The following is a 173,487-nucleotide window of genomic DNA, read 5'->3' on the forward strand; positions in this document are numbered from 1 at the left end:
GGATCAACGAAGAGCCACCCAAGTGATCACCAACGCCGAACCCTAACGGCAATCAGCCGAACCGATCACCACAGACATAGAAGCGTCTTGCACTTTCCGCCCCCGCAAAAGCCGCATCCAGGGCAGGTCGAGGGCCACAAGTGCAAGATCGGCGAGCTGAGGGCTCGGCAGGAGCCCTGGGCGGGTCAGGAGCAGGGCGCCTGGGTGGGAGGGGCGGCGGCTGCCTGCACCAGGGGTTCCGTTGCGGCTGAGGTGGGGGCGTCGGGGGTGGGCGACGGCGTGAGGAAGGTCGGAGGGCTGGGGGTGGGGGTCCTGGGTGTGGGGGTCGGCTTCTTCGGGGTGGGTCTGGGGGTGGCGGGATCGGCGCCGTACATGCGCGTCTTGCTGCGCTGCACCTGGCCGGGGAGCATCCGGATACCAGTTGCTGTCGCGCGGTGGCCGTACACGTCGGTGACCCGGATCTCGTACGGGCCGGGACCGGCCCCGGACGCGATCAGCCAGTAGTTGTAGTCCTGCCGCTGCGCCGCCCGCCACGAGCCGTTCTGCCGCACCTCGACCGAGCGCAACGGGTTGCCGTGGTCACCGACCAGGACGGCGAACCACCACTGCGACGAGCCCTCCTTCATGCGGAAGGTGAGCGGGCCGGACAGCCTCGGGTTCACCACCGCGCGGTAGCTGACCTTCACCACCCCCTGTACCGGGTCGGCGATCCGGGCGAACGCCTCGGCGGAGAGGTCGAGGTGACCGGGCGCGCACTCCGGGCACTGGTCCATCACCAGCACCCGGACGGTGCCGCGTGGGCCGGTGACGTCGAGGAAGCCGCCGCAGGAGGCGCCGGAGGCGTACTCGCTCGGGCCGAGCGCGACGTACATCCGGTCGGCGGGCGCAGCGGGCCGGGAGCAGTTGCCGCCGGCGCCCTCGGAGTCGTAGAAGGTGGCCTTGCCGCTGTGCGTCGCGCCGCCGACGGGCGGTGCGGCGCAGGCGGGGGCGGCGCCTCCGCGTACCGCGAGGGTCACCGCGACCGCGGCGGCGACTGTGACCAGACCGGCGGCGGCCAGGCGGCGACGGCGCGTGGCGGCGCGGCGACGACCGTCCGGGGCGGCGGGTCCGGGCGGGTCGCCGGCTGTCGGCGGGTGGGGTGCGGTGCCGTCGGTCACGCCGGTCGATGCTGCCGGACCGGCGTGCCGCCGGACAAGCGAACTAAGCGAAAGCTAAACCGGGCGCAGTGTACGGGCGGTGGAGACGACACCGGCCAGCCCGCCGGCGAGGTCGGGGTCCTGCCGCAGCGAGTCCTCCAGGCGGACCCGCCAGACGCCGGTCTCGACCGGCAGCCGGGCGTCGCCGGCCCAGCGGACCCGGTCACGGGTCTCGTCCAGGGCCACCGCCGCCGCGGGGCCCATCAGGGCGCCGAGTTCGCCGCGCAGCCAGCCGAACAGGTGCTCGTCGTGGATCGCCCCGCCGATGACCCGGGCGGCGTCCCACGCCACCCGCGGTTGGTGGATAACCTGCATCTCGACTCCTCGGTCGATGTGGCATTCCTCACCATCATCGATCCGGCGGCCACCCGGCGGCAAGGCCCGGAACCGGCCACCTCGTCGCGGCGGTCCCGCGCCGCCGGGGCGTCACCGTCCGGGCGCGGGTCCACACGGTACGACGTGACTCAGTAGCATCGCGGCATGTCAGATCGCCACCAGCTCACCGATTCCGACCCGCGCGCGCAGGGCTCCGATGTGGAGCCGGGCGGGCCCGCGGAGGAGGAGCGGCCCCGGCGCCGCCGGGGCCGGCGGATCGCCCTGATCGTGCTGCTGGTGGTGGTGCTGCTGAGCGGCGGCACCGCCCTGGCTGGCGGCCTCTACTACCGCTCGGTCGACAAGTCGATCGAGCGGGTCGACGCCTTCGAGGGCGTGCCGGAGGAGTCGCGCCCGCAGGTCGAGGCCAAGGGCGCCATGAACATCATGATCCTGGGCAGTGACTCCCGCGACCCGGAGAGCACCGGCGGCTCGCGCAGCGACACGATCATCCTGGCCCACCTGCCGAAGGACCGGTCGAGCGCCCAGCTCATCTCGATCCCCCGCGACACCTGGACGGCCGTCCCGAAGTCGAAGGAGGGCCGCGGCGGTCGCGACGCGAAGATCAATGCCGCGTACGCCTGGGGCGGTGTGCCGCTGATGGTGCAGACGGTGGAGAAGTTCAGCGGCGTACGGGTGGACAACGTGGCGATGGTCGACTTCGCCGGCTTCAAGGAGATCATCGACGCGCTCGGCGGTGTCGAGATCGACGTGGAGAAGGGCTTCACCACGAAGTACTCGCTGATCGGCACGCGGACCTTCGAGAAGGGCCGGCAGACGATGGACGGGGCCGCCGCGCTGGACTACGCGCGGGAGCGGCACGCCTTCCCGGACGGCGACTTCGCGCGGATCCGGCACCAGCAGCAGGTGATCAAGGCGATTCTGGACAAGGCCGCCTCGGGCGGTGTGATGACCAACCCGGCCAAGCTCAACTCGTTCGTCCGTGCCACGTCCGACTCGGTTGCCGTCGACAAGTCACTGTCGCTGGTGGATCTGGCGATGGAGATGCGGGGCCTGCGCGGCGGCAACCTGACGTTCTTCACCTGCCCGGTCAAGGGCACCGGCCGGGTCGGCAGCGAGAGCGTCGTGTTCCCCGATCCGGCGCGCTCGAAGACGCTGTTCGACGCGGTGCGCCGCGACTCGGTCCCCGAGATCCTCGCCATCAGCGGAAAGTAGGACGTCGATCTGCCATGCCGGTGCTGGCGGCGGGGCGGGGTCGCTCGTATCCTGCGATCGCCGTCGGTCTCTGTATCCGGGCCGGCGGCGTCACGGGGGAGGATCGACCATGCCACGCCTGCCGGCGTTCGAGCATCCGTCTGCGCCGCCGTCCGGTGTGGCCATGAACAGGCCGATGGACAGCGGCATGGACACGACCACGGTGCTGCCGTACGCGGGGTCGCGGGCATCGACGCGTACCCGATGGTTGCGGGCCTGGATGGTGACCGCGCCCATCGACGTCGCGGCGCTGCTCACGCCGCTGCTGCTGACCCAGAACTACTGGCGTGGCACGTTGTTCAACGCCGCGCTCACCGTGGGCCTGTTCGCCGCGGGCGGGCTCTACCGGCCGCGCCGGCACATCAGCATCCTGGACGAACTGCCGAGCCTCGGCGGCCGGTTGCTGGCCTCCGGCGCGGTGGGGGCGATCATCGCAGCGCTGCGGCACGACTCGGTGCCGTACGTCAGCGGGTTCATGCGCGGCGTCGCGCTCTCCGCCGGCCTGGTGATCGTCGGGCGGGCGCTGAACAGCCGGCTCATCCTGCTGGCCCGCAAGCGCCGGTGGGTGGAGCACAACGCCATAGTCATCGGCGGCGGGCCGATCGGCGGCGAGCTGGCCCGGCTGCTGCGGCGCTACCCGCAGTACGGGCTGCGGTTCGTCGGCGCTGTCGACGCCCCGTCGCGGCCGCGGATCGGCGCGTTGCCGCTCATCGGCACGATCGACGACCTGGAGAAGCTCGCCGAGATGCTGGAGTGCGAGGTCCTGGTCATCGCGGACCCGGACTGCTCCGAGGCCGACCTGATGGAGTCGCTGCTGCGTCCGGCCAGTTCGCGCTGTGACCTGTGGGCGGTGCCGCGCCTGTGGGGGTCGCGGTCGCAGGGCGGCTACCCGGACCACATCGGCGCCATCCCGATCGTCAAGATCGGCGACACCACGCTCACCGGTCCCCGGTGGCGACTCAAGCGCGCCTCCGACGTGGTGTTCGCGGTGACCGCCCTGCTGGTGCTGAGCCCGCTGCTGCTGCTCTGCGTCGTCGCCACGTTCCTCGACGGCGGCCGGGGCGTGTTCTTCCGTCAGGAGCGCATCGGCCGGTACGGCAAGCCGTTCCACGTGATCAAGTTCCGGTCGATGCGCCCGGCCGACGAGCTCGAGTCGCAGACCACCTGGTCGATCGCGCACGACGAGCGGGTCGGCCCGATCGGGCGGTTCATGCGGCGGACCTCGCTGGACGAGCTGCCGCAGCTGTGGAACATCCTGCGCGGCGAGATGAGCGTGGTGGGGCCCCGGCCGGAGCGGCCGTACTTCGTGGAGAAGTTCTCCATGGAATACCCGAGGTACGCGATGCGGCACCGCGTACCGGTCGGACTCACCGGGCTCGCTCAGGTCAGCGGGCTGCGCGGGGACACGCCGATCTCGGACCGGGCGCGGTTCGACAACTACTACGTCGAGAACTGGTCGCTCTGGCTCGACATCAAGATCGTGCTGCGTACCGTCACCGAGGTCTTCCGGGGCGGCGGCCGCTAGCCGCGGTCGCCGGTCAGCGCCTGCGCCAGGTCCGCCCGCCAGTGGCCCGGCGGCGGCAGCTTCGCCGCCGCCCAGCGGCCGTGCGCCAGCACGCCGTACCGGGGGCGCGGCGCCGGGCGCGGGAAGCGGTCGCTCGTCGTCGGCCGGACCCGGTCCGGGTCGAGACCGCGCAGGGCGAAGACGGCGCGGGCCAGGCCGTACCAGGTGGTCTCGCCGGCGGCGGTGCCGTGGTACGTCCCGGGTGCCGCGTCGCCGGCGAGCGCCGCGTCGGCGAGCGCCACGAGACGCTCCGCGAACCGGTACGACCAGGTGGGCTGGCCGCGCTGGTCGTCCACCACGTCGAGCCGGTCGCGTTCGGCTGCCAGCCGCAGCATGGTGGTGACGAAGTTGTGCCCGTGGGTGGCGTAGAGCCAGGCGGTACGCACCACGTACCCGGTCTCCGGCAGCAGCCGGGCCACCGCCCGCTCCCCGGCGAGCTTGCTGCGCCCGTACGCGTTCACCGGGCCGGTCGGGGCGTCCTCCGGGTACGGCTCGGTGGCGTCGCCTGCGAACACGTAGTCGGTGGAGACGTGCACGAGGCGCGCGCCGGACCCGGCACAGGCGTGGGCCAGCGCGGCGACCGCGTCGCCGTTCACGGCTGTGGCGTCCCGCTCGCGGGTCTCGGCTCCGTCCACGTCGGTCCACGCGGCGGCGTTGAGCACCACGTCGTGGCCGCCCACCGCGTCCCGGACCGCGTGCGCGTCGGTGACGTCGAGGTCGGCGCGGCCGGCGGCGGTGACGGACAGGTCCGGCCGGGTCCGCAGCACGGCGAGCAGGTCCCGCCCGAGCATCCCGCCCGCGCCGGTGACCAGGATCCGGGTCATTCGGGGCCGGCCGTCTTCAACGGCTCCCACCAGGCCCGGTTGTCCCGGTACCAGCGGACCGTCTCGGCCAGGCCCCGGTCGAGGTCGATGCTCGGGGCGTACCCCAGCTCGCTACTGATCTTGCCGATGTCCAGCGAGTAGCGGCGGTCGTGGCCCTTGCGGTCGGTGACCGGCACGACCCGGTCCCAGCCCGCGCCGCACGCCGCCAGGAGCCGCTCGGTGAGCTGCCGGTTGGTCAGCTCGGTGCCGCCGCCGATGTGGTAGACCTCGCCGGCCCGACCCTTCTCCTGCACCATCGCCACGCCCCGGCAGTGGTCGTGCACGTGCAGCCAGTCCCGGACGTTGCCGCCGTCGCCGTAGAGCGGCACTGTGCCGCCGTCGAGCAGGTTGGTTACGAACAGCGGGACGACCTTCTCCGGGAACTGGTACGGCCCGTAGTTGTTGGAGCAGCGGGTCACCACGACGTCCAGGCCGTGGGTGCGGTGGTAGGACAGCGCCAGCAGGTCAGACCCGGCCTTCGACGCCGAGTACGGCGAGTTCGGCGCCAGCGGCCAGTCCTCCGTCCACGAGCCGGAGTCGATCGAGCCGTACACCTCGTCGGTCGAGACGTGCACGAACCGGCTGATGCCGTGCCGCAGCGCGGCGTCCAGCAGCGTCTGGGTGCCGAGCACGTTCGTGGTGACGAACGGTGCCGCGCCGGTGATCGAACGGTCCACGTGCGACTCGGCGGCGAAGTGGACGACCACGTCGTGGCCCGGCACCACCTCGTCGACCAGCGCCGGATCGCAGATGTCGCCGCGGACGAAGCGCAGCCGGGGGTCGTCGCGTACCGGTGCCAGGTTCGCCAGGTTGCCGGAGTAGGTGAGCTTGTCCAGCACGGTCAGCGCGGCCGGGTCCTCGACCGGCACCCCGGACGCGTCGCCGCCGGGCACGCCCAGCAGCATCCGCACGTACTCCGACCCGATGAAGCCGGCGCCGCCGGTGACGAGGATCCTCACGGATGGTGGAGTCTACGCCGTACCGGCAGCCCGGGCGGGACGTCGACGGGCCACGGGGGCGGCGGCGCCGCGGGTAGTCTCCGCGGGTGCGCGGAATCCTTCTCGCCGGTGGCACCGGATCCCGGCTCTGGCCGATGACCCGGGCCGTCTCGAAGCAACTGATGCCGGTGTTCGACAAGCCGATGGTCTACTACCCGCTCTCCACTCTGGTGATGGCCGGGGTGCGGGAAATCCTGGTGGTGACCACACCGGAGGACCGCACCCAGTTCGAGCGGCTGCTCGGCGACGGCAGCCAGTGGGGCCTGCGCCTGACGTACGCCGAGCAGCCCCGCCCGGAGGGCATCGCGCAGGCGTTCCTGCTCGGCGCCGACTTCGTCGGCGACGAGGCGGTGGCGCTGATCCTCGGCGACAACATCTTCCACGGTGTCGGGCTCGGACGGCAGCTCGCGCAGCACGGCGAACCGGCCGGTGGGCGGGTCTTCGCGTACCCGGTCGCGAACCCGCAGGACTACGGCGTGGTCGAGTTCGACGACGCCGGCCGGGTGCTGTCGATCGAGGAGAAGCCGGCCCGTCCCCGGTCCCGGTACGCGGTGCCGGGCCTCTACTTCTACGACAACCGGGTGGTCGACATCGCCCGCAAGCTGACGCCGAGCGCCCGGGGCGAGCTGGAGATCACCGCGATCAACGAGACGTACCGGGCGTGGGGCGAACTGACGGTGACGGTCCTCGACCGGGGCACCGCCTGGCTGGACACCGGCACGTTCACGTCGATGATGCAGGCCGCCGAGTTCGTCCGGGTGATCGAGGAGCGCCAGGGCATGAAGATCGGCTGTGTCGAGGAGGTCGCCTGGCGGTCCGGGCTGATCGACGACGAGCGGCTGCGGATGCTGGCCCATCCGCTGACGCGCAGCGGTTACGGTGAATACCTGCTGGGCCTGCTGGCCGAGCGGTCCGGTTCGGGGAGCGCGTCGTGAAGATCCGTCCGCTGAGCATCGAGGGCGCCTGGGAGGTGACCCCGCGCCGGCACGGCGACGCGCGGGGCCTGTTCCTGGAGTGGTACCGCTTCGACCGGCTCGCCGAGGCGGTCGGCCGTCCGCTGCGGCTGGCGCAGGCCAACCTGTCCGTCTCGGCGCGGGGCGTGGTGCGCGGCATCCACTTCGCCGACGTACCGCCCGGCCAGGCCAAGTACGTCACCTGCGTACGCGGGGCGGTGCTGGACGTGGTGGTGGACGTGCGGGCCGGCTCGCCGACGTACGGCCGGTGGGAGGCGGTACGCCTCGACGACACCGACCGGCGGGCCGTCTACCTGGCCGAAGGGCTGGGGCACGGGTTCTGCGCGCTCACCGACGACGCGACGCTCAGCTACCTCTGCTCCGCCACGTACAACCCGGCGGCCGAGCACACGGTACACCCGCTGGATCCGGACCTCGGGATCGACTGGCCGGCGGCGATGCCGCTGCTGTCCGAGCGGGATGCGGCAGCGCCACGCCTGGCCGAGGCGCGCGCCGCGGGTCTGCTGCCCGGCTACGACGCCTGCCGCTCCTTCACCGAAGCGTCGGCGACCCGGCCGTCGGTCTGACCCGGCACCCCGGCCGCACGGCGCACCGTCGTCGCCCAGAGCGCCCGCACGTCCGCGCTCACCGGAGTGCCGGCCCGGCGGTAGCCGAGCACCAACGCGATGCCGACCCCGAGCGCCAGGCCGCCGAGCGCACCGCCGAGGGCGTACCACTGCCACCGCACCGGCTCGGAACGCGGCGGCGGCGCGGCGGCCCGGACCACTGCGACGTGGGCCTTGAGGCCGAGCCCGGCGGGCGGCAGGTCGCGCTCGGCGATCCGTTGCAGTTCGGCGGCGAGCGCCGCGGCGATCGCCGCGGCGGTGCCGGCGGACCGGTCGGTGACCGCCACGTCGATCGCCAGGGAGTCGACGGTGGACGAGGCGACGACGCGGCCGGCCAGGTCGTCGGTGGTGTACGGCAGTCCGAGCGAGTCGATCACCGGGCGGGTCAGCCGGGGCGTGTTCATCATGGTGGCGTACGTCTTGACCCGCCGCTGCATCAGCCGGCCCGCCTCGTCGGCAGGCGGGCGGGGCTGCGGGGCGGCCGACTTCTCGGCGGCGAACGTGACGACCATCTGGGTCTCGGCCCGGTAGACCGGCGGTCGCCGTTCGGCGAGGACCCCGGTGAGCGCGCCGCACAGCAGCGTCAGCGCCAGCACGATCGGCCACCGCCTGCCGATCGTGTCGCGGAAGTGGGCGAGGTCCACGACGCGTCACCCTACCGGCGGCGGGAGGCCGCGGGCGTACCCGCCCGCCGGGTCCATTGCGCAGCGGCGCTCATGTCGGGTAGAACAGGCCCGCACACATCCGCGCATCTTGGGGGAAGACGAGTGGATTCCGCGTGGCCGGCTCGCGGCCGGTGCCGGCGCCTGGGCGCCGGGTGTTAGGCCGGGTCCGGCGGATCGTCTCCCCCGAGCGTCTCTATCTGGTCGCCCTGGGCCTGACCGGGCTCGCCGCGCTGGTGTCGGTGACGCTGCCGGCCGCCGAACGCGGTGAACTCGCGGCGAACATGGTGAGCGCCACCGTGGGCGCCGCGCTCGGCGGCCTGTCCGTGGACACGTTCCTGCTGTCCCGTCCGGCCGGCTGGATCATGTCGCGCGGTCGCCTGTGGATCGCCGGCATCCTCACCGTCTCACTCGGCCTCACCGCGCTGGCAGCGGCGCTGCTGACCACGCTCGCCGGGCTGGGCAGCCACCCGGTGGGCATCGGCGCGGGCTGCGCGCTCACCGTGTTCAACACGGCGGCCTCGCTCGGCCTGCGCCTCAAGCGGTTCTGGTTCGTCTACACCATGCGGGCGCTCGGCGGCGCGGTGCTGGTCGCCGGGTACGGGCTGCTCTGGCTGGGCCACCGGCTGGACGGTGGCCTGTGGAGTGTGCTGTGGCTGGGCGTCCAGGTCGCCACCGCCACCGTGCTCGGGGTCGCGGTGCTGGGCTGGGCGCGGCGGTTCGGGCCGGTGCCGGCGGCGACGGCGGGGCGCACGGAGTACCGCGCCGACCTGCTCGCCGTGGGCCGGCTGCACGTCGGGGTGTGCGCGCAGATGCTGACGTACCGGCTGAGCCAGGTCCTGGTGGCCCGCTTCGCCGGCGCGGGCGCGCTCGGCGTGTTCGCGCTGGCGGTGGCGGCGCTGGAGTTCGCGCAGTCCGGCGCGGTCGTACGGGCGCAGCGGATCCTGGCCGAGCGTGACCCGGACGCGATCGGCGACCACGGCCGCGAGGTCGTGAAGTCGGCGCTGCCGATCGCCGCGCTCGCCGTGATCGGCCTGGCGGTGCTCGGCGTGCTGGCGCCCGACTACCGCGACGCCTGGCTCTTCGGGCTGCTCCTGCTGCCCGGGACGCTGGCGTTGTCGGCCGGCAAGACGTGGAGCGCGGCGCTGCTCAAGCGCGCGGGCGAGCAGGCCACCACCGCCGTGGCCCTCGTCACCATGTCGGTGTCGGTGGTGCTGTACGTTCTGCTCATCCCGTGGGCCGGCGCGCTCGGCGCCGCGGTCGCGTCGTCGGTCGCCTACGGCGTCTACGCGTTGCGCACCCGGCAGCGACTCCAGCGGTCCACGCACCTCCTCGTCAATCGGATGGCCTAGCGGTGGACGTCTCAATCGTCGTGTTGACCTGGGAAGACTTCGAGCGCACCGACGGCTGCGTCCGCTCGCTGCCAGACGGTGTGGAAGCCGTCGTGGTGGACAACGGCAGCGCCGCCGAGATCAGCGACAGGCTGCGGGCCATGTGCGCCGAGACCGGCGCCCGGTACGTGCGCTCGGAGACGAACCTCGGCTACGCCAAGGGCATGAACCTCGGTGTCCGGCACAGCACCCGGTCCCGGGTGGTGCTGTCCAACAACGACATCCTGGTGCGGCCGGGCGCGATCGAGCGGCTGGTGGCCGAGCTGGACGACCCGGCGGTCGGCGCGGCGTTCCCGAAGGTGCTCGACGCGACCGGCCGGGACCAGACCGCCGCCGGCCGGTTCCTGACCGTGGGCACCGGACTCGCGCACGCCACCGGGCTCAGCCTGGTGTTCCCGAGGCTGCGGATCGTGGCCCCGCCGGAGCGCGGTGACTGGCTCTCCGGGCCGTTCGTGGCGATCCGGCGGGAGACGCTGGACCGGATCGGCGGGGTGGACGAGTCGTCGTTCTTCTACTCGGAGGACCTGCGGCTGTGCTGGGCGGTGCGCCGGCTGGGACTGCGCCTGGCGTACCTGCCGGACGCGGTGGTCACGCACGAGGACGACGCGAGCGCGAAGCGCCGGTGGGCGGCCGAGGAGATCTCCCGCCGGCAGACCCGGGAGTTCATCCGGGCCAGCCGTGAGCTGGCCGGGTGGCGGGGCACCGTGGCCTGCTCCGCGTACACGCTGGGGGTGCTCGCCCGGGCGGCGGTGGGCGGCGGGGCGGCGCGGCGGGCGATCGCCCGCGGCGCCCTGGAAGGCATGGGCGTCCGATGAGGGTGCTGTTCGTCTGCACCACCGGCGGGTCGGGGCGGCGGCAGCTCGGCGGCGCCGAGCGCTTCCTGATCGAGATGTTGCCGGCGCTCGCGGCCCGCGACGTCGACGTGGTCGCCGCCACGCCCGACGACGAGGTCGCGGCGGCGTTGCGGGAGGCGGGTGTGCCGTGGCGTCCGCTGGGCGCGGCCAAGCGGGTGGACCTCGGGTACGCGCGCGGCATCCGCGCCCTCGTCGAGGAGCTGCGACCGGACGTGGTGAGCGCGCACCTGCTCTCCGCCGCGATGCACGCCCGCGCCGGGCTGGGCGTGCGGGGCCGCCGCACGCCGCTCGTGGTGACGCTGCACAACAGCCTCTGGCAGTACCGCGACACGGCGGAGACGCTGCGCGCCAAGGCCGCGGTGCAGGCCAACATCAGCACCGACCTGATGTTCCGGCGGTTGCGGCCGCACGCGACGGTCGCGGTCTCCGGCTTCGAGGCTGACGAGCTCCGGGTAGGCGGGCGGATCCGCGACGTGCGGGTGATCCCGAACCCGCTGCCCGCCATCTGGCCGCAGGTGACCGACACCGGCGGCCTCGCGCCGGACGGCCCGGTGCGGGTCGGCTTCCTCGGCCGCCTGGAACGGGAGAAGGGCGCCGACCTGCTGGCGGACGTCGCCGCGGCGCTGCCGGACGTGGAGTTCCTGGTCGCCGGCGCGGGCACCGTCGAGGTCGAGGAGCGGCCGAACCTGCACCTGGTCGGCCGCGTCGACGCCGCGCCGTTCCTGCAACGGCTGCACTGCCTGCTGGTGCCGTCCCGGGTGGAGGCGTTCGGGCGCAGCGCCCTGGAGGCGATGTCGCTCGGCGTGCCGGTGGTGCACTCCGGCGCGGGCGGGCTGACCGAGGTGACAGCCGCCGGTGACGGTGTGCTCGCGTACCGGGCGGACCTGACGCCGCAGGCGCTGGCCGCCGCCGTGCGGACGGCCACCGACCCGGCCGCGTGGGACGAGCGGCGGCGCGAGCTGGCCCGGCAGTACGCCGACCGGCACTCGTTCGACGGATGCGTGGACACCTGGCACGACCTGTACCGGACGGTCGCCCGTGGCACCCGCTGAGCGACGCCTCTGGTCGGTCGGGATCCCGTTCGCGCTCGGCGCTGCCCTGCTGCTGGCCACGCTCGACGCCGGGTTCGCCGTCGCGCTCGCGCTGGCGGTCGGCACGCTGTTCGCCGCGCGCCTGCGGATGTGGGCGCTCGCCGCCTGCGCCGCCGTCTGGACCGCCGCGCTGCTGGCCGTACGGGTGTTACCAGGCCCGTACGACTCCTGGGCCGGTCGCGGGGTGCTGCCGGTGCTCGCCGGTTACGTCACGGTCTTCCTGCTGACCTGGGCGGTGGGCCGGCGGCTGATCGACAGGCGGGACGAGGACGGCGACCGGTCCCGCCCGGCGCTGTCCTGGCCGTCCGAGCGGCGCCTGCTGACGTACCTGCTCGTGCTGCTCGGCGTCGCGGTGGTGACCGCGGCGATCCGGTTCCGGGGCACGGTGCCGCCGCTGCTCGCCGACAACCCGGACGCCGCCCGGCAGGTGCTGCGCGAGCAGTCGAACCTGATCATCGGACTGCTGTCCGAGGCGTGGACGCTCGGCATGGCCGTCTCGCTGCTGCGCGCGTTGTCCGCGCGCGGGCGGGCGCTGCCTGTCTACTACGCGCTCACCGCTGTCTTCACCGTCGGCGCCGCGCTCGGCGCGAGCAAGAACTCGGTGCTGGTGGGCATCGCGCCCGCGCTGATCGCGGCGCTGTCGGTCCGGCGTACCCGGGGACGGGCCGCGTCGTTCCTGGCCGCGCGGACGCCTGTGGTGCTGTTGATCGGCGCGGTGGCGCTCGGCGCGGCGGTGTTCCTCGGCGGGCAGCGCACCATGGCCGGCACCGGCGCGTTCGAGACCGAGTTCCGGGCCCGCTACGGCAGCAACGCGCTGACCAGCAGCGCCGGATCGCTCGACCTGTCGCTGAGTTCGTCCACCGAGACGTTCGGACGGGTGTGGTCGCAGCGGGAGCACCTGGAACCCCGGTACGGCACGTACTCGCTGACGTTCCTCGGCTCCCGGGTCGAGCCGATCGTCGGCAAGGCGGACCTGTACGGCCTGACGTCCCAGCTCAGCCAGCCGTACCTGATGAACACCGCGACGTTCGTGGCCATCCCGCTGCTCGACTACGGCCCACTGGGCGCAGTGTTCTTCCTGGCCGCGCTGGGGCTGGCGGTGGGCGCGACCGAACGGTGGTTCGAGTTCTCCCGGGCGCCGGCGAAGCAACTGGCGCGGGCGTTCGTCGTCTACTTCGCGCTGTTCGGCGTCTACGAGCTGTATCCGCTGATCTATCCGACCTGGCTGAGCCTGGTGCCCGGCCTCTGGGTGCTGCACCGGCTGGGCAGGAGCACGGCATGACGTTCGACGGGCTCACAGTGGTCACCGTCCTCTACCGGTCCGCCGGCATGCTCGCCGAGACGTTGCCGACCTGGGTCCGCAGCGCCGGTGACCTGCCGGTCCGGTTCGTCTTCGCGGACAACTGGCCCTCCGACGGGTGCGCCGAGGTGATCGCCGGGCACCTGCCGGCCGACCGGTACGCGTACCTGCCCGACTCCACCAACCCGGGTTTCGCGGCCGGCTGCAACCGGGGTGCGGCGACGGTCACCACGAGCCACCTGCTCCTGCTGAACCCGGACGTGTGGCTGCCCGACGACGCGCTGGCCCGGATCTGCGCCGCCGTCGCCGCCGACCCGGACGCCCCGCTCGCTGTCGGCCTCGCCATGCACGGCGGCGAGTACGTGGGCATCGACCTGAACCCGGTGTCGCTGTTCATCGACAGGCGGTCCGCCGCCGGCCGTGCCCCGCTCGGCCCGTCCGGCGGCGCGGCGGTCTTCCCGGCCGCGCTGTACCGGCGCTTCGGCGGCTTCGACGAGCACCTGTTCGCCTGGGGTGAGGACGCCGACCTGGCGTTCCGGCTCTACGCCTCCGGGCTGCGCACGCGCGGGCTGGACGTGGTGCTGCCGCACGCGGGCGGCCACAGCGTGGACGGCGACGACCGGTTGCAGGGGTTCCGGGCGTTCCTGCTGGCCCGCAACCGGCTGCTGGTCGCGTCCCGCACGTTCACCTGGCCGCTGCTGCTCGTGGCGGTGCCGGTGCTGGCGCTCGCACACCTCGCGCTCGCCGCCCGGCGGATCCGGCAGGGCCTGCTGCGCCCGTTCCTGCGCGGCATCGGACGCGGGCTGGCCGAAGGGCCGGCGGCCCGCCGCCGCTGGTCCGGGCCACGGTTCGGGTTCGCGTCCCTGCTCGGCTACCTGACCGCTCGGAGGGCGTGATGACGGCACAGCCGTGGACAGTGGTGACTGTCAGCTATCACTCGGCGGACACGCTGCGCCGCTGCTGGCACGGTCCGAAGCCGTACGAGTGGCTGGTGGTCGACAACGCCTCGGCCGACGACTCGGCGGCGGTCGCCGAGGAGCTGGGCGCGCGGGTGATCCGGCTGCCGGAGAACGTCGGTTTCTCCCGCGCCAACAACGTCGCGTTGCGCGAGGCGACCGGCCGGTACGTGCTGTTCGCCAACCCGGACCTGGAGGTGCGCCCGGACGACCTGGACGTGCTGGCCCGGCACCTGGACACGCACGGCGGACTGGTCGCGCCGCAACTGCTCGGCACCGACGGCACACCGCAGGCCAACGGGCGCGGCTTCCCGTACGCGACGGCGAAACTCGGCAACCGGAAGGTGTGGCCGCTGTCCCGGCTGCACGCCGCGTACCGGCTGGTGGCCGCGCCCGGCGAGACGCGCCACGTGGCCTGGGTGATGGGCGCGGCGGTGGCCGGCCGGACCGCCGACGTCACCGAGCTGGGCGGATGGAACGAGCGATTCTTCCTCTACTACGAGGATCACGAGCTGGGGCTGCGCGCCTGGCGTAACGGGATGCCGGTGGCGGTGCTCGGTGACGTGCGGTGGACCCACCACTGGGCGCGCGCGACCAACTCGGTGCGCTGGTCCCGGGCGCACACGCTGGAGCTGCGCAGCGCCCGGACGTTCTTCGGCATGTTCCCGGAGTTCCTGGTCGGCCTGCCGCGACCGGCACGCCGGCACCGCCGGGCCGCCGGGCTGGTCGGCACGGCGGTCTCCGCCACTCCGTCCACGCCGGACCGCGCCGGCCAGTGATCGAAGCCGGTCGCGGGGCCGCTGACGTGAATGACGCTTTGATACCGTCTCGCCGTGTCCGTGACACGCCCGGCCTTCTCCCCCTCGATGGCGCCCGCGTCGGCGACGCCGGTGCCGTCGCGGCCGGGCACGCCGGTGGCGCTCGTCGCGCTCGCGTGGGACCGGCTGAGCCGGTCCCCGTACTGGTCCGTCGCGGGCCTGCTCGTCGCGCTGGGCGCCGTGCTGCGGATCCGGCAGTGGGCGTACGCGCGCAGCTTCTGGAGCGACGAGCTGTACGTGGCGCACAACATCCGGGAGCGCGGCTACCTGGACCTGTTGCAGCCGCTGGCGTTCAGCCAGTCGGCGCCGCCCGGCTGGCTGTGGCTGGAACGGTTCGCGTTCGAGCAGTTCGGCGACGGTGAGCGGGCACTGCGGCTGGTGCCGCTGCTGTTCGGGCTGGCGCTGCTGCCGCTCGTGGCGTGGCTCGGCCGGGCACTCCTGCCGCCGCTCGCCGCGCTGGCGGCGCTGCTGCTGGTCGCCGTCGCGCCGTTCCTCATCGGCTACTCCAACGAGCTGAAGCAGTACAGCGCCGAGGCGTTCGGCGTCACGCTCGTGGTCGGGCTGGCGTTGCTGCTCGTCCGGACCGGCCCGACCTGGGCCGGGTCGGCGGTGTTCTGGTCGGCCGCGGCGGTCATGGCGTTCGTCAGCACCCTGTCCATTCCGGTCACCGGCGCGCTCAGCGTGCTGCTGGGCGGGTATGCGCTGTCCCGCCCGGATCGGCAGTGGGCGAGCAGGTGGCGTGAACTGGGCCGGTTCCTCGCCCCGGCGCCGGCCTGGGGCGTGGTCGCGCTCGTGGTCTACGTGCTGTTCCTGGCGCCGGGACTCGCCGATCCGCAGCTCGCCGCGTACTGGCGGGCGAAGTCGATCTATCCGGCGCACTCGCTCACCGACCTGGCCGCCACAGTGGAATGGCTCGCGGCGACGTACCGGAGTCTCGCCACAGTGCCGTTCGTGGCCTGGTCGGCGTGGGTCGTCGTACCGCTGCTGGTGCTGGGCACGGCCGCCGGGCTGCGCCGGCTCTCCACTGTGGCGGTGCTGGTCCTGCTCACGCCCCTGACGGCCGGGCTGGCCGGCGCGGCCGTGTCGGTCTACCCGTTCAACGGCCGGCTGGCGCTCTACGCGGTGCCGGCCTGCCTGCTGCTCGCCGCGCTCGCCGTCGCACCGCCACCGATGCGGGCCGGCCTGCCCGCCCGGATCAGATGGCTGGTCGGGGTGGTGCTCCTGCTCGCGCTCGCCGTTCCGCAGCTGGCCACCGCAGTGGTGGCGACTGTGCATCCGGCGCGGGCCTTCGCCCAGGGCGGCGGCGCGAACGCGGTCGACTACCGGGGCGCGCTGGGCTACCTGGACGACAAACGCCGCCCGGGTGACCTGGTGCTGGCCACCACGGTCTCGTGGAACGCCCAGGCGTGGTACGGCCCGGCGGCGGACGCCTATGTGGTCGCGGCCGGCCCCGGCGGGTGCCCGGGGCGGACCGTGTCGGCGTTGCTGCCCGGACGATCCCGGGTCTGGCTGTTCCAGGCCACCGACTGGGCCGACGGGGCGAACCGGGACGTCATCGTCCGGCTCGGCGGCAGCGGCGTGGCGGTCACCGAGCGGCAGTTCAGCGGGGCGCGCGTGGTCCGCTTCGACCTGGCCGCGGGCGTCACCAAGGGCAGCGACGTCTGCCTGGTGCCGCCGCCGAACGGCGCCCGCGTCCGCTAGCGGGCGCGCGGCGTCCTAGCTGTGCCGCTGCCAGAGGTCGCGCAGGGCGTCCCAGTTGCCGCCGAGCCCGGCGCCGCACGGCGTCTCCATGTAGATCGCGCTCGTGTTGTCGTCGCGGCCCCACCAGATGCCGCAGACCGGGCGGCCGTCCTGGCCGTTGCCGGCGTACTCGACGTAGCTGCCCTGCGCCCCGCTGACGCCGCCGGTGGCCGGTCCGGCCTCCCGCATGCCCGGCGCGAGCGCACGGCCGATGATGCCCATCTGCTGGCGGAAGGCGCGCGCCGCCTCCTTCTTCTCGGCCGACTCGTACTCGGCGAAGTGCACCGACACGCCCAGGTAGCGGCAGAAGACGTGCTGCTTCTCGCCGGCGGCGAGCCCGGGGCCGCTCTTCTCGGTGTTGATCGCGCAACCGCCCACCCCGTCGAGCCACGGCTCGGCGATCGGCATGAGCGTGGCGTCGAACTTCGCCTTGTTCAGCGACTGCTGGGTGGCCTCGTAGAGCGCCGGGGAGGCGCTGGCCGCCGGAGTGGACGGTTCGCCACCGTCGGCGAGCGACCGTCCGGCGAGCAGACCGGCGCCGCCGGCCAGCACCGCCGCCATGACCAGACCTCCGATCCACAGGCCGGTACGGCTCTTGGGCGGGCGGGCGACCGGTGCGATCCGGGGACCGCCGGTCGGCACGAGCGGATCCGGGGCGGTGGCCTGGGCCGGGATCGCCGGCACCGGCATGCCCGGCGACACCGGCATGCCGGGTGACACGGGCGCGCCGGACGAGACGGGCGCGCCGGAGACCGGCTGCTGCGGCGTCATCGCCCACGGCTGCGGGCTCCACGGCAACTGCGGCGGGGACGAGACCTGCTGCGGCGGCGCGGACACCGGCGGGGGCGGCGGGAGGATCTCGGCGGTGGCGGTGCGCTGGTAGTCCATGCCCAGGCTGCGGAACAGCCGCTCGGCCGCGCCGTCCTCTTCGGACGGGTACGCCACCCAGGGCTGGCCGGCGGCGAAGTCGGAGTTGACGTACCGGTGGCCGCCGGGCGTCTGGGCCAGCACGTTCGCCGCGTTGGTGAACGCCTCGCGCCAGCGCTGGTCGCCGGCTGCGGCGCCGTCCAGGACCGCCACGGTCAGCGCGCGGTCCTGCCCGTCGAGCGCGGCCCAGGCCCTGCCGACCTGACACTCGCCCAGCACCTCGGTGAACCTGTACGGACCTTCCGGCTGCATGCCCCACTCCTCTGCTCACCCGCCGTGCGGATAGTACAGAGAGCACGCCCATCGGATCTCCCTGCGGTCGGGCCACTCTTGCGCTCTGAAAGTTTTCATGCATAGAGTCAGCTCGTGAATGAAAGCAGTGCGGCCTCCCCTGACCGCCTGCTCGACCTGTTCCACGGCGTACGGCTCACCCCGACCCAGCGCCGCATCGCCCACTGCCTGGTGCGGCACGCGGGCGCGGCGGCGTACCTGTCCGCCGCCGAGGTGGCCGAGCTGGCAGGCGTCAGCCAGCCGTCGGTGACCCGGTTCGCCATGGCGCTCGGGCACGACGGCTACCCCGCGCTGCGCCGACGCCTACGGGAACTGACTGTCACCGGGGCGGCCGGACCGGCCGCCGGCAACGCCCTGCAACGGGCGGTGCACGCCGAGCGGGACAATCTCGACCGGCTCGCCGCACAGCTCGCCGACGCCGGCCGGGTCGCCGAGGTGGGGAAGCTGCTCGCGGCCAGCCGTCCGCTGCCGGTGCTCGGGCTGCGCGCCGCCGCGCCGCTCGCCGCGTACTTCGCGTACTTCGCCGCCAAGGTGCACCCGGACGTGCGGGTGCTCGACGACGGCGGCAGCATGCTGGTCGACCGCCTGGACCAGGCGGTCGCGGCCGGCGCGACGGCGATGCTGGCGTTCGTGCTGCCCCGCTACCCCCGCGAGACCCTGGACGCGCTGCGCGAGGCCCGGGACGCCGGGCTGACGGTCGTGGCGATCACCGACTCGCCGGTGAGCCCGGCCACCGAGCACGCCGAGGTGGTGCTGCCCGCCGCCGTCGGCGCCGACCTGGTCTTCGATCTGCACACCGCACCGATGACGCTGGCCATGGTGGTGCTCCAGGCGATCTGCGACGCCGCACCGGCCGAGACCCAGAACCGGCTCGAGGCGTTCGAGTCGTCCGCCGCCCGCCGCCAGTTGTTCCTCGGCTGAGAGGAGTACGAGATGCACCAGCCCGTCCGCGCCGCCCGCGGCACCGCACGCACCGCGAAGGGGTGGCCGCAGGAGGCCGCCCTGCGGATGCTGATGAACAATCTCGACCCGGAGGTGGCCGAGCGCCCCGAGGACCTGGTGGTCTACGGGGGCACCGGCAAGGCGGCCCGGGACTGGCCGTCGTACCACGCGCTGGTGCGGACGTTGACCGAGCTGCGCGACGACGAGACGATGCTCGTGCAGTCCGGCCGCCCGGTCGGGGTGATGCGCACCCACGAGTGGGCGCCGCGCGTGCTGCTGGCCAACTCCAACCTGGTCGGCGACTGGGCCACCTGGCCGGAGTTCCGCCGCCTGGAATCGCTGGGCCTGACCATGTACGGGCAGATGACGGCCGGTTCCTGGATCTACATCGGCACCCAGGGCATCCTCCAGGGCACATACGAGACGTTCGCCGCTGTCGCCGAGAAGCGGTTCGGCGGCACGCTCGCCGGCACGCTGACGCTCACCGCCGGGTGCGGCGGCATGGGCGGCGCGCAGCCGCTCGCGGTCACCATGAACGGCGGCGCCTGCCTGATCGTGGACGTCGACCGGTCCCGGCTGGAGCGGCGGGCGCACGACCGCTACCTCGACGAGATCGCCGACTCGCTTGACGACGCGGTCGAGCGGGCGCTCGCCGCGAAGCGGGACCGGCGGGCCCTGAGCGTCGGTGTGGTCGGCAACGCCGCCACCGTCTTCCCCGAGCTGCTGCGCCGGGGCGTGGCCATCGACATCGTGACCGACCAGACCAGCGCGCACGACCCGCTGTCGTACGTGCCGGAGGGCGTGGACCTCGCCGACGCGCGGGACTACGCGGCGGCCGAGCCGGCCGAGTTCACCGACCGGGCGCGGGCGTCGATGGCGAAGCACGTGGAGGCGATGGTCGGCTTCCTCGACGCGGGCGCGGAGGTCTTCGACTACGGCAACTCGATCCGGGGCGAGGCCGAGCTCGGCGGATACGAGCGGGCGTTCGACTTCCCCGGGTTCGTGCCCGCATACATCCGGCCGCTGTTCTGCGAGGGCAAGGGCCCGTTCCGCTGGGCCGCGCTCTCCGGCGACCCGAAGGACATCGCCGCCACCGACCGGGCCATCCTCGACCTGTTCCCGGAGAACGAGTCCCTCGCCCGGTGGATCCGGATGGCCGGCGAGCGGGTCGCGTTCCAGGGCCTGCCGGCGCGGATCTGCTGGCTCGGCTACGGCGAACGTGACCGCGCCGGGGTGCGGTTCAACGAGATGGTGGCCTCCGGCGAGCTGAGCGCGCCGGTGGTGATCGGCCGGGACCACCTCGACTGCGGCAGCGTGGCCAGCCCCTATCGGGAGACCGAGGCGATGGCCGACGGCTCCGACGCGATCGCCGACTGGCCGCTGCTGAACGCGCTCGTCAACACCGCCAGCGGCGCGTCCTGGGTGTCCATCCACCACGGCGGCGGCGTCGGTATCGGCCGGTCCATCCACGCCGGGCAGGTCTGCGTGGCCGACGGCAGCGCCCTGGCCGGGCAGAAGATCGAGCGGGTGCTCACCAACGACCCGGCGATGGGCGTGATCCGGCACGTCGACGCCGGCTACGACGACGCCCGCGAGGTCGCCGGGCGCACCGGCGTCCGCGTCCCGATGGCCGAAGCGTAAGGAAGGGCCCCTTGTTAACGCATTCTGCATTGAAAGGGCCCCTTCCTAACCGGTTCCGGGAGCTGTGGGACGAGATCGCCCCGGTCGGGCGGGACGCCGGCAGCGGCGGCTACCTGCGCTACGCGCTCACCGAGCCGGAGCGCACGCTCCGCGGCTGGTTCCGGGAGCAGGCCGACCGGCGGGGCATGCCGGTGTCACAGGACGGCAACGGCAACCTGTTCGCCTGGTGGGGCGACCCGGCCGCCGGCGATGCGGTGCTCACCGGCAGCCACTTCGACTCGGTGCCGCACGGCGGCGCGTACGACGGTCCGCTCGGCATCGTCAGCGCGTTCCTCGCCGTGGACGAGCTGCGGGCCGCGGGCGTCACCCCGGACCGGCCGGTGGTGGTGGCCGCGTTCGTGGAGGAGGAGGGCGCGCGGTTCGGCGTACCCTGCCTGGGGTCTCGGCTGCTCACCGGCGAGATCGACGTCGACCGCGCGGCCGGGCTGCGCGACCAGGCCGGGACGACCTTCGCCGAGGCGCTGGGCGAGCGGCCGGCGGGCGCCGACCGGGCGCTGCTCGGCCGCTTCGCGGCCTTCGTGGAGCTGCACGTCGAGCAGGGCCGCGCGCTGGTCGACCTGGACGCGCCGGTCGCGGTGGCCTCCGCGATCTGGCCGCACGGCCGGTGGCGGTTCGACTTCACCGGCGAGGGCAACCACGCGGGTACGACACGGATGGCCGACCGCCGCGACCCGATGCTCACCTACGCGTTCACAGTGCTGGCGGCGAACAAGGAGGCCCGGCTGCGCGACGCGCACGCCACGGTCGGCCGGGTGTCGGTCGAGCCGAACGCCACGAACGCGATCCCGTCCCGGGTCACCGGCTGGCTGGACGCGCGGGCGGCCGAGGCGGAGACGCTGTACGGTCTGGTCGAGGCGGTACGCACCAAGGCCGCCGACCGGGCCGGCCGCGACGGGACCGCGCTGACCTGCACGCAGGAGTCGGCGACCCCGCTCGTCGCGTTCGACCGCGGGCTGGCCGACCGGCTGGCCGCGCTGCTCGGCGCGCCGGTGCTGCCCACCGGCGCCGGGCACGACGCGGGCGTGCTGGCGGCGCACCTGCCCACCGCGATGCTGTTCGTGCGCAACCCGACCGGGGTGTCGCACTCCCCCGCCGAGGCGGCCACCGACGCCGACTGCGCCGCCGGGGTGGCCGCCCTGGCTCGGGTGCTGGAGGAGCTGGCATGCCGCTGACCCGCTGGCTGGCCGAGTACGCCTGGCTGCCCGATCGCGCCGAGCCCACCCGGGACGTGCTGATCGAGGCGACCGACGGGCGGCTCACCGCGGTCACCCCGCTGACCGTGAAAGGTCCGCCGACCGCCGGGGTCGAGGTGCTCGGCGACGCGGTCCGGCTGCCCGGCCTGACGGTGCCCGGCCTGGCAAACGCTCACTCGCACGCGTTCCACCGGGCGCTGCGCGGGCGCACCCACGACGGGCGCGGCGACTTCTGGTCCTGGCGCAGCCTGATGTACGCCGTCGCGATCCGGCTCGACCCCGATTCCTACCTGGCGCTGGCCCGCGCCGTGTACGCGGAGATGGCGCTGGCCGGGATCACCTGCGTGGGCGAGTTCCACTACCTGCACCACGGTCCCGGCGGCACCCCGTACGACGACCCGAATGCCATGTCCGCCGCGCTCGTGGAGGCCGCCGCGCACGCCGGGATCCGGCTCACGCTGCTGGACACCGCGTACCTGGCCGGGGGCGTGGACGGTGCGCCGCTGGCCGGGCCGCAGCGCCGGTTCGGCGACGGTGACGCGCTGCGCTGGGCGGAGCGGGTGGACGCGTTCCGCCCGTCCGACGAGCACGTCCGGCTCGGCGCGGCCATCCACTCGGTGCGCGCGGTCCCGGCCGGGCAGCTCGCCACGGTGGCCGGCTGGGCCGACCGCAACGGACTGCCGCTGCACGTGCACCTGTCCGAGCAGCCGGCCGAGAACGACGCCTGCCGGGCCGTGCACGGGTGCACCCCGACGCGCCTGCTGGCCGACCACGGCGTGCTCGGCCCGCACACCACAGCCGTGCACGCCACCCACCCGACCGCCGCCGACGTGGCGCTGCTCGGCGACAGCCGTACCCGGGTCTGCGTCTGCCCCACCACCGAACGCGACCTGGCCGACGGGGTCGGCCCGGTACGCCGGATGGCCGACGCGGGCAGCCCGCTGAGCCTGGGCAGCGACAGTCACGCCGTGGTGGACCTGTTCGAGGAGGCCCGAGCGCTGGAGATGGACGAGCGACTGCGTACCCGCAGGCGGGGGCACTTCACGCCGGCCGAGCTGCTCACCGCCGCCACCGTCGGCGGGCACGCCGCGCTGGGCTGGGGCGACGCCGGCCGGCTCGCCGTCGGGCAGCGGGCCGACCTGGTCACGGTACGGCTCGACAGCGCCCGCACCGCCGGGGTGCCGCCGGTCGGCGCGTTCTTCGCCGCCACCGCCGCGGACGTGACGAGCGTCGTGGTGGACGGCCGGCCCGTGGTGGACGGCGGCCGGCACCTGACCGTGGACGTACCCACCGAGCTGCGGGACGCGATCGCGGCGGTGACCGCGAAGGAGGACTCGTGACGCGCGGCAGCTTGCTCGTCGACCACATCGGCGAGCTGGTCACCAACGACGGCCGCGACGGCGACCCGCTCGGCATCCGCCGCGACGCCGCGCTGCTCATCTCCGACGGCGAGGTGGCCTGGACCGGTCCGGCCCGGCACGCGCCGGCCGCCGACCGGCGGATCGACGCCGGTGGCGCCGCGGTGCTGCCCGGCTTCGTGGACAGCCACGCCCACCTGGTCTTCGCCGGGGACCGGGCCGCCGAGTTCGCCGCCCGGATGGCAGGCGAGCCCTACACCGGCGGCGGCATCAGGACCACAGTCGGCGCCACCCGCGCGGCCTCCGACGACGACCTGCGCGCCACAGTGGGCCGGCTGCACGCGGAGATGCTGCGGCAGGGCACCACCACCGTCGAGATCAAGAGCGGGTACGGCCTGAACGTCGCCGACGAGGCCCGCTCACTGCGGATCGCCGCCGAGTTCACAGGCGACACCACGTTCCTCGGCGCGCACGTGGTCCCGGCCGAGTACGCCGACCGCCCGGACGACTACGTGGGCCTGGTGTGCGGGCCGATGCTCGCCGCCGCCGCGCCGTACGCCCGCTGGATCGACGTGTTCTGCGAGCGGGGCGCGTTCGACGCCGACCACGCCCGCGCGATCCTCGCCTGCGGGCAGGCCGCCGGTCTGGGCGTACGGCTGCACGCCAACCAGCTCGGTCCCGGGCCGGGCGTCCGGCTCGGCGTGGAGATGGGCGCGGCCAGCGTCGACCACTGCACCCACCTGACCGACGCCGACATCGACGCGCTGGCCGGCTCGGAGACTGTCGCCACACTGCTGCCCGGCGCCGAGTTCTCCACCCGGTCGCCGTACCCGGACGCCCGGCGGCTGCTCGACGCGGGCGTCACAGTCGCGCTCGCCACCGACTGCAACCCCGGCTCGTCGTACACGTCGTCGATGCCGTTCTGCCTCGCGCTCGCCGTACGCGAGATGCGGATGACCCCGGCGGAGGCGGTGTGGGCCGCGACCGCCGGCGGGGCGGCGGCGCTGCGCCGCACCGACGTGGGGCGGCTGACCCCCGGGGCGCGGGCCGACCTGATCGTCCTCGACGCCCCGTCCCACCTGCACCTGGCCTACCGGCCGGGCGTGCCACTGATCCGCCAGGTCCTGCACAACGGAGTACCGCGATGACCACAGTGACCATCCTGTCCACCGGCGTCACAGCCGCCGACGTGCTCGCGGTGGCCCGCGGCACCGCCAAGGTCGTGCTCGACCCGGCCGCCACCGAGGCGATGGCGACCTCCCGGTCCATCGTGGACCGCATCGAGGCGGCCGGTCGCCCGGTGTACGGCGTCTCCACCGGCTTCGGTGCCCTCGCCAACACGTTCGTCGCCCCGGAGCGCCGGGCCGAGCTTCAGCACGCGCTGATCCGCTCGCACGCCGCCGGGGTGGGCGCGCCGATGCCGCGCGAGGTGGTACGCGCCATGATGCTGCTGCGGGTCCGCTCGCTGGCGCTCGGCCGCTCCGGGGTCCGTCCGCTGGTCGCCGAGGCGCTCGTGGACCTGCTCAACCACGAGGTCACCCCGTGGGTGCCCGAGCACGGCTCGCTCGGCGCGTCCGGCGACCTGGCGCCGCTGGCGCACTGCGCGCTGGTGCTGCTCGGTGAGGGCTGGGTGCTCGGCCCGGCCGGTGACCGCCTCCCGGCCGCCGACGCGCTGCGCCGGGTCGGGCTGAAGCCGGTGTCACTCGCCGCAAAGGAAGGGCTGGCGCTGATCAACGGCACCGACGGCATGCTCGGCATGCTGCTGCTCGCCGTCTCCGACGCCCGGCACCTGTTCGCCATGGCGGACGTGACGGCGGCGCTGGCCATCGAGGCGATGCTCGGCTCGGAGCGGCCGTTCCTGCCCGAGCTGCACGCGATCCGCCCGCATCCCGGTCAGGCCGCGTCGGCGGCGAACATCCACCGGCTGTTGCAGGGCTCGGCGGTGATGGACTCGCACCGCGACGACCTGGCGCACGCGGTGCAGGACGCGTACTCGATGCGCTGCGCCCCGCAGGTCGCCGGCGCGGCCCGGGACACGCTCGACTTCGTCGAGGTGGTGGCCGGCCGGGAGCTGCTGTCGGTGGTGGACAACCCGGTGGTGCTGCCGGACGGGCGGGTCGAGTCGACCGGGAACTTCCACGGCGCGCCGCTCGGCTTCGCCGCCGACTATCTGGCCATCGCCGCCGCCGAGGTGGGCGCCATCGCCGAGCGCCGGGTGGACCGGCTGCTGGACGTCACCCGTTCCCGGGAACTGCCCGCGTTCCTGTCGCCGGACGCCGGGGTGAACTCGGGCCTGATGATCGCCCAGTACACCGCCGCCGGGATCGTGGCGGAGAACCGCCGGCTGGCCGCGCCCGCCTCGGTCGACTCGCTGCCCACCAGTGGCATGCAGGAGGACCACGTCTCGATGGGCTGGGCGGCCACCAAGAAGCTGCGCACCGTGCTGGACAACCTGACCAGCCTGCTCGCGGTGGAGCTGCTGGCGGCCGTACGCGGACTCCAGCTGCGCGCGCCGCTGACGCCGTCACCGGCCGGACGGGCGGCGCTCGACACGCTCGGCCGCACGATCGGCGAGCCGGGACCGGACGTGTTCCTCGCGCCGCTGATGGAGGCCGCGCGCGAGGTGGTACGCGGCCCGGAGCTGCGCGCGGCGATCGAACGGGAGATCGGCCCGCTCGCCTGAGCGGGCCGGTCCGGCGTTCTTCGGGTGCCCGGTCGGCGCTGCGGCCGGGTGCCCGGTGGGGGCGGGTCAGGCGGCGGGTGGAAGCACCTTCGCGACCAGCTTGGCCAGTTCCCGCAGCGCCTTGCCACGGTGGCTGACCGCGTCCTTCTCCTCGGGCGTCAGCTCCGCGTTGGTGCGCTCCTGCCCGTCGCCCAGGAAGATCGGGTCGTAGCCGAAGCCGCCGTCGCCGCGCGGCGCGCGCAGCAGCCGGCCGGACTGGCGGCCGTCGACCAGGTGCTCCTTGCCGCCGGGCAGCACCAGCGCGACGGTGCAGACGAACGCGGCGCCCCGGTGCTCGTCCGGCACGTCGGCGACCTGGTCCAGCACGAGCTGGAGGTTGGCCCGGTCGTCGCCGTGCCCCCCGGACCAGCGGGCGCTGAACACACCCGGCATGCCGTTGAGGGCGTCCACCGCCAGCCCGGAGTCGTCGGCGATGGTCGGCAGGCCGGTACGCCGGCAGCCCTCCCGCGCCTTGATCAGCGCGTTCTCGCCGAACGTGAGGCCGGTCTCGGGCAGCTCCGGGTACTCCTCGACGTCGTCGAGGCCGAGCAGGGCGATCCGGTGCGCGCCGAGCGCGCCGTCCAGGATCCGCTGGAGTTCGACCAGCTTCTTCCGGTTCCGGGTGGCGAGCAGGACCTTGTTCATGACGAGAGCGCCTTCCGCTGCGCGTCGGCCAGTTCCAGGCAGCCCGCCACGCCCAGGTCGAGCAGCGCGTCGAGCTGGTCGCGGGCGAAGACGCCCGCCTCACCGGTGCCCTGCACCTCGACGAAGTCGCCGGTGCCGGTGCAGACCACGTTCATGTCGACCTCGGCGGTGACGTCCTCGGCGTAGCAGAGGTCGAGCATCGGCTCGCCGCCGATCACGCCGACGCTCACCGCGGCCACCGAGCGGTGCATCACCTTCTCCACCTTGCCGGCCAGCGCCTTGCGCTCGGCCAGCCAGGTCACCGCGTCGTGCAGCGCGACGTAGGCACCGGTGATCGCGGCGGTACGGGTACCGCCGTCGGCCTGGAGCACGTCGCAGTCCAGCACGATCGAGTTCTCGCCGAGCGCCTTGAGATCGACGCAGGCGCGCAGGCTGCGGCCGATCAGCCGGGAGATCTCGTGGGTCCGGCCGCCGACCTTGCCGCGGACGCTCTCCCGGTCCGAGCGGGTGTTCGTGGCACGGGGCAGCATCGCGTACTCGGCGGTCACCCAGCCCAGCCCGGAGCCCTTGCGCCAGCGGGGCACGCCTTCGGTGACGCTCGCCGTGCAGAGGACCCGGGTCGCGCCGAACTCGACGAGCACCGAGCCCTCCGGGTGGGTGCTCCAGCCCCGGGTCAGGGTCACCGGTCGGAGTTGGTCGGGTTGCCGCCCGTCAGGTCGCGCCATGCCTGCACCCTATGCGGTGCGGTGATCGCACCGCCCGCGGGTGCCCGCCGACACGACAGGGCCGCCGCCGGGCTCAGACCTCGTAGCAGGCGCCGGGCCGGACCACGTCCAGCGGCCCGGCGTACGCCCCGGCCGCCGCCTCCACCGTCTGCGACTCGCTGCCCCAGGCGGGTACGAGATGGGTGAGCAGGAGCCGTCCCACCCCCGCCTTGGTGGCCGCCTCGCCGGCTTCCCGGCCGGTCAGGTGCAGATCCGGCGGGTTCTCCACGCCGTCCATGTAGCTCGCCTCGCAGAGGAACACGTCGGCGTCCTGGGCCAGGCGCAGCAGCGCCTCGCAGGGCGCCGTGTCGGCGGAGTAGCAGAACACCCGGCCGCCGTGCTCCAGCCGCACCCCGTACGTCTCCACCGGGTGGTTCATCCGGTCGACCGTGACGGTGAACGGGCCGATCGGAAACGTGCCCGGCTGGAGACCGTAGAACTGGTAGACGTCCTCCACCGAGCCCTCCTCCTGCCCGTACGCGGTGGCCAGCCGGTCGGGCGCGCCGGAGGGTGCGTACATCGGCAGGGGCGGGTACGGGCCGTCCGGCGCGTACCGGCGTACCACCACGTAGGACACGGCGTCGAACATGTGGTCGCAGTGCAGGTGGGTGAGGAGGATGGCGTCGGGGGCGTGCAGCCCGACGTAGCGCTGGAGCGTGGAGAGCGATCCCACGCCGAAGTCGATCAGAAGCCGGAAGCCCTCGGCTTCCATGAGATAGGCCGAACAGGGCGATTCGGGCCCCGGGAAGCTGCCCGCGCAGCCGAGGACGGTCAGTCTCATCCGGTGGCCTCGATCTCACCATGAGTAGTCGATGCGCCGGCGGCGGCTCCGCCGATGATCTCTACCGACGCGCTCGCCACGCTGCGCAGCCTACGCGTCGCCCCGGTCGAGCAAGAATCATCTGCCGGAAGTTGTCATCAACGTGACACCCATACACGTCCGCTCCGGACGAGACCGGCGGTCCGGCCGGCGGGCACGCCACCGACCGGACCGGCCATCGGTCCGTCAGGCCCAGAGCTGACCCTCCAGGGCCTCCTCCGCGTCGGCGAGGGTGCCGCCGTACGCGCCGGTCGACAGGTATTTCCAGCCGCCGTCGCAGACCACGAACGCCACGTCCGCGCGGCGGCCGTCGCGGACCGCCTCGTGCGCCACCGCGAGCGCGGCGTGCAGGATGGCGCCGGTGGAGAACCCGGCGAAGATGCCCTCCACCTCGACGAGCTGCCGGGTACGCAGCACCGCGTCCCGGGTGCCCACGGAGAAGCGGCGGGACAGCACCCCGGCGTCGTACAGCTCGGGCACGTAGCCCTCGTCGATGTTGCGCAGACCGTAGACCAGCTCGCCGTAGCGCGGCTCGGCCGCCACGATCTGGATGCCCTCGACCTTCTCCCGCAGGTAGCGCCCGGTACCCATGAGCGTTCCCGTGGTGCCCAGCCCGGCCACGAAGTGGGTGATGCCCGGCAGATCCTGGAGCAGCTCCGGCCCCGTCGTCTCGTAGTGCGCCCGGGCGTTCGCCTCGTTGCCGTACTGGTAGAGCATCACCCAGTCCGGGTGCTCGGCGGAGATCTGCTTCGCGGTCGCGACCGCCTGGTTCGAGCCGCCGGCGGCCGGCGAGAAGATGATCTCCGCGCCGTACATGCGGAGCAGTTGCACCCGCTCGGTGGAGACGTTCTCCGGCATCACGCAGACCAGCCGGTAGCCGCGCAGCTTCGCCACCATGGCCAGCGAGATGCCGGTGTTGCCGCTCGTCGGCTCCAGGATCGTGTCACCGGGACGCAGCCGGCCGGACTCCTCGGCCGCGCGCACCATGAACAGGGCCGCGCGGTCCTTGATGCTGCCGGTCGGGTTCCGGTCCTCCAGCTTGGCCCAGAGCCGCACCGGCGGCGCCCCGGCCGGAACCGTCGGCGAGAGCCGGGGCAACCCGACCAGCGGGGTGCCGCCGCAGGCGTCGAGCAGGCTGTCGTACCGCGCCATCGCGGACCCCTCAGCGGGCGGCGCGCGTGGAGACCGCGTGCGAGGCGATCGCCGCGGCGGCCGCGAAGCCGAACGCGCCGCCGGCGACGGCCGGCAGGATGGTCACGCTGTCGCCGTCGTTGAGCTTGGCGTCGAGCGCGCCGAGGAAGCGGACGTCCTCGTCGTTGACGTAGACGTTGACGAACCGGTGCAGCACGCCCGCCTCGGTGACCAGGCGGGCCTTCAGGCCGCCGTGCCGGGAGTCCAGGTCGGCGATCAGGTCGGCGAGCGTGTCGCCGCTGCCCTCGACGACCTTCGCGCCGCCGGTGTAGCTGCGCAGGATGGTGGGGATGCGAACCTCGATGGCCATGGTGTCTCGTGCTCCTCGTTCGGGATCGTGCCAGGTGACGGGAAAAGGAAGGTGCCGGCGCTGAAGGTCAGCGGTCGGAACACTCGTAGTCGACCGTCGCCGGGCTCTGCCCGAACATGTAGGACTGGACGGCGTTCGGGTCCACGGCGGCATCCACGATCTCCACCGGTTCCTCGGTGACCACGCCGTCGACGATCCGGAAGGAGCGGATCTCCTCGGTGTCGGGCTCGCGGGTCGAGACGAGCAGGTAGTGCGCGCCCGGCTCGCCGGCGAAGGAGACGTCCGTACGCGACGGGTAGGCCTCCGTCGCGGTGTGCGAGTGGTAGATGACGACCGGTTCCTCGTCGCGGTCGTCCATCTCGCGCCACACCCGCAACTGCTCCATCGAGTCGAACTCGTAGAACGTCATGGAGCGGGCGGCGTTGTCCATCGGGATGTGCCGGGCCGGGGTGTCGCTGCCGACGGGACCGGCGACCACGCCGCACGCCTCGTCCGGGTGGTCCCGACGCGCGTGGGCGACGATCGCGTCGATGATCGACCGGTCGATGCTCAGCACGCCGCCAAGCCTAGCGCCTGGCCGGCCCGGGCGGCGAGGTGGCGACCGTCACCACTCAGTCGATCAGCGCGTTGAGCAGGGACTCCTGGAGATATCCGAGATAGGCGTAGACCGACAGTTGGAACACCCGGGACGAACCCGGGTCCGCGGCCACCGCGTCGTCGAGTTCCTCGCCCAGGTCGGTGCCGTCCTTGATCTCCAGGCGTACGCCCATCGCCAGCCGGGCGTCGTTCAGCGCCCGCAGCCACGCCTCGGCCGCCTCCGCGTCCAGCCGTACCTCGCCACCGGCGTCACCGTCGGGCAGCGCGGCGAGGACGGCGCCCGCCTGGTCGATCTTGCCGGTCTTCAGGTCGCCCTCGGTGTAGCGGCGGAACTCGGCGGTGCCGGCGTCGTCGTCCGGGTAGACGTCGGGGAAGAGCCGCCCGACCACCGGGTCACCGTGGTCGAAGCCGTCGGTCAGCAGGCCGACCACCTCGTTGGCGACCTTGCGCAGCACCCGGACCTCGTCGACCGCGAACGTGGCCACGTAGTGGTCGCCCCGGCGGCGGAACATGCTCATGACCGGTCCACCGTCGCCCAGAGCCCGTACGCGTGCAGTTGCGCCGCGTCGTGCTCCATCCGCTCCCGCGCGCCGCTGGAGACCACGGCCTTGCCCTTGTGGTGCACGTCCAGCATGAGCCGCTCCGCCTTCTCCCGGCTGTACCCGAAGAGCTTCTGGAACACCCAGGTCACATACGTCATCAGGTTGACCGGATCGTCCCAGACGATGGTCACCCATGGCCGGTCGGAGACCGGCACCTCTTCGGTGTCCGGCGTCTCGACCGGCGCAACCTGTGGAGCCGCCATGCCCCCCATCGTGCCACCGGATCCGGGGAACCGATGAACCGGAACGGCGCGCGGGTCGTCGTCACCCGCCCGGGCCGCGTACGCGAGCCCGGGTCGCCGTGTGCCGGCGGCGTGGTCAGGCAAGCAGGATGCCGTGGTCGACCGCATCGGCGAGCACCGCGCCCAGCGAGAGACGGATCACCTCGAAGCGGCGGGACACCTCGCGGGACAGTTCGAGTTCGACCTCGCGCAGCGCGCGCTGGGCCCAGGAACGGGCGGCGTTCGGGTCGTTGTTGCCGGGCGCCCGCCAGTGCTGCCAGCAGCCGCCGTTGAGGGCGACACCGACTGGCGGGAGCACCTCGTCACGCTGCGCGCCGGGCAGCCCGGCCAGCGCGTCCAAGGCGCCCGCACCGGTCAGCCCGGCGACCCCGGCCGTGCTGGTCACCAGGAGCACCCGGTCCAGCTCGGGGCCGTCCGGGTGGTCGGCCAGGCCCCAGCGCACCGCGTGGCTGATCCGCCGGCGTACGCCCTCGGCCAGCGGCGCGCCGAACACCCGGGCGGCGGCCTCGTCGACCAGGCCGCGCACGGCCTCGTCGCACTGGGCGGTGGCGAGCAGCGACAGCGCCTCCAGCTCCCGGTCGAGCATCTGCGGCAGGCCGGCGCAGCCGACCCCGAAGACGATCTCCTGCACCACCCGCAGGTGGATGTTGGCCAGTTCCAGGGCGAGGTGCTGGCGGATCCGGCGGGCGCAGGCGCGGGCCTGGCGGTCGATCCGGTCGGCCAGCTCACCCGGCTCGACACCGGCGAGCACCGGCACCCGGCCGTGCGCGCCGGCCGGCACCGGCGGGCGGGCGCTGCCGCGACGCAGCACCTCGTCGGCCGCCCAGCCGACCAGCGCCCGGCGCAGCTGCGGCAGCTCGGCGCGGCGGGCCGGGAACCACCGGGCCGGGGTGAGCGCCGGCACCGCGGCCAGCAGCGCCGCGCGGTGCGCCTCGATCGAGACCGACACCGGGTCGAGCCGCCGGGTGGGCCCGGTCCGGCCGGGTGCCGCCCGGTCCTGGGCCTGTGCGCCGTCGCCCGGCGTCGCCGGGCCGGTCACGCCGGGCGTGACGGCGAAGAACACCTCGACCGGGGTACGCGCCACCTCGGCGAGCAGGTGCAGCTCGGCCGCGCTGAACGCCTGGTCAGCGGAGATCACGAAGAGCAGCGCGCCGGCCCGGCCGACGGCGTCGCGCAGCACCCGGCCGCCTGCGACGCCGAGCGTGCCGGTATCAGGCGTGTCGACCACCGCGAAGTGCCGCAGCAGCGGATCGGGCAGGCTCAGTTCGACCCGGCGCGGCGGCCGGGCCAGTGCCGGGCCGGCGGCGAGCGGGTCGGCGCCGTAGGCGTGCGGCTGGCGGTAGCCCGGGACGTACGCGGCGCGGGTGGCGGTGGCGGCGTGCTGGACCAGCAGGTTGCTTCCCGGCGGTACGGCGAGCGTCGCGGCCTCGACCCCGAGCAGGCCGGCGATCAGCTCGCGCCGGTTCGCGCCGGCCGGACCGGCGACGACCACCGCCATCGGCTCGTCCGGGCCGGGCGCGGTCACCCCGAGCCGGGTCGGCAGCGGGGCACATCCGGGGGGCTCGGCCTGCCGGCGTGGGTCGGGCACGTCGACCGAAGGGAGCGGACCTGGCGTCATCAGGCGGGCCTCCCGGTCGGGCGACCGGGGTACCGGTCGCGGATTCTCCCTGGTTGCAGGGACTGCCGGAAGAGTACGGGTGTCGGCCATCCGACAACCAACACATCCGGTACTCACGGGTAATGAACAGATTACTCAACTTCACTGCGTGACGGTGCGTACGCGGACGGAACACGGTCGATATGCTGCATCGATGAGTAGGTGGGAGTTCGTCGGCCGTACTGATGAACTCAACCGTCTGTTGTCGGCGGTCGGTGGCCCGGAGGGGCGCGGGTTGCTCTTCAGCGGCGACGCCGGGGTCGGCAAGAGCCGGCTGCTGCGCGAGGGGGTGGCCGCGCTCTCCCCCGAGCGGTACGCGATCTGGTCCATCGCGGCCAGCGCCACCACAGCCGCGTTGCCGTTCGGCGGGCTGGTCCAGGTGCTGCCCGCCTCACAGCCGCAGGGCCTGTCCCCCGCCGGGATCCTGCGCTGGGCCGTGGACGTGCTCCAGGAACAGGCCGCCGGGCGGCCCATCGTGCTCGCCATCGACGACGCGCATCTGCTCGACCCGCCCTCGGCGGCGCTCGTGCACCTGGTCGCCCGCTCGGAGAACGCGTACGTCATCGGGACGCTGCGCAACGGCGAGCAGGTCCCGCTGCCGATCCGCGCACTCTGGACCGACGACCTGGCCGACCTGGTCGAACTGCGCCCGCTGTGCCGCAGCGAGACCACCGGGCTGCTCGCCGCCATCCTGGGCGGCCCGGTCGACGCCGGCTCCTCCGACCGGCTGTTCCAGCTCTCCGCCGGCAACCCGCTGCTGCTGCGGGAGCTGGTGCTGGCCGCCGACGACGAGCTGAACCGCAGGTACGGCATCTGGACCTGGACCGGGCGGCTGGAGCTGGCACCCAGCCTCACCGAACTGATCGACACCCGGATCGGCCAGCTCACCCCCGGCGTCCGGGCGGTCGTCGAACTGGTCGCCTTCGGCGAGCCGCTGGGCCTGCAACTGCTGGAACGCGCGGCCGACCCGGCGGACGTGGAGACGGCCGAGGAACGCGGGCTCATCGCGCTGGTCCACGACGACCGGCGGCTCAACGTCCGCCTGGCGCACCCGCTCTACGGTGAGGTGATGCGCCGGCACTGCCCGGTCAGCCGCACCCGCCGGCTCCAGGCCACCCTCGCCGGACTGCTGGAACAGGTCGGCAAGCGCCGCCGGGAGGACCTGCTGCGCGTCGCGGTGTGGCGACTCGACTCGGGTACGGCGCAGGACGTGGCCCTGCTGCTCGAAGCGGCGGTGCAGGCGTTCGGCCGGTACGACGTGCCGCTGGCCACCCGGCTGGCCCGGGCCGCGCTGGAAGCCGGCGGCGGCACTGACGCGGCGGAGCTGCTCGCCACCATCCTCATGTTCGGCGACCGGCCGGACGAGGCGATCGGCGTGCTCGACCAGGTCGCCGGTGAGATCCACGACGACCGGCGGCGCAGCCGGTGGCTGACCGTCCGGGGCATGGTCAGCTACTGGGGGCTCAACCGTGAGTCCACCGTGGAGGAGATCGCCGCGCGCGGCGAGGAGCTGAGCGACCCCGCCGACCGGGCCCGCGTACGCGCGTTCGAGGCCACCATGCGGCTGCACCGGCTCGACGTCGACGTCGCGGTACGGCTGGCCCAGGAGGTGCTGGACCGGCCCGCCGCCCCGATGGCCGCCCGGGAGCTGGCCCGCTGCACGCTCGCCCACCTCCAGGCGGCGCAGGGGCAATACCAGCTCAGCGCCACAGCGATCGCCCGCGTGCAGGCCGAGGCGGCGTGCTGGCGGGGCGACATGCCCTACCTCCAGCTCGCCATGGAACTGGCCCGGGGCACCCGGCTGACGCTCTCCGGCGACCTGCCCGGCATCGACGCGATCGTCGCCGACGAGTTCGCCGACCTGGCCGGAGCCGGCGACTTCCGGCTCGGCACCGGCTACCTGGCCATCCTCCAGGCGTACGCGGCGCGGCTGCGCGGGCGCGGCGACGAGGCGCTGCGGACCAGCCTGGAGGCGTGCGCGGTGCTCGCCACCAGCCGGGTGTACGCGGGCCTCGCGCACGCCGAGCGCGCCCAGGCCGCCGCGCTGCGCGGGGACGTGACGCACGCGGCCGACGCGATGGCCGAGGCGGACCGGACGCACGCGCCCGGCATGGCCGTGCTCTACCCGTGGCTGGAGCAGGCCCGGGGCGCGGTCCAGGCCGCCACCGGTGACCTGCCGGCGGCCACCAAGCACCTGTGTGCGCTCGCCGACCGGCTGCGCGAGGACGGCCTGGCCGGGCACGAGCTGCTCGTCCTGCTCGACCTGGTCCGGCTGGACCAGGCCGCCGCGCCGGTCGGCCCGACCTGCACCGACGGTGGCCGGCGCACCGTGGCGCAACGCCTGGCCGAACTCTCCGAGCAGGTCGACGGCGTGCTGCCGCCGCTGGTCGCCCGGTTCGGCCGGGCCGCCGTCGACGGCTCACCGGACGCGCTGCTGGCCGTCGCCGACGGCTTCGCCGACCGGGAGCTGATCGTGTACGCGGCCGAGGCGACCGCCCTGGCCCTGCACCGGACGCGACACGTCCGGGCCGGCGCCACCGGGCCGATCCGGGAACGCCTCGCCGACCTGCTGCGCCGCTGCGACGAGATCTCCACCCCGGCGCTGCGGCTGCTGCGCCCGACGCTCAGCGAGCGGGAGTGGGAGATCGCCCGGCTCGCGGCCGACGGCGTGACCAGCCGCGCCATCGCCGAGCGGCTGTTCCTGTCCACCCGCACCGTGGAGAACCACCTCCAGCGCGTCTACAGCAAGCTCGGCGTCGCCGGGCGCGGCGAGTTGCGGGCCGCACTGCGGTCGATGCCGGGGCACGACGGCGCGGACCCGGGCTGAACTCTAGGCTGGGGCGGTGAGCACCCTTCGCCCCGCGCTGCTGACCGACCACTACGAGCTGACCATGGTCAGCGCGGCCCTGCGTGACGGCACGGCCGACCGACGCTGCGTCTTCGAGGTGTTCAGCCGGCGGCTGCCGGCCGGGCGCCGGTACGGCGTGGTCGCCGGGACCGGCCGGCTGATCGAGATGATCCGCGACTTCCGGTTCGACCCGGCGGAGATCGACTTCCTGCGCCGTACCGGAGTGGTGGACGACCGGGCCGCGCAGTGGCTGGCCGACTACCGGTTCACCGGCGACATCGACGGCTACGCCGAGGGCGAGCTGTTCTTCCCCGGCTCTCCGATCCTCACCGTGTCCGGCACGTTCGCCGAGTGCGTGGTGCTGGAGACGCTGGTGCTGTCAGTGCTCAACCACGACTGCGCCATCGCCGCCGCCGCGGCCCGGATGGTCACCGCGGCCCGGGGCCGGGCGCTGATCGAGATGGGCTCCCGGCGGGCGCACGAGGAGGCCGCCGTCGCCGCGGCGCGGGCCGCGTACCTGGCCGGGTTCCGGTTCACCTCCAACCTGGCCGCCGGGCAGCGCTACGGCATCCCCACCGCGGGCACCGCCGCGCACGCCTTCACGCTGCTGCACGACGACGAGCGGGCCGCGTTCGCCTCCCAGGTCGCCACGCTGGGCAAGGACACCACGCTGCTCGTCGACACGTACGACATCGCCCAGGGCATCCGCAACGCCATCGCGGTGGCCGGGCCCGAGCTGCGCGCGGTCCGGATCGACTCCGGCGACCTCGCGGTGATCGCCCAGCAGTCCCGCGAGCTGCTCGACTCGCTCGGTGCCACCGAGACGAAGATCATCGTCTCCGGCGACCTCGACGAGTACGCCATCGCCGCGCTCGCCGCCGAACCGGTGGACATGTACGGTGCCGGCACCGCAGTGGTGACCGGCTCCGGTGCGCCCACCGCCGGCCTGGTCTACAAGCTGGTCGAGGTGGAGGGGCGGCCGGTGGTCAAGCGCTCCGAGCACAAGGCCACCATCGGCGGCCGGAAGGTCGCGGTCCGCCGGCACAAGCCGACCGGCACCGCCACCGAGGAGGTCATCGTGCCGCAGGGCGTACCGGACCGGCAGCCCAACGACCGGCTGCTCCAGCACTCGTACGTGGTGTCGGGCGAACCGGAGACCCTGCCCACGCTGGAGGAGTCCCGGGACCACCTGCGCCAGTGCCTGATCTCGATCCCGTGGGAGGGGCTCAAGCTCTCCGCCGGGGATCCCGCCGTACCGGTGACCGTCGTACCCGCGAGCTGAGGAGGAACCCGTCAGATGGCGAACGCCCTGATCATCGTGGACGTGCAGAACGACTTCTGCGAGGGCGGCTCCCTCGCGGTCGGTGGCGGAGCCGGCGTGGCCGCCGGCATCTCCCGGCTGCTGGCCGCCGAGCCGGACCGGTGGGACCACGTGGTCGCGACCAAGGACTACCACGTCGACCCGGGCGCGCACTTCGGCGACCCGCCGGACTACGTCGACTCCTGGCCCCGGCACTGCGTGGTCGGCACCTCCGGTTCCGAGTTCCACCCCGAGCTGGTGACCGACCGGGTGGAGGTGATCTTCCACAAGGGCGAGCACGCGGCCGCGTACTCCGGTTTCGAGGGGCACGGCCCCGACGGCGAGTGCCTGGCCGACTGGCTGCGCCGCCACGGCGTGGACCGGGTCGACGTGGTCGGCATCGCCACCGACCACTGCGTGCGCGCGACCGCCCTGGACGCCGCCCGGGAGGGCTTCCGGACCACTGTGCTGCTGGACCTGACCGCCGCTGTCGCGCCGGACACGCTCGACGTGGCGCTGCGGGCGCTCGACGGCGCCGGGGTGACGATGGTGGGCGAGCCTGTGATCACTGCCGCTTGACCGGGTAATCGCTTGCGGGTGTCGTACCCCGGCCCCAGGATGGCGCCGGAGGTACGGACCGTCGTGAACCTGAAGCCTTACCGGGAGGCGCTCGCCCTACCCGGTCTCCGATCGTTGCTGCTGGTGTCGGTGCTGGCCCGGGTGCCGCTGACCGCCACCGGGGTGACGCTCACCTTCTACGTGGTGCTCGACCTGGGCCGCGGCTACGGCGCCGCCGGCCTGGTCGGCGCCGCGTCGACGGTCGGCGCGGCGCTCGGCTCCCCGCTGCTCGGGCGGCTCATCGACCGCCGAGGGCTCCGCCCGGTGCTTGTGCTCACCACCGTCGCCGAGGCGCTGTTCTGGTCCGCCGCGCCCACGCTGCCGTACCCGGTGCTCCTACCGGCCGCGTTCTTCGCCGGGCTGCTCGCCCTGCCGATCTTCTCGATGGTCCGCCAGTCGATCGCCGCGCTCGTGCCGGTGGAGAAGCGCCGCCCCGCGTACGCGCTGGACTCGATGGCCGTGGAGTTGTCGTTCATGGTCGGCCCGGCCCTCGCCGTGGCACTGGCCACCGCCGTCACGCCGCGCCTGACGCTCTGGGCGGTCGGCGCCGGGATCGTCGCCTCCGGCATCTGCTTCTGGCTGCTCGACCCGCCGATCCGGGCCGCCGACGAGCCGGCCGGGCCCCCGCGCCCGGTGCACCGCCGCGAGTGGCTCACCCCGCGCCTGCTCGCCGTCCTGGCGGTCAGCCTCGCCGCCACGCTGGTGCTCGGCGGCACCGACGTCGCGGTGGTAGCCGTGCTCCGGTCCGGTGGCGAGGTCGGCTGGACCGGCGCCGTGCTGGCCGCCTGGGCGGTCGCCTCGCTGGCAGGTGGCTTCGCCTACGGCGCAGTACGCCGCTCCTTCTCCCCGCTGGCGCTGATGGCCGCGCTGAGCCTCACCACCATCCCGGTCGGGCTGGGCGGGTCGCACTGGTGGCTGCTCTGCCTCGCGCTGATCCCGGCCGGTGCGCTCTGCGCCCCCACCATCGCGTCCACCTCCGACGCGGTCAGCCGGCTGGCCCCACCCTCCGTCCGAGGGCTGGCCATGGGCCTGCACGGCTCCGCCGTGACGGTCGGCATCGCGCTCGGCGCGCCGCTGGCCGGCGCGGTGATCGACGCCTCCGCGCCCGCGTGGGGCTTCGTGGTCACCGGTGCGATCGGCGCGCTGGTGGCGCTGGCGGTGCTCCCGATCGAGCTGCGCCACCGCCGCACCCAACTCCCCACCCCGCCCGTGGACCCCGACCTGGCCCTCGCCTCCCGCTGACCCCCGCCCGGCGTGATCAAGGAGTCCGTGTCTCCCCGAGGCGGGGCCGAAGCCCGCACGGGGAAGTGGCTGCATCCACGCACCCCGGACACCCCCACTCCCCCGACCTGGCTTCGCGCGACGGCCCCAACCGAAACCCCACCCTTCCCCGAAGTTGACCAAGGAGTTGGCGTCCCCTCAGGCAGGCCAAGACGACCCAAACCCCTTGATCACCGGAGCGCCCGAGGCGGGCGAAACCAGAACGGGGAAGTGGCTGCATCCACGCACCCCGGACACCCCCACTCCCCCGAACCGGTGCCGCGACCCCGCCCTCACCTCGGCGATCATGAGGTTGGCGGCGACAAATCGGGCACGAACTGCCGCCAACTTCATGATCAACGGGGACAGGCGGGAGGGGCAGGAGGGCGGGGACGGGGCGGGCGGGGGACGGGGCGGGCGGGGGCGGGGCGGGCGGGGGCGGGGCGGGAGGGAAAAGGGCGGGCGGCGCCCCCCCCGGGGGGGGGGGGGCCCCCCCGGGGGGGGGGGGGGCCCCCCCGGGGGGGGGGGGGGGGGGGGGCGGCCGGCCTGTTGGGGCCCCCCAGGACCCCCAGGGCACCCGCCGNNNGCCACCGGGGGGGGGGGGGGGGGGGGGGGGGGGGGGGGGGGGGGGGGGGGGGGGGGGGGGGGGGGGGGGGGGGGGGGGGGGGGGGGGCCGCCCCCCGGGGGGGGCCCCCCCCCCCTTGGGGGGGCGGCGCCCGGCCTTGAGCTACTGCGTCAGCGCTGGTCGAGGTTGCCTGCGGTGTCCTCCTGGTAGCTGGCGCCACCGTTGACCTCGCTGGTCAGCGGCTTCGCGCCACCCTCGGGCGGACCGGCCAGGCTCTGCCCGGCGGCCAGCTCGGGGAACTTCGCGTCGAACGCCGGCCGCTCGGAGCGGATGCGCGGCATCCGGTCGAAGTTGCGCAGCGGCGGCGGGGAGCTGGTGGCCCACTCGAGCGAGTTGCCGTGGCCCCACGGGTCGTCGACCTCGACGACCGGGCCGGTCTTGTACGACTTCCAGCAGTTCCAGATGAACGGCAGCGTCGAGATACCGGTGATGAACGCGCCGATCGTGGAGATCGTGTTCAGCGTGGTGAAGCCGTCGGCGGCCTGGTAGTCGGCGTACCGGCGCGGCATGCCCTCGTTGCCCAGCCAGTGCTGCACCAGGAACGTGGTGTGGAAGCCGATCATGGTCAGCCAGAAGTGAATCTTGCCGAGCCGCTCGTCGAGCATCCGGCCGAACATCTTCGGGAACCAGAAGTAGATGCCGGCGAACACCGCGAACACGATGGTGCCGAAGAGCACGTAGTGGAAGTGCGCCACCACGAAGTACGAGTCGTGCAGGTGGAAGTCGAGCGGCGGGCTGGCCAGCAGCACACCGGTGAGACCACCGAAGAGGAAGGTCACCAGGAAGCCGATCGAGAACAGCATCGGCGTCTCGAAGGTGATCTGGCCCCGCCACATGGTGCCGATCCAGTTGAAGAACTTCATACCGGTGGGCACGGCGATCAGGTAGCTCAGGAAGCTGAAGAACGGCAGCAGCACCTGGCCGGTGGCGAACATGTGGTGCGCCCAGACGCTCATCGACAGGGCGGCGATGGCGATGGTGGCGGCCACCAGGCCCTTGTAGCCGAAGATCGGCTTCCGGGAGAACACCGGGATGATCTCGCTGATGATGCCGAAGAACGGCAGCGCGATGATGTACACCTCGGGGTGACCGAAGAACCAGAACAGGTGCTGCCACAGCATCGGCCCGCCGGTCGCCGGGTCGTACACGTGGGCGCCCATCAGGCGGTCCGCGGCGAGCGCGAACAGCGCGGCGGCCAGCAGCGGGAAGACCAGGATCGCCAGCAGGCTGGTGACCAGCATGTTCCAGGTGAAGATCGGCATCCGGAACATGGTCATGCCGGGCGCGCGCAGGGTCAGGATCGTGGTGATCAGGTTGACCGCGCCGAGGATCGTGCCCAGACCGGAGATGGCCAGGCCGACGACCCACATGTTCGCGCCCACGCCCGGGGCGTGGTCGGCGGTGCTCAGCGGCGTGTACGCGGTCCAGCCGAAGTCGGCCGCGCCGCCCGGGGCGATGAAGCCCGCGGTGGCGAGCGTGCCACCGAACAGGTACAGCCAGTAGGCGAAGGCGTTGAGCCGGGGGAACGACACGTCCGGCGCGCCGATCTGCAGCGGCACCACGTAGTTCGCGAAGGCGAACACGATCGGCGTCGCGAAGAACAGCAGCATGATCGTGCCGTGCATCGTGAAGAGCTGGTTGTACTGCTCGGGCGACAGGAACTGCAGGCCCGGTCGCGCGAGTTCGGCGCGCATGATCAGGGCCATCAGGCCACCGATCATGAAGAACACGAACGCGGTGACCATGTACATGATCCCGATCTGCTTCGCGTCCGTGGTGCGCAGCAGCCGCGCGATGGCCGACCCCTTGACCGGCTCCCGGACCGGCCAGGGCCGGGTCACGACCGGCTTGGGTGCGACGGTGGTCACGAGTGGCCTCCGGTTCTGGTTGTCCCGCTCGGCGCGCTGGTCATCGGCGCAGCCGTCATCCGTAGGGAGGATAGTCCCCGGTAGGTGGCCTCGCCGCGTGGGGTGGGCGGCTACGATCTCCCGCCTTTCAGAGCGGGCCGGTCAGGAGCCGGTAGTGCTCCCGGAAGATCCGGCCGCCGCGTCCGCGCAGCAACGGGTCGCGCAGCGCCGGCGGCACGTCGCGGGTGCGGTTGCGGTCCCGGGTCCGGTCCCGCACCCAGCGGGTACGCGGCCGGCGACGACTCTCGTACGCGAGCAGCGCGGCATCGACGCTCCCGGCGGCCCGCAGCGACTCGGCGAGCACGACGGCGTCCTCCAGCGCCATCGCGGCGCCCTGGGACAGCGTCGGCGCGGTGGCGTGAGCGGCATCACCGACGAGCAGCACCCGGCCGTGGAACCAGCGTCCCAGCTCGACCTCCTCGGTGCGTTCCACTGACACGGTCTCCAGCGCGGCCAGCACCTCGGGCACCGGGCCGCCGTACGAGCCGAACAGCTCGTGCAGGCGGGCGAGCGGGTCGGCGGGCAGTTCGGTGCCGGCCTCGTCGGCGTAGCAGTAGAGCCGTCCGGCGCCGAGCGGCACGACCAGGAACCCGGCCCGCTGGCCGAGCAGGGCGGTCCAGTCCGCGATCCGGGGGCCGCCGCGCACCAGGGCGCGGTAGACCACCTGCCCGGCGGGGCGTGGTGGTCCGCCGAGCGCGGCGAGCGTTCGTACCGCCGAGCGGGGCCCGTCCGCGCCGACGACCAGGTCGTACTCGCCGCTGGTGCCGTCGGTGAAGCCGACGGCGACCCGGCCGGGCAGCAGGTCGACGGTGCTCACCTCGGCGCCGTGGCGCACCGCGCCGCCGGCGCCGGTGAGCAGCACCCGGTGCAGTTCGGCCCGGGGCAGCGCCCGGCACTCCCCCACGCCGGCCCAGAGCGCGTCGAGGTCGACCTCGCACAGCGGCGCTCCGGCGGCGTCCAGGAAGCGCTGCCGGTGGATCACCTGACCGAGCGGGCGCAGCGGCCCGTCGAGGTCGAGCCGGCGCATCGCCCGGGCGGCGTTGCCGGGCAGGTAGAGGCCGGAGTCGATCGACTCGGTGGGTGGCAGCCGCTCGGTGACGTCGGGCCGGAACCCCGCCAGGCGCAGCGCCCGGGCCACGGCGAGGCCGGCGATGCCCGCGCCGACGACGAGGATGCGCAGGGGGGAACCACCCATCACGGGGTACGCCTCCGGAGGGGGATCGGAACGCGTTGGAGGCAAGACATTACTCGCCGCAACCAGGCGGCGGAAGTGCCCATGCGCCCTGGCGCGGGCCGCCGGTCGGCGGCACACCCCGTCCCACCGGCAGGAATCCCGCCTCCATCTGGGGGAAGGGGGCGGTCGCGGCTCTCCGCCGTGCCACCGGCCGGACGCGGAGCGTTAACGAGCCCGGCGCAATTGCGCAATGATTTCAGACATGTAAATGTATTCCTTGCATCGTGGGAGCGCTCCCGCCCGTATCACCGACCGAACCGGCGCCGTCCCGCGCCGAGCCAAGGAGCATCATGAAGCGTCCACTCAGGGCCCTCGCGGCAGCCGGACTGCTGGCCGCCGGCACCCTCGTCGCCGTCGCGCTCGGCGGCACCGCCTCCGCCGACACCCAGATCTGCGAGCAGTACGGCTCGACCACCATCGGCGGCAAGTACGTGGTGCAGAACAACCGCTGGGGCACCAGTGCCCAGCAGTGCATCAACGTCACCTCGACCGGCTTCTCGATCACCCGCGCGGACGGCTCCGCGCCGACCAACGGGGCACCGGTCGCGTACCCGTCGATCTTCGTGGGCTGCCACTACACCAACTGCTCGCCCGGCACGAACCTGCCGGTGCAGGTGAAGAACATCAGCAGCGCACCGTCCAGCATCAGCTACAACTACGTCAGCGGCGCGATCTTCAACGCGTCGTACGACATCTGGCTCGACCCGTCGCCCAAGCGCGACGGCGTGAACCAGATGGAGATCATGATCTGGCTCAACCGGCAGGGCTCGATCCAGCCCATCGGCTCGCCGGTCGGCACCGCCAGCATCGCCGGCCGCACCTGGGAGGTCTGGCGCGGCAGCAACGGCTCCAACAACGTCATCTCGTACCTGTCGCCGTCGGCCATCCCCAGCTTCAGCTTCGACGCGATGGCGTTCATCAACGACACCCGTAACCGGGGTGCGATCACCAACGACTGGTACCTGACCAGCATCCAGGCCGGCTTCGAGCCGTGGCAGGGCGGCGTCGGGCTCGCGGTGAACTCGTTCTCGCAGAGCGTCAACACCGGCTCGAACCCGCCGCCCACGTCGGCCCCGCCGACCACGTCGGCGCCGACCACGCCCCCGCCGTCGGGCGGCGCGTCGTGCACCGTCACCTACAAGGCGGCGAACGTGTGGAACAACGGCTTCACCGCCGACGTGACGGTCAAGAACACCGGCTCCGGCACGATCAACGGCTGGACGCTGAACTACAACCTGCCCTCCGGGCAGACAGTCACCAACGCGTGGAACGCCACCGTGAGCCAGAGCGGCTCCGCGGTGACCGCCCGCAACGCCGGCTACAACGGCACGCTGGCGCCCGGCGCGTCCACCAGCTTCGGCTACCAGGCGACGCTGAACGGCAGCTACTCCGCGCCGAGCAGCTTCACGCTCAACGGCTCCACCTGCGCCCGCGGCTGACCACCGCACGCGGAGAGGGGCGCGGTCCGCAGCGGACCGCGCCCCTTTCTGCGGGTACGTCTCAGCCGGCGAGCGCGTCGATGTCGCGCATCTCCTCGGCGGTGAGCGAGAACCCGAACACGTCGACGTTGGCACGGATGCGCTCCGGCGTGACCGACTTCGGGATGACCACGATCTCGTGGTCGATGTGCCAGCGCAGCACCACCTGGGCCGGCGACACGTCGTGCGCCTGGGCGATGCGGACCAGCACCGGGTCGGACAGGTCGCTGGCCTTGAACGGGCTGTACCCCTCCAGCGCCACGCCCCGGTCCCGGTGGGCGGCGTGCGTGTGCCTGTCGTACAGCGACGGGCTCCAGCGGATCTGGTTGACCGCCGGCGTCTCCTCGGTGGCCTGGATCAGCTCGTCGATCTGGCCGATCGAGTAGTTGCTCACCCCGACCGTGCGTGCCATGTTCTCGTCCCGCGCGGCGAGCATCTCCCGCCACACCGGGATGCTGTCGCCGGGCGCGGACGGCGGCCAGTGCACCAGCCACAGGTCGACGTAGTCGGTGTCCAGGGCGGCCAGGCTGGCCTCGATGGTCTCCCGCTCCCGGCCCACCCGGTCCGGCGGCAGCTTCGTGGTGATGAAGACGTCCTCCCGGCGCAGCCCGCTCTCCTTGACCGCCCGCCCGACCTCCTTCTCGTTGCCGTACATCGTGGCCGTGTCGATGTGGCGGTAGCCGGCGTCGAGCGCGGCGAGCACCGCCTGGCACCCGGCCTCGCCGGTGGCCTGCCACGTGCCGAAGCCGAGCAGCGGGATCCGGACGTCGCCGGCGAGCGGAAGGGTGGGCTGGTCGCTGTCCATGTCCCCCGTTCTACCCCGGTTCGCCGCACACACACCGGCATCCCGGCGCGCGCGGCGCGTCTGGGGGAGGATGCGGGGATGGCGGACCGGCTGGAGGAGTACCGGCGGAAACGGGACGCCGCGCGTACCCCGGAACCGGTGCCCGAGCGGGATTCCGGGCGGAAGCGGTCCGCGCGGCGCGCACCCCGCTTCGTCATCCAGCAGCACCACGCCCGGAGCCTGCACTGGGACCTGCGGCTGGAGCACGACGGCGTGCTGGCCTCCTGGGCCGTGCCGCGCGGCCTGCCCCGCGACCCGGGCCGCAACCATTTGGCCGTGCACACCGAGGACCACCCGATGGAGTACCTGACGTTCCACGGGGAGATCCCCGCCGGGGAGTACGGCGGCGGGCGGATGATCGTGCACGACACCGGCACCTACCGCGCGGAGAAGTGGCGCGACGACGAGGTGATCGTGGTGCTGGACGGCGAGCGCACGAAGGGCCGGTACGTGCTGTTCGCCACCGGCGGCCGGGGCCGGGACTGGATGATCAGGCGTACCGACCCGGCGCCGGAGGGCTGGACGCCGATGCCCGAGCTGGTCCGCCCGATGCTGCCCGCCGAGGGCGGGCGGCTGCCGCGCGACGCCGCCGCCTGGGGGTACGAGCTGCGCTGGGCGGGCGTGCGCGCGATGGCGTACGTCTCGGGCGGCCGGCTGCGGCTGCTCGACGGCGACGACACGGAGGTCACCGGGGAGTACCCGTGGACGCGGGCGATGGCCGAGGCGCTGGCCCCGGCCGAGGCGGTGATCGACGGCGTGCTGGTAAGGATCGACCCGGCCGGCCGGGTCCGTCCGCCGACCCGGCGCGACGGGCAGTTCCTCGCCGTCGACCTGCTCTGGCTGGAGGGCGTGTCCAGCCTCGACGTGCCGTACGCGCAACGCCGTGACCTGCTCGACGGTCTGGCGCTCACCGGTCCGCACTGGCAGACTCCGCCGTGGTTCCCGGGAGTCGGCGCGGACGCCCTACGGGCCGCCCGTGAGCAGGGGCTCCCGGGAGTGGTGGCGAAACGCCTCGACTCCCCGTACGAGCCGGGCCGGCGCAGCCGGCACTGGCTGAGCATCGACGCGAGCTGAGGACCACCGTGCACCTGACGCACCTGGAGTGCCCGCGCTGCGGCAGTGAACACCCGGCCGACGTGTTGCAGAACCTGTGCGGCTGCGGCTCGCCGCTGCTGGCCCGCTACGACCTCGCCGCGGTGGCCGCCACGGTCGCCCCGGAGCAGTTCGGGCTGCGCCCGGCCGACCTGTGGCGCTACCGGGAGCTGCTGCCGGTCGCCGATCCCCGCTTCGTCACCACGCTGGGTGAGGGCTGGACGCCGATGTGGCGCGCGCCGGCGTACGGCCACGAGATCGGCATCGCGGACCTGATCGTCAAGGACGAGGGGCTGACCCCGACCGGGTCGTTCAAGGCGCGCGGCGCGTCGGTGGGCGTGAGCCGGGCCCGGGAGCTGGGCGTGCAGCGGATCGCCATGCCCACGAACGGCAACGCCGGCGCGGCCTGGGCCACCTACGCGGCGCGGGCCGGGATGGGCGCGACGATCGCCATGCCGCTGGCCGCGCCGACGATCTGCCGCGAGGAGTGCCTCGCCGCCGGCGCCGACCTGCGGCTGATCGACGGCCTGATCAACGACGCGGGCCGGGACATCGCCGAGCTGATCGCCGGGTCGGACGGGGGGATCTTCGACGCCGGCACGCTGCGCGAGCCGTACCGCCTCGAAGGCAAGAAGACAATGGGGTACGAGATCGTCGAGCAGCTCGGCTGGCAGGTGCCTGACGTGATCGTCTATCCGACCGGCGGTGGCGTCGGGCTGATCGGCATCCACAAGGCGCTGCACGAGCTGCGCGAACTGGGCTGGGTGGAGGACCGGCTGCCCCGGCTGGTCGCGGTGCAGTCCACCGGGTGCGCGCCGATCGTGCGGGCGTTCGCGGCCGGGGAGGAGCGCGTCACCCCGTGGGAGGACGCGCACACCGTCGCGTTCGGCATCACCGTGCCCGCGCCGCTCGGCGACGAGCTGATCCTGTCCGCGCTGCGGGACAGCGCCGGCACCGCGATCGCGGTGGACGACGCGGAGATCCTCACCGACCTGCGTGACTTCGCCGCCCGGGAAGGGCTGCTGCTCTGCCCGGAGGGCGCGGCCTGCCTGACCGCCGCCCGGCACCTGCGCGCGGGCGGGTGGATCCGGCCCGGGGAGCGCGTGGTGGTGCTGAACACCGGCGCGGGCCTGAAATACCCCGGCCTGGTGCAAGGAGGGGCCCCTTCTTAACGTCTCCGGTAGAGCAGGGGCCCCCGCTTAACACGTGCGCACCGGGCGTCAGGACGTCGGCGGCTCGTCCTCGCCCGCCTCCTCGGCGGCGTCCGCCTCCTCCTTCGTCTTGTGCACCGCGCCGTCGGCGTGCTCCGGCGGACCGTAGACGGTGTAGAGGACCAGCGGGTTCGGCCCGGTGTTGACGAAGTTGTGCTTCGTGCCGGCCGGCACGACCACCAGGTCGCCGGAGACGACCTCCTTCTTCTCCCCGGCCACCCGCGCCTCGCCGGTGCCGCTGACGAACGTGAGGATCTGGTCGATGCCCTCGTGGACCTCCTCGCCGATCTCGCCGCCCGGCGGAATGGTCATGATGACCAGCTGGGTGTGCTCCCCGGTCCAGAGCACGCGGCGGAAGTCGGGACTCTTCTCGGCGACTGTCGCGATCGTGAAATGCTCCATGGTCCGCTCATACCCCGATCCCGCGCCCGCCACGCCGGGAGTCGCAGATGGTGGAATTCCCCACGCCGATCCGGTTTGGATCCCCTGAGAGGGGGCATGTGCTGCCGACAAGACCGGTGCGGGCTGGGCCGGTCGAGCCAGGTCCCCGCCGGCGTACCGCCGTACGGCTGCGGTGGTGGGAGACGGCCGGAGCGCGGCGACGTTACGACCGGAGGTCGTGCGGCGCCGTGCGCTCGTCTGTGCGTCCGGTCAGGCCAGCACGGCCAGGTGGAACGGGCGGTCCGCGTGCCCGCTCGTGCCGTGCGTCTCGACGAACACCGCGTTGGCGATGCCCGAGCGCGGCGCCACGGTGATGACACCCTGCGGGACCAGCCCGTTGGCGGTCGCGGGGCCGACCGTCCCGACGTACGCCGCTCCGGCCACGTCCTGGTCGAACGAGACCTGGTACATCCCGGCGGCGAGCCGGGTGGCCGAGGTGGCGCCGAGGCCGCGGACGAGCCTTCCGTTGGCGTCGACCACGGCGAACAGCATGCGTGCGGTGGCCGGCAACCCGACCGGCGAACACGAGTTGATCTCGGTGTCGGCGCGCGCGGCCTCCCGCATGCTCGGGATCGGCTGGCCGGTGGTTTCCCTCCTAGCTCTACGGCTGGGCATGGTGATCCTCTCTCCCGCCGGTACGCCGGCAGGAGGCGTTCGTACGCGTCCGGGCGATCGTCGGCGGTCCCCCTCGGTGATTCCGACGCTATGTCGGCGAACCGCCCGGCAACCAGCCGGAGGACTGTCCGATCACTGACAGTGGACAGCTCTGAGCTGCGGAAACGTCGGCCTTGCGGTCGATTCGCGACCGGCTCCGCCCCCCTGCGACGCCCGCTCCGGCACCGGAGCCGATCGGAAACCATGACGCAGCGCAATCGTCTGGCTACATTGAAGTATGGTGCCGCCGCTCCGAGGTCGATCTCCGGTCTACCGCCCGGTGCTGGCCGCACGGCGCGGGGAACTGGAGGCGCTGGCCCGGCTCGACGACGCCTCCGCCGCGCTCCTCGCACCGATCCTCGACGTCCCGGCGGACGCGACGTCCATCGTGGACTCCCTGACCCGGCTGCCCGCCGGGCTGCTGCCCGCCGTCGACGTGTCGGCGCTGCCGGACGCCACGGAACACGACCCGGTCCGCTGGGGCGTACCGCTGGTGCCGGTCATCGGTCTCGCGGACAGTGACCGGCGGCTGGCCGCGCACGGCGCGGCGGCCCGGGTCTGGGCACACCACGCGGTCGTCCGGTTGCGCGTCGGTCCGGACCGGGCCGGGCCGGACGCCGCAACCGCGGCCGCGGAACGGGTGTGGCGGGTGACCGGCCTGCTGCCCGAGCAGTGCGACCTGCTGCTCGACGCCGGGGACGTGTGCTGCCAGGCCGACGTCCGGCTGGCCGAGCCGAGGGTCCGGCGGGCGGCGCAGTGGGCCCGGCGGCACGCCTGGCGCTCGGTGACGGCGGCAGCCGGCGGGATGCCGCCGGCCCTGTCCCGGCTGCCGATGGACGAACCGGTCCGCCTGGAACGGTACGACTGGTCGCTCTGGCGGCGTCTGGCCGATCTGCGCCTCGGGTACGGCGACTACGGCGTCGGCTGCGCGGTACGCGACGCGGACGAGCCGGGCGACCGGACACCGACGCTGCGCTGGGCAGCCGACGACGCGTGGTGGGTCTACCGCTGGTCGCGGCGGGGTGGGCGGGGCGACGAGCGCTTCGCCGACCTGTGCCGCACGCTCACTGCCGCGCCGCACTGGTCCTCGGCCGGGGCCGGCTTCTCGTGGGGCGACCACGAGATCGTCCGGCGGGCCCGGCGGGGCGCCGGCGCGGGCTCACCCGCCAACTGGATCGCGTGGAGCACCTCGCACCACCTGGCGCACGTGCTGGCCGCGCTGGTCCGGCCGGAACCGGACCAGCGCGCCGGCTGAGTTCACTCCTTCTCGGTGAACCCGAACTGGACCACGCCCTCCTCGTCGACCATCGCGTCCACCGACGTGTCGTTGAGCAGCTCGGCCGCGTCCGAGTCGAGGAAGATGCGCGCACCCTCGGTGTCCACCACCTGGTCGCCCTGCACCGGCTGCGGCACCAGCTCGATCGAGAGCGAACCGGCGTCGGTGTCGGCGGCGATGCGCAGCCCGCCGGCGTCGGCGACGTCCTGCTGGGCGGCGAGGTCACGGATCACCAGGACGGCGTTGTCGGTCATGGTCAGCATGGCTGAACTCCTCATGGCTGGATGTCGGGTTTCGCGGGCGACACGGCCCACGCGGTCGGCTCGCGACCCGGAAGCGGGCGAGACACGATCTCGCCGCGCTGGAAGCAGGGCGGTTCCACCGCCCTCACCCCCACCGTGCCCGCTGCCAGGTCATCCGTCAAACGGAACCCGGCGATCGGCCGCTCCCCGGTGAACAGGGGTTTTCCCCGAGCCGTACCGGGAACACCGGGGGTTTGCGGTGACCGCATCGGCGGCCGCAAATAACCTTTCGCGCCGAAGCCTTTCCCGCAGGAAATCTCCGTGGCAGCATCTTCCCATGCATCGTCGCCTATTCCCCCGGGCGCTCGCGGTGCTGGCGCTGGTCGCCACCGCGGCTGCCGCCGGCACCACCACCGCCACCGCCGAAGCGCCCACCCCCGCGCAGACCCGGCTGAACGCCACCATCGACGCCGTCCTCGCCGACAGCCGGCTCAACGGGGCACAGGCGGGCGTGGTCGTCGTGGACACCGCCACCGGCCGCACGCTCTACGACCGCAACGGCACCCGGCGGCTCATCCCCGCCTCCAACACGAAGCTGCTCACCTCGGCGGCGGCGATGGAACTCCTCGGTCCGGGCCACCGCTTCACCACCGAGGTGAGCGCCGACGGGCCGCGGCGCGCCGGGATGCTCTCCGGCGACCTCTACCTGCGTGGCGGCGGCGACCCCACCATCCTCGCCGCCGACTACGACCGGCTCGCCGAGCAGGTCGCCGCGGCCGGCGTACGCGTGGTGGCGGGCGATCTGATCGCCGACGACACCCGGTACGACAAGGGCCGCCTCGGTCCGGACTGGACCTGGGACGACGAGCCCTACTACTACGCCGCCCAGGTGTCGGCGCTGACAGTGGCCCCGGACACCGACTACGACGCCGGCACCGTGATCGTCCACGCCGCCCCGGGCACCCGGGCCGGCGCCCTGCCGAAGATCACCATGACGCCTGACAACGGCTGGCTGCGGATCGACAACCGGGCCGAGACGGTCGCCGACGGCGAGACCACCATCTCCTTCGAGCGCGAGCACGGCGGCAACACGGTGGTGGTGACCGGCCAGATCGCCGTCGGCCAGGCCGCCGAGAGCGACTGGGTCACCGTGTGGGAACCGACCGGGTACGCCGCCGACGTGTTCCGCTCCGCGCTGCGGCGGCACGGCGTACGGGTGCTCGGCCGGACCGTGCTCGGCACCGCCACCCCCGACACCGCCAAGCCGCTCGCCCGGCACGACTCGATGCCGCTGGCCGACCTGATGGTGCCGTTCCTCAAGCTCTCCAACAACGGTCACGCCGAGGTGCTGACCAAGGAACTGGGCCGGCAACTCTCCGGATCCGGCACCTGGGCCGCCGGGCTGTCAGCGATCAGCGGGTACGTGGGCGACGCCGGAGTGGACACCGGCACGCTGCGCCAACGCGACGGTTCCGGGCTGTCCCGGCGCAACCTCGTCCCGCCGGCCCAGTTCGTCACGCTGCTCTCGGCGGTCCGCGCCGAACCGTGGTTCGACACCTGGTACGCCGCGCTGCCGGTGGCCGGCAACCCGGACCGGTTCGTGGGCGGAACGCTGCGCAGCCGGATGGGCGGCACGGCAGCAGCGAACAACGTGCACGCCAAGACCGGCAGCCTGACCGGCGCGTCAGCGCTCTCCGGCTACGTCACCGACGCCGACGGGCGGCTGCTCGCCTTCTCGATCGTGCTGAACAACTACCTCACCTCGTCGGTGAAGGGGCTGGAGGACCAGATCGCCATCGCGCTGGCCTCGTACACCGAGAAGGAGACGGCGACCGCCCGGCGGACGGTGCCGGCCGCGCCCGAGTCGCCGCGCGTGCCGGAGGGCCGGGAGTGCTCCTGGGTGAAGCCCGCGCTCTGCTGACCGGCCCGTGCCGCCCCGGTGCTCAGGCGCCGGGGCGGTACGGACGCGGGTCGGCCGCGGGATCGCCGCGCTCGACCAGCGCGTCGATCTCGGCCGACGGCAGCCCGCGCAGCGTGAGCACCCGGCGGCCCCACACGTGCAGGCGGCACGGGTGCGGGCTGGCGTCGTTGCGGCAGATGGTCCCGCCCGACCAGGCCCGCGGCGCGTGCACCACCACCGCCCGCACCGCGAACTGGACGTCCTCGACCGTCACGTACGGCGGCATCGGGATCTCGCGCAGCACGTCACAGTCGGTGCGCGGGCGGGCGGGGGCGACGGGGGCAGGGCCGGTCATCGGTCGGGCCTCCACAGAGGATGGTCGGACGGGACAACCGAAACGTACGACGCCCGGCCCGGTACGCGACGGACAAACTGTCCCCGCTCAGCGCAGCGCCACCGCCTGGAGACTGACGTTGCCGCAGTCGCCCAGCGACTCCTCCACCGTCCAGTTCATCAGCAGCTTCGCGCCGCGCGGGGCGCGGAACCTGATCGTGAACTCGGCGGTGAGCGCGGTGTGCGGATCCTCCATCCGCAGCGTGGTCACCGGGCCGCCGCTGGAGACGCGCACGTCGAGGCGGCCGCGGGCCATCCAGAGCCCGGCGTACAGACGCACCGTGCGCTGCTGCCCGTCGGCCGCAACCGCGAGGTTGAACCCGCTGCCCCGGTTGCAGGTGTAGACGCCGGACATGGTGCCACTCGCCGACGCGACCGGGTTGCCGTCACGCCAGGCGTACGCCTCGGGGTTGTTGCTGAAGCTCTCCCGCCGCCCCCGGCCGCCCTCGTCGCGGATCTCGCCGGAGCCGCCCCGCTTGCGGACCGTCCGGTCGGCACCGGTGAGCCCCCAGTGGACCCAGTCGGTGGGGCCGGCGGCGGTGAGGTCGACAGTGGCGGGCACCTCGGCGCGGGTGACGGTGACGGTCGGCGGCAACGCCGGCGTCGGTGACGGGGACGGCGTGGACGGCGACGGGCTCGGCGACGGCGGCCGCTGCCGGGGACGCAGCCCCGGGTTGACCACCGAGTCGCCGGCCTCGTTCGGCAGCCCGACCCGGCCGGGCGGCGCCACCGGCACCCCGGCGTGCTCCTCGCGTGGCGTGTCGTGCCGTTCGACGCCGAGGTAGACGGCCAGCGCCGCCAGGCAGAGGACCGCAGCCAGCCCTTCCAGCATCAGCCGCCGCCGGCGGCGCAGCCGGCGCAGCGCGGACCGGGTACGCGGAAGGCCGTGCCGGTGCGAGCCGGGGCCGGTACGCGGACGGTCCTCCTGGCCCACCACACCCTCCACTTCGGTCACGACACCGCCGGAAACGACAGGTGCGCGACGGGCTTCACGGTGTCACCGCACGGCTCTTTGCGCCATATGTCGAGTGACGGGCGTTTCCAGTTCGTTACCTGACGACCGCCCGCCGGACCGGCCGCTCAGCTTACCGTGATCGCCTGCAACGCCACCCCGTCGTTCTGCCCCCCGGTCACGGTCAGGGCGTGCCACCTGATCAGCAACCGCTCCCCGGGGGCCGCCCGGAAGCGGATGACGTACTGGTAGAAGCGGTCGCCCGCGGCGAGGGCGACCTCGCGGACGGCGGGATCGCCACCGCTGGACAGCGACAGGTCGAGCCGCGCACCGGCCGAGAACGTGCCGACGAACAACCGGACCGTACGCACATCCCCGCTCCCGGCCACGCCGAGCGTGAAGCTCTTCCCGGCGCCGCGCTGGAAGACACCCGCCCGGGTGCCCTCCTGACGCGCCGTCGGCGTGCCGTCGGTCCACTGGAGATCACAAGCGCCCGCGTTGTGCTCCAGCCGCTCGCCACCCGGATCCTGGATCTCGCCCGTACCGCCCACCTTGCGATGGAAGCTGTCCGCGCCGGTCCCGCCCCAGTGCCGCCAGTCCCGCGTACCGAGGTCGGTGAGCGACAACGACCCCGGCAGCGGCGCCAGGTCCACGTCGAGCAGCGGCCCGCCGGGTGCGACCGGGTCGCCGGTGGCCGGCGCCTGGTCGCTGGGCGCTTGTCGGCTCGGCGCCTGGCCGCTGGGTGCTTGGCCGCTTGGTGCTTGGTCGTTCGGTGCCTGGTTGCCGGGTGCCGCCACGGGCGCGGTCTCCCGGGCCAGCGGGGGTGGCGTGGACGACCGGGCCGCGTACGCCAGCGCCGCCACCAGGCCGGTCACGGCCACGGCCGCCAGTACGGCGCGCCGGCGTCGACGCCGCGCCCGGGCCGCGGCGACGCGGGTGGCCGGGGCGTCGGGCGGGGGGCGCATCGGACCGGCGATCGGGGCGAGGGTCCGGCTCAGCCGGGTCCTCGCCGCTCGGGCGGCGGCGCGCAGCCGGGCGCCCATCCCGCCGGTCACGTCGGACAGGCCGCCGGTCAGGCCGGCGAGGCGCGCCGGGATGCTCTCCCGGGCGGAGTGCCGGCCGGGTCTCGCCTCCGCCTCCTGAGGCAGACCGGAGCCGGCCGGCTCGTCGGCGGCGCCCGGCCGGACCGGTGACGGGCCGGACAGGTGCAACCCGATCGGGGCCGGCCCGACCAGCGGAACCCGGCCGCCGGGCGGACTCGGACGCGGCTCGGGCACCGACGCCGACGTCCCGGAGACGAGCGGGCCTGGCCCGAGCGTCCGGGAGGCTGGCGGGCCGGAGCTGGGCGGAGTCGACGTAGGAGGGCCGGGCGCGGGAGGGCCTGCGGGGAGCGTGCCGGGCACGGGCATGTCGGCTGGAAGCGGGCCTACGGCGGGAAGATCGGGAGTCGGCGGGCCGCCGGTACGCGGAGGCGGCCAGACAGCGGTACCCGGCGGTTCCAGGTCCCCCACGGAGACCCGATCGTCCGCGTCGGCCGCTGGGTGCTCGCCGTCCGGCGGGTTCACCGTCCGGGGCGTGGCGGGATCCGTGTCCCCAGGGAGGCGGCGTGGACCGGCGGGGCGCTCCGGCGCGTCGACCCCGTCGTCCGGTGTGGGCAGCCAGCCCCCGACCCGGATACCGGTACGCGCGATGTCGTCCTCAGCCACCGACCCTCCCTCGGCCACCGGCGGCGAGCGGCCCGGCCCCGTGGCTCGCCGTAGGGAGGATGACACAGAACGCGATCTTGCAGAAGGCATCAGCCCTCGCAATTCCCACGCCTGCCCGGCGCCGGCCATCCCAGCAGGACAGATCTTGGAGGATTTCCGCCCCCGCAGGGGCCATTCCGTACCAAGATCTCCCGTACCCAGCCACGGCGGACCTCGCCCACCCGAGACCGTCGGGTCGATCATGAAGTTGGCGGCGGCAAAACGGGCATCTAAGGCCGCTAACTTCATGATCGACGCGTGTCAGCGGGTGGGGGCGGCGGGTCAGTGGCGGGTGCGGCGTTCGAGGCCTCGGGTGGGGTGCCAGCTCTCGATCACGAGGTGGTCGGGTGGGTCGCCCACCCGGGTGAGCACCACCTCGGTCAGCTCGATCCGGAAACTGTGCGAGCCGTCCTCGGCGGGCGGCTCCTCGTGCGCCCGGCCGGCGATCTTCGCGTCTCCGTCCCAGGTGGACGGGTCGTCCGGCGGGGCGTCCTCGGTCGGGCTGTGCAGCGCCACCCGGGGATCGCGTCGCAGGTCGAGCGCCTTGACCGCGCCGGCCATGCTGCCCAGCCGCAACTGCCCGTCGTCACCGAAGTCGAACTCGGTGCCGCTGATCCGCGGCGAGCCGTCCCGCCGCAGTGTCGCCATCGTGCCGTGCTTGCGGACCGCGAAGCGGGCGCGTACCCGCGCCGCGAACTCGGGCTCGGCCGCCACCAGGTCGGACCACCATGTCATGCGCCCGAGTGTGTCCGGAAAACCTGACAACCCGCGGCACATTTCCCAGCGGACTCAGCCCACCTGGAAACCGAGCGCCTGGGCCAGCATCACCGCCTGCTCGGCGTCGATCCGCGCGCCGGAACGCTGCACCGCCGTCGGGTCGAGCGCGGACAGGTCGCTGCCGCGCAGGTCGGCCCGGATCAGCTTGGCGGCGTGCAACTGGGCGCCGGAGAGGTCCACGCCGGTCAGCGTCGCGCCGGTCAGGTCGGCGCCGGTCAGGTCGACCTCCCGCATCCGTACGTCGGTGATCCGCGCCCCGCGCAGGTCGGCGCCGGCGAGCGTGACGAAGGACCAGTCGCCCCGGTCGACCCGCAGCGGGCGCAGATCGCAGCGGTCGAACGTGCTGCCGACCAGCTTGCAGCCGGTGAACTCGGCCTCGAAGAGGTTGCACTTGCTGAACGAGCACCTGGTGAACGCCGAGTCGGTGTGCCGGGAGGCGTTGAACGCCACGTTGCCGAACACGCAGTCGGTGAAGACCGCGCCCCGGCTGACCGCCTCGGTCAGGTCGACGTGGAAGAACTCGCATCGCACGAAGTGCCGGTCGGCCAGCTCCTCGGCGTACCAGTCCTGCTGGCGGTAGGTGACGTCCTCGACCGGCTCGGGCATGCCACCGACCCTAATGACACTTCCGGGGCCGAGGTACCTGCGGGTAGGTTCGCGTCGTGAGTGTCACGGTGAGCACCGATCCCGGCCACGTCGGCTTCGATTCCGCCCGGCTGGGGCGGATCGACGAGCACTTCGCCCGGTACGTCGACGACGGCCGGCTCGCCGGCTGGCAGATCGTCGTCAGCCGCCGGGGCGAGGTCGCCCACTCCTCGACGTACGGGCTGCGGGACCGGGAGGCCGGTACGCCGGTCGAGGCGGACACGCTGTGGCGCATCTACTCGATGACCAAGCCGATCACCTCGGTCGCGGCGATGATGCTCTGGGAGGAGGGCCGGTTCGAGCTGAACGACCCGGTCAGCCGCTGGCTGCCGGAGTTCGCCGACGTACGCGTCTACGACCGGGGTTCGGTGCTCAAGCCGTACACCGTGCCGGCGGTCGAGCCGATCCGGATCTGGCACCTGCTCACCCACACCGCCGGCCTGACGTACGGCTTCGCCCAGGTCTCGGTGGTCGACGGCCTGTACCGGGCGGCCGGCTTCGACCTGGGCGTGCCGGCGGGCGCGGACCTGGCGGCGGCCTCGGCCGGGCTGGCCCGGCTGCCGCTGCTGTTCCAGCCGGGCACGAGCTGGAACTACGGCGTCTCCACCGACGTGCTGGGCCGCCTGGTCGAGGTGATCTCCGGGCAGTCGCTGGACGCGTTCTTCGCCGAGCGCATCCTGGGCCCGCTGGGCATGACGGACACCCGCTGGTGGGTGGACGCGGCGGACTCCAAGCGCCTGGCCGCCCTCTACGCCCCGCACCCGGCCACCGGCCAGGCCGTACGCGCCGACGGGGTGGGCCGGGCCGCGCTGGCGGAGCCGACCTGGCACTCCGGCGGCGGCGGGCTGGTCTCCACGGCGGCCGACTACCACCGGTTCACCCAGTTCCTGCTGCGCGGCGGCGAGCTGGACGGGGTCCGCCTGCTCGGCCCGCGCACGGTGCGCTTCATGACCCGCAACCATCTGCCGGGCAACCGGGACCTGGCCTCGTTCTCGCCGGAGGGCTTCGCCGAGACGATCCTCGACGGGATCGGCTTCGGGCTGGGCTTCGCGGTGGTGCTGGACCCGGTGCCGTCGCGGGTGCCGAGCAGCGTCGGCGAGTTCTACTGGGGCGGCCTGGCCAGCACCGCGTTCTGGGTGGACCCGGTGGAGGAGGTCACCGCGCTGCTGTTCACCCAGCTGATGCCGTCGAGCACGTACCCGCTGCGCAGCCAGTTGCGCCAGCTCGTCTACTCGGCGATCGTCGACTGAGCCGGTTCGGCGGAACTCCCGCCGCCCGCCCGTGGGCTGCCTAGCCTGTGAGGCATGAGCGACATCGTCGTGTTCGGCGCCGGCGGGACGGCGGGCTCGCGGATCGCGGCTGAGGCGGTCGAGCGGGGGCATCGGGTGACAGCGGCGGTGCGGCGTCCGGAGGCGGTCGGCTATCTACCCCCCGGCGTACGCACGGTGACCGGCGACGCCACCTCGGCGCGGAGCGTACGCGAATTGGCCGAGGATGCGGACGTGCTGGTGGTGGCCATCGGCGGCGGCGAGCGCGAGTTGTGGCGCGACGCCGCGCGGACGCTGGTCGACACGCTGCGTGAGTTGCCCGACCCACCTCGGGTGATCCACGTCGGCGGCGGCTCGACGCTGCTCACGCCGAAGGGCACCCGTTACCTGGACGAGCCGGACTTCCCGGAGGAGTACCGGGACTCGGCGCACGGCCAGGCCGACGCGCTGGAGTTCTACCGCACCAGCGCGGACGGGGTGACCTGGACGTACGTCTCCCCACCGCCGCTGGAGTTCCACCCGGGTGAGCGGACCGGGCACTACCGCACCGGCACCGACCAGCCGGTGACCGACGCGCAGGGCCGGTCGGTGCTCACCTACGAGGACCTGGCGGTGGCGATCGTCGACGAGATCGAGAATCCCCGGTTCGGCAACGCCCGCTTCACCGTCGCGTACTGATCCGGCGCGTACTGATCCGGCGCGTACTGCTTCAGTCGGCCAGCCGGGCGGGGAAGCCGCCGGTGGCGATCGGACCCCAGGACTCGATCGTGACGCGGATCAGTGACTTGCCCTGCGCGACCATCGCCGACCGGTACTCGTCCCAGTCCGGGTGCTCGCCGGAGATGCTGCGGAAGTAGTCGACGAGCGGCTCCAGCGCCTCGGGCAGGTCGAGCACCTCGGCCACGCCGTCGACCTGCACCCACGGGCCGTTCCAGTCGTCGGAGAGCACGCACGCGGAGACGCGCGGGTCGCGGCGGATGTTGGCGACCTTGGCGCGTTCGGGATAGGTGGAGATGACCAGGCGGCCCTCGGCGTCCACGCCGCACGCCACCGGGGAGGACTGCGGGCGCCCGTCGGAGCGGGTGGTCATGAGCACGACGTGGTGGCGGGGGCGGAGGAACTCGATCAGGGCGTCCCGGTCGACCCGGGTGTTCTTCGCGATGCTGCGTGCCATGCCCTCGGTTCTACCAGGCCGGCCGGTCGATCTCAGCGCGGACGCCCGGCGGCCCGCTGCGCCGGGACCTGCTCCGGCACCCGCGGGCGGGCCGAGGGCCGCCAGGCACGGCCGTTGGCGTAGATCACCCGGAAACCGAGGTACGCGGCGAGCGGCGCCCAGTGTGCCGAGCGCATCCGCACCTCGGCGGCGTTGTGGCGCTGACCGTTGGCGAGCACGTCGAGCAGCACCGTCTCGAAGGCGGCCGACTCGACCCAGTCGACCTCGCGGGTGAAGCCGCAGATCAGCGCCGCGCCGGTGACGTCGAGGAACCCGCGCAGCGTGGCGTCGGAGGCGCGCAGCACCGAGCAGCTGCCGAAGTAGAGGCGGCGGCCCTCGCAGCGGCCGGCCATCCGCTCGGCCACGTCCGACAGCTCGACCGAGTCCCAGTCGGTGAGGCAGAGCCGGCTCGGCTCGCCGTGCATGGCGAAGAAGCCCACCCGGTGATCCGCGTACTGCTTGAGCAGCCACCTGTCGACGAAGTAGAACAGCTCGTCGCGGGTGGCCGCGTCCTTGTGGATGTAGCGGATGCGGCCGAGCCGTTCGAGCAGGTCGAGCGTGGGCAGGACGGATCCTCGTTCGTTGAGGTCGCGGTGCCACTGCCCCTCGACGCAGAACACGCCGCCACGCGCCAACGCCCACCTCCCCGCCCGTCGAGGTCGCCGCCCGGGTCCGGGAGCAGACGTTACCGCCCACCTCCGACGGGCGACACCCGGCAGCGCGTTCGCAAACAGGCACTATTCACAGCCGATATCCAGCAACCGCCCGATGTGAGAACAATTTCGGCTAATCACCACGAAGAATCCTCTCACCTGTCACGGTGAGAGAGACGGGACGTACCGGTCGATGTGCCCGTCCAACCCCAGTTCCGCTCTGACATCGGGAGGACTCTGTGCGCGTCAACACCCTGAAGCGGGCGGCGGTCGCGTTCGCGCTGGCCCTGCCCGGGGCCGCCGTGGCGACCGTCGTGGCCGCGCCACCGGCCCACGCCGACGGCTGCTACACCTGGAACCGCATGCTGTCCCAGGGACAGTCCGGCTCCGACGTACGGCAGCTCCAGATCCGGGTGGCCGGCTGGGCCGCGTACGGCGGCATCGTCCGGGTCGACGGCGTGTACGGCCCGGAGACGGCCGCCGCTGTCAAGCGCTTCCAGGCCGCGTACGGGCTGCGGGCCGACGGCGTGGCCGGACCGAAGACGTTCGCCAAGATCTACGACCTGCAGAAGGACAGCGACTGCACGCCGAAGCACTTCAGCTACGCCGAGCTGGACAACGGCTGCGGCAAGGGCGGGTGGGCCGGTGGCCCGCTCTCGTCGTCGGCCACCCGGGAGAACGCGCTGCGCACCATGTGGAAGCTGGAGGCGCTGCGGCGCAGCCTCGGCGACAAGCCGCTCTACGTGACCAGCGGGTTCCGCAGCATCGCCTGCAACCGGCAGGTCGGCGGCGCCGCGGACAGCCAGCACCTCTACGGCAACGCGGCCGACCTGATCGCCAAGCACCGCAGCCTCTGCGACATCGCCCGTTCCGCCCGTGACCAGGGCTTCAGCGGCATCTACGGCCCCGGCTACCCGGACCACGACGACCACACGCACGTGGACTCGCGGCGGGAGAACAACCGGGACAAGGTGCCCAACACCAGGGACTGGTCCGCCCCGGACTGCGGGGTCGAGTAAGCGGTGACGGCGGCCCGGCACGGGGGTGGGGGCTCCCCGGCCGGGCCGCCGTCGGCATGCTCCGGCACGACCGACGCCGCTCCGCGACGGGGCGTGGACGCGACCGGAACCGGGCGCCGGGCGTCGGCTCACCCCGGGCCGGAGGGGCCGGGTGAGCGGGCCCGGGGATCGGGCGAGGCGTGGCGTCACCTCACCCGGACCGGGCGACGGGTCGGATCGCCCGGGGCCTGGCGACGGAGTCAGCTCGCCCGGGGCCAGCGGGGCCGGGCGGTGGGAGCCGACCGGGCGGCGACGGGCCGCAGACCGGGCCGGACCGGCGGAGCGGCGACCCGCGGGACCGGACCGCGCGCCGCCTGAGCCGCGGCGGCCGGGCGGACGGCCTGACCCGGCACCGCCCGCGCCGGCTGTCCCGGCACCGGACGTCCGGCCTGCCCGGCGGCCGGACGGGCGCCGGACGGGCCGGTCAGCACGAACGGGAAGGGCACGTGCACGAACGGGTTGCCGTGCCGGATCAGCGCGTCGATCTGGCGGTCGTTGAGACCGTGTGTCTCCAACACGCGCCGGCCCCAGCGATGCAACCGGCAAGGGAACGACGAGCCGTCGTTGCGGCACTTCGGCCCCGCGGGCCACTCCTCGGCGGCGTGCACCACCACCGCCCGGACCGCGAGGCGGACGTCCTCGGGGGTCAACGGTGCCGGTACCGGCACCTCGCCCAGGATCTGGTCGATGGGATCCGTCGACTGCTCACCAACTCGCACGGCAGGCCTCCCGCAGCTCGGCAGCGGTGCGGCGGAACGGCCGCACCACATCCTCGCCCACTGGTACGGCCGGGAAACGGCAGCAGTTCAATCCCGCCACGCGGCGAGCAGTTCGGCCGGCCCGATCGCCGTGACACCGTCAACCGCACGGCCACTGCGCACCACCGCGACGACCGGCGTCTGGTCGTCGGCGCCCGGTAGCTGGGCGCGGTGGTGAAGCAGCCGGGCCAGGTCGTGACCGTCGAACGCGCCGTTCTCCAGCCACTTGACCGAGCCCACGAACGTGATCCGCTTGGCCACCGGGCTACGGTCACCGCCGACCAGGTCGATCTCGGGATCGTTGATACGCGTCCAGTACCCGCCCACCACCGCCGTCTCGAACGGCAGGTGCCCCGGCGGCAGCCGGCGCAGCGACTCCCGGATCACCGGCTCGACCGCACGTCCCCGCCATGAGGTCCAGGACGAGTGGATGCGGGCGAGGGTCAGATCCCCTCTGCCGCGCTCGATCTCGGCGAGGTAGTGATCGAGGAAGGCGAGCCAGAAGCGGAGATACGGATCGGCGACCACGTACCGGGTCTCGCGCGAAGGACGGGTGGACAGCGGGAGGGTGGCCTCCACGATCCGTTTGTCAGCCAGCAGTCGGAGCGCGCGGTGCAGCGAAGCCTGCGGGATTCCGCCGGCGGCCCGCGCGATGGAGGAGGCGGTGCGCTCCCCGGAGCCGATGGCGCGCAGCACCACGCCCGGCTGGGACTGCGGCGGAAACTCGGCAGCGAGGGCCCGTTCCCCGCTGACGATCAGTGCGGACGTGGGATCCGGGACAGCCTTGGCGAGGTAGTCGCGCACGGTCTCGCCGGGGGCCCAGTCGTCGAGGACGAGCGGCAGGCCGCCGGTGACGAGGTACGCATCGATGGCATCCACCGACGGCAGCTGGAGCATCTCGCCCACGTCGCCGGGGCTCAGCGGCGGCACGACCATTTCGGTCGCGCGTTGGTGGAACGGCCGACCGTAGTCGTTGAGCGCCTCCATCATCGCCAGGTCCGAGCCGACGCAGATCAGCAGGACCGGCCTACGGGACAACTCCCGGTCGAAGACCTTCTGGAGGGTGCCCTCGAAACCTGGATCGGTGGCGATGAGGTAGGGCATCTCGTCGAGCACGACGACGCTGGTCTGGTCCGCGGGCAGCGCGGCGGCGAGGAGGGTGAGTGCCGCGTCCCAGGTGGCCGGTGCCTGCCCGGCGAACAGACCCGCTCCGGGAAGTGTCGAGCCGGCCGCCGCCGCAACGAAGAGCCGCAGGTCGGCGGCGGGTGTGGGTTGCGCCGAGGCGGTGAAGAAGAGGTGGGGTACGCCCGTACGCTCGACGAACTCCTCCACGAGGCGGGACTTGCCCACCCGGCGACGTCCTCGCATGAGCACTGCTCGTCCGGGCCGTCCTGCGCGTCAGACCAGGCCGGCGTCCTGGACCAGGAGGGCCACCTGCACGCGGTTGTTCAGGTCGAGCTTCGTCAGCAGGCGCGACACGTACGCCTTCACCGTCGCCACGCTCATGAACAACTCGGCGGAGATCTCCGCGTTGGTCCGGCCCCGGCCGAGCAGCACCGCGACCTCCCGCTCCCGCTCGGAGAGGCCGTCGAGCAGCCGCACCGCCCGCTCCCGCTTCGGGTCCGGGCTCGCCCCCGGCGCGGTGCCGGTGACGTGCGCGATGAGCTTGCGGGTCACCGCCGGGGACAGCGTCGCCTCCCCCGCCGCGACCCGGCGTACCGCCGCCACGATCTCGGCCGGCGGGGTGTCCTTGAGCAGGAAGCCGCTCGCCCCGGCGCGCAGCGCCCGCAGCACCTGCTCGTCGGCGTCGAACGTGGTGAGCACCAGCACCTCGGGCGGTTCCGGGGTGGCCCGCAGCGCCTCGGTGGCGGCCAGCCCGTCGACCCGGGGCATGCGGATGTCCATCAACACCACGTCCGGGGCGTACGCGGCGACCGCCGCCGGCACCTCGGCGCCGTCGGTGGCCTCGCCGACCACCGCCAGGTCGGGTACGCCGCCGAGGATCATCGACAGCGCGCCGCGGACCAGCGGATCGTCGTCGACGATCAGCACCCGCACCGGCGCGCTCATCGGGCCGCCCAGGGCAGCCAGGCGGTCAGCCGGAAACCGCCGTCGGCGTCCCGCCCGTGTTCGAGGCGGCCACCGGCGAGCGTGACCCGTTCCGCGATCCCGACCAGCCCGGTACCGGTGCCGGGAATGGCGGTGGGCGACGCGCCGACCGGCCACGGGTTGTGGATCTCCACCGCCAGCCCGTCCCCCGGGCCGCCCGCCAGCCGGACCGTGACCACCGCGCCGGGCGCGTGCTTGCGGGCGTTGGTCAGCCCTTCCTGCACGATCCGGTACGCGCTGCGCCCGATCGCCGCGGGCACCGCCTCCGGCTCGATCACCTCGTCGACCACGGTGACCCGTACCCCGGCGTCGCGGCTCTCGGCGACCAGCGCGGGCACGTCGGCCAGCGTGGGCTGCGGCCGTTCCGGCGTGGCCTCGGAGCCGACCTCGGCCCGCAGCACGCCGATCACCTCGCGCAGGTCCTGGAGCGCGGCGTGCGCGCTGGCCCGGATCACCCCGGCCGCCCGCGCCACCTCCTCCGGCGGCGCGTCCGGCCGGAACTCCAGCGCGCCGGCGTGCAGGCTGAGCAGGGAGATCCGGTGGGCGAGCACGTCGTGCATCTCCCGGGCGATCCGGCCGCGTTCGAGCTGCCGGGCCTGGTCGAGCCGGAGTTGCTGCTCGGCCTCGGCCCGCTCGGCCCGGTCCCGCAGGGACAGCACGAGCTGGCGGCGGGCGCGGACGAACAACGCCCACGCCACCACCACGCAGATGAACAGCCCGGTCCACACGGCGGAGGCCCAGACCGGCAGCGTCGGGTCGGGCCGGACCGCGAGGTAGACCGGCAGGCTCAACAGTTGCCAGGCCACCAGCGCCAGGCCCACCGGCAGCGGCCGGTGGACCAGCACGGTGAACACGATGACCAGCAGCGCGACACCGCCGGTGACCGAGAAGAGCGCCAGCGGCGCGGTCGCGACCGCGAGCCCGACCGGCCAGCGCCGGCGCAGCCAGAGCGCGCCGCTGACGAGCAGGCCGACGAGCAGGTCGACCTCCTCCAGCCAGGCCGGACCGGCGTTGAGGCCGAACTCCGGGGTGGCGCTGGTCACGTCGCCGTGCGCGATCAGCACCCAGAGCAGCGAGGCCACGAACAGCACGCCGTCCACGAACCAGTCCCGCGGCGTCCGCCGGGCGGCTCGGGCGGGCACCAGGGAGCCCGGCAGGAGCCAGGGATGATCGGGTACGGCGGCACTGGTCACCCGTCCATGCTAGGAAGCCCTCCGGACCGGCTACCAGCTACCAAAGTCGACGCCTGCGGTGAACCGAGGTCGACGGCGGCGCAGACCGCCGGCCGCAGCGCGTGACCGGTTGGCCCCGGCAGGCTCGACGGCATGATCGAAGTCGACCAGCTCACCAAGCGGTACGGTCCGCACACCGCCGTCGAGGACGTCACGTTCCGGTGCGAACCGGGTTCCGTGACCGGTTTCCTCGGGCCGAACGGCGCCGGGAAGTCCACCACGATGCGGATGATCTGCGGGATGACGCCGCCCACCTCGGGCGGCGCCACAGTCGGCGGACGCCCGTACCGGCACCTGCCCAACCCGGGACGGGAGATCGGCGTGCTGCTCGACGCCTCGGCGCAGCACGCCGGGCGCACCGGGCGGGAGACGCTCACGCTCGCCGCCCGCACCATGGGCGTGGACCGGGGGCGGGTGGCGGCGGTACTCGACCAGGTCGGGCTGAACGACACCGCGGCCCGGCGCCGCGTCGGCGCGTACTCCCTGGGCATGCGGCAGCGGCTCGGCCTGGCTCTGGCGCTGCTGGGCGACCCCCGGGTCCTGATCCTGGACGAGCCGGCCAACGGCCTCGACCCGGAGGGGATCTTCTGGATGCGCGGCCTGCTGCGCGACTTCGCCGACCGGGGCGGCACGGTGCTGCTCTCCTCGCACCTGCTGCGCGAGGTGGAGGCGGTGGCCGACCGGTTGGTGGTGATCGGCGGCGGCCGGGTGGTCGCCCAGGGCGGCAAGGACGAGCTGCTCGCCGGCGCCGGCACGCTCGTGCGCGCCCGCGACGCGCACGCCCTGCGCCTGACGCTGGACCGGGCCGCGCTGCCCGCCACCGCCGGCACCGACGGCGGCTTCGTGGTCCGGGCCGAGCCGGGCCAGGTCGGTCAGGCCGCGGCGGACGCCGGACTGGTCCTCACCGAACTGCGCCCGGCCGGCAGCGGCGGCCTGGAGCAGCTCTTCCTCACCCTCACCGCCGGCGCGTCGACCAAGGAGGCCGTCCGATGACCACCACTGCCGTTCCGACCGCCCCGCCGCGGCACGAGCCGGCCGTCGCCGGTCCCTCGCTGGCCCGGCTCACCGCCGTGGAGCTGCGCAAGCTCGCCGACACCCGGGCCGGACGCTGGCTGCTGATCACGATCGGGCTGATCGCCGCCGCGATCGTGGTGGTGCAGCTGTTCGTCGTCGACGCGCCGGACCAGACGTTCACCGCCTTCTTCACGCCGTCGCTGCTGCCGGTCGGGCTGCTGCTGCCGGTGCTCGGCATCCTCTCCATCACCGGCGAGTGGTCGCAGCGCAGCGCGCTCACCACGTTCGCGCTGGTGCCCCGCCGCGAGCGGGTGATCGTCGCCAAACTCGCAGCGGTGGTGCTCGCCGCGCTCGCCTCGGTGCTCGTCAGCCTGGCCGTCGCCGCCGCCGGCACGCTCGCCGCCCGCGTCACCGGCGGGGCGGGCGCCTGGACGTTCGACTGGCAACTGCTGCCGCACGCGGCCGTGTTCCAGGTGGCGAGCGTGCTGATGGGCGCCGCCTTCGGCCTGCTGCTGCTGAACACGCCGCTGGCGATCGTCACCTACCTGCTGCTACCCACGGTGTGGAGCCTGCTCGCCGCGATGATCTCCGCGCTGCGTGAGCCGGCCCGCTGGCTGGACACGTCGTACACGATGGAGCCGCTGCTCGGCGCCGAGATGAACGGCGGGCAGTGGGGCCGGCTCGGCGTCTCGCTCGCCGTCTGGGTGCTCCTGCCGCTGGTCGCCGGTCTGGTGCGCACCATGCGCCGGGAGGTGTCCTGACAGTGACCGCATGGCAACCCGGCGAGGACGTCGTGGTCGACGGCGGACGCGGCGAGCTGGTGCTGATGTGGGCGGGGTTCCCGCTGCTCGGGGCGGGGCTGGGCGCCGGGCTGACCGCGGTGTCCGGCTGGATCGCCGGGCTGGCCTGGTTCCCGTTCCAGGGCCTGTTCGAGTTGCTCGACCGGTGGCCGGACGATCGGGCGTACCCGATCGGGGCCGGGGTGGGCCTGCTCGGCGGCCTGTTCCTGGCGGTGGTGGCGGTCCGCGAGCGGCTGACCGTCACGGTCGGGCACCGGACGGTGCGGCTGCACCGCGACGGGCACGGCCGGGACCTGGCGCGCGCCGACGTTGCGGGGGTGTTCGTCGACGGCAAGGCGCTGGTGCTGCTGGACACCGCCGGTGGCGAGCTGGTCCGGGAGAAGTCCGACCTGGACGCCGAGCGGCTGCGGGAGGCGTTCACCCGGCAGGGCTGGCCGTGGACCGGGCAGGACCCGCACCGGGACGCGTACCGGCGGTGGGTGGAAGGGCTGCCCGGCCTGCCGTCCGGCGCGGACGCCCTGCTGCGCGCCCGGCAGCGGGCGCTCGACGGCGGCCACGACGCCGAGACCCGGGAGTTGCACGGGGAGCTGGCCCGGCTCGGCGTCGTGGTCCGCGACGAGGGCAAGCGGCAGTACTGGCGGCTGGTCGCCGGCCCGCCGCAGGGGTGACCGCCGCCGCCGGGCTGCGATCTTCGCGCCGAGGATTCACGTTCGTCCATACGGGTGCGGCTCGCCGGACGGCGGCGGCCCGGCCGGAGTACGTCGGTGCGACGGGAGGGACCGGCATGGCGGTTCGGCGCCTGGTTCCTGCTCGGCGCGCTCGTCTACGCGCTGTACGGCTACCGCCGTTCGGCGCTGGCCCGGCGCGACGAGGACACCGCCGACCGGGCGCGCTGACCGCGCGCCGCCCCGCCGGCCGACGTGACATGCCACATCCGCTGGCGCGTTTCCGGCATCAGAACGAACTGTTCGGGCATGTTCTCCGTACACACGTGTGGTTCGTGACGTCTACCTCGGAGGCATGGTGTCCGCACTTCGAACTGATCCATTCGCGGGGGCGATTCTCCAGGTCGGCGTACTCGCGGCCCTGGCCGGCACGGTCGGCCTGAGCGCGTACGGCTGGCTTGCCGGTCTGCTCTTCGGGGTGGTGACGGTCGCGGCGCTCGGATACGGGCTGCGCCGCTCGGGCGCGGACCGGCTCGGGCCGGCCGACTGGGTGACGCTCACCCGGGCGACGCTCGCCGGCGGGGTTGCCGCGCTGACAGTCGACTCGTTCCGCGAGCCGATCGTGGTGCCGGTGCTCGTCGTCCTGAGCGCGGTGGCGCTGTCGCTGGACTGGGTCGACGGGCAGGTGGCCCGGCGTACCGGCACGGTGAGCGCGCTGGGCGCACGGTTCGACATGGAGGTCGACTCCTTCCTGGTCCTGGTCCTCTGCGGGTACGTCGCCGACCAGGTCGGTGCCTGGGTGCTGGTGATCGGCGCGATGCGGTACGTCTTCGTCGCCGCCGGCTGGGTGCTGCCGTGGATGCGCGGCTCGCTGCCGCCGCGCTACTGGCGCAAGGTGGTCGCCGCCACGCAGGGCATCGCGCTGGCGGTGGTGGCGGCAGGCGTCCTGCCCCGGCTGCTCGCGGTCGCGGTGCTTCTCGGCGCGCTCGCGATGCTCGTCGAGTCGTTCGGACGGGACGTCGCCTGGTTGTGGCGGCACCGCGTACCGTCGCGGCGGCGCCCGGTGGCGCTCCCGGCCGCGCCGGTGTCCCCCGCGCCCGCCGGTCACCGCTCCGAGTGGACGCCGGGCGCGCGGATCGCGCGCGAGCCCGCCGAGGTCGGCGGGCGGCGCCCGTGACCGACCTGTCCCGCCGGGCGGACGGCGACGACGACGCCCCGAACGGCACCGCGAACAACGGCCTCACGACCGACGGCACGACGGCCGAGAGCGACCGCGCCACGAGCGACCAGGGCGACAGTGCCACGTCCGACGCCGGCCCGGTCGACCGCACCCCCGGCCACACAGGGGCCGGGGACGACGGCGTCGCGTCGTCCGGCCGACCGCGCGCCCGGCGGCTGGTCGCCGCGACGGTCACCGCGCTGGCCGCCGCGCTCGTGCTGGTGGCGCTCGTCGCGCCGAGTGACGTCAACGGGTTCAGCCCGGGCGCGTTCCTGCGCATCCCGGTGGAAGGGCTGGTCGCCGTCGCCCTGCTGCTGGTCCTGCCGGCACGTCCGCGCCGGGTGGTGGCCACGATCCTCGGCGCGCTGCTCGGCCTGGTCCTCGTCCTCAAGGTCGCCGACCTCGGGTTCTCGCTGGTCCTGGACCGCCCCTTCGACCTGATCGCCGACTGGACGTTCCTCGGCGCGGGCGCGGAGTTCCTGTCCGAGTCGTACGGCCCGGCCGCCGAGGTGGGTGCGGTGGCACTGGCAGTGGTCGCCGTTCTCGCCGTACTGCTGCTGGTGACGCTGTCGGCACGGCGGCTGGCCCGGGTGGTGGCCGGCCACCGGATGGTCTCCGCGCGCGCGACCACCGCGCTCGCCGCCGCCTGGGTGGTCTGCGCCGTGCTCGGCGCGCAGATCGTGCCGGGCGTCCCGGTCGCCGCAGACACGGTGGCGGCCGGTCTCTACGACCGGGCCCGGCAGGTACGGGCGGGCCTCAACGACCAGGAGACGCTGAACACGCAGCTCGCCGGCGACCCGTTCCAGAACGTGCCGGGCGACGAGCTGCTGACCGCGCTGCGCGGCAAGGACGTGCTGTTCACGTTCGTGGAGAGCTACGGCCGGGTCGCGCTGGAGGACCCGGACCTCGCACCGGAGGTGGACGCCGTCCTGGACGAGGGAACCCGCCAGTTGCGGGCGGCCGGATACGGCAGCCGCAGCGCGTTCCTCACCTCGTCCACCACCGGCGGCGGGAGCTGGCTCGCGCACGCCACGCTGATGAGCGGCATCCGCGCGGACAACCAGTTGCGCTACACCAACCTGGTGCGCAGCGACCACCTGACCCTCAACGGCGCGTTCAAGCGCGCCGGCTGGCGCACCACGCTGGTCATGCCGGCGCTCACCCGGGCCTGGCCGGAGGCCGACTTCTTCTCCCCCGACCAGGTGTACGGCGTGAAGGAACTCGGCTACCGGGGGCCGCTGTTCAGCTTCTCCTCGCCGCCGGACCAGTACACGCTGTCGACGTTCCAGCGCCGCGAGCGCGGACCCGGTCACGCACCCGTGATGGCCGAGATCCCGTTGCTGTCCAGCCACATCCCGTGGACGCCGGTGCCGCCGCTGGTGGACTGGGACGACGTCGGCGACGGCTCGGTCTACAAGGGGACCGCGCGCGCCGACCGCGCCAAGGAGGGCACCCGGGAGGCGTACCGGCAGTCGGTGGTCTACACGCTGCGCACGCTCATCTCCTACGTGCAGCGGTACGGTGACGAGAACCTGGTGCTCGTGTTCCTCGGCGACCACCAGCCGGCCCGGGCGGTCACCGGTGAGGGCGCCGGCAAGGACGTGCCGATCACAGTCGTCGCCAAGGACCCGGCAGTGCTCGACCGCATCGCCGGGTGGGGCTGGCAGGACGGCCTCAACCCCGACCCGCAGGCCCCGGTCTGGCCGATGGAGTCGTTCCGTGACCGGTTCCTGCACGCGTTCGGACCGAAGTCCACCACTCACAGTTAGGGATGTCGTGACGATGCTCGCGCGGGCCTGGGGGATCACCCGTTCCCTGGCCGTCTACCACGGTCAGCCGGCCAAGCACCGGCGTGCCCGGCAGCTCTACGGGCAGTTCCTCTCCCCCGGCGACCTCGGCTTCGACATCGGCGCCCACGTCGGCGGCCGGGTGCGTACCTGGCGGCGGCTGGGCGCGCGGGTGGTCGCCGTGGAGCCGCAGCCGGACTGCCTGCGGGTGCTGCGCCTGGGCTTCGGGCGGGACGCCGACGTGACGATCGAGCCGACGGCGGTCGGTGCGCGGTCCGGCAGCGCGCGGCTGGAACTGTCCAGCGCGACGCCGACGGTGTCCACCATGTCGTCGTCGTGGATCGAGTCGGTCACAGCCGATCCGAGCTTCGCCGGGGTCCGCTGGGACCGGTCGGTCGAGGTGCCTGTGGTGACGCTGGACGACCTGATCGCGCGGCACGGCGTACCGGCGTTCTGCAAGGTCGACGTCGAGGGCTTCGAGGTCGACGTGCTCGCCGGGCTCAGCCGTCCGGTGCGCGGGCTGTCCTTCGAGTACCTGCCGCCCGCGCACGACGCCGCGCTGGCCGCGCTGGAGCTGGTGGAACGGCTGGGCGCGACGGCGGGCGGCTACCGCTACAACTACTCGCCGGTGGAGACCATGCGGTTCGCCGGCGACCGGTGGCTGGACGCGGCCGGGCTGGTACGCCTGCTGGAGACGTACCGCCCGGCCGGTCGCTCCGGCGACGTCTACGCCCGGCTGGCGGCCTCCTGAGCGGCGCCGTCAGAATCGGTAGGCGGTGTGGTACTCCGGCACCAGCACGCGGCTGCGCGGCGAGACCCGGCGCACCTCGGCGACGAGGGCGTCGAGGCGTTCCCGGTCGCTGTCGGCGACAGTCGGCGGGTTGGTGAGCGGCGTCTCGAAGTTGTCCCAGTGCACCGGAACCACGAACTTCGGACGGTCCAGCGCGGCCATCAGCCGGGGCACGTAGTCGGCGGTCGAGGTGGTGGCGGCGGAGGCGACCATCGCGACGTCCGGGGCGAGCCCGCTGAGCTTGCGCTCGTCGAAGTCGCTGGCACCCATGAAGAACACGGCCGGGCCGCCGTCGATCCGGATCTGGTACGCCAGCGTGTCGCCCTCGGGCAGGTCGGCGATCGTCTCCGGACGGGGCGGCCGGCTGATCCGTACCCCGGGGAAGGCCATCGACCAGGTGGGGTTCCGGCTGTGCAGCGAGCCGACCACCTCCACCGTGTACCCGTCGAAGTCGAGCACCTCCCCGCCCTTGACCGGGGCCAGTTGCCCGGTCGGCAGCCCGTACGCCAGGCCGAGGTGATACGCGGTGAGCGTGCCGAAGACCCGGGCACCGGTCCGGGCGGCGATGTGCGGCACGTCGTTGAAGTGGTCCCAGTGGGTGTGGGTGACGAAGATGTTCTCCGCCCGGTCGGCGAGCCGGTCGACCACGTCGGCGGCCACTGTCAGCCGGGTGTCGGGGTTGAACGGCTTCCGGAACAGCCCGGTGTCGTACCGGCTCAGGTACGGGTCGACGAGCACCGTCCGGTCCCCGATGTCGATCCGCCAGCCGGAGGTCCCCCACCAGCGGAAGCTCACCGCGCCGCCGCGTCGCGTACCGCCGGCGGCGCGGCTCGGCGCGGCGACGGGGCTCGGCCCGGCGGCGCGGGCCGGGGCGCCGGCGACGAGTCCGGCGGTGGTGACGGCGGCGGCGCCGACCGCTGTGTCGCGTAGCAGTCGACGGCGGGCGTAGCCGGACGGCCGGTTCTCGGGCATGTGTCGTCCTCCCCGTTCGGGATCGGTGATCGGTAGGCCCAGACCACCACCCCGCCGGCGTCGATGTCCAAGATCGACGAGCGCAACGACCGATATCCGGACCGATATCACCGCAGGCCAGGCCGGTGGCCCGGCCTGGATCAACGCAATGAATCGACGGCGGTCCGGGCCGCCTCCCCCATCGCCAGGTCCACGTCGATCCGGCGGGCGGCCAGCCGTTCGGTACGTACCGCCACCGCGATCGCGTACCTGCGGCCGTCGGGGTACTCCGCGACGCCGGCTTCGAGGTGCAGTCCCGGCAGGGTGCCGGTCTTCCCGGCGACCCGGACCCCGGGTGGGAAACCGGCGGCCAGCCGGGTCCAGAAGAGCTGCCGTGCCATCAGCTCCCGGACCATGGCGCACGCGGGCGCCGGGCCGGCCTCGTCCCGCCACACCAGACGCAGCAGCCGGGTCAGCTCCCGGGCGGTGCTGGAGCTGGTGTGCTCGGGGTCGAAGACCCGCATCGCGCGGACCCGTTCGGGCGACAGGGTGGGGAAGATCCGCGCGAAGTCCGCCTCGGTGCGTGCGCCCACGTCGGAGAGCATCGTCTCGACGAGTTGCCGGGGGCCGCCGACGATCCGGGTACGCGGCAGGTCCAGCTCCGCGGCCAGCATCGGCAGCACGTCCGCCCCGATCCGGCGCAGGAGCAGGTCGGCCGCCGTGTTGTCACTCACCGACATGGCCAGGTACGCGAGGTCGCGCAGGGAGACCTCCACGTCGTCGGCGCAGCCGGCCACGCCCCAGCCGCCGAGCCGGTCGGCGGCACCGACGAGCACCCGTTCGGTCGGGTCGAGCTGGCCGGCGGCCGCCTGCCGGGCGAACTCCAGCACCACCATGATCTTGAAGACGGAGGCGATGACGATCTGCTCGTCGGCGCGCAGCGCCACCTCACCGCCGGCCGGGTCGTCCACGTCCACGACGTGCAGGCAACCCCGCACCCCGGCCCGCCCGAAGATCTCCCCGATCCGTTCCGCCACATCCACGCCGACACGGTAACCAGCGGCGACGCTAGGGTGCCCGGATGGACCTGCTGCGGCACCTGCGGCATTTCGTGGTGGTCGCCCGGGAACTGCACTTCGGCCGGGCCGCCGAGACTCTGGGCATGGCACAGCCGCCGCTGAGCCAGTCGATCCAGCGGTTGGAGCGGGAGCTGGGCGTCACCCTGTTCGACAGGTCACAGCGCCAGGTCGGCCTCACCACCGCCGGCCAGTTGCTGCTCGGCGAGGCCGACGAGCTGCTGGCCGGTGAACGCCGGCTGCGTCACCTCGCCGAGCGGGTCCGCCGGGGCGCGCTCGGGGTGCTGCGCGCCGGCGTACCCCCGGAGACCCCGGCCGTGACCTTGCGCGCGCTGCTCGACGCGCTCGCGGCCCGCGCGCCCGGGCTCGCCCTCGACCTGCACGAACTGACGAGCGCCGAGCAGCACCGGATGCTCACGGACGGGCGGCTGGACGTCGGCCTGCTGCACCATCCGGTCGACGGGGCCGGGCTGCGCTTCGGTGAGCCGGTGGACGTACCGGTGGGTGTGCTGCTGCCCCGGGCCTCGCCGCTGGCCCGGCCGCGGGAGATCGCGCTCGCCGATCTGGCCGGCATGGATCTGGTCACCGCGCCACCGGTCACCGCGCCCGGCTGGCACGAGCATCTGCTGACCGTGTGCCGGCAGCACGGTTTCGCCCCGGCCCGGGTCCGCCCCGCGCGCAACCCGGAGTTCCTGTTCGGTCTGCTCCTGGCCGGCGGTGCGGTCGCCGTCGAGCCCGCCGCGCTGGTCCGCCGGGAACCACGTGTCGCGTGGCGACCGATCACCGGTACGCCGCTGGTCCGGCGGATCTCCGCGGCCTGGCCGATCCGGGCGGCGCACCCGGCCGCGCCGATGTTCGGCCACCTCGCCACCGAGACGCTCGCCGCGCCCGACGAACCGGGCGGGCCGGCGCTCCTCGCCCCGGCGGCCCGGCCGTGGCCGGTGCTGTTCGAGGCCGGCCGGGACGAAAAGTTGGCCCGCTGACCTCCCGCAGTTCACCTCGATCCGACTAACATCGCTGATCATGAATATGAAGCGTGTCACCCGCTCGCGACCCGGGCGGTTGATCGCGGCGGTCGTGCTCGCCGTCGCGGTCGGTATCCCGCTCGGCGTGACCGGCGCCGCGTCGGCCGCGACACCCCTGACCGTGGCTCAGGCGCTCGCCGCCCAGGACGGCCGGACGGCCACCGTCACCGGCTACGTCATCGGCCAGCCCACCGCCACCAACACGGTGCTCACGTCCGGCTTCACCGCCGACACCGCGATCGCCCTCGCCGACCAGGCCGGCGAGACCGGCACCGGCCGGATGCTGTACGTGCAGGTGACGGCCGCCTGGCGGAGCACCTTCGGGCTGCTCACCAACCCGTCGCTGCGAGGGCGGCAGGTGACCGCGACCGGCGCGCTCACCGCGTACTTCAGCCACGGCGGGCTGAAGAACCCGACCGCGATGAGCCTCGGCGGCGGCGGCGCCACGCCGAGTCCCACGCCGACCCCGAGCCCGACCGGCACCGCCGGGCCGGACGCGTACTACGCGACCGCGGCCGGCAAGAGCGGGCCGGCGCTGCGCACCGCGCTGCACGGCATCATCAAGGTGCAGACGAAGCTCAGCTACGACCAGGTGTGGGACGCGCTCAAGGACACCGACCAGGATCCGGCCAACCCGGCGAACGTGGTCCTGCTCTACAGCGGACGGTCGCAGAGCAAGACGAGCAACGGCGGCGGCGCGAACGACTGGAACCGGGAGCACGTCTGGGCCAAGTCGCACGGCGACTTCGGCACCGCCACCGGGCCCGGCACCGACGTGCACCACCTGCGCCCGGAGGACGTGTCGGTCAACTCGTCGCGCGGCAACAAGGACTTCGACTCGGGCGGCGGCACGGTGGCCGAGGCGCCCGGCTGCTACACCAACGCCGACTCGTTCGAGCCGCGCGACGCGGTCAAGGGCGACGTGGCCCGCATGATCCTCTACATGGCGATCCGGTACGAGGGTGGCGACGGCTGGCCGGACCTGGAACCGAACGACTCGGTCTCCAACGGCTCCGCGCCCCGCCTCGGGCGGCTGTCGAAGCTGCTGGCCTGGAACGACCAGGATCCGCCGGACGCCTTCGAGAAGCGCCGCAACCAGCGCATCTACGAGCGCTGGCAGGGCAACCGCAACCCGTTCGTCGACCACCCCGAGTGGGCACGGTCGATCTGGGGTTGACGCTCGTCCCCGATGTGAGGAAGCGTCGCGAGCGGGTAGAGACATCCGGTTGGCACGGCCGGGGGCGGTCGGCACGGACGCGCCCCCGGGCACCGCACGATCGGAGATGAGGCTCTCATGGCCCAGAACGGCATTCCGGACATCGCACTCAACGACGGCAACACCATCCCGCAGCTCGGCTTCGGCGTCTTCCAGATCGAGCCGAAGGACACCGTCCGCGCCGTCGGCACCGCGCTGGAGGTCGGCTACCGGCACATCGACACCGCCCAGATGTACGGCAACGAGGCCGAGGTGGGTCAGGCGCTGCGTGCCTCCGGGCTGGACCGCGGCGAGGTCTTCGTCACCAGCAAGCTGAACAACGGCTTCCACCGCCCGGACGACGCCCGCAAGGCGTTCGAGCAGTCGCTGCGGGAGCTGAAGTTCGACTACCTCGACCTGTTCCTGATCCACTGGCCGCTGCCCACCCGCTACGACGGCGACTTCGTCTCCACCTGGAAGGTGCTGGAGGAGCTGCGTGACGCGGGCACGGTCCGGTCGATCGGCGTGTCCAACTTCCAGGTCGCCCACCTGGAGCGGCTGGCCGCCGAGGCGGACGTGGTGCCGGCGGTCAACCAGATCGAGGCGCACCCCTACCTCGGCAACGAGGAGGTGCGGGCGTACGACAAGGCGCACGGCATCCTCACCGAGGCGTGGTCGCCGATCGCGCAGGGCAAGGTGCTCGACGACCCGACAGTCGTCGACGTGGCCGAGCAGGTCGGCCGGACCCCGGCCCAGGTGGTGCTGCGCTGGCACGTGCAGCGCGGCGACATCGTCTTTCCGAAGTCGACCACGCCGAAGCGGATCGAGGAGAACTTCGCGATCTTCGACTTCACGCTCGACGACACCGCGATGGAGCGGCTCACCTCGCTGGACCGGGGCGAGGCCGGCCGGACGGGCCCGAACCCGGACGAGTTCGACTACATCCCGAGCTGAGCGTCACGCGTCGGAGGGGCCCCGGAATCCCGGGGCCCCTCCGTTGTTGACTTCGCGCGCACTCGAAGGGGCAGGGTGACCGGCAGAGCTCCGACGGGGAGGAAGACATGCGCTACCGCACCATCGGCACGGACCCGGCCACGCGTCGCGAGGTCAGTGTGCTGAGCCTCGGCGCGATGCTGTTCGGCACCGCCACCGACGAGGCCACCTCGTTCGCCATCCTCGACCGGTACGTCGAGGCGGGCGGCACCTTCATCGACACCTCGGACAACTACGCCTTCTGGCACAACGGGGGCCAGGGTGGCGAGAGCGAGGAGCTGCTCGGCCGCTGGCGGCGCAGCCGCGGAATCGGCGGCGAGGTGGTCATCGCCACGAAGCTCGGCGCCCGTCCGCTCGCGCCCGGCACCAGCTATGTGGACAACCCGGAAGGGCTGTCGGCCAAGGTGATCCGCGAGTCCGCCGAGCGCAGCCGGGAGCGCCTCGGCGTCGAGCGGATCGACCTGCTCTACGCCCACATCGAGGACCGGACGATCCCGATGCGGGAGACCGTGGAGGGCTTCGCCGAGTTGGTCGCCGAGGGCACGGTGGGGCTGCTGGGCGCCAGCAACCACCGCGCCTGGCGGGTCGAGCGGGCCCGTGCGCTCGCCGCCGCGGCCGGCCTGCCCGGGTACGAGGTGCTCCAGTACCACCGCAGCTACCTGCCCCGGCGGCTGGACGTGCCGAGCGAGCTGGACCCGGACGGCGACGTCGGCTGGGTCGGCCCCGACCTGCTCAGCTACCTGCGCACGGAGCCGCAGCTCACGCTGGTCGCGTACTCGCCGCTGCTGAAGGGCGCGTACGTCCGGCCGGAGCGGCTCGGCGAGGAGTACGTGGTGCCCGCCACCCCGGCCCGGCTGGCGGCGTTGCGGGCGGTGGCCGCCGAGACCGGTGCCACAGTCAACCAGGTGGTGCTGGCCTGGCTGACGGGCGGGGACATCCCGTCGATCCCGCTCGTCGGTCTCTCCTCGGTGGCGCAGCTGGAGGAGAGCCTTGCCGCCGTCGACCTGGAGCTGACCGCCGAGCAGCGGACCCGGCTGGACTCGGTGCGCTGACCGGCGCCGGGCCGGGTGGCTCGCACGCCACCCGGCCCGTGCCGCTCAACCGGCGGGGAACCGGTCGACAGCGACGTCGAGTCGCAGGGTGCCGGTGCCCGGCAGGGTCACCTCGGTGGCGTCGGCCGGGCGGGCCGCGCCGTCGTACCAGCCGGCGTACAGGACGTAGGGCGGCGTCCACAGCCACGCCACGGTGACCGGCTGGGGGCCGAGCACGCGCAGCGCGTACTCGCCGTCGCGATCCAGATCCAACGAATAGCCGATGACCTCACGGGTACGCGCGTTGCGCACCGTCAGCTCGGCGACCACCGGGCGGCCCTCCGGGTCGACGAGCCGGCCGGTGACCAGGACGCCACGCCGCACGGCGAGGTTGTAGACGGTGGTGGCGCCGGCCCGGACCGTGACCGGCACGGCCTTGCCCCGCAGGGCGAACCCGCCGGACCACTGGGCGGCGTTGTCGGCGGTGCTGAACAGCAGCGGCCAGGCGTACGGGCCGAGCCAGTCGATCCGGTAGCGGCCCTGCGCGTCCAGCTTCACACCCCAGTCCAGGAAGGAGCCCGACTCGGGCGCGAGCGTCACGGCGCCGGAGGTCGCCGGCCTGCCGGTGGCCGCGCTGGTCACGGTGCCGGTGACGACACCGGCGCGGTCGAGCCGGATCGGGGGCACGGTGACCGTCTGCCCGGCCCGGAGAGTGACCACCCGGGCCTGCTTCGCGTCGCCGGTGCCGCCGGTCGCGCCGACCCACTGCGCGCCGTACGCCGATCCGCCGGCGGGGCGGGCGAACAGGTTCCAGGAGCCGGCCGCGACCAGGCCGACGCGGACGTTCCCGGAGGCGTCGGAGCAGTACCGTCCCGGGTTGTCGGGGAGCTCGCCGGTACCGGCGGGCGTCGGCGTCACACAGGCCCCGGCGACGGGCGCGCCGGTCGCCGCGTCGACCACCCGGGAGACCACGTTCGCGGCCGGGGTCAGGACGACCACGGCGGTGCCGCTGCCGTCGGCCAGGACGTTCACCGTGGCGTAGCGGGGCAGGTGGGTGTCGTCGCGGGTGTAGACCCACACCTCCTGCGGGCCGGGGATCAGCGGCGGGACGGTCACCCGGGTGTCGCCGCACGGATTGCGCCGGGGTCGAGGAACACGCACAGCCCGTCGACCGCGGCGCCGGTGACCGCGTCGAGCGCCCGCAGGGTCGACCCGCTGGGCGCGAGCAGGCGCTCGGAGACCTCCGTCGTGTCCCCCGCGGACACCCGGACCGTTCCGGCCTGCGCCCAGCTGGTCCGGCCCGGCACCCACTGCCTGAGTACCTCGTCGTCCTGGCCGTCGCTGTACACCGGGGTGACAGCGATCTTGTAGTCGCCGGCCGGCACCTCCACGCTGAGCTGCCCGGACTCGTCCAGCGGCAGGAGGTCCTTGTCGTAGCTGCTGTCGGCGGCCGTCACGGCGACGTTACCGGCGGCCGGGCTGCCGTCGAGCCTGCTGACGGTCAGGTGGAGCACGCCTGCCGGATCCGCCGCCGCACCGGCGGCGGTGGGTGCGGCGGTGACGGCCAGGGCCGCCACGGCGAGTGCGCCGAGCACTCTTCGGACGATGGACACGGTGGACCGTTACCTTTCAGTGCGCTCTAGCGAACGCGCGGATGGTAGTCCTGCCTTGTGGTAGGACGGTCCCGGTCTGACCCGCGGATGCGGTGCCGGGTTGACGTTTCACGGACACCTGCCCGCGTATGCGGGTCTTCCGGTCGTCTCCACGTCCTGCCACCGGGCCACTCCCGGCGGTGTCGAACTCAGCCGCCAGCGCGGCCAGGTTACGGGCGGCGTTGCGGTCACGGTCGATGACCAGACCGCACGCCTCGCATTCGTACTCGCGCTCGTGCAGGGCGAGTTTGGTTTTCACCGCGCCGCAGCCCGAGCAGGTCTTCGAGGACGGATACCAGCGGTCGGCCAGCAGCAGCCGACCACCGTTCCATTCGGTCTTGTACGTCAGTTGGCGGCGAATCTCCGCGAACCCGGCGTCAGCGATGTGCCGGGCCAGCCTGCGGTTGGCGAGCATCCCGGTCACGTTGAGGTCTTCGACCACCACCGTGCCGTGCTCGCGGGCGAGGCGGGTGGTGAGCTTGTGCAGCCCGTCGCGGCGCAGGTTCGCCACCCGGGCGTGCGCACGGCCGAGCCGAGTCGCAGCCTGTTCCCACCGCTTAGACGCCCGTCTGCCGGTGCGTCGGTCCGGGCCGGTCTTACGCGACAGCGCACGGCCGAGCACGCGCATCCGCTGCTGCGCGGCCAGGAGGTGACGTGGGTTATCGACCATCTCGCCGGTAGACAGGACCGCGAGGTGCTTGATGCCGACATCCACGCCGACGACCGAGGAGGGGTGCGCCGGTTGGCGCTCGGTGCGCTCGACCTCCACGGTGAAGGAGACGTGCCACCGGCCGCCGTCGCGGCGCACGGTTGCGGACATGATCCGGGCGGTGCCGTTGTCCAGGCGGCGGGCGAGTTTGCGGGCGGACTCGTGCAACTTCAGGCGGCCCAGCCGGGGCAGCACCACATGCTTTCGGTCGGGTTCGACCCGGATCGCCCCGGTGGTGAACCGCACGCTCGGTGTGGCGCGGCGGCGGGACTTGAACCGGGGGAAGCCGACCGGTTTCCCGGCTCGTTTGCCGTTACGGGAGTCGGCCCAGTTCTTCAACCCGCGAGCGAGCGCGTCGAGGCCGGTGTTGAACGCCTCCTTCGACACCTCGCCCCACCACGGCGCGACGTCGCCCTTCGCGTGGTTCCATGCCTTACGCAGCCCGGCCAGGGACCAGGACAGCGACGGCGTCAACAGGTCGTCCTGAACGCCGTACGAGCGTTCGGCGGCCCGCTGGTCCATGACGGCCTTGACCTTCGCGAGCGCCCAGTTGTGAGCGACGCGGGCCGCCCCCGCGTGGGCAAGAACATTGCGTTCCTGGCCGGAGGTGAGGTCGAGGGCGAACCGGTACGCCTGGATCGTTCTCACGCCGGACTTTCCTCGGTGGCAGCCTCGACCGCGCGGCGAGCGCGGTTAGCGGCGGCGCGGCGGCCGTAGAGACGGGCGCATAGTGAGGTCAGGATCTCGGTGACGTCGCGGACCAGGTCGTCGTCGACCTCCGCCGGGTCCACGACGAGCAACCGGCGGCCCTGCGCTGAGAGAGCAGCCTCAACGTATTCGGCGCCGAAGCGGGCGAACCGATCACGGTGTTCGACCACGATCGTTGATACAGCCGGGTCGCGCAGCAGGGCGAGGAACTTCTTGCGGTGCCCGTTGAGTGCGGAGCCGACCTCGGTCACCACCCGGTCCACACCGAGTTTCTGGCCGGTGGCCCAGACGGTCACCCGAGCGACCTGTCGATCCAGGTCGGGCTTTTGATCGGCGGACGACACGCGGGCGTACACGACCGTCTGCCCGGTTCCGGCCGGCGTGCCGGTGACCGGCTCTCCGACCATGATCAGGCGGCCGATCCGGTATGTGGGAACGGGCAGCGTCCCGGCTGCGTACTGCCGCCGAGCGGTGATGTACGCGATGCCGGTCGACGCCGCCCATTCCTTCAGGTTCACCCGATCACTATAGCTTCCCCAAGAGCGCCAAAGATGCACGAAACAGCAACAGTTTGTTACCCCTCTCGGTTTCAATGCGCAGAGAGGCGTCCGCGTAACCACAACCGGGACGCGCCCCCGTGCGTCGGATGCCGGCGCAGCATATGGCAGGCGATCGATCAAGCACTGTCCACGATCGGTCATCCGGCGGGCTGCTGCGGGAACGGTCATAACCCCGCCTTCCTCCCGTACCGGCCGTCGTCGGCCGGGAATCGCCACCGCCAGATCGGATCTGGCGGGCCGTCTGGCGCCTTCGGGGTGAGGCCGGCACAACACCACAGCTTCCCGGCCTCGTTGAAACAGGCGATCGGTCGGGCGGCACACCCGTACGGCTGTCGAGAACACCGACGAGGAGAGGTAGCGATTCATGAGCAACCGGAACACCGGCCTGGCCGTCGAGGCCGAGGGCCTGGTCCGGTCCTTCGGTTCGACCCGGGCACTCGACGGGCTGGACCTGCGGGTTCCCGCCGGCACCGTCTACGGAGTGCTGGGCCCGAACGGCGCCGGGAAGACCACCGCCGTACGGGTGCTGGCGACGCTGTTGCGCCCGGACGGCGGCACGGCCCGGGTCTTCGGACACGACGTGGTGCGTGACGCCGACGCGGTGCGCTCCCGGGTGAGCCTGACCGGCCAGTACGCCTCGCTGGACGAGGACCTGACCGGGGCGGAGAACCTGGTCCTGCTGGGCCGACTGCTCGGGCTGGGCCGGTCCGGCGCCCGGGACCGGGCCGAGCAGCTGCTCGCCGCGTTCGGGCTGACCGAGGCGGCGGGACGGCAGGTGAAGAAGTACTCCGGCGGGATGCGGCGGCGCATCGACATCGCCGCGAGCATCCTCAACACCCCGGACCTGCTGTTCCTCGACGAGCCGACCACCGGGCTGGACCCGCGCAGCCGCAACCAGGTGTGGGCGATCGTGCGGGCTGTGGTGGCGTACGGCACGACGGTGCTGCTGACCACGCAGTACCTGGACGAGGCGGACCAGCTCGCCGGCCGGATCGCTGTGGTCGACCACGGCCGGGTGATCGCGGAGGGCACCCCGGGCGAGTTGAAGGCGTCGATCGGCGCGGGCAGCGTCCACATCCGGCTGCGCGATCCGGGGCAGCGGCCGCAGGCCGAGCAGGTGCTGCGGGCGTCGCTCGGCGTACCGGTGCAGCTCGCCGCGGACCCGGCGGCGCTGACCGCCCGCGTCGGCGAGCACGGCACCGACCTGGAGGCGGGTACGCAGGCGGCGCGGGCGCTCGGCGAGCTGGCCGCCGCCGGCATCGTGGTGGACGACTTCTCCCTCGGCCAGCCCAGCCTGGACGAGGTCTTCCTGGCCCTGACCGACCACCCGGCCGTCCCGGCGGACGAGCGGGACGACGAACTGGAGACGGCGCGATGAGCGACACCGCGATCACCACCGGGCGGGCGCCGTCCGTCTACATGCCGTCCGCCGAGGCGCTGGCCACTGTGCTCGCCCCGGCCGAGCGGCCGGCCCGGCCCGGCGCGCTGTCGGCGTCGCTGACGTTCGGCTGGCGCGCGCTGCTGAAGATCAAGCACGTGCCCGAGCAGCTGTTCGACGTGACCGCGTTCCCGATCATCATGGTGCTGATGTTCACGTACCTGTTCGGTGGCGCGCTCGCCGACAGCCCGCGTGCGTACCTCCAGTTCTTCCTGCCCGGCATCATGGTCACGAGCGTCGTGATGATCACCATGTACACCGGGGTCGGGCTCAACAGCGACATCGAGAAGGGCGTCTTCGACCGGATCCGTACGCTGCCGGTCTGGCGGCCGTCGGCGCTCGTCGGGATGATCTTCGGCGACGTGCTGCGCTACGTCCTGGCCGCCGTGGTCATCCTCACCGTGGGCGTGGTGCTCGGCTTCCGTCCCGACGGCGGGCTGCTCGGGGTGCTGGCCGGAATCGGGCTGCTGGTGGTCTTCTCGTTCGCGTTCTCCTGGGTGTGGACGTTCTTCGGCCTGGTGCTGCGCAGCGAGAAGTCGGTGATGGGGACCAGCATGATGGTGCTGTTCCCGCTGACGTTCCTGAGCAACGTGTTCGTCGACCCGTCCACCATGCCCGGTTGGCTGCAGGCGTTCGTCAAGGTCAACCCGATCACCCAGCTCGTCACCTCGGTCCGAGCGGCGATGGCCGGCTCGATGGACGGCCCGAGCACCATGTGGATGCTGCTCTGGAGCGCCCTCTTCGTGGTCGTGTTCGGCACGCTGACGATGTACCGCTACAACCGTCGCTGACGTGACACCGGTGGCGGGGTCCACACGGCCCCGCCACCTCGCCGGTCAGAGCCGCCAGGGCACCGGCTCGGCCGGCTGGTACCGGCAGGCGCCGCCGGTGGTGACCGACTCGCGCAGGTGGGCGGCGAGCGCCGGATGCCGCTCGCCGATGCGGCGCAGGGTGTCCCGGATCCGCCCGGTCACCGCCTTGCGCGCCCGTTCCGCCTGGTCACCGAGACGCCGGCTGCGCCCGGCCAGCCCGGCGGCGGCACGCAACTGGTCGAGCAGCGCCGCGCGCTCGGCGTCCAGCTCGGCCAGCCGCCGCCCGTCGTCGCGCGTCGCAGCCCGGTCGATCTCGTCGTCGAGCCGCCGCAGGTGCCGTCGGTAGCGGGCCTTCGCCTCGTCGTCGAGCACCGGATCGGCGCCGAGGCGGCGCGCGGCGGCGAGTTCCGGGCCGGCCGCCGGGTCGAGCAGTTCGACGGCGGGCACGTCCGTGCCGGGCCGGCTCAGCAGCAGCCGCAGGTCGTGCAGCCCTTTGGCGTCGGGCAGGTGCACCACGACGCCGTCGTACGCGAGGCGCCACACCGGCCCGTCCGGCCGGAACTCGGGCCGGATCACGTCCGCGCCGCCCGCGCCGGGGTCGGGCGGCCGTGCGTTGCCGTGGACGGCACCCGCCCGGGACAGACCCGACGCGGCGCGGCGGCCGGGCGACGACGACGACGCGACCAGAGCCGGGGCGCCCGCGCCGAGCCGGACCGCCACCGGCGCGACCACGGCGGAGGCCGCCGCCGGGGCGGGAGCCGTCGCGCCCAGCCGGTCCACCACCTGGACCATGCCCAGCGTCCGCGCCTCGGCCACCGTCTCGGCCCGCAGCCGCCACGCCTCGGCCGCGTCGCCCGGCCCGTCGCGCCCGGCGAGCGCGCCCACCAGCCCGGCCCGGGCCAGCACCGACCAGGGCCGGGCGCCCAGCCGGTCCGCGGCGTCCCGGGCCGCCCGGTAACAGTCGATCGCGTCGTCCCACCGGCCCTCGGCCGCGTCCGCCATGGCCAGCCACAGGTCGACCGGGCCACCGATGTCGCACCCGAACAGCGCCGCCGTCCACTGCCCGCGGTGCGGGGCCAGGGCGGCCCGCACCTCCGCGCACCGGGCCGGGTCGCCGTCCACGGCCGCCGCCTGCGCCCGCAGGCGCAGCCACAGCGGCGACACCGACCGGGGGTACGCGGTGCCCGCGGCCTCGATCGCGGCGGTGAGCCGAAGCACGGTGGCCGCGTCGCCGCGCTCGGCGGCGGTGATCGCCCGGAGCAGCTCGGCCTGCGGGTGCGCGGCGCCCACCCGGTCGAGCACCGCCTCGGCCTCGGTGAGGCGGCCGTACAGCAGCAGCACCGACCAGCGCATGTGGTGCGTCATGAACGCGTGGTCGGAGTGCGCCGACTCGCGGTAGCTCTCCGCCTCGGCGAAGCACGCCTCGGCGGTGGCGAGGTCACCCCGGAACGCGGCGATGATCGCGCTGTCCGCGGTCGCCGCCACCCGCTGCCGGGCCACGTCGCCGCGTCGCGCGCCGGTCACGAACGCGGTCAGCTCGTGCCGGTAGCCCGGATCGCCCAGCTCCAGCAACGCGACCCAGCGCAGCGCCGTGGCCCACAGCTCGGTCTCCCGGTCGCCGCTACGACGGGCCACCTCGCGGATCTCAGCGGTCACCACGGCTCGTTCGTGCGCGGTGCCGAGCCCCCAGGTGGTGTCGTGGCGGGCCCACAGGCTGAAGGTGAGCGCCTCGTCGTCGCGGCCGTGCCGGGCGAGCGTCTCGGTGGCCGTGATCAGGTCGGTGACCAGCGCGCGTACCGGCCGCTCCGGCTCCGGTTCCGCGATCAACCGCCGGTACGCCTCCCGGACCAGCTCGGCGGCGTCGAGCCTGCGGCGGGTGGCGGAGTGCTGCCGGTGCGCGATGAGCGCCACCCGGGTCAGCACGCCGGGATCGGGCAGTTCCCGGGCCAGCGCGGCGGCCTCGGCCAGCAGCCGCTCGACCTCGGCCGGTGGGCCGGCGTGGTGCAACAGCCCGGCCAGTTCCAGCAGCACCCGGACCCGCCGGCCGGGCTCGCCGGCCAGTTCCAGCGCGCGCCGGTAGTGCCGTACCGACTCGTCCACAGCGATCCGGCCCCCGGCGTCGCGGGCGGCGGCCAGCAGCAGGTCACCGGCGCGTTCCGGCTCCAGCTCGGCGCCGGCCAGCCAGGCGTGCCGGGCCAGGTGGGCCGGGCTGAGCGCGCCGGCGAGCGCGTCCGACCGGTCGACGGCCCGGACCACAGCCGCGTGCCGGGCCCGCCGATCGTCGTCGGCCAGTCCGTCGTAGAGCGTCTCGCGGACCAGGTCGTGCACGAAGACGAAGCGTCCGTCGCTCCGGGGCAGCACCAGCCGGGCCGCGGCGGCGCGGCCGAGCAACCGGTCGACCTGCGCGACCGGGGCGGGTACGCAGGCGGCGAGCGTCAGCCTGTCGAACTCGCGGCCGAGCACCGCGGCCACCGTGAGCGCCTCGACCACCGGGGCGGGCAGCTGGTCGAGCCGACGGCGCACCACCTCCCGTACGCCGGGGGCGACGGTGTCGGTGAGGCCGTGGGTGTGCCAGAGCCGGGCGGTCTGCTCCACGAAGAACGGGTTCCCGCCGGTGCGCCGGTGCACCTCGGCGACCAGGCTCGCGTCGGGCTCCCGGCCGGCGGTGCGGGCCATCAGCGCGGCCACCTCGGCGCGATCGAGCCCGGCGAGCGTGACTGTGGTCGCCTTGGCGGTGAGCGGCAGCAGCCACGGCCGCAGCGGGTGCTCGACGGATTCGACTTCGGCGTCCCGGTAGGTGCCGATCAGCAGCAACCGCTCGAACCAGGCGTGCTGGGTGACGAACTGGAGCAGCCGCAGCGACGCCGGGTCGGCCCAGTGCAGGTCGTCGAAGACCACGGCGACCGGGCGGTGCTGGGCGACGGCGACCAGGGCGGCGGTCACCGCGTCGTGCCTGTCGAACTCGGCCCGGCCCGCGTCGCCCGGCTCGGCCACGTGCGTGTCGCCGGGCTCGGTCGGGTCGCCCGGCTCGGTCGCCTCCGCGGTGTCACCCGCCGCGCGCTCGCCGAGCAGTGCCGCCAGGCCCGCGTCGGCCGCCTCCCGCACCCCGCGCCGGTCGTCGGCGGACCGGGCCAGCCGCCGCAGGACCTGCACCCACGGCCAGTAGTCGGGTGCGGTGTCGGAGTCCCAGCAGGCGGCGCCGAGCACCAGCGCCCCGCTGCGACGGGCCTCGTCGGCGGCGGCCGAGACCAGTGTGGTCTTGCCGATGCCCGGCTCGCCGGTGACCAGGACGAGACCGCCGTGGCTGTCGACCAGCCGGGCCACCTCGGCGCGCAGCAGCGCAGCGGGATGCTCCCGCCCGATGATGTGTTGGCCGAACCTCGGCTCCATGACCTCACGACGCTAGTCGAAGGGTCCGACAAACCGGGGAGCGTTCAGATCCGCGCGTCGGTGACGACGTGCGCGCACGCCGGACAGGCGGCCGGTCCCTGTTCGGCGAACCACCGGCAGGTACGCCGGATCGCGCACTTCGGCAGCGTCTCCTCCGCGGGCGGGGCGGTCTCGGCGTACGAGGCGGCCATCCGGGCGCCCAGCCCGCAGTGCGAGCCGGTCCAGAAGCCGCAGGACGAGGTGACGCACGGGCCGGCGAGCCGGGCCCGCGACTCGATCGGCTCGTCGGAGTCACCGAGCCCGGCGAGCGCCACCTCGGCCGGTACGGCCGGGGTCACGTAGGCCACCCGGCCCGCCGGAGTGATCATGCCGAGGAACACGGTGGCGTTCGACGCCGGGGTGCTCGGGCACATCCGCTCCGGCGTGCCGGCCGGCCGGGCGGCGTCGGTCACCGCTGGATCCAGAACCCGATGTCGTTGATCTTCTGCCCGAGGTCCTGGGCGAACGGGCCGTCGATGACCCAGAGGCCGTACCACTCGGGACGCAGCTTGATGTTGCCGTGACCGACGGTCAGCGGGTTGGTCAGCTTGGCGTCGGCGGTACGCAGGGCGGCCAGGCCGGCCTTCTGGATCTCCGCGGCGATCAGGGTCTGCTGCTCGGGGCTCAGGTCGACGCCGTCGACCACGAAGCGGAACTCGTTGCGGGCCATGTGCTACCTCCGGTCACTCGTACGATTCGGTGCCCAGCCCGCGACGCAGGCTGGTGCGGGTGAAGGCCGCCCAGCCGGCGTGCGAGGCGGCGTCGGTGCGGTGCCCGGCGCGGGCGAGCACCCGGGCGGCGTGCTCCGCCCAGCGGTGGACGGTCGCCGCCGCGTCGCCCCACAGTTCGCGGCAGGCCGCGACCGCGAAGGCGACCTGTTCCGGCGCGCCGGTGAACCCGGCGGGTCCGTCGGCGACCCGGATCGTGCCGTCCGGGCGGACCCGCACGCTCGGGAAGTGGTGGTGCAGGCTGGCCAGCGTGGCCAGGTGGGTGGCGTCCCGCCGGCCGGCGGCGAAGCCGGCGCGCAGCTCGTCGTCGCGGCGGTGCCGGATCCCGTGCAGCACCAGCGCGTCGCCGGCCGCCTCGATCCGGGCGACCACCTGCACCGGCACGCTCCAGGCCGACGGCGAGTTCGCCGACCAGAACGCCAGCCAGGCGGCGAGCCGGGCGTGGAAGTCGGCCTGGACGGCGACCGCGAGCGCGGACCCGTCGGGCGCGCGCAGCGCGGCGGTGGCGATGCGATCCCTGGTGATGAGCGGCGTCGCGGGGCGGCTCGGAGCGGCCGCCGCGGCGCCGGTGGTGGAGGCGACGGCCAGGCCGGTCACTGTGACCGCCGAGGCCGCCGCCGCGCCGGCGAGCAGTCGCCGACGGTCGAATGGGTGTCCGTTGTCGTTCATCGTCGGCCCTTCGTCGACGGCAGTGGCCCGACGTTATCGACCGGAAGCGATCAGGAAAACACCCTGTGTGACGGGAGGTCGACAGGAAAGCCGGGGATACCCGGCGGCGTGAACGACTGTTCCTGTGCCGCATTCACGCGACCCGCCGTCGCTCAGGCGCGGAGCAACCCGGCGACGGCCCGCTGCGCGTCGACGACCGTCGCCGCCGGCAGATCGAGCGCCCAGAGCGCGGCGGCCAGGTAGTCCAGGACGCGCCAGCGCTGCTCCCCGGTCAGCGGCGGGCGCCGCGATCCACCGAGGGCCGGTCCGCCGGCGTCCGCGGGGTCGCCGTCCGGACCCCGCCGCACCCCGCCGAGCGCCGCGCCCAGCCGGGCGGTGAACAGCGCGGCGAGCCGCTGGCGGTCCACCCCGATCAGGTACGGCGCCAACTCCGCGTCGGCCGCGATCAGCCGCAGCCAGCGGTGCACCGCCGCGCGCACGGCGACCGGGCCGAGCCGGTCGCGGGGCTCGCGGGAACAGGTCGCCACCTCCGTGGTCCGCACGACCAGGGGTACGGATGATCGAGTCCGGTCAGTTCATCGCAACCCTTGATATCGATGAATACCTATCTATAGGCTGGCGGCGTTCCGCTCACCCCCCATCCCAAGGAGTGTGAACCATGCGTAAGCCCAAGCTGTCCCGGATCCTCGCCACCCTCGCGGCCGCGACGCTGGCAGCGCTCGGCGCGGTAGCCGTCAACCCGGCTCCGGCCTCCGCCGCCGTCCGCAACGTCTGCTACAACATCAGCCAGGCCGGCCCGTTCGCCAACACGGCGGTGCAGGCGGCGGCGATCTGGAACAACTACACGAACAACATCAACATGGCCCAGTGCGGGTCCAACCTGCGGATCACCTACACCTACGGCGGCGGCTCGTACGCCCAGCGCACCAGCCTCGGCAACGGCCGCGTGGTGATCGACTACTACCAGGCCCAGCAGTACTCGGCGCTGCGCATCATGACGCACGAGATCGGCCACATCCTCGGCCTGCCGGACAACTACAACGGCAACTGCGCCATCCTGATGTCCGGTGGCAGCGCCGGCACGAGCTGCACCAACCCGTACCCCAGCTCCACCGAGGCCGCCCGGGTCGACTCGCTGTTCGGCTTCGCCGCCCGCAGCGCGACGCCCGCCCAGGTCTTCACCGGCAGCTGGCCGGCCGCCTCGACGGTGGGCGCCCAGCGCTGACGACGCAGTGACGACGGGGTCGGCGGGTCACCGCCGGCCCCGTCCGCGCGTCCCGCGCCGACCCGACGCGGCGTCGTCGGCGAGATCCGCCGCACGGCGGCTCAGCCCTTCGACCCGCTCCCGGAGCCGGCGCAGCGCCTCGGCGTTCCCGTCCACGTCGGAAACCTCGTCGAGCAGGCCGACGTAGTCGGCGGCCAGCCGCCGGTGCGCCGGGGCGACCGGCCCGGCGTACCGGTCCAGGTCGATGATCTGCTGGGCGAGAACCGCGGTGGCGGCGCCGAGCGCGGCCCGCTCGTCGGCGCGTGCGTCCCGCCCGGCCCGGCGCGCGTCGGCCAGGCGTCCGGCCCGCCGGCCGCCCAGCCAGAGCACCGCCGCACCGGCCACGACCCCGGCCACCGCGCCGCCGGCCAGCAGATACCGGGGCAGCGACGGGCTGATGGTACGGGCGCCGTCAGGCACCAGACCGGCCCGGACCAGCCGGTCGTAGTTGAGCACGATCACCTTCAGCGCCTCGACCGGCCGGTCCACGAACGCATCGGCGCCCCGGCTGATCGTGGTCTCGGCGACCATGGCCCGCCCGAGGTCACGCGGGCCGTCGCCGCCGAGGCGGGAGCAGCCGTACGTGTCCCAGTCCTCGCCGTCGCGGCTCATCGCCAGCACCAGCGTGCCCTGGGTGGCGCGTTCGGTGTCGTCGCACGCCTCCCGCAGGTCGGCGCCCGGCTCCATGATCAGCACCACCAGCCGCCGGTTGCCGATGACCCGTTCGGCGGCGGCCCGGTCCAGGTCCACTCCGGGCGCCGCGTAGACCGAGGAGCCGCGTACCTGCCGGGCGGCCGGACCGTCCAGGATGCCTCCGGTCCACAGCGCCCAGCCGGCCAGCGCCAGGCAGGCGAGCACCGCACGGCCGAACGCGGTGCCGACCAGGCGGCCGAGCAGCCGGCGCGGGCCGGTCGCCGCCACGCCACGACGGGTCGCCGTCCGCCCGGGACGGGTCGCGACGCGGCTCACGACAGCCTCGTCCGCAGGTAGACGTCCGGCCGGTAGCCGGGCATCCGCACGTCTTGGGCCACGTCGTCCAGCTCGGCCGCCGCGTCGGCGAGCAGTTCGCGTACGTGCCGGTCGGGCAACCCCTCGTCGAACGCGTCCCGGGCCGCCCGCAACCGGCCGACGCCCCGGACCAGCGCCGGGTCGCTGCGCGCATCGGTGAGCAGCGACAACTCCACAGCCAGCGCGGAGAGCCCGGCCAGCCGGGCCGGCGTGCCACCCGGACCGACGTCGGCCGGACGGCGGCCGGCCCCCCGCACGGTACGGATCGACAGCACCACGAAACCCGCCACGCACCCGGCGAAGATCCAGGGCAGCGCCGGCAACGCCACCCGCAGCGGGTCGAACGGCCGGTACGGCAGCGGGCGGTCGAACAGCCCCGCGTACCGCACGTCGGTGACCTGGGCCAGATACGCGCCGAGCACGTTCTGCTGGGGATAGGCGTAACGGCCGAGCCGTCCGCCGAACTGGGCGTAGAAGCTCGCGCCGGCCACCTCGGCGAACGACGCCGCACCCGGACCGTGGTACTCGATCCAGTCGCCGTACATCACCACCAGCGGCTGGTCCGGGGCGAGCCGGTGCAGCGCCGGCCCGTACGCGGGCAACGGCTCGCCGTACGGCTGGGCGGGCAGCACCACGAACCAGGCGCCGTCCGGGAACGCGGCGCTCGCCGCCTTCTCCGGCAGCTCGGGCAGCGTGGCGCCGGTGCCCACGTACCGGCCGGTGGCGCGCAGCGCGGCGACCACCGGGGCCAGTTCCGGGCCGGTCGGCTCCCGCCAGCGCAGGTCGTCGCCGTCCTGCGGGGTCGGCTGGTCGTGCAGCGCGGCCAGCAGCGCGAGCACCGAGCCGGTCACGTCGCCGGTGGCGAACCGGGCCCGCCAGCCCGGCAGGTCGTCCGGCGAGGCCACGTAGAGCCCGCCGCTGACCTCGGTGCCGACGATCCGGATCTCGGCGTTCTCCACGTCCTTCACCCGCCGGCGTTCGGCCTCGTCCAGACCGGGCGGGGCGACCAGGATGCGGGTGCCCCGGTCACCGACGGCGGCCCGGACCCGCTGCTCGTCCCAGCGCGCGACAGCGCCCGGCAGCCGGACCACCGGATCGGCGGCCACGAGCGCCGTCATCTCCTCGACCGAGGGCACGCTCGCGTCGCTCAACTCCCCGGCCGAGCCCTCGGGCAGCGCGGCCGTCGACGGGGAACGCCCGTAGCTGACCTCCACGCTCTGCCGCTGCGCCACCAGGAACACCACGAGCACCGCCGCCGCGGCGGCCAGCAGCGACCAGCGCAGCAGCTCCCGGCGTACCCTCGTCACCGCCCGGCCCGCCACAGCTCGTCGGCGCGGCGGGCGTGCTCGGCCGCCGCGCGGGCCGCGTCGGCGCCGCCGCGGGCGGCGGCGAGCATCTCGGCGTGGGCCAGCAGCCGCTCGGCCTCCGGCACCGTCGTCGAAGACGCGTCCCGGCTGACTGTGGCGTCGTGGATCGCCGCCCGCGCCGACGACCAGGCGACCCGCCGGCCCTCGGCCCGGACGCGGCGCCGGGGCAGCGACACGGCGAGGAAACCGGCGGCCACCGCCACCACTCCCCCGCCCAGCCAGGGCAGCACGCTCGCGGTCATGATCCCTGTCTAACGCACCGCCGCCAGCGCCGCGCGCCGAGGGCGGCGGCTCAGCCGGCGCCCGCGTTCTCGTGGACCACGTGCGGGCACCCCTCCACCCGGCAGGTGTCCTCCAGCAACGCGCGGATGGCCGGCGTCACCCGCAGGTTCTGCGCAAAGCCCACCATGTCCGCGTAGAGCTGGTTGTGGGTGCGCTCGTAGCGGCGACGCTTCGGGATGGCGGTGAGGAAGCCGGCCCGCACCGCGCCGCTGAGCACCGAGGCCGGGTCGACGATGCGACGGCCCGACAGCAGGCCCTTCTCGTCGAGCGAATCGCGCCGGTAGTGCCCGTCCGGCCGGACGAACTTCAGGAACAGGAACCGCAGTTGCAGCGCGGTGGGGCAGGGACCGACGAAGTGGCGCTCCCGGCGGCCGTCACCGCCGAGCAGGCGGACGAAGTCGTTGACGTCCTCGATCGCCGGACGGCTGTCGATCTCGACCGAGACGAAGCCGGTGAGCTGCCCGAAGTCGGCCTCGGCCAGACTCGGCAGGCAGGCGTCGAAGCGAGTGCCGTGCAGCGTCGCGTCGGACAGGTCACAACCGGCCATCTCGCAGTTCTGGAAGCGGGTCGACTCCAGGTTCGCGCCGCGGAAGCTGACCTCGGCCAGCGACAGGTTCGCGAAGGTCAGCCCGGACAGGTTCTGCCGTTCCAGCGGAGCGTGCGGCAGCAGCCGGTCGCAGTCGGGAAGCCCGAGCAGCACCTGGAGCATGTTGCGGAACGCGGTCGGCGCCGTGGTCGCGCTCGCCAGCCGGGTGAGCAGTTCCTCGCCGGCGGCGAGTTCCCTGATCCGCGCGCACAACACGCGGATGGCGAAGGAGTCCGGCGGGAAGGGCCGGCAGTCCAGCAGTTGCGCGAATCGCACCGGGTTCACCGCGAAGTACCGGGCGGCCCGGTCGCCGATCTGATGCTCGAAGATGACGTCCTGGGCGAAGCGCACCCGCTGCCGCTCCGACGCGGCACGGAAGACCGGCAGGCGGCAGATGGCGTCGGTGCAGCGTTCCCGCTCCACGTCGGAGAGGTCGGCCGGGAGCACGAAGGCGGCGAGTTCGCCGATCTCGTGGACCGGCACACCCCGGTTGTCGTTCTCCAGCTCGGCGACCGCGACGTCGCTGATGATGTCGAGGAGATCCGCCCGGTTGACGACGTTCTCCTGCAACTGCTCCTTCTTGTACTCCCGGTCCATGATCGCGTCCACCGCGTCATGGACCAGGTCCATCTCCGAGTAGTCGTCCGGAATGCCGTCGGTCTGGCCGAGCGCGACCCGCTCGGCCAGCAGTTCGGCGTAGTACGGGGTACCGCAGAGCCGCATCAGCTGCGGCTTCGCGTCGACGATGTCGAGCAGGCGTTGGTCGTCGTCCTGAAGGCGGATCCGCGCGAACGTGCGGATCGACTCGGGTCGCCAGGGCAGCAGGCGGAACTCCTCGACGTACTCGTGCGCCACCGCGAGGAAGTCACGCAGTGCCTGATTGGAGCTGAGCAGCGAGTCCCGGACGCAGAGCAGGATGCGCGGCGTGGTCGGGTTGTCCGGCCGGGCCACGATCTCACGGATGTACTCGAAGAAGTCGGGGTCCTGGGCGATGACCTCGTCCAACCCGTCCAGCAGCCAGCTCGCGAAGCCCCGGGTGAGCATCCACTGGAAGGTGGGCTGCTTGACCGGGCGGGCGACCTCGGTCTGCAACAGGGCGTCGACCATCGGGCCCAACGCCGGCGCGCTCGCCAGCGCGGCGTAGTCGGGCAGCAGCGGCAACGGCCGGTAGGCACGGCGGAGCTGCTTCTTCGCCTTCTGGAAGTTGGTGTAGAGCGTCGCGAACAGCGACTGGAACAGCACGCTCTTGCCGAAACCGGCGGGCGCGGTCACCAGGACGATCGGGCGGTCCCATCCGCTCTGGCTGTCGAACCGGCGGGCCAGCTCGGTCAGCAGGTCGTCGCCGACCGCGCCGGTACCCACCGCCCGGAAGGGCTGCGGTGTCCGCCGGCGAGCCGCCGACTCCCCGTCCCGGGACAGTTGCTGCGCGGCGGTGCCGGCCATCGCCGACGTCGGTGAGTCGTCCCACTTGAACCGGGCGTCGAAGAACTGGATCGGCACCCGGATGTCCACGTTGAACTCGTGCTTGGCAAGCCTGCGGAACTCCGTCGACAGGCCCTGGGTGGACTCCACGAGCAGGAACTTCGCCCCCGGCGTACGGGCCTCCTCGGCGAAGCGTTGCAGAAGGCTCGCCTCCCGCCGGTGCAGGTCGTCGGCGTCCGGGACCGCGGGGCACCAGACGGTCATGTGCTCGCTGTTGTCCGCGTACGCCGCACGGCGGGCCCGGACCACCTCGGCCCGCGTCTGCACGGGAACCGACCACCCCTCCGACTCGAGGAACGTCACCGCCTCGTCGTAGAGCGTCATCGATCATCCTCCATCAGGAATCGGAAGGGTTCCCATCTGTCGTGACCGCCGACGACGTGCAGGAACGCGCAGGCCCGGCTGACCGCGATGTAGCTGGTCGTCCAGTCCTCGTCCCCGTCGTCGGCGTAGACCACGGCCGGTGCCTCGCACCCGTGGAACTGACGCACCGTGCACACCGCCAGGCCGTCACCGCGCAGTCCGGGGCTGACCCGCACGCCCTGGCCGGCCAGTGCCCGGCGGATCGCGGCATGGCTGCCCTGCGTCGCGGTCACCAGGACCGCCTGGCTGGTCGCCAGGTCCTTCACGATCTCCACGACCGCGTCCACGCAGGCCCCGACGAGATCCGCCGTGCCGTCGGTGAACCGGGGCCGCCGGCCGTCCGGGCCGGTGAACGGCGTGTGCGCCCCGGAGACGCGTGCCACCAACTTGGCGATGGGCAGCGTGTTGCGGCAGTTCTCGGTCAGCCAGAACTCGTTGAACGCCCCGTCCGGACGCCACGTGCCGGACCGGTCCCGCTGGTACGGGTCGGCGAACAGCACGACCGAGCCGTCCGGCCGGACGAGTTCGCGCAACGCCACCAGCAGGTCCTCGTCGTGGCTCTGCGCCTCGTCCACGATGAGGCAGTCCAGCGGTCGCCCGTACGCCTCGACCAGGCTCAGCACGGTGGCCCACAACGGCTCGCCCTCGTACCCGCCGATCCGGTCGGCCCCGAACAGGTCGCACAGGACGTCCTGCGGATCGCCGGAGCTCACCCCCGGTACCCGCAACTGGCGGCGGATCTCCAGGCGCAGGTCACGCTGCTGCCCGATCACCGCCACGCGCAGCCCGCGGGCCGCCAGCTCCCGCGCCCGTTCCTGGGCCAGCAGGGTCTTGCCGGTGCCCGCCGCGCCGAGTACGAGCGACGCCGGGCGGCGGGACGTGCCCGCCAGCACCTCCAACTGCCGCCCGGTGAGCTGGATCTGGCGCCGGGTCAGGCGGTCCAGGTCGTCAGCGGCCAGGTCGACGTCGTAGCGCAGGGTGCGCGCGACCACCGCGCTCGGCGCCAGCGCCGCCAACGCCTGCTCGAAGTCCGACCGGCTGGTCCATCCGCGCTGGTCCCAGTGGGCCATGACGCGTTCCACCAGGACCGGCGCATGCTCCAGCGAGGCTGCGGTCAGCACGATCGTGTCCGGGGCGTGCGGACCGAGGTTGCCCGACGGCCGCCCGTCGGTGAACACGACGCAGTGCCCGGCCGGCACCTGCCGGATACCCGTGCTGCGGCGCAGCCAGTTGGCCAGCGCGTACCGGTTGCGCACCGCCTGGTCGAACGGATCGCCGAGCGGCACGTCGGCGCCGCGCCGGGAGGCGAACCACTGCCGGTCGGTGACCCGGTAGCCGCCGTCCTTGACCTCCATGATCAGCAGCCCGTGCCGGGGATGGAGCAGGACGAAGTCGGTCTCACCGATCCGGAGCCGGGCCTGGCCGGAGTCGACGTACGCCAGGTTGTGCAGCACGCACCACGAGTCGTTCAGGGAGCGGAGACGCTCGAAGACGACCCGCTCGCCGCGCGTGGCGTTCGTTCGCTGATGCCGCGGGAAGAAGCGCGCCAAGACCGCCTCCGGGCGGAAGACGAACAGGAAACCTCATTGTCGGTGGGCGGCAGCCAGGCATTCCACCACCTGAATTACCGTCTTCTGTAGACGATCGGTCACCTTGAGGTCACGCACCGCACACCGAACTGACAGGCATCGTGCCCGAACGGATGAAGCGGCAACGGCAGGACGGGGGGCCAGAATTCGGATACAAGCACCTCGATCAGCTCGGGGAGGAATGCGCATGCCGGTCGGGAACACGGGCGTCCTACTCGTCGACTGGGACAACCTGGCCGGCGCCGTCATCGGTCGTGGCCACCTGGTCGAGCGGGGCATCGTCGACGCGCTCTGGAGCGACGCGACCACCAGGTGCGGTGGCCACCTCCAGTACAAGCACATGGCGGCGGTGCGGTTCGACGGCAGCATCACCACCGCCATGACGGAGCACCTCATCGACGCCGAGGTGGTGGTCAGCCTGAAGGAACAGGCCGACATCCACCTCACCGTGCTCGCCATGGACTACCTCCACCAGGGCTGCGGTCAGTTCGTGCTGGTCACCGGTGACCAGGACTTCATTCCGTTGATCCGCCGCCTGCTGCGGGACGGCTGCCGGGTGACGGTCGTCTACGGCGACCCGGACCGGCTCTCCCCGCAGTTCCGGAGCATCCTCACGCTGCCGGGGCTCGACTCGATCTGCATCGACGACATCTACTCGCTCCGGCAGCCGCCCGCCGCCGACTGCAAGGCCCTGCTCGGCCTGGTCGAACTGCAACGACGCGGTGTCATCCTGGGCGGACGGGAACAGGCCGAGCGCACCGCGACGCTGGCGCAGTGGGGCATCCTGCCCGACGAGGACGAACTGCGGTACTGGGCGCTCATCGAGTCCATCGGGCAGAAGGTCACCCGCACCGACGCGGCGGTACGCGCCAAGGACGGTTTCCTGCCCCGCCCGATGACCCGCGTCTACGTCGACCTGAACGCCGGCCGGTTCACCGATCTCGTCGCCGTCGACTACGCCGTGCGGCGCCTGGCGGCCCGGCCGAAAGGGCTGACCGCCACCCAGCTCCGCAGCGGGCCGTTCCAGTCCGACGACGGATCGCGGCTGTTGCGCGTGCTCGACGCGCTCACCGCCGTGCGGCTGGTGCGCAGGGGCGCCGACGACACGTACTCGGTGACCACCGACGATCTCGCACTGGGCTATCTGGAGCCGCTGTGGCGGGTGCACGCGGCCCTGACCATGGAGTCCTTCCGGCAGCAGCGGCGTTCCATCCCGTACCGGAAGCTGTCCGGGCTGATCGGCGCCGGCGGTGTCGGACAGGGGCCGAACCGACGCGCCGCCGGCGCGGTCAGCCAGGCCATCCGGTACGCCGCCACGGCCGGCGTGATCGACGCGGTCGCGGTCGACGGCGACCGTCACGCGATCGCCACCGACTCGGCGTTCGTCCGGCCGATCGAGAACGCCTACCACGAGCTGTACCGCGCGTTCGCCGATCGCGGCCCGAGCCCGGTGCCGGAGAACGAGATCCTGGAGTTCATGACGGTGCGGGACCGGACCCGGGCGGAGCCGGTGTTCGGCTACGACTCCCGCGACCGGCACCGGATCCTGCGGGTTCTCGCCCAGTCCCGGGCGCTCACCTGGCGGGACGAGAAGGTCACCGTTCCGCGTACCCGATGGGGCGACGCCGGATCGTCGTTCGTCTAGGGGCCGTCGTGCTCCGCCGGGTCCGGGCCCGCCTCAACGCCGTCGGACGCCACGGGCTGGTGTTCGCCGGGGCGGTGGCGACCTGCGCCGCAGTGGCCGCCGTGGTGGTGGCGGTCGCCGGCCCCGGTCAGCGGGCCGCCCCGATCGTCGGCTCCTTCGCCGTCATCGCCTCCACGGTCGGCGCGCTCGCGGCGATCCACCTCTCCCGGCAGGCGCTGGCCCGCACCGACCGGCAGCTGGAGGAGACCCGCCGCTCACTGGTGCTGAGCCGGTACCCGCTGCTGCTCCCGGTACACCAGGCGGTGGCCTTTCCGGACTCCGGCGGCATGGTGACGCACCACCCGCCCGCCGAGGACCGGTTCGCGCTCGCCTCGGCGCCGGAGCCGGCGTACGCATTCCTCGCGATCACGAAGAACCGCCTGGTCGTCCCGGTGGAGAACGTCGGCGAGGGGCCGGCGCTGCGGGTCAGCGGGACGTTGTGGTGCTCGGACGGCCGCAGCGGCCCGGTCACCGGGGTGTCCGCGCTCGGCGCGGGCCGGAGCGGCGTGCTGGCGGCCGTGCTGAGCCACGACGGGCGACCGACACCGGAGCGGTTGCGGGCGATGGTGGCGCGGGACACCGGGCCGGCCATCGCCTACCAGCTCGACCTGCACTACGTCGACGTCTTCGCCAACGCCCGCCGGACGACCGCACTGTTCGACCCGCGGGGACGCGGCGCGTGGCAGCACTCCTACGACGACGAATAGCCCTCGTTGAAGCCCTCCACGAACCCGCCCGCGAACCCGGAGAGGACACATCCGGCACAACACAGGATCACCAGCAGCGCCGGCACCGCGACCCAGAGGACTATCGCCCACCTGCCGTTCTCCTGGGCCGGCGGCGGCTGCACGAACGCCTGCGGCGGGTACTGCGGCGGCGGGTAGTGCGCCTGCTGCTGGTACGGATCCGGCTGGTACGGATCCTGGTAGTACGGGTCGTGAGGGTGCATCCGGCCATCGTGCCCACCGACCGCAACCGCCGGAACACCCGAACGGCCGGAAAGGGGAAAGCCCCAGCACGAGGCTGGGGCCGGGTATTGAGACGGCTCGGACAACGACTACATGTCAGCTCATCGTCGCCAGCCACCATCTCCCCTACGAGCAAGGTTAGGGTCACCCTCCGCAAGCGTCAACTCGGTCACCCGTACGAGTTGGGACGCCGATCATGCCATCCGAACAACCCCTCGTCCGGCCCGGTGGGCATCGAGGTGGGTCAGCACCGTCTGGTTGGCCTCCCAGCCGTCCGGGAACTTCACCGGCACGTCCAGGTGCACCCGCTCGGTCGACGGATACGCGTCGAGCAGCTCACCGATCCCGGCCCGCGCCACCACCACGCACGCGTGCCGGTGCCGTGACGCCAGCACGCACAGCCGCCCCGACTCCAGGTGGAACGCGGTGGCGTCGCGCCGGCCGGAGAGCGGGTGCAGCACGATCGTCACGTCGTACTCCCGGCCCTGGAGCCGGTTGGCGGTGTCGACGGTGATGCCCGCCCCGGCCGCGCCCAGCCGGGACCGGATGGCCGCGACCTGGTCGCGGTGCGCGGCCCCGACGGCGATCCGGTCCGCGGTGACCGGCGCGCCGCCCGGCGCGGCCTCGCTCACCGCGACCGCGCCGCGCCGCAGCACCCGCAACGCCAGCTCCGCGCAGGCCGCGGCAGCCTCCCCGTCGGTACGCACGGTGTGCCGGGCGGGCAGCTCGTGCAACGCCCAGCCGGTGGCGGCGGCCACCTCGACCGAGGCGTCGTAGGCGTCACCCGCACCCGCCTCGGTGAACGTCAGCGCCCGGTCGGACGGCCCGGTCCCGGCGCGGAACCCGGTGAACGGGTAGAACGCGGCGGACACCACCGGGGCGGCCGAGTCGGGCAGCCGCCACGACACCGGCAGCCGGTGCACCGGCAGCTCCGGGTTGTGCCGCAGCAGCGTGGCCACCGCCGACTGCATCGGATCCCAGGTCAGGCCGGTCCAGCGGAACGTCTCCACGGTGCTGAACGGATCGAGCTGACCGGGGTCGCCGACGAACAGCGCCCGCTCGAACCGCCCCGCCACGCGCAGCAGCGCGTCCGCGCGCATCTGGTACGCCTCGTCCACGATCGCCCACGGCCAGCTCCCCTCGGTGACAGTGGCCCACTTGGCCGCCGTACCGATGGTGACCGCCGGGCCGCCCAGGTCGGCGACCTTCGCCGCGACCCGGACCGCCGGATGGGCGGTGACCCGCTCGGTGGGCCGGTAGTCGGTGGCGGAGAGCCGCCCGACGCGCAGCTCCGGCGCCCTGCGGCCGAGCCGGTCGATGAGGTCGTCCACCTGCTCGTTGGTCTGCGCCACGATCATCAGCGGATCGCCGGTGGCGGCGGTCTCGACGGCGGCGCGGACGACGAGGGTGGACTTCCCGGCGCCGGGTGGCGAGTCCACGACGACGCCGCGGTGCGTGCCGTCGCGCAGATCCCGCAGCACACGCTGGATCACCTGCTCGGCTTCGTGCAAGGAAGGGCCCCCTTTTAACGTCTCCGGTAGAGGCGGGGCCCCTTCTTAACACGTGCCACCTGGGCGCGGCTCCGGCACCTGCGCTTCGGGTCGTACCGTCGAGGGCTCGCAGCGTCCGCGAGCGGACGCCTACGGCTTGCGGGCGAGCAGCCCGACGAAGGTGTGGTAGGTGTCGGTTTGCTGCGGGGCCGGCGCGTCCGGGTCCGGACGCCACTCGGCCAGCGGCACCAGGCCCGGCTCCAGCGGCGTCAGCCCGTCGGCGAAGGCGAGGATCTCCTCGTCGGTACGCCAACGACCGGTGCCGAGCGACTCGTTGAACACCCGCTCGACCTCGCGGGCCTTGCGGGAACCCTCCGGATCCCGCTCACCCGGGTCACGGAAGTGCGAGATCGCGACGTAACTGCCGGACGGCAGCGCGTCGATCAACGCCGCTGCGACCGATCGCGGGTCCTCGTCGTCGCCGATGTGGTGCAGGATCGCGAAGAGCAGCAGCCCGATCGGGCGGTCGAAGTCGAGGAACCGGCGGACGTCCGGGTCGTTGAGGATCTCCTCCGGCTCGCGGATGTCGGCCTGGATCACCGTCGCGGTGCCCTCCGCGGCGAGCAGCGCCCGCCCGTGCGCCAGGACGATCGGGTCGTTGTCCACGTACACGACACGGGCAGCCGGGTTGTGCTCGACGGCGACCTCGTGCACGTTGCCCTGGGTGGGCAGCCCCGACCCGATGTCGAGGAACTGGTCGATGCCCGCCTCGGTCACGAGGTGGCGGATCACCCGGCGCAGGAACGCCCGGTTCGCCTGACCGGCGGCCGGCCCGTCCGGCGTGATCCGCAGGGCGTGCTCGGCGACCTTCCGGTCGACCTCGAAGTTGTCCTTGCCGCCCAGGAAGTAGTCGTAGACCCGGGCCACGCTGGGAACGGTGACGTCGATTCCGGGCGGTGCGGCCTTGTCGCGGGTCACAGGCGTCTCCAGGCTCCGTGGGCGGTTCCGGGCGTTTTCGGGGAGTGTAGCGACCGTACAGGGTGGATGGTCGCCCCAGATGGGATCGCTCCCACCGGTCCGGCCCGTCACCAGGGCGTTCATCGATCGACACGCCGAGGTCATCGCAGCTCCGCCGCCCCGCACCACCCGTCGTGACCATCCCGGTGTCCGCAGCGCCCGCCGCCGGGCAGCCGCACGTCACACCAGACCCGGTACCGCAGGTGCTGGGCGTCCTCCTCGCTGAGCGTCGTCTCGCCGAAGTCGACGGCAGGCAGGTGCCCGAGAGACCGCGCGAGCGCGGCTGCCAGCTCGACGGCGGCGTCCCGGCACGTCAGCGTGGTCGGCAGGTGGATTATCCAGCGCGGCTCAGTCATCGTGGCCGCGCCGCCGGCAGCCGTTGTGCCGGGACTGCCACTGCCGCAGCGCCTGGCGAATCCGCTCCGACTCGGTGCGCGCCGTGGTGAGCTCCCGGTGCAGGCGGTCCATCTCGTCGGCGACCCGGCACAGGTAGTCGTGCACCTGCGCCGGGTCCAGCCCACGCCAGCGGGTGTCGAAGAATGCGCTGCGCACCTGGTACGCCTGCACCCGCTCCCCGGTCACGTAGATCACGACGCCACCGTCCCGTCCGCCACGGCCTCGTCGGGCAGCCCGGCCGCGGCGAGCGTCGCCCTCCCCCACCGGGCCAGCCGGCAGGGGTACGGGACGCGCTCGCTGCGGCACAGCGGTCCCTGCGGCCAGTGCTCGGGCACGTGTACGCGCACGGCCAGCGCGGCGACGAGTAGTTCCTCGTCGGTGACAGGGGTGAGGACGGGGAAGTCGGCGAGTACGGCGGACATCGGCGGGCGCCTCCGGGTCGGGGTCTCGTGGAGTGGCGCCGGGGCGGGCGGGGACGGCGGGAGCCGCGATCGGGGGACGCGGTGCCACCGGAGCCCGGCACCCGCCCCGGGCCATGCGTCAAGCCTTGTCAGTCCCGCCTCTGCACAACATGACTACGCACTGCACCGTGGCGGTAACTGCACCGCACCAATGCGGGCTACGCTGCCTCAGGTCTGAACTACGCGTGATCGAGGACGGCGCGAATGACGACCGTGCAGAAGTGGACGGGCCGGGAAACGCGGGCCTTGCGACAGGCCCTGCGGATGAGCATTCGCGACTTCTCCGCGCACCTCGGCGTCGCCGAACGAACCGTCTCGAAGTGGGAGGCCGCGATGGAAGCGGCTTGTCCCCGGCCGGAGATGCAGGCCGCCCTCGACACCGCACTCGGATCGGCAGCGGAGGATGCTCGCAGCCGCTTCGCCTCGACCCAACGGAACGACGCGGGACTCGCGGTCACGGCAGAAGTCGCCTCCGACCTCGCGGCTGCGGCACGGCGACGCCTGGCCGACGTTCGGAGCGCCGTCGGACTGTCGCCGGAAGCCTTCGCTCGCCTGCTCGGCACCATTCTCGGGTGGAGTCCAACAGCTCAGCGCGTCATTGACTGGGAGACGACGGAAACACCCCCCGGAGACATCCTCCTGGCCCTTGACGTGTTACGCGGTCCGGCGGCCGACAACCTAGCTGGTCTGATCGCGGTCTTTCCAAGCCGGTCGCAGCTCACCGCTCACCTGCCCGCGGAACGCCTCCTAGATGGCGCACGTCGCGTCCGTGCGATCGGGTTGTCTCTCAACATGCTCTGCCAGGATTACGCGGACCGTCACTGGCAAGCGCTCCTGGCAAGCGGCACCCACGCACGATGCCTGTTTTTGGATCCAGCGGGGACAGCGATCAAGGCGCGCGAGGCGGAGGAGGGATTCCTATCCGGGCAGCTCACGGCGCTGACGAAACTCAACCTGGAGACATTGCTGCGAGTCCGCGAGCGCCTACCCGTTGAACTCCGGACTCGGATGGAGTTGGCGACCTATGACGAGACTCTTCGCTTCAACGTCGTGCTCGCGGATGATCAGTGTGTGGCGCAGCCCTACCTGACCGACAGTCGCGGCGTCGACTCACCCGCCTTCGTGATCCAACGAGACGCGCACCGGACCGGGCTCTACCAGGTGTTCGAGCAGTTCTTCGAGTCGCATTGGCAGCGCGGGAAGGCGCTGTGAGCGCCTATAAGGACCTCCTTCCCGTCGCGACCGAGGCCGTCAGGCGAGCTGTTCTGGCGATGCGGCAGGGCGTTCCTGGCGCACTCACCCTCAAGGGCGACCGCGACGTCGCCTCCGACCTCGACTTCGCTATCGAGCGGGATGTTCGCGCCTTCCTGGCAGCGGAGACGCCCGACATCGGCTTTCTCGGTGAAGAGGAGGGAAACGCCGGTCGAGCCGACCTCCGGTGGGTACTCGACCCCATCGACGGCACCGCGAACTTCCTCCGTCGGTTGCCGATGTGCGCCGTCTCGCTCGCACTCGTGCATCGGAACAATCCGGTGCTCGGCGTGATCGAGCTGCCGTTCCTGGGCTCGCTCTACACCGCCGTGGAAGGCTGCGGCGCGCACGCTAACGGGCAGCGCATAGCGACTAGCGGGGTCAGCGTCTTGAGGGACGCGATCGTCGCCGTCGGCGATTACGCGGTCGGACCCGACGCCGATACCAAGAACGCGATGAGACTCGCCCTGGCCGCCCAGCTCGCTGCACGGGCCCAGCGCGTACGAATGACGGGTAGCGCCGCGCTCGACCTGGCCTGGCTCGCCGAGGGACGACTGGACGCTGCGATAACTCTTTCGAACCACCTGTGGGACATGGCAGCCGGCGTCATCATCGCGCGGGAGGCGGGGGCTCTCGTGGTGGATCGGTACGGCGCCGCGCACGACAGTGCATCTCAGGAGACACTGGCGGCGTCTCCGCTGCTCATGCCGGCGATACTCGACCTGTATTGGGGTGCGGCAGGCTTATGAGCGATTCCTCTCTTCGTACTGAAGGATCTGCGGCCATGCCATCTGACGCCTGGAACCAGGATCGCTGTCGATGATCCGACAGACGCAGGGACAAAGCTTCTGACGCCTACCGCACCGGCTTCCGCCCGGCGTTCATCGCGGCTAGCTTGCCTTCGTGGGGGATCTTGAGCAGGGCATCTACGAACACCTGATCACGGAGAAGCTGGCGACGCAGCTCAGGCATGTCGATAGCGCCCTCGTCCGGGATGCGAAGCTGGATGCCGCCGACGCGCACGACGTCCTGGCCCGGCACATCGCGGGCCTCGCGCGGCGGGCGCTCCTCGGCGTCGGCGGCGGAGGGAACAAGCTGGCCCGGCAGGTTGACCTGGCAAACCGCATCGCCGCGCACATCGCTCAGGCCGAGCCCCGCGCCGTCACCGCCGACGACCAGGTGGCAGACGCCCAACGTCTGTTGCACGCCATCGCCTCACCGCCCACCCCACCGGCCGCACCGGTCTTCCCGATCCGCCCCTCGACGCCGCTTTCCACCGGCGCGCTCCTGGTCAACGGCCGGCACCAGCCGCGCATCGGCCACGAGGTCAGCCACGAGATGGCGTCGGCGGACGAGGTGGACCTGCTCTGCGCCTTCATCAAGTGGCACGGGCTGCGCATCATCGAGCCCGCGATCACCGAGCTGGTCGGCAGAGGCGGTCGGGTACGGGTCATCACGACGACGTACATGGGCGCCACCGATCAGCGGGCGCTCGATCGGCTCGCCGAGCTGGGTGCCGAGATCAAGGTGTCCTACGAGACGCGGACCACCCGCCTGCACGCCAAGGCATGGCTGTTCCGGCGGAACAACGGCACCACCACCGCGTACGTCGGCTCGTCGAACCTCTCCAAGACCGCGCTCGTCGACGGCGTGGAGTGGAACGTGCGCATCTCGAACCTGGAGCAGCCGCACATCATCGACACGTTCGAGGCGACGTTCGCCGACTACTGGAACGACTCGGCGTTCGAGACCTACGACCCGGCAGCCGATGGCGAGCGCCTACGTGTCGCGTTGCGCGGGGAACGCGCCGACGACGCACCGACTGAGATCGCGAACCTGGACGTGCGGCCGTTCCCGTACCAGCAGGAAGTTCTTGACGACCTCGACGCCGAACGCCTGGTGCACGGCCGCTGGCGCAACCTGGTGGTGATGGCGACCGGCACCGGCAAGACGGTGGTGGCGGCGCTCGACTATCGCCGGCTCCGGCGAGCCGGCCGCGTCGACTCGCTGCTCTTCGTCGCACATCAGGAGCAGATCCTGCGGCAGAGCCGGTCGGTGTTCCGCCAGGTCATGGGTGACGGCACGTTTGGCGAGACGCTTGTGGGCGGCGATCGGCCGCAGGGGTGGAAGCACGTCTTCGCGTCGATCCAGTCGTTGCGCCAGCGGGAGATCGACCCCGAGGCGTTCGACATGGTGATCGTCGACGAGTTCCACCACGCCGAGGCGGCCACCTACACGGCGCTGCTGGAACGGCTTCGGCCGCGCGTACTCCTGGGTCTGACCGCGACGCCCGAGCGGAGCGACGGCCGTGACGTGCGCCGGTGGTTCGACGGCCGCGCGTCGGTGGAGTTGCACCTGTGGGAGGCCCTCGAACGGCAGTTGCTGGCGCCGTTTCAGTATTTCGGCCTGCACGACGACGTGGACCTGACGCGGGTGCGGTGGAAGCGCGGACAGGGGTACGACAAGGGCGAGCTCGACGGCGTCTACACCGGCAATCACGCACGGGCGCGGCTCATCCTGCACGCGGTCCGGCGGATCGCTGACGTCGGGCGGATGCGCGCGCTCGGCTTCTGCGTCAGCATCGGGCACGCGGAGTTCATGGCCGACTGGTTCACCCGGCACGGTGTACCGGCGGCGGCAGTGACATCGCAGGTCAACCGGCCGGAGCAGCACACGCTGATCGACCGCTTCCGCAAGCGCGAGGTGAAGGTGCTCTTCACTGTCGACCTGTTCAACGAGGGCGTCGACCTGCCGATGGTCGACACCATCCTCATGTTGCGCCCCACCGAGAGCGCCACGATCTTCCTCCAGCAGCTCGGACGGGGTCTGCGGCTGGACGACGACAAGCCGTGCCTGACGGTGCTCGACTTCATCGGCGGTCAGCACGCGAACTTCCGGTTCGACATGCGCTGGCGGGCGCTCGCCGGGGTCAGCCGGCGGGCGGTCGAAGCGGCCGTCCGGGAGGACTTCCCCTCGCTACCCAGCGGCTGCCACATCGAGCTGGACCGGGTGGCGAAGGAGATCGTCCTCGCCAACCTCAAGTCGGCGCTCCCGACGTCGAAGAACGCGCTTGTGGCCGAGCTGCGGCAGCTCGGCGACGTCAGTCTGTCCGACTTCCTGCGCGAGACCGGCCTGGAAATCGAGGACGTCTACCGATCGGCGAGCATCGGCGGCTGGGCCGGGCTGCGGCGCCTCGCCGGTCTCGACCCGGACGAAGGCGGCCCGGACGACCGTGACCTGAGCCGGGCCATCGGCCGGATGCTCCACACCGATGATGTCGACAGGTTGGATCTGATCGCTCAGGTCGCCGCCGGACAGCGCCCCACCGCCGGGCGGCTGCTCGACATGCTGCACTTCAGCCTGTGGGGGGCGTCGGTGCCGCTGGCCGAACGCGACGCCCGGCTCAGGAGGCTGTGGGCGGAACCGGCGCGCTGTGCCGAGCTGCCGCAGGTAGTCGACGTGCTCCGTGACCGCATCCATCGGGTCACCGAGCCACCTGCCCCGGGCCGGGTGCCGCTGCGGGTACACGCCCGCTACAGCCGCAACGAGGCGTGCGCAGCATTCGGCATGACCAACCCCGGCTCGCTGCGCGAGGGCGTGAAGTGGCTGCCCGACGAGCGCGCGGATCTGTTCTTCGTCACGCTCGTGAAGTCCGAGGAGCACTACTCCCCCACCACCATGTACGCCGACCGCGCTATCACGGACAAGCTGTTCCAGTGGGAGTCGCAGAGCACCACCTCATCAGGCTCGGCCACCGGCCAGCGGTACGTCAACCACGTCGCGCAGGGCTCGACGGTGCACCTGTTCGTCCGCGAGACCAAGATCGCCGATCGCGACCTGGGCGCACCGCCGTACCTGTACGCGGGTCCGATGACATACCGGGAGCACAGCGGCGACCGGCCCATGCGGATCCTCTGGGAGCTGCGGCATCCGCTGCCCGCCGACATGTACGCCGCCGCCCGGGCGATCGCTGCCTGACCTGGGATCTCGCCCGCTCGCCGAGTCAGGCGAGCGGGCGAGAAGCGTCGGCCTGCTCACGACGTCGGGCCGGCGCTGGCAGCACTCGGGACAACAGCACCGCCACCCCACCCGCGACCACCCCGACCATCGTCCCGGTGACCAGGCTCGACATCACCGCCGCACCCCGCAACAACGCCTCCCGCGCCCCCGGCTCCAGCCCGGCCAGCCCTGGCGCATCCATCCCCAGCGACGAGTCCCAGAACACCTGGTGACCGGCCGCCAGGAACACCCCGTACAGCGCCCCGATCACCACGATCGTCAGGAACGGGCGCGGTGGCCGCCGCCACAGCACGGCGGCCACCCAGCACAGCGGCGGCCCGACCGCCAGCAGCGCAGCCACGACCGTGCCCTCCGGCACGACGTCCAGGTCGTGCAGCGCCACGCGCGGGGCGGCCAACGCGGCGAGCGCAACCAACGCCGGCCAGGAGAACCCGAGGGTACGGCGACCCGCGCTCATCGCGTCACCTCCGCCGACCCGGAGCCGGATGCCGAAGCCGGCGCCGAAGCGGGCACCGAAGCCGACGCGGGAGCCGGAACGGACGCGGTCGAGCGCACGAACTTCAGCAGCGCGACGAACGCGAGTACGGCCGTCACCGCGCCCCCGGCGAAGCGCACCCAGTGACCGGCGACGAATTCGGCCGCGACCTGGCGCAGGTACTCCGGCGAGTGCGTTCCCACCGGGTCCACGAACATGATCTCGTTGCGCGGCCAGAAGAAGACAGCGGAGAACACGAACTCGCAGACGACGAACACGGCCGTGGCGCCGGCGACCCACCAGCGCAGCCGGCGGTCGCGCCAGGTGAGCAGCATCGCGGCGACGCTGCTGAGGATCACCGACGCGCCGAGCGGCGGGAAGTAGTCGTGCGGGCCGCCGTGGACGAGGAACTCGCGGGCCCGGTCGAGCGAGGCGGGCGCGTCGCTGAAGATGTTCGGGTAGAGCATGACGGTCTCGGCGGCGACCCCGCCGAACGACATCATTGCCGCCCACACCATGACAATAAGGGCGAGCCAGGTCAGTCTTGTGCGTACCACGAGGGTTCTCCTCACGTTTCGGGGACGCCATCGACGCTAGGTCGGCCGTCCCCGGCCGTCGTCCGCGTGGCCGCGCGACCGGATGTCGCTTCTCGGCGTACGCCTCGGGGTCGTCCCTGACGCCTGCGGACGACAGCGGTGAGGGTCCGCGCGGACCTAGGCTCGAAGGCGTGCCCGACACCTCGCCCACCCGCGCCGATGTGCTGCTCGCGGCGGCCACGCTCGGCCTGGTCGCGGTGGCCGTGGCGGCCGACCGGCCCTCGCCCGGCGGCGCGGTGCTCGCCGTCGTGGTCGGCGCGGTGCTCGGCGGGCTGGTGCTGTGCGCCAGGCGGTGGCCGCTGCCGGCGTTGGTCGCCACGGCGGTCGTGATCCTCGGGTACTACGCGCTGGACCTGCCGCCCGTCGGAGTGGCCGCCCCGGCCGCCGCCGTCCTCTACCGGGTGTCCGAGCGCGGGCGTGTCGTCCCGGCCGCCGTGGTGGCCGGGAGCCTGCTGGCCGTGTCCGTGGTCGCCCGGCTGGCCGAGGGCGACGACATCGCGGTGGTCGTCGGTACGGAACTCGGCTCCGAGGCGGCGTTGCTGCTCGCCGTCATCGCCCTCGGTGACGCGGTACGCAACCGCAGGTCGCTGCGGGCGGCGCTGGTCCGGCAGGCGGTCGCGGCCGACGAGGAGCGCCACCGGGAGGCGGCCCGTCAGGTCGAGGCGGAACGGCTGCGCATCGCCCGGGAGGTGCACGACACGCTCGGGCACACCATGTCGGTGATCACGTTGCAGTCCGCCGTCGCCCGGGAGGCGCTCGCCGACAGCGACCCGGCGCAGGCGGAGAGCGCGCTGGCCGCCATCCGGTCGGTGAGCGGCAGCGCGATGGCGGAGCTGCGGGCGACGCTCGGCACGCTGCGCCGGGAACCCGGTCCACGGGAACCGGCCCCCGGCTTCGACCGGCTCCCGGCGCTCGTGGACGGCGTACGCCGGGGTGGGCTGACTGTCGACCTGCGGATCGAAGGTCCGGTGGACACGCTGCCGGCAGTCGTGGGCAGCACCGTCTACCGGGTCGTGCAGGAGGCGTTGACGAACGTCCTGCGCCACGCCGATGCCACCCGGGTCACCGTCACGGTCCGCGCCACGCCCGGCCGGCTCGCGCTGGAGGTGGTGGACGACGGCCGCGGCGGCCCGCCCGCCGGGCGCAGGGACGGGACGGGCCAGGGCCTGCGCGGCATGGCCGAGCGGATAGCCCTGCTCGGCGGCACCGTAGAAACCGGCACCATCCAAACCGGCAGCACCGGAGCAACCGCCGCAACCGGCACGGGCGGCACCGCCGGCTTCCGGGTGTCGGTCCACCTGCCACTGACGGGAGTCGCCGCGTGAACCCGATCCGCGTCGTGCTCGTCGACGACCAGCACCTCGTACGTACCGGCCTGCGCGCGCTGCTCGACCGGGCGCCGGACATCGAGGTGGTGGGCGAGGCCGGCGACGGCGGCAGCGGCCTCTCGGTGGTACGGGAGCAGCGGCCCGACATCGTGCTGATGGACGTACGGATGCCCGGCGGGGACGGACTGGAGGCGACCCGGCGGATCCTGACCGACTCGATGCTGGACGGCGTGCAGGTCGTCATGCTCACCACGTTCGACGACGACGAGTACCTGTTCGAGGCGATCCGCGCCGGGGCAGCGGGTTTCCTGCTCAAGGACACCCCGCCCGACGCGCTGCGGGACGCGGTCCGGACCGTCGCCGGTGGCGACGCGCTGCTCTCCCCCGCCGTCACCCGGCGGGTGCTCGCCGCGGCGGCCCGTTCACCGGTGGCCGACCCGGGGCGGCTGGCCGGACTGACCGCACGGGAACGGGACGTGCTGGCGCAGGTGGGCGCCGGACGGTCCAACGCGGAGATCGGGCAGGCGTTGTTCCTGAGCCCCGACACCGCCCGCACCTACGTGAGCCGGCTGCTCCAGAAGCTGAACGCCCGCGACCGGGCGCAGCTCGTCGTGATCGCGTACGAGAGCGGGCTGGTCCGCCCCGGCGAGGGCTGAGCCGCGCCGGGGCGGGTCACAGTCAGGTCGACGCCGCGTCCGCAGGTGCCGGTGCCGCGTGCCGGCCGCCGCCGTTGCGCCGTTCGTCGCCGTGCCCCGGCCACCACGCCTTGTGGCCGATCAGCCCGGTCAGCGCCGGCACGAAGAACATCGACATGACGAACGCGGACAGCACGATCCCGATCGCCACCGCGAAGCCCATCTGCTGGAGGAACGAGATCGGCGCGAGCATCAGCACCCCGAACGTGCCGGCCAGGATCAGCCCGGCCGCGGCGACTGTCGGCCCGGCGTGTTCCACCCCGATCGCGGCGGCCTGGTGCGGTTCGTGGCCCTCGCGCGCCTCCTCGCGTAGTCGGGCGATCATCAGGATGTTGTAGTCGGTGCCGATCGCCACCACGAACAGGTAGAGGATGATCGGCAGCTGGAACGTCACGCCCGGGTTGCCCTGGAGCCCCTGGAACACGTAGACGGTGGCGCCGAGCGTGGCGGCGAAGTTGAGTAGCACGGCGATCACCAGGTAGACCGGCGCGACGAGGCTGCGCAGGAGCAGCGCCAGGATGATCGCGATCAGGAGTGCGGCCACCGGCAGGATCACCGACAGGTCCCTGTTGTTCGCCGAGTTGATGTCCGCGAAGATCGCCGTGGTGCCGCCGACGAGTGCCCTGGTGCCCGGCGGAGCCGCCTCGTGCAGGGACTTCCGCAGGTCGTCGCGTACGAGCGTGATCGCCTCGTTGGACATCGGGTTCTCGTTCAGCAGCAGGTTGATCCGGACGACGCTCGGGTCGGTGGCGCTGCGCTCCGGCGGCTGCGCCTGCCCGACGCCGGGTGCGCGCGCCGACGCGGCGGCGAAGTCGTTCACCTGCTGCTCGGTGAGCGGGGTGCCGTTGCCGGTGGTCAGGTAGACCTCGGTGGGCGCGAGCGCCCCGGCGGCGAACCCGCGCTGGAGGTCCTGGGCGGCCCGCGCCGACTCGGTGTCCTGCGGGAAGCCGGCGCCGAAGTCGTAGTCGGCCTTGTAGCCGAGCACACCGGCGGCGAGCGCGACGAGCAGCGCGCCCGAAGCGGCGGCCACCACGGCCGGGCGGCGGCCGACGACGGCGCCGAGCCGCCGGGACAGGGTCGCCTTGGGCGGGCGCTGCCACGCCTTCGACGGCCAGAACACCCACCGGCCGAGCAGCGACACGAGCGCCGGGATCAGGGTCAGCGAGGTGACGAGCATGACGCCGACGGCGATGGCGAGCGCCGGGCCGAGCGACCCGAAGAAGCCGAGTGAGGCGAGCAGCAGCACCAGGAACGCCACGATGACCGCACCGGCGGCGGAGGTGATGACCTCGCCGACCCGCTGCACCGAGACGATCATGGCGGTGCGCTTGTCGTCTCCGGCGCGCAGGCGCTCGCGGTAGCGGAACAGCAGGAACAGGATGTAGTCGGTGCCGATGCCGAACAGCACGATCAGCAGGATGGTCTGGAGGTCCTGGCTGACGTTGAGGTCGAACGCCTTGCCGGCGGCGGCGACCAGCCCGGTGGTGACGGACATGACGACGCTGATGACCACGACCGGCAGCAGCGCGGCGATCGGGCTGCGGAAGATGATCAGGATCAGCCCGATGATGAGGACGATGGTGGCGACGCCGACGACGGCGAACGCGTCGTTGAACGTGTCCTCGTTGTCGACGAAGCTCGCCACGTCGCCCGCCACCCCGGCGGTCAGGCCGCTGCCGGCCAGGTCCGGCCCGAGGGCGGCGCGCAGGTCGCGTACCGCGTCGAGCAGGCCCGGGTCGTCGGGGCTGTCGGCGTCGAGACCGACGGTGACCACCTGCACGGACTTGTCCGGCGCGACGGCCTGCGGGCCGGTGAGGTAGCCGGAGGTCTGCGGGATGTTCCGGGCCTTGAGCGCGGCGGCCAGCTGCCCCACGCGCGCCTCGTCGGCCGCGGTCAGCGGTTTGCCGTCGCTGCGTTTGACGACGACCGTTGCGGTGGCGGTGGCGGCCTGCGGGAACGACTTCGCGCCCAGCTCGGTGGCCTGCACCGACTCGTAGGTGCGCGGCAGGAAGCTTTCCTGGTCCGCGGAGGTGATGTCGCTCAGCGAAGGACTGGCGGCGATGATCGCGATCGCGGCGACGACCCAGCCGCCGATCACCCACCAGGCCTTGCCCACGACGAATCTGCCCAGGCGCTCGAACATCGTTTCCCCCGTGTGTTCGGCTGTGTCGCACGCGATCCTACGCTGCGTGAGCAATCCCTTTCGGACGGCTCGCGGACTTCCGTCGATGATCCGGGTGGTCGAGGATCGACGGATGAGCGCGACGCTGCCCGGTCCCGGAGTGCTGACGGCCTGGTTGGCGGCGACGGTGCCGGCTCCGCTGGTCTTCTTCGAGTGGACCCACAGATGGGAGGAGGACCAGCCGGTCTCGACCGCGCTGTGGTGGCCCGTGCTCGCGTCACCGGTGCTCGCCGCCGTGCTGGCGGCCCGGCAGCCCCGGCGGCCCGGGGTGGCCCTGGGCGTGTCCACGCTGGTCGCGACGGCGCTTCTCGCGTTGTCACTGGCGTTCTTCCGGTGGGTCGTGCCGCTGACCGGCGAGGCCCGCTGGGGGCGGGCTCTGCTCGGCGGCGCGGCGCTCGCGGTGGCCGGAGCGCTGATCGGGTACGCCGCCGGCGGGCGCCTGCCCCACCGGGCCCGCCCGGCGTCGCGGCGCGGCTATCTGATCGGCGGGCTCGCCGTGGTGTTCGGCGCGCTGCTGGCCCAGTCCGCGGTAGGGCTCGGCGCCGAGGACAGCACGATCGGGCAACCCCCGCATGAGTACGGCGGCGTCGGCCCCTACTCGACGTCGGCGGGCCGGTTCACGGCACCGGCCGCCGGGGCGTACGCGATCTTCGCGGTGGGCTTCTCCCCGGCGGACCCGGACTGCCGCGTCACCGGCGGCGGCGCGGAGGTCCGGACGGCCGAGCCGGTCTCCGTCCCGCCGGGCGACTACGGCAGCGACGCCGCCACCTATTCCTGGGTGGCGACCGTGCGGGTGCCGATGCCGGGTACGTGGACGCTCGACTGCCGCACGACCGACCCGGAGGCGTCCTACGTGGTCGGTGACGTGCCGGAGATCCGGGGCGCGGTCGGCGAGGTGATCCACTGGCCGGTGGGCGTGATCTGGCTGCTCGGCGCGGTTCCCGGCCTGCTGATCGTCGCGGACACCGCCAGGCGACGGCGAGCCGGTCCGATGGTCGCGGTGTCCGGCAGGATGACCGCGTGAACGACGACGAATGGTACGAGCGGCACGGACTGCGTCCGGCAGACGTCGAGCCGGTGCGGTCGATGCTGCGCGAGCAGATCCGTCTCGGTGCCGATAACGACAGCGCCCTCATCCACCTGGGCTGCGAGCAGTTGTTCCTGCACGGTGACCTGGCCGACGTACTGCTGATCTGGCAGGCCAAGCACTCCAGCTTCGACGCCGCGTGCTCCGTGGAATGGCAGTTGCTGTGCGGGGCGGGGCGGGAGCAGACGCTCGCTCACCTGCGGACGCTCGGCACGGCGGAGGCGGCCGAGGTTCTCGCCTACCTGTCGGCTGTCGATCCCGAGGACGTAGCAGCGTTCGACGTGGCCGAGCAGTCTCGCTGGTACGTCGAATACCACGGCGGATTGTCGTAGGGGTCTCGTAGCCTGGCGCGGTCATCGACGATCGCAGGGAGGCGACGTGCTCGACCACTTCTCCGTAGCGGTACGCGACCTGAAGGCCAGCGGCGCCTTCTACGACGCGGTCCTCGCCCCGCTGGGCGGGCGGCGGCTGATGGAGCCCGGCCCGATCGGCTACGGCGTCGACGCGCCCGACTTCTGGGTGGAGCCCGCGCCGTCCGGCGCCACGCCGGTGCCGGTGCACATCGCGTTCACCGCCGCCGACCGCGCGACGGTGCGCGCGTTCCACGACGCGGCGGTGGCGGCCGGGGCGGAGGTGCTGCACGCGCCGAAGGAGTGGCCGGAATACCACGCCGCCTACTACGGCGCGTTCGTCCGCGACCCGGACGGCAACAACGTCGAGGCGGTCTGCCACCGCCCGGAGTGACTCCCGGCGCGTCCGGGAGGCAGGATGGACCGGTGGAGATCGAGCCGGTCGAGCACGCTCCCGTACGCGCCATCCGCCGGGCCTGGCTGGCGCAGCGCTGGCACGATCTCGCCTTCCTGCACTGGGCGGTCCCGCCGGAACGGGTGGCGCCGCTGCTGCCCGCCGGCACCCGGCCGGACACGCTCGACGGGCTCACCTACGTGGGGCTGATCGGGTTCCGGATGGTCGGGCTGGGTCTCGGCCGTGGCCCGGGCGTGCCGTACCTCGGCACATTCTGGGAGACGAACGTCCGGCTCTACTCGGTCGAGGGTTCGGGGCGGCGCGCTGTCGTGTTCCGCTCGCTCGACGCGTCCCGCCTGGTGCCGGTGCTGGTGGCCCAGGTGAGCCTGCGTCTGCCGTACAAGTGGTCGGCGATGCGGCTGGACCGGTCCGGTGACACGCTCACCTACCGCTGCCGCCGCCGCTGGCCCGGTCCGGCCGGCGCGACCAGCCGGATGGCGGTACGCGTCGGCGCGCCCATCCCCGAGCCGACGCCGCTGGAACACTTCCTGACCGCCCGCTGGGGCCTGCACACCCGGGCGTACGGCCGCACCCGCCACCTGCCGAACTGGCATCCACAGTGGCCGCTGCACCGCGCCGAACTGCTGCACCTCGACGACGAGCTGGTCACCGCCGCGGGCCTGCCCGCACCGGACGGGCCGCCGGTGAGCGTGCTCTACTCCTCCGGCGTACCTGTCGTCTTCGGCGGCCCCACGTCGGTCGGGTGACCGCCACGTTGATCGACGCCAGGTCGCCGCAGTGGCGGCATCCGGCACACCGGAACACCGCCACTTCCCCGAGGTGGCGCCGGCACGTCCGCGCGGCGCGGAGGCGAGCGGGGTCAGTGCAGCGGGTCGTGGGTGCCGTGCGGGACGTCGGGACGGCATCGGCGTACCCGGTCCGCGGCCATCCGGCCACCCACCGCCAGCCCGTACCGCTCCACCGCGGCGAGCCCGTACGCGCTGCACGTCGGCGTGTAGCGGCAGGTCGCCGGCCAGCGGTGCGACAGCCAGCGCCGGTAACCGAGGATGGCGGCCCGGCCGGCTCGGTCCACGGCGGGCCGCCGGACGACGCCCGCGGTCACCGAGCCGAGGGTGAGCAGCATCGAGAAGAGGCCCAGGTCGCAGCAGCCCGGCCCGTCGCAGGTGGGCACGTCGCAGTTGCACCAGTCCCGGCTCTTCTTTTTCTTGTGGTGCCGCTTCCGGAAGATCACCACGCCATGATGCGACACGCCCGCCAGTGTCGATGAGGCGACCGGACCGGGTCCGGTGTGATCGGGTCGGTGGGCGGCCGGGAACCTAGCGTCGAAGGCGTCACCAGGAGGGAAGACCGGGTGCTGGATCGGCTCAACGCCGCGCTGGACCACCTCGAACAGCGGCTCGACCAGCCGCTCGACGTGGCCGCGCTGGCCCGGATCGCGGGCGTGTCGGAGCACCACTTCGGCCGGCTGTTCTCGGCGCTGGCCGGGCTGCCGCTGTCGGAGTACGTGCGCCGACGCCGGATGACGCTTGCGGGCGCCGACGTGCTCGCCGGCCGGGAGTCGCTGCTCGACGTGGCGGTCCGCTGGGGGTACGGCTCGAACGAGGCGTTCGCCCGCGCGTTCCGGGCCGTGCACGGCGTCGGGCCGACGCAGGCCCGGCAGGCCGGTGCGGTGCTGCGGTCCCAGCCCCGGATGTCCTTCCGGCTCGTCGTCGAAGGGAACACCAGCATGGACTACCGGATCGTGACCAAGGACGCCTTCCGGCTCGCCGGGCTGACGGCCCGGGTGCCGCTCGTGCACGAGGGGATGAACCCGCACATCGTGGCGTTCGTCAGGGGCATCGACCCGGCTACCGTCCGCCGCATCGAGGCGCTGTCCGACCAGGAGCCGCACGGGATCGTCAACGTCAGCGCCGAGCTGGCCGGTTCCCGGGACGAGGGCACCGAGCTGGACTACTGGTACGCGGCGGTCACCGGCGCGGACGTGCCGGACGACCTGCGCAGTCTGCCGGTCGAGGCCGGCGAGTGGGCGGTGTTCTCCAGTTCCGGGGCGTTCCCGGTGGCGGTGCAGCACCTGTGGCGGGCCGTGTTCACGTCGTGGTTCCCGTCCAACCCGTACGAGACCCGGCCGGGGCCGGAGATCTCGCGGGTGCGGGTCGCGGAGGACGGCGGCACCGCCGACGCGGAGCTGTGGATCCCGGTTCGCCGCATCTAGGGTCGCGCCACCGCCGCCGCTCGCGCCAGCGCGGCCGGCACGTCGTGCACGTGGTACGGATGCTCGCCCGGCTCGATCGCGGCGAGGAACATCGCGTACACGGCGGCCAGCCGCAGCGGCGCGACCGGCCGGAGCAGGTCGACGACCCGGTGCGGGTCGCTGCCGGGCACGTCGGCCCGCCACCGTCGCGCCCATGCGTCGACCAGCCGGGCGGCGACGCCGGCGTCGACGTCCTCGGTGAGGCGCAGGATGTCGAAGGCGGGGTGGCCGACGAACGAGTCCGCCCAGTCGATCACGGTCCGGCGCCGGTCGTCGCCGCGCACGTTGCCGGGGTGCAGGTCGCCGTGCACGAGCGTGTCCGGCAGGCCGCAGCCGGCGACCTGCCGGAGCCGCCGGTCGAGCCCGTCGAGCAGGCCGGCTGCGGCCGACACGTCGTGCCCGGCGAGCCGTTCCCGGATCCAGCCCGCCAGCCGCGCCCCGCGCAGGTCCGGCACCCCCGCCGCGACCAACTCGCCGACGATCCCGCACGCCCGCCGCTGCACCGCATGATGCTCAGCCGCGACGGCGGCCCGCTCGCCTTCCCCGGCCCCGTACCGGTCCGCACCCGGCACGTCCGCCAGCAGCATCCGCCCCTCCCTGTCGGCGGCGAGCACGACCGGCCCGTTGATCAAGGAGTTCGTGTCGTCTGGGAGATCGTCACCGACACCAACTCCTTGATCACCGGGGAAGCCCAGGACTGTGGGTTCGTGCCGGGCGAACGGGGGGAACTGCTTCAGCCACGCCGGGCCCTGGTCGGTGTCCAGGCGCCAGATGGCGGAGAGGTTCCAGGTGCGCTGCTGCGCCACCGCCGTCACCCGGCGGCCGAGCCGGCTCAGCTCGCCGGTCGCCCACGCGATGCTGCGGGCCGGACCGCCGGCCTCCGCCCACGGCTGGCGCAGCGGGTGCGGTGCGAGGTCCACGGCCGCCGGTTCCAGGGGTACGGCCGGCGCGTCGACTACCTGCGCCAGGTAGCGAACGTGGCCGCCGGGAGGCGCGGAACGGTCGGCGTCGAGCAGCCGCAGCACCGTCACCTCCAGACCGTGGCGCCGCCGGACCGTGTCGACGATCGAGTGGACCTCCTGCCACCACGGCTCCGGCACGTCGAACGGCGGCAGCGCGCCGAGCGGACGGCCGGTGGCGTCGAGCAGGACCAGCGAGACGGTGCGGGACACGGCCGGACGGTATCCGGGCACCCCTACGGGAGGCGAGCGGATTGATCCGGGTCAGGTTCGGGACCGCTCCCCGATGTCCCGGGCACGGGCGCCCGGAACGCTGAGGCGATGAGCCTCCTCGATTCCCGCACACGTCCCACGCACCAGTGGCTACGCCCGGTCGCCGTGGCGTCTGCGGTGCTGCTGCTCGGCTACGGCCTGCTGCGCCTGCTCGACCGCCTGGACGGGCACAGCGACAAGGGCGCCTGGGCCTGGAACACCGGGCACACGCTGTTCCTGCTCGGCGTCCTCGGCTTCGCCGCGCTGATCGTCGGGCTGCACGGCCTGCTGCGTACCCGGTCGTCGCGACTGCGGACGCTCGACGACGTGGCCGCACCGGCCGGCCTGGTCGGCGCCGCCGCCTTCGTCTGGGTGATCCTCGGCGACCTGTTCCCGAGCTTCGCCGACGCGGTGCCCACGCCCGGCCTGGTGCTGTACGGCGGACCGCTGCTGTTCGAGGTGGGCCTGCTGGTGCTGCTGTACCGGGCGGCGGCGGCCCGGCTGCTGCCGGTGTGGGCGCCGGTGCTGGTGCTGGCCGGGTTCCTGGCGATCGCGGTGAACCTGAACCTGCTGCCCGTGGGCGCCGCGCTGGTGCTGGCCGGGCTGCTGCCGCTGCGCGTCACGCCCCGCCCGGTGGCCTGACCTCCGTCACCGCCAGACGGTACGGCGGAACCCCTTGTGACCGGCGCACACGTCGCGCTGACCGCCGGTGCGGCTGATCGAGCCGTCGCGGCACTGCACCAGCCAGCCGCGGTCGGACCAGAACCCGGGGACGCACTCGAACCAGTCGCACACCCCGGCAGCCGGCCGGCGGACGCGCTGGCCGCCGCAGAAGTCGTACCCGAAGGGGTTCGCCGGTGCGCCGCAGCGGCGCTCGACCGGCGGCTGCGGCGTGCCGCGCGGCGGTGCGGGACGGACGCGGGACGGCTCAGGGCTCGTGCTGGGCCGGACCTGGACGGCGGGCGCGACGTGCGGCGGCGCGGGCGTGCCGGTGGCCCCCGGGGTCGCGGCGGCGGCGCGCTCCGAGCCGGCCCGGGTGGGCGGGTTGGACTCGATGAGCATCGCCGGCACGATCAGCGCGAGCGCCGCGCCGACCGCCACCGTCCGCCGGCCGCCGGGCACCAGCGCGGTGACGCGGGCCTGGGCGGGGCTGAGCACTGCGGGGCGTTCCGGCCGCGCCGCGGTGTGCTCCGCGATCAGCTCGTCCAGCTCGGCCACGACTGCGGCGCGCTGCTCGATCGCGTCGGCGAACGCCAGCGTGAGCGTGAACCGGAAGTCGGCCGCCGCGCCGGTGGGCAGCAGCAACCCGGAGGTACGCCGCCGGTCCAGCACCTGGATCAGGGTGACCGGCGCGCCGGGGTCGTGGGACAGGCCGGTCATCCGGCCGTACGCCCAGTCGCGCCGGCCGCGTCCGCCGAGCAGGACCAGGCGCCGGTTGGTGAGCACGGCGAGCCCGGCGTCGACCACCTTGACGCCCTCGGGGCGGCGGGGGCGCAGCGCGGGCGGGTCGGGGTCGACTGTCAGTTCGGGGGCGGGCAGCACGGCTGTGTGCCGGACCTCGACCAGTTGCGCGGCCGGGAGTGTCCAGAAGACCACCTCGCCGGGAGCCAGCTCCATCGGCAGGCCGACGCCCGCCTGAGCCGAGCCGTGGAAGGACACCGCGAGGGTACGCAGGCGGCGCAGCTCGTCGTCGCGGCGTCGCCACGCCTCGTCGGCGGCGCGGAAGGCCCGCTGACGCCGCTCGTTCTGCCGGTGCGCCCACCGGTACCGCCATGTGGAACCCGTCGAATCAGTCTTCGTCACGCCGACTCCTCCGCCGCGCGAGCCCACCAATCGGGGTGTCATTCATGTCAACTGTGCGGCAGGGGTACGAAGACACGCGAAAGTCGCCAATTAGACCGATCGGCTGATTGACCTACACAATCGGCGGAAACTCCCGCGTCGATTCACGTTCCGTGCCACCGGCTCCCGGCGCTCCCGCTTCGTCATGCGCGCGCGTGGACACGTCGGTAACGTCAGCCGCAACGGCGGGGCGGAGCGCGGCCCCCGGGCGGCGAGGAGGTGCACCGGTGGGCGACCCGGCCGTGGTGGTGGGAGTGGACATCGGCACCACCAGTTCCAAGGCCGTCGCGTTCGACACCACCGGCCGGCAACTGGCCAGCCACTCGATCGGCTACCCCCTGGAGGAGCCGAATCCGGGCTGGGCCGAGCAGGATCCGGACCTCATCCACGAAGCCGTGCTCGGCGTGATCCGCGCGGTGGTGGACGAGCTGCGCGTACCGGTTGCGGGCCTGTCGTTCAGCACCGCCATGCACAGCCTGATCGGGCTGGACGCCGACGGCACCCCGCTGACCCCGTCGATCACCTGGGCCGACTCCCGCGCGAGCGCGCAGGCCGAGCGCCTGCGGGCCGCGCCCTCCGGGCTCGCCCTGCACCGGCGCACCGGCACCCCGGTCCACCCGATGGCGCCGCTGCCCAAGCTGGTCTGGTTCGCCGAGCAGGAACCGAAGCTGCACGAGCGGGTCGCGCACTGGGTCGGCATCAAGGATCTCGTACTGCGGCGGCTCGCCGACGCGCTCGTCACCGACCACTCGGTCGCCTCCGCCACCGGCCTGATGGACATCCACCGGCTGGCCTGGGACACCGAGGCGCTCCGCCTCGCCGGCATCACCGAGGAACAGCTCCCCCAGCTCGTACCCACCACCCACGTGCTGCCGGGGCTCACCCCCGAGGCGGCCCGCGCCACCGGGCTGCCTGTGGACACCCCGCTCGTGGTGGGCGCCGGCGACGGGCCACTGGCGAACCTCGGGCTCGGCGCGGTACGCCCCGGCGTGGTGGCCTGCTCGATCGGCACCAGCGGCGCGATGCGGGTGATGGTGGAACGCCCCGGCGTGGACCCGCTCGGCGGCGTGTTCTGCTACGCGCTCACCGAGGACCGCTGGGTGGTCGGCGGCGCCATCAACAACGGCGGCATCGTCCTCCAGTGGGCGAACGATGCGCTCGCCCCCGAGCTGGGCGAGCACGCCGAGGAGGAGCTGCTCGACCTGGCCGCCACGGCGCCGGTCGGCTCCGGCGGGCTGATCATGCTGCCTTATCTGCTCAGCGAGCGGGCGCCGCACTGGAGCGCGCTGCCCCGCGGCGCGTACGTCGGGCTGACCCACGGCCACGGCCGGGCGCACCTGGTCCGGGCCGCGCTGGAGGGCGTCTGCCAGCAGCTCGCCCTGGTCCTCGCCTCGGTCCGGGCCGCCGGGAACGAGGTACGCGAGGTCCGCGCCAGCGGCGGGTTCGCCCGCAGCGCGCTGTGGCGGCAGATCCTCGCCGACGCGCTCGGCATGCCGGTGCGGTTCCCCGCCGGGCACGAGGGGTCCGGCTTCGGCGCGGCGCTGCTCGGCATGCAGGCGCTCGGCCTGATCTCCTCGATCGAGGTCGCCGCCGATCTGGTCCGGATCGAGGAGACGGTCCGCCCGGATCCCGCCTCCGCCGCCACGTACGCCGCACTGCTCCCCCTCTTCTCCGAGCTGTACGACGCCCTCGTACCCACGTTCGCGTCCCTGCGGCGGATGGCACCGAGCCTTCCGCCGGAACCACCACCCACCGCACCACCCCGCTGACCGACCGAAGGGCGTGATAGCCGTGGTCACACTGCTCGCCGCACCCGCGGAGCCGCTCACGAACGCCGGTGACACCCAGCTCGTCCTCGCGGCCCTGCTGGGCATCGCCGCGGTGGTGCTGCTCATCGCGTGGGGCAAGGTGCATCCGTTCCTGGCGCTGATCCTCGGCGCCGCGGTGCTCGGCGTGGTCGCCGCCGTACCCGTCGACAAGATCGTCACCTCGTTCAGCGGCGGCGTCGGCTCCACTGTGGGCGGCGTGGGCCTGCTGATCGCGCTCGGCGCGATGATCGGCGGCCTGCTGGCCGAGTCCGGCGGGGCGGACGGCATCGTGGAGCGGGTGGTCGGCCGGGTCTCCGGGACCGCGCTGCCCTGGGCGATGGCCGGTGTGGCCGCGCTTATCGGCCTGCCGCTGTTCTTCGAGGTCGGCGTGGTGCTGCTGGTGCCGATCGTGCTGCTGGTCTCGCTGCGGGTGAACGTGCCGCTGATGAAGATCGGCATTCCCGCGCTCGCCGGCCTGTCGGTGCTGCACGGCCTGGTGCCGCCGCACCCCGGCCCGCTGGTGGCGATCGACGCGCTCGGCGCCAACCTCGGTCAGACGCTCGCGCTGGGCCTGCTGGTGGCGATCCCCACGGTGATCATCGCCGGCCCGGTCTTCGGCAACTTCATCGCCCGGTACGTGCCGGCCACCGCACCGGCCGCGCTGCTGCCGACCCGGCGCGACGCGGCCGTCGACCGCAGCCCGACCCGGCCCGGTGACGGCCGGCTCGACGCCGACGGCGACCTGGTTACCGCGGACGACCTGGTCAACCCGGGCACCGGACGGCCCGGCGGCGCGATCGACGAGCCGGTCGGGCGGCGATCGCGCCGGGCCCCGGCGCTCTGGGCGGCTGTGGTGACGGTGCTGCTGCCGGTGGTGCTGATGCTGCTGCGGGCGATCGGCGAGCTGACGCTCGGCGAGGACACCGCAGGCCGCAAGGCGCTGGACATCGCCGGCACCCCGATCATCGCCCTGCTGGCAGGCGTCATCTTCGCCATGATCTTCCTGGGCTACCGGTCCGGCTTCAGCCGTACCCAGGTCTCCGGTTTCCTCGGCGGCTCGCTGCCGCCGATCGCCGGCATCCTGCTGATCGTCGCCGCCGGTGGCGGCTTCAAGCAGGTACTCGTCGACGCCGGCGTGGGCGACCTGGTCGCGAACGCCGCCGACGGTGCGAACCTCTCGCCGCTGCTGCTCGGCTGGCTGGTAGCGGTCGGCATCCGGGTCGCCACCGGCTCGGCCACCGTCGCCACCATCACCGCCGCCGGTATCGTCGCGCCGCTGGCCGCCACGCTCCAGGGCCCCGAGGTGGCGCTGCTGGCGCTGGCCATCGGCTGCGGGTCGCTGTTCTTCTCCCACGTCAACGACGCCGGCTTCTGGCTGGTAAAGGAGTATTTCGGGTTGACAGTGGGGCAGACCATCAAGAGCTGGTCGGTGATGGAGACCATCATCTCGGTGGTCGGCTTCCTCGGCGTCCTGCTTCTCGACGTCTTCATCTAGCGACGGTCAGGGAGCCTCGACGCCGGAGATGCGGAACTTGTGCACCTCGGCGCCGAGGATCTCCGTCACCTGCTCGGCCTCCGGTCCGGAGCCCCGGAACGCCAGCAACTGCTCGTCGGACTCCCACCGCTCGTAGACGTTGATCCGGCCCGGCTCGACCAGGTCGGCGCTGACCGCGAAGTCGACGCAGCCGGGCGCGTCCCGGGCCGCGCGGACGGCGGCCTCGCAGGACGCCAGGTAGGCGTCCCGCCGGGCCGGATCGACGTAGAGGGTGCCGGCGACGATGAGCATGCCGGCCATCCTGCCACCCGCTCCCGGTCAGGACCGGGTGATCGCGTTGGCGTGGATCGCCTCGTTCAGGTACGCGGCCATCCCGGGCCGCAGCGTCTCGAAGTACGCGGTGAACCGCGGATCCGCCACGTACATGTCGGCCAGGCCGGTGTGGATCTCGTACGAGCAGTCGTACCACCACTTGGTTATGAGCTGCCGGTGCTCCTCGGCCAGCGCCATCGCCTCCGGGCCGTCAGCCGGCGCGCCCGAGTCCATCAGCGCGACGAACCGCCGCCCCCAGTCCTCGTTCTCCGCCTTGTTGCGCAGCCAGTCCTCCTTCGAGTAGCGGCCCGCGCGCTCCTGCGACTGCCGGTACGCCTCGGTGCCGCCCCAGCGCTGCTCCGCCTCCTCGGCGTGCTCGTCCGGGTCGAAGTCACCGAACACCTCGAACCGCTCCTCCGGCGTCAACTGGATCCCCAACGTCCTCGCCTCCATCGCGTGTTCGATCGCCGCGACCATCTCCTGGAGCTTCCCGATCCGCCCGGACAGCAGCTCGTGCTGCCGGCGCAGGTGCGCCACCGGGTCGGCGTCCGGATCGTCCAGGATCTCGGCGATCTCCTCCAGCGGGAACCCCAGCTCGCGGTAGTACCGGATGAGCTGCAACCGGTCCAGGTCGGCCTCGTCGTAGCGGCGGTAGCCCGCCGGCGTGCGCCCGCTGGGCCGCAGCAGCCCGATCTCGTCGTAGTGGTGCAGCGTCCGGACCGTCACCCGGGCCGCCCGCGCCACCTGTCCCACCGTGTACGGCATGGTTCCCTCCCTTCCGCGACCAAGACTCCCGCCTCCCGCTGCGTGAGGGTCAAGCCGGACAGCACGACGCCCCCGACCAGGATCGGCCGGGGGCGTCGTCGGTGCGGTCAGTTGGTGACCTTCTCCTTCTCGGGAGCGGCGAAGGTCGCGTTGGCCGGGGTGCGGAAGGCGTGCACCAGACCGGCGATCGAGAGCAGCAGGAGCAGGCCCGCGCCGAGGTACAGGGCCAGGGCGCCCTGCTCGGCCTTGCGGCCGAACTCGCTGAAGCCGTACGAGGTGAGCAGCAGGCCGCGCAGCGTCTCGCCCTTGAACACGGTCTCCCGCTGGGCGCTCACCTCGGCGAGCTGCTTCTGGAGGTCGGCCAGGTTGGCGGCGTTGCTCTGCTCGGCCTGGGCCACCTGCTCCCGCAGCGCGCTCTGCGGCTCGCCCAGGTCGGCGTAGGTCTTGCCACCGGCCATGTTCTTCAGGTGCAGGCCGATGTACTCGTTGGCGTAGCACTCGGCCTGCTTGCCGGTGGTCATCTTCTGGCCGGCGTACTCGCGCAGGCAGTCCGACTTCTTCTCCTCGTCCGACAGCTTGTCCGCCGGGGTGAAGGTGATGTGCTGCGCGCCGAGCTGGTCGCGTACGTAGTCGTTGGCGAAGTTGGCGTTCGTCGTCAGGACGACGCCGACGACGAGCAGCAGGACCGCCAGGCCCAGCCCACCGATGCTGAACAGCAGATCGAGCGTCCGTCGCTTCATATCAAACTCCCGTGTGGAGGGTGTGTTCGTCTTGTTGACGAGAACCATCATGGCGGTGCCGGACCGCCGGTGAGCAGGGTCGAATCCCCTGTCCCGTCCGGGACCTTCGGCCCCCGTGGACCCGGGCCGGTCAGCGCTCGGCGCCGGCCCCGGACAGCGCGGGGAGCAGGTCCGGCAGGGCGGCCGGACGGCCGTACCGCCAGCCCTGGCCCTGCCGGCAGCCGATCGCGGTGACCGCCGCGTGCTGCGCGACAGTCTCCACACCCTCGGCCACCACGGCCAGGTCGAACGCGCCGGCCAGCCGGTTCACCATCTCGACGGTGGCGTACGCGCGGGCGTCGCCGGCGTCCAGCCGGGACACGAACGACCTGTCGATCTTCAGCTCGGTGGCCGGGATACGGTGCAGGTAGCTCAGCGAGGAGTACCCGGTGCCGAAGTCGTCGATGGCGATGCGGATGCCGAGGTCGCGCAGCTGGGACAGCCGGTCGAGCACCGACTCGCTGCCCTCGATCAGCGCCGACTCGGTCAGTTCCAGGGTGAGCGCGCGGGGCGGCAGGCCGGCCGCGCCGACCGCGCCGGTGACAGTCGCGATCAGGTCCGGCCGGCACAGGTGGGCGGCGGCGATGTTCACCGCCACAGTCACGTCCGGCGCGTGCTCGCGCCAGGTGGCCGCGGCCCGGCACGCCTCGTGGATGACCCACCTGTCGATGGCCACGATCAGCCCGGTCTCCTCGGCCAGCGGCAGGAACCGCGCCGGGGTCAGCACACCCAGCCGGGGATGCCGCCAGCGCACCAGCGCCTCGGCGCTGCGTACCGTGCCGGTGTCCAGGTCGACGATGGGCTGGAACTCCATCAGCAACTGGCCCTCGTCCACCGCGCGGCGCAGGTCGGCGATCAGTTCGGCCCGGCTGACCGCCGACTCGCGCAGCTCCGGCGTGCACGTCCGGTACGCGGCCTTGCCCGCCGCCTTCGCCGCGTACATGGCGATGTCGGCGTCCCGGAGCAGGTCGGTGTGCGAAGTGTGCTGCGGCCCGTACTCGGCGATGCCGATGCTCGCCGACGGGTGGACGCCGAGATCCTCCTCGCCGGGCAGCGGTTCCAGGGCTGCCAGCAGCCGGACCGCGAGCCCTTCGGGTGACACCGGGCGCTCCCCTGCGACGAGCACTGCGAACTCGTCGCCGCCGAGACGGGCGATCATCCCGTCCGGGCCGACCGCGTCCCGCATGCGCTCCGCGGTAGTGGTCAGCAGCCGGTCCCCGGCGGCGTGCCCGAACCTGTCGTTCACCTGCTTGAAGCCGTCCAGGTCGAGCAGCACCACGGCGACCGGCCCACCCCCGCGCAACGCCCGCCGCAGCCGCCGGACGAACGTCAGCCGGTTGGGCAGGCCGGTGAGCTGGTCGGAGTACGCGAGCCGGCGCAGCCGCCCGACCAGCCGCAGGTTCTCGTTCGCGGCCAGCCCCTGGCGCAGCGCCAGCACCCCGAGCAGGCCCATCATGCCGACGAAGACGACCTGCGGGGTCTGCCCGCTGGGTTGCCGCGACAGCAGGACCGCGACGATCGCACCGCCCACCGGCAGGTACGGCAGCGCGACCCGCCACCACGGCGGCAGCGGCGAGTCGACCACGTCGTCCTCGCCCTCCCCGTCGTTCGGCGGCGGATAGCGGGTGGCCAGGCCGACCAGCAGGTAGCTCAGCGGCCAGCAGACGTCGACCGGGTGCCCCGGCGTGTAGTCGCCGCGCGCGACCAGGGAGACGTAGACGGCGTCCGCGCCGGACCGGATCGCCAGGCCCGCACCGATCACCGTGAGCGCCCGCCACATCGGCCGGCCCGGACCGGCGACCGCCACGAGGATGGTGAGCTGCATCAGGTCGAACATCGGGTAGAGCAGCCCGAACGTCCGCATCGGGTCGGCCAGCTCGGCGTCGGTGATCCGGTGGAACACCACCACCCAGCCGATCGGGATGAGGGCCAGCCCGACGATGACCCCGTCGAGCAGGGTGCGGGCCCGGCCGATCACGCTGCGCGGGCCGGTGCGGGAGCAGAGCAGCGCGGCGGTGCCGGTGACGATGCCGGCGGCGAACAGGCCCCCCACCAGCGGCGTGTGGGGCAGGCCGAGCCCGCCGAGCCGTTCCACCGTCCACACCGCACGGCCGAGCGCGGCGAGGGCCATGGTGGCGGCGAGCAGTTCCCAGAACCGGCGCAACACGGCCGGCTGACGTCGCGCCGCGCCGGCGCAGAGCACTGCCGCCCAGCTCGACACCGCCATCGCGCCGAGGTCGCTCACCAGCGCCGCGCCCGGCAGACGGGCGGCCAGCCAGGCCATCTCCCCGAGTACGACGACAGCGGCCGCGACAAGTCCGACACGGCCGACGAGCGGATGACGGGCCGGCGCCGCGACGGCGAGGCTCACGTCGTGCTGGGATACAACGATGCGCTCCGGCTCTCTTCCAGACGTGCACCCTCGACGACGAGGACCGGACGACGGACGGCGCAAGCCTAGCCAGCGCCGGGGACTGCCGCCAGAGTCGACGACTGTCGGTCAGCGGACCGCAGGCGGGTGCCGGTAGAGGGAGACCAGCACGCCGTAGCGCGGCTGCCCCGGCGGCGCCTCCTCGGCCTCGCCGACCAGTTCGTCCAGCGTGGACCGCAGGCGCCGGGCCTGGGCCGGCGTGAGCCGCAGGTGTCGCAGGTGCACGAGCGGGTCGGGGTCACCGGCGAGTTCCTCGGCGTACGCGCCCAGCAGCGCAGCGGTGGCGCCCGCGTCGGTGTCGGCGCCGACGAGCCGGCGGAACGTGCGTTCGTGGTAGCGCTCGGTGCCGCCCCGGACCTGACGGCTGTGCGCCGGGCGGACCATGCCGGCCTCGGTCAGCACCGCGAGATGGTGGGCCACCGTGCCCTTCGCCGCGCCGAGACGGGCGGCGAGCTGGCTGAGCGTGGCGGGACCGGCTCCGAGCGCGAACAGCAGCCGGTGCCGGAACGGGTGGGCCAGCGCCTTGAACTGGGCCGGGTCGCGGATCTCCAGCGGATCGTCGGTCACCGCGAAAGCGTCTAGTTCTCTTGACGCTTTGTCAACCGGCTGCTCTACTTCTCCCCCACCGCGAGAACGGGGACTCGATGGATCCGGACCAGATCACCGCCATCGTCGAACGGGCCGCCGCCCTGGTGGCCGACGAGTACGTCCTGCCCGACGTCGCCGACCGGGTCGCCGGCCACCTACGCGAGCGCCTGCGCGCCGGGGCGTACGCCGGGGCGGGCGACCCCGCCACACTCGGCGCGCTCGTCACCGCCGACCTCCAGTCGGCGAACCGCGACCTGCACCTGCGGCTCAAGCACCACGACCAGCCGCTGTCCGACGAGGCCGACGACCCGACCGGGGAACACTTCGCGCGCCTCGCCGCGCTCGGCATGGGCGGCGCGACCCGGGTGCAACGGCTGCCGGGAAACGTCGGGCTGCTGGAGATCCAGCCGTACGTGTTCCCGCCCGACCTGGCCGGCGACGCGCTGACCGCCGCGCTGCGGCTGCTCGCCGGCACCGACGCGCTCCTGCTCGACCTGCGCCGCACCGAGGGCGGCAGCCCGGACGGGGTGGCGCTGCTCTGCGGCTGGTTCTTCGCCGAGCCGACGCACCTGCACACCATGCACGAGCGCTCCGGCGCCACCCGCCAGTTCTGGAGTGCCGCCTGGCTGCCGGTCCCCCGCTACGCGCCGGAGAAGCCGGTCCACGTGCTCACCGGTCCGGCGACGTTCTCCGGCGGCGAGGAACTGGCGTACGACCTTCAGCAGTTCGGCCGGGCCACAGTGGTCGGTGAGCCCACCCGGGGCGGCGCGCATCCCCGCGTCGGGCACCGGCTGCACCCGCACCTGGAACTGACGGTGCCGGTGGCCCGGCCCGTGCACGCGGCGAGCGGCACCAACTGGGAGGGCTGCGGCGTCACCCCGGACCTGGCGAGCCCGGCCGACGGGGCGCGCGACGTCGCGTACCGCCGGAGCCTGGAGGCGCTGCTCGCAGCGGACCCGGACCGGCCGACGGCGGCCGAGGCGCGGACGGCTCTCGCCGCCCTGGGCTGAGCCGCGCGGGTCAGGACCAGTCCTCCGCCGGGGCCGGGTCCTGCGGCGCGACGGCCGTGCCGGGCGGCCCGCCGTGCGTCCACGGCGTCTCCTCCGGCGCCGGGAACGCGCCGCCCGGCAGGAAGCCGTCGGACAAGCTGGTCAGGCAGATCCGCTCGCCCACCTCGGGCACGCTGCCGGGAGGCGCGGTCAGCCCCCGGCCCATCCCGCCGGACAGTTCCAGCACCACCTCGGTCTTGCCGTCGGCGCCGGGCGTCACGAACACGACCTTCGCCTTCTGCGCCGGGCGGGCCGGGGAATACAGCGTCGCGCCCACCGGCATCGGCACCGGCTCGGTGGTGACCACCTGGATGCGCGGGCGCAGCACCGGCCGCTTGCCGGAGTCGTCCACCCGCGCCGGGTCGGCGAGCGTCACCTCGCCGACGAACGCCTCACCGGACAGCCGGTGCTCGGCCATCACCAGCGGATCGTCGTAGGCGCGCTGCACCGCCCACGCGGTCGACGCCCGTTCCAGCCGCTGCAACCGCAGCGCCGCCGCCACCGCGCCGTCGCGCCGCGGCTGCGGGCCGCCCCCGGCGTCGACGTGCTCGGCGTGCGCGGTGAACGCGTCCCGGTCACCGGCCCACCGGCCCGCCACCCGCGCGCCGGCCGGCAGCGCCCGCAACAGCCCGACGCCGCGCCACATCAGCTCCCAGGTGGGCGCGAGCTGGTCGCGCAGCAGGCCGGCGAGCTCGTCGTACGCGGCCGCGCGGGCCGCCGGGTCGTCCTCGGCCCGGGTGTACGCCTCGATAGCGGGGGCGAGCCGGCGGTTGTCGAAGTCCGGGTCGGTGGCCGGACCGGCCGGCGGGCAGTGTGCCGGGTCCTCGGCACGGGCCGCCGCCTCGGCGCCGGTCAGCCCGGCCGGCGGGTCGAGCCAGCCCAGCACCGCCGGCAGGTGCAGGTCCTCCACCACGCTCTGCCCGGTCGCCCAGTGCAACGTCAGCGCCTCGGTGAGCGCCAGCAACGCCGACGAGCCGGTCTGCTCGGCGCGCTCGGCGAAGAACGTCAGCCAGCGGCCGAGCAGCGGCACCGACTGGTGCACCGGGTAGTCGCCGTCGGTACGGCGGAACCGGGTGGAGCGGCCGAACAGCCGCAGGAACGTGATCCCGGCCGGGTTCGGCACCAGCAGTTGCGGCGCGTCGACGTACCGGTGGCGGACGTCGCGGCCCCGGTCCACCGGCACCGCCTCGGTCAGGTCGCGGAACTCGTCCAGGTAGGGCAGGACGATCCCGGCCAGCTCGGCGGCGAACGCGAACCGCTGGTCCCGGTTGCGCGGCTGCGGCACCACGAGCAGCCGGGCCTCGTCGGGCGCGGCGCCGACCATCGCTGCCAGCGGGGCGTTCGCCTCACCGGCCAGCGCGAGCGGCACCAGCACCAGCGGCCGGTCGGACAGGTGCAGGTGGCGGACCGTGGCGACCGGCTGGGCCCGCCCGGTGGCGACCGCCTGGGCCCGGGCGAGTGCGCGGAGCGTACTCACGCGGGGTGTCCGGCGAGGGCGTCGGCGCGCAGGCGCGCGGCGGCCCGCAGCAGCGCGGCGGCCTCCGCCTGCTCCGGCTCGGGCGCGGTTACGCCCTCGGCGAGCGCCAGCACGTCGGCGACGTCCTCGACGCCGCCCAGCGCCTCACGGACCGGCCGGCCCAGCGCGCCGGTCTGCCCGCGCGCCTCGTGCCGGCAGAAGTACGCCAGCTCGCAGGCGGCCAGGCAGTCGGGTGCGTAACGCGCGGGCACCTGGTGCAGCGCGGCGGCGAGCGTGGCCGGATCGGCCGCCGGGTCGACCGTGAAGCCGGCCGGTACGGCCGCGAGCAGCTCCTCGACCCGGGCCATCCGGGCCAGCTGGCGGCGCAGCACCAGCAGTTGCCGGCGCACGTCGAGCAGGCTGGCCACCGGCTGGTTGGCGAAGTCGCGCGGGCAGACCAGCACCACCTCGTGCGACACCAGCTCCGGGTCGCGTCCCTCGGCGGCGAGCAGCTCGCGCAGCGCCAGCACGTAGACGGCGGACTGGATCGCGGCGGCGGCGACCTTGCCCGGGTCGGCCTGCCCGTCGATCACCGGGAACGACTTGATCTCCACGACGTGGAACCGGCCGGCCAGCCGCGCGGCGACCAGGTCCGGTTCCAGGTGCACCCGGGTGCCGGCCACGTCCAGGCCGAGCAGCGGGTGGTCGAACAGCGCCGGGCCGTCGCCGCTCGCGGTCAGCGCCGCCCGGGACCGTTCCGGCCGGTCGTCGTCGGCGCCGAGGTCGGTCCAGGTCGCGGCCTCCGGCACCGGTACGCCGAGCCGCTCCGCGACCAGGCGCAGCAGTTCCGCCCCGCCGTCGGCCTTGACCTGGGCCTCGAACGCGTTGCCCCGGGTGATCGCGAAACGGGACTGCCCGAACCGGGCCGGGAAGCCGAGCCGCTCGGCGAGCGCCGGCTTGTCCGCGCCCGCGCTGTCCAGCACGGCGCGGCGGGTGCAGCCGGGGTTGCCGGTCAGCGCGGCGACGGTACGGGCGTTGTGCCGCCGGGGCGGCCCACCACCCCGGATCTGCGCCAGCCGCTCCTCCATCCGATGAAGTGTAAGGAAGGGCCCCTTGTTAACGCCTCCGGTAGAGGAAGGGCCCCTTCTTAACACGGCGGTCAGATCTCCCTCAGGCGTCGCCCCCCCAGCCCCGCTCCCAGTCGTTGACCGGCCAGGGCACCGGCACGGTACGGCGATGGAATTCCCGGTCGAGGGGCTCGACGACGCGCAGCAGGTCGGCTCGGGCGGCGGGTGGCCGGTGCAGCACTGAGCGAGCAGCTCGCGATGGTCCTCCGGTTCGATGCCGCGGTCGGGCCACCCCGTCAGCGGTCGGCGGAGCGGTTCCAGGGCGAGCGCGGGGACTGCGCTCCCGCCACCGGACGACGCCGGCGGCGGTGCCGGCGCCCGGGCGTGCAGGGTGGACGGGCAGCGGTGTGCACCGGCGGGGCGATCGGAGTGGCGGGCTGCCGGCCGATCAGCCAGCAGAGGAAACGGGTCACCGGTCAGCCGACCGGGAGGCGCTCGGCCTCGGTGCGGGAGATGTCGTACTGGGCGCCGCAGAACGTGCACTGCTGCCCGTACCGGGTGCGCAGCGGGATCAGCGGGATGAAGAAGAGGCTGAACTTGGTGACCCGGCGGGTGATCACCTGGGCGGCCTGGTTGCCGCAGTTGCGGCAGACAGCGGTGACGACGCCGGACCGGACGACCTTGGTCCGCAGCCCGAAGATGAAGAACATCGCCCGGCATTACCCAGCCAGCGCCCGTGTTAAAAGGGGCCCCCTCCTCTACCGGAGGCGTTAAGAGGGGGCCCTTCCTTACAGCCAGATGGGCTTCCAGTCCGGCACCTCGTGGAAGCGTCGCAGCTCGGCGAGCCCGGAGACGATGCCGGTCCAGGCGCCGTACGGCGGGTTGCCCTCGTCGAAGCCGGACTGCACGAACGTCAGCTTCGTCCGGCCCTCGGACTCGTCCAGCTCCCAGGAGGTCACGCCGGTCGGTCCCCAGTCGATGGACAGCGCCCGCCCCGGCGTCACGTCGAACACCTTCGCGGCCTCACCGGCGTCGAAGCCGCCCATCGCGTACCGGCCGCCCTCCCAGGGCTCGATGCCGATCGGGTAGCCGAACCAGGCGCCGGCCTGCTCGGAGTCGGTGAGTGACGTCCACACCTTGTCCATCGGGGCGTCGATCAGCAGTTCGCCGCGCAGGTCGGCGGAGGTGAAGTCGGTACGCGGCAGCAGCGGCCGACCGTCGAGGTGGTCGTTGAGGTTGGCGATCGCCAGGTACCAGAACGTCTGGAGCACGCCCCGGATGCTGCTGCCGCTCATCGCCTCCTCGAAGCTGAAGTGGCTCTGCCGCAGCGTGAGTACGGTGGCGTCGCCGTCGGGCTCCAGCTCGAACTCGGTAGTGGTCTCCACCCCGTCGAGCGTCCACGCGAAGCGCAGCGTCCGGTCGTCGGCGTGCAGCAGCCGCTGGTGCGGCGCGTCGCCCTCGGGCGTGTAGCGGCCCCAGAACTCGTACCGCCGGGGCAGCTCGACCTCGGCGTGCTCGGCCAGCCAGACGCGCAGCTCGGCGGCGTCGGTCAGGGCCCGGCGGACGGTCGCCACCGGGGCGGCGAGGCGGGCGCGGATGATCATCGGCTCAGTCATGCGTGTCGCCTTTCGGGTAGCAGGCCACGGCGAGCTTGAAGGCGTCTCCCTCGGCGCCGCCGTAGCGCGTGAACAGGTCCTGCAGCGTCGTCTGCAGGTCGTGCAGGAACTCCTGCCGCCGCTCGGCGGGCACCCGGATCTCGCCGGAGACGCCGATGGACGGCAGTTCGGGGGCGGTGCGGTCGAGCGCGGCGATGTCGGCCTGGACCTCCTCCATGAGGTCGAGCAGGTAGCCCAGGCTCAGCTCGTCGCGGGCCCGGCGGGTGCCGCCGATGCGGCCGACCAGGCGGGGCGAGAGCCAGTACGACCGGGCGACGGCCTGGTAGATGCCCTCGGTGATGCCGCGCACCTGCCGCTGCGCCACCTGCTCGGCCAGCCCGGCCGCGACGAGCTGCTTGACGTGGTAGTAGACGCGCTGCGGCGTCTGCTCCAGCCGGGCCGCGACCTCGGTGCAGGTGCGGGGCTCGGCGAGTTGCCGCAGCACCTCGATGCGCTGCGGCTTGAGCAGGACTTCGGCCTGCTCGCGCTGTTCCAGGTACAGGACGTCTCTCATGGCAAAATCAGTTTGTACGTACAAAACTTCTTTGTCAATGGCTTCGACGAAAGGCCGCGCGGTCCGCGCGGCCTTTCGTCGGTACGTCGCGTCAGGGCGTCCAGTCCGGACGCAGCGGGTACCCGTTCACCCCTTCCGGGCCGTTGTGCGTGGCGAGCACGTGGTGCAACTGGATGCCGTTGCGCTCGAACGCCAGCCGGGAGCCGGCCATGTAGAGCCCCCACACCTTCGCGGTGCCCGGCCCGACCTCGCCGACGCAGAAGTCCCAGTGCTCGACCAGGTTGCGGCACCAGCCGGCGAGCGTCAGCGCGTAGTGCTGGCGCAGGTTCTCCTCGTGGTGCACCTCGAACCCGGCGTCGTGGATCTCGCTGATCAGCCGGCCCGGACCGGCCAGCTCACCGTCCGGGAAGACGTACCTGTCGATGAACGCGCCGGAGCGGTGCGGCGCCCGGTTGTCGGCCCGGGTGATGCAGTGGTTCAGCAGCCGCCCGCCCGGCTTGAGCCGGGAGCGCAGCGCGCCGAAGTAGGCCGGGTAGTTGCGCACCCCGATGTGCTCGGTCAGGCCGATCGAGGAGATCGCGTCGAACTGCTCGCGCGGCGCGTCCCGGTAGTCCAGGTGACGCACCTCGGCCAGCTCGCTCAGCCCTTCCCGCTCGATCGCGGCCCGCGCCCAGTCGGCCTGCGCCTTCGACAGCGTCACACCGAGCGCCTTGACGCCGTACTCGCGGGCCGCGTGCCGGACCATGCCGCCCCAGCCGCAGCCGACGTCCAGCAGCCGCATCCCCGGCTTGAGCGCCAGCTTGCCGGCGACCAGGTCGTACTTGTTGCGCTGCGCCTCCTCCAGGGTGTCGCCGGGGCTGCGGAAGACCGCGCAGGTGTACGTCATGGACGGCCCGAGCACCTTCTCGTAGAAGGCGTTCGACACGTCGTAGTGGTGCGAGATCGCGGTGCTGTCCCGGATGCGCGAGTGACGCAGGCCGGTCATCAGCCGCCGCCAGCGCGGCGCCGCCTCCTGCGGCGGGGGCGGCGGCGGGCGCAGCCGTTCCCAGCCCAGGCCCCGGACCAGCGCGAGCGCCTCGCTCATCGCCGGGATCCGCAGCGGCACCTCGTCCTTGATCACCCGCAGCGCCTCGTACGGGTCGCCCGGGTGCACGCCCTCCAGCGCCAGGTCGCCGCTGACGTAGGCCCGGGCCATGCCCAGGTCGCCCGGCGCGGTGAGCAGGTAGGACAGGCCCCGCTCGGTGCGGATCGCCAGTGTGATCCCGGCGTCGGCCGGGCCTACCTCGCTGCCGTCGTAGCCGGTGACCCGGACGGGCAGGTCGCCGGTGGTGACCGCGCGGACCACGTCCGCGACTGTGGGTCCGGTACGCCGCCCGCCCGCCGGCGGGCCGGCCGGGGCGCTCGCCGCCCCCGGTGTTCGGTCGGTCAGACTCATGCTCGGGATACCGCCTTCTCGTACAGTCCGGTGAGTCGGTGGTCCGGGTCGTAGCGGTCCTTCACGGCACGCCAGGTGTCCCCGCCGTAGAGGCGGTCGAACTCCCCCCGGTCGTAGTACGCGTCGGAGTAGAGCGACTTGTGACCGCCCACCTCCGACACCATGCGCTCGATCTGGCGGTTGACGTCGCCGTCGGCGGCGCCCGCCGCGATGGCGACGCTTCCCCAGAAGCCGATGTTCACATACGTTTCGCCCGGTCGGAGCGGATATAGCGGCCACGCCTTCGCCGACCCGGGACCGGACGGTTCCCGCAGCCGCAGCGGGCACAGCCACACCGGCGTCATCCCCACGTTCGCGGCGAACCAGCGCAGGAACTCGGGCGTGCGGTCCAGCGGGACCTCCACGTCCTGCACCACCCGCTCCCGGGCCGGGCGACCCCGCCACCTGTCGACCCGGGCGGCCACCTGGTGCCGGTGCTCCAGCCGCACGATCCGGTGGTAGACGTCGCTCCGCCGGTAGCGCCGCGGCCACAGCCGCCGCACCACCGGGTGCTGCACCCCGAACGCCGCCGAACACCAGAACCAGTCGGTGTCCCAGCGCCAGAGATAGTCGTACGCGGTGAGCGCGTCCCGGGTGCGCCGGCGCAGCGAGCGGTAGTAGATCTCCTGGCCGGTGTAGTCGGACGGGCCGTCGTCGGCCTCGTCGGTGAACGTGCCGAGCACGAGGTACGCCTCGCCGGGGCTGAACACCACCCCGTCCATGGCGTCGACCGGCTCACCGCCCCAGGCGCCTTTGGCGACCACCTCGCCGATCGCGTCGACCAGCTCCTCCAGCCGGGTGAACCGGATGTTGCGCAGTGACACGTACCGGCGGATCGGTTGCAGCTCGATGCGCAGCCGGGTCGCGTAGCCGAGGCTGCCCAGCGAGTTGGGGAAGGCGCGGTGCAGGTCGGCGTGCTCGCCCCGGGGCCGGGTCGTGACGATCTCCCCCGCGCCGGTGAGGACGTCCATCTCCAGCACCGACTCGTGCGGCAGGCCGTTGCGGAAGGAGGTGGACTCGATGCCCAGCCCGGTCACCGCCCCGCCCAGCGTGATGGTGCGCAACTGCGGCACCACCAGCGGCATCAGGCCGTGCCGCAGCGTCGCGTCGACCAGATCCTCGTAGGTGCACATGCCCTGCACGTCGGCGGTACGGGCCGCCGGGTCCACGGCGAGCACCCCGGTCAGGCCGCTCACGTCCAGGCCGGGCGTACGCGGCGCGGAGCGGGGCCGGAACAGGTTCGAGGTCTGCTTGGCCAGCCGTACGGGTTCCCCGGCGGGCACCGCGGCGTAGGAGCGCCGCAGCGTGTCCACCGCCCGTTCATGATCACGGACAGCGTGCATGAGATCACCTTACGCTCGGGTACGACAATTCGTGGGATGTCCACGGTGGCCATTCCGCGACCGGCCGACGACGCGCGCGTTACCGTGACCGCCATGCCGAATCCCGCGCTCACCGCACTCGACGACGCCGGCCTGCCGTACCGGGTGATCCGCCACGGCCCGGTCGCGAGCCTCGCCGAGGCGGCTGCGGCGCGCGGCGTCGAGGTGCCCGACGTGGTCAAGACGATCGTGGTCCGCCGCGGCGAGGGCGACCTGCTGTTCGTGCTGACGCCCGGCGGCCGGGTGATCTCCTGGCCGAAGCTGCGCGCCCTGCTCGGGGTGAGCCGGCTGTCGATGCCCGACGCCGAGGCGGCGAAGGCCGCCACCGGGTACGCGCGCGGCACCATCACGCCGTTCGGCGCCACCACCGCCTGGCCGGTGGTCGCCGACGAGCGGCTGCGCGGCCGGGAGATCACGCTCGGCGCGGGCGAGCACGGCCTCGCCGTCGCGGTCGACGCGGACACCGCGCTGGCCGCGCTCGGCGCGACGGTGGCCGACGTGACGGACGAGGAGCCGACGCGCTGAGCGGTGGCCGGCACGCGCCCACCGGCATAGCGTGGAGGACATGCCGAAAGCCGTCTGGAACGACCTCGTCGTCGCCGAGAGCGACGACACAGTGGTGGTCGAGGGCAACCACTACTTCCCCCGTGCCGCGCTGCGCGACGACCTGATCCGGGAGTCCGACACCCACACGGTCTGCCCGTGGAAGGGCACGGCCTCCTACTACACGCTCGAACACGGCGGCGCCACCAGCCCGGACGCCGTCTGGTACTACCCCGATCCCAAGCCGGACGCGGAGATGGTCCGCGACCGGGTGGCGTTCTGGAAGGACGTCCGGGTCGTCGACTGAGTCACCGTGCCGCCGGGGCGACTGGCACCCGGCGGCCCCGGTGGGTCACTATGCCCCCATGGCCGACCCGCACTCCGACCCGTCCGGCACCGTCTACGGCGCCCGCCGCGCCCGTGGCGCCCGTGGTGTCCGGCTGCCCCAGGACCCGCTGATGCGGATCGCGCTGGGCGTCGGCGTGGCGGGCGTACTCCTCGGGGTCTTCTTCGCCACCGGCGTGCTCGGCGGCGGCGACGACCGGCCGGTGGTGCCGGCGGCGGCAGTGCCCACAGCGGAGCCGAGCGAGCCGAGCGCGGAACCGACGGCGGAGCCCACGCCGTCGTCGTCGCCCTCGCCGAGCGCGGCGCCGAGCACACCCGCCGCGCCTGTGGCCACGCCGAAGGTGATCCGGGGCGTGCCGTCCGGACGCTGCCTCGGCGTGACGGGCGACGAGGCCGAGGGCGCGCAGGCGGCGCTGGCCGACTGCACCGGCGGGCCGGAGCAGCAGTGGGTGGTCACGCCGGTCACGAACGACACCTACCTGCTCGTCAACGCGGCGAGCGGCAAGTGCCTGGACGTCAACGAGGCGAAGACCGACGACGGCGTCGACGTGCAGCAGTGGTCGTGCAACGGGCAGGCCAACCAGCAGTGGCGGTTCCAGCAGGCCGGTGACGGTGCGGCGCTGCTTGTGGCAGTGCACAGCGGCAAGTGCGCGCAGGTCGACGACGCGGGCACCGAGCCCGGCCGCGAGCTGGAGCAGGCGCCGTGCAGCGGCGCTCCCGAGCAGCAGTGGGCGGCCGGCTGACCGGTCGGCCCCGGTGGCGCCGCCCCGCCGGCCCCGGTAGCGCCGACCCGTCAGCCGCGGTAGCTCCAGGCCCGCCGGCCCGCCGCCACGGGCAGCGCGAGCGCGGGCTCGTCGGCGGCACGGCGCCGCATCAGCAGCGACAGCCCGGCCGCGCCGATCGACAACGCGCCGGCCACGTACCAGGCCAGCGCGTAGTCGCCGAGCCGGTCCCGGACCAGACCGGCGCCGGTGGCCGCCAGCGCGGCGCCGAACTGGTGCGCGGCGAACACCCAGCCGAACACCACGGCACCGGACGCGCCGAACCACTCCCGGCACAGCGCCACGGTCGGCGGGACCGTCGCCACCCAGTCCAGCCCGTAGAAGACGATGAAGACGAGCATGCTCGGCTCGGCCGTACCGGCGAACAGGCTCGGCAGCACCAGCAGCGACGCCCCGCGCAACGCGTAGTAGGCGCCGAGCAGCAGCCGGGCGTCGACCCGGTCGGTGAGCCAGCCGGAGGCGATCGAGCCGGCGATGTCGAAGAGCCCGACCACGGCGAGCAGCCCGGCGGCTGTGGTCTCCGGCATGCCGTGGTCGTGCGCGGCGGGCACGAAGTGCGTACCGACCAGGCCGTTCGTGGTCGCGCCGCAGATCGCGAACCCGCCGGCGAGCAGCCAGAACGGCCGCGTCCGCGCGGCGGCGGCGAGCGCGCCGACCGCCCGCGCCGCCGCGCCGCCCTCCGGCCGGGCCGGCGGCACGACCTCGGTCGCGCCGTAGGCGGGCCGCCCCAGGTCCGCCGGATGCTCCCGCAACAACCACACCACAAGGGGTACGACCGCCAGCGCGGCCCCGGCGACGACGAGTGCCGCCGTGCGCCAGCCGTGGTCGCGCACCAGCACCGCGAGCAGCGGAAGGAAGACGAGCTGCCCGGCCGCGCCGCCGGCGGTGAGCACACCCGTCACCAGGCCCCGCCGCTTGACGAACCAGCGCCCGGTCACCGTCGCCACGAACGCCAGCGCCATCGAGCCGGTGCCCAGCCCGACGAGGACGCCCCAGCACAGCAGGAGCTGCCAGCTCTCGGTCATCCCCACGGTCAGGCCGCTGCCGGCGGCCACCAGCACCAACGCACCGGCCACCACCCGGCGGATGCCGAACCGGTCCATCAGCGCGGCGGCGAACGGCGCGGTGAGGCCGTACAGCAGCAGGTTGACCGACACGGCGGCGGAGATGGTCGCCAGCGGCCAGCCGAACTCGGCGTGCAGCGGGTGCAGCAGCACGCCCGGGGTGGCGCGGAAACCTGCGGCACCGACGAGCGCGACGAAGGCCACGGCGGCGACGAGCCAGGCCGGGTGCAGGCGGGATCGTGTCACCAATCGAGTCTCGGACCGGGCGGTTCCTGCGACGAGTGGCCGGAAAGCCATCGTGCGCAATAATCGGGCCATGTCCGTACCGCACCGGGTCGCCGTCCTCGCCCTCGACGGCGTGGTGGCGCTCGACCTCGGCACCCCCGCCCAGGTCCTCGGCGCCGCCCGCGCCGACGACAGCACCCCGCTGTACGCGGTGGCAACCTGCACCCCCGGCGGCCTGCCGATACGCAGCAGCGCCGGCTTCCAGGTCCTCCCCGACCACGGGCTGGAACTGCTGGAGCGCGCCGACACCGTGATCGTCCCCGGCATCCACTCCGGCTCGCCGCTGCACGACGGCACGGTTGCCGCCGAGGTGGCCCAGGCGCTGCGGGCCGCGTACGACCGGGGCGCCCGCGTCATGTCCATCTGCACCGGCGCGTTCGTGCTCGCCGCCGCCGGACTGCTCGACGGCCGCCCGGCCACCACGCACTGGGCGTACGCGTCGCGCTTCCGCCGCCTGCACCCCGGCGTACGGCTCGACCCCGACGTGCTCTTCGTCGACGACGGCCGCGTGCTCACCTCGGCCGGGGTGGCCGCCGGAATCGACCTGTGCCTGCACGTCGTCCGCACGGACCACGGCAGCGCGGTGGCCAACCGGGCCGCCCGGCGCTGCGTGGTGCCGCCGTGGCGCGACGGTGGGCAGGCCCAGTACATCGAGCGGCCGGTACCCCGCGCCGCTGACAACGGCACAGCGGCCACCCGCGAGTGGGCGCGGCAGCGGCTGCACGAGCCGGTGGCGCTGCGCGAGATGGCGGCGCACGCGCGGATGAGCGTCCGTACGTTCACCAGGCACTTCCGGTCCGAGACCGGGCTCAGCCCGGCGCAGTGGCTGCTCCAGCAGCGCACCGAGCACGCCCGGGTGCTGCTGGAGACGACGGATCTGAACGTCGACCGGATCGCCCGGGACGCGGGTTTCGGCACCACCGCCGCGCTGCGCCAGCACTTCCACGCGCGGGTAGGCGTGTCCCCCACCGCCTACCGCCGCACGTTCCGCCACCCGCCCCCTGCGACGTCCCCCGCCCCGCGTTCCGCCCCGCCCGCACCCGCTGCTCCGCCCCCGCACGCTGTCCCGCCCGTGCCCGCTGTCCCGTCCGCGCCCGCTTCCGTCGATCTTGGAGTTGTGGCGCCTGGAAGGCCAGGCATGTCGGAGTTGTCCACTGCCACAACTCCATGATCGGTTGTCTGCCGGTCAGGCGAGGTGGGGCTGGCGGCGCAGGGCGCGGAGCTGGGCCAGGTGCAGCGGCAGGTGCACGCGGATGTGCAGGTCCAGCGCCCTGCCCCAGGGCAGCGAGTCGTCCACGTCCAGGTCGAAGCCCTCGCGCAGCACGGTGTCCACCGGCGTCTCCGCCGCCGGGCCGAGCCGCTCCGCCAACGCGCACAACTTCTGGCTGGTGGCCCGGAACAGCGCGGCCAGGCCGTCCAGCCCGCCGCACTCGGAGACGAGCGCGTCCAGTTGCGGCCGGTGGATGGTGTCCAGGTCGTAGTACGCGAACGGCGAGCCGGCCAGCACCGCCTCGGTCGCCTCGCTCATCAGCTCGTCGTTGGCGGCGAGGTGCGCGACGATCTGCTCGGCGCTCAGCTGACCTTCGGGCGGCGGCCCGAACCCGCCCGCGTCGATCTCCGCGAACAACTCCTCGTACGCCTGCCGCAGTGCCGGGGCGTCCACCTCGTCCATGCCCCGCATCCAACCCTCGCAGCCGCTGCGGGCACCCCGGCTACCGTGCCCGGTTCACCCAGACGCGTGAAGGCCGGCACCCCGTTGGTTCGGGGTGCCGGCCTTCAGCTTGGTCTTGCTTGTTCGTCTTAGCTGTTCCAGTGCTGGGCGACGAGGTCGGCGGCCTGCTGCTCCCACTGGGCGTAGTGGTCCGGGTAGGCCGACACCTGGACGGTCTGGGCGGCCTTGGTCAGCGGCATGTCCTGCCAGCCGTCGACCTGCTTCAGACCCTTCAGGAACGCCGTCGTGGAGTACTCGGGGTCGGTGATCTGCTCCACCGTGCCCCAACCACTGGACGGGCGCTGCTGGAACAGGCCCTGCGAGTCGTGGTCGTTACGGTCACCGAGGTGGCCGAGGTTCTCCAGCTTCGACTCCTGCAACGCCGTGGCGATCGACACGACAGCGGCACGCTCGTCCATACCGGCCTTCTTCGTCGCCGCAATGATCGCCTTCACGTTCTTGGTCTGCTCGTCGTTCAGGTCGATACGCGACTGCTCACCCTGCACACCGTGCGGGATCAGCTTGTCACCCTGCACGCTCACACTGACCGGCTTGGTGTGGGTGGTGTCCGCCGCGTGCGCAGCCACCGGACCGGCGAACACGCCACCGGTGAAAGCCAGACCAGCAACACCCAGAATGCTCTTACGCAGAATCGTGTTCATCAGAAGTGCTCCATTCGGGGGTCGACACACCCCGCAGGGGGACCGGGGTGCGTGGGCACCGTCAGGCGCTCAAGAAAGTCTTCGGGGGATCCGGCTGCTCGCGAGGGCAGAGGGGGGCCTCGTCGCGGCGCCGGAAGCATGTTCAACGACCCGCCACCCGCCACCATTCCCGGAGGCTCAACACGCCTGCGGAGAGCAGGCGCGGGGGTTCACGTCGTCGGAACCGTGTTCAACGACCAGCCGGCCGGGATGATTCCCCGCGGCTCATGTCGCCGGAACCGTACTCAACGACCAGCGGCCCCGGGGTGATTCCCAAGGCCTTGCAGATGCCACCCCACTCGCGGGGCGAGCCTTGCTCGGTCGTTCACCCGGTTACAACGCCACCCACCCGCCCGCGATTCCACCCCCAGAGTGCCACCCACCACCCCCGAACCAGACACACCCGCCCAGGTCAGCACGGATCGCACCACACGCACCCGCCCCCGCGCCGTCGATCATGAAGTTGACGCCGACAAACCCGACACCAAACACCGCCAACTTCATGATCGCCCCCGAGCCAGGCGGGCCGACCCGGGCGAGAGGACGGCACCCCGGATCACCTGCGCGATCTTGCGGTTCGAGCCCTTCGGGTGCCCCATTCGCGCGGTTTGCGGGGTACGAAAGTGCAAGATCGCGGATGCCCCGGGGGATCCTGGGCGGCTCTTGTGCCCGAGCTGGCGAGGACTCGCCAAGGCTCTAGGAGAGGCCCGCCGATTTTGGAGTCGTGGCACCTCGCGAACGCCGCAAGACGGGCATCATGGGCACCACAACTCCAAGATCGACGAGAGCGCGAGCGCGAGAGCGCGGGCGAGAGGACGCGCGGGCGCAGGCGCGCGGGCGCAAGCTCAGCGGCGGCCGTGGCGGGCGCGTAGGTAGTCGGAGACGACGTACTCGCCCAGGTCGTCCAGGTCCGGGGTGAACATCCGGCCACCCGAACGCCGCGCCACCGCGTCCACGAACCGGCGCAGCCCTGGATCGTCGCCCAGCATGAACAGGTTGAGCGTCGCGCCGTACCGGGTCAGCCGGTCCACCTCCCGGATCGTCGCCGAGATCGTCTCCGGCAGCGGCGGCCAGTGGAAGTACGCCTCGCCGTCCTCCGGGTCCAGGTGTGCTGTCGGCTCGCCGTCGGTGACCACCAGCACCACCGGCTCGGCACCCGGGTGGCGGCGCAGGTGCCGGCCGGCGATCCGCAGCGCGTGCTGGAGGTTGGTGCCCTGCTGCATGTCCGGCTCCACCGCCGCCAGCTCCTGCTGGGTGAGCGGCATCGCCTCCCGGCCGAAGCCGACGATCTGCAGCGCGTCCTGCGGGAACCGGGTCGCCATCAGGTGCGACAGGGCCAGCGCGGTCTGCTTCATCGGACCCCACCGGCCCTGCGAGATCATCGAGTACGACAGGTCGACGCACAGCACCACCGCCGCCGACGCCCGCCGTTCGGTCTCCACCACCTCGAAGTCCTCGACCGCGAGCGGCACCGGCACTCCGGGACCGGCCCGTCGCACCGCCCGGGTGAGCGTGCGCACCACGTCCAGCGGCTGTTCGTCGCCGTACTCCCAGGGGCGTGACGCCCCGCTCACCTCGCCTGCGGCGCCCGCCGTGCGCAGGTCGTGCTGGCCGCGCGGGCCGGCGGTCAGGTCGGAGAAGACGCGCCGCAGCGCAGTGCTCGCGAGCCGGCGCAGCGCCTTGGGGCTGAGCGTCAGCCCGTCCGCGTCGCGGGTGACCCAGCCCTGGCGGCGCAGTTCGCGCTCCAGCTCCTGCAACCGGCGTACGTCGTCGGCGGCGTCCCGGCCCAGCGTACGGGCGACGGCCTCCACGTCGACGTCGTCGAGCGTGGCGCCGGGCTGGTCCTGGTCGAGGGAGTCCAGCAGCTCGTCGAGTTCGGCGATCTCATCCAGCGCGCCGGTGGCCTCGCCGTAGCCGAGGGGCTGGTCGCCGCGGACCCGCTCGCCGCGCTGCCAGTTCATGTCCGGCCGCAGCGACCGCAGGTGCGCGTCGAGCTGGGACAGTTCACCGGAGAGCCGGTCGCCGAGCGACTGACGCATCAGCCCGGCGAGTTCCTCACGTTGCCGGTCCGACAGCGACCGCATGAGCCGCTCACCTGCGGCGGCCCGCCGGGCCAGTACGTCGATCAGCTCGTCGACGTCCCTGGGGCGTTCCGGGAAGAACTCGCCGTGGCGGCGCATGAACTCGGCGAACGCGTCGGTGGTGTCCTCGGAGCGGGCGTGCCGGGCGAGCAGGTCGTTGAGGTCGCGCATCATCTCGGCGAGCTGCCGCTGGACGGCCGGGTCGGCGGTGGCCCGGGCCGCGTCGCGCAGCCCGGCGAATCGCTGCTCCAGCACGTCGCCGCGCAGCCCGTCGAGGATCCGCTGGTACGTCTGCCGCGCCTCGGCGCTGACCCAGTCGTACTCGGAGAGCTCCGACACCGCGCGGGCGGTGGAGCGGGGCAGGTTGTCGAGCACGGCCTCGGCGAACCGGGCGTCGTCGCCGTCGCGGCCGCGCAGCTCGTCGCGTTCGGCGGCGAGCGCCTGGTCGAGCAGTGCCCGGGCCCGGGTGACGGCACCGTCGAGGTCGCCCCGGCGCAGCGCCTCCCGGCGCAGGCGGCGGGCGCGGGCGGCCAGGTCGTCGAGCCCGCCGCGCCCTTGCGGGCCGCGTCGCAGCAGCTCGCGCAGCGATTCGCGCAGGCTGCCGCCGGCGAGCACGTCCGAGCCGACCGCGTCCACAGCGGCGCGTACGTCGTACGGCGGGGCGAGCGGATCGGGTCCGCCGCGCCACTGCCCGTACCGGAAGCGGTTGCCGCCGGCCACTGTCAGTCCCGGTCCCCGTAGACGGTGCGCCCGGAGTCGGTGACGTCCTTGCCGAGCCGGCGGGTCAGGTGCAGCCCTTCCAGCACGAACTCGATGCCGGCGGCCGCCTCCTCCGGGCTGGGCGCGTCGCCGAGCCCGAGCCGGTCGAGCACCTTGGCCAGCCCCGGCACGGTGCCGACCTGGCGTAGCAGCTCGGACGAGGAGACCAGTTCGCCGGTCTCGACGGCGCCGCCCTCGGCGACGATCGCGGTGAAGCCGGACAGGTCCAGCCCGGCGAGCCGGGCGCGGAACGTCTCGGCGGTGGCGGTACGCAGCAGGTGCGCGAGCACCTCGATCTCGCGCCCCTCCTCGCCGCTTTCGAACTCGACCTTGCCGCGCAGGGTGGAGGTCACCGACACGGTGTCCCCGATCCGGGCCACAGGCGCCTCCGGCCGGGACGCCGGCCCGGCCGCCCCACCCGAGGCACCAGCGCCGGCAGAAGCACCGGCCAGCAGACCCGAACGACGCAACGCGGCGGCGGCCACCGTCTCCGCGGCGGCGATGGCGAACCGGGCGGACACACCGGAGCGCGGGTCGACCGACGGCGACTCCCTCACGTCGCGGGCGAACCGGGCCAGCACCTCCAGCACGTGCTCCGGCACGACGGCGACCAGGTCGGCCTCCTGCCGGATCAGCGCCAGCTCCAGGTCCAGGTCGAGCGGATAGTGGGTACGGATCTCCGCGCCGAACCGGTCCTTCAGCGGCGTGATGATCCGGCCCCGGTTGGTGTAGTCCTCCGGGTTGGCGCTGGCCACCAGCAGCAGGTCCAGCGGCAGCCGTAGCTGGTAGCCACGGACCTGGATGTCGCGTTCCTCCAGCACGTTGAGCAGCGCCACCTGGATGCGTTCGGCCAGGTCGGGCAGCTCGTTGACGGCGAAGACGCCCCGGTTGGTACGCGGTACGAGCCCGAAGTGGATGGTCTCCGGGTCACCGAGCGTGCGCCCCTGGGCGAGGCGGATCGGGTCGACGTCGCCGATCAGGTCACCGACGCTGGTGTCCGGCGTGGCGAGCTTCTCGCCGTACCGCATCGAGCGGTGCAGCCACCCGATCGCCAGGTCGTCGCCGGCCGAGTCGACGAGCGCCTGGGACGCCGGGGTGAGCGGGTGCATCGGGTGCTCGTTGAGTACCGAGCCGGGGATCACCGGGGTCCACTCGTCCAGCAGCGCGCCGAGCGAACGGATCAGCCGGGTCTTGCCCTGCCCGCGCTCGCCGAGCAGCACCATGTCGTGCCCGGCGAGCAGCGCGCGCTCGACCTCGGGCAGCACCGTGTCCTCGTAGCCCACGATGCCGGGGAAGCGGTCCTCGCCGGAGCCCATCCGGGCGAGGAGGTTGTCTCGGAGTTCCTGTTTGACCGTGCGGTAGCGGTGGCCGGTAGCGCGCAACTCGCCGAGCGTGCTCGGCAGGTCGGCAGGCGGGACCGGGGAAACCTGGTTGGGAGCGGTCACCCGATCCACGCTAGCTCAGAATTCGCGTACCGCCCGGGGGTCGGTCCCGCCCGTGCCGGGACCGATCCTCCGGGCGGCGTCTCAGGCGCGGCGTCGCAGGTGGTAGGCGTACGCGGCACCGGCCAGCGTGACCGCCCAGACCGGCCACAGCACCATCGGCAGGGCGGCGGCGTTGCCCTCCCTGATCAGCTCGGCGAACTGCGGCGCGGCGAGCAGGTCGAGGCTGGCCGCCAGCACGGCGAGCGCGACCAGCCCGGCCGGGATCACCGCGAGAAGCACCGGTACCCGCCGGCCCGCCAGCCCGGGCATCCAGCGCGGGAACCGCTCTCCCCAGCGGGCCACCAGTCCGAGCGTGAGCACCGCGCCGACCACGGCGAACGCGCCCAGCCCCGCGCCGGCCCAGATCGCACCGTCGGCCCGCATCTCGGCGAGCGTCTCCTGGGACATTCCCAGCGGGACGCCGGCCAGCCAGGCGAACCGGGTGAACGCGTAGAGCACCGGGACGACGGCCGCCGTCCACGTCGCCCACCGGCCCCACCGGGCGGCCGCAGCGGGCGCGGTCCAGCCCGGAGCGGACCCGTCGGCGATCCGGCGACGCCAGCGCAGCAGCGCGCCGGCCAGCAGCATCCCCCCGGCCAGGGCAGCCAGCCGGGCGAACAGCGGCCAGGTGAAGACGTCGGCGTAGTCCGCCGAGGGCCAGCCGAACGGCGCCCCGATGATCAGCATCGGCGCGTAGCCGAGCAGGGCGAGCACCCGCATCCCGGGCACCACCACCGCCAACGCGAGGGCGACGGTCGAGGCGTACCCGGTGATCAGCAGACGCACCGGGCGGGACTGCAGCCGGGCCGGGCCGGTCATGGCCAGGGCGGCGACGGCGCCGGTCAGCAGCACCGCCGCGAACAGCGGCGGGCCGACGGCGTCCGGCAGCAACTGGAGCAGGCCGGCGGCGTCCCCGCCGTGCGGGTCGTCCGTGCCGAACGGGTAGCCGGCGCCGGTGAGCGCCGACAGCAGGGCGAGCACGCCCCAGCCGCCGAGCCAGGCGGCGGCGAGCGGGGCGGCCGGGTCCAGCCGGGTGCGGGTGTCCCGGGGAGGTGCGGAGGTGATGGTCGTCGTCATGCCCTCAGCCTGGACCGGCCGGGCGCGCGTTCCATCCCGCCACGGGGTGGACCCGCTCCCCCACGGGAGGGACCGATCAGCCGGCCGGGATCACGAAGCCCGACTCGTAGGCGGCGACCACCGCCTGGGTCCGGTCCCGGACCCCGAGCTTGGCCAGCACGTTCCCGACGTGCGTCTTCACCGTCTCGACGCCGACGACCAGCCGGGCGGCGATCTCCGGATTGGACAGGCCGGCGGCCATCAGCCGCAGCACCTCGGCCTCGCGCTCGGTCAGGCGCGCGGCGCGAAGCCGGTCGCCGTCGCGCCGCCCGTACGTGTCGACGAGCTGCCGGATGGCGGCCGGAAACAGCAGCGAATCCCCGGCCGCCACCACCCGGATCGCCTGCACCACCTCGGCCGGGCGGGCCCGTTTGAGGAGGAAACCGGCTGCCCCGGCGCGCAGCGCCTCGTAGACGTACTCGTCGTTGGCGAACGTGGTGACCACCAGGACCCGGGGCGGGTCGGCGGAGGCGGCGAGCAACCGGCGGGTGGCCTGGATGCCGTCGATGGCCGGCATCCGCACGTCCATCAGCACCACCCGCGGTCGCAGCTTCGCGACCAGCGGCGGCACCTGGGCCCCGTCCGCCGCCTCGCCGACGACACGCAGGTCCGGCTGGGCGTCCACGATCGCCCGCAGGCCGACCCGGATCAGTTCGTCGTCGTCGACGATCAGCACGTCGATGGTCACCGGACCTCCCCTCTCGGCACCGGCAGGGTGGCCCGGACGCGCCAGCGATCCCCGTCGGGGCCGGCGTCCAGCCGGCCGCCCAGCAGCAGCACCCGCTCCCGCATGCCGTCGAGCCCGCGCCCGCCGCGGGCCGGCCCGGCGGCGCCACGCACGCTGTTGACGAGCTCGATCGCCAGCCCTTCCGGGGGTACGGCGACTCGCAGCGCGACCGGTCCACGGCCGTGCCGGGCGGCGTTCGTCAGCCCTTCCTGGACGATGCGGTAGCCCTCGCGGGACACCACGGCGGGCAGCGCGTCGAGCGCCCCGTCGACGCGGGACTCGACGTCCAGCCCGGCGGCGCGGGCCGCGGCGACCAGCCGGTCGAGTCCGGCGAGCGTGGACTGCGGCGCGGGTGCCGTCGCGGCGCCGGCCTCGCGGAGCAACCCGAGGACGTGGTCCAGGTCGTCCATGGCACGGCGGCTGGTCTCCTCGATGGCCGTCAGGGCCCGCCGGCTGAACTCGGGGTCGGTGTCGAGCAGTTCCCGCGCGGCGCCGGCCTGGAGGGTCGCCACGGTCAGGGCGTGGCCGACCGAGTCGTGCAGTTCCCGGGCCAGCCGGTTGCGTTCGGCCAGCCGTACCGCGTGGGCCTCCAGCGCGGCGATCCGCTCGGCCTGGGCCGGGCCGAGCAGCACCGGCGCCATCGAGGCGGCGAGCGCGCCCAGGCCGGCCACGGCGTAGCCGAGTCCGGCCAGCACGGCCAGGCCGGCCAGCCCGGCATGGACCGGGTGCGCCGGGTCGACGGGGCCGAACCGCTGGTCCGCCACGGCGCCGGTGTCCATCCCGGCCAGGCCGGCGACGAAAACCAGCGCCATCGGGAACGCGCTGATCGCGGCGAACCACACCACCGCGCCGGTGCCCAGGTGCAGGGCGATCCAGAGTGCGGCGCGCAGCCGGGTCTCCCGGTCGATCCGGTGCCCGGGCGCGGGCTCCGGCAGGTCGACGGCGAGCAGCGCCCGGGCGGCGGCGATCTCCAGCGCCCGGCTGCCGGCCAGGAACACCGGCACCACGGCGAGCCCGGCGGCCACCAGCAGCAGGCCGAGCACGAGCGGGCGGGGCGCTGTCGCGTTCCCCAGCATCTGCGCGAAGACCACCGCCAGCAAGGCGTACGGCAGGGCGAGCACGCCACCGAGGAGCAGGAACACGGCGCGGCGCCAGGTGCTGGCGCGCACCAGCGGCGCGAACACCCCCCGGACCGTCACCCGGTCATTGTCCGCCCCGTCGTACCGGTCCGGCTCCCCCGTGCCGGGGAGATTCCGGCCGGCTCACCCGCCCAGGCGGGCGCGGACCATCCGGGGTACGGCGGCCAGCCCGGTGACCGGGCGGAACGCGTGTGCGGCGGCGACCAGTGCGGCGTACTCGTCGTCGGCGAGGTCGATCTCGGCGGCGGCGGCGTTGCGTTCCATCTGCTCGACCCCGGAGGCACCCGGGATGGCCACCACGTTCGGGTGCCGCAGCACGTACGCGAGCGCGATCTGGCTCGGCGTGGCGTCGTGCGCGTCGGCGACCTCGCGCAGCGTGGCGATCAGCGCGGTGCCGCGTTCCAGGTTCTCCGGCAGGAAGTACGGGTTGGCCCGGCGTACCGCCCCGGCGGGCGGGTTCGTGGCGTCGTAGCGGCCGGAGAGGAAACCCTGCGCCAGCGGCGAGTACGCGATGACGATCCGGCCGGCCTGCTCCGCGTACGGGATGAGGTCTTCCTCGGGGCCGCGGTCGATCATGCTGTAGCGGACCTGGTTGCTCAGCACCCGGCGGCCCAGCGCAGCCTCAGCGAACCGCCACCGGCGCAGGCCGTAGTTGCTGACGCCGACCTCGCCGACCAGCCCGACGTCCTGCAGGGAGCGCATGCCGCGCATGGTGGTGGTGTCGGCGACCACCGGGTTGGCCTGGTGCACCTGGTAGAGGTCGATGCCGTCGACGCCGAGCCGGGCGGCGGAGGCGACAGCGCGCTGCTGCACCACCGGGGCGACCGGCAGCAACGGGAAGATCTTGGTGGCGACCACGACCTTGGCCCGGTCGTCGCCCAGGGCCGCGCCGAGGATGCGCTCGCTGCGGCCGAAGCCGTACAGCTCGGCGGTGTCGAACAGGGTGACGCCAAGGTCGAGCGCCCGCCGGACGATCTCGGCGGCGCGGCGCTCGTACTCGGGGCCGTAGCCCCACTCCTTGGAGCCGAACTGCCAGGTGCCGAGGCCGATCTTGGAGATGGGCTTGGGGGTGTCGAGCCGCACGTAACGCATGAGGCCGAACGTACCCGGGCTGCTGCGTGCGCACTCCGGTCCGGACAGAATGGCCTGGTGACCTACCTCGCCAGCGACGACCGTTACCACGAGATGATCTACCGGCGCACCGGCCGGAGCGGGCTGAAGCTGCCTGTCATCTCCCTCGGCCTGTGGCACAACTTCGGACCGGACCGCCCCTTCGAGCGGCAGCGCGACATCGTCCGCCGCGCCTTCGACCTCGGCATCACCCACTTCGACCTGGCGAACAACTACGGCCCGCCGCCCGGTTCGGCGGAGGAGAACTTCGGCCGGCTGCTCGCCACCGACCTGAAGCCGTACCGGGACGAGCTGGTGATCTCCAGCAAGGCCGGTTATCTGATGTGGCCCGGCCCGTACGGCGAGTGGGGTTCGCGCAAGTACCTGATCTCGTCGCTGGACCAGTCGCTGCGCCGCCTCGGGCTGGACTACGTCGACGTCTTCTACTCGCACCGGTTCGACCCGGAGACTCCGCTGGAGGAGACGATGGGCGCGCTCGACGCGATCGTGCGCTCCGGCAAGGCGCTCTACGTCGGCATCTCCAACTACGACTCGGAGCAGACCGAGCGGGCCGCGGCGATCCTCCACGACCTGGGCACGCCGCTGCTGATCAACCAGCCGTCGTACTCGATGATGAACCGCTGGACGGAGAGCGACGGCCTGCTGGACACGCTGGAGCGCGTCGGCGCCGGCTGCATCGCCTACAGCCCGCTCGCCCAGGGCCTGCTCACCGACCGTTACCTGAAGGGCATCCCGGCCGACTCCCGGGTGCGCACGAGCGTCTTCCTGAACGAGAGCGACCTCGACGAGGAGACGATGGCGACGGTCCGGGGGCTCGCCGCGGTGGCGCAGCGGCGCGGGCAGACCCTGGCCCAGCTCGCCCTGGCGTGGGCGCTGCGCGACCCGCGCATGACCAGCCTCATCATCGGCGCGAGCAGCGTCGGGCAGCTGGAGGGCAACGTGGCCGCGTTGAACAACCTCGACCTCGCCGGGGACGACCTGGCCGAGATCGAGCGCCTGCTCGGCTGAATCACCAGATGCGGCGCCGCCCGGCGCGGTGGTTGCGGACACCGCACGGCCGCCCGGGCGGCGGCCCGCCGGTCCGTCGCAGTCCGACCACCGCCGCCGCGAGCAGCGCGACGACGAGCGCCGCCGCGCCGACCAGGAGCGGCCGGGACAGCGGTCCGCCGTCGGTCACCGTCGCGACCGGCACCGCCGGCTCGTCGTCGGCCGCCGGAACGGCGAGGGTACGCGGAGGCGACGCGCTCGCCTTCGGCGCTGCCGGTGACGCGTCCGACGCACCGCGTGCCGCCCGGAAGATCACGTCCGAGCAGGAGTAGTACGTGTCCTGGGTGTCCGAGTTCTGCCAGATCACATAGACGATGTGCCGGCCGCTACGGTCGGCCGGCAGCCGCCCCCGCATCTCGTACGCGCCCGCGCGGATCGGCGGGTCGGTGACCTGAAGGAACGGCTTCTCCTCCAGATCCGCCCAGGTCAGCGAGCGCCGAGGCGAGTACGAGCCGGTGGTGACGTAGTACCGGAACGTGCCCCGGTGCGGAATGGTGGTGCGGTAGCGGAACGTGTGCCGGGCCCCGGCCGTGAGCGTGGTGGCTGGCCAGTCGGCGCGCGCCAGGTCCAGTCCCCGGTACGCGGACAGCCCGCCGCTGCACAGCTCCCCGTCCGGGATGCGTTCCCGGTCCCGCCCGTCGATCCGCGCCACCCGGATGTTGTCCCACTCGCGTACCGCCGCTCCGGCGGCGACCGCGGCCCGGCAGGCGGGCGTCTGCGCCCGGCCACCCTCGGGCCCGCACGCGGCGGCCCGGCTCAGCGGGCTGGTCGGCGCACCGTGCGCCGCGGCCGGCGCGGCGGTCAGCGGCACCGTCGCGGCGACGGCGGCGAGCGCGGCGAGCGCGCGACGTGCGGCCATGTGATCGACCTCCCGCGCACTGGTACGGCCGCGAGCCGCCAAAGGTTCGATCCGCGCCGATCGGCCGGGGCGGCATGACCGAACGGACAACCGGGGCGGCGACGGACACCTGATGGGCCCTACAGTGACGAAACCCTGTGATCGAGGAGCGTCCCTTGTCCGAGCCGGCCCCGTCCCCCGAGCCGTCCCGCGCCGCCCCCGCGGCCGGGCCCGCGCCGGGCGACGTCCCCGCCCCCGCACAGCCGTACCTGCTGGTCCTGCCCACGATGGAGCGCGCTCCCGTGCCCTGGCCGGGCGCCGAGGGGCAGCCCGGCTGGGCGATTCCGGTCACCGTGCCACCCGGCACCCAGGGGTACGCGTTGTTCGTCCCGCTGGTCCCGGCGACCGGCCAGCAGACGGCGACCGGCCAGCCTGCGGCGGCGGTGCCCGCCCAGGCCACAGCGCCCGCCGCCGAGCACTCCCCCGTGGAGGGCGCCGCCCCCGCCGCCGCACCGGCCGACCGGCCGGCGAGCGGAGAGGCTGTCGCTGCCTCACCGGACGCGGCTTCGGCCACTACCCAGGCGGCCGGCTCGAAGCCGTCCGTCGCGAGCGCCGACGCAGCGGGGGCGGCCACGGCCGGCTCCGGTGAGGCCGGCGCGCGTCCCGGCGACGGCGCTCCGCAGACGGCCACTTCCGCGACCTCAGACCCGGCGGGGGCCTCGCAGACGCCTGCCGCTCCCGCGGGCACGCAGCCGGCCTCCGGGTCATGGGCAGCGCCGGGCACGCAGCCGGCCTCCGGGCCGCCGCCCGCGCCGGGTGCGCAACGTGCTCCGGGCACGCCGCCTCCGCACGGCGGTGGGCCGGTGCCCGCGCCGCCGTACCCCGGAATGGGGTGGAGCGGGCACCCCCAGGCGCCGACGTGGGCGCCGCGACCACAGGTGCCGCGGACCTCGTTCCTCGGCGCGCGGTGGCCCGGCCCGAAGGCGGCGACCGGGCGGGCCGTGCCGCTCGCGGTGCTGGCCGCCGCGGTCGGCAGCGCGGTCTTCGTGCCGCTGGGCCGCGTCGGCGTCGGCTGGTTCCTGGGGTGGCTCACGCTCACGCTCGCGGTGGTGCTGGCGGTCCGGTCGAGGACCGCGGAGCTGCCGCGCGCCGACAAGCTCATCCGGGCCGGGTGGGCGGCGGCCGCGCTGGCCCTGATCGCCGTGCCGGCGTTCCGCAACGCCTGGTGGCTCGTGACGTTCTGCGTGCTCGGCGCGCTCGGCTGCGCCACCCTCGCGATCATCGGCGGGCGGCTGGTGCGCTCGGTCCTGTTCGGCCTGGTGGCGACGCCGTTCGCGGCGTTGCGCGGCCTGCCGTGGGTACGCCGGCACATCACCGCCTCGCCGCAGGAGGCGACGGTACGCAAGGTGACCGTCTCGGTGGTCGCCACGGTCGTGGTGCTCGTGGTCTTCGGCAGCCTGCTCGCGTCGGCCGACGCGGCGTTCTCCGAGGCGCTCGGCTCGCTCGTCCCCGAGATCAACCTCGGTACGGTGTTCGGCTGGGTGTTCCTCGCAGTGGTGGGCGGGCTGATCGCTGTCGCCGCGCTCTACACGCTCGCCGCGCCGCCCGACCTGTCCACAGTGGATCGCGAGGGTGAGCGCCGTCTCGGCCTGCTGGAGTGGGCCCCGGCCATCGGCGCGCTCACGCTGCTGTTCGCCGGGTTCGTGGTGGTGCAGTTCACCACGCTCTTCGGCGGGCAGCAGCACGTGCAGCGGGTCGCCGGGCTCAGCTACGCCGAGTACGCGCGCAGCGGCTTCTGGCAACTGCTCTTCGTCACGCTGCTGACCGTGGCGGTGCTCGGCGGGGTGAGCCGCTGGGCACGCCGGGAGCGGCCGGTCGAGCGGATCATGCTGCGCGTGCTGCTCGGGCTGATCAGCGCGCTGAGCGTGGTGATCGTGGCGTCGGCGCTGTCCCGGATGTGGACGTACCAGAAGGTCTACAGCTTCACCGGCGAGCGGATCTTCGTGATGGCGTTCGAGATGCTGCTCGGCACGGTCTTCCTGATGATCATCGCGGCCGGCGTCAAATGGCGGGGCCGGTGGATTCCCGGCACCACGCTCGCGCTGGCCGTGGCGATGCTGCTCGGCCTGGCCGTGCTCAACCCGGAGGACTACGTCGCCCGCCGCAACACGCTGCGGTACGAGCAGACCGGCAAGATCGACGCCTGGTACCTGCGGGCGTTGTCCGCCGACGCCACGCCGGCGCTCGCCAAGCTCCCCGACCCGGTACGCCGGTGCACGCTGAGCTGGATCGCCGACGACCTCGCCGAGCCCGACCCCTGGTACGCCTGGAACCTGGGCCGCCAGCGCGCCCGTAAGGCCCTCGACGAGGTCGGCCCGAAGGCGATCGGCGGCCCGAAGGACTGCCGCCGGGCCGACCAGTTCGACCTGCCGAAGACACGGCGTCCCCGCTGACGTCGTGGGCCGGGCCGCGGACCACCGCGGCCCGGCCCACCGGCAGCCGTCCGGCGACCGTTCATCCGCTCCTCACCTCGACGCCACGGCGGGCACCGACTCCGCACCTAGCTTCGGCTGCGCGAACGACAACCGAGGTAGCGGAGGTTTCTCCATGTCCACCCGTCAGCTCGTGACGGCACTCGTCGCCGGCGCGGTGCTCGCCGTGCCGGGCGTCGCCCACGCAGGTCCGGCCGACCGTCCCGGCGTACCGCCGCAGCGGACCCACTTCGACCTTCAGGCCCACCGCGGCGGCATCGGGATGACCACCGAGGAGACGCTCGCCGGGTTCGCCAAGGCGATGCGCCTCGGCGTCACCACGTTGGAGCTGGACACCCAGGTCACCCGGGACGAGAAGGTGGTAGTCACGCACGACCGGCAGGTCAGCGCGCAGAAGTGCCGCGACACCGCCCCGGTGCGGCCCGGCGACCCGGCCTACCCGTACGTCGGGAAGTACATCAAGGACCTCACGCTCGCGCAGATCAGGACCATGGACTGCGGCTACCAGCAGTTGCCCGGCTTCCCCGAGCAGGAGCAGATCGCCGGTGTCCGGATGGCCGAGCTGCGCGACGTGCTCGACCTGGTGAAGCGCTACCGCGCGCACGGGATCACGCTCAACATCGAGACCAAGGTGGAGGCGGGCGCGCCCGAGCAGACCGCGCCGCGTGAGCTGTTCGTCCGGCGGGTCTTCGAGGAGATCCGGCGCTCGGGCATCGAGCGGCAGGTCACCATCCAGTCCTTCGACTGGGGCGCGCTGCGGGAGATGCACCGGCTCGCGCCGCGCTGGCCGCTCGTGGCGCTGACGAACTACGACTTCCTCCAGGTCGGCAAGCCGGGCGCGTCGCCGTGGCTGGGCGGGCTGGACGTGGACGACTTCGGTGGCGACTTCGTCCGGGCCGCCGCCGCGACCCCTGGCGTGACCGCGCTGTCGCCGAACTACGGGTTCCCGCAGAACGGCACGATCGCCGACCCGAACTTCCGCTTCTACCCGGACCGCCGGATGATCGCCGACGCGCACGCACGAGGGCTCAAGGTCATCCCCTGGACCTGCGACGACATGCCCACAGTGGCGGCGCTCATGGACATGGGCGTCGACGGGATCATCACCGACTACCCGAACCGGGTGCGGCAGCTCATGGCCGAACGCGGGATGCGGTTGCCGAAGGCGTACCGGGCGCGCTGAGGTCCGGCGGCGGCCCGGTCAGGCCGGGCCGCCGCCGAAGCCGATCTCGTTGCCGTCCGGGTCGTGGAAGATCACCTTCCGGACCCCGTTGTCGTAGGTCTCCTGCGCGGTCGGCGTCAGACCCCGGGCGGCGATCGCCGCGACGCGGGAGTCGAGGTCGTCGACGAAGACCGTCTGCATGGCGTGACCGGCGTGCTCGGGCCGTACGTCGACGTAGAGGTAACGGTGCTCGGCCAGCTCCCACACCGCCTCGCTGTCGTCGGGCCGGAACTGCGGCGGTGCGCCGAACAGCCGCTCGTACCAGTCCGTCGCCACCGCGAGATCCCGGACCGGGACGCCGGCGAACAGGTCGACAGTCATCCGGCCAATCTATCCGGGTCGACGTGCCGGCGCGGGCTCACGCCGTACCGGCGTTTGAACGCCGCACTCAGGGCGAAGGAACTGCCGTAGCCGACCCGCCGGGCCACCGCGCCGACTGTGGCGCCGGGCTCGCGGAGCAGATCGGCCGCGAGCGCCAGCCGCCAGCCCGTCAGGTACGCCATGGGCGGCTCGCCGGCCAGCGCGGTGAACCGCCGGGCCAGCGCCGCCCGCGACATCCCCACCTCCGCGGCGAGCGACGCCACCGTCCACGGCCGGGCCGGGTCGTCGTGCAGCATGCGCAGCGCGCGGCCGACCACCGGATCGGCGTACGCCCGGTACCAGGCGGGCGCGGCGGCGCCGGGCCGGGCGAACCACTCCCGCAGCGCGGCGATGAGCAGCAGGTCGAGCAGGCGATCGAGCACCGCCTCCTGGCCGGGGTCGTCCTTGACGATCTCGGCGGCCAGCAGCGGCACCAGCGGCGTGTCCCACGACTCGCGCCGCACCACCGCGAGCGGCGGCAGCGCGTCCAGCAGCCGCCGCCCCACAGTGCCCCGCACCGGGTACGTGCCGGTGAGCAGCACGGTCCGGCCGTCCGGCCCGTTGCCCCAGGTGCGTACGCCCCACCGCGTCATCGCGAACAGCTCGCGCCCGTCGGGAGTGGTGCAGTGCTGGCCCGGGTGCACGACCACCTGCGGCGCCGTGGCCGGGTCGTCCGCCACCGTGTACGGGGCTGGACCGCGCACGATCGCCACGTCACCCTCGGTCAGCCGCGCGGCCTCGCCCTCCTCCGGCACGATACAGCCGTCGCCCCGCACCACGGCGACGAGCGTGAGCGGCGCCTCGTCCCGGATCAGCATCGACCAGGGCGGGGTGAGGATCGAACGCAGCAGGAAGGCGCCCCGCGCACGGGGACCGTCGAGCAGACCGGAGACGGCGTCCACGAGACGATTGAACACAGGATCGCGCGTCCTGACCATGGGCCGTCTCACCGCGCGGCGGTTCGATGAGGACATGCGACTCGTACAACTGACGCTGGCCGGCGCCGCAGTCGGGGCCGGGCTGATGGCGGGCCTGTTCGCCGCATTCGCGTACGCGGTGATGCCGGCGCTGCGCGGCACGGACGACCGCACGTTCGTCGACGCGATGCAGCGCATCAACGTCACCATCGTCAACGGCTGGTTCCTGCTGGCCTTCCTGGGTACGCCGGTGCTGGCCGCGCTCGCGGCGGTGCTGGCGTGGCGCGGGGCGGCCCGGCCGGCGCTGCCGTGGATCGTCGCCGGGCTCGCTCTGTACCTGGTGATGTTCGTCGTCACCGTGGCGGTGAACGTGCCGTTGAACGACGCGCTCGCGGCGGCTGGTTCCGCCGATCTCGCTGCGGCTCGGGAGCGCTTCGAGTCCGCCTGGGTCACCTGGAACGTGGTCCGGACGCTGGCGAGCACGGCCGGGTTCGGCGCGCTGTGCTGGGCGCTGGTGCTCGCGGGCCGCGCCGTTTGAGCGCCGTTTGAGCGCCGTTTGCCTGCGAGATGCTAGGAGATGAACCTGTCCGCGTACTCCTCCGCAGGTTCCACGTTGGTGATGACGTCGATCAGGACACCGTCCGGGCCGGCGAGGATGAAGTGCCGCTGTCCGAACTCTTCGGTCCGGACGGGAAGCACGACCTCCAGGTGCCGCAGGCGCTCCCACTCGGCGTCGACATCGTCCACCTCCAGGTTGAGCAGCATCCCACTGGCGACCGGCCCGCGGTAGGCCGCCGGGATCGTCTCGTGGCTGCTGTCCAGCACCGCCAGTTCCCAATTGTCGCGGCGCAGGCTCACGTACCACTCCGTCTCGAAGGTCGGCTGGAACCCGAAGTGCTCGCGGTAGAAGGCCGCAGCCGAGGTCACGTCGGTCGTCATGAGGACCGGGTACGAGCTGGCGAGTGTCATGGCGAACTCCTTTACATACACTGTGCAGGTAAAGGAATATACATACACGGAGCATGTAAAGGAAGAGTGCGGCATGGCGCGAGCCACCAAGGAGCAGAGCGAGATCACCGGCCGGCGCATCCGGGACGTCGCGACTGCCCTGTTCGCCGAACGCGGCTACACGGCCGTCCGCCTGGAGGAGGTGGCCGCCGCAGCCCAGGTCACCAGGGGTGCGGTCTACCATCACTACCGCAACAAGCAGCACCTGTTCGAAGCCGTCGCAGCCGCCGCGCAACAGCGGGTCGCCGCTGCGGTCGCCGGCGCTGCCGAAGCGGTCGCCGATCCATGGGACGGCCTGGTCGCCGGCTGCCGGGCGTTCCTCACCGCCAGTGTCGACGACACACACCGGCGGATCCTGCTGGTCGACGCGCCCGCGGTGATGGGTTGGCGCACGTGGCGCAGCCAGGACGCGGCCGCTTCCGGGCACCACCTGGCCGAGGCGGTGGCCACGCTGGCAGCAGCCGGGCACCTTGAGGTCAACTCGCCCGAGGCAACTGCCACCTTGCTCTCCGGCGCGATGAACGAGGCAGTGCTACGGATCGCCGAAGCCCCGGACCGGGACGCCGCATTGGTCGAGACGTGGCCCGATCTGCTGCGCCTGCTTCAGTGCCTCCGCGGGCCGCGCACCGCACCCGTCCGGCACGGTTAGCTGGTGGTGCGGCCTTCGAAGGTGACACCGGCAGCACACGGTCAGCACAGAGCGGCGCGACGCTCAAAGAACTGATGGCGCGCATCGGCCATTCGAGCACCCGGGCAGCGATGATCTACCAGCACGCGACCCGTGACCGCGATCACGCCATCACCGCCGCGTTGGACGCCCTGATCGAAGAGGCGCGAGGCAAGCTCAGCGCCTGATCTGGCACGGGTCTGGCACATTGCGACCCGAGAGATCGATGAATAACAAAAGCCCTGGTGGGAGGCATTGTCTCTCACCAGGGCTTTTCGCTTGGGTGGAGCCGAGGGGACTCGAACCCCTGACCCCCACACTGCCAGTGTGGTGCGCTACCAGCTGCGCCACGGCCCCTTGCGGTCGTCCCCGGTCGCCCGGGCACGGAGAGAACTATACACACGCCGCCCGGCATGGTCATCTCGCGGGGTCACCCGCACCCGGCTCAGTTCAGCGCCACGTCCGGCGGGAAGTGGGCCACCGCGGCCAGCATGCCGCCCTGCCTGCGCAGCACCATCGGCCAGAGATCATCCGGCCGGTCGACGAAGGCGTCGCCGGGCAGCGCGTCGAACACGAACCAGGAGCCCTCCTCGATCTCGCGCTCCACCTGCCCGGCACCCCAGCCGGAGTAGCCGGCGAACACCCGGATGCCGCCGATGGCCTCGCGCAGCTTCTCCGGGTCGACCGAGAGGTCGATGGTGCCGACCGCGCCGGAGACGCGGTGGAAGCCTTTGACCGGCCGGACGGGGTGCCGCATCCGGGCCAGGCAGATGGCGGAGTCGGGCTGCACCGGGCCGCCCTCGAACAGCACGGCCGGGTCGCGGGCGAGGTCGCTCCAGTCGCCGAGCACGTCGGCCACGGAGACCTCGGTGGCCCGGTTCAGCACCACCCCGAGGGCGCCGCCGGGTTCGTGGGCGACGAGCAGCACGACCGTACGGTCGAAGTTCGGATCCTTGAGCCCTGGTGTCGCGACCAGCAGTCGTCCGGTCATCGACTCCATGGCTCGGCCACCGATCGCCTGCCCCTCACTCTGCATGTCCGACACCCGTCAGCCGTGCGCCCGTACGGGCCCGAGGCCGTCGACCGTCCACCCTGTCAACGCCATGTCACGCACCATAGCCTGCGTCCGGCCCGCTGGTTAAGGTCTGACGGGCGGGTGATCACGACGGATCGAGGGAGGGCCGGATGGCGGCGCAGGCCGAACTGGCGGTGATCGGCGGGTCGGGGCTCTACGCCCTGCTCGACGGGGTGGAACACGTGGTGGACACCCCGTACGGCGAGCCGTCGGGCCCGATCACGGTCGCCGAGGTGGGCGGTCGCCGGGTGGCGTTCCTGCCCCGGCACGGGCGCGATCACCGGTACCCGCCGCACCTGATCCCGTACCGGGCCAACCTGTGGGCGCTGCGGTCGCTCGGCGTACGCCAGGTGCTGGCGCCCTGTGCGGTGGGTGGCCTGCGGCCGGAGCTGGGGCCGGGGACGTTCGTGGTGCCGGATCAGTTGATCGACCGCACCAGCGGGCGCGCGCAGACCTACTACGACAGGGGCGCGGTGCACGTGTCGTTCGCCGACCCGTACTGCCCGGCGGGGCGGCGCACGCTGCTGGACACGGCGGCCGGTCGGGGCGTGCCGGCGGTGGACGGCGGGACCGTCGTCGTGGTCGAGGGTCCGCGCTTCTCGACCCGGGCGGAGTCGCGCTGGTTCGCCTCGATGGGCGGCACGATCGTCAACATGACCGGCCACCCGGAGGCGGTGCTGGCCCGCGAGCTGGCGCTCTGCTACACGTCGATCGCGCTGGTGACGGACCTGGACGCGGGGGTCGAGGCGGGCGAGTCGGTCACCCACGAGGAGGTGTTCCGCGTCTTCGCGGAGAACACGGACCGGCTGCGCGGGCTGCTGCTGGACGCCGTGGCGGCGCTGCCCACCGAGCGGGAGTGCGAGTGCGGAAGCGCCCTGGACGGGATCAAGCTGCCGTTCCCGCTGCCCTGAGCGCGGGAAGCGCCCGAAAAGTCGCCTTCGGCCCGATAGATTCGGCTGGTCGGGAGACTGGGCACCGGGCCGGCTCCGGCATCCGCGTGCGGAACGGAGGCAGCCGGCGATGGCGACGGTGCGGGAGGCGACCTACGACCTGCTGCGCGCGCTCGGCCTGACCACCGTCTTCGGCAACCCCGGCTCGACCGAGGAGCCGTTCCTCCAGCACTTCCCGGACGACTTCCACTACGTGCACGCGCTCCAGGAGGCGTCGGCGGTCGCGATGGCCGACGGCTACGCCCAGGGCACCGGCCGGCCCGCGCACGTCAACCTGCACACCGCGCCGGGCACCGGCAACGGCATGGGCAACCTGGTCACCGCCTGGCACAACCGGACCCCGCTGATCGTCAGCGCCGGCCAGCAGACCCGCGAGATGCTGCTGATCGAGCCACGCCTGGCCAGCCCCCGGGCGGTCGAGCTGGCCCAGCCGTACGTCAAGTGGGCCCACGAGCCGGCCCGCGCGCAGGACATCCCGGCGGCCTTCATGCGGGCGTACGCCTCGGCGGTGCAACCACCCGCCGGGCCGGTCTTCCTCTCCCTGCCGATGGACGACTGGGACCGTCCGGCCGACCCGCCGCCGCAGGTGCGTACCGTCGCCACCCGGATCGCGCCGGACCCGGACCGGCTGCGGAGCTTCGCCGGCGCGCTGGCCGCCGCCCGCGCCCCGGCGCTGGTGCTCGGCGCGGCGGTGGACCGGTCGGACGCCTGGCCGGACGCGGTCGCGCTGGCCGAACACCTGGCCGCCCCGGTCTGGGCCGCCCCGGCGCCGGAGCGCGCCGTGTTCCCGGAGCGCCACCCGCACTTCCGGGGCGTGCTGCCGTACGCGATCGGGCCGCTGTCGGAGGCGCTGCGCGGCCACGACGTGGTGCTGGTGGTGGGCGCGCCGGTGTTCCGCTACTACCCGCACGTGCCGGGCGACTACCTGCCCGGTGACGCGCGGCTGCTGCACGTCACCGACGACCCGGACGAGGCGGCCCGCGCTCCGGTCGGGGAGAGCCTGCTCGGCGACGCCGGGCTGACCATGGCCGCGCTGTGCGAGCTGCTGCCGCCGACCGACCGGGCGGCGCCGTCACCGCGCCCGCAGCCGGCCCTGCCGGAGCCGGCCGACCCGCCGAGCGCCGACGCGCTGTTCGCCGCGCTCGCCGCCGCGTGGCCGGCGGACGGGGTGCTGGTGCAGGAGTCGCCGTCCAACCTGGCCGCGCTGCGCCGCCGGCTGCCGATCGAGCGGCCCCGCTCGTACCTGACGATGGCCAGCGGTGGCCTCGGCTTCGGGCTGCCGGCGGCGGTCGGCATGGCGCTCGCCGAACGCGACACCGGGCGTGGCCGCCCGGTCGTCGCGGTGGTCGGCGACGGCTCGTTCCACTACTCGGTCCAGGCGTTGTGGACGGCGGCGCGGCTGCGGCTGCCACTCGCCGTCGTGGTCCCGGTGAATCAGCAGTACGCGATCCTCAAGGCGTTCGCCGAGCTGAAGCACACCCCTGGTGTGCCCGCGCTGGACCTGCCCGGGCTGGATGTGACGGCGGTGGCGCACGGCTACGGCTGCGCCGGTGAGGTGACCACGCCGGACGGGCTCGGTGCGGCGCTCGCCGCCGCGCTCGCCGCGGACCGGCCGACGGTGCTGCCGGTGCCGATCAGCACCGACGTGCCGCGGATCCTGTGAGTCTCAGCCGGGCCGGACGGTCAGCGGGGCACCGCTGGCGGCGTCCAGCACGGCCCGGCCGCCGAGCGGCGCGGTGAGCGTGACGCTCACCGGCTTCATCACGAGCTGGGCGGTGCAGGGGCCGGTGGGCGTAACGACGGCGCCGCCGATCACCACGACGTCCGGCCGTTCCAGCACCAGCGGGGTGGGCGGGCCGTCGCAGGCGCCGACGCCGAGCAGGTAGTCGATGCGGTCGCCGTCGACCGCCCGCAGTTGCTGCGCGGACACCAGGCCCGCCGGGAGCGGCCGGGCAGGCACCGCGCCGCCGGGGGCCCGGCCGGTCACGCGCGGTGCGACAGCGATCCGCGCCACGGGTACGGCCAGCTCGTCCACTGTGAACAGCCAGGCGGGCACCTCGGCACGCCCTCGGCTGGTCCAGACCGGTGCGGTGCCCAGCCGTACCCCGGTCACGGTGAGCGCCACGCACGCGCCCGGCGCCGAGGTCGACACCGGGTCGTTCGGGCCGGGCCGCCCGGTCGGTGCCGGGTCCGGTGCGGCCGGGCGCCCGTCGCAGGGCGGCGGGTCGCCCTGGTGGAGTTCGGCGTACGCGTCGGCGGCGCTCACCAGCGGCACCCGCAGCGTGCCGTCGGGGAACCGGATCGTGCCGTCCTTCGGCACGTCGGCCGGCATCGGGATCTGGTCCCGGTACCAGCCGGCGCCGAACGCCGTCTTCGTCTCCTCGGTGAAGCCCGGGTCGCCGGTGAGCACTGTGGCGTCCTGGAGCGGCACGTACCCGTCGCGCCAGCCCGGCCCGGGCCGCCAGCCCGCCGCCACCTCCTCGGCCCGCTCGGTGAACGCGGTCCGCTGGTCCGGGCCGGCGGGCGGGGCCGCCCCCGGATCGGCGCCGGGCGTGGCGCAGGCGGAGAGGGCCAGCAACGGGATCCCGAGCAGGGCGAGCACGCGACGCATACGGGTTGGACGCCTGCCCGTCCCGGCCGGTTCCCCCCGGCTCAGTCCTCGCCGCCGAGGTCGGCCTGGTACGCCTCCCAGAGCAGGTCGGCGCCGTGCCGCCGGTGCCGGTCGAGCGCGCGCACCAGGTCGCGGGTGCGGGCCCGCACCTCCGCGGCGGACACCCCGGGCAGGCGTACGGCGTGCTGGAGCGCGGCCAGCGCCGCACTGATCGCGGCGTGCTCGCCGACCAGCAGGCGTACGCCCCGGTCCAGCCGTGGCGCGGCGCGCACCAGGTCGGCGTAGTGCCCACCCACTCCCTCGGTGACGCGGACGTGTTCGGTGAAGCCCCGCCGGACGGGGTCCAGATCGGTGAGAAGTCGCTCCCGCCAGCGCGGCCCGGTGGCCGGTGCCCGCCCGAGGGCGCGCAGGTCACCGACGGCGCTCGGGAGCACGGCGGTCGGCTGCTGGATCGGACTGGTGACCATGGGACACCTCCCGCTGCTGGGTGCGAACCCGTATGGCGATGGTGGACCTGGTTCGAGGGCCTGTCCAGCGGTCCGCGCCGCCTCATCTGCCTCTCGGGCATCACCGGCCCCAGCCGCCCCGCAGGCCCCAGAGACGGCGACCCCAGAGACGACTGTGCGCCCCGGTCCGGGTGGACCGGGGCGCACAGGCCGTGTGGTGGAGGTGCCGGGAATCGAACCCGGGTCCTTCGCCGGTTTGTCAGGGCTTCTCCGAGCGCAGCTCGCTATGCCTCTACTCGGCCCCACCGCTCACGCGAGCAAGTTGGTGTGACGGGCCCAGTCGCTGATTGATCTCGCCGCACGGACCCCGCGACCGGGTCCGATTGGCCAGCCTTCTAGCTGATGCCGGCTAACTGGGTCGAAGGCGCTCCCAGGCCGACAGACTTGCTACTCGCCTCAGGCGGCGAGAGCGAAGTCAGCGCGATTGTTCTTGGCGCTTATTGGTTTCCGACGACCGATTCTCGAGACGACGTCGGCTTCCTCGGCTCGCTTCCCCTGTCGCTGCGTACGAAGTCGAAACCAGTCACCCCCTCGAAGCGCTGCCCCTGTCGGCAGCACACCAAGCCTAACGCCTGGCGCAACCGGTTTCATCCCGAGGCCCGCTCGACGCGGGCTACCGGACGAACCGGACGTATCACTCAGCCATGCCCTTGCCGCGCCGGCCCACCGCCCGGGCGATCTCCCGGTCGGCGTCCCGCTTGGCGAGGTCCTGGCGCTTGTCGTACGACTTCTTACCCCGCGCCAGGCCGATCTCCACCTTGGCCCAGCCGTCGGAGAAGTAGACCTGCAACGGCACCAGCGTCAGGCCGCTCTCCTTGAGCTTGCCCAGCAGCCGGTCGATCTCCAGCCGGTTCAGCAGCAGCTTCCGGGTACGCCGGGGCTCATGATTCGTCCAGGTGCCCTGGGCGTACTCCGGGATGTGCATGGCGTGCAGGTAGATCTCGCCGTCACGCTCCTGGGCGAACGCGTCCACGAGCGACGCCCGCCCGGCCCGCAGCGACTTGACCTCGGTGCCGGTGAGCGCCATGCCCGCCTCGTACGTGTCGAGGATGGCGTAGTCGTGGCGCGCCTTCTTGTTGGAGGCGACCACCTTGCGACCCTTTTCCCGTGGCATCGGCGCCACCCCCTTCCTGATCGACTCACCGGCCACCGGCCGGCGAGCGGAGATCATGCTACCGGAACCACAAGGGCCCTCCCGCGCCGTTTATTCCGGCGCGGAAGGGCCCTCGGTGAGCCGTACGAGGTGACTAGACCCGCAGGTAGAAGCGGAGCGTGACCCAGGCGGTGACCGCGCTGACCACGCCACCGACGGCGGCCATCAGCGGGAAGGTCAGGAAGATCTCGGACCAGGAGATCGGGGTGATGAGGCCCTCCAGGGCCGCCATCGAACTGCCGGCCGACAGCAGCTTCACCCCGACCAACGCGAGCAGGCCCAGGATGGAGCCGAACAGACCGGCCACCACCGCCTCCAGCACGAACGGCGCCTGGATGAACCAGTTCGACGCGCCGACGAGCTTCATGACCGCCACCTCACGCCGCTTGCTGTACGCGGCCACCTGGATGGTGTTCGCGACGAGCAGCAGGGCGGCGATGGCCATCACGGTGGCGATCGCGAGGGCGCCGTTCTGGAACCCGCTGAGCACGCCGAAGACCTTGTCGAGCAGCTTGCTCTGGTCGACGATCGTGTCGATGCCCTCGGTGGCCTTGTACTTGTCGTAGATCGCCTTGTACTGCTCCGGGTCGTTCAGCTTCACCCGGTACGACTCGGGAAGCTGGTCCGGCTTGACGGCGCTGACCAGGTCCGGGGCGTCGGCGTACATCTGCTGGAAGCGCTCGTACGCCTGCTCCTTGTTGACGTACGTCGAGTCCTTGACCAGCGGGTCCTGGCCGAGCTGCTGGCCCAGCGCGTCGACCTGTTCCTTGGTGGCATCGGTCTTCAGGAAGATCGAGACCTCGACGTTCTCGTAGTAGAGGTCCTTCATGTCGCCGACCTTCTGGTAGAGAAGGCCGCTGCCGCCCAGCATGAACAGCGACACCGCCATTGTGATGATCATGGCGATGGTCATGGTGACGTTGCGCCACAGCCCGACCAGTACTTCGGACAGGACGTACTTCATCCGCATCGGGATATCCTCCGGCTCTCCGGCGTGAGGTTTCGTCGTCAGGGTCTACGGAACGTCGGCCGGCTCAGCCGTAGACGCCCCGGGCCTGGTCGCGCACGATGCGGCCGCTCTCGATCTCGATGACCCGGCGCCGCATCTGGTTCACGATGTTGGAGTCGTGCGTGACCATCACGACGGTCGTACCGGTGCGGTTGATCCGGTCCAGCAGGCGCATGATCTCGATCGAGGTGTCCGGGTCCAGGTTTCCGGTCGGCTCGTCGGCCAGCAGGATCAGCGGCCGGTTGACGAACGCCCGGGCCACCGCGACACGCTGCTGCTCACCACCGGACAGCTCGTGCGGGTAGCGGTGCTCCTTGCCGCCGAGACCGACCAGCTCCAGCACCTCCGGCACGACCCGGCGGGCGACCGCCTTCGTCTTACCGATCACCTCCAGCGCGAACGCCACGTTCTCGTACGCGGTGCGGTTCGGCAGCAACCGGAAGTCCTGGAAGACGCAGCCGATGGAACGCCGGAAGTGGGGTCGCTTCCAGGAACGCATCGACGTGACGTCCTTGCCGTTGACGACGACCCGGCCCTTGTTGGGCGTGACCTCGTGCAGCAGCAACTTGATGATGGTGGACTTGCCGGAGCCGGATGGACCGATGAAGAAGACGAACTCGCCCTTCTCGATCGAGACGGACACGTTGTCGAGCGAAGGCCGGGACGCCTTCGGGTACGTCTTCGTCACTTGCTCAAGCTGAATCACGGGTCGGTAGTCTACGCGGTGTAACCGCAGAGCCAAGCCCCACGCCCCGCCGAAGCGGTGCGCGTCATCGATTTACCCGGTCAGACCGAGATCGATGACGCGCTGCGTCCAACCGTGATCACGCACTGTCAGCGCTGAGCTGCTGCTGCTTCCGCCAGCGGATTCCCGCCTCGATGAAGCTGTCCAGGTCACCGTCGAAGACCGAGGACGGATTGCCCGTCTCCTGCTCGGTACGCAGATCCTTCACCATCTGATACGGGTGCAGGACGTACGAGCGCATCTGGTCGCCCCAGGAGCTGGTGCTGCCGGTCTTCAGGCCGGCCAGCTTCTCCTCCTCCTCCTGCCGCTTGCGCTCCAGCAGCCGGGCCTGGAGCACCCGCATCGCGGACGCCTTGTTCTGGAGCTGGGACTTCTCGTTCTGGCAGGTCACCACGATGCCGGTGGGGATGTGGGTCAGCCGCACCGCCGAGTCGGTGGTGTTGACGCTCTGCCCACCCGGCCCGGACGACCGGTAGACGTCCACCCGGACCTCGTTCTCCGGGATGTCGATGTGGTCGGTCTGCTCGGTGACCGGCAGCACCTCGACCCCGGCGAAGCTGGTCTGCCGGCGGCCCTGGTTGTCGAACGGGCTGATCCGCACCAGCCGGTGCGTGCCGGACTCCACGCTGAGCGTGCCGTAGGCGTAGGGCACCTTCACCGTGAAGGTGGCCGACTTCAGGCCCGCCTCCTCGGCGTACGAGGTCTCGTAGACCTCGGTCGGGTAGCCGTGCCGCTCGGCCCAGCGCAGGTACATCCGCAGCAGCATCTCGGCGAAGTCGGCGGCGTCCACGCCACCGGCGCCGGCCCGGATCGCGACGAGCGCCTCCCGCGAGTCGTACTCGCCGGAGAGCAGCGTCCGGACCTCCATCTCCTGGATGGCCTTGGTCAGCCCGGTGATCTCCGACTCGACCTCGGTCAGCGCGCCCGGGTCGTCCTCGGCCTGGGCGAGTTCCAGCAGCACCCCGGCGTCGTCGAGCCGGGAGCGCAGGTCACCGAGCTTGGTGATCTCGCCGTTGACGTACGACAGCTGCGACGTCACCTGCTGCGCCTTGGCCTGGTCGTCCCAGAGGTCGGGGGCGGAGGCCTCCTGCTCCAGCCGGGCCTTCTGCTCGCGCAGCTTGTCGAGGTCGAGCACAGCCTCGATGTTGCGCAGCGTGGCGTCGAGGTCCTTGAGCTGTTCGGCGTAATCGGCAGCGGTCACGACAGACAAGACTACTGCCTGGTCGACGCAGGTGGTCAGCCGACGGGCGCGGTCTTCAGCCAGGACAGCGCCGCCTTGTGGTAGGCGACGGCGAACTCCAGCGCGCTGGCGTCGTAGCTGTCGCCTTCCTTCTTGGCGTTCTTGACCTGCTCCCGCACCGCCGCCAGCGCCTCGGTGTGGTACTCGTTCGCCGTCGCGTACAGGTTCTTGAGCTGGCTCGACGAGTGCAGGTCACCGAACGCGATCCGTAGCGCTATCGGGTTACGGATGGTGTCCTTGCCGGGATTCTCCGCCAGCCAGCGGGAGAATGTCCGTTTCCCGGCCGCCGTCAGCGCGTACGGCTGGCTCATCCGCGGCCCGGGCTTGCCGAGACGCACCAGACCCTTCTCGGCCAGGACCGGCAGCTCCCGGTAGACCTGACTGCGGGTCATCGACCAGTACGGCGCCAGCCGGCGCTCAGCGGCAGCCATCAACTGGCCGCCAGTCATCGGGCCGTCGTGCAGCAGACCGAGCAGAGCTGCTGCCGTCGGGTTGACTCCGGATTCCGCCATGCCCTCTAAGCTGCCACTTTGTCGGCTCTGGCGTCCAGGATTTGCTCATTTCGGCACCCGATGACGGGTCCGATGTGCACTGTCGGATGAGGAAGAGGGCCCGCCCCGGCTGGGGCGGGCCCTCTCGGAGCGCCTCAGCCCATGTGCGGGTAGACGTGATCGGTCGGCGGGACAAACGTCTCCTTGATCGTCCGCGGCGACATCCAGCGGACCAGGTTGTGCCAGGAGCCCGCCTTGTCGTTGGTGCCGCTGGCCCGGGCGCCGCCGAACGGCTGCTGCCCGACCACCGCGCCGGTCGGCTTGTCGTTGATGTAGAAGTTGCCGGCGGCGTACCGCATCTTCTCCGCCACCTGGTCGACCACCCGGCGGTCGGTCGCGAAGATCGACCCGGTCAGCGCGTACGGCGCGATCGACTCGGCCTGGGTGACCACGTCGTCGAAGCGGGCGTCGTCGAAGACGTGCACGCCGAGGATCGGCCCGAAGTACTCGGTGGTGAACGTCTCGTGCGCGGCGTCGGAGCACTCGAACAGCGTCGGCCGGACGAAGTAGCCGACCGAGTCGTCGGCGGTGCCGCCGGCCAGGATGCGGCACGAGTCGTCGCCCTTGATCAGCTCCAGCGCGGCGGTGTGCCGGCCGAACGCCTTGTCGTCGATCACCGCGCCGCCGAAGTTGCTGAAGTCGGTCACGTCGCCGTAGGTCAGCGAGTCGGCGGTGGCGGCGAGCCGGTCGCGCAGCCCGCCCTCCCAGATCGACCGCGGGACGTACGCCCGCGAGGCGGCCGAGCACTTCTGGCCCTGGTACTCGTAGGCGCCCCGGATCAGCGCGGTGTGCAGCGCGTCCACGTCGGCGCTGGGGTGCGCGACGACGAAGTCCTTGCCGCCGGTCTCGCCGACCAGCCGGGGGTAGCCCCGGTAGCGGGCGATGTTGTCGCCGACGGTCTTCCACAGGTGCTGGAACACCTTGGTCGAGCCGGTGAAGTGGATACCTGCGAGGTCCGGGTCGGCCAGCGCCACCTCGGAGACCTCCTCGCCGCGCCCGGTGACCATGTTGATCACACCGGGCGGCAGGCCGGCGGCCTCGAACAGGCGCATGGTGAAGTGCGCCGCGAACTGCTGCGTCGGGGACGGCTTCCAGACCACAGTGTTGCCGAGCATGGCCGGCGCGGACGGCAGGTTGCCGGCGATCGCGGTGAAGTTGAACGGGGTGATCGCGTAGACGAACCCCTCCAGCGGCCGGTGGTCGAGGCGGTTCCAGACCCCGGGCGAGGACAGCGGCTGCTCGGCCAGGAGTCGCCGGGCGAAGTGCACGTTGAACCGGAGGAAGTCGATCAGCTCGCACGCCGCGTCGATCTCGGCCTGGACGGCGGTCTTGGACTGGCCGAGCATGGTGGCCGCGTTGAGCGTGTCCCGCCAGGGGCCGGCGAGCAGGTCGGCGGCGCGCAGGAAGATCGCGGCCCGCTCCTCGAACGGCAGCGCCCGCCACATCGGAGCGGCGTCCTTGGCGGCCCGGACCGCGGCGCGGGCGTCGTCGTGGGTGGCGTGCCCGGTGATGCCGAGGACGTGCGCGTGCTTGTGCGGCTGCACCACGTCGATCGAGGCGCCGCCGGCCATCCGGCGCTCGCCCGCGATCGTCATCGGCAGCTCGATCCGCTCGGCGGCCAGTTCGGCCAGCCGCCGCTGGAGCCGTTCCCGGTCGGCACTGCCGGGCTCGTAGGTGTGCACCGGCTCGTTGAGCGGCTCGGGTACGGAGAACACGGCGTCCATCACAGGCTCCTGGCGATCTCGACGGCGACGGCGAAACCGGACCCGCGGGCGCCGGCCGGCGGCCGGACGCCGGACACCGCGGGGTCAGCGGCGGCGGGACCTGGCCCGATTCTGTCACGAGACGCCCCCGCGGGCCGCGCCTCCCCGCCACACCGGACAGCCGGATCATCTCGGGACCGTCGGCCCAACCTGCCCACATCCGACGAAACATCGGATCGCAACCCCGTTCATCGACGATTCGTCGGCACCCGCGCGGACTGATTGATCGACTCCACTCGGGGGGACGGCGGCATCCGAGCCCTCGGGATGCCACCACATCGGCGTACTGCAGTCGATCAAGGCGCGGACGGCACACGGCCCGCCCGGGGAGCGGCGGCACGCCGCGTACCCTGGATGACCGGTGACCTGCCCCGCCCGGCGCGGGAAGATCCGGCGACCGTCGAAGGGAAGACGATGAGCAACCAGCCCGGCAGCTCCACGGCCGCGGAGACGGATCAGCCCGAGGCCGTCGAGCCCACCACGGGCGACGGGACCGCCGTCGAGACGCCCTCCGGCGAGGAAGCAGCCGGGCACGCGGACGAGGGCACTGTCACCGGTGGGCGGCCGGAGTTCGCGCCGGGCGCGATCGTGCTCGCCCTGATCTCGGTCGGGTGGCTGGCCGCCATGCTCTGGTCCACCCGTGAGGCGATCCACTCCACGGCGGCAGGCGTCACCGCGATCAGCCTCTCCGCGTACGCGCTACCAGGCGTCATCACCGCGGCGCTGGTCACCGGCGCCACGGTGGCCCTGCTCGCGACCAACCGGCTGGGCCGCGCCACGCTGCGCTTCCTGGCCGCCGTCGGCACCGGCCTCCTGGTCGGGCTCGTCACCGCGGTGGCGATCAACCTGACGTACGCGGACAACGCCACCACGAACACGATCGCCGGTACCGCGGCGGCGGCAGCGATCATCGGCGGGGCGATGGCCGGTGCGCGCCAGGCCCGGGTGGTGGGGGCGATCACCCTGGCCACGCTCACCGCGCAGATCTTCGTGGTGCTGTTCAGCCGCGTCCGCGACCCGCTCTCCGACCTGTTCGGCGCCGGGGAGACCCAGCAGTCGGTGCTCGACGCCGCGAAGTGGGTCTCGCGTACCGAGTCGCTGCTCGCCGGGCTGCTCGCCGGCCTGGCCGCGTACCTCTATCTCACCTGGTCCCGGCGCCGGGCGGAGCGCCGCGACGGCGCCGCGTCGCCGCTGCGCTGGCCGGCCTACCTGGTCGCCGGGGCGGGCGCGGGCCTGCTCCTGCTGCTGACCGAGGTGATCATCCGGATCGGCGGCCGTGGGCTGCTCGACCTGGCCGCGGCGCTCAGCGAGGCCGACGAGGTGGCGCAGACCGCGCTGGGCACCTCGCGGGTGGACAACGGGATCTGGGTGCTCTTCGTGGGCGCGCTGACCACGCTCATCGTCTTCGGGCGCACGCTCGGGCCGCGCCCGGTGGACGACGACGAGGACGAGCCCGCGGCCTGAACCGCGCGCCGTCAGCCCGCTTCGCGCAGGAGCAGGTCCAGCTCGGTCACGTCGTACCACTCCAGTTCGTGGTCCTCGGCGCCGTCGACTGTGAACTGGGCGTCCGGGTCACCGGCCTGGGCCTCCACCACCACGTCGACGGCGGCGGCCACGTCCTCGACCGCGTCCGCGCCGTCCACGTGCAGCGCGGCGACCGACTTCACGGGTACCGGTCCGACCGGCCGGACCACGCTCGATCCCAGCTCGCCGCCGACCCGGCCGACAGCACGGGCCGGCAGGTCGGCCGAGACCACCACCCGTCGCCGGGGGGCGGCGGGGTCGTGCCGGAGCAGGAGCAACGCGTCCTGGGCGGCCCGGGTGAAGGCCACGTACTCCAGTTCCTCCTCGTCGCCCTCGGCGTACCACTCGCGCAGCTCCGGGGTCACGGCGTGCGCCGCCTCGGCGCTCAGCCCCTCCTCGCGCAGCCGGGCGAGCATGGGAACGGTCGCCGGCAGGTACACCCGGACAAGCTCGTCGGTCACCGGTCACTCCCACACTCAGGCCGATCGCCGGCGGACGCCGACTCCGGGCGCCGATCATGCCGTACGCCGAGACCGTCATACACCCGGCACCCGCGCGGGTGAAGTCTCCCGCCGGTGTGTCTCCCGAACGGGCGCGCGGCGATGTCACCAGGTAGTGGCAAACTGAAGCAAACGCAATCAACCCCGGGAGTCACACCGTGGAGTCGAGGTTCCTGCTGCTGTCCGACGTCGCCGCCGAGCTGAACGTCTCGGACTCGCAGGTCTACCACATGGTCCGCAGCGGCGAACTGCCCGCGATCAAGATCGGTGGCCGGGGCCAGTGGCGGGTCGAGCGCGCCCGGCTGGAGGAATACATCGAGCGCAAGTACGCCGAGACCGCCGAATGGGTACGCGGCAACCCGCTCGGTGAGCGCGACGAGGAGTGACCACCCGGGGACCGTGGGCCATTGACGGCGATCGTCCGCGTCCGGGAAGATGAGAACCTGTCGGAGGCAAACGAAGGCAAACGCAAGGATTCGAGATGGTCGACACCCGCCGTCCCCGCGCACCCCGCCCGCCGGTCCGTCTCCGGCCCGCCCCGCCGCTCGACCCGCCGTGCACCGACGAGGAGCAGCTCTGGAGTCCCGTCGGTCAGCTCACGCTCGACCTGGCCGACCCACGCCGCCGTGCCGCCACACGCCCCGCCGGTCGAGCACCGGACCCGGCGACCGCCTGGCCCCGCTGGTCCGGGGCGCAGGCGTCAGCCCTCGCCTCCGCCACACCCGAGGGAGCGCGAGCCGCGCACCTGTTCGTGCGCACCTTCCTGGAGATCGTCAACGGCTTCCGCCCACACGGTCAGCTCCGGCCGCTCTGCCTGCCCGAGTCGGCCGGCCCGGTGGCAGCCGAGCTGACCCGCGCGGCCCGCCGGGTGACACCGGTCCGCCGCCGTACCGCCCGGCCGGCGCTGCTGCTGCGGCGCCTGCGGGTGTGCGAGCCGCGCGCGGGTGCGGTCGAGGCCACCGCCGTGTTCGCGGGCGCCGGGGGCGCGAGCTGGGCGGTGGCGATACGCCTGGAACGCCGTCGAGGCACCTGGCTGTGCCAGGTCCTGGACGTCCTTTGAGCCCGGCTATCGCCTCCCCGACCTGGCCCGACGCGCCGCGGCCACCCGCGCCGATCGGTGTGCGCACGCCCGGCACCCAGCGCCCGGGCCTGCGCGATCTTGGTACCAAACGGCCCTCATAGGGGCCCTTTCCTACCAAGATCTCCACCGCTCCCACCAAGCGGAACGCCAATCTCGCCCAACGGGAGGCTCGCCGCAACAACCAGCCGCACGAGGATCTCCAGCCCACCCCACCCCACCAAACCCCCGCGATCTTGCACTTTCGTACCCCCGATTCCGGCATGAATCGGTCACAACAGGGGCCGCAACTGCAAGACGCTTCTATGTCTGTGGTGATCGGTTCGGCTGATTGCCGTTAGGGTTCGGCGTTGGTGATCACTTGGGTGGCTCTTCGTTGATCC

The 173,487-nt window shown here is 73.2% G+C and carries 170 protein-coding genes, 1 tRNA gene and 1 other RNA gene; 74 read left to right on the top strand and 98 right to left on the bottom strand.

What is annotated here, in order from left to right; translation table 11 throughout:
* Positions 1 to 185 precede the first annotated feature (185 nt).
* Together FB455_RS24345 and FB455_RS24350 are read right to left on the bottom strand one after the other, a co-directional pair.
* Positions 186 to 1,157 carry an expansin EXLX1 family cellulose-binding protein gene (locus FB455_RS24345; protein ID WP_013284385.1) on the bottom strand — a complete coding sequence of 324 codons (972 nt, stop codon included), beginning with the start codon at positions 1,155 to 1,157 and terminating at the stop codon, positions 186 to 188.
* Between the two features lie 54 nt (positions 1,158 to 1,211).
* Positions 1,212 to 1,511, bottom strand: coding sequence for a hypothetical protein (locus tag FB455_RS24350; RefSeq protein WP_013474253.1), 300 nt, complete (start codon positions 1,509 to 1,511; stop codon positions 1,212 to 1,214).
* 165 nt (positions 1,512 to 1,676) lie between these two features.
* On the opposite strand from FB455_RS24350, the gene FB455_RS24355 reads away from it, so the two are divergent.
* Positions 1,677 to 2,744 carry an LCP family protein gene (locus FB455_RS24355; protein WP_013284383.1) on the top strand — a complete coding sequence of 356 codons (1,068 nt, stop codon included), beginning with the start codon at positions 1,677 to 1,679 and terminating at the stop codon, positions 2,742 to 2,744.
* Between the two features lie 109 nt (positions 2,745 to 2,853).
* Complete coding sequence (locus FB455_RS24360) at positions 2,854 to 4,308, top strand: sugar transferase (RefSeq protein WP_036310515.1); 1,455 nt, start codon at positions 2,854 to 2,856, stop codon at positions 4,306 to 4,308.
* Here the strand turns inward: FB455_RS24360 and rfbD are convergent.
* On the bottom strand, positions 4,305 to 5,171 hold the full coding sequence (gene rfbD, locus FB455_RS24365; RefSeq protein ID WP_145755030.1) for a dTDP-4-dehydrorhamnose reductase: 867 nt from the start codon (positions 5,169 to 5,171) through the stop codon (positions 4,305 to 4,307). The two genes, FB455_RS24360 and rfbD, sit on opposite strands and share 4 nt — an antisense overlap.
* The gene (gene rfbB / locus FB455_RS24370; RefSeq protein WP_145755031.1) at positions 5,168 to 6,169 is read right to left on the bottom strand and encodes a dTDP-glucose 4,6-dehydratase; all 1,002 of its coding nucleotides are present in this window, start codon (positions 6,167 to 6,169) and stop codon (positions 5,168 to 5,170) included. Before rfbB ends, rfbD begins: the two co-directional genes overlap by 4 nt.
* Before the next feature lie 86 nt (positions 6,170 to 6,255).
* On the opposite strand from rfbB, the gene rfbA reads away from it, so the two are divergent.
* Both rfbA and rfbC read left to right on the top strand, forming a co-directional pair.
* Positions 6,256 to 7,143 (top strand): glucose-1-phosphate thymidylyltransferase RfbA, encoded by an 888-nt coding sequence (rfbA, locus tag FB455_RS24375; RefSeq protein WP_030270248.1) that lies wholly within the window; start codon positions 6,256 to 6,258, stop codon positions 7,141 to 7,143.
* Complete coding sequence (rfbC, locus tag FB455_RS24380; protein ID WP_030270250.1) at positions 7,140 to 7,748, top strand: dTDP-4-dehydrorhamnose 3,5-epimerase; 609 nt, start codon at positions 7,140 to 7,142, stop codon at positions 7,746 to 7,748. The genes rfbA and rfbC overlap by 4 nt, the downstream gene beginning before the upstream one ends.
* Here the strand turns inward: rfbC and FB455_RS24385 are convergent.
* Entirely contained in the window at positions 7,694 to 8,431 is a 738-nt protein-coding gene (locus tag FB455_RS24385; RefSeq protein ID WP_145755032.1) for a YveK family protein, read from the bottom strand. The two genes, rfbC and FB455_RS24385, sit on opposite strands and share 55 nt — an antisense overlap.
* A 134-nt stretch (positions 8,432 to 8,565) precedes the next feature.
* Here FB455_RS24385 and FB455_RS24390 point away from each other — a divergent pair, with 134 nt between their 5' ends.
* Genes FB455_RS24390 through FB455_RS24420 form a run of 7 tightly spaced genes read left to right on the top strand, consistent with a single transcriptional unit; the run spans position 8,566 to position 16,560 of the window.
* Complete coding sequence (locus FB455_RS24390) at positions 8,566 to 9,801, top strand: hypothetical protein (protein WP_145755033.1); 1,236 nt, start codon at positions 8,566 to 8,568, stop codon at positions 9,799 to 9,801.
* A gap of 20 nt (positions 9,802 to 9,821) precedes the next feature.
* Positions 9,822 to 10,655, top strand: coding sequence for a glycosyltransferase (locus FB455_RS24395; protein WP_486481572.1), 834 nt, complete (start codon positions 9,822 to 9,824; stop codon positions 10,653 to 10,655).
* A complete protein-coding gene (locus tag FB455_RS24400; RefSeq protein WP_145755035.1) occupies positions 10,652 to 11,746 on the top strand; it encodes a glycosyltransferase family 4 protein in 1,095 nt (364 codons plus the stop codon). The genes FB455_RS24395 and FB455_RS24400 overlap by 4 nt, the downstream gene beginning before the upstream one ends.
* The gene (locus tag FB455_RS24405; RefSeq protein ID WP_145755036.1) at positions 11,733 to 13,067 is read left to right on the top strand and encodes a hypothetical protein; all 1,335 of its coding nucleotides are present in this window, start codon (positions 11,733 to 11,735) and stop codon (positions 13,065 to 13,067) included. Before FB455_RS24400 ends, FB455_RS24405 begins: the two co-directional genes overlap by 14 nt.
* Positions 13,064 to 13,981, top strand: a complete 918-nt coding sequence (locus tag FB455_RS24410; protein WP_145755037.1) for a glycosyltransferase — start codon at positions 13,064 to 13,066, stop codon at positions 13,979 to 13,981. Before FB455_RS24405 ends, FB455_RS24410 begins: the two co-directional genes overlap by 4 nt.
* The gene (locus tag FB455_RS24415; protein ID WP_145755038.1) at positions 13,981 to 14,820 is read left to right on the top strand and encodes a glycosyltransferase; all 840 of its coding nucleotides are present in this window, start codon (positions 13,981 to 13,983) and stop codon (positions 14,818 to 14,820) included. Before FB455_RS24410 ends, FB455_RS24415 begins: the two co-directional genes overlap by 1 nt.
* Before the next feature lie 54 nt (positions 14,821 to 14,874).
* On the top strand, positions 14,875 to 16,560 hold the full coding sequence (locus FB455_RS24420; RefSeq protein ID WP_486481569.1) for a glycosyltransferase family 39 protein: 1,686 nt from the start codon (positions 14,875 to 14,877) through the stop codon (positions 16,558 to 16,560).
* 15 nt (positions 16,561 to 16,575) lie between these two features.
* On the opposite strand, the gene FB455_RS24425 is transcribed toward FB455_RS24420, so the two are convergent.
* Complete coding sequence (locus FB455_RS24425; RefSeq protein ID WP_013284369.1) at positions 16,576 to 17,778, bottom strand: hypothetical protein; 1,203 nt, start codon at positions 17,776 to 17,778, stop codon at positions 16,576 to 16,578.
* Positions 17,779 to 17,892: 114 nt separating this feature from the next.
* Between FB455_RS24425 and FB455_RS24430 the strand changes: the two genes are divergently transcribed.
* Genes FB455_RS24430 through hutH form a run of 6 tightly spaced genes read left to right on the top strand, consistent with a single transcriptional unit; the run spans position 17,893 to position 25,694 of the window.
* On the top strand, positions 17,893 to 18,738 hold the full coding sequence (locus FB455_RS24430; RefSeq protein WP_145755039.1) for a MurR/RpiR family transcriptional regulator: 846 nt from the start codon (positions 17,893 to 17,895) through the stop codon (positions 18,736 to 18,738).
* Between the two features lie 12 nt (positions 18,739 to 18,750).
* A complete protein-coding gene (gene hutU, locus FB455_RS24435) occupies positions 18,751 to 20,400 on the top strand; it encodes a urocanate hydratase (RefSeq protein ID WP_145755040.1) in 1,650 nt (549 codons plus the stop codon).
* 11 nt (positions 20,401 to 20,411) lie between these two features.
* A complete protein-coding gene (locus FB455_RS24440) occupies positions 20,412 to 21,632 on the top strand; it encodes an allantoate amidohydrolase (protein WP_145755041.1) in 1,221 nt (406 codons plus the stop codon).
* Positions 21,629 to 22,993: a formimidoylglutamate deiminase gene (locus tag FB455_RS24445; RefSeq protein WP_186466435.1), complete on the top strand. Its 1,365-nt coding sequence runs from the start codon at positions 21,629 to 21,631 to the stop codon at positions 22,991 to 22,993. Before FB455_RS24440 ends, FB455_RS24445 begins: the two co-directional genes overlap by 4 nt.
* Complete coding sequence (gene hutI, locus FB455_RS24450) at positions 22,990 to 24,159, top strand: imidazolonepropionase (RefSeq protein ID WP_145755043.1); 1,170 nt, start codon at positions 22,990 to 22,992, stop codon at positions 24,157 to 24,159. The genes FB455_RS24445 and hutI overlap by 4 nt, the downstream gene beginning before the upstream one ends.
* Positions 24,156 to 25,694 carry a histidine ammonia-lyase gene (gene hutH / locus FB455_RS24455; protein WP_071096540.1) on the top strand — a complete coding sequence of 513 codons (1,539 nt, stop codon included), beginning with the start codon at positions 24,156 to 24,158 and terminating at the stop codon, positions 25,692 to 25,694. Before hutI ends, hutH begins: the two co-directional genes overlap by 4 nt.
* Before the next feature lie 66 nt (positions 25,695 to 25,760).
* Here the strand turns inward: hutH and rdgB are convergent, their stop codons facing one another.
* From rdgB to FB455_RS24500, 9 genes are all read right to left on the bottom strand, one after another.
* A complete protein-coding gene (gene rdgB / locus FB455_RS24460) occupies positions 25,761 to 26,378 on the bottom strand; it encodes an RdgB/HAM1 family non-canonical purine NTP pyrophosphatase (RefSeq protein ID WP_013284362.1) in 618 nt (205 codons plus the stop codon).
* Entirely contained in the window at positions 26,375 to 27,103 is a 729-nt protein-coding gene (gene rph, locus FB455_RS24465) for a ribonuclease PH (protein WP_013284361.1), read from the bottom strand. The genes rdgB and rph overlap by 4 nt, the downstream gene beginning before the upstream one ends.
* Before the next feature lie 73 nt (positions 27,104 to 27,176).
* The gene (locus FB455_RS24470; RefSeq protein ID WP_013284360.1) at positions 27,177 to 27,923 is read right to left on the bottom strand and encodes an MBL fold metallo-hydrolase; all 747 of its coding nucleotides are present in this window, start codon (positions 27,921 to 27,923) and stop codon (positions 27,177 to 27,179) included.
* Between the two features lie 225 nt (positions 27,924 to 28,148).
* Positions 28,149 to 29,114, bottom strand: a complete 966-nt coding sequence (locus FB455_RS24475; protein WP_013284359.1) for a PLP-dependent cysteine synthase family protein — start codon at positions 29,112 to 29,114, stop codon at positions 28,149 to 28,151.
* A 10-nt stretch (positions 29,115 to 29,124) separates the two neighbouring features.
* Complete coding sequence (locus tag FB455_RS24480; RefSeq protein WP_013284358.1) at positions 29,125 to 29,463, bottom strand: MoaD family protein; 339 nt, start codon at positions 29,461 to 29,463, stop codon at positions 29,125 to 29,127.
* Positions 29,464 to 29,530: 67 nt separating this feature from the next.
* Complete coding sequence (locus FB455_RS24485; RefSeq protein ID WP_030270277.1) at positions 29,531 to 30,019, bottom strand: M67 family metallopeptidase; 489 nt, start codon at positions 30,017 to 30,019, stop codon at positions 29,531 to 29,533.
* A gap of 55 nt (positions 30,020 to 30,074) precedes the next feature.
* Positions 30,075 to 30,578 carry a DUF2017 domain-containing protein gene (locus tag FB455_RS24490; protein ID WP_013284356.1) on the bottom strand — a complete coding sequence of 168 codons (504 nt, stop codon included), beginning with the start codon at positions 30,576 to 30,578 and terminating at the stop codon, positions 30,075 to 30,077.
* Positions 30,575 to 30,865, bottom strand: a complete 291-nt coding sequence (gene clpS, locus FB455_RS24495) for an ATP-dependent Clp protease adapter ClpS (RefSeq protein ID WP_018786685.1) — start codon at positions 30,863 to 30,865, stop codon at positions 30,575 to 30,577. The genes FB455_RS24490 and clpS overlap by 4 nt, the downstream gene beginning before the upstream one ends.
* A 115-nt stretch (positions 30,866 to 30,980) precedes the next feature.
* Positions 30,981 to 32,492: a P-loop NTPase family protein gene (locus tag FB455_RS24500; RefSeq protein ID WP_486481570.1), complete on the bottom strand. Its 1,512-nt coding sequence runs from the start codon at positions 32,490 to 32,492 to the stop codon at positions 30,981 to 30,983.
* A 223-nt stretch (positions 32,493 to 32,715) separates the two neighbouring features.
* Here FB455_RS24500 and FB455_RS24505 point away from each other — a divergent pair, with 223 nt between their 5' ends.
* Genes FB455_RS24505 through FB455_RS24520 form a run of 4 tightly spaced genes read left to right on the top strand, consistent with a single transcriptional unit; the run spans position 32,716 to position 38,569 of the window.
* Positions 32,716 to 35,388, top strand: a complete 2,673-nt coding sequence (locus tag FB455_RS24505) for a LuxR C-terminal-related transcriptional regulator (RefSeq protein ID WP_091329863.1) — start codon at positions 32,716 to 32,718, stop codon at positions 35,386 to 35,388.
* Between the two features lie 16 nt (positions 35,389 to 35,404).
* On the top strand, positions 35,405 to 36,691 hold the full coding sequence (locus FB455_RS24510) for a nicotinate phosphoribosyltransferase (RefSeq protein WP_013284352.1): 1,287 nt from the start codon (positions 35,405 to 35,407) through the stop codon (positions 36,689 to 36,691).
* 15 nt (positions 36,692 to 36,706) lie between these two features.
* Positions 36,707 to 37,288 (top strand): isochorismatase family protein, encoded by a 582-nt coding sequence (locus FB455_RS24515; RefSeq protein ID WP_013474230.1) that lies wholly within the window; start codon positions 36,707 to 36,709, stop codon positions 37,286 to 37,288.
* A 39-nt stretch (positions 37,289 to 37,327) separates the two neighbouring features.
* The gene (locus FB455_RS24520) at positions 37,328 to 38,569 is read left to right on the top strand and encodes an MFS transporter (protein ID WP_071096542.1); all 1,242 of its coding nucleotides are present in this window, start codon (positions 37,328 to 37,330) and stop codon (positions 38,567 to 38,569) included.
* A 753-nt stretch (positions 38,570 to 39,322) separates the two neighbouring features.
* Here the strand turns inward: FB455_RS24520 and ctaD are convergent.
* Together ctaD and FB455_RS24535 are read right to left on the bottom strand one after the other, a co-directional pair.
* On the bottom strand, positions 39,323 to 41,080 hold the full coding sequence (ctaD, locus tag FB455_RS24530; RefSeq protein WP_013284349.1) for an aa3-type cytochrome oxidase subunit I: 1,758 nt from the start codon (positions 41,078 to 41,080) through the stop codon (positions 39,323 to 39,325).
* Positions 41,081 to 41,207: 127 nt separating this feature from the next.
* Positions 41,208 to 42,314: an FAD-dependent monooxygenase gene (locus FB455_RS24535; RefSeq protein WP_041798828.1), complete on the bottom strand. Its 1,107-nt coding sequence runs from the start codon at positions 42,312 to 42,314 to the stop codon at positions 41,208 to 41,210.
* 329 nt (positions 42,315 to 42,643) lie between these two features.
* Here FB455_RS24535 and FB455_RS24540 point away from each other — a divergent pair, with 329 nt between their 5' ends.
* Positions 42,644 to 43,792, top strand: a complete 1,149-nt coding sequence (locus tag FB455_RS24540) for a glycoside hydrolase family 12 protein (RefSeq protein ID WP_013284347.1) — start codon at positions 42,644 to 42,646, stop codon at positions 43,790 to 43,792.
* A gap of 61 nt (positions 43,793 to 43,853) precedes the next feature.
* Here the strand turns inward: FB455_RS24540 and FB455_RS24545 are convergent, their stop codons facing one another.
* Entirely contained in the window at positions 43,854 to 44,636 is a 783-nt protein-coding gene (locus FB455_RS24545) for an aldo/keto reductase (protein ID WP_013284346.1), read from the bottom strand.
* A 78-nt stretch (positions 44,637 to 44,714) separates the two neighbouring features.
* Here FB455_RS24545 and FB455_RS24550 point away from each other — a divergent pair, with 78 nt between their 5' ends.
* Positions 44,715 to 45,749, top strand: a complete 1,035-nt coding sequence (locus FB455_RS24550) for a DNA polymerase ligase N-terminal domain-containing protein (RefSeq protein ID WP_114919560.1) — start codon at positions 44,715 to 44,717, stop codon at positions 45,747 to 45,749.
* Between the two features lie 8 nt (positions 45,750 to 45,757).
* Complete coding sequence (locus tag FB455_RS24555) at positions 45,758 to 46,939, top strand: threonine synthase (RefSeq protein WP_071096546.1); 1,182 nt, start codon at positions 45,758 to 45,760, stop codon at positions 46,937 to 46,939.
* Between the two features lie 48 nt (positions 46,940 to 46,987).
* Here the strand turns inward: FB455_RS24555 and FB455_RS24560 are convergent, their stop codons facing one another.
* Positions 46,988 to 47,380, bottom strand: a complete 393-nt coding sequence (locus FB455_RS24560; RefSeq protein ID WP_013284343.1) for a cupin domain-containing protein — start codon at positions 47,378 to 47,380, stop codon at positions 46,988 to 46,990.
* 249 nt (positions 47,381 to 47,629) lie between these two features.
* A complete protein-coding gene (locus FB455_RS24565; RefSeq protein ID WP_240322291.1) occupies positions 47,630 to 47,983 on the bottom strand; it encodes a hypothetical protein in 354 nt (117 codons plus the stop codon).
* A gap of 328 nt (positions 47,984 to 48,311) precedes the next feature.
* On the opposite strand from FB455_RS24565, the gene FB455_RS24570 reads away from it, so the two are divergent.
* Complete coding sequence (locus tag FB455_RS24570) at positions 48,312 to 49,328, top strand: beta family protein (RefSeq protein ID WP_186461668.1); 1,017 nt, start codon at positions 48,312 to 48,314, stop codon at positions 49,326 to 49,328.
* Positions 49,329 to 49,330: 2 nt separating this feature from the next.
* On the opposite strand, the gene FB455_RS24575 is transcribed toward FB455_RS24570, so the two are convergent.
* Positions 49,331 to 49,612 carry an iron-sulfur cluster biosynthesis family protein gene (locus FB455_RS24575; protein WP_013284340.1) on the bottom strand — a complete coding sequence of 94 codons (282 nt, stop codon included), beginning with the start codon at positions 49,610 to 49,612 and terminating at the stop codon, positions 49,331 to 49,333.
* 316 nt (positions 49,613 to 49,928) lie between these two features.
* On the opposite strand from FB455_RS24575, the gene dacB reads away from it, so the two are divergent.
* Positions 49,929 to 51,512, top strand: a complete 1,584-nt coding sequence (gene dacB, locus FB455_RS24580) for a D-alanyl-D-alanine carboxypeptidase/D-alanyl-D-alanine endopeptidase (protein ID WP_145755045.1) — start codon at positions 49,929 to 49,931, stop codon at positions 51,510 to 51,512.
* A gap of 22 nt (positions 51,513 to 51,534) precedes the next feature.
* On the opposite strand, the gene FB455_RS24585 is transcribed toward dacB, so the two are convergent.
* The 5 genes from FB455_RS24585 to FB455_RS24605 all read right to left on the bottom strand — a co-directional run bounded on the left by FB455_RS24585 (position 51,535) and on the right by FB455_RS24605 (position 55,964).
* A complete protein-coding gene (locus FB455_RS24585) occupies positions 51,535 to 51,846 on the bottom strand; it encodes a hypothetical protein (protein WP_013284338.1) in 312 nt (103 codons plus the stop codon).
* Between the two features lie 87 nt (positions 51,847 to 51,933).
* Complete coding sequence (locus tag FB455_RS24590; RefSeq protein ID WP_377627413.1) at positions 51,934 to 52,839, bottom strand: hypothetical protein; 906 nt, start codon at positions 52,837 to 52,839, stop codon at positions 51,934 to 51,936.
* Positions 52,840 to 52,964: 125 nt separating this feature from the next.
* The gene (locus FB455_RS24595) at positions 52,965 to 54,113 is read right to left on the bottom strand and encodes a hypothetical protein (protein WP_486481571.1); all 1,149 of its coding nucleotides are present in this window, start codon (positions 54,111 to 54,113) and stop codon (positions 52,965 to 52,967) included.
* A 750-nt stretch (positions 54,114 to 54,863) separates the two neighbouring features.
* Positions 54,864 to 55,316, bottom strand: a complete 453-nt coding sequence (locus FB455_RS24600) for a pyridoxamine 5'-phosphate oxidase family protein (protein WP_013284335.1) — start codon at positions 55,314 to 55,316, stop codon at positions 54,864 to 54,866.
* A 54-nt stretch (positions 55,317 to 55,370) separates the two neighbouring features.
* Complete coding sequence (locus FB455_RS24605; protein ID WP_013284334.1) at positions 55,371 to 55,964, bottom strand: pentapeptide repeat-containing protein; 594 nt, start codon at positions 55,962 to 55,964, stop codon at positions 55,371 to 55,373.
* A 56-nt stretch (positions 55,965 to 56,020) separates the two neighbouring features.
* Here FB455_RS24605 and FB455_RS24610 point away from each other — a divergent pair, with 56 nt between their 5' ends.
* Entirely contained in the window at positions 56,021 to 57,253 is a 1,233-nt protein-coding gene (locus FB455_RS24610; RefSeq protein WP_145755047.1) for a serine hydrolase domain-containing protein, read from the top strand.
* 54 nt (positions 57,254 to 57,307) lie between these two features.
* Positions 57,308 to 57,949: an NAD(P)-dependent oxidoreductase gene (locus FB455_RS24615; protein ID WP_013284332.1), complete on the top strand. Its 642-nt coding sequence runs from the start codon at positions 57,308 to 57,310 to the stop codon at positions 57,947 to 57,949.
* Positions 57,950 to 57,980: 31 nt separating this feature from the next.
* Here FB455_RS24615 and FB455_RS24620 read toward each other — a convergent pair whose 3' ends face one another.
* Positions 57,981 to 58,445 (bottom strand): PPOX class F420-dependent oxidoreductase, encoded by a 465-nt coding sequence (locus FB455_RS24620; protein ID WP_013284331.1) that lies wholly within the window; start codon positions 58,443 to 58,445, stop codon positions 57,981 to 57,983.
* Positions 58,446 to 58,477: 32 nt separating this feature from the next.
* Positions 58,478 to 59,119 carry a DUF6642 family protein gene (locus FB455_RS24625; RefSeq protein ID WP_013474202.1) on the bottom strand — a complete coding sequence of 214 codons (642 nt, stop codon included), beginning with the start codon at positions 59,117 to 59,119 and terminating at the stop codon, positions 58,478 to 58,480.
* Positions 59,120 to 59,376: 257 nt separating this feature from the next.
* On the opposite strand from FB455_RS24625, the gene FB455_RS24630 reads away from it, so the two are divergent.
* Complete coding sequence (locus FB455_RS24630) at positions 59,377 to 60,156, top strand: D-Ala-D-Ala carboxypeptidase family metallohydrolase (protein ID WP_013474201.1); 780 nt, start codon at positions 59,377 to 59,379, stop codon at positions 60,154 to 60,156.
* A gap of 239 nt (positions 60,157 to 60,395) precedes the next feature.
* Here FB455_RS24630 and FB455_RS24635 read toward each other — a convergent pair whose 3' ends face one another.
* The 4 genes from FB455_RS24635 to FB455_RS24650 all read right to left on the bottom strand — a co-directional run bounded on the left by FB455_RS24635 (position 60,396) and on the right by FB455_RS24650 (position 64,255).
* Positions 60,396 to 60,914 (bottom strand): hypothetical protein, encoded by a 519-nt coding sequence (locus tag FB455_RS24635; RefSeq protein ID WP_013284328.1) that lies wholly within the window; start codon positions 60,912 to 60,914, stop codon positions 60,396 to 60,398.
* A gap of 87 nt (positions 60,915 to 61,001) precedes the next feature.
* Positions 61,002 to 62,321 carry an ATP-binding protein gene (locus tag FB455_RS24640; RefSeq protein ID WP_236619372.1) on the bottom strand — a complete coding sequence of 440 codons (1,320 nt, stop codon included), beginning with the start codon at positions 62,319 to 62,321 and terminating at the stop codon, positions 61,002 to 61,004.
* A gap of 30 nt (positions 62,322 to 62,351) precedes the next feature.
* Entirely contained in the window at positions 62,352 to 63,023 is a 672-nt protein-coding gene (locus tag FB455_RS24645) for a response regulator (protein ID WP_013474199.1), read from the bottom strand.
* Positions 63,020 to 64,255, bottom strand: coding sequence for a sensor histidine kinase (locus FB455_RS24650; RefSeq protein WP_145755048.1), 1,236 nt, complete (start codon positions 64,253 to 64,255; stop codon positions 63,020 to 63,022). Before FB455_RS24650 ends, FB455_RS24645 begins: the two co-directional genes overlap by 4 nt.
* A gap of 132 nt (positions 64,256 to 64,387) precedes the next feature.
* Between FB455_RS24650 and FB455_RS24655 the strand changes: the two genes are divergently transcribed.
* The 7 genes from FB455_RS24655 to FB455_RS24680 all read left to right on the top strand — a co-directional run bounded on the left by FB455_RS24655 (position 64,388) and on the right by FB455_RS24680 (position 70,530).
* On the top strand, positions 64,388 to 65,287 hold the full coding sequence (locus FB455_RS24655) for an ABC transporter ATP-binding protein (protein ID WP_030272934.1): 900 nt from the start codon (positions 64,388 to 64,390) through the stop codon (positions 65,285 to 65,287).
* A complete protein-coding gene (locus FB455_RS24660; RefSeq protein ID WP_123110726.1) occupies positions 65,284 to 66,069 on the top strand; it encodes an ABC transporter permease in 786 nt (261 codons plus the stop codon). The genes FB455_RS24655 and FB455_RS24660 overlap by 4 nt, the downstream gene beginning before the upstream one ends.
* A gap of 2 nt (positions 66,070 to 66,071) precedes the next feature.
* Positions 66,072 to 66,776, top strand: coding sequence for a YqeB family protein (locus FB455_RS24665; protein ID WP_013474196.1), 705 nt, complete (start codon positions 66,072 to 66,074; stop codon positions 66,774 to 66,776).
* 96 nt (positions 66,777 to 66,872) lie between these two features.
* Positions 66,873 to 67,004, top strand: a complete 132-nt coding sequence (locus FB455_RS34890) for a hypothetical protein (protein ID WP_013284321.1) — start codon at positions 66,873 to 66,875, stop codon at positions 67,002 to 67,004.
* 124 nt (positions 67,005 to 67,128) lie between these two features.
* A complete protein-coding gene (locus FB455_RS24670; RefSeq protein WP_240322288.1) occupies positions 67,129 to 67,950 on the top strand; it encodes a CDP-alcohol phosphatidyltransferase family protein in 822 nt (273 codons plus the stop codon).
* On the top strand, positions 67,947 to 69,761 hold the full coding sequence (locus tag FB455_RS24675; protein WP_145755049.1) for an alkaline phosphatase family protein: 1,815 nt from the start codon (positions 67,947 to 67,949) through the stop codon (positions 69,759 to 69,761). Before FB455_RS24670 ends, FB455_RS24675 begins: the two co-directional genes overlap by 4 nt.
* A gap of 13 nt (positions 69,762 to 69,774) precedes the next feature.
* The gene (locus FB455_RS24680; protein WP_030272946.1) at positions 69,775 to 70,530 is read left to right on the top strand and encodes an FkbM family methyltransferase; all 756 of its coding nucleotides are present in this window, start codon (positions 69,775 to 69,777) and stop codon (positions 70,528 to 70,530) included.
* A gap of 9 nt (positions 70,531 to 70,539) precedes the next feature.
* Here the strand turns inward: FB455_RS24680 and FB455_RS24685 are convergent, their stop codons facing one another.
* Positions 70,540 to 71,541 (bottom strand): MBL fold metallo-hydrolase, encoded by a 1,002-nt coding sequence (locus tag FB455_RS24685; RefSeq protein WP_145755050.1) that lies wholly within the window; start codon positions 71,539 to 71,541, stop codon positions 70,540 to 70,542.
* 140 nt (positions 71,542 to 71,681) lie between these two features.
* Positions 71,682 to 72,563 (bottom strand): serine hydrolase, encoded by an 882-nt coding sequence (locus FB455_RS24690; protein WP_030272950.1) that lies wholly within the window; start codon positions 72,561 to 72,563, stop codon positions 71,682 to 71,684.
* A 38-nt stretch (positions 72,564 to 72,601) separates the two neighbouring features.
* Here FB455_RS24690 and FB455_RS24695 point away from each other — a divergent pair, with 38 nt between their 5' ends.
* The 4 genes from FB455_RS24695 to FB455_RS24710 all read left to right on the top strand — a co-directional run bounded on the left by FB455_RS24695 (position 72,602) and on the right by FB455_RS24710 (position 76,861).
* Positions 72,602 to 73,579, top strand: coding sequence for a LysR substrate-binding domain-containing protein (locus FB455_RS24695; RefSeq protein ID WP_145755051.1), 978 nt, complete (start codon positions 72,602 to 72,604; stop codon positions 73,577 to 73,579).
* 40 nt (positions 73,580 to 73,619) lie between these two features.
* Positions 73,620 to 74,798 carry an endonuclease gene (locus tag FB455_RS24700; RefSeq protein ID WP_145755052.1) on the top strand — a complete coding sequence of 393 codons (1,179 nt, stop codon included), beginning with the start codon at positions 73,620 to 73,622 and terminating at the stop codon, positions 74,796 to 74,798.
* A 117-nt stretch (positions 74,799 to 74,915) separates the two neighbouring features.
* Positions 74,916 to 75,770: an aldo/keto reductase gene (locus tag FB455_RS24705; protein ID WP_145755053.1), complete on the top strand. Its 855-nt coding sequence runs from the start codon at positions 74,916 to 74,918 to the stop codon at positions 75,768 to 75,770.
* A gap of 107 nt (positions 75,771 to 75,877) precedes the next feature.
* On the top strand, positions 75,878 to 76,861 hold the full coding sequence (locus FB455_RS24710) for an aldo/keto reductase (RefSeq protein WP_013284312.1): 984 nt from the start codon (positions 75,878 to 75,880) through the stop codon (positions 76,859 to 76,861).
* A 45-nt stretch (positions 76,862 to 76,906) separates the two neighbouring features.
* On the opposite strand, the gene FB455_RS24715 is transcribed toward FB455_RS24710, so the two are convergent.
* From FB455_RS24715 to FB455_RS24730, 4 genes are read right to left on the bottom strand one after another with little or no spacing between them, the layout of a single operon-like run.
* On the bottom strand, positions 76,907 to 77,956 hold the full coding sequence (locus FB455_RS24715) for a hypothetical protein (RefSeq protein ID WP_013284311.1): 1,050 nt from the start codon (positions 77,954 to 77,956) through the stop codon (positions 76,907 to 76,909).
* Positions 77,953 to 78,453 (bottom strand): hypothetical protein, encoded by a 501-nt coding sequence (locus tag FB455_RS24720; protein WP_013284310.1) that lies wholly within the window; start codon positions 78,451 to 78,453, stop codon positions 77,953 to 77,955. Before FB455_RS24720 ends, FB455_RS24715 begins: the two co-directional genes overlap by 4 nt.
* A gap of 16 nt (positions 78,454 to 78,469) precedes the next feature.
* A complete protein-coding gene (gene tnpB, locus FB455_RS24725; protein ID WP_145755054.1) occupies positions 78,470 to 79,849 on the bottom strand; it encodes an IS607 family element RNA-guided endonuclease TnpB in 1,380 nt (459 codons plus the stop codon).
* Positions 79,846 to 80,427: an IS607 family transposase gene (locus FB455_RS24730; protein ID WP_047893371.1), complete on the bottom strand. Its 582-nt coding sequence runs from the start codon at positions 80,425 to 80,427 to the stop codon at positions 79,846 to 79,848. Before FB455_RS24730 ends, tnpB begins: the two co-directional genes overlap by 4 nt.
* A gap of 406 nt (positions 80,428 to 80,833) precedes the next feature.
* On the opposite strand from FB455_RS24730, the gene FB455_RS24735 reads away from it, so the two are divergent.
* The gene (locus tag FB455_RS24735; RefSeq protein WP_013284309.1) at positions 80,834 to 81,847 is read left to right on the top strand and encodes a daunorubicin resistance protein DrrA family ABC transporter ATP-binding protein; all 1,014 of its coding nucleotides are present in this window, start codon (positions 80,834 to 80,836) and stop codon (positions 81,845 to 81,847) included.
* Positions 81,844 to 82,698, top strand: coding sequence for an ABC transporter permease (locus tag FB455_RS24740; protein WP_013284308.1), 855 nt, complete (start codon positions 81,844 to 81,846; stop codon positions 82,696 to 82,698). The genes FB455_RS24735 and FB455_RS24740 overlap by 4 nt, the downstream gene beginning before the upstream one ends.
* Positions 82,699 to 82,743: 45 nt before the next feature.
* Here the strand turns inward: FB455_RS24740 and FB455_RS24745 are convergent, their stop codons facing one another.
* The 5 genes from FB455_RS24745 to FB455_RS24765 form a co-directional block, all read right to left on the bottom strand.
* Positions 82,744 to 86,109 carry an AAA family ATPase gene (locus tag FB455_RS24745; protein ID WP_145755055.1) on the bottom strand — a complete coding sequence of 1,122 codons (3,366 nt, stop codon included), beginning with the start codon at positions 86,107 to 86,109 and terminating at the stop codon, positions 82,744 to 82,746.
* A gap of 44 nt (positions 86,110 to 86,153) precedes the next feature.
* Positions 86,154 to 86,561, bottom strand: coding sequence for a hypothetical protein (locus FB455_RS24750; RefSeq protein ID WP_013284306.1), 408 nt, complete (start codon positions 86,559 to 86,561; stop codon positions 86,154 to 86,156).
* Positions 86,558 to 86,818 (bottom strand): class I SAM-dependent methyltransferase, encoded by a 261-nt coding sequence (locus FB455_RS24755; protein WP_013284305.1) that lies wholly within the window; start codon positions 86,816 to 86,818, stop codon positions 86,558 to 86,560. Before FB455_RS24755 ends, FB455_RS24750 begins: the two co-directional genes overlap by 4 nt.
* A 13-nt stretch (positions 86,819 to 86,831) precedes the next feature.
* Complete coding sequence (locus FB455_RS24760; protein ID WP_013284304.1) at positions 86,832 to 87,545, bottom strand: hypothetical protein; 714 nt, start codon at positions 87,543 to 87,545, stop codon at positions 86,832 to 86,834.
* Between the two features lie 152 nt (positions 87,546 to 87,697).
* Positions 87,698 to 88,087 carry a globin family protein gene (locus FB455_RS24765; protein ID WP_244879723.1) on the bottom strand — a complete coding sequence of 130 codons (390 nt, stop codon included), beginning with the start codon at positions 88,085 to 88,087 and terminating at the stop codon, positions 87,698 to 87,700.
* Positions 88,088 to 88,203: 116 nt separating this feature from the next.
* On the opposite strand from FB455_RS24765, the gene FB455_RS24770 reads away from it, so the two are divergent.
* Positions 88,204 to 88,770 carry a snapalysin family zinc-dependent metalloprotease gene (locus FB455_RS24770; protein ID WP_047891234.1) on the top strand — a complete coding sequence of 189 codons (567 nt, stop codon included), beginning with the start codon at positions 88,204 to 88,206 and terminating at the stop codon, positions 88,768 to 88,770.
* A 27-nt stretch (positions 88,771 to 88,797) separates the two neighbouring features.
* Here FB455_RS24770 and FB455_RS24775 read toward each other — a convergent pair whose 3' ends face one another.
* Genes FB455_RS24775 through FB455_RS24795 form a run of 5 tightly spaced genes read right to left on the bottom strand, consistent with a single transcriptional unit; the run spans position 88,798 to position 95,447 of the window.
* A complete protein-coding gene (locus FB455_RS24775) occupies positions 88,798 to 89,778 on the bottom strand; it encodes a hypothetical protein (RefSeq protein ID WP_145755056.1) in 981 nt (326 codons plus the stop codon).
* On the bottom strand, positions 89,775 to 91,124 hold the full coding sequence (locus FB455_RS24780) for a hypothetical protein (RefSeq protein ID WP_145755057.1): 1,350 nt from the start codon (positions 91,122 to 91,124) through the stop codon (positions 89,775 to 89,777). Before FB455_RS24780 ends, FB455_RS24775 begins: the two co-directional genes overlap by 4 nt.
* A complete protein-coding gene (locus FB455_RS24785; RefSeq protein WP_030272971.1) occupies positions 91,121 to 91,426 on the bottom strand; it encodes a DUF6403 family protein in 306 nt (101 codons plus the stop codon). The genes FB455_RS24780 and FB455_RS24785 overlap by 4 nt, the downstream gene beginning before the upstream one ends.
* A 50-nt stretch (positions 91,427 to 91,476) precedes the next feature.
* Positions 91,477 to 93,858: a pentapeptide repeat-containing protein gene (locus FB455_RS24790; protein WP_030272973.1), complete on the bottom strand. Its 2,382-nt coding sequence runs from the start codon at positions 93,856 to 93,858 to the stop codon at positions 91,477 to 91,479.
* Positions 93,855 to 95,447 (bottom strand): nuclease-related domain-containing DEAD/DEAH box helicase, encoded by a 1,593-nt coding sequence (locus FB455_RS24795; RefSeq protein ID WP_013474179.1) that lies wholly within the window; start codon positions 95,445 to 95,447, stop codon positions 93,855 to 93,857. Before FB455_RS24795 ends, FB455_RS24790 begins: the two co-directional genes overlap by 4 nt.
* 226 nt (positions 95,448 to 95,673) lie before the next feature.
* Here FB455_RS24795 and FB455_RS24800 point away from each other — a divergent pair, with 226 nt between their 5' ends.
* Both FB455_RS24800 and FB455_RS24805 read left to right on the top strand, forming a co-directional pair.
* The gene (locus tag FB455_RS24800) at positions 95,674 to 97,131 is read left to right on the top strand and encodes an NYN domain-containing protein (RefSeq protein WP_030272975.1); all 1,458 of its coding nucleotides are present in this window, start codon (positions 95,674 to 95,676) and stop codon (positions 97,129 to 97,131) included.
* A gap of 8 nt (positions 97,132 to 97,139) precedes the next feature.
* Positions 97,140 to 97,877 (top strand): hypothetical protein, encoded by a 738-nt coding sequence (locus FB455_RS24805; RefSeq protein ID WP_013284295.1) that lies wholly within the window; start codon positions 97,140 to 97,142, stop codon positions 97,875 to 97,877.
* On the opposite strand, the gene FB455_RS24810 is transcribed toward FB455_RS24805, so the two are convergent.
* The 6 genes from FB455_RS24810 to FB455_RS24835 all read right to left on the bottom strand — a co-directional run bounded on the left by FB455_RS24810 (position 97,862) and on the right by FB455_RS24835 (position 101,463).
* Positions 97,862 to 98,119, bottom strand: a complete 258-nt coding sequence (locus FB455_RS24810; RefSeq protein WP_013284294.1) for a hypothetical protein — start codon at positions 98,117 to 98,119, stop codon at positions 97,862 to 97,864. The genes FB455_RS24805 and FB455_RS24810 overlap by 16 nt on opposite strands.
* 213 nt (positions 98,120 to 98,332) lie before the next feature.
* Positions 98,333 to 99,649 (bottom strand): AAA family ATPase, encoded by a 1,317-nt coding sequence (locus tag FB455_RS24815; protein WP_047891238.1) that lies wholly within the window; start codon positions 99,647 to 99,649, stop codon positions 98,333 to 98,335.
* 129 nt (positions 99,650 to 99,778) lie between these two features.
* Positions 99,779 to 100,606 (bottom strand): SAM-dependent methyltransferase, encoded by an 828-nt coding sequence (locus tag FB455_RS24820; RefSeq protein ID WP_013284291.1) that lies wholly within the window; start codon positions 100,604 to 100,606, stop codon positions 99,779 to 99,781.
* A 140-nt stretch (positions 100,607 to 100,746) separates the two neighbouring features.
* Entirely contained in the window at positions 100,747 to 101,001 is a 255-nt protein-coding gene (locus FB455_RS24825; RefSeq protein WP_030272979.1) for a hypothetical protein, read from the bottom strand.
* Entirely contained in the window at positions 100,994 to 101,236 is a 243-nt protein-coding gene (locus tag FB455_RS24830) for a DivIVA domain-containing protein (RefSeq protein ID WP_013284289.1), read from the bottom strand. Before FB455_RS24830 ends, FB455_RS24825 begins: the two co-directional genes overlap by 8 nt.
* Complete coding sequence (locus tag FB455_RS24835) at positions 101,233 to 101,463, bottom strand: hypothetical protein (RefSeq protein ID WP_030272981.1); 231 nt, start codon at positions 101,461 to 101,463, stop codon at positions 101,233 to 101,235. Before FB455_RS24835 ends, FB455_RS24830 begins: the two co-directional genes overlap by 4 nt.
* Positions 101,464 to 101,706: 243 nt before the next feature.
* Between FB455_RS24835 and FB455_RS24845 the strand changes: the two genes are divergently transcribed.
* The 3 genes from FB455_RS24845 to FB455_RS24855 all read left to right on the top strand — a co-directional run bounded on the left by FB455_RS24845 (position 101,707) and on the right by FB455_RS24855 (position 106,731).
* A complete protein-coding gene (locus FB455_RS24845; RefSeq protein ID WP_052166199.1) occupies positions 101,707 to 102,714 on the top strand; it encodes a DUF5919 domain-containing protein in 1,008 nt (335 codons plus the stop codon).
* A complete protein-coding gene (locus FB455_RS24850) occupies positions 102,711 to 103,502 on the top strand; it encodes an inositol monophosphatase family protein (protein ID WP_030272984.1) in 792 nt (263 codons plus the stop codon). The genes FB455_RS24845 and FB455_RS24850 overlap by 4 nt, the downstream gene beginning before the upstream one ends.
* 154 nt (positions 103,503 to 103,656) lie before the next feature.
* Positions 103,657 to 106,731 carry a DEAD/DEAH box helicase gene (locus FB455_RS24855; RefSeq protein WP_145755058.1) on the top strand — a complete coding sequence of 1,025 codons (3,075 nt, stop codon included), beginning with the start codon at positions 103,657 to 103,659 and terminating at the stop codon, positions 106,729 to 106,731.
* Positions 106,732 to 106,756: 25 nt separating this feature from the next.
* Here the strand turns inward: FB455_RS24855 and FB455_RS24860 are convergent, their stop codons facing one another.
* Together FB455_RS24860 and FB455_RS24865 are read right to left on the bottom strand one after the other, a co-directional pair.
* Positions 106,757 to 107,230 carry a hypothetical protein gene (locus FB455_RS24860; RefSeq protein WP_145755059.1) on the bottom strand — a complete coding sequence of 158 codons (474 nt, stop codon included), beginning with the start codon at positions 107,228 to 107,230 and terminating at the stop codon, positions 106,757 to 106,759.
* The gene (locus FB455_RS24865) at positions 107,227 to 107,805 is read right to left on the bottom strand and encodes an anthrone oxygenase family protein (RefSeq protein WP_145755060.1); all 579 of its coding nucleotides are present in this window, start codon (positions 107,803 to 107,805) and stop codon (positions 107,227 to 107,229) included. Before FB455_RS24865 ends, FB455_RS24860 begins: the two co-directional genes overlap by 4 nt.
* A gap of 170 nt (positions 107,806 to 107,975) precedes the next feature.
* On the opposite strand from FB455_RS24865, the gene FB455_RS24870 reads away from it, so the two are divergent.
* Together FB455_RS24870 and FB455_RS24875 are read left to right on the top strand one after the other, a co-directional pair.
* Positions 107,976 to 109,169 carry a sensor histidine kinase gene (locus FB455_RS24870; RefSeq protein WP_145755061.1) on the top strand — a complete coding sequence of 398 codons (1,194 nt, stop codon included), beginning with the start codon at positions 107,976 to 107,978 and terminating at the stop codon, positions 109,167 to 109,169.
* The gene (locus FB455_RS24875; protein ID WP_145755062.1) at positions 109,166 to 109,828 is read left to right on the top strand and encodes a response regulator transcription factor; all 663 of its coding nucleotides are present in this window, start codon (positions 109,166 to 109,168) and stop codon (positions 109,826 to 109,828) included. The genes FB455_RS24870 and FB455_RS24875 overlap by 4 nt, the downstream gene beginning before the upstream one ends.
* 22 nt (positions 109,829 to 109,850) lie before the next feature.
* Here FB455_RS24875 and FB455_RS24880 read toward each other — a convergent pair whose 3' ends face one another.
* A complete protein-coding gene (locus FB455_RS24880) occupies positions 109,851 to 112,010 on the bottom strand; it encodes an MMPL family transporter (protein ID WP_145755063.1) in 2,160 nt (719 codons plus the stop codon).
* A gap of 112 nt (positions 112,011 to 112,122) precedes the next feature.
* Between FB455_RS24880 and FB455_RS24885 the strand changes: the two genes are divergently transcribed.
* From FB455_RS24885 to FB455_RS24900, 4 genes are read left to right on the top strand one after another with little or no spacing between them, the layout of a single operon-like run.
* Positions 112,123 to 113,073, top strand: a complete 951-nt coding sequence (locus tag FB455_RS24885; RefSeq protein ID WP_145755064.1) for a hypothetical protein — start codon at positions 112,123 to 112,125, stop codon at positions 113,071 to 113,073.
* Positions 113,070 to 113,468, top strand: coding sequence for a hypothetical protein (locus tag FB455_RS24890; RefSeq protein WP_030272997.1), 399 nt, complete (start codon positions 113,070 to 113,072; stop codon positions 113,466 to 113,468). The genes FB455_RS24885 and FB455_RS24890 overlap by 4 nt, the downstream gene beginning before the upstream one ends.
* A gap of 46 nt (positions 113,469 to 113,514) precedes the next feature.
* Entirely contained in the window at positions 113,515 to 113,880 is a 366-nt protein-coding gene (locus tag FB455_RS24895) for a VOC family protein (protein ID WP_145755065.1), read from the top strand.
* Between the two features lie 32 nt (positions 113,881 to 113,912).
* Positions 113,913 to 114,647 carry a YqjF family protein gene (locus FB455_RS24900; RefSeq protein WP_145755066.1) on the top strand — a complete coding sequence of 245 codons (735 nt, stop codon included), beginning with the start codon at positions 113,913 to 113,915 and terminating at the stop codon, positions 114,645 to 114,647.
* Positions 114,648 to 114,760: 113 nt separating this feature from the next.
* Here FB455_RS24900 and yidD read toward each other — a convergent pair whose 3' ends face one another.
* Complete coding sequence (gene yidD, locus FB455_RS24905; protein WP_225319755.1) at positions 114,761 to 115,132, bottom strand: membrane protein insertion efficiency factor YidD; 372 nt, start codon at positions 115,130 to 115,132, stop codon at positions 114,761 to 114,763.
* Between the two features lie 120 nt (positions 115,133 to 115,252).
* Here yidD and FB455_RS24910 point away from each other — a divergent pair, with 120 nt between their 5' ends.
* Complete coding sequence (locus FB455_RS24910; RefSeq protein WP_013284273.1) at positions 115,253 to 116,113, top strand: AraC family transcriptional regulator; 861 nt, start codon at positions 115,253 to 115,255, stop codon at positions 116,111 to 116,113.
* Here the strand turns inward: FB455_RS24910 and FB455_RS24915 are convergent.
* Entirely contained in the window at positions 116,110 to 117,324 is a 1,215-nt protein-coding gene (locus FB455_RS24915; protein WP_145755067.1) for an aminoglycoside phosphotransferase family protein, read from the bottom strand. The two genes, FB455_RS24910 and FB455_RS24915, sit on opposite strands and share 4 nt — an antisense overlap.
* 108 nt (positions 117,325 to 117,432) lie before the next feature.
* Here FB455_RS24915 and FB455_RS24920 point away from each other — a divergent pair, with 108 nt between their 5' ends.
* Positions 117,433 to 118,005: a hypothetical protein gene (locus FB455_RS24920; protein WP_145755068.1), complete on the top strand. Its 573-nt coding sequence runs from the start codon at positions 117,433 to 117,435 to the stop codon at positions 118,003 to 118,005.
* A gap of 6 nt (positions 118,006 to 118,011) precedes the next feature.
* Here the strand turns inward: FB455_RS24920 and FB455_RS24925 are convergent, their stop codons facing one another.
* Positions 118,012 to 119,166: a hypothetical protein gene (locus tag FB455_RS24925; RefSeq protein ID WP_145755069.1), complete on the bottom strand. Its 1,155-nt coding sequence runs from the start codon at positions 119,164 to 119,166 to the stop codon at positions 118,012 to 118,014.
* A 266-nt stretch (positions 119,167 to 119,432) separates the two neighbouring features.
* On the opposite strand from FB455_RS24925, the gene FB455_RS24930 reads away from it, so the two are divergent.
* Both FB455_RS24930 and FB455_RS24935 read left to right on the top strand, forming a co-directional pair.
* Positions 119,433 to 120,974, top strand: a complete 1,542-nt coding sequence (locus FB455_RS24930; protein WP_145755070.1) for a gluconokinase — start codon at positions 119,433 to 119,435, stop codon at positions 120,972 to 120,974.
* 22 nt (positions 120,975 to 120,996) lie between these two features.
* Positions 120,997 to 122,508 carry a GntT/GntP/DsdX family permease gene (locus tag FB455_RS24935; RefSeq protein ID WP_145755071.1) on the top strand — a complete coding sequence of 504 codons (1,512 nt, stop codon included), beginning with the start codon at positions 120,997 to 120,999 and terminating at the stop codon, positions 122,506 to 122,508.
* Positions 122,509 to 122,514: 6 nt separating this feature from the next.
* Here the strand turns inward: FB455_RS24935 and FB455_RS24940 are convergent, their stop codons facing one another.
* The 5 genes from FB455_RS24940 to FB455_RS24960 form a co-directional block, all read right to left on the bottom strand.
* Positions 122,515 to 122,799 (bottom strand): putative quinol monooxygenase, encoded by a 285-nt coding sequence (locus FB455_RS24940; RefSeq protein WP_013474158.1) that lies wholly within the window; start codon positions 122,797 to 122,799, stop codon positions 122,515 to 122,517.
* A 27-nt stretch (positions 122,800 to 122,826) separates the two neighbouring features.
* Positions 122,827 to 123,585, bottom strand: coding sequence for a MerR family transcriptional regulator (locus FB455_RS24945; RefSeq protein WP_013474157.1), 759 nt, complete (start codon positions 123,583 to 123,585; stop codon positions 122,827 to 122,829).
* 107 nt (positions 123,586 to 123,692) lie between these two features.
* Positions 123,693 to 124,325 (bottom strand): hypothetical protein, encoded by a 633-nt coding sequence (locus FB455_RS24950; protein ID WP_013284265.1) that lies wholly within the window; start codon positions 124,323 to 124,325, stop codon positions 123,693 to 123,695.
* A gap of 130 nt (positions 124,326 to 124,455) precedes the next feature.
* Complete coding sequence (locus FB455_RS24955; protein ID WP_225319768.1) at positions 124,456 to 126,735, bottom strand: putative bifunctional diguanylate cyclase/phosphodiesterase; 2,280 nt, start codon at positions 126,733 to 126,735, stop codon at positions 124,456 to 124,458.
* Positions 126,736 to 126,864: 129 nt separating this feature from the next.
* Positions 126,865 to 127,362 (bottom strand): ArsR/SmtB family transcription factor, encoded by a 498-nt coding sequence (locus FB455_RS24960; RefSeq protein WP_013284263.1) that lies wholly within the window; start codon positions 127,360 to 127,362, stop codon positions 126,865 to 126,867.
* 77 nt (positions 127,363 to 127,439) lie between these two features.
* Here FB455_RS24960 and FB455_RS24965 point away from each other — a divergent pair, with 77 nt between their 5' ends.
* Positions 127,440 to 128,393: a S41 family peptidase gene (locus FB455_RS24965; RefSeq protein ID WP_145755072.1), complete on the top strand. Its 954-nt coding sequence runs from the start codon at positions 127,440 to 127,442 to the stop codon at positions 128,391 to 128,393.
* A 10-nt stretch (positions 128,394 to 128,403) separates the two neighbouring features.
* Here the strand turns inward: FB455_RS24965 and FB455_RS24970 are convergent, their stop codons facing one another.
* The 8 genes from FB455_RS24970 to FB455_RS25000 form a co-directional block, all read right to left on the bottom strand.
* A complete protein-coding gene (locus FB455_RS24970) occupies positions 128,404 to 129,909 on the bottom strand; it encodes a hypothetical protein (protein ID WP_145755073.1) in 1,506 nt (501 codons plus the stop codon).
* Entirely contained in the window at positions 129,906 to 130,976 is a 1,071-nt protein-coding gene (locus FB455_RS24975) for a hypothetical protein (protein WP_013474154.1), read from the bottom strand. The genes FB455_RS24970 and FB455_RS24975 overlap by 4 nt, the downstream gene beginning before the upstream one ends.
* Positions 130,977 to 131,058: 82 nt before the next feature.
* Positions 131,059 to 131,196: a hypothetical protein gene (locus FB455_RS34385; protein WP_186466434.1), complete on the bottom strand. Its 138-nt coding sequence runs from the start codon at positions 131,194 to 131,196 to the stop codon at positions 131,059 to 131,061.
* 235 nt (positions 131,197 to 131,431) lie between these two features.
* On the bottom strand, positions 131,432 to 131,665 hold the full coding sequence (locus FB455_RS24980) for a zinc-ribbon domain-containing protein (protein WP_145755074.1): 234 nt from the start codon (positions 131,663 to 131,665) through the stop codon (positions 131,432 to 131,434).
* Positions 131,666 to 131,743: 78 nt separating this feature from the next.
* On the bottom strand, positions 131,744 to 132,571 hold the full coding sequence (locus tag FB455_RS24985; protein ID WP_145755075.1) for an SRPBCC family protein: 828 nt from the start codon (positions 132,569 to 132,571) through the stop codon (positions 131,744 to 131,746).
* Positions 132,564 to 133,124: a winged helix-turn-helix domain-containing protein gene (locus FB455_RS24990; RefSeq protein ID WP_013284257.1), complete on the bottom strand. Its 561-nt coding sequence runs from the start codon at positions 133,122 to 133,124 to the stop codon at positions 132,564 to 132,566. The genes FB455_RS24985 and FB455_RS24990 overlap by 8 nt, the downstream gene beginning before the upstream one ends.
* 91 nt (positions 133,125 to 133,215) lie before the next feature.
* Complete coding sequence (locus FB455_RS24995) at positions 133,216 to 134,559, bottom strand: class I SAM-dependent methyltransferase (RefSeq protein ID WP_145755076.1); 1,344 nt, start codon at positions 134,557 to 134,559, stop codon at positions 133,216 to 133,218.
* Entirely contained in the window at positions 134,556 to 135,941 is a 1,386-nt protein-coding gene (locus FB455_RS25000; protein WP_013474151.1) for an FAD-binding oxidoreductase, read from the bottom strand. The genes FB455_RS24995 and FB455_RS25000 overlap by 4 nt, the downstream gene beginning before the upstream one ends.
* A gap of 93 nt (positions 135,942 to 136,034) precedes the next feature.
* On the opposite strand from FB455_RS25000, the gene FB455_RS25005 reads away from it, so the two are divergent.
* Genes FB455_RS25005 through FB455_RS25015 form a run of 3 tightly spaced genes read left to right on the top strand, consistent with a single transcriptional unit; the run spans position 136,035 to position 137,611 of the window.
* Positions 136,035 to 136,505 (top strand): aminoacyl-tRNA deacylase, encoded by a 471-nt coding sequence (locus tag FB455_RS25005; RefSeq protein WP_114921202.1) that lies wholly within the window; start codon positions 136,035 to 136,037, stop codon positions 136,503 to 136,505.
* Between the two features lie 40 nt (positions 136,506 to 136,545).
* Positions 136,546 to 136,830, top strand: coding sequence for a DUF427 domain-containing protein (locus tag FB455_RS25010; protein ID WP_013284253.1), 285 nt, complete (start codon positions 136,546 to 136,548; stop codon positions 136,828 to 136,830).
* A 58-nt stretch (positions 136,831 to 136,888) separates the two neighbouring features.
* Positions 136,889 to 137,611 carry an RICIN domain-containing protein gene (locus tag FB455_RS25015; RefSeq protein WP_013284252.1) on the top strand — a complete coding sequence of 241 codons (723 nt, stop codon included), beginning with the start codon at positions 136,889 to 136,891 and terminating at the stop codon, positions 137,609 to 137,611.
* A gap of 50 nt (positions 137,612 to 137,661) precedes the next feature.
* On the opposite strand, the gene FB455_RS25020 is transcribed toward FB455_RS25015, so the two are convergent.
* On the bottom strand, positions 137,662 to 138,960 hold the full coding sequence (locus FB455_RS25020; protein WP_013284251.1) for an MFS transporter: 1,299 nt from the start codon (positions 138,958 to 138,960) through the stop codon (positions 137,662 to 137,664).
* Positions 138,961 to 139,030: 70 nt separating this feature from the next.
* Here FB455_RS25020 and FB455_RS25025 point away from each other — a divergent pair, with 70 nt between their 5' ends.
* Complete coding sequence (locus FB455_RS25025) at positions 139,031 to 140,170, top strand: GlxA family transcriptional regulator (RefSeq protein WP_176921697.1); 1,140 nt, start codon at positions 139,031 to 139,033, stop codon at positions 140,168 to 140,170.
* A 15-nt stretch (positions 140,171 to 140,185) separates the two neighbouring features.
* Here FB455_RS25025 and FB455_RS25030 read toward each other — a convergent pair whose 3' ends face one another.
* The 8 genes from FB455_RS25030 to FB455_RS25065 all read right to left on the bottom strand — a co-directional run bounded on the left by FB455_RS25030 (position 140,186) and on the right by FB455_RS25065 (position 149,809).
* Positions 140,186 to 140,680, bottom strand: a complete 495-nt coding sequence (locus FB455_RS25030; protein WP_013284249.1) for a hypothetical protein — start codon at positions 140,678 to 140,680, stop codon at positions 140,186 to 140,188.
* A gap of 119 nt (positions 140,681 to 140,799) precedes the next feature.
* Entirely contained in the window at positions 140,800 to 141,372 is a 573-nt protein-coding gene (locus tag FB455_RS25035) for a hypothetical protein (protein ID WP_145755077.1), read from the bottom strand.
* Between the two features lie 884 nt (positions 141,373 to 142,256).
* Complete coding sequence (locus FB455_RS25040; RefSeq protein ID WP_145755078.1) at positions 142,257 to 144,212, bottom strand: VWA domain-containing protein; 1,956 nt, start codon at positions 144,210 to 144,212, stop codon at positions 142,257 to 142,259.
* 2 nt (positions 144,213 to 144,214) lie between these two features.
* Positions 144,215 to 145,705, bottom strand: a complete 1,491-nt coding sequence (locus tag FB455_RS25045; RefSeq protein WP_145755079.1) for a magnesium chelatase ATPase subunit I — start codon at positions 145,703 to 145,705, stop codon at positions 144,215 to 144,217.
* Positions 145,706 to 145,777: 72 nt separating this feature from the next.
* The gene (locus tag FB455_RS25050) at positions 145,778 to 146,812 is read right to left on the bottom strand and encodes a hypothetical protein (protein WP_145755080.1); all 1,035 of its coding nucleotides are present in this window, start codon (positions 146,810 to 146,812) and stop codon (positions 145,778 to 145,780) included.
* A 76-nt stretch (positions 146,813 to 146,888) separates the two neighbouring features.
* Complete coding sequence (locus tag FB455_RS25055; RefSeq protein WP_013284244.1) at positions 146,889 to 147,539, bottom strand: response regulator; 651 nt, start codon at positions 147,537 to 147,539, stop codon at positions 146,889 to 146,891.
* Entirely contained in the window at positions 147,536 to 148,777 is a 1,242-nt protein-coding gene (locus FB455_RS25060) for a sensor histidine kinase (protein ID WP_145755081.1), read from the bottom strand. Before FB455_RS25060 ends, FB455_RS25055 begins: the two co-directional genes overlap by 4 nt.
* 63 nt (positions 148,778 to 148,840) lie before the next feature.
* Positions 148,841 to 149,809 carry an aldo/keto reductase gene (locus FB455_RS25065; RefSeq protein WP_013284242.1) on the bottom strand — a complete coding sequence of 323 codons (969 nt, stop codon included), beginning with the start codon at positions 149,807 to 149,809 and terminating at the stop codon, positions 148,841 to 148,843.
* 57 nt (positions 149,810 to 149,866) lie between these two features.
* Here FB455_RS25065 and mgrA point away from each other — a divergent pair, with 57 nt between their 5' ends.
* Complete coding sequence (mgrA, locus tag FB455_RS25070) at positions 149,867 to 150,856, top strand: L-glyceraldehyde 3-phosphate reductase (protein ID WP_145755082.1); 990 nt, start codon at positions 149,867 to 149,869, stop codon at positions 150,854 to 150,856.
* A gap of 1 nt (position 150,857) precedes the next feature.
* Here the strand turns inward: mgrA and FB455_RS25075 are convergent, their stop codons facing one another.
* Positions 150,858 to 151,754, bottom strand: coding sequence for a lytic polysaccharide monooxygenase auxiliary activity family 9 protein (locus FB455_RS25075; RefSeq protein WP_047894555.1), 897 nt, complete (start codon positions 151,752 to 151,754; stop codon positions 150,858 to 150,860).
* A gap of 155 nt (positions 151,755 to 151,909) precedes the next feature.
* Here FB455_RS25075 and FB455_RS25080 point away from each other — a divergent pair, with 155 nt between their 5' ends.
* Complete coding sequence (locus tag FB455_RS25080; protein ID WP_145755083.1) at positions 151,910 to 154,186, top strand: DUF4153 domain-containing protein; 2,277 nt, start codon at positions 151,910 to 151,912, stop codon at positions 154,184 to 154,186.
* Between the two features lie 154 nt (positions 154,187 to 154,340).
* Positions 154,341 to 155,408 (top strand): glycerophosphodiester phosphodiesterase family protein, encoded by a 1,068-nt coding sequence (locus tag FB455_RS25085; RefSeq protein ID WP_047893723.1) that lies wholly within the window; start codon positions 154,341 to 154,343, stop codon positions 155,406 to 155,408.
* Between the two features lie 18 nt (positions 155,409 to 155,426).
* Here the strand turns inward: FB455_RS25085 and FB455_RS25090 are convergent, their stop codons facing one another.
* Both FB455_RS25090 and FB455_RS25095 read right to left on the bottom strand, forming a co-directional pair.
* On the bottom strand, positions 155,427 to 155,768 hold the full coding sequence (locus FB455_RS25090; RefSeq protein ID WP_047893724.1) for a VOC family protein: 342 nt from the start codon (positions 155,766 to 155,768) through the stop codon (positions 155,427 to 155,429).
* On the bottom strand, positions 155,765 to 156,709 hold the full coding sequence (locus FB455_RS25095; RefSeq protein WP_145755084.1) for an AraC family transcriptional regulator: 945 nt from the start codon (positions 156,707 to 156,709) through the stop codon (positions 155,765 to 155,767). Before FB455_RS25095 ends, FB455_RS25090 begins: the two co-directional genes overlap by 4 nt.
* A 70-nt stretch (positions 156,710 to 156,779) precedes the next feature.
* Here FB455_RS25095 and FB455_RS25100 point away from each other — a divergent pair, with 70 nt between their 5' ends.
* Positions 156,780 to 157,262, top strand: a complete 483-nt coding sequence (locus FB455_RS25100) for an anthrone oxygenase family protein (protein ID WP_145755085.1) — start codon at positions 156,780 to 156,782, stop codon at positions 157,260 to 157,262.
* Positions 157,263 to 157,294: 32 nt separating this feature from the next.
* Here FB455_RS25100 and FB455_RS25105 read toward each other — a convergent pair whose 3' ends face one another.
* On the bottom strand, positions 157,295 to 157,693 hold the full coding sequence (locus tag FB455_RS25105; RefSeq protein WP_013284234.1) for a VOC family protein: 399 nt from the start codon (positions 157,691 to 157,693) through the stop codon (positions 157,295 to 157,297).
* Positions 157,694 to 157,766: 73 nt separating this feature from the next.
* Between FB455_RS25105 and FB455_RS25110 the strand changes: the two genes are divergently transcribed.
* Positions 157,767 to 158,381, top strand: coding sequence for a TetR family transcriptional regulator (locus FB455_RS25110; protein ID WP_091329948.1), 615 nt, complete (start codon positions 157,767 to 157,769; stop codon positions 158,379 to 158,381).
* Positions 158,382 to 158,455: 74 nt separating this feature from the next.
* The gene (locus FB455_RS25115; RefSeq protein WP_145755086.1) at positions 158,456 to 158,587 is read left to right on the top strand and encodes an integrase; all 132 of its coding nucleotides are present in this window, start codon (positions 158,456 to 158,458) and stop codon (positions 158,585 to 158,587) included.
* A gap of 96 nt (positions 158,588 to 158,683) precedes the next feature.
* Here the strand turns inward: FB455_RS25115 and FB455_RS25120 are convergent.
* Both FB455_RS25120 and FB455_RS25125 read right to left on the bottom strand, forming a co-directional pair.
* Positions 158,684 to 158,756, bottom strand: a tRNA-Ala gene (locus tag FB455_RS25120).
* Between the two features lie 88 nt (positions 158,757 to 158,844).
* The gene (locus tag FB455_RS25125) at positions 158,845 to 159,435 is read right to left on the bottom strand and encodes a YqgE/AlgH family protein (RefSeq protein ID WP_013284232.1); all 591 of its coding nucleotides are present in this window, start codon (positions 159,433 to 159,435) and stop codon (positions 158,845 to 158,847) included.
* A gap of 149 nt (positions 159,436 to 159,584) precedes the next feature.
* Between FB455_RS25125 and FB455_RS25130 the strand changes: the two genes are divergently transcribed.
* Positions 159,585 to 160,385 (top strand): S-methyl-5'-thioadenosine phosphorylase, encoded by an 801-nt coding sequence (locus tag FB455_RS25130; protein WP_013284231.1) that lies wholly within the window; start codon positions 159,585 to 159,587, stop codon positions 160,383 to 160,385.
* 109 nt (positions 160,386 to 160,494) lie between these two features.
* Positions 160,495 to 162,087: a benzoylformate decarboxylase gene (gene mdlC / locus FB455_RS25135; RefSeq protein WP_145755087.1), complete on the top strand. Its 1,593-nt coding sequence runs from the start codon at positions 160,495 to 160,497 to the stop codon at positions 162,085 to 162,087.
* 3 nt (positions 162,088 to 162,090) lie between these two features.
* Here the strand turns inward: mdlC and FB455_RS25140 are convergent, their stop codons facing one another.
* From FB455_RS25140 to pruA, 9 genes are all read right to left on the bottom strand, one after another.
* Positions 162,091 to 163,035, bottom strand: coding sequence for a hypothetical protein (locus tag FB455_RS25140; RefSeq protein ID WP_145755088.1), 945 nt, complete (start codon positions 163,033 to 163,035; stop codon positions 162,091 to 162,093).
* Positions 163,036 to 163,076: 41 nt separating this feature from the next.
* Positions 163,077 to 163,502: a hypothetical protein gene (locus FB455_RS25145; RefSeq protein WP_013284228.1), complete on the bottom strand. Its 426-nt coding sequence runs from the start codon at positions 163,500 to 163,502 to the stop codon at positions 163,077 to 163,079.
* Between the two features lie 194 nt (positions 163,503 to 163,696).
* Positions 163,697 to 164,072, bottom strand: a transfer-messenger RNA (tmRNA) gene (gene ssrA / locus FB455_RS25150).
* A gap of 103 nt (positions 164,073 to 164,175) precedes the next feature.
* Positions 164,176 to 164,655 (bottom strand): SsrA-binding protein SmpB, encoded by a 480-nt coding sequence (gene smpB / locus FB455_RS25155; RefSeq protein ID WP_013284227.1) that lies wholly within the window; start codon positions 164,653 to 164,655, stop codon positions 164,176 to 164,178.
* A gap of 133 nt (positions 164,656 to 164,788) precedes the next feature.
* Positions 164,789 to 165,664 carry a permease-like cell division protein FtsX gene (gene ftsX, locus FB455_RS25160; RefSeq protein WP_013284226.1) on the bottom strand — a complete coding sequence of 292 codons (876 nt, stop codon included), beginning with the start codon at positions 165,662 to 165,664 and terminating at the stop codon, positions 164,789 to 164,791.
* A gap of 64 nt (positions 165,665 to 165,728) precedes the next feature.
* Complete coding sequence (gene ftsE / locus FB455_RS25165) at positions 165,729 to 166,409, bottom strand: cell division ATP-binding protein FtsE (RefSeq protein ID WP_013284225.1); 681 nt, start codon at positions 166,407 to 166,409, stop codon at positions 165,729 to 165,731.
* Positions 166,410 to 166,527: 118 nt separating this feature from the next.
* Positions 166,528 to 167,649 (bottom strand): peptide chain release factor 2, encoded by a 1,122-nt coding sequence (gene prfB, locus FB455_RS25170; RefSeq protein WP_013284224.1) that lies wholly within the window; start codon positions 167,647 to 167,649, stop codon positions 166,528 to 166,530.
* Positions 167,650 to 167,684: 35 nt separating this feature from the next.
* Positions 167,685 to 168,200 carry a PadR family transcriptional regulator gene (locus tag FB455_RS25175; RefSeq protein ID WP_013284223.1) on the bottom strand — a complete coding sequence of 172 codons (516 nt, stop codon included), beginning with the start codon at positions 168,198 to 168,200 and terminating at the stop codon, positions 167,685 to 167,687.
* 134 nt (positions 168,201 to 168,334) lie between these two features.
* Positions 168,335 to 169,963: an L-glutamate gamma-semialdehyde dehydrogenase gene (pruA, locus tag FB455_RS25180; protein WP_030271125.1), complete on the bottom strand. Its 1,629-nt coding sequence runs from the start codon at positions 169,961 to 169,963 to the stop codon at positions 168,335 to 168,337.
* Positions 169,964 to 170,416: 453 nt separating this feature from the next.
* Between pruA and FB455_RS25185 the strand changes: the two genes are divergently transcribed.
* Positions 170,417 to 171,466 (top strand): hypothetical protein, encoded by a 1,050-nt coding sequence (locus FB455_RS25185; RefSeq protein WP_030271126.1) that lies wholly within the window; start codon positions 170,417 to 170,419, stop codon positions 171,464 to 171,466.
* Between the two features lie 11 nt (positions 171,467 to 171,477).
* Here FB455_RS25185 and FB455_RS25190 read toward each other — a convergent pair whose 3' ends face one another.
* Positions 171,478 to 171,987: a DUF6912 family protein gene (locus FB455_RS25190; RefSeq protein ID WP_013474125.1), complete on the bottom strand. Its 510-nt coding sequence runs from the start codon at positions 171,985 to 171,987 to the stop codon at positions 171,478 to 171,480.
* Between the two features lie 197 nt (positions 171,988 to 172,184).
* Here FB455_RS25190 and FB455_RS25195 point away from each other — a divergent pair, with 197 nt between their 5' ends.
* The gene (locus FB455_RS25195) at positions 172,185 to 172,412 is read left to right on the top strand and encodes a helix-turn-helix domain-containing protein (RefSeq protein WP_013474124.1); all 228 of its coding nucleotides are present in this window, start codon (positions 172,185 to 172,187) and stop codon (positions 172,410 to 172,412) included.
* Between the two features lie 95 nt (positions 172,413 to 172,507).
* The gene (locus FB455_RS25200; protein WP_145755089.1) at positions 172,508 to 173,086 is read left to right on the top strand and encodes an Rv3235 family protein; all 579 of its coding nucleotides are present in this window, start codon (positions 172,508 to 172,510) and stop codon (positions 173,084 to 173,086) included.
* Positions 173,087 to 173,487 lie beyond the last annotated feature (401 nt).

The sequence above is a fragment of the Micromonospora sp. CNZ296 genome, from assembly GCF_007827635.1.

What these genes read in the sequence shown, in the direction of transcription:
- FB455_RS24505 (WP_091329863.1), top strand. Translation starts at nt 32,716, where the DNA reads ATGAGTAGGTGGGAGTTCGTCGGCCGTACTGATGAACTCAACCGTCTG.
- hutU (WP_145755040.1), top strand. Translation starts at nt 18,751, where the DNA reads ATGCACCAGCCCGTCCGCGCCGCCCGCGGCACCGCACGCACCGCGAAG.
- FB455_RS24520 (WP_071096542.1), top strand. Translation starts at nt 37,328, where the DNA reads ATGGCGCCGGAGGTACGGACCGTCGTGAACCTGAAGCCTTACCGGGAG.
- FB455_RS24540 (WP_013284347.1), top strand. Translation starts at nt 42,644, where the DNA reads ATGAAGCGTCCACTCAGGGCCCTCGCGGCAGCCGGACTGCTGGCCGCC.
- FB455_RS24545 (WP_013284346.1), bottom strand. Translation starts at nt 44,636, where the DNA reads ATGGACAGCGACCAGCCCACCCTTCCGCTCGCCGGCGACGTCCGGATC.
- FB455_RS24400 (WP_145755035.1), top strand. Translation starts at nt 10,652, where the DNA reads ATGAGGGTGCTGTTCGTCTGCACCACCGGCGGGTCGGGGCGGCGGCAG.
- FB455_RS25075 (WP_047894555.1), bottom strand. Translation starts at nt 151,754, where the DNA reads ATGGCCGCACGTCGCGCGCTCGCCGCGCTCGCCGCCGTCGCCGCGACG.
- FB455_RS24800 (WP_030272975.1), top strand. Translation starts at nt 95,674, where the DNA reads ATGCCGGTCGGGAACACGGGCGTCCTACTCGTCGACTGGGACAACCTG.
- FB455_RS24980 (WP_145755074.1), bottom strand. Translation starts at nt 131,665, where the DNA reads ATGTTCTTCATCTTCGGGCTGCGGACCAAGGTCGTCCGGTCCGGCGTC.
- FB455_RS24920 (WP_145755068.1), top strand. Translation starts at nt 117,433, where the DNA reads ATGAGCCTCCTCGATTCCCGCACACGTCCCACGCACCAGTGGCTACGC.
- FB455_RS24350 (WP_013474253.1), bottom strand. Translation starts at nt 1,511, where the DNA reads ATGCAGGTTATCCACCAACCGCGGGTGGCGTGGGACGCCGCCCGGGTC.
- FB455_RS24810 (WP_013284294.1), bottom strand. Translation starts at nt 98,119, where the DNA reads ATGCACCCTCACGACCCGTACTACCAGGATCCGTACCAGCCGGATCCG.
- FB455_RS25050 (WP_145755080.1), bottom strand. Translation starts at nt 146,812, where the DNA reads ATGACGACGACCATCACCTCCGCACCTCCCCGGGACACCCGCACCCGG.
- FB455_RS24475 (WP_013284359.1), bottom strand. Translation starts at nt 29,114, where the DNA reads ATGGCGCGGTACGACAGCCTGCTCGACGCCTGCGGCGGCACCCCGCTG.
- FB455_RS25115 (WP_145755086.1), top strand. Translation starts at nt 158,456, where the DNA reads ATGGCGCGCATCGGCCATTCGAGCACCCGGGCAGCGATGATCTACCAG.
- pruA (WP_030271125.1), bottom strand. Translation starts at nt 169,963, where the DNA reads ATGGACGCCGTGTTCTCCGTACCCGAGCCGCTCAACGAGCCGGTGCAC.
- FB455_RS24735 (WP_013284309.1), top strand. Translation starts at nt 80,834, where the DNA reads ATGAGCAACCGGAACACCGGCCTGGCCGTCGAGGCCGAGGGCCTGGTC.
- FB455_RS25065 (WP_013284242.1), bottom strand. Translation starts at nt 149,809, where the DNA reads ATGCGTTACGTGCGGCTCGACACCCCCAAGCCCATCTCCAAGATCGGC.
- rph (WP_013284361.1), bottom strand. Translation starts at nt 27,103, where the DNA reads ATGGCGCGACCTGACGGGCGGCAACCCGACCAACTCCGACCGGTGACC.
- FB455_RS24885 (WP_145755064.1), top strand. Translation starts at nt 112,123, where the DNA reads ATGAGCGCGACGCTGCCCGGTCCCGGAGTGCTGACGGCCTGGTTGGCG.
- FB455_RS24700 (WP_145755052.1), top strand. Translation starts at nt 73,620, where the DNA reads ATGAATATGAAGCGTGTCACCCGCTCGCGACCCGGGCGGTTGATCGCG.
- rfbD (WP_145755030.1), bottom strand. Translation starts at nt 5,171, where the DNA reads ATGACCCGGATCCTGGTCACCGGCGCGGGCGGGATGCTCGGGCGGGAC.
- FB455_RS24705 (WP_145755053.1), top strand. Translation starts at nt 74,916, where the DNA reads ATGGCCCAGAACGGCATTCCGGACATCGCACTCAACGACGGCAACACC.
- ftsX (WP_013284226.1), bottom strand. Translation starts at nt 165,664, where the DNA reads ATGCGGATGAAGTACGTCCTGTCCGAAGTACTGGTCGGGCTGTGGCGC.
- FB455_RS24355 (WP_013284383.1), top strand. Translation starts at nt 1,677, where the DNA reads ATGTCAGATCGCCACCAGCTCACCGATTCCGACCCGCGCGCGCAGGGC.
- FB455_RS24985 (WP_145755075.1), bottom strand. Translation starts at nt 132,571, where the DNA reads ATGACTGAGCCGATGATCATCCGCGCCCGCCTCGCCGCCCCGGTGGCG.
- FB455_RS24515 (WP_013474230.1), top strand. Translation starts at nt 36,707, where the DNA reads ATGGCGAACGCCCTGATCATCGTGGACGTGCAGAACGACTTCTGCGAG.
- dacB (WP_145755045.1), top strand. Translation starts at nt 49,929, where the DNA reads ATGCATCGTCGCCTATTCCCCCGGGCGCTCGCGGTGCTGGCGCTGGTC.
- FB455_RS24755 (WP_013284305.1), bottom strand. Translation starts at nt 86,818, where the DNA reads ATGGCCCGCAACGAGTTCCGCTTCGTGGTCGACGGCGTCGACCTGAGC.
- FB455_RS25025 (WP_176921697.1), top strand. Translation starts at nt 139,031, where the DNA reads ATGTCCGTACCGCACCGGGTCGCCGTCCTCGCCCTCGACGGCGTGGTG.
- FB455_RS24620 (WP_013284331.1), bottom strand. Translation starts at nt 58,445, where the DNA reads ATGGCACGCAGCATCGCGAAGAACACCCGGGTCGACCGGGACGCCCTG.
- FB455_RS24470 (WP_013284360.1), bottom strand. Translation starts at nt 27,923, where the DNA reads ATGAGACTGACCGTCCTCGGCTGCGCGGGCAGCTTCCCGGGGCCCGAA.
- FB455_RS24710 (WP_013284312.1), top strand. Translation starts at nt 75,878, where the DNA reads ATGCGCTACCGCACCATCGGCACGGACCCGGCCACGCGTCGCGAGGTC.
- FB455_RS24785 (WP_030272971.1), bottom strand. Translation starts at nt 91,426, where the DNA reads ATGACCGCGAGCGTGCTGCCCTGGCTGGGCGGGGGAGTGGTGGCGGTG.
- FB455_RS25000 (WP_013474151.1), bottom strand. Translation starts at nt 135,941, where the DNA reads ATGCACGCTGTCCGTGATCATGAACGGGCGGTGGACACGCTGCGGCGC.
- FB455_RS24615 (WP_013284332.1), top strand. Translation starts at nt 57,308, where the DNA reads ATGAGCGACATCGTCGTGTTCGGCGCCGGCGGGACGGCGGGCTCGCGG.
- FB455_RS24640 (WP_236619372.1), bottom strand. Translation starts at nt 62,321, where the DNA reads ATGCGAGGACGTCGCCGGGTGGGCAAGTCCCGCCTCGTGGAGGAGTTC.
- FB455_RS24655 (WP_030272934.1), top strand. Translation starts at nt 64,388, where the DNA reads ATGATCGAAGTCGACCAGCTCACCAAGCGGTACGGTCCGCACACCGCC.
- FB455_RS25105 (WP_013284234.1), bottom strand. Translation starts at nt 157,693, where the DNA reads ATGACACTCGCCAGCTCGTACCCGGTCCTCATGACGACCGACGTGACC.
- FB455_RS24560 (WP_013284343.1), bottom strand. Translation starts at nt 47,380, where the DNA reads ATGGAGCATTTCACGATCGCGACAGTCGCCGAGAAGAGTCCCGACTTC.
- FB455_RS24670 (WP_240322288.1), top strand. Translation starts at nt 67,129, where the DNA reads ATGGTGTCCGCACTTCGAACTGATCCATTCGCGGGGGCGATTCTCCAG.
- FB455_RS24945 (WP_013474157.1), bottom strand. Translation starts at nt 123,585, where the DNA reads ATGCCGTACACGGTGGGACAGGTGGCGCGGGCGGCCCGGGTGACGGTC.
- FB455_RS24660 (WP_123110726.1), top strand. Translation starts at nt 65,284, where the DNA reads ATGACCACCACTGCCGTTCCGACCGCCCCGCCGCGGCACGAGCCGGCC.
- FB455_RS24975 (WP_013474154.1), bottom strand. Translation starts at nt 130,976, where the DNA reads ATGGAGGAGCGGCTGGCGCAGATCCGGGGTGGTGGGCCGCCCCGGCGG.
- smpB (WP_013284227.1), bottom strand. Translation starts at nt 164,655, where the DNA reads ATGCCACGGGAAAAGGGTCGCAAGGTGGTCGCCTCCAACAAGAAGGCG.
- FB455_RS24575 (WP_013284340.1), bottom strand. Translation starts at nt 49,612, where the DNA reads ATGCTGACCATGACCGACAACGCCGTCCTGGTGATCCGTGACCTCGCC.
- FB455_RS24965 (WP_145755072.1), top strand. Translation starts at nt 127,440, where the DNA reads ATGGATCCGGACCAGATCACCGCCATCGTCGAACGGGCCGCCGCCCTG.
- FB455_RS24415 (WP_145755038.1), top strand. Translation starts at nt 13,981, where the DNA reads ATGACGGCACAGCCGTGGACAGTGGTGACTGTCAGCTATCACTCGGCG.
- FB455_RS24490 (WP_013284356.1), bottom strand. Translation starts at nt 30,578, where the DNA reads ATGAGCATGTTCCGCCGCCGGGGCGACCACTACGTGGCCACGTTCGCG.
- FB455_RS24940 (WP_013474158.1), bottom strand. Translation starts at nt 122,799, where the DNA reads ATGCTCATCGTCGCCGGCACCCTCTACGTCGATCCGGCCCGGCGGGAC.
- mdlC (WP_145755087.1), top strand. Translation starts at nt 160,495, where the DNA reads ATGGCGACGGTGCGGGAGGCGACCTACGACCTGCTGCGCGCGCTCGGC.
- FB455_RS24740 (WP_013284308.1), top strand. Translation starts at nt 81,844, where the DNA reads ATGAGCGACACCGCGATCACCACCGGGCGGGCGCCGTCCGTCTACATG.
- FB455_RS24835 (WP_030272981.1), bottom strand. Translation starts at nt 101,463, where the DNA reads ATGTCCGCCGTACTCGCCGACTTCCCCGTCCTCACCCCTGTCACCGAC.
- FB455_RS25130 (WP_013284231.1), top strand. Translation starts at nt 159,585, where the DNA reads ATGGCGGCGCAGGCCGAACTGGCGGTGATCGGCGGGTCGGGGCTCTAC.
- FB455_RS25085 (WP_047893723.1), top strand. Translation starts at nt 154,341, where the DNA reads ATGTCCACCCGTCAGCTCGTGACGGCACTCGTCGCCGGCGCGGTGCTC.
- FB455_RS24845 (WP_052166199.1), top strand. Translation starts at nt 101,707, where the DNA reads ATGACGACCGTGCAGAAGTGGACGGGCCGGGAAACGCGGGCCTTGCGA.
- FB455_RS24605 (WP_013284334.1), bottom strand. Translation starts at nt 55,964, where the DNA reads ATGCCCGAGCCGGTCGAGGACGTCACCTACCGCCAGCAGGACTGGTAC.
- FB455_RS25030 (WP_013284249.1), bottom strand. Translation starts at nt 140,680, where the DNA reads ATGCGGGGCATGGACGAGGTGGACGCCCCGGCACTGCGGCAGGCGTAC.
- FB455_RS24860 (WP_145755059.1), bottom strand. Translation starts at nt 107,230, where the DNA reads ATGAGCGCGGGTCGCCGTACCCTCGGGTTCTCCTGGCCGGCGTTGGTT.
- FB455_RS25175 (WP_013284223.1), bottom strand. Translation starts at nt 168,200, where the DNA reads ATGGCGGAATCCGGAGTCAACCCGACGGCAGCAGCTCTGCTCGGTCTG.
- FB455_RS24950 (WP_013284265.1), bottom strand. Translation starts at nt 124,325, where the DNA reads ATGAAGCGACGGACGCTCGATCTGCTGTTCAGCATCGGTGGGCTGGGC.
- FB455_RS24535 (WP_041798828.1), bottom strand. Translation starts at nt 42,314, where the DNA reads ATGGGTGGTTCCCCCCTGCGCATCCTCGTCGTCGGCGCGGGCATCGCC.
- FB455_RS24745 (WP_145755055.1), bottom strand. Translation starts at nt 86,109, where the DNA reads ATGGAGCCGAGGTTCGGCCAACACATCATCGGGCGGGAGCATCCCGCT.
- FB455_RS24680 (WP_030272946.1), top strand. Translation starts at nt 69,775, where the DNA reads ATGCTCGCGCGGGCCTGGGGGATCACCCGTTCCCTGGCCGTCTACCAC.
- FB455_RS25015 (WP_013284252.1), top strand. Translation starts at nt 136,889, where the DNA reads ATGGCCGACCCGCACTCCGACCCGTCCGGCACCGTCTACGGCGCCCGC.
- hutH (WP_071096540.1), top strand. Translation starts at nt 24,156, where the DNA reads ATGACCACAGTGACCATCCTGTCCACCGGCGTCACAGCCGCCGACGTG.
- FB455_RS25100 (WP_145755085.1), top strand. Translation starts at nt 156,780, where the DNA reads ATGCGACTCGTACAACTGACGCTGGCCGGCGCCGCAGTCGGGGCCGGG.
- FB455_RS24880 (WP_145755063.1), bottom strand. Translation starts at nt 112,010, where the DNA reads ATGTTCGAGCGCCTGGGCAGATTCGTCGTGGGCAAGGCCTGGTGGGTG.
- FB455_RS24645 (WP_013474199.1), bottom strand. Translation starts at nt 63,023, where the DNA reads ATGAGCGCGCCGGTGCGGGTGCTGATCGTCGACGACGATCCGCTGGTC.
- FB455_RS24760 (WP_013284304.1), bottom strand. Translation starts at nt 87,545, where the DNA reads ATGAACGACAACGGACACCCATTCGACCGTCGGCGACTGCTCGCCGGC.
- FB455_RS24360 (WP_036310515.1), top strand. Translation starts at nt 2,854, where the DNA reads ATGCCACGCCTGCCGGCGTTCGAGCATCCGTCTGCGCCGCCGTCCGGT.
- FB455_RS25125 (WP_013284232.1), bottom strand. Translation starts at nt 159,435, where the DNA reads ATGCAGAGTGAGGGGCAGGCGATCGGTGGCCGAGCCATGGAGTCGATG.
- FB455_RS24585 (WP_013284338.1), bottom strand. Translation starts at nt 51,846, where the DNA reads ATGACCGGCCCTGCCCCCGTCGCCCCCGCCCGCCCGCGCACCGACTGT.
- FB455_RS24990 (WP_013284257.1), bottom strand. Translation starts at nt 133,124, where the DNA reads ATGAGAGACGTCCTGTACCTGGAACAGCGCGAGCAGGCCGAAGTCCTG.
- FB455_RS24425 (WP_013284369.1), bottom strand. Translation starts at nt 17,778, where the DNA reads ATGCAGCCGGAAGGTCCGTACAGGTTCACCGAGGTGCTGGGCGAGTGT.
- FB455_RS24480 (WP_013284358.1), bottom strand. Translation starts at nt 29,463, where the DNA reads ATGGCCATCGAGGTTCGCATCCCCACCATCCTGCGCAGCTACACCGGC.
- FB455_RS24995 (WP_145755076.1), bottom strand. Translation starts at nt 134,559, where the DNA reads ATGAGTCTGACCGACCGAACACCGGGGGCGGCGAGCGCCCCGGCCGGC.
- clpS (WP_018786685.1), bottom strand. Translation starts at nt 30,865, where the DNA reads ATGGCGGCTCCACAGGTTGCGCCGGTCGAGACGCCGGACACCGAAGAG.
- FB455_RS24695 (WP_145755051.1), top strand. Translation starts at nt 72,602, where the DNA reads ATGGACCTGCTGCGGCACCTGCGGCATTTCGTGGTGGTCGCCCGGGAA.
- FB455_RS25090 (WP_047893724.1), bottom strand. Translation starts at nt 155,768, where the DNA reads ATGACTGTCGACCTGTTCGCCGGCGTCCCGGTCCGGGATCTCGCGGTG.
- rdgB (WP_013284362.1), bottom strand. Translation starts at nt 26,378, where the DNA reads ATGAACAAGGTCCTGCTCGCCACCCGGAACCGGAAGAAGCTGGTCGAA.
- FB455_RS24685 (WP_145755050.1), bottom strand. Translation starts at nt 71,541, where the DNA reads ATGCCCGAGAACCGGCCGTCCGGCTACGCCCGCCGTCGACTGCTACGC.
- FB455_RS24600 (WP_013284335.1), bottom strand. Translation starts at nt 55,316, where the DNA reads ATGACATGGTGGTCCGACCTGGTGGCGGCCGAGCCCGAGTTCGCGGCG.
- FB455_RS25010 (WP_013284253.1), top strand. Translation starts at nt 136,546, where the DNA reads ATGCCGAAAGCCGTCTGGAACGACCTCGTCGTCGCCGAGAGCGACGAC.
- FB455_RS24550 (WP_114919560.1), top strand. Translation starts at nt 44,715, where the DNA reads ATGGCGGACCGGCTGGAGGAGTACCGGCGGAAACGGGACGCCGCGCGT.
- FB455_RS24770 (WP_047891234.1), top strand. Translation starts at nt 88,204, where the DNA reads ATGCGTAAGCCCAAGCTGTCCCGGATCCTCGCCACCCTCGCGGCCGCG.
- FB455_RS25110 (WP_091329948.1), top strand. Translation starts at nt 157,767, where the DNA reads ATGGCGCGAGCCACCAAGGAGCAGAGCGAGATCACCGGCCGGCGCATC.
- FB455_RS24565 (WP_240322291.1), bottom strand. Translation starts at nt 47,983, where the DNA reads ATGCGGGAGGCCGCGCGCGCCGACACCGAGATCAACTCGTGTTCGCCG.
- FB455_RS25140 (WP_145755088.1), bottom strand. Translation starts at nt 163,035, where the DNA reads ATGCGTCGCGTGCTCGCCCTGCTCGGGATCCCGTTGCTGGCCCTCTCC.
- FB455_RS25145 (WP_013284228.1), bottom strand. Translation starts at nt 163,502, where the DNA reads ATGGTCACCAGTCCGATCCAGCAGCCGACCGCCGTGCTCCCGAGCGCC.
- FB455_RS25185 (WP_030271126.1), top strand. Translation starts at nt 170,417, where the DNA reads ATGAGCAACCAGCCCGGCAGCTCCACGGCCGCGGAGACGGATCAGCCC.
- FB455_RS25035 (WP_145755077.1), bottom strand. Translation starts at nt 141,372, where the DNA reads ATGAACACGATTCTGCGTAAGAGCATTCTGGGTGTTGCTGGTCTGGCT.
- FB455_RS25005 (WP_114921202.1), top strand. Translation starts at nt 136,035, where the DNA reads ATGCCGAATCCCGCGCTCACCGCACTCGACGACGCCGGCCTGCCGTAC.
- FB455_RS24790 (WP_030272973.1), bottom strand. Translation starts at nt 93,858, where the DNA reads ATGACGCTCTACGACGAGGCGGTGACGTTCCTCGAGTCGGAGGGGTGG.
- FB455_RS24825 (WP_030272979.1), bottom strand. Translation starts at nt 101,001, where the DNA reads ATGACTGAGCCGCGCTGGATAATCCACCTGCCGACCACGCTGACGTGC.
- FB455_RS24410 (WP_145755037.1), top strand. Translation starts at nt 13,064, where the DNA reads ATGACGTTCGACGGGCTCACAGTGGTCACCGTCCTCTACCGGTCCGCC.
- FB455_RS24570 (WP_186461668.1), top strand. Translation starts at nt 48,312, where the DNA reads ATGGTGCCGCCGCTCCGAGGTCGATCTCCGGTCTACCGCCCGGTGCTG.
- FB455_RS25200 (WP_145755089.1), top strand. Translation starts at nt 172,508, where the DNA reads ATGGTCGACACCCGCCGTCCCCGCGCACCCCGCCCGCCGGTCCGTCTC.